Source organism: Pseudomonas sp. JL23 (genome assembly GCF_056933585.1).
Genome location: NZ_CM167795.1, coordinates 4,388,369 through 4,619,054, shown reverse-complemented (window position 1 = coordinate 4,619,054; position 230,686 = coordinate 4,388,369). Strand labels below are relative to the sequence as shown.

Here is a 230,686-nt window from a genome sequence, read left to right as displayed (position 1 = left end):
AGCCATCAATGGTGCAGGCCGTCTGGGCTGATTCGGCGATCTCTGACTCCATGGCCCATTCCAGGCGTATCGCCGAAGGATAGCCGGCGACACGCGCCAGGTTTTCCAGGCCTGCCTGCACCGCCGCCTGGGAATTGGCCTGTCGTTCAGCGCCGTACTTACGCACCTCCTTGTGCAGTTTCTTGAGGGTCAGATAGCGCTGGCGCACATCGTGCGAATCCGTGACCGGCAATACGCCGTAGGTGCGCATTGCCGCCTGTGCATGGCGGGTCAATTTCTTTTCCAGGGCGGCCCGGCCGATGCCCTGGTAGGCGTCGAGCAGCACGCGGGTGGCGGGAAACGCCCAGTGCGACGGTTCCAGTGCGGCGAGGTATTCACGCAGGTGTTGCGGGTCGGCTTCGGTCAGCGCCTTGTCCAGCAGGTAGCGGTCCACCACACCCACGGTTTCGTCGAGTGTGTTGGGCAGATCGCTGCCCCAGCCGGACCGGGGGGCGAGCGCAATGTTCAGGTACTCACGCTGGAAGGCCTGCAGATCACTCCAGCCGAGCGCGTCGAGGATCACTCGGCTGGCTTGTCCGGCATAGGGCAGGGCCGTCAGCAAGGTGTTTCTCGAAAAGCCGCTCAGCGCCGCCAGCAGCTCTGCCGACTGATCCTTGGGCAATGCCTGAAGCAGCAGGAAGCGCTCGAGCACAGTGGCCGTGTCGGCGAAATTGTCGAAAAAGGTATCAGGTGTCATGGCCAGTCGTTCGATGACCGCCAGGGCCTGCAGCAACCAGCGGGTCTGATACACCTCTACCGAACGGAAGGTGTCTGCCAGTTTTTCGGCGTTATCGGGCAGCCCGTCCAGGGCCTCCTCGACATAACGAAGGGTGAAGCTCGCCAGTTCGGGAGGCACCACCGCGGCGTCTTCCGTCACGAGGACCTCGCTGTCGGATAGCTCATCGTCAAGGTCGAGGTCCTCAGCCTCTGGATCCTCGTCGTTTGAATCGTCCTCGGTGAATTCTTCATTGGCGTAGCGCCTCAGGTCCACATCATCGCTGTCCAGTCCGGCGTCATCGGCATAAAACAGCATGGCGCGACCCCAGGTATTGGCTGCCCGGCTAAAACGAGGATAATCGAGCCGACCCGCTTCCAGCAGGCCCAGGGCGATGCGGCGGATTTCCATGTGCACATAGATATACGCATCAGCCACTTTCCTTTGCCCTTCATCAGGCGGGGAAGGCGGTTGCACACGGTTCCAGCTGCCGTCCAGCAACCATTCGGCGAAGGTCTGCCAGGCCGGGGTGGGCGGATAGTTGCTCAGGCGGTTGATGCACGCCTGAACATCGGGGAAGGCCCAGGCATGCTCCGGGCTTCTGCGGTAATAGCCAGGGTCGTCATCGTCAGTGGGCAGTGGGTAATCACTGTCCTCAAAAGCAAATAGCAGCATGTGTTGAAGCCTTGCGCAGATCTGCTCCAGTGCGTAGTCATCCGGGTGAGCGCTGATCCACGCATCGCAGAGGCGATACAGCAGGCCGTAGCGCTGCTGATCGCGAAGGTCCTCCAGGTCGTCCCAGACGATGGGGAATACCAGGCCGTCAGCCAGCGCCCTGGCGCCTTCTTGTGGATGCTGCCTGACCCAGTCACCGGCTATGCGCAGCAGGTCGATGCCGTCCCAGAAGTCGGGCGTGAACTGGTCATATCGGCTGAATTCGGGATAGGTATCCAGCACCTTGTCACAGAATGCCCGCAGGGCAGCGAGACGTGTGGCTTGTTCGGGCACAGGACGGCGTGATTGCATGATGGTTTCCAAAGGCGTGGACGATGAGGATTAACCGCCAATCAGTGGCATCAGGCGGATAAACGCGAGTTGAGAGGTGGCGCTCAGTTCGATGGATTCATCAAGGCTGTGCAGCATGACGCCGTTGTGCAGAACGCGAAACGCGCGGCTTTCAAAGCCGTGCAAGGCTCGCTCGACCTCAGCGCTGACATCCGGGGCTGCAGACGTGGTGGCCTGAGGCATGACTATCGCGCCTTCACTGGCCTGCTGGAGAATGTCCCGCTCGCTGAGGTATTGGCGGTCGAGCACTTCGCGTACAGACCGTTGTTCCAGCCAGTCACGGACTGACAGCGCGGCGATCTGTTCGGCAACGGTCAAGCGAATGAGTTCGGCGACCGTCAGGCTCGATGAAGTCGGTGTCACGCTGACAGGAGGCAGCAAAGGTTCCTGGCGTGCGCCCTTGAGGCAATAGCTGTGAACCACGATATCCATAACGCATTCCTTGCAATGCCAGACAGATGGGCGCACGGCACACTTGCACCCGCCTGCGAGTCTGCCTGATTGCACGTTATGTTTTTGCCACAGCGTGCGCATTATTCAGAAAATCAGCTGAAGAGCCTGCTGAAAATGGGCGGTTGATCTTCGCGCCCATGGATAAGCTGCAGGCTGCGTCGATCAGCCCTGTGGTGAGTCCGGTCGCACCGCAAGAATCTGTTCCACCATCCACGCCAGCGCCGGATCCCTCTGCCGTTGCGCCACGTACACCAGTTCCAGATGAAATGAGCCGACATTGAACGGCAGGTCGAACAATTGCAGCGGCAACAGCCGGGCAAATTGATTGGCCAGTTGGGTCGGCAGGACCACGCATAAATCCGAGCAGGCGGCCAGGTGGGCGGCTTGCAGGTAGTTGGGCGTGGTGTAGACGATCTGTCGGGTCAGCCCTTGCTTGCCCAGCCACTGGTCGACCATGCCTCGGGTCTGACCGCCGTGTACCCAGATATGCCGTAAACGCAGGAACGTGTTGAGGTCCAGGCCGGCTTCGGCCAGGGGATGGCCCGTGCGCAGGGCGATGCGCAGGGTTTCACTGTGCCAGGAGCGGCGAGTGAAACGCGCCGGCACGTCTTCGAAGCGGCCTAAAACCATGTCGAGTTCGCCACGGTCCAGGGCGTCGGCGGGCAGGGTCGGGGCCAGATGGGCGATATCAATGCGCAGGTTCGGTGCTCGTTCCTGCAGACGAACCAGTAACGGCGGCATGCACAACTGCTCGACGAAGTCGGTGACGGCGATGCGGATTTGTTGCTGGCTCAGGTGCGGATCGAAGGCTTCGCCTGCGCTGAGGGTTTGTTCGATCTGCTGCAGGGCTGCGCGGATTGGTCCTTCCAGCGCCAGGGCCCGGGGCGTGGGTTGCATATGTCGGCCTATTCGCACCAGTAATGGGTCGTCGAACAGCGAACGCAAGCGCGCCAGTGAATTGCTCACAGTGGGTTGGCTCAGTGCCAGGCGTTCGGCGGCCCGGGACACGTTTTGCTCGCGCAGCAGCATGTCCAGCACCCGCAGCAGGTTGAGGTCGAAGTTCTTTAAATTCAAATGGCAAATACCAGGCATATGAAAATGAAATTTCAAAAATAGTAGGCCTCTGCTTAGGGTGGCGGCAATTCTTTCTTCCCTGATGCAGGAGCCGGCGATGAGTGAGCAGTTCAATGTGCAGCAGGTTGCCGTGATTGGCGCCGGGACCATGGGCCGAGGCATCGTCATCAGCCTGGCGGGCAAAGGCATCCCGGTGCTGTGGCTGGACAACAATCCGCGCTCTGTAGAGGCGGGTCTGAAGATGGCCGAGGAAACCTGGGCGCAGCAGGTGTTCAAGGGGCGTATCAGTCAGGCCGAGGCAGAAAGTTTCCGGGCACAGATAACGGCGGTGGATGATTACCCGGCCCTGGCCGAGGTTGATCTGGTGATCGAGGCGGTGTACGAAAACCTTGAGCTCAAGCAGGACATCTTTCGCACCCTCGATAAAACCCTCAAGCCCCAGGCCATTCTGGCCAGCAACACCTCGGCCCTGGATATCGATGCCATCGCCGCCGTCACGCAACGGCCTGCGCAGGTGCTGGGCCTGCATTTTTTCAGCCCGGCGCACATCATGAAGTTGCTGGAAGTCGTGCGTGGTCGGCTGACCGCGGCGCCGGTTCTGGACACGGTACTGGCACTGGGTCGGCGCATCGGCAAGGTGACGGTGGTGGCTGGCAACTGTCAGGGCTTTATCGGTAACCGCATGCTGGCGACCTACGTGGCCGAGGCGCGCAAGATGCTGCTTGAGGGCGCTTTGCCCAAGCATGTGGATGACGCCTTGCAACATTTCGGTTTCGCCATGGGCCCGTTTCGCATGTACGACGTGGTGGGTATCGACCTCGAATGGCGGGCGCGGCATCTGGCCGGTGCAGGCATGGACGATCCCCTGGTTCAGGTCGACAACGCCCTGTGCGAGCTGGGGCGCTATGGTCAGAAGTCGCAAAAAGGTTACTACCGCTATGCTGAGGGCAGCCGTCAGGCCGAGCCCGATGCTGAAGTCGATGCGCTGGTGCTGGAAGTGTCACGGGGTCTGGGTTTGAGTCGCCGCGAGATTGGCAGCGAGGAAATCCTCGAGCGCTGCCTGCTGGCGTTGGTCAATGAGGGTGCGAAGATCCTCGAAGAACAGATTGCCGACAGCAGCCACGACATCGACCTGGTCTACCTCAACGGCTACGGTTTTCCCGAGGCGGTCGGTGGTCCCATGCAGTGGGCTGATAGCCAGGGTCTGGCGCAGATAGGCGAGCGTCTGGACAGCCTGCACAACCTGTTCGGCGAGCACTGGCGGCCTGCCGCGCTGATTCGCCGTCTGGCCAGGGATGGTCTTGGCTTTGCCGATTTCAAGGAGGCACGCAATTGAACTATCAGGCACCGCTGCGGGATATGCGTTTCGTGCTGCACGAACTGTTCGACATCGTTGGTCACTGCGAGCGTCTGGGTAATGGCCTGGATCGCGAAACCATCGACGGTGTGCTGGAAGAGGCCGCGCGCTTTACCGCTGAGGTCATTGCGCCGCTTAACCGCAACAGCGACGAGCAGGGTTGCAGGCTCAATGACGGGCAGGTCAGCACACCGGATGGCTTTCGTGAAGCCTATGGGCAGTTCGTCGCCAACGGCTGGGCGAGCATGACCGGCCCTGTGGAATACGGCGGCCAAGGCTTCCCGCAGCTGATGTCGGCGAGTTTTCACGAGATGCTGATGGCGGCATCGCTGTCCTTTCGCATCTACTCGGGCCTGACCGAAAGCGCAGTGCTGGCGGTACACCGGCATGGCAGCGAGTTTCTCAAACAGACCTATTTGCAGAAGATTGTCAGTGGCGAATGGACCGGCACCATGTGCCTGACAGAAGCCCAGGCGGGCACCGACCTGGCCCTGTTGCGCACCCGCGCCACACCTGAGGCCGACGGCAGCTACCGGATCAGCGGCAGCAAGATTTTCATCAGCGGCGGCGATCAGGACCTGACGCCCAATATCGTGCATCTGGTCCTGGCCCGTTTGCCTGATGCCCCGGCTGGCGTCAAAGGCATCAGCCTGTTTCTGGTGCCGAAATTCATCCCCACCGACGACGGGCAGCCGGGCACGCGCAACAGCCTGAGTTGCGGCGCGCTGGAACACAAAATGGGCATCAAGGGCGCTGCCACTTGCGTGATGAACTTCGACGATGCTCGAGGTTGGCTGATCGGCGAAGCCAATCAGGGCCTGGCGTGCATGTTTACCATGATGAACGACGCGCGTTTCCAGGTTGGCCTGCAGGGCCTGGGTATTGCCGAAGCCGCGTTTCAGGGCGGTCTGGCTTATGCCCGTGAACGCCTGCAGTCCCGTGCGCTCAGCGGGCCAGTGGCGCCAGACAAACCGGCTGACCCAATCATCGTTCATCCCGATGTGCGGCGCATGTTGCTGACGCAAAAGACCTTGAGCGAGGGCTGCCGTCTGCTTGCGGCGTACACCGCCCGGCAACTGGATCTGGAGCGTGCCGATAGTGATGAGCAGGTGCGGGAAAAGGCCGGCAAGCGCGCGGCGTTGCTGATTCCAATCGTCAAGGCGTTCTTCACCGACGCGGGTCAGGAGGCGGCCAGCCTGGGGGTGCAGATTTATGGCGGGCACGGTTATATCCGCGAGTGGGGTATGGAGCAGTTGATGCGCGACAGCCGCATCACCCAGCTGTACGAGGGCACCAATGGCATTCAGGCGCTGGATTTTATCCGGCGCAAGGTTTTGGCCGATAACGCGGCCGAGTTGCGCGCACTGATCGGCGAGTTGGCCGGTGAGGTTGAAACAGCCGCTGCCTATCCGGCCCTGGCGGGAATGCAGGCGGCGGCGCGGCAACGACTCGGGGAATGGCACGGGCTGGGCGTCAATGTAGTGGAAAGTTGCCAGCGCGATCCCCAGGAAATCGGCGCCGTCTCGGTGGATTTCCTCGCGTACTCCGCCTACGTCGTGCTCGGCTGCCTGTGGTTGCAGGCTGCCGTACGGGCCAGTGCAGCCCTGGCGGCGGGCAGCAATGAACCGGGGTTTTATCAGGCCAAGCTGCAGGCCGCCGACTTCTATTGGCGCCGGGTCCTGCCTCGGGCCAGCGGTCACCGCGAGGCGTTGCTGGGCGGCGCTCACTGCCTGATGGCAATGGACGAAGCCGATTTTGCTTTCTGACCCACTAAAACCAACAACATGGAATCGTCATGAGAGAAGCCGTCATCCTTTCCACCGCGCGCACGCCGATTGCCAAGGCCTTTCGCGGCGCGTTCAACCATCTGAAATCACCGAGCATGGCCAGCATCGCTGTCAACGCAGCGGTGGAGCGTGCCGGTGTCGAGCCTGGGCAAATCGAAGACCTGATCATGGGCACGGCCTTGCCCGGCGGCACGGCCGGCTGGAATCTGGGGCGCATGGCCGCATTGGCGGCGGGTTTGCCCCACAGCGTCAGTGGCCAGACCATCGATCGCCAATGCGCTTCGGGCCTGATGGCCATTGCCACGGCGGCTAAACAAATCATCTGCGATGGCATGGACGTGGTGATCGGCGCTGGGCAAGAACAGATCAGTCTGGTGCAGAACCGCAGCATGGAGTGGGCGTTCAGTGAGCGCGACCCTCAGGTCGAACGCCACGCGCAACACGCTTATATGCCGATGCTGCAGACGGCCGAAAATGTCGCCGCCCGCTACGGCATCAGTCGCGAAGCTCAGGACGCGTACTCCCTGCAATCGCAACTGCGCATCGCCGCTGCACAACAGGCCGGCCTGTTCGCCAATGAAATCGTCCCGGTGACCGCCGATAAGCAGGTGGTGGATAAAGCTACGGGCGCCGTCAGTTTTGAGCAGGTGACCCTGATTCAGGACGAAGGCAATCGCCCGCAAACCACCCTGGATGACTTGAGCAAACTCAAGCCCGTGGTTGAAGGCGGGGTGATCACTGCTGGCAACGCCAGCCAGTTGTCTGACGGTGCCAGTGCCTGCGTGCTGATGGACGCCCGTCTGGCCGAACAACGCAATCTTGTGCCATTGGGCCTGTATCGCGGCATCGCCGTTGCCGGGCTTGCGCCGGAAGAAATGGGTATCGGCCCGGTGCTGGCGATTCCCAAGCTATTGAAGCAGCACGGCCTGACCGTGAACGACATCGGCCTGTGGGAGCTTAACGAGGCCTTTGCCTGTCAGGTGCTGTATTGCCGCGACAAACTGGGCATCGACAACGAGCGTCTGAACGTTAACGGCGGCGCCATTGCCATTGGCCACCCCTACGGCATGAGCGGCGCGCGCATGGTGGGTCATGCCTTGCTGGAGGGCAAACGGCGTGGCGTCAAGTATGTGGTGGTGACCATGTGCGTGGGGGGCGGCATGGGGGCGGCGGGGTTATTTGAGGTGTTTTGATGAGTGTTGTGTACCGATGGGTGGGACCGGCTTTAGCCGGGAAGACAATGTGATCGACGATAGAAAATCATCGATCATCCCTGCGCCTTCCCGGCTAAAGCCAGTCCCACATTGATGGTTCGGTGTTTTTTCCTGAAACCGTTACTGCTGTTCGGGCAACGCATAAACCGCTTTGGCGGAATCAAAAGGCACATCGAACTCGTCGACCTTCTGCTCGCCATTGAGCTTGATCACATGCAGCGGGAACAGGTCCTTGGCGGTGTCGTCGGCCTTGACACTGATCCGGTAGCTCACGCCAGGGTTCTCTTCGCCCTGGGTCTGGGGGATGCGGCTCAGGTTCTTGAAATCGCTTTTGACCGGCATCAGGAGGCTGAAGCTGGCGTTGGTCACTCCTTGCCAAGTGCCGCCGGAGGTGAACAGCCATGCGTGCTCCCCAGCGTTGTTGAGCTGCACCAACTGAATATCGCTGCAACCGCACTGCCCGGCAAAACCCACGGTCATCTCACTGTCGAAGGCCTTGTAGGTCCAACCCTTGGTGCCACCTAGGCTGACCTTGAACACGCCCATCAAACCCGAGTCGGCCTGGCTGTAGCCGTAATCCGGGTTGTCGTTGATATCGCTGGCATTGACGGCGAGCACGTACAACGTGCCGACGCCTCTTTCTTCCACGACCTGGGACTTGAGTGGGCGCATGCAGTATTGCGTCAACTCTGCGTTCTCGTTCCGGTACGAGTGCGCCCAGCACTTGTGCGTGGCATCGTAGGCGCCGTGATACTGGTCGGCCATGATTTCCCGGACGACCGCGTCAATGTCCTCGGCTGCGGCGGGATTGCAGGCGAGGGCGATTGCGGCCGTCAGCGCGGCACCTGTCAATGAGGTGATTTTCACTACTTGTCTCCGGCCATTACAACGAATCATCCTTGATACGGTACAACATCCAGCAATCCTCATGACGGAAGAACAACGACAGCTGGTAATCAGTGTCGGCCTTGCTCAGCTTGATGCTGACCTGATCCGCGCCGCTTACAGTTTTGCTCACGCTCAGGCCCTGCTTGCGTTGCTGCTGTTCATTGGGCAGCAACGGGAATGCGATCTGCGCCTTGTCCAGTTGCCGTGATACCGGAGCCGGTTCCGGCTCGGCCTCGGGGTCGATGGAATCGCTCTGCAGCGGGACGCTGACAAAGGCCTTCTGCACCGCGACGTCATTGGCGAAGTGCTTGAAGAAACTGTCGAAGTCTTGGGCAGGGCAGGCCACCTGCGCGGCGCTTGCCGGCGTCAGGGGCAGGGCGATCAACGCGCTGAGGAGTATCTGGGCGAAGACTGTTCCGAGGGTCTTCATTGCAAGGCTTCTGCCCATTTTTTCTGGATCTGCGCGGTACGGGCCTTGTAGGCCTTGGACAGGCAGGCCGCGTCGCTGCACTTGCCTGCCAGGGCCGTCCGCCACTGGTACTGTTCCTTGCCCATGGGGTCGATGCGTTCACCGGTATCGCCATCGGTGCCGGTGGTTTCATCCCTGACCGACTGCACCAGGTCGAGCATGCTCTGTTCCTGGGTCTTGAGATCGTCGCTGGCACAGGCGATGGTTTCCAGTTTGCTCAGCTTGGCAGGCTGTTCATCGCAGCGTTGGGCAAAACCAAAGCCGGGCACGCCGCCTTCGGCGTGGGCCAGCGGTGTTATTGCCGTGACGGCAAGCAATAGGGCGCCTGAGGCTGCGCCGAGAAGCGTGCGGGAGAAGGATGAGGTATGGGCAGTCATTGAGAGTCCATTCGTGAGTCGGGTGGGCCTGCAAGTCAGTGGCGCGATAGCACGCAGTGGCATTGACCAAATTGCGCTGAGCGACCATCAGGGATGTCTGTTTTAGTTATGTTACAAATCCTCTATCTTTGTCGGCAACTGGCAAATCTGGCTAACGGCGAGAGTGTGAACAGCTTTGCGAATTTCCAACTAATAGATCCATTGCTTACTGGCTATTTGATATCTAAAGGACGTATTCGATGAGACATCAGGTTCTTGCATCGTTATTGGCGGGCATTGCCCTGTTGCCTGCTTTAGCCCAGGCCATGGATTGCAAAAAAGCCACGAGTAACATTGAACAGCTTATTTGCGCCGATCCACGTCTGGTGACCGCCGACGCGGCCATGGGCAAGGCTTACGCAACGCTGCTCAAGGCCACCAACGACACGGAAATCCGCGCCATGCTGGTCGCCAGTCAGCGCCGTTGGCTGGCGACACGGGACAGCAGTTTCGGTGATCTGGACAACAGTACCGATGGCCAGACCGGCGAAGGCTTCAGCAAGGAGGATCAGCGCAATATCGTGCTCAAGGCGATGCAAGGGCGCACCAGACAATTGGGCGAGCTGGCCAAGAGCGGGCAGCCCAGGCTGATCGAGACTGCACTGCAACAGCGTGCCTTTGCCGGTCGTTTCAGCGGTGGCTCGTTTGCCGGATTCTCGGCCTCCTGTGATTTCCTGCCGCACTCGGGCGAGTATGACTACGCCTGCTTCGGCACCCATTTCTATCAGCACCACAACCGTGTTTGCAGCATCACTCAGGACTGGGCCAGCGGCAGTGTCTATGAGACCCGCGCCGTGGCTGATGTCGTCGGCGGCAAGATGAAACCGGTCGCCACCTGCAAGCCCGGCGAAACCGAATGTGCGCCCCAGGACTGGAGCGTCGAGCCGGGCAGTCTGGATGCCGACACGCAACGCACTTACGCGCAGCAAGGCGCAATGACGCTCAGCAAGCTGGACGCCGAAGTGGTTGAGGACGATGACACCCAGTGGCTGCAAAGCTGCCTGACCGAGCCGAATTATCCGGCCAGGGCTACCGCGAAATAATCGCGGGTTTGAGGTTATTCCGGCATCGCCGGTTCGGCGCCGCCGGACGGCCTGCTGTGCAGAGTCGATTTGATGCAGCGCAAATCGCGAGTCTCGTAGGTGTAGTTGGCTTCCATGTGATCGCCGACTTTCATCCGTGTGCGCCAGCCTATGGTGGCCTGGTACTCGGCGCTGTCTTTGCCGGTGCGGCGCAGACCCGGGCCCTGCAGATTGGTTTCGACGATGGCGCCGCTATCCAGGCGTTGGGGGCTGCTGGCCAGGTTTTGTCGGTCATCGCGATCCTGTTGTTCCAGCACCGCCAGGCAGGCATTGAAACTGACGAATCTCTCTGGCGGCATATCCACGGGCCAGATATGCGCGCTGGCCTGGGCTTGGCCGAGGGACAGTGCCCCGACGAGCAGGCACAAGAGCTTGCAGCGTAAAGGCTTCAAGGGATTTTCACCGCTGTCATGGTGATCGAGAAGGTCTTGTCGGGCTCCTTGAATTGCTCGCGGTTGGCCTCGCCGGTAATCCCGGTCGGGGTAGGGAACGGCTTGAGGTAAAGCTGGTTGGCAAAATAGCTCACGTCGGAAAGCTTGCCTTCGATCATGTCCTTATGCCAAATCGCGCCGCTGAAGATATTGCCCTTGACCGTCGGGCCAAAACTCACCGCCACCATTGACCAGTTGCATACGCCCTCGTGGTAGTAGTCCTCATCCAGATACATGTCGGCGTAGAAGTCAGCTTTCCAGGTATTCGGCCCGACCTGGGTGAGTGTCAACGGCAAACGCTTGTAGGGCGCCAGCGCCGCGCCGCTGATGGGTGTCAGGGGCACGCAATGGCTATTGGTCACGGAGTAGTCGACTGTTGCGTCGAGACTGTCGTACGGGCCCGGCACATCCTGCAGGGACATGGTCAACTGGTAATGTTCGTGCCGCGCCGGGTTTTCCTTGATGTCCGGTGGCGGGATCTGCCGAAAGCACCCTGAGAGTGTCAGCAGGGCAACCGCAGTCGGCAGGGCCGACAGCCTCATCACGCACCTCCTTGCTGGGCACGGGCGGCGGCATCGCGCTCGTTGAGACGCTGGATGGTTTCGTCACGGACTTTCTGATAACGCGGGGCGAAGTGCGGCAGCAGCAGGCGCGACCATGAGGTGATGATCTTGCTGGCTTCCTGAGGGCAACGCGCGGCGCGATTCTTGGGCAGCAGGCCATTTTCGACGATGGACGAGTAATACTGCGGGTCACGGCCGTAGATCATGCACAGCAGGTTGTAGTAGCGCTGTTCGTTCAACGAATGTTCGTCCGAGAATGCGCTGTTATCCGGCGTGCCGTTTTCCAGTGAGGCGTTGGTCTTGAACCACAGGGCAGTCATCGATAGCACGCGGGTAAGTTGTTCGGCGGTTTCGCTGTCGCTGAAATGCAGCAGGATCATGCTCGCCGCCATCTGATCGACGGCGTCTTCCTCGCGTCCCGTTGCAGGCAGATCCAGCAGGTCGATAAAGGCATGCCCGGTTTCGTGCAGCAGGATAAAGCGCAGGTTGTACTTCACGTACTCGGCGAGAAACATCGGGTCATGGTTGGTGTTGAGCTTGTCGGCCTGATGCAGCAGGTAGTCGACCAGTTCGTAGCACAGGTAAATAGCCGAGTCCTTCGGGCTGTAGAACGCGTTCACTGCGCCGCACTCGGTGCCTACGTAATGCAGGGTGCGCGGCATCACGAACAGGCCGTCCATCGCATCGATTTCAAGGTTGCCGACCAGCAGATCGGCGTCGCGGGTAAAGCGATAGGCATCTTCCAGCTTGGCGCTGCGCGGGGCCTGATAGGTGTAGGAGAAGCGCGTACCCTTGCCTTCGGAAGGGTCGTTGGCATCCTGTGCGTCGCGCTGGGCCTGGCGGGTCGGCATCTGCGTCGGCTGCTGTGCGGTCTGTTGCGCGGGCGCAGGTCGTTGCCCGTTTTGTCCGCCGCCATTGCCTTGAGCTGCCGTGCCTTCGGATTGACGTTTGGCCGCCTGGGCCAGGGCCGACAGGGTGGAGTAGTTCGGTTCCAGATTGGGGCGCGGAATATCAAAAGGTTCGAAACTGTTGGAAATCAGCACTGCCATTGGCTGCATGTCCGAATCCAGGTCGTTGTTCCAGACCAGGTCAAACCCACGGATCTGATCGCCACGCTGTTCGTAGCGGCTGTAATACTTGTTGTTGCCACGGTCACCGGCAGTGATGAACAGATCGCCTTTGCGGAACTTGTACGTGACATGGGACTGACTGTCGTTGTTCAGGTCCTCGTAGAGGGTATCGATCCGCCGCGGTTCGGCACCCGGAACCACGACCAGTTCCAGAGAGATTCTTTTGTCCGCTGAATCGAGGTCCACCATATTGGTGTCCTTGGGGCTGGTGATGACGGTCAGCACCTTCGACGGATAACCCAGGGTAATGCCGGTCTTGGGGTCGCGAATGGTCTTCCAGCCGGCCTTTTCCCGGGTATTGAGCGCCGAGCCGCCCAGATGCACGGCCAGATCGGCATCCAGTTGGCCGGTGGCGGGTTGGTTGAACTTGCGCTGAATAACGGCAATCGCGTCACGGGTGCCTTTGCCGAAGCTGCCATCAATCCAGCCGTTATAGACGCCGAACCAGACCAGGCTCTCCTGGATCAGCTTGCGCTCATCGAGATTCAGCAGGTCTTCGATGCGGTCGCTGCCTTGATTGGCATAGGCACTGGCAGCGGCGGGGGCATACGGATTGACGGCGTAAGGATTGGCGGACGGTGTGGTGGCCGCTTGGGAGGGCAGGGATAGCCCGCAGAGTGTCGAAACCGAAGTGAACAACGCTGCGCGCAGCATGCGACTTTTCCAGCTACTTGCGCAGCCAGACACAACCGTCCATGTCGTCAATGGAATAGCCCCCAGGCATGTTTAATTATGTTACAAATCTTCTAATGCTTTGCCGGGGACTGTCAAACTAGCGAGACGCAGAAGTGTGGAGTTCAACACACTAATGCGCGCACGGTCAGGAGCGAACTTGTTCGCCAGACGGTATTTCAAATATCAACACAAGCATCTGAATGCCCCGCCTCCTCGCGAATAAGTTCGCTTCTGCCACCCTTGCAATGGTTATTGATGCAAGAGTATTGGCAACTTGCCATCACCGAGAAAAAACGATAAACGGTCGTGCAAGTCAGGGTGTTCTTAAATGTCAGAGCCCCTTCAATTTCTCTTTCTCAACGGCAAGATCCACTGCACTCAAAGGCACATATCCTTCAGCCGACGCCGTCTGCTGGCGGACCAGTGCCTGGCCCTCGTCGCTCAAGGCCAGGGCCAGGTATTGCTTGATGAAGGCTTCTACCGGCGTGCCGGGTTGAGCATTGACGTATAAATGCAGGTAGGAAGACAGCGGGTACTGGCCGCTGCCCACGTCTTTCAGGCCCGGACCGAAGGCGGGGGCGCCGGGTTTGTTGCTTAACGGCACTATCCGCAGTTTTGGCGCGATCTTGTCGGCGGCGGCCCAACCCGTCAGGGCGATGCCGTGGCTGTCACCGGCCAGAGCTGTCAGTACCGCATTGCGATTTTCCAGTGCTTCGTATTTCGGGCTGAAGGGGCGAGCACCGAAGCGATCCATACGCTGGTTAGTGGCGAAGCCGCCGTCATCGCGCAGGCCGTAGACGTGGATACGCCGATTGGCCCATTCGCCGGTCAGGCCCAGTTGGCCCCAGGTATTGATATCGCCGCCGGGCTGGCCCGAGGTCACGACCTTGGCCAGTTGCTCGATGCTCAGTTGCTTGAGCGGGTTGTCCGGATGGAGGTACACGGCGGGTGGTGTCTTGCCGTTGGGTCGAGGCCCGTAGCCGGAATAGCCGATGCGGATGTCCAGTGGCTGGCGCTCGAATACCTGCTCGAAACCGTGCATCTCCCCCAACCACGGCTCGCGGGACAGCGGGGCAATGGCCGTGGCGCCGGCAGTCAGGGCCGGCAGGCCGATGGATGAGCCTTTGGCGGTCACCGCGAAGCGAAAGCCCGGATGCTTGCGCACGAACAACGCGTTGAGCTGCTTGATCAGGTTTTCCATGCCGTCGTTGCCGATAATGGCAATCGCCCCGTCCTGGGTCAGGTAGCTGGCCTTGACCGGCATTTGCAGAGGTTCGGCCTGGGCCGGATTGAACAGCAGGCAGGAGGCGAGGAGGGCGCAGCCCATGAGGGATCTGATCATTGCGGCGCTACCTCATCGAGTTTTTTCAGTTCGGCCCGAGCCTGGGCGGCGCTGAGCGGAAAGTAGCCTTTGGGCTGGCTGGCGATGATTGCCTGGCCGTCGCGGGACAACACGAAGCGCAGATATTCGCGGATCACCGGATCCACGGCCTTGCCCGGTTCCCGGCGCAGATACAGGTAGAGATAGCGGCCGAAGGGATACTGATCGGCGACGATCTCGGCGGGAGTGCCGGTGGTGGTGTGTTGCCCGCTCGGGTCGCTGATCGGCAGCTGCTTGATCTGTTCATTGGCAAGACCGATGGCGGCCACGGCGATACCGGCAGGATCGGCCTTAAGCCGCTCGAGAATGTCTTCGGTCTTGCCGTAGGCCTCGTAACCGGGAGTCAATGCTCGACCGCCCAACTGGTTGGCCTGCATGTAGGTGCCGAAACCAGTGAACTCCGGGGTGCCGTAAGGATGCAGCTTGCGGTTTTTCCAGATGCCGCTCAGGCCGAACTGACCCCAGGTCGACAAGTCGCCTTGGGGATTGCCGATACTCATGGCCCTGGCCACTTGTTCGGCGCTGATGCTCGTCAGCGGGTTGTCTCGATGCACGTACACGGCCAGCGAGGTCGCCAGGTGCTGAGAAGTGTCATTGGCGGCGTGGGCGATACGGATTTCCAGGGGCGCGCTGCCATTGACCTTGGTGAAGGCACCGATTTCCAGCTCATTGATTTCTCGGCCCATGGCGCCGAACAGGGTGACGCCATGGGTGAGCAGGGGCACGGCGCTGGTCGTGCCTTTGGACTCGTCCTGAAAACGCCAGTCCGGGTGGCTTTTTTGCAGAGCCGCGTTAAACCGTTCGACGATATAGCGTACGTGTTCGGCGCCACCAATACGGATCGCGCCGGTTTCTGTCAGGTAGCTGGCCCGGGGATTGAGGGTTACGGACTGGGCGCTGAACGCGGCAAGTCCAGGGTCGATGGCGGGCTGTTCGTCAGCCGACGAATAGCCTGCCACCGCCGCAAGGCCGCACAGGGCCAGGCAGCGAAGCAATGTGGTCATGAGTGGGCCTTTATCAGAAAGACAGCGTCGCCTTGGCGAGCAATTGACGGGGTTCGCCGATGACCAGAGCTGGCGAGCCGAGGCCGCTGGCGGAGACGTAGTAGGTCTCGTCGAACATGTTCTTGAGGTTCAATTGCAGGGTCAGGTCTTTCTGCTCGACTTTGATTTTGTAGGCCACGAAAGCATCAGCGACTTTCGCCGAGGGCAGCCAGTACTCGGTGCCGGTGCCGTCGTTCACCCCCCAACTGCTCATGTAACGACCGCCTAGACCGGCGCGCAGGTCGCCGATGCCGACGTGGCCGAAGTCCTTGGTGAAGTACAGGGCGAAGGTGTTCTTCGACACGCCGTCCAGGGGCTGGCCCTGCAGGATCGGGTCCTTGGTCCATTCGGTATCGGTGTAGGCGTAGCTGGCGGTGGCGCTCCAATGGGCGCCCAGTTCGCCGGTCACGTCCATTTCCACGCCACGCGAGCGTGCTTCACCGCCCAGTCGCGTGCAGGTTTCGGTGCCGCAGGTGGCGCTGGTCTGCACGTTCTTCTTGGTGATGTCGAACACCGCCAGAGTCGCCGTCACAGAGTCGTTCTGGTACTTGGTGCCGATCTCATAAGCCTTGGCTTCTTCCGGCTCCAGATCACCAATGACCGTGGCGATAGAGGTGTTGGGACGGAACGATTCGGTGTAGCTACCGTACACCGACCAGTCCGGCTGGATCAGGTAAACCAGGCCCAGGCGCGGTACTACCTTGCTGCGATCGACGTCGGCACCGACGACGAAGGGGCGGCCCTTGCCGGTGTATTCAGTGAAGCTTTCGTAGCGCAAGCCGCCTTGCAGGATCCACTTGTCGGTCAGATGGATCGAGTCCTGGATGAAGGCTGCGCGCTCATGCAGCAGGTCGGTCTGGTCGCTGTTCGGCGCGCTGACCCGAGATGGCACAGGGACCTGGCCATAGATCGGGTTGTTGTAGTTGAACGCGGTGTCGTTGACGTTGCGGATCAGGTCGCCCAGGGTGCGTTCGTTTTCCATGTAGTCCACACCCACCAGCATCTCGTGCTGCATGCCCAGCAGGTTGAAATGACCCAGGGCGTTGACGGTGGCGGTATGGGCGAACTGCACGGCATCACGGGTGGCATCGCCGCGACGGGTTACCTTGCCGGTGGTGAAGTTGGCCGAGATGTAGCGCGACTGATGGTCGTTGTAATAGTTGCGGCTGTAACCGTAGGCAGCCTTGAGCGACCAGTCATCGTTCAGGCGGTGTTCACCGGTCAGGGTGAAGGCGTCGGAGCGGCCCGTGGTGATGTTGAAATGCTCGTCCAGGCGGCGGGAGCGAGGAATATCCAGAGGCTTGCCGGTGGTGGTGTTGATTTGCGTGCCACGGTCGAACGGCACCGAGTATTCCATGTGCTCGTAGGCGGTGGTGATGGTGGTGTCTTCACCGAACCAGGTCAGCGATGGTGCGATCACTTCCTGATCGTAGCTGCCGAAGTTGCGCCAGTAGTCGTACTGCTGCTTGTCGTAGATCAGCCGGTAGGCCAGGTTGCTGTCGCCGAGTTGCCCGGTGGTATCGAACTGACCGCCGCCGCCACCGAAACTGGTGCCCCAGCCGGAAATCGAGGTGGCCTGTTGCATCTGCGGCTTTTTCGTCACCACGTTGATCAGGCCACCCGGATCCTGCACGCCATAGAGCATGGACGCCGGGCCCTTGAGTACTTCCACACGCTCGGTAGTGGGGGTGAAGTTGCGTGCGTTCACCGACTGCATGCCGTCGCGCATGATGGAGTTGTCGCGGTTGGTGCCGAAGCCGCGCTTGACGATGGCGTCCTGGGTGCCACCCAAGGTGTTCCCCTGTTTCAGGCCGCTGACAGCATTGACCGCTTCATCCAGACTTTGCGGCGCACGATCCTCGATGACGCGATGGGTGACCACGTTGACCGAGGCGGGTGTCTCGACCAATGGTGCTTCGGTGCGCGTCCCGACGGTCGCGGCCCTGGCCTGATAGCTGGTCTGGCTCTTTTCGGTGGTGGTCTGGTCACTCTTGCCATCGATATTGACGGCATCGAGCTGCACGCTTTCGGCCGCCCAGAGCGGCTGAGCCAGGCTCAACATGAGGACGCCATGGGCGCAGGCGCTGCGGTATCTGCGGGCAGGGAGGAGCGCAAGTGTGTGCGGGCTGGGGATCATGGAAATGCTCGGCGTGTTGATAGCGAATGAGAAGAATTTTTATTACCTTTAAGAACTCTTCACGTCTGGCCGGGCAAACCCCTCACATTTATTTTCGATCGGGTGCTAAAAACGCAGAGTGGTGGACAGCATCAGTTGCCGGGGATCGCCAACGGAGACCATGTTGCTGTTCACGCTGGACGGGTAGTAGCGGGTGTCGAACAGGTTGTTGACGTTCAATTGCAGCTGCAGCGGATGGCTGGCTACACGCAGGTCATAACGGACAAAGGCATCCATTACCGTGTAGGCGGGCAGGTCGAACGTATTGGCCGGGTCGCCGGGGCGCTCACTGACATAGCGGGGGCCGCCGCCGACACGCAATCGGCCATCCCCCAGCCATTGCCCCAGATCGTGGCTCAGATAGAGCGAAGCGCTTTGTCGGGGTACGTTCTGCAGGCGCTTGCCCTTGAGATTGGGGTCCTTGGTAACCTGGGCATCGGTAAACGCGTAGGCGGCGATGATTTCCCAGGTATCGCTCAGGCGCCCGCCGAGTTCGAACTCGACGCCCCGGGAATGCGCTGCACCGGCATTACGGCTGACCGGCAGGTCGTTGACCGTCTCACTGACGAGAATGTTGCGCTTGCGGATGTCGTAGATCGCGATGCTTGCCGACAGGCCATTTTGCTCTTCGTACTTGATACCGCTTTCCCAGGCCCTGGCTCGCTCGGGTTCTATCGCTGAGTCGATGATCTGCACGGAAGAGGCATTGAGCGGTGCGATGCTCGAGTTGGGCTTGAGCGATTCGCTGTAGCTGACATAGGTCGACCACTGCGGCGCCCAATGGTAGACCAGCCCTGCGCTGGGTATGAACGCACTGCCGTTGATATCGGTATTGGCATGGAAGGGCCGACCCCGGCCGGCATATTGGTCGTAGGTCAGCAAGCGCCCGCCAACGATGGCGATCCATTGTTCGTTGAGGTGGATGGAGTCCCTGGCATAGAGCGCCTGCGTACGCAGGCGGTCGCTCTGGTCACTGTCGCTGGCTGAGACCCTGGTCGGCGCAGAATCCTGGCCGTACACCGGGTTCAGGTAGCTGAACGCAGTGGTACTGGGTTGGCGGATCAGGTCGCTGCGAAAGTACAGGCGATGCTCGTCGACGACGCCGAACAACACGTCATGTTTCATATCGAGAAAATCGTGTTCGCCGGATAACTCGGTATAGATCTGCCGATCATTGCTGTCGGAGTCCAGTGTGCCGTCGAGGCTGCGGGTAAGGGTGCCCGTGGCCGCATTCACGCCGGTAATACGCACCTGATAGGCGTCATAGCTTTCCTGGTTGTAGCTGGCGGACATGCGCAGTTGCCACGCATCATTGAGCCGATATTCATAGTCCAGTTTGGCGAGTTGCGAACGGCCGCGCATGTCGTTGAAGTGTTCGTCCAGACGTCGATCGTAAGGAATATCGAGTACATGGCCGGTGAGCGGATTGATCGCCGTGCCCCGGTCGAAGGGGGTCACGTACTCGCGGCTTTCGAGGGCGAGGCGAACCTCGCTCTGTTCGCCGTACCAGGCCAGGGACGGCGCGACCAGATCCTCGCGGTGCACACCGTAGTTGCGCCAATAGGTTTCGTCCTGATGGTCGAGAACCAATCGATAAGCGAAGCCTGACTGACCCAGGGGGCCGGTACTGTCCAGGGTCACGGTGGAACCGTCGCGACCCTGGGCGAACGCGGAAATTTTGCTCTGCAGCTCGTTCTGCGCCCGCAGCTCAGGGGTCTTGGACACCACATTGATCATTCCGCCGGGATCCTGAATCCCGTAGAGCAAGGCGCTCGGGCCTTTGAGCACCTCAATGTGATCGGTGGTGGCGTTGAAATTGCGGCCCTGGATACTGGTCATGCCATCGCGCAGGATCGATCCGTCGCGGTTATCACCGAAGCCGCGCTTCATCAGCGTGTCCTGGGTGCTGCCGAGGGTATTGCCTTGGGTCACGCCGCTGACATTGCGCAGGGCGTCGTCCAGATTGCGCGGTTTCTGGTCCTGCAATACGGCGTTGGGCACCCGGCTGATGGCCTGGGGCTGTTCGATCCACGGGGTAGCGGTGTGGCTGATCTGGACCGTCGGTTCGGGTTGATAGCCTTCCCGGCCCTGACTGCGGATGTCCAGATCCTGTAACTGGATCACTTGACCCTTTTCCGCCGTTGCGCGAATGGTAATCGTCTGAGCGTCGAGTCGCTGCCAGGCAAAGCCGGAGGTGGCGAGAAGCCGGGACAATGCTTGCAGCGGCGTCATGCGGCCTTTGAGGGCCGGGGCTTGCCAGGCTGCGATGCTGTCGTCGTTGTAGGCGATGTTCAGCCGGGTCAGCCGGTTTAACTGCGCCAGGCTGTCAGCGAGAGACTGGGGCGGCAGATCGAAGTCATACAGGCTGCCGGATTCAGGTGGCGGCGCCGTGACAGGCAGGGTGTCGCCCAGGCCCGTACAGCTCCAGCTGTTGAGAGTCGACGCCAGCAAGAATGTCAGTAACCGGCGTCGCATCAAGGCTAGCTCTTCTACAACACAAAGATGCGAATATATCTCATTAGCGTGCCGCCGTGAATGCCTGTTACCAGATCACTACGGTGCCGCCCGGCAAGCGCTTGAGCGAGAAGCCCAGCAGCGATTGCATCGCGGTTAGAATCGCCTGGGGATCCTGAGCGGAGAACTCACCGCTGACCGGGCGCCCGGCGATTGTCGGATTGAGCAGGACGATGCGCTGCGGGTAGTAACGCTGCAGCATTTCCAGAGCGTCCTTGAGCGGCTGCTGACGCAGGCTCACCCGGCCGTCGCGCCAGCCCAGGGCCTGCTGTGCATTGACAGTCTCCATGGCGCCGAGCCCTTGTGAACCGAAGCCTACGCGCTGTCCGGCGCTCAGTTGCTGTTGCGCATGGCCGACGGCATCGACGCCGACGCGGCCCTGTTCGACAGTGACCTGAGTGTTTTCCGCGCCCAGGCGTACTTCGAACTGAGTACCGAGGACCCGCACATCGCCGTCGCCGGTGCGGACAACGAACGGTTCGCCGTTGTGAAACACATGGAAATACGCCGCCCCGCGAGTGAGGCGAATATCCCGATAGCCCGCGCCCAGGGACACAGAAACGGCGCTGTCACCGTCCAGCGTCACTTCGCTGCCATCGGCCAGTACCAGCGATTGCACCTGGCCAGGAAGCGTGTGGTAGTCAGCCAGGGCGTTTTCCAGCCAGCGCTCGGGCCGGGTGTTGATGCTCAGGGTAATGGCGATGACGACGGTCGCGGCAATGGCGGCAGCCGCGGCCTTCAGGCGCCGCCGACGTTTGCCTCGGGCATGCTGTTGCAGATAGGTACTGAGAGCGCTGGCATCTTCTTTGGCGATACGGGTTGCCGGTGCAGCCATGAGTTGCCAGAATGCGCGGGCCTCATCGAAGGCCTGGGCGTTGGCCGGATCAGCGGCCAGCCATTGCTGAAGTTCCCGCTGCTCGGCTGCTGGCAGTGCGTGGATATCCAGCGCCTGATTTACCGGGCGCGAGGCCAGGCGCGAAAGCCACGACAGGGCGGTGTCCTCGCGCTGCTGGGCCGAGGTTGGGCTGACCAGTTTCATCGTTATGCCTGTGGCCCCTGTTGCCGGCGTTTGCACGCCTGGAGTGCGCGCATCATGTGCTTTTCGACAGCACTGACCGACAAGTCGAGGGTGCTGGCGATGTCCGTATAGCTCAGCCCATGAACTCTGTTGAGAAGAAAGATATGGCGCGTTCGCTCGGGCAGTTTACGCAAAATCTCTTCGATTTTGTCGAGTTCGCGGCTGGCGTCTTCGGCGTCCTCCAGCATCGACTGGCGTGTCTGGATGTCTTCGCTCACCAGAAAGGGCTCGGCCTTGAACTGGGTATTCTGAGTGCGCAGATGATCGATCGCCAGGTTGCGAGCGCTGCGCATCATGTATTGATCGAGGTTTTCAACCTGCACATCGCGGCGCCGCCAGAGTCGGATGAACAGCTCCTGGCAGAGATCGGCGGCAATCGAGCGGCATGACACCCAACGCTTGAGACGCTTTTCCAGCTGCGGTTTTTGCCGCAGGAAAGTGTCGAGCACGTCTTGCGAGCCCGCGCTGCCTTGGCGTGGCAGTTCAGTTCCGCTGTCGTCGGGTGGGGAGGGCGTGCGCATGGGGGCTCGGAGGCAGGACAAAGCCGTGCGCGAATGTTACAGGTTCTCGTTATCATTTGGAAATGTGGTGTTGCCGCAGGCACATGTGGGACCGACTTTAGCCGGGAAGGCGTCCTGGCTGCTTGAGAGACAGCGGTGAATATACCGGCCTCTTCCCGGCTAAAGCCGGTCCCACAGATATCATTGCGACTAGCTAGTTAATTGAGTGTGGCTTCTTCTTCCCGCCGGTCCGCCTCAAACAATTGCGCCAGCTCTGCACGGGCTTCAACCGCCGTCTGCATGACCTTGGCCTCATCGTCGTAGACCAGATGTTGGGCGTTGAGTACCTGTTCGTCGTGGCGCTTGAAGCGGTCGATACGGGCCTTGGCCTGTTCTTCGCTCAGGCCCAGGCCAACCAGGGTGCGGCGACTCATCTCAAGGCTTGAGTAGAAGGTCTCGCGAATCGCCTGGGCGTCCAGGTCCATCAGGCGGTGCACATGTTGCCGGTTACGGGCGCGGGCGATGATCTTCATGTGCGGGTAGAGCTTGCGCACCAGCTCTGCGGTCTTGATGTTGGTGTCCGGATCGTCCGTGGCGATGACGAAGTATTCAGCCTGATCGACCTTGGCCGCACGAAGGATTTCCGGGCGCAGCGGATCACCATAGAACACCGGGACATTGCCGAAGCTGCGGGTGAACTCAATGGTTTCCACCGAGGTGTCGAGGGCGATAAAGGGAACGTTCTGGGCGCGCAATATCCGCGAAACGATCTGGCCCATACGGCCCATTCCGGCAATCACCACGCGCGGGGTATCGCCGTCGATGGCGCGGTATTCGTCCGGCACTTCCCGGGCGGGCACCGGCTTGGGCTTGATCAGACGGGAGATGGCCAGCAACAGCAGCGGCGTCATGGCCATGGACAGGGTAATGGTCAGGACCAGGGTGTCATACAGACTGGCATCGAACAGGCCCTGATCGCGGCCGATCTGGAAGACCACGAAGGCGAATTCACCGCCCGCCGCCAGGACCAGGCCCAGACGCAGCGCGCTTTGTCGACCCAGTCCCCCGGCCAGACGACCGATAAAGAACAGCAGCGGCAACTTGATGGCGACCAGCAGCAAGGTCAGGCCGATCACAGTCACCGGCGTATTGATCAACAGGCTGAGATTGGCACCCATGCCGACGCTGATGAAGAACAGCCCCAGCAGCAGGCCCTTGAAGGGTTCGATCTGGGCTTCCAGTTCGTGGCGGTATTCCGAGTCGGCCAGCAAGAGGCCAGCGAGAAAGGCGCCCAGCGCCATGGACACGCCGACCAGATCCATCAGCCATGCCGTACCGATGACCACCAGCAGGGCCGTGGCGGTGGAGACTTCCTGCAACTTGGTCTTGGCCACGGCACGAAATACCGGGCGCAGCAGATAGCGTCCGCCGACCACGACAATGGCGATGCTGCCCAGGACCCGCAAGCCGTGAGTCAGGCTGTCGCTGGTACTGGGCTCGTGGGTGGCGCCGGCCAGCAACGGGACCATGGCAATCAAGGGGATGGCCGCGATGTCCTGGAACAACAGAATGGCAAAGGCCAGGCGGCCATGGGGCGCGTTCAGTTCCTTGCGCTCGGCCAGGCTTTGCAGACCGAATGCAGTGGAAGACAGCGCCAGGCCAAGGCCGAGGACCACGGCGCTGTTGAGTGGCTGGCCAAAGGCGAGCAGGGCGACGCTGCCGATGACCAGGCCGGTCAACAGCACCTGGGCCAGGCCGACACCGAACACAGCCTTGCGCATCACCCACAGGCGTTTGGGCGACAGTTCCAGGCCAATGATGAACAACAGCAGGACGACGCCCAGTTCGGAAATATGGCTGACGCTCTGTGGATTACCGATCAGGCCCAGTACCGATGGGCCGATGATGACACCGGCGAACAGATAGCCGAGTACGGCGCCCAGTTGCAGGCGTTTCGCCAGCGGGACGATCAGAACAGCGGCAAGCAAAAATACAACAGCGGCCCCCAGCAGGCTCTCTTCATGGGGCATTGTGAACTCCTTGGTCTAGCGGATAGCGGGCAAGCGATGGATCGAACAGGGTGCATTAAACCATGTGAACCTTGCAGATCTGCGTTCCAGAGGCTCTGCTGTCGGTCAATGGGTCGCGCTTTTTTGGGTTTTTTTGTCGGAATGTGCGCAAATCTGCGCAAGGGGGTGCTAACGCACAGGCGTGTGTCAGGTGCTGCTCATCGCGTAATATGGCGCATCGACGATTTCAGGAAATGTCCGTAATGACCAACAAGCAACGTTTGATGTACTCGATTCTGATCGCCCTTACCGTACTTGCGATCATGCTCGGTCTGTCCCATTTGCAGAACAGCGGTGTGATTACCGAAGAGACCTTCAAGTACATCGCCGTGTCCGTGGCGGTGCTGGTGGTGGTGATCAACGGCGTCATGCGCCGCAAGGTCAAGCCCTGAGCGCATCGGCAGAGCCTGCGGGTTCGGCGGTTATTGCGCCGTCGAACCCTGCAGTGATTGCCAGGCCAGGGGATGCAGGCTGTAGCTCTTGTCCGCGTTCATGTGAATCACGCCCTCGTCACACAGGCGCTTGAGCACCTCGCGTACGCTGAGAAACGACATGGGAATATCCAGCTTCAACAGCTGATTGTGCACGCCGCGCACGCCCAGTGGATGGCCTGCTTCGCTGGCATTGACCAGCGCATCCAACACCTTCAGGCGAACCAGGCTGGTACGCAGGCCGAAGCGTTTGAGCAATTGACGAATATGGTCGTTGCCCGGGCGATCCGTGCCCTGTGTTGGCGGCAGCGGCCGGGCCGCTGTGGTGGCTTTGCGATGCAGCAAGGTGCGATTCATTAACTGCCAACTCCTTATTCGACTCGATTCAAACGACCTGCTTTCAATGAACGAATGAGGGCTGCAGTCATTCAGTGTTTATTGAAAATAAAGGCTAATACGAGTCATATTTTTATGCGTCTCATTCTCATTAGATCCGGGTTAGGGTTTTTGTTCAAGACCGACATTAGGATGAGATTTGCCCGTGACGTTCCAACGAGTGGCTTTACGGCACATGCGGACCTCTCTAGGCTCTGGCTTTTGTGCAGGAGCGGCCGGGCGGACGCCCTCGCGGCTAAAGCTGCTCCTGTGAGAGGAAAGGGCCAAATCAGAAAGTCTTTTTAAAAGGAAGAGATCAATGAGTACGCGGATCGAGCTGACGAATCAGCCGACAGAAGACGATTATCTGGCCATCCTCACCCCCCTGCGTGCCTATAACGCATCCCAGGCGGGAGACGCGGGCGCGGAGAAATTCGCTCTGCTGGTGCGGGACGAACAGACCAATGAGGTGCTGGGCGGGATGTATGGCAAGTTGTTGTATCGCTGGATGTTCATCGAGCTGTTGGCGATACCTGAGCAGACCCGTGGCCAGGGCACCGGCTCACGCCTGATGGGTATGGCCGAGGATCTGGCGCGGGAGAAAAACTGCGTGGGTATCTGGCTCGACACCTTTGACTTTCAGGCGCCGGATTTTTACCGCAAGCACGGCTTCAGCGAATTCGGCCAGTTGCAGGACTATCCGCCGGGCCATCAGCGCCTGTTTTTCCACAAGCGCCTGGATCAGTAAGAGCCAGGTGGCAGTGAGGTTTATGTGGGACCGGCTTCAGCCGGGAAGGCGTCGGTGCTGATCACTTGGATGCGACGGACTTCACCGGCCTCTTCCCGGCTGAAGCCGGTCCCACAGACATCGTTTTTTATCCACGGCGAAACGTGCCCGGCCAACCGGTAATGGTTTTCGGTCGGGGCTTGGCGTAGGTGCGTACTTTCGAGGTGGACAGGCCCAGGCGTACCAGGGATTCGGCCAGCATTACGGCGGCGGTTACGCCATCTACCACCGGCACGCCGGTGCGCTGGCGGATCTGTTCGTCGAGACCGGCCATGCCGCCGCAGCCCAGGCAAATCACCTCGGCCTTGTCGTCTTTCACCGCCCGCTCAGCCTGAGTGACGATGGCTTCCACGGCGCGCTGTGGATCTTCCTCCAACTCCAGTACCGCCAGGCCGCTGGCCCGAACAGAAGCGCAACGCTCGAACAGCCCGGCCAGTTTGAGGCGATCTTCGATCAGCGGCACCGTGCGATCCAGGGTCGTCACCACGGAATAGGCGTGGCCCAGCAGCATGGCCATACTGGCACCGGCTTCGGTGATATCGATCACCGGCACGTCGAGCAACTCTTGCAGGCCCTCACGGCCATGCTCGCCGTAGCCAGCCTGGATCACCGCGTCATAGGGCTGGTCGTAGGACAGCACGCGGTCCATGACGGCCAGGGCCGCCAGGTAACTCTCGAAATTGCCTTCCACCGATTCGGCGCCGAAATGCGGGGTCAGACCGATGATCTCGGTGCCGGGCGCTGCCACCGAGCGCGCCTGGGCGGCAATGGCCTCGGTGATGGATTCTGTGGTGTTGACGTTGACGACGAGAATACGCATGCAGGGTCCTTGATGAGCGGCGGCAAAGCCTGGCAGTTTACCTGTTTGTCGGCGGGCAGTACTCTGCGTGCTGGCTTTTACCTGACTACTTCTTGCGCTGCGCCGCGCCGCCATTTCCCGATCATGACCCTGGAGCTTCAGATGTCTGCACCCCGCGACAATGCCGAGACCCACAGCCTGTCTTTCGATGAACTGGCAGAACTGTTACGCCAGGTTTTCCTGCGTCACGGCACCTCGCCGCAGGTTGCCCGCGTCTTGTCGCAGAACTGCGCCAGCGCCCAGCGTGACGGCTCCCACAGCCACGGCATTTTCCGTATTCCGGGCTACCTGTCGTCCCTGGCCAGCGGTTGGGTCAGCGGCACGGCAGAGCCGAAGGTCGAGGATGTAGGTGCCGGGTTCATCCGGGTCGATGCGGCCGGTGGTTTTGCCCAGCCTGCGCTGATGGCGGCCAAAGCGTTGTTGATCGACAAGGCCCGCAGTGCCGGTATCGCCATTCTGGCCATTCGCAATTCCCATCACTTTGCTGCGCTCTGGCCGGATGTCGAGCCCTTCGCCGAAGAAGGGCTGGTGGCTCTGAGTGTGGTTAACAGCATGACCTGCGTTGTGCCCCACGGTGCACAAAAGCCACTGTTCGGCACTAACCCGATTGCGTTCGCCGCGCCGCGGGCCGGTGGTGAACCCATTGTCTTTGACTTGGCTACCAGTGCCATTGCCAATGGCGACGTGCAGATTGCCGCGCGGGCAGGGCGCATGTTGCCAGCGGGCATGGGCGTGGATCGCGCCGGTCAACCGACCGAAGACCCCAAGGCCATTCTCGACGGCGGAGCGCTGCTGCCTTTTGGTGGCTACAAGGGCTCGGCGCTGTCGATGATGGTGGAACTGCTGGCTGCTGCACTCACGGGCGGAAATTTCTCCTTCGAGTTCGACTGGTTCAGGCACCCCGGCGCGCAAACGCCCTGGACCGGGCAGTTGCTCATCGTCATCGACCCGAACAAGGGCAGCGGCCAGAGTTTTGCCGAGCGCAGCGAAGAGCTGGTGCGGCAGATGCACGGGGTCGGTCAGGAACGCCTGCCGGGTGATCGTCGTTATGTGCAGCGCGCCCGGTCGCTGGTTGAGGGCATCGAGATCAGCAAGACCGAATGGCTGCAATTGCGTGAGCTTGCAGGCGCCTGATTGGCTTGCGACGACAGCGGCCAGCGAAGACTGACCGCTCGTCGTCTGAGCTCTTGCGCTGGCTTCCTCTTCAAAATACTGTATGCATACACAGTATATTGAAGAAGGAGTTTCCTATGTCCCCGAATCAGCTCCAGACCCCGCTGAATCGCGTTTCCCGCGCCCATGAAATGCAACGCGAGGACTTCCTTGCACTGGCCAGCGCGATTCAGCGCTTCCAGGCAGCCGAAGCCCAGGCGACCCTGGCTATTGTTGGTGCGCAATACGGTTATGAACGGCCCGCGAGCTCTTCGAGCAACCATTGCAGCGACTCCTGATCGCCGGTCCCGATATCGCAACGCGGGGTTCAAATGGAGCGTATCGTGGATGATGAACATTCCGCTTCAGGTACCCCAAAATGAAAAACCTCGGCGCGCGCTTGAAAGAGGAGCGCAAATCCATGGGGCTTTCACAGCAGCAATTTGCGCAGATGGGCGGGGTCGAGGCCAATGCCCAGGGTAAGTACGAAAGTGGCGCCCGGGCCCCTCGTTCGGACTACCTGGTAGCGTTGGGTTTCAAGGGCGTGGATGTTCTCTATCTGCTATCGGGTGCTCGTATGCCAGTGTCGCTGGATACGCTCGACGATGCCGAAAAAGCCATGCTGCTGAACTATCGGGTGCTGACCAAGCCCGATCAAAACGCAATCGGCCAATTGACGTGGTCATTGGCGTGCTGCCTGCCCCATTCCAGACTCGAAGGCTGATAGGCTTGCTCGGGAATATATGAAACGTATATGCTTCGTATATTCAACTCGAGGTGACCCATGGGCCTGGTAAAGATTTCCGAACAGATGCACGCCAATATCCGCGCCGCCAGTGCGGCGCTCAGTCGCTCCATCAACGCCCAGGCCGAACACTGGATGCGTGTCGGCATGCTTGCCGAGCTGCACCCATCCCTGGACTACAGCGAAATCTGCCAGATGCTGATCCGGGCCGAGGCGGCAGGCGGTACGTTGCTCAGTGCCCAGGCGGGCGATATCGCCTCGATCACCGCGACTGAGCGGGAGGCCTCCTGATGAGTGGGCCAATTACGTTCAAGACTGAAGAAGATCTGGTGCACCTGCGGGTAGCCGGGCGTCTGGCTGCCCAGGTGCTTGAAATGATCAAGCCCCACGTCAAGGCCGGGGTCAGTACCGAGGCGCTGGACGATATCTGCAATGATTTCATCGTCAAGGAACTCAAGGTCATCCCGGCCAATGTCGGCTACCACGGCTTTACCAAAACTACCTGCACATCACCCAATGCGGTGGTGTGTCACGGCATTCCGTCTGCCCAGGACATCCTCAAGGACGGCGACATCATCAATATCGATGTGGCGGTGATCAAGGATGGTTGGTACGGCGATACCAGTCGCATGTATCTGGTGGGTGAAGTCAGCCCCTTGGCGCGACGTCTGGTGCATACCACCTATGAAGCGACGCGGGCGGGGATCCATACGGTGCGTCCCGGCGCGACGCTGGGGGATATCGGTCATGCAATCCAGACCGTGGCACATCGTGAGGGATTCAGCGTAGTGCGCGAATATTGCGGTCATGGCATCGGCCGTAACTACCACGAAGAGCCCCAGGTGCTGCACTACGGCACGCCGGGCAAGGGCCTCAAGCTCAAAGCGGGGATGGTCTTCACCATTGAACCGATGATCAACGCCGGCAAGCCTGGGACCAAGACCCTCGCCGATGGCTGGACGGTCCTGACCCGGGATCTTTCCCTGTCCGCGCAGTGGGAGCATATGGTGGCGGTGACTGATAAGGGGTTTGAGCTGCTGACGCCATGGCCCGAGGGGACCGGCGAATATCCGGCGATCTGAAGCATCAGCCCCGGCCCTGCGGCCGGGGCTGATGTTTTCAGTTACCGATGCTGTTGTGGTTCTTTTTCCAGTGCACCTGGGTAATGCCAAACCCTTCGGCCTGAAGAATCGCCAGCATGACCGGCCCGGCGGCGACGTTGCCACTGACGGTCCCGACACCCGCGTGCAGTGTTGCGAAATGCAGGGCGTCGCTTTCACAGAGATGAGCTGCCTGATGGCGAAAATGCCGTTGTTCGCCACGAAACCTATAGTGAATCTCAAAATCCTTCTGATTATTCATTATTGCTCTCGCCTGTGAGACGTATCCAATACGTCGCTCTAAATGTGTACTTCCGGTGTACATAACCGCACCTGGAGGTGGGCTACTTCATTTTCGAGATCGAAACAGGCATGCAAAAACTTCAAGCGGCCATGAATCGGACTGCTTTCTCTAAGAGGATAAGGAGCTCTCCGGGAAATCCGGAAGCTCGAAATTTACATCTTTTTACATGATTTTGAACCGTCGCCGGATGAGTGGCGGCAACCACCCTCAATTCGAGGGGGCGTTAGCTCCGAGGCCCCCAAAAAACTGAGGTTGTTAGTGTTTTTGCAGGGCCTCGACGTGTCCTGACGCAAGCGTAAAAGTTGGCGTCAGCAAGCTGTCGTTCGGATCTAGCGACAGGCCTTCATATTGACCGGACCGACGAACTCATTGCCGTGGCCCATGACACAAGCGACCCGCTGATTGCGTTGCAGCTCCCAGCTTTCTACCGGGTAGGTCTTGTTCCAGGCTTGATAAAGCTGAGTGTCCTGGCGGGACAACGGCAAGTTGTATTGCTTGCTCATATAGAAATAAGTCCGGGCGATCATTCCGCGAATCGATGGCCGGGGCATGACTTTCTTTGCCTTGAAGTCGATCTGGGTCAGGCAGGCGCCGTATTGGCCTTTCTGCACCGGCAGCCAGCCGAAACTGAAGTTGTTACGGTCGCCATTAACCTCGCCGATACTGGGGACCAGGTTGTGCAGGTCGGCCTCGGCGCGCTGGTAAACCGCATCGCTTTTCGTGCAGTTCTTGCGTCCGCCACTCTGCCAGCATTGGCGCAGGTGGCCGATCTGCCAGGCCGGAACAATGTGCTCCCACTCGATGCGCTTGGCACGGTTGGCGTTCTTGCGCGGGACATAGCCGCAGGCGGCAAGGTCAACGCGGTTGCCCGTGTATTTGCAGCCGCAGTAGAACTCGGTGGACTGAGGCGCATAGAGGCCCCAGGCAAGTTTTTTGGCCTCACTGAATGTGCGCGGTGCTTCAGCGTGGGCGACGGCGGTAAAGGCGAGGGTGGTGCACAGCAAGGTAAAAAAACGAACCATCATGCCGTCAGTCTTCCTTGGGCACTGTCCAGAAAATCTGCACACCGCCATCATCGCGATAGGCGAGGGTGACGTTGTCGTTCTCGGCAATTTCTTCGAGCAACTGCGCCCAGTCATCTTCCAGTTCATCGGGTTGGCGGAAGATCAAGGCTGCCCTGGCCTTCTGCGCACTGGTGGAGTTGATGATCTTCTGTACCCGGGTACCGAGACGTTGGTAGGCGGTCAAGGAGGGCGCGGCGGCCGCTGATGTTGTCACGAGGTGATCCTTAAATTGGCTGTACGCATATACAGTATTTCAATGCCGAATGTTTCGCAACATCAGCGTGAAGCGACGGGTTGCAGAACCAATCTGCCGGGGATTGATCTCAACGCTATGCAGGCACTTTTCAGAACGGAGTCCTTATGAAACGCAGATACTGGCTTATGCCCGCAGCGGCAGGGATTTTTGCTGTATTGGCTGGCTGTTCCACCCCGACGGTCGTCACTTTGCAAAACGGCACTCAGTACATCACCCGTGACGCACCGAAGACCAAAACCACAGACGGTTTTTATGAGTTCGAGGACATTTCCGGCAAGACCGTGAAGGTGCGCGCTGACGAAGTGGCTACAGTCAAACCGCAGGATTGACCGCTTTTCGGCATCTTCGTTCAGTTTCTCGGCTATCCTCGTCGTCTTTCCTCCGTGGAATCTCGGTGCTTAATTGTTTCACCTGTGCGCTTTTGCAAACGCGCTCGTTCAACATGCCGATTCTGTCGTATTTTCGCGATTGACAAAGCCCTACGCGGTTGTTCATAGTTGATAGACGCAAACGTTTGCGCGAATAGTTATTCTCAACGCTGTTCGCGCAAAATCGCTGCAATCATCGAAGTCCTTAAAATAATCATAAGACTGGAGTGACCCCCCCCATGAAGCTGCCATTTGCTGGACGCCTTCTCGCTGTCGCCATGCTCACCGCCGCCGCTGCGGCCATGCCTCTCTCCGCTGCCTACGCAGACACCGCCAAGCCCAAAGTCGCCCTGGTCATGAAATCCCTGGCCAACGAATTTTTCCTGACCATGGAAGACGGCGCCAAGGCTTATCAGAAAGACCACCGCAGCGATTTCGATCTGCTCTCCAACGGTATCAAGAACGAATCCGACACTGCGGAGCAAATCAGGATCGTCGAGCAGATGATCGTGTCCAAGGTCGATGCCCTGGTCATTGCGCCGGCTGATTCCAAGGCTCTGGTGCCGGTTATCAAGAAAGCCATGGATGCCGGCATCAAGGTGGTCAATATCGACAACCAGCTCGATGGCGATGTGCTCAAGAGCAAAAGTATTGAAGTGCCCTTCGTAGGCCCGAATAACCGCAAGGGTTCGAAATTGGTGGGTGACTACCTCGCCAAGCAGCTCAAGGCCGGTGATCAGGTCGGCATCATTGAAGGCGTGCCAACCACCACCAACGCCCAGCAGCGCACCGCCGGCTTCAAGGATGCAATGGACGCCGCGCAGATCAAGGTTGTTTCGACGCAATCGGGTAACTGGGAAATCGACCAGGGCAATCATGTTGCCTCGGCCATGCTCACCCAATATCCGGACCTCAAGGCGCTGCTCGCGGGCAACGACAGCATGGCTCTGGGCGCAGTTGCTGCGGTACGTGCTGCAGGCAAGGCGGGCAAGGTTCAGGTCGTAGGCTATGACGACATCAAAGCCATCCAGCCGATGCTCAAAGACGGTCGTGTCCTGGCTACCGCCAACCAATTCGCCGCCAAACAAGCGGTTTTCGGTATCGAGACGGCGTTGAAAATGGTCAAGGGCGAGAAAGTCGATATCAAGGATGGCGTGATCGAAACGCCGGTTGAGCTCGTCACCAAATAATCGCGTCTGAACAACAGCGCCTGCCCGCCCTGCGGCAGGCGCGTGGAGAGCTTTATGTCAGCGTCTGCCCAGGCCGCTGTGCTGTCTGTCAGCGGTATCGGTAAAACCTACGCCCAACCTGTTCTCAGCGACATCGACCTGACCTTGATGCGCGGCGAAGTGCTGGCCTTAACCGGCGAAAACGGTGCGGGCAAGAGCACCCTGTCGAAGATCATCGGCGGTCTGGTCGTCCCCACTACAGGGAACATGCAGTTCCAGGGCAAGCCCTATGAACCGGCCAGTCGAACCCAGGCCGAACGCCTGGGCGTGCGCATGGTGATGCAGGAGCTGAACCTGCTGCCCACGCTGTCGGTGGCGGAAAATCTGTTTCTCGATAACCTGCCCAGTCGTGGCGGCTGGATCAATCGCAAGCGACTGCGCGCCGATGCGATCCAGGCCATGGCCCAGGTCGGTCTTGATGCGATTGACCCGGATACCCCGGTCGGTGAGCTGGGCATTGGCCATCAGCAGATGGTCGAGATTGCCCGTAACCTGATCGGCGATTGTCATGTGCTGATCCTCGACGAGCCGACGGCGATGCTGACCGCCCGGGAAGTCGAGATGCTGTTCGAGCAGATCACCCGCCTGCAGGCCCGGGGTGTGTCGATCATTTATATCTCCCATCGCCTTGAAGAACTGGCCAGGGTCGCCCAGCGCATCGCTGTATTGCGTGATGGCCGCCTGGTCTGCGTCGAGCCGATTGCCAACTACAACAGCGAGCAACTGGTGACCCTGATGGTCGGTCGCGAACTGGGTGAGCACATCGACCTTGGCCAGCGTTCCATTGGTGGCGTGGCCCTGTCAGTCAAAGGGCTTACGCGCGCGGGCAAGGTCAAGGATGTGTCCTTTGAGGTGCGCAGCGGCGAGATCTTTGGCATTTCCGGGCTGATTGGCGCCGGGCGTACCGAGTTATTGCGGCTTATCTACGGTGCGGACCCGGCCGATAGTGGTCATATAGAAGTTGGCAGCCCGCTGCGCGTCGCCAGCATTCGCTCGCCAGTGGATGCTGTGGCCCATGGTATCGCCCTGATTACCGAGGACCGCAAGGGTGAAGGCTTGTTGTTGAGCCAGTCCATCAGCGCCAATATTGCTTTGGGCAATATGGAAGCCATTTCCAGCAAAGGCATTGTCAATCACGGCGATGAAACACGTCTGGCGCAGCGTCAGGTCGAGGCCATGCGCATTCGCAGCTCAAGTCCAGGGCAACTGGTCTGCGAGCTGTCCGGCGGCAATCAGCAGAAAGTGGTGATCGGCCGCTGGCTGGAACGCGACTGCCCGGTGATGCTGTTTGACGAGCCCACCCGGGGTATCGATGTCGGTGCCAAATTCGATATTTACACGTTGCTTGGCGAATTGACTCGCCAGGGCAGGGCGCTGGTAGTGGTTTCCAGCGACCTGCGCGAGCTGATGCTGATCTGTGATCGCATCGGTGTCTTGTCGGATGGTCGGCTGATCGACACCTTCGAGCGCGACAACTGGACCCAGGATGAACTGTTGGCCGCTGCTTTTGCCGGCTATCAAAAACGCGATGCGCTGCTCAATGACGCAGCGCCCGGGAACGTCTCATGAAAACTTCCACTTCGACTCAAGCACTGCCGGTATCGACCAAGCGCAGCGGCACCTATTTCGGCCTTGGCACTTATCTGGGCCTGGCCGGTGCCTTGCTCGCGATGATCGTGCTGTTCTCGCTGCTCAGCGATCACTTCCTGTCCTACGAGACCTTCAGCACCCTGGCCAACCAGATCCCGGACCTGATGGTCCTCTCGGTGGGCATGACCTTTATCCTGATCATCGGCGGCATCGACCTGTCGGTGGGCTCGGTGCTGGCCCTGGCCGCTTCGGCGGTGAGCGTGGCCATGCTGGGCTGGGGCTGGAGCGTATTTCCGGCAGCGTTGCTCGGTATCGCGTGCGCGACGTTGGCAGGCACTATCACCGGCTCCATCACTGTGGCCTGGCGCATTCCATCCTTTATCGTCTCTCTGGGCGTATTGGAGATGGCTCGTGGCGTGGCCTATCAGATGACCAATTCGCGCACCGCCTATATCGGCGACTCCTTCGCCTGGCTCTCCGATCCGATTGCGTTCGGTATTTCGCCGTCTTTCATCATTGCCCTGCTGATCATCCTGCTGGCTCAGGCGGTACTGACCCGCACGGTGTTCGGTCGCTACCTGATCGGCATCGGTACCAATGAAGAAGCCGTGCGTCTGGCCGGTATCAATCCCAAGCCCTACAAGATCCTGGTGTTTTCCCTGATGGGCTTGTTGGCGGGTGTCGCGGCGCTGTTTCAGATTTCCCGTCTGGAAGCGGCCGATCCCAATGCCGGTTCCGGTCTGGAACTGCAGGTCATCGCCGCTGTGGTCATCGGTGGAACCAGTCTGATGGGCGGGCGAGGCTCGGTGATCAGTACCTTCTTCGGCGTACTGATCATTTCGGTGCTGGCTGCAGGACTGGCTCAGATCGGTGCAAGCGAGCCGACCAAACGCATTATCACCGGCGCGGTGATCGTCATCGCCGTGGTCCTGGACACTTACCGTAGCAATCGCGCACGGCGGCAAAGCTGACATGGCTACCATCAAAGATGTTGCGGCAATGGCAGGGATTTCCTACACGACGGTGTCCCATGTCCTCAATAAGACCCGGCCGGTCAGCGATGAGGTCAGGATCAAGGTCGAGGCGGCCATTGCCCAACTCGACTACGTCCCCAGTGCCGTAGCCCGTTCCCTCAAGGCCAAGGCCACCTCGACTATCGGGCTGTTGATCCCCAACGGCATCAACCCGTACTTCGCCGAGCTGGCCCGGGGCATCGAGGATTACTGTGAGCGCAACGGCTTTTGCGTGATCCTCTGCAACTCCGATGACAATCCCGACAAGCAGCGCAGCTACCTGCGGGTGTTGCTGGAGAAGCGCGTCGATGGCCTGATCGTCTCGTCCGTGGGCGGGGATACTGAGCTGGCGGCCGGAGGACTGGCTGCCGTACGCACGCCCATGGTCATCGTCGACCGTGAGCTGGACGGTATTGCTGCCGATCTGGTGCGTATTGATCACGAATTGGGTGCCTATCTGGCCACCCGGCATTTGCTGGAGCTGGGGCACCGCCATATCGCCTGTATCTGCGGCCCGGCCCAGACCAGCGTGGCCGTCTTGCGCCTGGCCGGTTACCAACGTGCCATGAGGGAGGCGGGCATCGAGGTGCCGCAGAGCTGGATCGCGCAAAGCGATTTCACCAGCCCCGGAGGTTATGCCGCTGCGGTCGGCTTGTTGGCGGCGGACCCGCCCACCGCGATTTTCGCCGGTAACGACATGATCGGCATCGGCGTGCTGCGGGCGGCTGCGGAACGCAATATCCGCGTGCCCGCCGACTTGTCGGTGATCGGCTTCGACGATATCGAAATGAGTCGATATGTCTATCCGGCGCTGACGACCGTAGGGCAATCGATCCTGCAACTGGGCGAGACCGCGGCTGAGGTGTTGCTGCGGCGCATCGCGACTCAGGGAGCTTTGCCCGCAGAGAAGCGTGTTGTTGCCCCGAGCATTGTCTTGCGCGAGTCGACGGCGCCGCCGGGCAACGCGTTCAGCGAATATCGTTGAGTTACTGTAATGACTGGATTGAAGAGTGTGGAAGTCATGCAAGCAAAAGTAGTGGTTGTGGGCAGCCTGAACATGGATCTGGTCATCCGCGCACCGCGCCTGCCGCGAGCCGGAGAGACCCTGGCAGGCGAGTCGTTCGCCACCGTGCCGGGTGGCAAAGGCGCCAACCAGGCCGTCGCCGCAGCGCGTTTGGGCGCCAGCGTGGCGATGATCGGCTGTGTAGGTAACGATGCCTATGGCGAGCAGTTGCGCGGGGCCTTGTTGGCGGAACAGATTGACTGCCAGGCCGTGACCGGTCTGGACAACGTATCGACCGGTATCGCCTCGATTGTCGTCGATGACAGCAGCCAGAACGCGATCATCATTGTCGCCGGGGGTAATGGCGAATTGACCCCGGAGCGGGTTTCAGGCTTTGACCACTTGCTGGCAGCGGCTGAAGTGGTCATTTGCCAGCTCGAGGTGCCGGTACCGACCGTGGCCCATACCCTCAAGCGCGCCCGCGAACTGGGCAAGACCGTTATTCTCAATCCCGCCCCGGCCGTGGCGCCATTGCCTGCGCAATGGTATGCGCTGATCGATTACCTGATTCCCAACGAAACCGAGGCGGCGATCCTTACCGGCCTGCCGGTGGACTCCCTGGCTTCTGCCAAAGCTGCGGCCGCAGCGCTGATCGTTGCCGGGGCCGGCAAGGTGCTGATTACCCTGGGTGAGCAGGGCGCAGTGTTCGCCAATGGCCAGGGTTTCGAGCATTTCCCTGCGCGCAAGGTACAGGCCGTCGATACCACGGCGGCGGGGGATACCTTTGTCGGTGGTTTCGCCGCAGCCTTGTCCCAGGGCTTGAGCGAGGCCGAGGCAATTCGCTTCGGTCAGGCTGCCGCAGCCCTGTCAGTCACCCGGGCCGGCGCCCAGCCCTCGATTCCGTCCTTCAATGAAGTCCAGGCGAGCCTTTGCGCATGAAAAAGACCCCTTTGCTCAACATTGCCTTGTCCCGGGTGATTGCTTCCCTGGGCCATGGCGATATCGTCATGATCGTCGACGCCGGTATGCCGGTACCGCCAGGCGTGGAGCTGATCGATCTGGCCCTGACCCATGGCGTCCCGGATTTCGTCAGTGTGCTGAATATCGTGTTGACCGAGATGCAGGTCGAAAGCCATGTACTGGCTGAAGAGATGCTGCTCAAGCAACCGCCTGCCCTGGCTGTGGTGCAGAACCTCGGCGAGGCGGGCGCATTGGGTGAGCAACGCTTGCTCAGCCACGAAGCACTGAAAGAACTGAGTCGGCGTGCCAAGGCGATCGTGCGTACCGGCGAATGTCAGCCCTACACCAATATTGCGTTGGTGGCGGGCGTGGTTTTTTAACAATATTTTTCAAACCAGGAACAGGGAGTTCCCATGTCATATCTGAAACGCTTGATCAGGAGCGCAATGCTTTTGTCCATTCTCGCTGCCACTACCGTGCACGGAGCGCAGACGCGCGATCTGATCATCGACACTGATCCCGGTGCCGACGATGTCGTGGCGCTGCTGCTGGCGCTGGCATCGCCCGAAGAGCTGAACGTACTGGCCATCACCACGGTGGCGGGCAATGTACGGCTGGACAAGACCTCGCGCAATGCTCGTCTGGCGCGGGAGTGGGCAGGGCGCGAAGACGTTCCGGTATACGCCGGGGCGCCAAAGCCACTGGTACGCACGCCGATCTATGCCGAAAACATTCACGGCCAGGAAGGCCTGCCGGGTGTCACGGTGCATGAGCCGGCCAAAGGCCTCGCCGAAGGCAACGCGGTCGATTATTTGATCAATACCCTGCGCAAGGCCAGCCCTCACAGCGTCACCATCGCCATGCTAGGGCCGCAGACCAATCTGGCACTGGCGCTGATCCAGGCCCCGGAGATCACCCAGGGCATCAAGGAAGTGGTAGTGATGGGTGGGGCGCATTTCAATGGCGGCAATATCACCCCGGCAGCGGAATTCAATCTGTTCGCCGATCCCCATGCTGCGCAGATAGTGCTGGCCAGTGGTGTCAAGCTGACCTATGTGCCGCTGGACGTCACCCACAAGATCCTCACCAGTGAGCAGCGCCTCAAGCAGATCGAGGCGTTGAACAACGGCGCAGGCAAGCTGGTCAAGGGCATTCTCGATGAGTACGTCAAGGCGGACATGGTGCACTACGGCTTGCCCGGCGGGCCTGTGCATGACGCCAGTGTGATCGCCTGGCTGCTCAAGCCCGAGCTGTTTTCGGGGCGCCAGGTCAATCTGGTGATCGACAGCCGTGATGGGCCGACATTCGGCCAGACCATCGCCGACTGGTACGGCACTCTGGACCACGATAAAAACGTGTTCTGGGTCGAAAACGGTGATGCCCAAGGCTTCTTCGATCTATTGAGTCAGCGCCTGGCGCGTCTCAAATAGGTGATGAGGCCAAGGTGGTGTCGGACTCTGCCGGATAGCGCGCAAGGATCTGGCCGATAAACGCCTGGGCGCCACCGGTGCCCAACTCCTTGACCAGCAGGTCGATGGCGATGATGGTGAGTTCTTCCGGGCTTGAAGGGCTGTGGGAGCATTGTCCTTGTGGCCATCTGGCCTTGATGTCCGCATCAATGGATACAACTGCCATTGTGTGTCTCGTCTCTGACTGGGTGAAAAAACGCCCTGGAGCGGGCGCCGGGTAGCGACAGTAAATCATTGTTGCCGCTGTTTTGGCACTGCGACTTAGGCATGATTGAGCGCGCTGGAAGCGTTTTGTGACGATTTCGCCGACCTTGTGGTGCCTCCAATCGTGCAGACTTGCGTTCCTTGATTTGCCCGACCCGTGCAACCATCGCGTTTATTCAGGGTCGCAAGGTTCTGAGTTTGTTTATCTATCAAGGAGGCTGTATGCCCTGGAAAGTCACATCGCTTGGTTTTATCGTCGCCACCTTGATTCTGGGCGGTTGCAGCACCTCTGAGTCCACGTCGAGTGCGGCCCCTGCGGCAACCGGCGCCGCCACCAATGAAAATACCCGTTGTGACGCCAGTACGGCCCAGTTTGCAGTCGGCAAGCCCGCTTCGGCAGCCCTGCTCGAGCAGGCGCGCAGCAAGTCCGGTGCCCGGACGGCCCGTGTCCTTGGCCCCAATGACATGATCACCCTGGAATATCGCTCTGATCGCCTGAACCTGAACACCGACAGCAGCGCCAATGTCGTTCGGGTCAACTGCGGCTGATAGCGGGCACCGATTGTCACCCATAAAAAAACCCCGTGATAACGGGGTTTTTTTCAAGCATCTGAATGATCAGACTACTTTTACTTCCTCAGCCTGCATGCCTTTCTGGCCTTTAGCAGCTACGAAAGAAACAGTCTGGCCTTCTTTCAGGCTTTTGAAACCGTCGCTCTGGATAGCCTTGAAGTGTACGAACAGGTCGTCACCGCCACCCTGTGGAGTGATAAAGCCGAAGCCTTTTTCATCGTTGAACCATTTTACGGTGCCGGTTTGGCGATTAGACATGGTGTATCTCCAAAAACATAATTTTTCAGTAGTGCGTGCTGCTCAGGCCGATAGGCACACCGGGCTATCATAGTCCAAATGTGTCGAAGTAGAGCCATTTCGCTGAGCAGTTTGCGCACTGGTAGATAATATTGCGAAATTATCGCTGTTTGTTTTCAGGTCGATACGCTATTCGCGCGAACCAGACCGCAGCTGCACCTCAAGCAATTCAAGGCCTGCAGCCACTTTCCAGTAAACAGGCATGCGCCCGACAAGTGCTGCCGGGCGTCGGAAAATATTTTGTTACTTTCCTTTGGCGCAGTCTTCAGTCACTGCCGCCCTCAAGCGGGTGGTCAATGCATCCGGAGGCGTGGCTGAGGCGCTGAGGGTCTTGATTTCGGCGTCCGAGAAATGCTTGTTCACCGAGTTGGCGCCGCAGGTGCAGTAGGCCTGAGCCGCTTTGGCATCAAGCTTCTGGCTGGCAGCGGCCATGCAGTTCTGGGTGAAGTTATCCCGGGTCGCCTTGTCCATGGCGGCGTTGGCGCTCAATGGCAGGACCAGTGCCACAGGGGCGAGCAGGGCGAGAAGACGGAATGTGTTCATGCGTTCTCCTTGTTCAAATGTGCCCCTTGCAGGGCAGGATTCTCACAAGGTCTGACGGTCAATAGCCCCGACGGTTCACTCTGCGTGCGAAATGCCTGTGTTTTGATTGATTTATGTATGCATGTGTAACGCCAGAGCTGTGATAGGATGCGCGTCCTTGATTTTACTCGTGGCGTATGGCTGAAGATTCGCCAGCCCCGCGTAGTGAAGTTTCGTTGAATTCCAGTCATCTGGTTCGGTTCAAGGTTGGCCGCAAGGCTCCTGCCACTGTGAGGCGGGTATACCACCGGATCAATACTGGCTCATCCCAACCCATGTGACCTTTGGTAGGGGTCACCACTAGGAGAGGAGGCGCCATGCCAACTATTACTCTTCCCGACGGCAGTCAGCGTTCGTTCGATCATTCTGTATCCGTAGCCGATGTCGCGCTTTCCATTGGTGCAGGCCTGGCCAAGGCGACCATTGCCGGCAAGGTCAACGGCCAACTGGTCGACGCCAGCGACATGATCGATGGCGACGCAACCCTGCAAATCATCACCTCCAAGGATCAGGAAGGACTGGAAATCATCCGTCACTCCTGCGCTCACCTGGTAGGTCACGCCGTCAAGCAGCTGTACCCGACTGCGAAAATGGTCATCGGTCCGGTGATCGACGAAGGTTTTTACTACGACATCGCCTATGAGCGTCCTTTTACTCCGGACGACCTGGCTGCGATCGAACAGCGCATGCAGCAGCTGATCGAGAAAGATTACGACGTGATCAAGAAAGTCACGCCGCGCGCCGAAGTGATCGAGGTGTTCACCGTCCGTCACGAGGACTACAAGCTGCGCCTCGTCGAAGACATGCCCGATCAGCAGACCATGGGCCTGTACTATCACGAAGAATACGTCGACATGTGCCGCGGTCCGCACGTGCCGAATACCCGTTTCCTTAAATCGTTCAAGCTGACCAAGCTTTCTGGTGCCTACTGGCGCGGTGATGCGAAGAACGAACAGCTGCAGCGTGTCTACGGCACTGCCTGGGCTGACAAGAAACAACTGGCTGCCTACATTCAGCGTATCGAAGAAGCTGAAAAGCGCGACCATCGCAAGATCGGCAAGCGCCTGGGCCTGTTCCATACCCAGGAAGAAGCGCCGGGCATGGTGTTCTGGCACCCACAGGGCTGGACCCTGTATCAGGTGCTCGAGCAGTACATGCGCAAGGTTCAGCGCGAAAACGGCTACCTGGAAATCAAGACGCCGCAAGTGGTTGACCGTTCGCTCTGGGAGAAATCCGGGCACTGGGCCAACTACGCCGAGAACATGTTCACCACGCAGTCCGAGAGCCGCGACTACGCCATCAAGCCGATGAACTGTCCTTGCCATGTGCAGGTGTTCAATCAGGGCCTGAAGAGCTACCGCGAACTGCCGTTGCGTCTGGCCGAGTTCGGTGCCTGCCACCGTAACGAGCCGTCGGGTGCGTTGCACGGCATCATGCGTGTGCGTGGCTTTACTCAGGACGACGCGCACATCTTCTGCACTGAAGAGCAGATGCAGAGCGAGTCGGCAGCTTTCATCAAGCTGACTCTGGATGTGTACGCAGATTTCGGCTTCAAGGATATCGAGCTCAAGCTGTCGACTCGTCCTGAGAAACGCGTGGGTTCCGACGAGCTGTGGGATCGCGCCGAGGCTGCTCTGGCATCTGCGCTGGATAGCGCCGGTCTGCCTTATCAGCTGCAACCGGGCGAGGGCGCTTTCTACGGTCCGAAAATCGAATTCTCGCTGAAAGATTGCCTGGGTCGTGTCTGGCAGTGCGGTACCCTGCAGCTCGATTTCAACCTGCCGATCCGTTTGAGCGCCGAGTATGTTTCGGAAGATAACGGTCGTAAGCATCCGGTCATGTTGCACCGTGCAATTCTCGGCTCCTTCGAGCGTTTCATCGGGATTCTGATCGAGCACTACGAAGGTGCGTTCCCGGCCTGGCTGGCGCCTACGCAGGCAGTGATCATGAATATCACTGATAAACAGGCAGATTTTGCCCTTGACGTAGAAAAAACTCTGTCGGAAAGCGGATTTCGTGCCAAGTCCGACTTGAGAAATGAAAAGATCGGCTTTAAAATCCGCGAGCATACTTTGCTCAAGGTTCCTTATCTCCTCGTTATCGGAGATCGGGAGGTTGAAACGCAAACTGTCGCTGTGCGTACTCGTGAAGGCGCTGACCTTGGCTCGATGCCGGTCGCCCAATTCGCCGAGTTCCTCGCTCAAGCGGTTTCCCGGCGTGGTCGCCAAGATTCGGAGTAATTATTATTAAGCGTGAAATGAGACAAGATAAACGAGCTGCACCGAAGGCCCCGATCAACGAGAATATCTCGGCACGCGAGGTTCGGTTAATTGGCGCTGACGGCGAGCAGATTGGCATCGTCTCGATTGATGAAGCGCTTCGTATTGCTGAAGAAGCCAAGCTCGACCTGGTAGAAATCTCTGCCGATGCAATCCCGCCAGTCTGTCGTGTGATGGACTACGGTAAATCGATCTTCGAGAAGAAGAAGCAGATTGCTGCGGCAAAGAAGAACCAGAAGCAGATTCAGGTAAAAGAAATCAAGTTTCGTCCAGGGACGGAGGAAGGGGATTACCAGGTAAAACTACGCAACCTGGTACGTTTCCTGAGTGACGGGGACAGGGCCAAGATCTCGTTGAGATTTCGCGGTCGTGAGATGGCCCACCAGGAGCTGGGTATGGAACTGTTGAAGCGGGTTGAAGGTGACCTGCTCGAATACGGGACCGTCGAACAGCATCCTAAGATGGAAGGACGCCAGCTGATTATGGTCATCGCCCCGAAAAAGAAGAAATAACCACCAGGGCACGGCAGGCCTTGCGGTTATGTTTATCAACTGAATGCGGAGTATCCGAACATGCCAAAGATGAAGACTAAAAGTGGTGCAGCTAAGCGGTTTCTGAAAACCGCCAACGGCATCAAGCACAAGCACGCTTTCAAGAGCCACATCCTGACCAAAATGTCGACCAAGCGTAAGCGTCAACTGCGCGGTAGCAGCTTGCTGCATCCGTCTGACGTGGCAAAAGTCGAGCGCATGCTGCGCCTTCGTTAATTTTGATCAAGAATAGAGGAAGTAACTCATGGCTCGTGTAAAGCGTGGCGTCATTGCCCGTAAGCGTCACAAAAAAATTCTGAAACTTGCTAAAGGCTACTACGGCGCGCGTTCACGCGTATTCCGTGTTGCCAAGCAAGCGGTAATCAAGGCAGGCCAATACGCCTACCGTGACCGTCGTCAGAAAAAACGTCAGTTCCGCGCTCTGTGGATCGCTCGTATCAACGCTGGTGCGCGTATCAACGGTCTGTCCTACAGCCGTTTCATCGCTGGCCTGAAAAAAGCGTCGATCGAAATCGACCGTAAGGTTCTGGCTGATCTGGCAGTGAACGAAAAAGCGGCGTTTGCTGCGATTGTCGAGAAAGCTAAAGCCACCTTGGCTTAAGTCCCCGACAATCATCGCTCCCCACGGGGAGCGGTGCTAAACGTCATAAATAGGGGAAGAGCCTTTTAAGCTCTTCCCCTATTTCGTATCTGGAGTCTGTACATGGAAAACCTGGACGCGCTGGTCTCTCAAGCACTTGAGGCTGTGCAAAGCGCCGAAGACATCAATGCCCTGGAGCAAATCCGGGTTCACTATCTCGGCAAGAAAGGCGAGTTGACTCAGGTGATGAAGACCCTGGGCAATCTGCCGGCTGAAGAGCGTCCGCAAGTCGGTGCGCTGATCAACGTAGCCAAGGAGCGTGTCACAGAGGTTCTCAATACGCGTAAAGCGGCTTTTGAAGAGGCAGAACTGACTGCAAAACTCTCGGCCGAGCGTATTGACGTGACCCTGCCGGGACGTGGCCAGGCATCTGGCGGTCTGCATCCGATTACCCGGACTCTGGAACGTATCGAACAATTCTTCACCCACATCGGCTACGGCATCGCCGAAGGCCCTGAGGTCGAAGACGATTACCATAACTTCGAGGCGCTCAACATCCCGGGCCACCACCCAGCCCGTTCGATGCATGACACCTTCTATTTCAACGCAAACATGCTGCTGCGCACCCATACCTCGCCGGTACAGGTCCGCACCATGGAAGCGAACAAGCCGCCGATCCGCATCGTCTGCCCAGGCCGTGTGTACCGTAGCGACTCGGATATCACACACTCGCCGATGTTCCACCAGATCGAAGGTCTGCTGGTCGATCGCGATATCAACTTCGCCGACCTCAAAGGCACCATCGAAGAGTTCCTGCGGGTGTTCTTCGAGAAAGAACTGGCCGTGCGTTTCCGTCCTTCGTACTTCCCGTTCACCGAGCCATCCGCTGAAGTCGACATGGAATGCGTGATGTGCAGCGGCCAGGGCTGCCGCGTCTGCAAGCAGACCGGCTGGCTGGAAGTCATGGGCTGCGGCATGGTGCACCCGAACGTACTGCGCATGTCCGGCATCGACCCTGAAGAGTTTCAGGGCTTTGCATTCGGCATGGGCGTGGAGCGTCTGGCCATGCTGCGTTACGGCGTCAATGACTTGCGCCTGTTCTTCGACAACGACTTGCGGTTCCTCGCGCAATTTCGCTAGGTCGCCCGTCGATAACGAAACTTTCAGGAGAGCAGGATGAAATTCAGTGAACAATGGCTGCGCGGCTGGGTAAGCCCGCAGGTTTCCCGAGACGAGCTGGTTGCTCGTCTGTCGATGGCCGGTCTTGAGGTTGACAGCGTGACGCTGGCCGCCGGCGTCTTCAGCGGTGTGGTTGTCGGCGAAGTGCTGAGCACCGAACAACACCCTGATGCTGACAAGCTGCGTGTTTGTCAGGTCAGCAATGGTAGCGAGACCTTCCAGGTTGTCTGTGGCGCGCCGAATGTGCGCCCAGGGCTGAAGATCCCGTTCGCCATGATCGGTGCTGAGCTGCCGGGCGACTTCAAGATCAAGAAAGCCAAGCTGCGCGGTGTCGAGTCCAACGGCATGCTGTGCTCCCAGTCCGAGCTGCAAGTGGGCGAGGGCAATGACGGCTTGATGGAGCTGCCGGCCGACGCGCCGGTCGGTCAGGACTTCCGGGTCTACATGGAGCTGGACGATGCCAGCATCGAAGTCGACCTGACACCGAACCGTGGCGACTGCCTGTCTGTGGCCGGCTTGGCCCGTGAAGTCGGCGCGCTGTACGACGCCAAGGTTACCCGTCCGCAGATCGCTGCTGTGCCCGTGACTCACGACGAAGTGCGTTCGGTTGAAATGCTGGCGCCCAAGGCTTGCCCGCGCTATCTGGGCCGGGTGATCCGCAACGTCGACCTGTCGCGGCCGACGCCGCTGTGGATGGTCGAGCGCCTGCGTCGTTCCGAAGTGCGCAGCATCGACGCTGCCGTCGACATCACCAATTACGTCATGCTCGAACTGGGTCAGCCGCTGCATGCGTTCGACCTGGCCGAGATCAATGGCGGCATTCGTGTGCGCATGGCCGAAGAAGGCGAGAAGCTGGTGCTGCTGGACGGCCAGGAAGTCAGCCTGCGCGCTGATACCCTGGTTATCGCCGACCACCAACGTGCCCTGGCCATCGCCGGTGTCATGGGTGGCGAGCACAGCGGTGTTTCCAGTACGACGCGTGACATTTTCCTGGAAAGCGCCTTCTTCGATCAGATCGCTGTTGCGGGCAAGGCCCGTTCCTACGGCCTGCACACCGATGCCTCGCACCGCTACGAGCGTGGCGTTGACTGGCAGCTGGCTCGCGAAGCCATGGAGCGCGCGACTGGCCTGCTGCTGGAGATCACTGGCGGTGAAGCCGGTCCGGTTATTGAAACCGTCAGCGAGCAGGATCTGCCCTCCATTGCGCCAGTGACCCTGCGCGCCGAGCGTATCGAGCAAATGCTCGGCATGCAGATGGATGCCGCCGAAATCGAGCGCCTGCTGTCCGCCCTTGGTCTGAGCATTTCCAGCGAAACCGCCGGACAATGGCGTGTCGAAGTGCCAAGCCATCGTTTCGATATCTCGCTTGAAGTCGACCTGATCGAAGAGCTGGCCCGTCTGTATGGCTACAACCGCCTGCCGGTTCGTTACCCGCAAGCGCGTCTGGCGCCACAGGCCAACGCCGAATCCAGGGCTGGTTTGCCTGCGCTGCGTCGCCTGCTGGTCGCTCGTGGCTATCAGGAAGCGATCACCTATAGCTTCATCGATCCGAAGTGGTTCGAGCTGTTCAACCCGGGCGTCGCGCCGCTGCTGTTGGCCAACCCGATCTCCAACGACATGGCCGCCATGCGTTCTTCGCTATGGCCGGGCCTGGTCAAGGCGCTGCAACACAACCTCAACCGTCAGCAGGATCGTATTCGCCTGTTCGAAAGCGGCCTGCGCTTCGTCGGCCAGTTGGACGGCTTGAAGCAGGAGCCGATGCTGGCGGGTGTCATCTGCGGCAGCCGTCTGCCGGAAGGCTGGGCGCAAGGTCGTGACGTTGTCGATTTCTTCGACATCAAGGCTGACGTCGAAGCGGTATTGGGCTTTTCCGGTGCGCTGGATGAATTCACCTTCACCCCAGGCCAGCACCCGGCCCTGCACCCGGGCCAAACGGCGCGCATCGAGCGTAATGGTCGCGAAGTCGGTTACCTCGGCGCCTTGCACCCTGAGCTGGTGAAGAGCCTCGGCCTTGATCGTGCGGTCTTCGTTTTCGAACTGATCCTGGACGAAGTTGTTACAGGACGTTTGCCGAAATTCCACGAGCTGTCGCGCTTCCCTGAAGTACGCCGCGACCTGGCATTGCTGGCTGATCTAGACGTTCCGGCAAGCTCGGTTCTTGACGTTATTCGCGAAAATGCCGGGGAGTGGCTCACGGACCTCAGGTTATTTGACGTTTATCAGGGTAAAGGTATTGATCCGCATAGAAAAAGCCTTGCAGTTGGCTTGACCTGGCAACATCCTTCGCGCACTCTTAATGACGATGAGGTCAATGCGACTACGCATGCGATCCTCACCTCACTCGAGGAAAGATTAAACGCCACGTTAAGGAAGTAGCGTATGGGGGCTCTGACGAAAGCTGAGATGGCCGAACGTCTGTACGAAGAGCTAGGCCTGAATAAACGAGAAGCCAAGGAATTGGTAGAGCTGTTCTTTGAAGAGATCAGGCATGCTCTGGAGGATAACGAGCAGGTCAAATTGTCCGGTTTCGGCAATTTCGACTTGCGCGATAAACGCCAGCGGCCTGGTCGCAATCCAAAGACGGGGGAAGAAATTCCCATCACCGCTCGCCGTGTGGTCACCTTTCGCCCAGGGCAGAAACTGAAAGCCCGAGTTGAGGCTTATGCTGGAACCAAGTCATAACGACGAGCTACCGCCCATTCCCGGTAAACGCTACTTCACCATTGGTGAAGTCAGTGAGTTGTGTGCTGTAAAGCCACACGTGCTGCGTTACTGGGAGCAGGAGTTCCCCCAGCTCAACCCGGTCAAGCGCCGCGGAAACCGCCGGTATTATCAGCGCCAGGATGTGCTGATGATCCGGCAGATCCGTACCTTGCTCTACGACCAAGGCTTCACCATCGGCGGTGCGCGTCTGCGCCTGTCCAGTGACGAGGTCAAGGACGATACCCTGCAATACAAGCAACTGATCCGGCAGATGATTGCCGAGCTGGAAGACGTACTGGTGCTGCTGCGTAAATAACGCAAACGAAATCAGATACTTCCAAAATTCAAAAGCTTAGGGTATATTCCTGATCGTTTTCGCAACAAGCGTCAACAGATTCACGCCTAGTCGGGGCGTAGCGCAGTCCGGTAGCGCACTAGCATGGGGTGCTAGGGGTCGAGTGTTCGAATCACTCCGTCCCGACCATATTTTTCAGTGACTTAGCCCAATCTTTTCAGGTTGGGCTTTTTCATGGGCGGGAGTTTTGCGGGACTTCATTCTGCCACCCAGTCTTCAACCCGCAGACCGGGTACCCGGTCAAGTTCACGACGATTATTGGTGACCAGAATCATTCCCTTTGAACGAGCATGCCCGGCAATCATATGCTCGTAGGGGCCAATGGGCGTTTCAGCCCTGGCCAGTTCAGCGCGCAGCTGACGAGTGTGTGCCGCCGCCTTCTGATCGTATTCCAGGACTTCCAGGCGAGCCGCAAAACCTTCGATGTCGGCAAGATTGTGTTCAGGACTTGCGGACTTTTCTGTTCCGTAGATCATTTCCATGAGGGTGACGGCGCTGATGCACATCTGCCCATGATGTCATTTGAAAACCTCACGCACCGACTGTGGTCGATTTTTGATGGTGAAGATGCAGAGATTGTTATCGAGCATGAACTTGAGCCTCAGAATGCTTCGCGCTCCTGATCGTCGGGTTGCTCGCGCTCGACCATGAAGTCAGCGGTAACGCCTTCGCCATCAAACCAGCTATCCCAGGATTCACAGGCAGGCGTGATGATTCTGGTGCGACCGACCACGACTATATCGACGCGCCTTACATCGTCGGGTAGGGCGACAGCTTTGGGCAGACGCACCGCTTGACTGCGATTGCTCTGAAATACGGAACCTTGTTCCATGATGAACCTCACGGGTGACTAAAACGTAGATTTTATCGCAGCGCGGGGTTGGGATATGCCAATGGGATATACAAAAAAGGTTTGATGGGTGTGTGAGTAATAGTCGCGGCGGTCCTGACCATGTTTTGTAAAGGGATCAGCAGTTGCGGCGTCTGTTTAGACGAAGCGCCAAGCGTCAACACTGTGATTCAAGCGGCTGTTATGCCATTAATCACCCAGGCTCAAAATACCGCCGGCAAATTTTTGCGGAGCCTCTTGGGGCAGGTTGTGGCCGACGCTTTCCAGAATCTCCCGACGATATGGCCCGGTAAAATGATGTGCGAACGGGTCGGCCTCGGCAGGTGGATCGACCGCATCGGCACCTCCTTCCAGTACCAATGAAGGCACAGTGATCTTTGGTTGTGCGGCAAGCCGGGACTCAATGTGCCGATAGGCTGGATCTCCTTCAACCAACCCGAAACGATGCCGGTACGAGTGGGTTACCACTTCAACAAAGTCGTCGTTATCAAATGCCACGGCGGTCGTCTCAAACTCCTGCGGGGTAATCTTCCAGGTTGGCGACCACATGCGCCATAGCAAGTGGCAGAACGCCTTTCGGTTCAAGGTCAATCCAGCGTGACCACGGCTACCGTGAAGATAGTACTGATACCAGAGAAGGTGCTCGGCCTCGGGTGAAACAGGTTCGTGCTCTTGAGCGATGTTCTGAATACTGTAGCCACCACAGCTAAGTAAGCCGCTTACCCGTTCCGGCCATAATGCGGCGACAATGCACGCTGCTCTTCCACCCCAGTCATAACCGGCAAGCACAGCTTTTTCGATCTTCAGGGCGTCGAGAAAAGCCAACAAGTCGGCTGCTAGTGCCGCCTGCTCCCCAGAGCGCATTGTCTGCTCATTTAGAAATCTGGTGAGGCCATAACCACGAAGGTAAGGCGTTAAACACCGCTTTCCAGCTGAGGCCAGAATCCTGGCGACTTCATCATAGGCATGCACGTCATAGGGGAAGCCGTGGAGCAACACTATGGGGGGGCCGTCTGCCGGCCCGACATCCAGGTAGGCGATTTCCAACACACCGGCTTTAACGGTTTTCATCATTCCCTCCTGCACAGCGCCTGCAATTCAAGAGTGGGACAATGAAAACAAGCCCACGCTCAATCAATATACGAATTGCAATGAGATCTTGTGAGAGCTGGCTTGCTGGCGATAGCGTCGGAAAAACGCCGCGCTGGGGTTATTTCGGCGAGATATCGAAGTCGAAGTACTTGCTGGCGATGCGCTCGTAGGTGCCATTACGGTGAATCCGTTCGAGCGCCTGATTGATTTCCTCGGTCAGGGCGGTATCGCTTTTACGCAATCCTATGCCGGTTCCCGGGCCGAAGATTTCCGGCGACTTGACCACTTCGCCGGCATAAGCGAAGCCCTTGCCAATGGGTTTTTTCAGCAGGCCTTCGGAGACGGCGATTGCGTCGTCGAACGCCGCATCCAGTCGACCGTTGATCAAGTCCGAATAGGTCAGGTCACTGCTTTGATAAGGCACCACTTCTACGCCTTTAAGGCCCCACATCCGCTTGGCATAGACTTCGAACACGCTGCCTTGCTGCACACCGATGCGCTTGCCGCGCAACGATTCGGCCGTTGGTTGCAGCGGGCTGCCTTGCAGGGCCACGAGGCGTGCCGGGGTGTCGTACAGGGTGTTGGAAAAAGCGATTTCGGTTTTACGGGCTTCGGTGATCGAGAGCGCAGAGAGTATCCCGTCGAATTTCCTGCCCTTGAGCGCCGAGACCATGCCATCGAAGGCGTTTTCGACCCAGACGCAATGGCGTTGCAACTCGCTGCACAGGCTTTCTCCCAACTCGATGTCGAAACCTGTCAGCGAGCCGTCCGGTCGCTTGGATTCAAAGGGCGGGTAGGTGGGATCGACCCCGAAACGCAGCTCTTCGTTGGCGCCCCAGGCAATCAGCGGGCTGGCCACGAGTATCAATCCGATCAGACATTTTTTCATCGACAGGGTATCCACGACAGGTTGGTAGAATCGTCCCGGAAAGGTGCCCGGGGCAGCACGCATCAGCCTTGAATGTTCAAGGCGCGTTTCAGTTGTTCGGTGCGTTGGTTGTCTACGGCTTGCCCATGGCCAAAGCCCCCGGCCCAGCCGCACACCTGGCCGGCATGATCGACGCCTCGTGCGAGGCTCTCGGCGAGGTTGCGTCCGGCTTGCCATGCCAGCAGGAACGCGGCGATAAACCCGTCGCCAGCGCCCATGCTGTCGACGAACGTGCAGGGCTGTGCGGCCTGTTCACTCATGCCCTGGGCGTCGACCGCAAGGGCCCCTTGGGCGCCTCGAGTGATGACCACCGTTGCCGGGCCCATCGCCCGCATCGAGTCCGCAAGTTCACGGGCTTCGCTTGACGACAGGTCGGCCGCCGAGAAAAAGGCAATGTCCACCTGCTGGATCAACGCCTGCCAATCGAACTCGACCCAGTTGTCCGAAAAGTCGAACGACAGGCAGCCACTGGCCTGGCGAACCTGTGGCAGTTGGCTCTCGAGGCCGCTATAGAGGCTGCTATGGGCCAGCGGAAATTTCGCGAGATAGGCCAGGTCCTCAGCATCGAGTCGCAGTTGACGGCACACGCCCGGATCGCTGCCGCGGAATACCCGTTCGCCATTGATACTGTCGACACACGCCCAGCCATTGGCCCCTGTCAGCGTGCGGCAACGGGAGACATCGACGGCTTCCTGTTGCAGGCAATCGAGCAGGTACTGGCCGTGCCGATCATCGCCTACGCAGCCCAGGTAGGCACTGCGAGCCCCAAGCCGGGCGGCAAATACCGACACATTGAGTGCGTTGCCGCCGGGGTATTCGATGTTCCGGTCCAGGTACACATCCAGAGTGTTGTCACCGACCGCGATCAGGCTGGCCATACTCAGTACTCCGTCTTCCACATATAGCGGCGCGTTGTCAGCGGCTGCTGATGCCAGACTGCGAGATGCGCGGCGATGCGTTCCACGGCTATGCCGACGATGTAGGGTGCGACAATGGCGCGGATCTCCGGGTCGATGCCCTCCATGGGGAAGTCCTTGGCGTCATAGACCATGACCCGTTCGGTGTAGCGTTGGCAGAAGCGCACGACGCGTTCCATCTGCGCCCGGCTCGGGTCTTCGCCCACCAGCAGGAGCAGGGGGGTGGTGGCGTCGATGGCTTCGAACGGACCATGGAAAAACTCGGCCGCCTCTACCGGCAGGCAATGCAGCCACTGGCTTTCCATCACCACACAGACGCCAAATACATAGGCGGTGGTAAACATCGGACCCGAGGCGAGGAAGTACATAACGCGATCATCTTTATACAGACGTGCCTCTTCGGTGGCGCGCCGGTCGTTATTGATCGCTGCATCGGCCAGGGCCTGCGGCAGAGCCTTGAGCGAGCGAGTGAGCTTGTCCAGCAGCGGCCAGCCTTCGCGCCTGGCCAGGATCCCGCCGACCAATGCCTGGAGGATCATGAAGCAACCGAAGTACGCCTCATCGGTACGTCCCAGCAGGAAGCAATGTTGAACAGCCTGAGCCAGCGGCAGCTCGGCGGTTTGTGTCACGCCTACGGTGAGGCAGGGCTTGTCTCGCAAATAATGTGCGGCGGCGATGGTCTCCTGGGTCGTCCCGGACTTGGAAGCGAGGACCACCAGGGTGCGTTCATCCAGGCGTGGCGGATCGATGTCCATGAAATCGGCGGGGAAGTAGCGGCGCACTTCCAGGGTCTGGCTGTAGCGTTCAAGCCAGTACTGCAAACCGAGCATGATACGGTTGGGTGCGCCGCAACTGACGAAGTAGATACGGTCGATCCGCGTGGCCAGCTCCTGACCGAACTGCTGGGCGTCGTCGACGATGTGCACGGATTGCTGCAAGGAAGCGGTGAATGCTTGCCGATTGAACTGGATCGCCATGTGAGCTCCTGGGACTTTGTTGCGGCGTTCATGTTGCGATTCATGATCACCATTTAGACCAAAAGCTATACCGTGAAAAATACCAATACAAGATTTTTTACCCATGGTCTAATGCGTTGCCAGCGTGGTTTTAAAGGTAGGCACTAGGCCTTTTTTTGTTCTCATTATGAAATTGGCGGGTTTGCACAGGTTTGCGCTGGGTATTGTGGCAATGCCATGGCAAATAAAATAAATCCGGGATGTAGACCATGAAAATGCTTCCTTCCAAGTCCTCCGACGTCGCGCTCCTGGCGCCTGAACGCAAGCAGGTGGCCTGGCAGGCCGTTCAGGCACTTCTGGAAATGCTGGAACGTCCAGAGTTCGGGCCAACTGAGCGGATTCCGGCGGAACGGGACCTGGCCGAGCATTTGGGCATCAGCCGGATGACGCTGCGAAAGGCCCTGCAAACGCTGATCGATCGTGGGGTCCTGGAGCGCCGGGGCAACCGCGGCACCTTTGTGACCGCTCCGGGCGTCGAGCGGCCGCTTAATACCGTGGCCCGCAAAGGCATTGCCGAAGTGGTCGAGCAAGCAGGGGCCAGGCCGGGCAGTAAATTGCTCTACTTCGAACAAACCCCGGCCAATGCCCGCGTGGCGAAACTGCTGAAGATCCAGGAAGGCGACACCCTGCTGACTATCAGGCGCCTGCGCACCGTGGATCAAAAGCCATTCTGCATCGAGACCAGCTATATCCCGGCTGCCCGCGCACCGGAACTGGTGGCGGGCGACCTGATCGAAGGCGCCTCGTTGTATGCGCTGTTGTTATCGCGCTACCAGATCGAAATCGAAAGCGACGAGGGCACGCTGAGCATCGCCGCGATGAACGACCAGGAGGCACGCTTGCTCGACGTCGAGCCTGGGACGGCCGCGCTGGTCTACCGTGGTGTGATCTTTGACCGACGAGGGGAGCCGGTGGAATACCTGGTCTCGATCAACCATCCCCAACGCGTGGTATTCAAACTGGCGGACAGTCGGGTCAATGGCCTTCATACCGACCTTTAGCTCAAGTCGAAAAAGCCTTATGTGGTTCAGTTACCGGGTATTCATCGACCTGATTTGAACCTCAAAGAGGGATGTGGGTTGTCGACAGGACCTGGCGCAACCCCATGAACGAGCGAATCTGGCGAACCCCGGGCAGGTACAGCAATTGTTCCGCATGCAGCCGGTTGAAACTGTTGCTGTCCTTGGTTCGTATCAACATGAAGTAGTCGAATTCCCCCGTCACCACATGGCATTCCATGCAGCCGGACACCTTTTGCGCCGCCGCTTCGAAGGCCGCGAAGGATTCCGGCGTCGAGCGGTCCAGCACTACGCCGATCAACACCACCATTCCGGCATCGAGCGCTTGATTGTCGAGCAACGCGACAATGCCCTTGATCAGGCCGGCCTGTTTGAGGCGTTCGACTCGTCTCAGGCAGGCCGGCGCGCTCAGTCTCACCTTCTCGGCGAGCGCCACATTGGAGATAGCGGCGTCTCGCTGCAGGGTCTTGAGAATCGCGCGGTCGGTCCGGTCCAGCGGGTGCGGCTCTGCGCCTGAGGTGTCGGGTTTCTTGTGGTTGTTTGTTGCTTTCATATTGATTTCTGCACAATAAAAATATGTTTTATGTTTTAACGGATTAATTATATTTCTTTAATAGGGCAAAACTTGCAACACATATTTTCGGCTTTTTTCTTAATATTGAACTCATCGAGGCCCCGCTGAAAAAACCTGGAACGCAGTCTTTTTGCCTTTCGGTCTGGCGCTTGGATATCAATAAACAAAGGAGCAAAGTCATGAACCTGAATCGTTTTAAACGTTATCCGCTGACCTTCGGTCCTTCTCCGATCACACCCTTGAAACGCCTCAGCGCACACCTGGGCGGCAAGGTCGAGTTGTATGCCAAACGTGAAGACTGCAACAGTGGCCTGGCGTTCGGCGGCAACAAGACGCGCAAGCTCGAATACCTTATTCCCGAGGCGCTTGAACAGGGCTGCGACACGCTGGTGTCCATTGGCGGGATCCAGTCGAACCAGACCCGGCAGGTTGCCGCCGTCGCGGCTCACCTGGGCATGAAGTGTGTGCTGGTCCAGGAAAACTGGGTGAACTACTCCGATGCGGTGTATGACCGCGTTGGCAATATCGAGATGTCTCGCATCATGGGCGCGGATGTACGACTGGACGCCGCCGGGTTCGACATCGGTATTCGGCCCAGCTGGGAGAAGGCCATGAACGACGTGGTGGAGGGGGGTGGCAAGCCGTTCCCGATACCGGCGGGTTGCTCCGAACATCCCTATGGCGGCCTCGGATTCGTCGGCTTTGCCGAGGAAGTGCGGGAGCAGGAAAAACAACTGGGGTTCAAGTTCGACTACATCGTGGTCTGCTCCGTCACCGGCAGTACCCAGGCCGGCATGGTCGTCGGTTTCGCCGCAGACGGCCGTTCGAAGAACGTTATCGGCATTGATGCCTCGGCCAAGCCAGAGAAAACCAAGGCACAGATCCTGCGTATCGCCCGGCATACCGCTGAGTTGGTGGACCTGGGTCGCGAGATCACTGAAGACGATGTGGTGCTCGATACACGCTTCGCTTACCCGGAATATGGCTTGCCCAACGAAGGTACGCTGGAAGCCATTCGTCTGTGTGGCAGCCTTGAAGGTGTGTTGACCGACCCGGTGTATGAAGGCAAATCCATGCACGGGATGATTGAAATGGTCCGCCGTGGCGAGTTCCCCGAAGGCTCGAAGGTGCTTTACGCACACCTGGGCGGGGCTCCTGCGCTGAACGCGTACAGTTTCCTGTTCCGCAACGGCTGATTAACGCCAATAACCTGTAGGAGCGAGCTTGCTCACGAAGCGATGGTTTAGTCGGCATCAATGTTCAACGTCACGACCTCATCGTCGTATCGCCGCCCGGACCAAGCTGCTCCTGCCCAACCGTCGGGAGTACCGCCATGCATGCGATATCGCAATCCGCAGTCTGGATCAAGGAACCTTTGGCGGATGCCGGAGTGGTCATCGTGACCAGTGCCGCGCTCCCTGAATACATGATCGACAAGCTGCACGTGGCGATAGATGACTGGGATCAGGTGGCTTATCTGGCGGTCAGGCAATCCGAAGAGTTGATGGCCGACTGGTTGCGGGTCGGGTCCAGCCCGGAGCAGTCTGCCGGGGGCGACGCGTGTTATGCCGGCCAACTGTTGCGCTCGGTCTCCCACGCAAGCTTTTTACTGGCTGTCGAAGTCGGCACGGTTCCCGGCCTCACCTGGTTGGGGTCCGTGCACGGGCACCCGTTGCGCGTCGTCGAACTGGGAACGGCTGCCTCATCCACCGCAGCGATGGATCAACAGATAGAGCAAGTGCTTTCGGCGACCCGCAGTCTGGCGAAAAGCGTGCTGCAGGCGCGCGGCGTCATTTAGCCAGTGTCCGCACCAATTCGCCTGTCGATTGCTTCAGACGGGGCGGCCGAACGTCCGGTCATTGCAGCGGTAGAACAGGTGAAAGATCTCGCCCGAGTGAAACGTTCGCACCACCTTGAAGGGTTACCCGACACCTGGAGGAGTTGCTCATGAGCCGGTCCGATATCCAGACCCAATTGCAGGGTCAGATAGATGAAGATGCATTGGAAATGGCCGAGTGGCAGGAGGCGTTGCTGTCCGTCATTGCCCACGGCGGCACTGTCCGGGCAAAACAGATCCTCGACATGCTGGCGGCCGTGGCCGGCACTTCCAGGATCGGTTGGCGGCCCAGTCACGGCACGCCCTATATCAATACGATCAGCGTCGAGCAGCAACCGGTGTTTCCGGGCGACTTGGCGCAGGAAGAGCGACTGGCATCGATCATGCGCTGGAACGCGCTGGTCATGGTCGCCAGGGCCAACCAGGCCTATGGGGAGCTGGGTGGCCACATCGCCAGTTATGCCAGCGCTGCGGATTTGTTCGAGGTGGGATTCAATCACTTCTTCAAGGCGCACACCGACACCCGCGGCGCAGATCTGGTGTTTTATCAGCCGCACTCGGCACCTGGCGTCTATGCACGAGCCTTTCTGGAAGGGCGTCTCGAAGAGCAGGATCTGCAACATTATCGGCAAGAGATCAGCGCACGTGCCAATGGCGCTCGGGGTTTGTCGAGTTACCCGCACCCGTGGTTGATGCCGGACTTCTGGCAGTTCCCGACCGGTTCGATGGGCATTGGTCCGATCAGCTCGATCTACCAGGCGCGTTTCATGCGTTACCTGCAACACCGTGGTTTGCAGGACACCACCGGGCGCACTGTGTGGGGGGTATTCGGCGACGGTGAAATGGATGAGCCGGAAAGCATGTCGGCCCTGACCCTGGCGGCGCGTGAAGGGCTGGATAATCTGGTGTGGGTGGTCAACTGCAACCTTCAGCGCCTGGACGGTCCTGTGCGTGGCAACGGTCGCATCATCGATGAGCTGGAGGCGCTGTTCGGCGGGGCTGGCTGGAACGTCATCAAACTGGTCTGGGGTTCCGACTGGGACGGATTGTTTGCCCGGGATAAAGACGGCGCTCTGGTCCGGGCATTGTCGGCTACGGTCGATGGCCAGTTCCAGACATTCGCGGCCAAGGATGGGCGCTTCAACCGCGAGCATTTCTTCGGCCAGGACGAGGCCCTGGCGCATTTGGCCCAAGGCCTGACCGACGAGCAGATCGACCGCCTCAAACGCGGTGGTCATGACCTGGTGAAAATCTTTGCCGCGTATCAAAGCGCAGTGCTCGAGGGCAAGAAGCCTACGGTCATCCTGGCCCAGACCAAGAAGGGTTTCGGCATGGGCGACGCCGGGCAGGGCAAGATGACCGTGCACCAGCAGAAGAAACTCGACAAGGACGCCTTGATCGCTTTTCGTAACCGCTTCAATTTGCCGTTGAGCGATGAACAAGCCACCTCGCTGAGCTTTTTCAAACCGGGCGACGACAGTGCTGAAATGCGCTACCTGCATGAGCGTCGCCGGGCGTTGGGCGGCTATCTGCCGTCGCGGCCCACCCCTTCGGCATCGTTGGCTGTGCCTGACGTCAGCAGCTATGCCGGGTTTGCCATCGCTGCCGACGGCAAGGATATGTCCACCACCATGGCCTTCGTGCGCATGCTCAGCGGTTTGCTGCGGGACAAGCAATTGGGGCCGCGAATCGTACCGATCGTGGCGGATGAAGCGCGTACCTTCGGCATGGCCAGCCTGTTCAAGCAGATCGGCATCTATTCCAGCATGGGGCAGCGTTATGAGCCGGAGGACATTGGTTCGATCCTGAGTTATCGAGAAGCCCTGGACGGGCAGATTCTCGAAGAGGGCATCAGCGAGGCCGGCGCCATCAGCTCCTGGGTGGCTGCCGCGACCAGCTACTCGGTGCATGGCCTGCCGATGTTGCCGTTCTACATCTACTACTCGATGTTCGGGTTCCAGCGCATCGGCGACCTGATCTGGGCGGCGGCGGACCAGCGCGCTCGCGGGTTCCTGCTCGGCGCGACTGCGGGGCGCACAACCCTGGGCGGCGAAGGTTTGCAGCACCAGGACGGTAACAGTCACGTGATGGCGTCGATGGTACCCAATTGCCGTGCCTACGATCCTGCGTTCGCCGGTGAGTTTGCGGTGATTCTGGACCACGGCATGCGCCAGATGCTGGAGCGTCAGGTCGACGAGTTTTACTACGTCACATTGATGAACGAGAACTACCCGCAGCCGAATCTTCCCGAAGGTGTCGAGCAGGCGATTATCAAAGGCATGTACCTGTTCGCCCGGCATGAAGTCAAAGACGCGCGCGGCAGCGTTCAGTTGTTGGGCTCCGGCGCCATCCTGCGCGAAGTAATTGCCGCCGCCGAGTTGCTGGCGAGCGATTGGGGCATCGATAGTCAGGTCTGGAGCGTTACCAGCTTCAGCGAGTTGGCACGTGATGCTCGTGAAGTGGAACGCTGGAATCGATTGCATCCTGGACAACCTTCGCGCTGCAGCCATGTCCAGGAGTCTCTCAACGACCCGGCGCCGATCATTGCATGTACCGATTACGTGCGCGCCTTGCCCCAGTTGATCGCCAGTTATCTCGATGCCCGTTACACCGTGCTTGGCACCGACGGGTTTGGCCGCAGCGATACTCGAAACCAGCTGCGCAGGTTCTTCGAAGTGGACCGCCACCAGATCGTCTTGAGTGCGCTGACCTCACTGAGGCATGAGGGGCGTCTGGACGCCAGTGTCTGTGCCGACGCCATTGAGCGTTATGCCATTGACGCTGACGAAGCAGTCCCTTGGGACGCTTGAAACCGGCTTCAGACAGAACCCGGTTTTTTAAAAAGCCTCAACTGTTCTCGCCGACAGCCAGAATGGTCGCCACCAGGGCCAGAGCGCGAGGTACCAGCGAGTCCAGTTCGAGATATTCACGATCAGTGTGGACCTTGCCGCCAACCGGCCCGAGGCCACACAGGGTTGGAATGCCCAGACTGGCGGTGAAGCCGGAGTCGGCGCAACCGCCTGTGAATTCGCCTTCGACGCTGAAACCCAGCGCCAGGGCTTTTTGTTGGTAGATGTGCAGCAGCCGTTCGCTGTGGTGGGCTTCCATCGGTAGAAAGGTCGTCGCTTCCTTGAGGACGGCGCGGGTGCCGATCACTTCTTCTTCTGCGACGATGGCCTGGATTGCGCTAAAGATCCGGTCCCAGTGCTTGAGTTCGATGAAGCGCACGTCCAGCCGGGCACAGGCGCCAGGCGCGACGGTGTTGCTGGACGTGCCACCGGATATCAGGCCAACGTTAGTGGTGATGCCGGCCGGGTAATCGGTCAAGGCATGGAGCTTGACGATTTTGCGTGCCAGGGCCTCGATGGCGCTGGCTCCGTCGGCATGGTTGACCCCGGCATGCGCCGCGCGACCGCTGACTTCGATAATCAACGTGGCACCGCCTTTGCGTGCGCTGACCACGTTGCCGCTGGCCCGGCCGGGTTCGGTATTGAGCACGGCACGTGCGCCCAGGGCGGCTTTTTCGATATGGGGCCTGGCGCTGGCGGAGCCGATTTCTTCGTCACCGGTGAACAGAACCTGCACCGGACAGGGTAACTGCCCCGCGCGTTTAAGTGCCTTGAGGGCGAAGCAATTGAGCACCAGCCCGCCTTTCATGTCGGCGACGCCTGGGCCATAGGCGAGGTTGGCGTCGCGGCTGTAGCCGCGAGTCGTGGTGGTGCCTTTTGGGAACACGGTATCGCGATGGCCCAGCAACAGCACCGGCTTTGCGGATTCGCCTGGCACTTCGGCGAGTATCACATCGCCAAAACCATCGATCGGCATGCGCTTGATCAGGATGCCGTCGGCTTCCAGTTCGGCCGCGAGCAGCGCGCCCACAGCATCGACGCCTGCCTTGTCATAGCTGTTGGAGTCGGTGTCGACGAGACGCTGCAGCAGCGATTCCATGGCTTGACGCTGGTCGGCAAGCCAGTCCAGCGCCTGTTGTGCAGGGGTGCTCATTGTGCCTGCTCCCGAAGGTGATGTTCTTGAGTCAGGCGCGCCGCGTCGTTGCCCAGGTCCCAGAATAGCCCGGCCATGATTTGCAGGCTTTCCTTGACCACCGATGCCAGCAAGTGTTCGTTCGGCGCATGTTGTGAGCAGGCCGGGTATGAGTGCGGCACCCACAATGTGGGCAGGCCGAGCACGTCGGCGAACACATCGTTGGGCAGCGAGCCACCGAGGTTTGGCAGCAGCGCAGGTTTTTTGCCGGTGGTCTGTGCCAGGGAGCTGAGCGCCCAATTGACCCATGGGCTTTGCGGGTCCAGCCGAGTGGCGTGCATCACATCGATGCGGCTTTGCCTGACCTCGACATTGCTGAAACCATGAGCATCCAGGTGGGCGCGCACAGCCGGGATAAAGGTTGTGTAGTCGCTGTTCACCACGAAGCGGATATGGCAGTGGGCGTTGGCTTTACCGGGGATCGCGTGCACGGGGGCGTCCGGGTTGCCGGTCTTGAAGGCGATGACGTCGAGGGTATTCCAGCCGAACACCTTTTCGCTCAGCGAGAGCTCGGGATTACCCCAGTTGGCGTCGATTTCCGGATCGCCCGGCCCGCCACCGACGTCAATATCGGCCAGTGCCTGCCGGACCGGCTCCGGCAGTTTATCGGGCATCAACCCTGCTACTTTCACCCGACCGTGTTCATCGACCATGCTGGCGATGGCATTGGCCAGAATGATGCCAGGGTTAGCCAGCAACCCGCCCCAGTTGCCAGAGTGATGAGCGCCTTCGCGCAAATTGACCACCAGCTCGAAGTTGAACACCCCACGTGAGCCAAGAAAAATCGTCGGTCGCGATGCCGCCAGGCGCGGGCCGTCCGAGGCGATGAAAATATCTGCCGCAAGCTCTTTAGTGTGTGCTGCACAGAATGCCTTCAAGCCCGGCGAGCCTTCCTCTTCGCCCATTTCCAGCAGCAGTTTGACGTTAAAGCCCAGTTTGCCGTCGCGAGCCTTGAGCGTTTGCTCCAGCGCGGTCAGGTTGATCAGGTGCTGGCCTTTGTTGTCCGCCGTGCCGCGGCCGTACCAGCGATCGCCCTCGACAGTGACTTGCCATGGCGACAGGCCTTCACGCCATTGCGCTTCATAGCCCCGCACCACATCACCGTGGCCGTAGCTGAGCACGGTCGGCAGTTCTGGATGTTCAATGCGTGTGGCGATCATGAAGGGGCCGCGCTCCGCCACTGGGTTGTCATAAATCTCGACGCTGAAACCCATCGCCTCGACGTGCGGGGTGATGAAGTCCTTGAGGTAGCGATGCAGCTCGGGCTGGCTGTCCGGTGCCTGGCTTTCGGTGTGCAAGGCGACGCTGCGTTCGAGCAGACTGTAGAACGCGCCGTTGTCAAACTGCTCTACGGTGTTGCTGATGGCCAATGAACGACTCATGAGTGGGCAAGCTCCAGTGTTTGGGCAGAATTGTCGTGAAGGTGGCAACGCACGTTGCCTCCGATAACGGGATCATTGGTCGGGTAAGCCGTTTTGCACGGTGCGAAGCAGCTCGGGCAGCGCGGGTGGAAAGCGCAACCGGACGGCGGCGACATTGGATTGGGGAAGGTGCCGTGCAGGCCGATTTCGGGAATACCCAGGCGCGGATCGGGTGTGAGCACCGAGTCCAGCAAGGCGCGGGTATAAGGGTGGCCGGGTTCGGCAAACAACGCTTCGCGCGTACGTTCTTCGACGATGCGCCCCAGATACATCACCGCGACCCGGTCGGCGAGGTGCTCGATCACCGCCAGGTTATGGCTGATCAGTAGATAGGTCAGGCCGAACTCGCGCTTGAGGTCTTGCAACAGGTTGAGAATCTGCGCCTGCACCGAAACGTCCAGCGCCGAGGTGGGTTCGTCGCAGATCAACACATCAGGGCGCATGATCAACGCCCGGGCAATGGCCACCCGTTGTCGCTGGCCGCCGGACAGTTGGCTCGGATAGCTGTCGATCACGCGCTTGGGCAGGCCAACCACCTCGAGCATTTCTTCGGTCTTCTTGCGCCGCTCGGCGGTGCTGCCGATGTCATGCACGATCAGCGGCAGGGTAACGATTTCGCGCAGCGTCTTGCGTGGGTTCAGCGATGAGTATGGGTCCTGGAATATCGGCTGAATGTGTCGGGACATTTCTTTGCGATCAGTCGCCGCCAGATGTTTGCCATTGACCAGCACATCGCCGCTGGTAGGCGGCAACAGACCGAGCAGCATCTTTGCCAGGGTACTTTTTCCGCAACCGGACTCACCGACCAGACCGAGCGTCTCGCCACGCATCAGGCGCAGGGAAACGCCATCAACGGCCTTCAGGGTGGCGGCGGGTTTGAAAAAGCCCTTGTTGATCCGGAACTCACGACGGATGTCACACAGCTCCAAAGCGATGTCTTTTTTCATGACCATGCACGCTCCTGAAGGGGGATGGGTGCTGGCGCCGGTGCGGCGAACAGGCAGCGCGCCATGTGTCCGTCCTGCTCTACTTCGGGGATGTTTTGCGCGCAGGCCGCTATCGCCTGAGCGCAACGATTACGGAACGCACACCCTTGCTGTTCGCCCACCAGACTCGGCACCAGGCCTGGAATCGAACCTAGCGCCTCACCCGGTTTGGTCCGGCCAGGGATAGGAATACTGGCCAGCAGACCACGGGTGTACGGATGCTGCGGGTTTTCGAACAGTTGCAGGGCAGGGGCGGTTTCGACGATTTCCCCGGCATACATCACGGCGACTCGATCGGCGATCCGTGCCACCAGTCCAAGGTCGTGGGTGATGAAGATCACCGCCAGGCCGAGTTCTTTCTGAATGTCGCGGATCAAGCGCAGGATTTGCGCCTGAATGGTCACGTCCAGTGCAGTGGTGGGTTCATCAGCGATGATCAGGTCCGGTTCGCACATCAACGCCATGGCGATGATCACCCGCTGGCGCAAACCGCCAGAAAGCTGATGCGGGTACTGACGCAAGCGCTCGGTGGCATTGCTGATGCCGACCTTCTCCAGCATCTGCGCCGCGCGAGCGAGGGCGTCCTTGCGTGACACCTTGCGATGCCGGGTCAGCACTTCGCTGAGCTGATCGCCAATGCTGTAGGCCGGATTCAGCGAGGTCATCGGTTCCTGGAAGATCATCGCCAGACGGTTGCCGCGCAGGTCGCACATGCGCCGTTCGCTCTGGCCCAGCATGTCGATACCGTCCAGCGTCAGCCGGGATGCGGTGCGCTTGGCCTTGCGTGGCAGCAGGTCCATCAGCGCCAGCGAGGTCAGAGATTTACCGCAGCCGGATTCGCCGACGATGCACAGCATTTCCCCGCGCTCGACTTCGAAATCCAGACCGCGCACGGCATGCAGCATGTCATCCGGCGTCGGGCTGTTGCCCATGGGGATGTCCACACGCAGGTTTTCTACATGGAGTAGTGCCATGTTCAGTACCTTCTATCAGTTACGGCCGTCGGGCAGGATCAGATCGCGCAGGCCATCGCCGACCAGGTTGATGCCCAGTACCAGAATCATCAGGGCGACGCCGGGAATGGCGATGACCCACGGGGAAAAGAACATGTAGGGTTTGCCTTCCGCGATCATCAAACCCCAGGACGGCGTCGGCGGCTGCACGCCGACCCCGAGGAATGACAGTGCCGACTCCAGCAGGATCGCGTGGGCCATTTCCAGCGTCGCGACGACGATCAACGCACCGACCAGATTGGGCAGAATTTCACTGACCAGAATGCGCAGGGTCGAGCAGCCAAGCGCCTGGGCCGACGCCACATATTCAGCATCGCGAATCTGCTGCACCGAAGCCCTGACCACCACCGCGAAGCGATCCCATAACAGGCAGCCGAGCAGCACGATGACCACTTTCAATGAGCCGCCCATCAGAGAGGCCGAGGCCAGTGCGACCATCACGACCGGCATTGCCAGCCGAGTGGTGATCAAGTAGCTGATAAACGCGTCGACCTTGCCGCCGTAGTAGCCAGCCAACAGCCCCATGAAGGTGCCGATAAAGCCGGAGATCAGCGCTGCGGCAATGCCGATAAACAGCGAAATACGGGCGCCGTAGAGCAGTCGCGACAGATAATCACGGCCAAGCTTGTCGGTGCCGAGCACGTATTCCCAGGTTCCGTGGGTCATCCATACCGGCGGTTTCATGCGCAGCATCACGTCTTGCGCATAAGGGTCGTAAGGTGCCAGCCACGGCGCGAACAGGGCCCCGGTGAAGATGATCAGCAACAACACCGTACCGATGGCGAAACCACGATGACGAAAGCTTTTACCGAGGACTCGGCTCAGGCTGCTGGGGGGTGGCAGGTAGTCATTGATTGCCAGGGTAGTGGGGGTGCTCATGTAGCCTCCTAGCGCACGCGAATGCGCGGGTCGAGCAGTGCGTTGAGCACATCGGCCAGCAAGGTGAGGATGATGTAGATCACTGCAATCAGCAGGACCACGGCCTGTACCACCGGGAAATCGTCACGGGCGATGGCGTCCCAGGCCAGCTGTCCGATGCCTTGCAGGGAGAACACGGTTTCGATCACCACCGAACCGCCGAGCATGAAGCCGAACTCCACTGCCGCCAGCGCGACCACTGGAATCAAGGCGTTGCGCAGCGCGTGCTTGAACAACACGCGGGCTGGGCGCAGGCCCTTGGCGCGGGCGGTGCGGATGTAGTCGGAACTGAGTACATCCAGCATGCCGGCGCGGGTCAGACGCATGATTGCCGGCGTCGCGTAGTAGCCCAGAGCAATGGCCGGCATGACGAAGTGCAGCAGGGTTGAATTGCCGGAAACCGGCAGCCACTTGAGCGTCACCGCGAACACCACAATCAGGATCAGCGCAAACCAGAAACTTGGCATTGCCTGACCCAGCACCGCGATACTCAAGGCCAGTCGGTCAACCCAGGTATCGTGTTTGACCGCTGCCAGCACGCCCAGTGGAATCGCCACCAGCAAGGCGATACCCAGCGCCATGGCACCTAACCCCAGGGTAATCGGCAAGCGGCTGGCGACGAGGTTGTAGACCGACTCCTGAAAGAAAAACGAGTTGCCCAGATCCAGCCGCAGCAAATCGCCCAGCCAATTGAAGTACTGGGTCGGTAACGGTTTATTCAAACCGTACTGCACGCGGATCTGGTCGATCTGTTCGCTGGTGGCCTCCGGTCCGCCAATGGCAGTGGCCAGGTCGCCGGACAGATGCAGAAGAGAAAAGCTGATCACCGACACGGTAATGGCAACGCAAATAGCGATGCCGAGACGGCGCAGAAGGAATCCAAGCATGGCAAGTTTCCTCATATCCAATGGATGACATAGGTGAGAGCGTGTCCGTGGCGCGGGTCAGTCCGCACGCCACGGCATCTCTCGATCAAAGCGCTCGGTTGCGGATTACTTCCAGCTGGACTGAACGAAGCGCGGCAGCTCATCCGGGTACGGCGTGAACACGAGTTCGGAGGTGTAGGCGTAGTTCATCGAGTAGTTGAACAGCGGCGCCCAATAGGCCTGTTCGCTGATGCGTTGCAACGCCTTGCGGTAGTTGTCCTTGCGCACTTGTGGGTCGAGGGCATTGTCGGCGGTCTGCAACCAGCCCTGTACTTGCGGGTCCTTGATGTTGTCGTCCGGGTTGCCCTTGAACCAGGTACCGGCCGATGCCGAGGTGTCGAGGATCGAGAACGAGCCCCAGGCCTGGAACGACATGGGCACCTTGCCGCCACGCTGTTGATCGCGCAGGGCGGCGTACTTCAGGTAGCGCAGCTTGGCGTTGATGCCCACAGCGCGCAGGTTGCCGATAATCGCTTCGACGTAATCACGATCGCGATAAGCGAAAATTTCTGTGTCGAAGCCATTGGGGTAACCGGCTTCGGCGAGCAGCGCCTTGGCCTTGGCCGGGTCGTAGTTGTAGACCGTGGCCGCAGTGATATCGCAGCCGAACTGGCCTGGATAACAGGCAACCTGCAAGGGTTTGGCTTTGCCACCCACCAATTGCGTGGCCAGCGCGTTGCGGTTGATCGCATGGTTGATGGCCTGACGCACCTTGAGATTCTTCATCGGTGAGTTTTCAGTGGAGGTGCCCCGGGCATCAAGAATCAGGAAGCCGATACGCATGGTTTCGCCGCTGGTCACGGTCAGGCTCGGCACCGCCTTGAGGTCGACTGCCTGATCTGCAGTCACACGCCAGGTCCAGTCGACACCATCGGTCATCAACTCGGCCAGGCGGGTTTCTGCATCCGGGATCACCCGGAACTTGAGGTGGCTGATATGTGGCTGGCCTTGCGGGCTGTCTGCAAAGTAGTCCTTATTGATCTCCATGGTCACGCCTTCGCCAGCCACCACTGACACGGCTTTATACGGCCCGGTACCAATGGGTTTGTGACTGAATTCGGCCAGGCCGACCTTTTCGAAGTACTGCTTGGGAAACATCGGAACGGCGTTGGACAGGTACTCCAATGCCGGAGGGAAAGGCTTCTTCAAATACAGACGAACGCTGTAGTCACCGGTTTTTTCTGCGCTTTTAATCCAGTCTACGTTTTGCACGGTAACGACTTTCGCTTCGGGCGACACCACGTAGTTGAGGGTGAACACCACGTCGTCGGCGGTGAAGGCGTCTCCGTTGTGAAATTTGACGCCCTTGCGCAGCTCAAAGTCGATGGTGGTGTCGTCGACCTGTTTCCAGCTGGTGGCCAACATGGGTTTGTATTCGCCGCTGTTGGGATCGCGGTAGATCAGGTTGTCCCAGATCAGCCGGCCGAGAATCACGCCTTCGCGTAAATCGTTGTGATAGGGGCTGATATTTTCAGGCTCGCTGTCGGAAGCGTAAACCAGGGTGTCGTTGGCTTTACCGGCATGAGCCGGAAAACTGCTGATGAGGCCCATCAGCGCAATACTGCAGGCGAAACCTTTGATGCCCATGCCGTCGTCTCCGTTGGCGAGAGTGGTTGAATCAAAGGGCAGCGAATCGCAAATGCGTAAAGGAGGATTAAAAGGTCAGGTGTTGTTTTTTTTGATGTGGACACGAATGTAGGGAAAGGCTATCAATGCCACAAGAATAATATTTAGATACTTCTGTTGCCGAAAAGGCAATCCTCGGAGGCGCCAATGCAGCTGTATGGTGTGCAGTCCACGGCTCTGCGCTACTTTCTTGAAGTGGCGCGATGCGGATCGATCAGTGAAGCGTCGGTGCGGCTGAATGTCGCGGCGTCAGCGGTGAGCCGACAAATTTCCAAGCTTGAGGTGGCACTGGATGCCAGCCTGTTTGAGCGTCGTGCCCGGGGCATGGTGCTCAGCGAGGCAGGGGGGCGGCTGGCGGCTTATGCGCGCAAGTCGCAGCTTGAGGCCGAGCAGGTGGTGCTGGAAATTACCGAGTTGCATGGTTTGCAACGGGGTCATGTGCATGTTGCCTGCTCGGAAGGATTTGCACTGGAATATATGCCCAGGAGCATAAGCGCGTTCAGGCGTGAGTATCAGGGCATTCATTTCACATTGGAGGTCTGTGCGCCGGCGCAAGCGACTGAGAAGGTTCGTTCCGGCGATGCCGATCTGGCGATGACCTTCAGCCTGATGCCGCAAAAGGAAATCAAGGTCGAACATGTCCTGAGCGGAGCGATCCTTGCCGTGGTGGCCAATGCTCATCCCTTGGCCGGGCGTGAAGCGGTGAGCCTCGCTGAGTTGCAACCCTGGCCCATTGCGTTACCCAAGGCCGATACCACGATACGGCAACTGTTCGACATCTGTTGCGGTGTACAGGGGTTGTTGTTCGACCCGGTATTGACCACCAATTACGTTGCCGCGCTCTACAGCTTCGTCCGCGAAGAGGGAGGCATCAGCCTGGCCAGCGAAATGACCTTGCACAAGCAGGTGGCAGACAAGCAGTTGCAGTGCTTGCCGATCCTCGATGAAGGCATGCAGGCACGGCGCATCGAACTGCAAAGTATGGCTGGACGCAATTTACCGGCGGCGGTTTCTGCATTCAGGGATTTTCTGATTGCTGATCTGACGAAAGCGAAGCGTCTTTAAAAATGAGGTAGCCAATGATCAAGAGCGACCACCGGTCGCCGAAGATCTCCATGCCGTCGTTCAGCGCGCAATAAATTCGATAAAAAAGCCCGATCATCCGGGCCGGACGGTCTGGCAGTAGTGGTACCTTCCACGCTGCGATCACAGGAGCCTGTCAGATGAATCGCCACAGCCCCTCTCACCTGGCAGCAACCCCTTTAGCCGCGCCAAACGTTGAAAACCCTGCCGTCCACCCACCTGTCTGGCACTACGGCCCGAGCATACCGATCATAGGCAGCAATGGCCTGGGCATTTTTGGTTTCTACCTTGCGCTGCTTATGCTGGTGCCGGGCTACGGGCTGGCGATGATGCTCCTCAACGGGCTTGAAGCGATACAAGGTGTGCCGGCCAGTCATGAGTCGGGCCTCACGGGCTCGTCGCTTCTCCTGTGCCTGCTTGGCATTGCAGTGCTCATTGCTGTGTTCTTCGCGTGGATGGCCTCTGAGCCTCAAGTGCAGGCCTTCACGTTCGACGAAAGCCAGCAACTGCTTACCCTGACGGTAACCCGTCGCGGCCGCAAACCCGTCGAAGTGCGCGTGCCCTTTAGCGACATCAGTTACATCCGTCCTGCGTTGTCGCCGCATTTGACCGCCATGGTCACTTCCGTGTCGTGTATCTGGGGCCCAAGGGCAAGGTGTTCGAATATCAATTGGGTGACGGCACCTCTCTGCAGGAAATGGAGTTTCATGCTGCGTGGTTGCGGGGAGTATTCGGGAAGCGGATGTACGAACTGTTAAATCTGGACAAATGAAGGAAGCACGTTCTGCCAGCTCATCTCCCAGGATATGGCGGGCACAAGCGAGTGTTGAACTGGTTGAACAGACTGCATACTCTGTTGCTGCGCCTGTCACAGACTGCTTGTATGCTTGCACCGCGAAAAACGTGGCCGCAGTGAGTGCCGACGTTCGAATGATGGCTGGAATGGAAACCGGACTTCCTTATGGTGCTGACTTGAAGCGTGATACCCGCCTTGTAATACTCTTGCTGTTTGTGATCGGCTGTTCCCTGACTTCACTGACGATCTGGAAAGTCCTCTCGTCCCGCGACCGAGCGCTGGCGGAGGTGAACGTTCATGGCCTGAACCTGACTCAGGCGCTTGGCACTTACACTGAAGGCATCGTCCGGCAAAGCTCGCTGCTGTTGCTCGGGCTTGTCGAGCGCCTGGAAAACGAAGGCAGTGGCCCCGTGCAAATCCAGCGAATCCGTGCGCTGATTGACAGGCAGCAGCCACTGATGCCGCAACTCAGTGGTATCACTGTCTATGACAATCAGGGTCATTGGCTGATGTCCTCCAACCGGCCGATCCCGGCGGGTGCCAACAGCCGCGATCGTGCCTATTTCACTCATCATCGTGACAATCCCGACCGTGAGCCGTTTATTGGCCCGCCGATCCAGAGCCGTTCGAATCGGCAGTGGGTGGTCACCATCAGCCGCCGTTTCAATGATGTCCGAGGCGAGTTCGCCGGGGTGGTGGCCGTGACGCTGGGCGTGGAAAACTTCCTGCGCGTGTTCGGTAAACTCGATGTAGGACAGGATGGCGCAATCGGCTTGTCCTTCACCGATGGCACGCTGCTGGTGCGCTATCCCTTTCGCGAACAGGACATGGCGCGCAACTTTTCCCAAACGCCAATTTACGCCAAGTATCTCGTCGATCAAACAGTCGGCACCGCCTCGTTCACCTCCAGTCTGGACGGCGTGGAGCGGCTTTATGCTTTCCGCAAAAGCGAAACCTTGCCACTGATAACTACCGTTGCGCTGGGCAAGGATGAAGCCCTCGCCGCATGGCGTATCGAGGCATTGCTGTCGGCGGTGGTGGTGACGGGGCTGCTGGGATTGACCGGGCTGATTGGCTGGTTCCTGCTCGTGGATATACGTCGGCGAACCCTGGCGGAAGAGGCATTGCATGTCACCCAGCAACAGTTGCTTGATTCCAACCGACAACTGGAGTTATTGGCGACGATGGACGCGCTGACCGGCCTGGCAAACCGGCGCTGTTTCGATGACACTCTGGCCGTGGAAGCGCGCCGGGCACAGCGCGACAGTTCAACTCTGGCCTTGCTGATGATCGATATCGACCATTTCAAACTGTTCAATGATGCCCTCGGCCACGTTGCCGGCGACGCCTGCTTGCAGGCGGTGAGCAAGCTATTGCGTACCTGCGTGCGACGCCCTTCGGATCTGCTGGCGCGTTATGGTGGTGAGGAAATGGCAATCATCATGCCTGCGACCGATAGCGAAGGTGCTGCGGCGGTAGCGCAAGTTATTATCGACCGCTTGCAGCAGGAAAACATTACACACCCGAACAGCCCCTTCGCGCGCGTGACAGTGAGTATCGGTATTGCCACGGCGGCAGGTCCGCAGTTAGAGCGGATACTTGCTTTTATCGAAGCCGCCGATCAGGCGCTATACAGGGCGAAAGCGGCGGGTCGCAATCGATACCGCCATTGATCAGGCGAAATGGGTACTTGCGGGTAAAGCGCTTGGCATAATCCCCGGAAGCAGGCCATCAGTCGTTGACTGACGCGGGGTTTGAATACTGCCGATTTTATCCCGTCTTGGGCAACTAGGATTGCCCGATTTTTTTACAATATAATCAAAGGTTTGTCCTACAGTCGGTATTTGCTCAACTTCTTCATCAGGTATATGAATATTGAATTCCTCCTCGATTGCCATCACGAGCTCAACTTGATCAAGCGAGTTGGCGCCCAGATCTGTGGAGAAACTCGCTTCCTTGGTGACTTTTGATTCATCGACATTCAGCTTATCGACAATAATTGATTTGAGTATGTCAAACACGCTTGCCATGGTGCACCTCGCCTTGCTTCGTCAATACACGCCTCGCAATGTTCCCCCTGATTACCCACCGCGACAACTGTCAGAAATGCTAGGTTTGACTCGTAAATCAGCCTGCGCGCCGCACTTTCTGCCATTTCCCTGATCTATCTCTGTCACAACCACACCGCCCCTGGCGTGGACGCAAGAGTCAGATTGCCTGCCGATGGATCGAAGATCACCTGTTCATATACCTCGGACGCTAACGCTGGCGGTACTCTTGGTGCTCAGTGCCACAGCCTGCACCCAACAAGACGGCCGTGACATTGCCCGGCAGTTCAGCAATGGCAAACCCGATGAGTTTTTCCAGACCACGGTGGATCGCGTGGCGACTTTGGGCATGCACGACAATCTGCAGAGCCTGTATCTGCTGATGAACAAGCTGTATCTGCGCAACCCGAATCAGTGGCGGTTGTCGGGGTATACCGATGCGGTGACGGCTGCCCGGGAGATTCGTCGGGCGATTGAGCAGCGTCAGGCGCTGCCTGCGCTGGGCGATCGGCGTGATCTGGCGGCCTTGAGTTATTCCTTGAGTCCGGAGTTTCGTGGTGATCGGGTTGGCGCTTTTATCTATGCGATTGGCAGCATGTTGGTGACGGCTCATGGCGGGCGCACACAGTTTTATATGACTGACTCGATCAATCCGCAGTTTGTCAGCAATGCCGCGCGCAATATAGAAAAAGCCACCTGGTTGCTCAGCCAGCGCCAGGATGCCAATGGTTCGTTGATGCTGTTTTCCAACGAAATATCGGAGCAGGGCAGCAATCTCAGTTTCGCCGTGGAGTTTGGCAAGATCGTCGCGCGCCTCGATCTGCTTGCGCAGATTCTCGATGAGCGTTACCGGCGCATTGGCCTTAATTACGCGCAAAGTTTGTTGCTGATGAACTTCCTGCCGGTGCAGTAGCATCGTGTAGTTGTGAATAGTACCGCTTATCCAGTATGCCTGGTCATATCCCGGTACTGTTCTAGCCTTGTTTCCCTTCAATAATCATCGAATAAAAAAGGGGGCAGTATGCCATCGCTCACCCAACGCACCGACTGGTACGGCACAACTAAAAGCGATGTCATCGACGGTGTCGAAGGCAATAATATTATTTACGCAAACGCCGGTAACGACGTGCTTACAGCAGGCGAGGGCGAGGGTGTCAGCCTGTTGATCGGCGGTGCCGGCAACGACCGACTGATTGCCGGCAGTCAGGACGATACCTTTCGCTTTACCAGTGAGAGCGACAGTTATTCCGACAGCACCGGCGGTCATAGCGATTTGATCGTGGGGTTCGATCCAGCCCATGACACGCTTGATCTGACAAGTATCGGCCTGGACGGAATGGGTCATGGTTATGGCGGGAAAGTTGATCTTGTGTACAACGAGGCGCTGGACCGTACCTACTTGCGCAGCTATGAGCATGACTATATTCCCGGCGAAGACCTCAAGTACTTCCAGGTCGCCCTGCAGGGTGATTACCGCACCACGCTTACCGATGCCAACTTCTGGAATCTCGAGGAGCGTGACCAATTCGACGACGTCCTGACCGGCACCGATAAGGGCCAGGAAACCCTGTCGGGGCAAATGGGTCGCGATGTGCTCAACGGCGCAGGCGCAGATGACCGTATCGTCGGCGGTCTGGATGGCGATACGCTCACAGGCGGCAGTGGCGCGGACACGTTCTTCTTCGCCACCGTAGCCGACAGTTTTCGGGTCGACGCCGATGTCACCCACCGCGACCTGATCACTGACTTCCATGCCGCCGAGGGCGATTTGATTGACCTGTCCATGCTGGGTTTCACCGGCCTGGGTGACGGTCACGATGGCACGCTGAAGCTCAGCGTCAATGCCGCTGGAACGCAGACTTCCCTCAAATCACTGGACCCGGATGCCGAAGGGCATAGCTTTGAAATTCTTTTCACCGGTGATGTGCGCAAAGCGCTCAGCGCAGGCAGCGTGATTTTTGACAGTAACCAGACCACTGCGGTCATCGAGAACGAGATCGAACTCATCGGGCTGGTCCCGGCCCCACCTGAAGCAGTCTGACCATTTGTTCTAAACGCGCTGCATAAATTTAAAATGCCGATACACGGTCAGGCTTCGGTCCGGGGGCTCTAGATAGGGCCTCCGGGGATTGGAGCGGGGTTAGGTTGTGAATAAGTTAAGAGATCATACCATCATCCCAGTATACAAATGAAAAAGCCCATGCTAGAACTTAACCAAGCTTAACGCCTGCCTAGTGACGCCAAGCCCAGGTCTGGATCGCTGCCTTTCAGTGGCCCCAATAAGAACATCATCTCATCACACCAGCTCTTGGAGCCTGTAGGTGAGTCGGAGAAACGCCATGCATGACAGCTCCGCTTCCCGGGTCGAGCAATCGGCCATTCGCAGCATTTCCCTACGCCTTGTGCCATTCGTGGCGCTCATGTTTTTCATCAATTTCCTCGACCGCACGGCGATCTCATTTGCCGGTCCCAATGGCATGACCCAGGACCTGGGCCTGACCATCGCTCAATTCGGCCTGGCCTCGGGGATCTTCTTCATCGGCTACATCCTGCTTGAGGTGCCAAGCAACCTGGCGTTGCACAAGTTCGGCGCCCGCAAGTGGCTGGCGCGGATCATGGTGTCCTGGGGCATCGTTTCGTTGCTGTTCACCTGGGTCAGCAGTGTCGAAGGCCTGTACACCCTGCGCCTGTTGCTCGGCATCGCCGAAGCCGGTTTCTTTCCGGGGGCGATCCTGTTTCTCAGCCTGTGGGTGCCGGCGCGTTATCGCAGCAAGATCCTCGCGCTGTTCTACCTCGCGCAACCGCTGACCATTGTCATCGGTGCACCACTGGCAGCCTGGCTGATTGGTCATGACGGTCTGTTCGGCCTGTCCGGCTGGCGTGTGATGTTTCTCGGCGTGTCATTGCCTGCCATCGCCGTCGGCCTGATCGCCTGGTTCTATCTGGTCGATCATCCTTCTCAGGCCAAGTGGTTGAGTGGCGAAGAAAAGGCCTGGTTGATCGGCGAACTGGATCGCGAGCACAGCGAGTCAGCCAACAGCAAGCACCATATCGGTGTCGGCGCGGCCATGCTCAACGGCCGGGTATGGATGCTTTGCCTGATCTACTTCGGCTTCATCTACGGGCTGTACGCGCTGTCGTTCTTCCTGCCCACCATCATCGGTGGCTTCCAGGCGCAGTTCGGCACCACGTTCAGCGTCTTCGAGAAGGGCCTGATTACCGCGATCCCGTATCTGCCGGCGGCTGTGGCGCTGTACCTGTGGTCCCGCGATGCGACCCGGCGTGGTTGCCGTACCTGGCACATTGCGCTGCCAGCCCTGACCGGCGCGGTGAGTATCCCCCTGGCGCTGTATATGGGTTCGCCGACCGCTACCGTCGCGGTGATCACCATCACCGCCTGTTCGATCTTCGCCGCGCTGCCCAATTTCTGGACGCTGCCTACCCAGTTCCTCACCGGCGCGTCTGCGGCGGCTGCCGTGGCGCTGATCAACACCGTCGGCAATGTCGCCGGTTTTTCTGCGGGCTTCGTGACCGGCGCACTCAAGGATTACACCGGCAGTTATTCGGTTCCGATGATGGTGGTCGGCGGCCTGATGCTGATGTCCGCCGTGTTGATGGTCGCCCTTGGCGCCCGTCGGCCTCAGGTCGAAGCCAAACCGATGGGCGTGCCGCCTCGGGCCTTCCAGGGAGAATAAGAAATGACCCGTTTGTTCAATCAACCTTCTGCCTTCGCCAGTGAGCTGCTTGAAGGATTCGTTGCCGCGCACCGCGACAAGGTGCGTCAAGTGCCCGGTGGCGTGATACGCAGCACCCAGTACAAACCCGGCGAAGTGGCGGTGGTGATAGGCGGCGGCTCGGGGCACTATCCCGCGTTCGCCGGTCTGGTGGGTCAGGGGCTGGCCCATGCGGCGGTCATGGGCAATCTGTTCGCTTCACCCTCCGCGCAGCAGATCTACGGCATCGCCCGTACCGCGCAAAAGGGCGGCGGCGTGTTGCTGGGGTACGGCAACTATGCCGGTGACGTGTTGCATTTTGGTCTGGCCAAGGACCGGCTCAATGCCGAAGGCATCCCTTGCGAAGTGATCGCGGTCACCGACGACATTTCCAGTGCCGCCATTGATGAACGCCACAAGCGGCGGGGCATTGCCGGTGACCTGGTGGTGTTCAAGGTCGCGGCGGCCTCCAGTGAAGCCGGATACGATTTTACCGAGGTGGTGCGGGTTGCTCGTCACGCCAATGCCCGGACCCGCTCCCTGGGCGTGGCGTTCTCCGGTTGCACGCTGCCGGGCGCCGAACATCCGTTGTTCGATGTGCCAAAGGGCCGCATGGCCCTGGGCATGGGCATCCATGGCGAGCCAGGCATCAGCGAGGGCGCGGTGCCAAGCGCCGATGAGCTGGCGCAGACCCTGGTTTCGTCCTTGCTCAGTGAGTTGCCGGATGGCATCACGCAAGCGGCAGGTCAGCGTGTCGCAGTCATCCTCAATGGCCTGGGCAGCATCAAGTACGAAGAGCTGTTCGTGCTCTATCGGCGAATCGCCCAACTGCTCGATGCCGCCGGGTTGACCGTGGTCGAGCCCGAGGTCGGCGAGCTGGTCACCAGTTTTGATATGGCCGGGCTGTCCCTGACTCTGTGCTGGCTGGACGCCGAACTGGAAGCATTCTGGTGTGCGCCCACTTTGACGCCCGCCTACCGCAAGGGCTCCCTGCAAATTGCCCAACCAGAGATCGAAGACGCTACCCGGTTCACCGAACAACAGGTGATACCGCCCGCCAGCGCCAAATCCCGGCGTTCTGCGCACTGTGTGATGCAGGCTCTGGAGGCGATGCAGCGCGTAGTGGTGGAGCAGGCCGATGAACTGGGCCGCATCGATGCGGTGGCCGGTGATGGCGACCATGGCATCGGCATGCAGCGCGGGATCATCGCCGCTGTCGGCAAGGCCCGTGAGGCACTGGCCTTGAATGCGGGTGTCGGCACCTTGCTGCGCTTTGCCGCTGACGCCTGGGCCGACGAGGCGGGCGGTACTTCCGGCGCCATCTGGGGGGTGTTGCTGACTGCTTTGGGGACCTCGCTGGGAGATCGTCTGGAGCCGGACGCGATCTCGGTGGCTGACGGCATTCGCCGGGCCAGCGACGGCATTCAGCATTTCGGCAAGGCGCAGGTCGGCGATAAAACCATGGTCGACGTACTGGTGCCGTTCAGCGCGGCACTGAGTGAAGCGGCCGGGCAGGGCCTTGAGTTGCATCAGGCCTGGCGCATCGCGGCACAGGTCGCCAGCGCTGCCGCCACTGCCACGGCCCAACTGCGCCCGCGCATCGGTCGCGCCCGGCCCCTGGCGGAAAAAAGCCTCGGTACCCCGGACGCAGGCGCGGTATCGCTTGCCCTGATCATCAATGCCATCGAGCCCGTCCTGTGGACCGGCACCCTGGCTCCCCGCCGCATTGAGGAGACTGTTCATGAGTGACATTTTGCGCATCGTCATCGGCTCGGATGACGCCGGTTATGAATACAAGGAAGCGCTCAAGCGCGATCTGCTGGGCTATGCGGACGTCGAGCTGATCGAAGACGTCGGCGTCGACAGCCAGAGCCATACGGCCTATCCGCTGGTGGCCATTGCCGCGGCGGAAAGGGTCGCCTCGGGGGCGGCGGACCGGGCGCTGCTGATCTGCGGCACGGGTCTTGGCATGGCGATTTCGGCCAACAAGGTCCCGGGCGTACGCGCGGTGACGGCCCATGACAGCTTTTCCGTAGAGCGTGCGGTGCTCAGCAATAACTCCCAGGTCCTGACGTTCGGCCAGCGGGTCATCGGCATCGAACTGGCTCGACGCCTGCTCAAGGAGTGGCTGACCTACCGTTTCGATGAGCACTCGGCGTCGGCGCAAAAGGTGCAGACCCTGACCGATTACGAGCGAGTCAGCGCGCGATGAACAGGGCCGTGCTGAGCAGACCGGTGGTGACGCTGGGCGTCAGCCTGAAGATGTACTTCGGCTACCGCCGCACCCTCGACTGGTGCCAGGCCATTGCCGCGCAGCTGGCGGCCAATGCCGATGTGCGTAGCGGCGCGATCGAGGTGTTCATCATTCCCAGCTATCCGACCCTGGCGCCGGTATTGGAGATATTCGACGGCCTAGCCCAGGTGGGTGCACAGAATCTGTTCTGGGAAGACGAGGGTGCTTATACCGGCGAAGTCAGCCCAAAAATGTTGCGGGAGATGGGCTGTGGCGTTGTCGAAATCGGCCATGCCGAGCGTCGTCGCCATTTTGCCGAGACCGACCGGCAGATCGCTGACAAGACCGCTGCCGCCTGGCGCAATGGCCTGACACCGGTGCTGTGCCTGGGTGAGGAGCGCCCAATGGGCGTGAGCGAGGCCGTGCAGGTCTGTCGCCAGCAACTGGATTCCTCTCTGGCAGCCGCGCGACGCAGCGGGCTTAGTGGTGAACTGATCCTGGCCTACGAACCGCAATGGGCCATCGGTGCGGCGCAACCGGCGTCTGCGCATTTTATCGGCGAGGTTTGCCAAGGCCTGCGCGACGCTCTGGATGACTCGAGTATCCGGGTGATCTACGGCGGCAGCGCCGGGCCCGGTCTGCTGAGCCAGCTCGATGGCCAGGTCGATGGGCTGTTCCTGGGACGTTTCGCCCATGATCCGCTGGCTTTTCAATCGATTCTCAAGGAGGCGGGCAGTCTGTGTGCCGCCGCGCCGGTCCGCAGCGAGGAGGGCGTCCAATGGCAATCGGCCTGAGTACCTATTCGTTCTTTTGGCGTGCCAGCGAGCGAGTGCCGCATCCGCTGGATCTGCCGCAGATGCTGCAACAGACCGCCGAACTGGGTGCCGGTGTTTTCCAGATCTGCGACTTCAAGGCCATCGAGGCATTCGGCGTCAGCGAACTGCTCGACCTCAAGCGTCAGGCCGATGACCTCGGGCTGGTGCTGGAGCTGGGCACGCGCGGCCTGGACACCGAACATCTGCGCAAATACCTCGGGTTCGCCGAGATTCTCGGGGTGCGCCTGATTCGCAGCATGTTCAACAGCAACAGCCTGAAACCAACGTCCGATCAGGCCCTGGCCCTGCTGCAAACGGTGATGCCGCAGTTTGTCGAACAGGACGTGAAGCTGGCCCTGGAAACCTACGAACAAGTGCCGACCCGCCGGGTTCTGGACGTGATCGAGCGCATCGACAGTCCCTGGCTGGGCATCTGCCTGGACCCCGGCAACTGCGTCGCCGCGCTGGAGAACCCCACGGACGTCATCGACATGACCGCTGAACGGGTGCTCAACCTGCACGTCAAGGACTTCGCCTTTTCACGGCGCGACGGCTGGGTCGGCTTCACCTTCGCTGGCTGCCCCTTGGGCGAAGGCCTGCTGGATTACGCCTACATGCGCGGCAAGGTGCGACCCGACACGCGGCATATCAATCAGATCATCGAACACTGGCTGCCCTGGCAGCTCGATGCGGCGAGCACCTGCGCGCTCGAAGACCAGTGGACTCGCCATAACCTGAATTACCTCACTACAAGACAAACCGAGGAGTGACCCCATGACATACGAACTCAAAAAAATTGCGATTGTGGGTGCCGGCGGCAAGATGGGCATGCGCATTTCCAACAACCTGCAGGGCAGCCACTACAGCGTGACCTACTGCGAAAACTCGCCCAAGGCCCAGGAGCAGATCCTCGCCACCGGCCGAACCCTATCGGCGACCAATGATGTAGTGCCCCAGGCTGATGTGGTGATCCTTGCGGTGCCGGATGTGGCGCTGGAAACGGTGTCCGCCCAGGTGGTGCCGCAAATGAAGAATGGCGCGATCCTGCTGACCCTCGACCCCGCCGCGTCCTATGCCGGGCTGCTGGCCCAGCGCGACGGCATTCATCAGGCGGTGGCCCACCCTTGCCATCCTTCGGTGTTCCTGGAGCGCTACACCAAGGAAGAGCATGCCGATGCCTTTGGCGGTAATGCTGCGGTGCAGGACGTCTGCGCGGCGTTCGAGAGCGGCAACGACAAGCAGCGTTCGGAACTGGCCAATATCATCGCCGTGATGTACGGCCCGGTCGGCGTGGTGCACTGGGTGACGGTCAAGCAATTGGCCTATCTCGAACCTACCCTGGTCGAGACCGTCGCCTGTATGGTCGGCAGCTTCATGAAGGAAGCGCTGGACGAGACCATCAACCGTATCGGCGTACCCGAGGCGGCGGCCAAGGCCATGCTCTACGGGCATATCCAGATTGCCCTGGCGGTGTCGTTCCGCAGCACCAACCCGTTCTCCGATGCCTGCATGATCGCCATGGAGTATGGTCGCGAGCAGATCATCAAGCCCGACTGGAAGAAGATCTTCGATGAGAAAGAACTCGACCTGATCATTGCCCGCATGCTGAAGATCGACGCGGTGCGCAAAGCCGACGCGGCTTGATCGGTACGCAAAATCGGCTACTTTTTGGCGTCCGGGGGTGGCAGCACCTGCGGGCGTCTTTTTATGTGTGCAGCCAGGGAGATTGATCATGGAGAGTAAACCGCTGCGGGGCGCGCTGATCGGTTGCGGTTTTTTCGCCCTCAACCAACTGCGTGCCTGGCAGGATCTGGACGGCGTAGACATCGTCGCCCTGTGCGATAGCGACCCTGAACGGCTCGCCGAATTTGCCAGGTACGCCCCCGAGGCAGGGACCTTCAGCGACGCGCAGATCATGCTGCGCGAGCTGGAACTGGATTTCATCGACATCGCCACGCCGACCTCGGCGCACAAACCGCTGGTGCTGCTGGGCGCGCGGGCAGGGGTCGATATCATTTGCCAGAAGCCATTCGCGGCGACCCTGGACGATGCCCGGCTGATGATCGACGCCTGTGCAGAACACAATGTCGGGCTCACCGTGCACGAAAACTTCCGTTGGCAGGCGCCGGTACGGGCCACCATCGAGCACCTGCGCAATGGGGTGATCGGCACGCCGTTTTTTGGCCGGGTGAGTTTTCGCAGCGGCTTCGATGTCTACCGTTTGCAGCCTTATCTGGCCAGGACGCCGCGCTTCATCATCGAAGACCTCGGCGTGCATGTGCTGGACATTGCCCGGGCGTTGTTTGGTGACGTCGCCCGCCTGACCTGCGAGACGCGGCGAATCAATCCGGCCATTGCCGGTGAGGACGTCGCCACGGTCATGCTCGCCCACGAACAGGGCGTCACCAGTGTGGTGGATTTCAGCTACGCCACGCGGCTGGCCAACGATCCCTTCCCGCAAAGCCTGATCGAGGTGGATGGTGATCGCGGTTCATTGCGTCTGCTGGCCGATTTTCGTTTGCAGATCCACGATGCCCACGGCCGTGTCGAAACCCTCGACGTTGCCCCGCTCGCTCCAGCCTGGAGCGATGCGCCGTGGTTTCCCATCCAGGAAAGCGTGCTGCGCCTGCAGCGCGAGTGGCTGAGCAACCGCCTGCGCGGGCAAGCATCGGAGACTTGCGGCGCGGACAACTTCAATACCCAGGCGTTGGTGGACGCAGCGTATGAGTCGGCGGCCAAGGGTATGACCGTGGTGCCTGTCAGGCGTTGACTGGCAGGCCAGCAATGATACTTAAGGTGGCTTGTTGTGGGACCGGCTTCAGCCGGGAAGAGGGCAGTGCAGGCGATAGACCTGAATCGATCCTGCCCAAGCCTTCCCGGCTAAAGCCGGTCCCACCTGGTGTATCTTCCATACATTATTTAAACCCTAGCGCATGCCAAAGCCGCCTTCGCGCACTTGCTTGCTGTTGTCCTTGGACACCATCACACAGTCCACTGACTGTTTCTCCGGCTTGTCGGACTTGCCGGTGCGCAGGAAGTGGTCGGCCTGTTCCATGGCCATGGCGGCCATCTGAGTCGCCTGCTGCAAGCCGGTCGCGATGATCGGGCCATCTGCGGCAATCTGCCGGACGACATCGGGGTTGCCGTCGATGCCGACCACTTTGACGTCGCTCTTGCCCGCATTCCTCAACGCCGCTGCGGCGCCGAGGGCCATGGTGTCGTTACCGGCCAGCACGCCGACGATATTCGGGTTGGCCTGGATGATCGATTGCATGACGTTGTAGCCCTGGGTCTGGTCCCAGTTGGCCGATTGCTGGGAAACCATTTTCAGGTCCGGGATCTGATCAAGCACCCGGTGAAAACCTTCCGAACGCACATGGGCGTTGACGTCCGAACTGCGTCCGATCAATTCCACATACTCGCCCTTGTAACCGACCTGATCAGCGAAGTATTCGGCCACCGAGGTCGCACATTGCGAGTTGTTGGAGACGATCTGCGCCGTGGCGATGCCGTTGGCGTTGACTTCGCGATCAATGAGAAACACCGGGATCTTGGCTTCCTGGGCTCGCTTGACCGCCGCGATGGAGGAGTCGGAGCCGGCGTTATCGAGAATGATCGCCGAGGCGTTGTCGCCGATGGCGGTTTGTACCAGACGCAACTGGATATCCGGATCGTCCTGATGGACCAGGGCGTTGGTCTTGTAGCCGAGCTTTTTCGCGGCGGCTTCGGCGGTGTCGGATTCGGCCTTGTAGAACGCGTTGCTATGGGACGGCGTGATGATCACGATCAGATGATCGGCCGGTTTGAAATCGGCTGCCGACGCGGCCAGGGGCAGGAGCGAGGCGGACAATACCGCCAGAGAAAGCAGCTTGCAGGAGAAGAGTCTTTTCATTGTTTTAGTCATCCCTCTATGGAGTAAAAATCACGCGGCAGTCGTCGGTGAGCCTCGGTCTTCCTGAGCCTTGGCCTGACGCTCCGCACTGGATTTTTCGACACGGCGTTGCAACTGATCGACCACCACCGCCAGCACGATCACCGCGCCGGTAATAACGGTCTGCCAGAAGTCTGAAATGCCCACCAGCACCATGCCGTTGCTCAATACCCCGAGCACAAAAGCACCGATCAGCGTGCCGCCGATGGTGCCGACGCCGCCGAACAGCGAGGCGCCACCAAGGACCACCACGGCGATGGCATTGAGTTCGTAGGAGGTGGCGATGGCCGGGTTGGCGGCGCCCAGGCGCGAGGCGATGATCAGCCCGGCCAGGGCGGCGCAGAATCCGGAAATGGCATAGGTGCCCATTTTCACCCGACTGACCCGTACTCCCGACAGTTCGGCCGCGCGCTCATTGCCGCCGATGGCGAACACCTGGCGGCCAAATACCGTCTTGCGGCTGATGTAAACGGCCACCAGGGTCAGGATCAGCATCAGCCAGATCGACACCGGCACCGACAGTACCCGTGCGGTGCCGAGCAGGAGGAAACCACCGTTGTGCAGCTCGGCCTGGCCGGTCAGGTCACCGTAGGTCGCGCCGCCGGAGACCAGTTGTGCGGCGCCGCGAGCCATGTACAGCATGCCCAGGGTCATGATGAACGGCGTGACCTTGAGCCGGGTGATGAACCAGCCATTGATCGCGCCGACCAGGGTGCCCAGAGCCAGGCTGAGGATGCACACCATGGGAATGCTGAAGAAGGCCGACACCCCCAGCCACGGCAGGCGCAGTCCTTCGCTGATCAGATAACCGGCGACCATCGCCGCCAGTCCGGCCACGGCGCCGACCGACAGATCAATCCCGGCCGCGAGAATCACGAAGGTCATGCCGATGCCGAGGATGGCGAACACCGCCACTTGCTCGGCGACGATGACCAGATTGCGGGCCGACAGGAACGAAGGGGCTATAGACGAGAACAGGATGATCAACAGGACCAGGGCCAGGTAGGCGCGCAGACGCAGTAGCAGCAGCGGTAATGAACGCATGCTCAGGGACGGGGATTTGCGGGCAGGCAGGGACAGTGATTCGGCCATCATGCGATTTCCTTCTGAAGGGGTGCCTGGGTTGTCGGCTCCTTGCGCGAGACTTGCGACCAGCCCACCAGTGTCGGTTCATCCAGTTGCTGGCGGCTGACGCTGGCGGTGATACGGCCCTGGCACATCACCAGTGCGCGGTCGGCGCCACCGATGATTTCGCCCAGGTCGCTGGAGGCGTAGAGAATGGTCAGACCGCTCTTGGCCAGGCGGTCCAGCACTTCGAACAGCTCGCGACGAGCCTTGATATCGATACCCCGGGTCGGCTCATCGAGCAGCAGGACATGGGGTTCGGTGAGCAGGTTCTTGCCCACCACGACCTTCTGCTGGTTGCCGCCGGACAACGACGAAATGGCGATGCCTGAATGCTCGGTCTTGATGTGCAGTTCCCGGATCATCCGCGCCACGTCAGCGTCCATGGGCTGGCGGGCCAGGCCATCGGCACGCCGATAGCGCAGCAGGTTGGCCAGCAGCAGGTTGTCGCGCACGCTCGCGCTGGTGACCAGGCCGAGTTTTTGCCGGTCCTCCGGTACCAGCGCGATACCGGCGCGGATGCGTCCGGCGATGTCCTGGCGCAGCGGCAGCACCTGGCCGTTGAGTTCGATACGGCCGCCGATGGCCTGACGCAGTCCGATCAGGGTTTCGAACAACTCGGTGCGGCCGGCGCCCATCAGCCCGTAGAAGGCGACAATCTCGCCGCGACGCACGCTGAACGAGACCTTGTTCAACAGCAGCGAACCGCGCTCGCTGGCGACTTCCAGATCGGTCACCCGCAGTACCTCCCGGGCTTCCTCCTGCTCGCCTGGATCCCTTGCGGCCCGCAGTTCAGTGCTCATCTGGCTGCCGATCATGCGCTCCACCAACCAGTCGATGGTCACGCTGCCGCGCATGCCGGTGCCCACCAGATTGCCGTCGCGCAACACGGTGAAGTGGTCACCGATCTCGATCAGTTCTTCCAGGCGGTGGGAGATGTAGATGATCGAAACGCCCTGGCGCTTGAGGTCGGCAATCAGGGAGAAAAGGATGCCGACCTCCGCCTCGCTGAGCGAAGAAGTCGGCTCGTCGAGGATCAGCACCTGTACATCGCTGACCAGCACCTTGGCAATCTCGATAATCTGCCGCTTGCCGATGCTCAGGTCCTGTACCAGGGCATCGACGTCGATATCCTGGCCCATGCGCTGCAGGGTAGCGTGGGCCAGCTTGCGTTGTTCGCCCAATAGCAGCCTGCCGAAACGGCTGCGCCGTTCCTTGCCAATGAACATGTTCTCGGCAACGCTGAGGTTGGGGCACAGGTTGAGTTCCTGATGGACGATGCCGATTCCCAACGCCATGGCCTGGCGGGGATTGTCCAGGGTCAGGCTCTCGTCACCGGCAAACAGCTGCCCGGAGGTCGGCTGCTCGATGCCGGCGAGGATTTTCATCAATGTTGACTTGCCGGCACCGTTCTCGCCGATCAACACATTGACCTTGCCGTGTACCACGTCGAAATCCACGCCCTTGAGCGCGGTAGTGCCCTGATACACCTTGCGGATCTGCCGGGCACGCATGGCCAGGGGCGCACCGGAGGAAAAAGCATTCATCCGGTTACTCCTTCACCGTCAGGCTGACGGGCATGACGCGAATCGATGTGGGGGATTGCAGGTTGAACACGCCGACGAAACTGATGGTCTTGCCCAGCAGGCTGGCGGCGGTGGCCTTGCCATAGGTGCGCGCCAGGGCCTGCTTGTTCAGGGCGGCGGCAACGTCGGCGTATTGGGTCTGATTGGTAAAGGCGTTCAGCGACATATTGCTGGCCACGTCGCGCAGCACCGTGCTGATCACCAGCGGCCCGGTCAGCAGTTGAATCTTCTGCTGAGCCAGCTCGGGATGATCGGGAAACTCCAGGGTCAACAGACCCATGGGCGACTTGAGATTGGCCTCGGCGACCCGTGCGTTGCCACTGACCACGAAGTTTTTGCTGCTGCCGTCATGGTTGACGGCGTAACGGCTGGCCGCGTCGGCCGGGTTTGCGGCGATGGCGGCCAGTACCGGTGTCAGGTCGACCATATGCTTGTCCAACATCGGTTGCACGTCGCTGGCCCATTGCTGTTCGACGTACTGTTCGGCGTTGAAGCTGTTGATGGCGAACTTTTGGTTCTGCCCTTGGGCGTTGGCGCTTTGCGCAGTATTGAAGACAACCCGGCCGGTAGCCGGATCCAACGGGCGCAAGGTGATGAGCGGGGCACCGATCAGAGTCGTTGCTGCCCATACCGCAACGACGACGCCGACGATGGCGATTGCGGGCAGGCCGCGGAAAAAAACCGACGGTTTGCCGGATACAGTCAAGCTCATGCAGATTCTCCTCGCCTTATGGCGTTTTTTTGTACTTGTCAGGAGGTTCAGTCATCACTATATATCATCATCATACCAGTTCAAGATAGCGTCTTTTTTCGACGCTGAAGGCTAGTCCGGTCTAATTTGCTGTCATCCATAACAACAACAGGAGTGTCCTTGATGACCCCGTCCCAAGCCCTGGATTACCGCCTCTATGGCACGTTGCAGCCACGTCCCGAGGAGCTGTTCACCCAGGTGGGCAGGCTGGATTTTCTTGCCCAGGGCGCTCAGTTGCGCCGCCTGCGTGCCGACGGACGGGAGATCCTGCGTAGCGTCGGATTGGTCATTCGTGACGGATTCTGGGGTACGCACAGGCTATTGGAGCACCATTGCCAGACCGGGCTTGAAGCCGGTCACTGGTGGCAAAAGGTGCAGGGCAGCGTGGCGACGAACGGTGAAGAGTCGGCGCTGGAATGGCAGTTGGAGATGGCGGTTTGTGACGAAGGACTGTCCATCAGGACTGAGCTGCGTGCCCATCGCGATTTCCCGACCTGCCGTGCCGGGTTGACGCTCTTGCACCCTCTGCATGGGGTAGTGGGCGCGCCGGTCACGGTGATTCACAGTGATGGGCGATCCCAGGACGGCGCCTTTGCGGACCTGATCAGCCCGAGCCAGCCGTTTTTCGATATCCAGGGTCTGGTGCACTCACCGATGCCAGGGTTGACCCTGGAGTGGCGCCTGAGCGGTGATGTGTTTGAGATGGAGGATCAGCGCAATTGGTCCGATGCCTCGTTCAAGACTTATAACCGGCCGCTGGCGTGGCCATGCCCTTATGTCATCGAGGCGGGCCAGTGCGTCGAGCAGGGCATCGAGCTGCACGTGCGGCGTCAGCAGGGGAGTCAGCCATGAATCCGACACGCATCGTTATCGGTGAACCCTGTAGCCACCCGCCGCCAGCCCTGGGGCACGGACTATGGGTCGACCACCTCGAAGACAGCGCCGCCACCGAGACTCTGATCCGCCAACTGGGCGGCGCGCACCTTGATCTGTTGGTGGATTTGCGGCGCGACGATGCTCTGGAGCGATTGCAGGATGCCTTGCTGCTGTGCCAGCGCACCCGCACCGATGCCTGGCTGTTGGTGATAGTCAGCGACGCTGCAGTACAGGCTCAACTGCAGGAACTGGCCAGCGTTCTCGACAATGCTGCCTGGCAACCCAAAGGCATCCTGACGACCCCTGCGGCCTACCTCGCCAGCTACCAACCCGACGGCCAATGGCCGAGCGGGCCGACGCCCCAGGACGTGGCTGCGGTGGCGCGCGCATGCCTGCCGCATTATCAGATCGGTGGCGGCGTGCCGACCTACTTCACTGAGCTCAATCGTTGTCGGCCCGCCGCCGGCAGCTTCGATTACCTGACCCACGCCACGTCGCCCATCGTCCATGCCGCCGACGATCGTTCGGTCATGGAATCCTTGGAATCGCTGGGCGATATCGTCCGCTCGGCGCGTTATCTGGCGCACGGCAGGCCCTACCGCATCACGACTTCGGCGATTGGTGCATGGTGCAACCCTTATGGCGGCCAGCTCACTGCCAATGCCGAGGGTGAACGCCTGACCCTCAGCAACAGCGATCCGCGCCAGCGCAGTCAGTTCGCCGCCGCCTGGACTCTGGGGCACTATGCCGCCTTGCAGCACGCGGGTGCGGACGCCGTGGCGCTTTGGGCGGTAAATGAGCCATTTGCCGTCGCTGCCGCGAACGAGTACTGGCCGACGTTTCATCTATTGTGTGGTCTGAATCAGGGGCGCGGTAAAACTGCACTCAATGTCAGTGCTTCCAGCGCAGATATCGCCGTACTGGCTTGGGGCGAGGAGCTCGGGGTAGAGGTCTGGCTGGCTAATCTGAGCGACAGTGAGCAGGCATTCGAACTGAGCGGGGCGAGTATCGTTGGCGTCACCCACCTGGACGCCGACCACTACGACCAGGCACTGCATGACCCCGGCTTCATTCACCGGCCTACTTGCGCAGCGCTGGACAAGCCGGTCCTCGGGCCCTACGCCGTACTGAAGCTGGACTGCCGACGCGACGTTGAGTGTGGCTTATAATCGCGCTACCGTTGCCGCCATTTACGCTTTCACGAAAGAGATGTCGATTAATGTCAGAGATCAAGAAACGCACCATTCAACGCAAAAAGCTTTCTGACGTCGTCTTCGAGCAATTGATCGGCCTGATTGAAGAGGAGAACCTGCAACCGGGCGATCAGATGCCTGCCGAGCGCGAGTTGATGGAGAGCTTCGGTGTCGGTCGTCCTGTGGTGCGCGAAGCCATGCAGCGCCTGGCGGGCATGGGCATGATCACCATTCAGCATGGCGAGCGGGCCAAGGTCGGCCGCGTCGATATGCATTCCATGATCGGTCAGATCGATTTGGCGGCGCGGCATCTGCTTTCCAGTTCGGCCAAGAATGTCGACCATCTGCGCCAGGCGCGCGAGTTCTTCGAAACGGGCCTGGTGAAAATCGCTGCGCAGAACGCCACACCAGCGGATGTGGTGCGGCTGGAAACTGCCCTGGCCAAGATGCACAAATACCGTGAAACCGATGAGTTCATCCCGGCGGACATGGAGTTCCATGCCGAGATTGCCCGTATATCCGGCAACCCCATCTATGTCGCAATCTCCCACGCGATACTGGAATGGATGGCTGATTATCGCGAAGACATGCTGCGGTTCAAGGGGCGTGAGCTGACGCTCAAAGAGCACGAAATCATCCTGGGCTTTATCAAGGCCAATGACCCGGCGGGTGCGGAAAAAGCGATGCACCATCACCTGGTCGAACGCGGCGAAGAGTAGTTCGCCGGGACGCCTGCCCGCGGGTTTGCACGGGCAGGACCACTCCTGAGACCAATCAAAATCTTCGCGGTGGCCCCTTGCAGGCCCACGCGAACCACCAAGGCTTACTTAGTACTTCCAGCTCACCGTCGCCGTCAGATTGCGCGGCGCGCCGTAGCTGGTGGTGGTGGCACTGTTGTATAGCGACAGCAGGTATTTGCGGTCGGTGACGTTGTTCAGATTGAGCGACGTGCTCCAGTGACTGTCGATGTCATAGCTGGCCATCAGGTCAACCAGTGCATAGGCATTCTGCTTGATCGCACTGTTGTTATCGTTCTCCACCGCACTCTGCCAGCTGACGCGTGCGCCGACTTTGGCCTGGGGCAGGCCTGGCAGGCGATAGGTCGCCATGCCTCGGAAGCTGTGGGTCGGCACATACTTGCGGGCTTTCTCGCCGTCATCGTTGTCGATGCGCACGTAGGTGTAGCCGCCGAGCAGATCCAGGCCGGGCAGGGCTTCGCCGGATGCCTGCAACTCGACGCCATGGCTCTTGTATTCCAGGGCATCGTAGACGTTATGGCCATTTTCAAAGCCGACGTACTCCGCGACGTTTTGCTGTTCGGTCTTGAATACGGCGCCGGTGAGATTCAAACCGCTGTCGAGGCTGCCTTTCACGCCCGCTTCCAGGCTCTTGCCTTCGAGGGGGGCGATCAGCCCGCCGTTAGCGCCGATGTTGTATTGCGGGCTGTAGATCTTGGTCCAGCTGCTGTAGACGCTCCATTGCTTGTTGAAGTCGTAGACCAGACCGGTGTAAGGCGTGACTTTGCCATGGGCGCGGGTGTCGTGGGCCGCGCCGTAGCTCTCGCCCGAGCCGTCGGCGCTGAGCATGCGGGCGCCGACTATCCAGTGCAGGTCGTCGGTCAGGCTGAAGCGCGAGCCCGCATAGAGGCTCTTCTGCGTGTCGTTGTAGTTCTCGATGTTGGTGTCGCTGGTGTAGGTGAACGACGGATGGGTCACGCGGCCAGCCAGTACATCGGCGAACGAAACGTCGTAGTAACCATCGGCTGCGGCATCGTATTCCCGGGCCTTTTGATGGGTACGACCATAGGCGGCGCCGAGCGTCAGTTCATGTTCGCGGCCGAACAGGCTGAAAGGCCCGGCTACCTTGGCCTCGCCCAGCAACTGATGGGCTTCGCTGGTGGTGTGGGCGGCAAAGGCTGACGCGTCGTCGCCGGTGACACCGGCGATGTAGAGCATGTTGGTGTCTTGTTTCTCGGTGACTCCGGTCGCGGTGATCGTGGATGCCCAACCGTTGCCGAAGTCATGCTTGAGCTCGACGAAAGCGCGCTGGGTGTGCTGGTTCCAGTAGGTCCACGGCTGGCCAATGGCGGAGCTGCGGCTGCCGTAGTGCAGGGCGTTGCCTTCGCTGTCCACCAAGGGCAGGTTGCCCCACGAGCTGCCATTGGCGTCACTGTTGTGCTGGGAAAAACCTACGGTCAGGGTGTCGCTATCAGTGACGTCGAACGCCAGCAGGCCGGCTGCGATGTTGCGCTCATGGCTGTAGCGGTCCATCCATGAATTGCCCTTGTCGTGGGCATAGATGAAACGGCCGCGTACGTTGCCGGTCTCGGTCAGCGGGCCGGAAACGTCCACGTTGATTCGACGGCTATCCCAGGAGCCGACACTGGTGTCGATCTGCGCCTGGAAGGTTTGCGTAGGGCGTTTGCGCACGAAATTGACCGTGGCCGATGGATTGCCCGCACCGCTCATCAAGCCGTTGGCGCCATGCAGCACGTCGATTTGCTCGTACTCGGCCAGATCCTGTTCGCCCACCAGGGTGGTGCCGACGAAGGGCATGCCCATGCCGTCGTATTCGAAGCTGTTGATATCAAAACCGCGGGAGGTGAACTCGGTGCGGTCGGTTTCGGTCTGTTCAACCGTTACCGATGGCGCGGTGCGCAGTGCGTCGCGGATGCCCGTCATGCGGAAGTCGTCGAGGGCCTGGCGGTTGATGGTGGTGACCGCCTGTGGCGTCTCCTTGTCGGTCAGCCCCAGCTTGGTGGTGCTGGATGAAGGCTTGACCTGATAGCCCACGCTTTGGTCGTCAGTGCTTGTGCTGGTGCTTTCGATCTGCGTGGCTGGCAGGGTCAGATCACCGGCAGCATGGGCAAGGGACATGGCGCTGCAGGCGCCAGCCAGCAACAGGCTGGCGGGGAGACGAGGTTTCAAGATGGCATTCCTTGGTGCAATTGGCAGTAACAACTTAATTTGCAATAATACGAATGAGAATTTATACCAATTGATAAGGTTTGTTGACAAACTTTTCACATTTGCCGGATAGGTGGTTGAGGAACCGGGCGACGGGACTGAGGTGCTGCATCTTGGCTGGGGGGAGTGTGGTGATGCGAGGTGGACGTGTATAATTTGGCAAACTTTGCCAAAGTGGACCACGCCATGAGCACAATGAATATCTCATTGCCGGACGCCCTCAAGACCTTTGTCGACGATCAGGTCAGTCTGCGCGGCTTCAGCACCAGCAGCGAATACGTACGCGAGCTGATACGCAAGGATCAGGATCGCCAACAATTGCGTGGCCTGTTGCTGGCTGGCGCTGAGTCGCCCCCCACAGTACCTGTGGACAGCGACTATTTCGAATCCCTGCGCGCCAGGGTTCGCAAGGCAGGAAAATGAAGGTCAAGCCTGTCATTCCGCGAACCGTTGCCCGCCAGGATGTAGAAGCTGCTGTCAGCTATTACCTTGATGAGCAGGCTGAGCAGGCGGCCATCGGTTTTATCGATGCTCTCGAAAAGCTCTACATCCACATAGGTCGTCATCCTGCTTCGGGCATGCCCCGTTATGCCCATGCGTTGGACCTGCCAGGCCTGCTCTATTGGCCAATGAAGCGTTACCCCTACCTGGTGTTCTACGTTGAGCGTGATGATCACATCGATGTCTGGCGCGTTTTACAAGGCATGCGGGACGTTCCTGCCGGGTTACTTGAAGGCAGTCTCAATTAGCCGCAGAGATCGATCCGGGCGACCCTGCAATCGCTATACTCGCGCTCCGCAAAGACACCAAGGACCCGGAATGTCGCTCCCTCCCCACACCCTTCGCCGCACGTTGATCCTCTGGCTATATGCCGTGGCAGCAGCGCATCTGCTGTTTGGCCTGTTGCTCTCATGGGCCGGTTCGTCGGGGGTGTTCGAGGGCTATCTGACGTCCCTGGAGCAGGCCTTCTGGACTGGCGCGGTGCCGCCTGCCGCCCGTGCGCAGCAGGTCTGGTGGATGGCGCTGTTTGGCGCGACGTTGCAGAGCTATGCGCTGTACATGCTGGCGCTGCTGCATATCGGTAACCGCCTGAGGGCGCCCATGGCCTGGGGCTGGTTGATTGTCGGCCTGGTGCTGTGGGCGCCGCAGGACATGTGGATTTCCGCACAGGTCGGCATGTGGTCGCATCTGTGGATCGATACGGTGGCGCTGCTGATGTTGTTGCCGCCATTGTTCTGGCTGTATCGCCATGACCGACGTGAGCAGCGCAAATGAGTAAGCCTCTGCTGTATTTGCTGGCGGGTAATGGCAGCAGCGCCGAGTGGTGGGACGATGCCGTGCCGCATTTCACCCGCTATCAGGTGTTGCCACTGGAATTGCCCGGTTTCGGCAGCAATTCCCAGCCGCCCTGTGCCGACCTTGCCGCCTATGCCGAGGCGTTGCTGGCAGCCACTGTGCGGGGCAGTGCCATAGTGGCGGTGGGGGTCAATGCCTTGCTGGTCCTGCATGCGCTGCAACGCGCACCGGGGCATTTCTGTCGCAGCGTGCTATTGGCGCCGGTCGGGGCGTTTCTCTGGCAGCGACGCTTGCCGGCGCTGATGTCGCCGATGCCCATTCGCAAGACCATCCACTGGTTGCTGGCCAATAAGCCTGCGCTGTTCGCCCACAAGTTTTCCCGGCAAGCCTGGCCGGCTGCGCACTATGCGCGCATGGGCGCCGGTTACGCCCGCTGCCGCGCTTTCGTGCCGTACTGGGATCTGCTGCGCGCCGATACTGCGTTGCCGTTACTGGAGTGGGTCGAGGACCCGGTCGAGCTGGTCTGGGGCGATCAGGACAAGGTGCTGGGTATCGAGCAAGCGGCGGCCTGGTCGGCGATACTGGCCCGGGCTGACCTTGGCATCAGCCTTAAACCGGGCTGGGGCCATTACCCCTGGATCGACGCCCCGGCCGAGTTCGTACAATGGCTTGAGTCGGGCGAGCGTGGGTTTGTCGCCCATACCAAAGGCGGTCGTTTGCGTTTGGCGGCCTGTGCCGGGCAGCCGGTGCCTGCGGCGCTGTCCCTGATGCAGGGCGATGACGCCGGGCTGAATGGGTTTCTCGCCAATGCCCCAGACGCGACCTGGGCGGTGCGCTCGTCCAGCTTTGGCGAGGATCAAGCCGACGCCGCCAATGCAGGGCTTAGCACCACCTATCTGCGTGAACCCGCGCACAACGTGCCTGCGCGCATTGCCGAGCTGCATGCCACAGGTGTTGAAGAAGTCGTGGTGCAGCGCTTCATCACGCCTGTGCTCTCCGGGATTGCCTTTGTCCGTCACTTGGCCGTGGAGCTGGAGTGGGTCGAAGGCCATCTGGAGTCCCTGGCTGACGGCCAGGCCAGCCCGGAGCGGGCGGTGATTTCCCGCCTCGGTGCCTCCTGGAGCAGCGGCGAGTTCAGGGCCGCCCATGGCTTGACTCAGCAAACACTATGGAGCTTCCTGCAAGGCGTGCTGCGGGTCTTTCACTATGTGCCCGGAGATGTCGAATGGGCCTGGGATGGCAGCCAGTTATGGCTGTTGCAGTACCGTCCCATCAGTGACTACGGCTGGCGTCGGCACCTGACTGCTGCCAATATCGCCGAAATCCTGCCCCCTCAGCCGAGCCGCCTGGTGGAGTACGCACAGCGACGCGCGGCAGCGAGTATTCCGGCGATCATGGCCCGTTGGGACGCGCGCATCCTGCAGGACAACGAGCCTTTTACGGCATTGTTTGGCGACGCTTCCTATATCAACAACGATCTGTTTCTCGCACGTCTGGCGGATTGGGGGATAGCTTCCAGCAATTACGCCGGTGAAGTCGGTGGTGCGACCCCGGAGCTGCCATGGCGGCCCCTGCGCCTGTTGCGCTCGCTGCCATTGTTCATCCGTATGCAGCGCATCGCCCGAGGCCATCTTCTGACCCTTGACGCGCAATTGCAGCGCTTCGACCGCGAGCTTGCGGCGCTGAAAGAGCAGGGCGCTGATGGCAGGCAACTCGCCGACTGGTTTAGCCGTTTCTATGTCTTCGTCGTGCAGGGCAACCTGTGTATCGCCACGGCCTTGGCCAGCAGTGGCGGCGACCTGTTGGGACGGCCGCCGACCGCCTACGAGAACGTCGAACACTGCCCCCATCGACTGCCCTGGGAAACCGATCCGGCCACCCCGCGCCCGGCACTGTCCGACCTGCCATTGCAAGCCTTTGCGACCTGGCCCACGGCGATTCGGCTTGCAAGCCGCGTCGGTTTACCGGGCCTGCGTGGCTATTTCCTGCAAGTACGTGAGTGGTATCGGGACAACCTGATGCGCATATTCTTTCGCTTGCATCACGCCATGCCGACAGCCGATCGCGAACACTGGTTTGCGCCGCACCCGCATATTCGCAGCCGGGATGGCAGTTTCTGGCAGGACGGCCGTGAAGGCAGCGAAAAAGCCAGTGGCTTCATGATTTATCCGGGGCAGGTCAGGGGTGTTCTGGGTGAAGACATTCTGCTGGAAGACACTCTGGACCCCGGGCGCCACGCTGTTTATCAAAGTGCCCGTGCCGTGATTGCACGCATGGGCGGGCGCCTGTCCCACGGCTCTACCCTGCTGCGTGAGCTGCGCAAGCCTTCGGCGGTCATGCCCGATGTCGACCTGGCCTGGCTGGGGCGGGAAGTGCTGTATGCCGATGGCGAGTTGAAGCTGATTGAGTGAGTGCCGGGGCCTCAGGCCCTCGGTTCAATGCCTCTGAGTATCAGCGTCTGCAGGTTGGCCAGGACTTCCTCGAAGAACTCGGGATCTGCCAGGGTTTTGCCGCTGACTGCCCGGACCTGGGTGCTGAAGTCGGCGTAGTGCTGGGTGGTGCTCCACAGCGAAAAGATCAGATGCAAAGGGTCTATTCGTGCAAGCTTGCCCGCGTCGATCCAGCCCTGAATGACCTGCACCTTATTGGCGACCAGATCCCGCAGCGGGCCTTCCAGCTGGTTCATGATCAGCGGCGCGCCCTGCATCACTTCCATGCAGAACAGCCTGGATTCCGCAGGATGATCCCGTGACAGCTCGAGCTTGACCCGGATATAGCTGCCGATGGCTTGCAGAGGGTCCTGCTGCGGATTGAATCCCCGCAAGGGCGAAAGCCAGATATCCAGCAGGTGCTGCATGACGTTGGCGTACAGGTCTTCCTTGCCGGCGAAATAGTAGAGCAGGTTGGTCTTGGAGACGTTTGCCGAACTGGCGACCTGGTCCAGGCTGGTGCCGTGCAGGCCGAACTGGGAAAACAGCTGTAACGCCGCTTGAATGATCGCATTGCGCTTGCCCTCGACCAGCAGCAGACGGCGGCTTTCAGCCTTGGGGCTCAGGGTTCGGGGGGCCTTGGGCTTGGCATTCGAGGCAGGCTTTGCGGCTTTTTTATTGGCCTTGGCCGAGGCCTTGTCGGCAGGGTGGGATTCACTGTTCACAGTTGGGACCGTATGTCGAATCGTTGGGGCAGTGTATCAGGCACCTTCTGCCGATGGGCACCATCACCTTTCACCGCCCACCCGTAGGACCGGCTTTAGCCGGGAGGCCTTCTCGCGGCTAAAGCCGCTCCTACGAGGGCTCTCTCCATTGACCCGGATCAATAAAAACGCCCTCAAATGTCACTTTCCACGCTCCACCTGCATCAGTCTCGTGCATAGAAAGCTAACCAAATGGTCTTTATCGGACCATTTGGTCTGATCGAAAATCACATATTTATTTAACCCACTGATTAAAAACAATAAAAACTACTTGGCACGGCGCCTGCAGTCATCTTGAACGAGAGCGCAGCCTTAGTGGCTGCCGACGCAAATCGGTGACGATTATGAAAGTCGGTGTCTTTATCCCAATTGGCAACAACGGTTGGTTGATTTCGGAAAATGCCCCTCAGTACCAACCTACCTTTGAATTGAATAAACAGATCGCGCAGTCGGCAGAGCACTACGGGCTGGATTTTGTGCTGTCCATGATCAAACTGCGTGGTTTCGGCGGCAAAACCGAATTCTGGGACCATAACCTGGAGTCCTTCACGCTCATGGCCGGTCTTGCCGCTGTGACCAGTCGAATCAAACTGTTTGCTACTGCTGCATCCCTGGTCATGCCGCCCGCCATCGTGGCGCGGATGGCGTCGACCATCGACTCGATCTCCAATGGCCGTTTTGGCGTCAACCTGGTGACCGGTTGGCAGCGCCCGGAGTATTCGCAGATGGGCATGTGGCCTGGCGATGAGTTCTTCAGCAATCGCTACGAATACCTGTCCGAATATATTCAGGTGCTGCGCGATCTCTGGGGCAAGGGTCAGTCCGATTTCAAGGGCGCGCATTTCCAGATGGATGACTGCCGTCTGAGCCCGCGGCCCCAGGCCGATATGAAGGTTATCTGTGCCGGGCAGAGCGATGCGGGCATGGAGTTTTCCGCGAAATATGCCGATTACAACTTCTGCTTCGGCAAAGGCGTCAACACACCCAAGGCCTTCGCCCCGGCGGCCGACAAATTGATCGAAGCCACTCGGGTGACCGGCCGCGAGGTCAGTACCTACGTGCTGATGATGGTCATTGCCGATGAGACTGATGAAGCCGCGCGAGCCAAATGGGATCACTACAAGGCGGGGGTCGATGAAGAAGCTGTTGCCTGGCTCGGCGTGCAGGGTGCCGTAGACAAGAAGTCCGGCGCCGATACCAATGTGCGGCAGATGGCGGACCCCACCTCGGCGGTAAATATCAATATGGGCACCCTGGTGGGTTCCTATGCCAGCGTCGCCCGGATGCTCGATGAGGTGGCGCAGGTCGAGGGCACTGAAGGGGTGCTGTTGACCTTCGATAACTTCGTCGAGGGCGTGGAGAACTTCGGTACACGCATCCAGCCGCTGATGAACAGCCGTATCGACGCCATGAGCCCTGTGCAGACCCAGGTGCGCAGCGCCCCAGTCAGCGCGGAGGCGGTGTGATGATTGGCGTGAAGAGCGGCGTGAAGAACCAGACCCTTTCCTCGGCGGTCCCGGTCGGCATCAGCACGGTTGTCGGTGCTGCGGCGCCACTGGTGTTGCCCGCGCGCCCCGAACCGCTTTACCTGCATCCATCCAATACCGCGTTGATCGTGGTGGATATGCAGAACGCCTATGCCTCGGTCGGCGGTTATGTCGATTGCGCCGGGTTCGATATCTCCGGTGCCCAGGGTGTGATTGCCAAGGTCGGCCAGGCGATAGCGGCTGCACGTTCGGCGGGCGTTCTGGTGGTCTATCTGCAAAACGGCTGGGATGACCAGTACGTAGAGGCCGGGGGGCCTGCTTCGCCGAACTACTACAAATCCAACGCTCTGAAGACCATGCGCAAATGCCCGGAGCTGCAAGGCAAGTTCCTCGCCAAAGGCGGTTGGGACTACGAGATTGTTCCCGAATTGAAACCGCAGCCCGGCGATATCCTGGTGCCCAAGACCCGCTACAGCGGCTTCTTCAACAGTTCGCTGGACAGCACATTGCGGGCGCGAGGCATACGCAATCTGGTCTTCACCGGGATTGCTACCAACGTCTGCGTCGAGTCGACCCTGCGCGATGCGTTTCACCTCGAATATTTCGGCGTGATGCTTGAGGACGCGACCCATGAACTGGGTGGCGGCGCCATTCAGGCGGGGGCGGTGTACAACATCGAGACGTTTTTTGGCTGGGTTTCCAGTGTGGGTGATTTTGTCCGGATGCTGGAACCGGGCAGGTACAACACAACCATCTGAATTGAATCAATTCTGTGGGACCGGCTTTAGCCGGGAAGGCAATGTAATGCCCGAAAGAAATTTATCGATCATTCCGAGGCATTCCCGGCTAAAGCCGGTCCCACAGAGTTCTATGTTTGCTGTGAGGTATCACAGCGTAATCGAGGGACTGTCCATGCCTAAAAAAATCATTATTCCTGCCGGTACCGGCACGCCAATCGGTCCATTTGTTCCGGGCACCACCGCCGATGGCATCGTCTATGTCTCCGGTACCTTGCCCTTCGACAGTGACAATAACGTCGTCCATGTCGGCGATGCTGCGGCCCAGACACGTCATGTGCTGAACATCATAAAAGGCGTCATCGAGAGCGCGGGCGGGACCATGGCCGATGTCACGTTCAATCATGTCTTCCTCAAGAACTGGGAAGACTACGCCGCCATCAACGCGGTCTATGCCGAGTATTTCCCCGGTGAAAAACCGGCGCGTTACTGCATTCAGTGCGGCTTGGTAAAACCCGATGCGCTGATTGAAATCGCCAGTGTTGCGCATATCGGCAAAGGTCTCTGACGGTGGATCTGTATACCGAGGGTCATGGGCCGGCTGATGGTGAAGTGGTGCTGCTGTCGTCCGGTCTTGGCGGCTCCGCAAACTATTGGACGTTGCAGATCCCCATGCTGGTCGAGGCCGGTTACCGGGTTATCGCCTACGACCAGCGCGGCACGGGACGCAGCCGCGGCGCTTTGCCTGGGGACTACAGCATTGAGCATATGGCCCAGGACGTCAGCCGCATTCTTGATGCCACGCAATCGGCACGTTGCCATTTTGTCGGGCATGCCCTGGGTGGTCTAGTCGGCTTGCAACTGGCTCTGGACTTCCCCGAGCGTGTGCGCAGCCTGACCCTGATCAATGCCTGGTCAGAGCCCAACCCGCATTCCGCGCGCTGCTTCGACGCCCGCCTGACCCTGCTGGCCGACTCCGGCCCCCGTGCCTATGTCGAGGCCCAGCCTATTTTTCTGTACCCGGCCAGTTGGTGCGTGGCCAATGCCGAGCGGGTCCAGGCGGAAGTGGATCATGCCTTTGAGCATTTCCCCGGTGCCGATACCATGCGCGCGCGTATCGGTGCATTGCGCCGCTTCGACGTCACCGCGCGGCTCGTCGAGATCGGCGTGCCGGTGCTGATTTCAGTGGCCCGGAACGATGTACTGGTGCCCTGGACCTGTTCCGAACAACTGGCCCGTCATTTGCCCGATGCGCACTGGCATTGCGTCGAGCATGGCGCCCATGCCCACAACATTACGGCGGCCGACGAATTCAACGATTCGTTGCTGTCCTTCGTCAAAAACTCCTGAATCCGGTCATTCATCATGCAGAGATTCCCGGTAGCTATTACGGTCGACCCCAGCGCTGGCAGTCAGGGCGTTCCTGGCAAGATCGAGTTCCGCAACGCCATGGCGCGGCTGGGGGCTGCGGTGAATATCATCACCACCAATGGGCCTGGCGGTCGCGCCGGCTTTACCGCCTCCGCCGTGTGCAGCGTGAGCGATGAACCGCCCAGCCTGCTGGTGTGCCTGAACCGCAGTGCGTCGGTCTACGAGACCTTCAAGCGTAATGGGGTGTTGTGTGTGAATGTGCTGGGCGCCGGGCATCAGGACATCTCCAGCCTGTTCGGCGGCAAGACCGCCATGGACGAGCGCTTTGCCTCGGCTTCATGGTCCCGCGGGCCGTCTGGTTCGCCGATTCTGCAGGACGCGAGCGTGTCTTTTGATTGCCGATTGAGTCAGATCACTGAAGTTGGGACTCACGATGTATTGATTTGTGAAGTAATCTCCCTCTCCACCGGTGAGCAGGCGCAAAGCCTTATCTATTTCAACCGCCAGTATCACGCGTTGTAAGTGCCGGGTAGGCCAGTTGTTTTTTTGAGATCCTCCAAGTTGATCGGGTGAGCGCATTATGAAGAATCTATTTTCCTGGCGGGTAAAGGCCGATGAGGGCGGTGTAGTTGCCCCCGACGAGCGATTGCCCTGGCCGCAGACCATTGCCATGGGGATCCAGCACGTTTTTGCCATGTTTGGCGCGACACTGCTTGCTCCATTACTGATGGGCATGGACTCCAATGTTGCGGTACTGATGAGTGGTATCGGTACTTTGATCTTCTTTTTGATCACCAAAGGCAAAGTACCGAGTTACCTGGGTTCCAGTTTTGCCTTTATTGGCGTGGTCATTGCGGCCACCGCTTATACCGGCAGTGGCGCCAACCCGAATGTCGCAGTGGCCCTGGGCGGGATCATTCTTTGTGGCCTGGTCTACGTGGTGGTGGGTGTGGTCGTGCAAATGGCCGGGACCGCCTGGATCGAAACCGTCATGCCGCCGGTGGTGACCGGTACGGTGGTGGCGGTGATCGGCCTGAACCTGGCCAGTGTGCCGGTCAAGTCCATGGCTTCATCGAACTTCGAATCCTGGGTGCAGTTGCTGACCTTCGTCTGCGTGGCCCTGATCGCCGTGTACTCCAAGGGCATGATGCAACGCATGCTGTTGTTGGCAGGCTTGATCATCTCCACCTTGATTTATCTGGTCCTGACCAACGTGCTGGGTTTCGGCAAACCGGTGGATTTCAGCGCCATCGCCAATGCCGACTGGTTCGGCATGCCGGGCTTTCAGTCGCCTGTATTCACCTTGAATGCGGCGATGTTGATTATTCCGGTGGTGGTGATTCTGATCGCGGAAAACCTTGGACATATCAAGGCGATTTCGGCGATTACCAAACAGAACCTGGATGACTCCATCGGCCGTGCCTTTATCGGCGACGGTATCGCCACTGCCGTCAGTGGTAGCGTCGGTGGTCCGGGTGTCACGACTTACGCGGAAAACATTGGTGTCATGGCCGCCACCAAGGTCTATTCGACCGCGATGTTTGTCGTGGCCGCCCTGGTCTCGATCGTCCTGGGCTTTTCTCCGAAATTCGGCGCGATCATCCATGCCATCCCGGTCCCGGTGATGGGCGGTGTGTCCATTGTGGTGTTCGGTTTGATCACGGTGTCGGGTGCCAAGATCTGGGTCGATAACAAGGTCGATTTTTCCGACAATCGCAATCTGATGGTGGCCGCGATTCCTCTGGTTCTGGGGACGGGTGACTTCACTCTGCATTTCGGTAGCTTCGCCCTTAACGGCCTTGGCACCGCGACCTTTGGCGCGATTCTGTTGAATCAACTGTTGAAGGGAAGAGGGCAGGCTGCTCGTTCTGCTTCGGCCGAGAAGGTTTAACTGCGGGGCCTGTTCAAAATCTGAAATGCGATTCTGTAGGGGCCTGCCGAAGGCTGCGAAAGCGCTACATCAAGCAGGCTCCATTCGCAGCCTTCGGCAGCTCCTACAGGTCGGCGTTGCTGTAACACAGCGCCGTGTCAGGGCAATCGGATCTCATTGTTGTCCGCTACTGCCAAAACGTTCCCGGTAGGCTGTCGGCGGCAGGCCGGCAGCCTTACGGAACGCCACGCGAAAACTCTCGGATGAGGTAAAGCCGCATCGCGCGGAGATCTCTTCGCTATTGAGTTGCGTGCTTTCCAAAAGATCCCGGGCCAGGGACATGCGCGCCTGCAGCAGCCAGGCTTTGGGCGTCATGCCCGTCGCCTCGACAAAGCGCCGAAGGAAGGTCCGCTCGCTCATCAGCGCTTTTGCCGCCAGCTGTTTTACCGTCAAGGCGACCCCGGCGTTCTGCCAGGCCCATTCCAGTACTTGAGCCAGCCCGTCACGCGGCGTCCTCGCCACCGGAGCCGGGATGAATTGCGCCTGACCTCCCGAACGTTGCGGTGCCATGACCAGGCGCCGGGCCACGGTATTGGCCACATGGGTGCCGTAGTCCCGGGAGACCAGGTGCAGGCAGGCGTCAATGCCAGCGGCACTGCCTGCCGAGGTAATTACCTGGCCGTTATCGACATAGAGCACATCGGCATCCACATCGATGGCCGGGAAGCGGGCCTGTAGCTCTTCGGCGTAGCGCCAATGAGTGGTGGCTCTTTTGCCGTCCAGCAGCCCGGCAGCGGCCAGCACGAACACGCCGGAGCATATGGAGACAATCCGCGCGCCGCGCTCATGGGCTGATCGAAGCGCAGTCAGCAGCGCTGCCGGTGGGGGCTCAAGGCGGTTGCGCCATCCGGGTACGACGATGGTCCGGGCGTTTTCCAGTTCGGCCAGCCCGGCATCAGCTGATATCGCCATGCCCCCTGATGCGCGCATCGGGCCCTCATCCACGGCGACGATACTGTGGGAATACCAGGGGAAATCGAATTCCGGACGCGGCAGCCCGAAGATCTCGACGGCAATGCCGAACTCGAAGGTGCAGAGCCCGTCATAGGCCAGAACGGCCACTAATCCTGGATTGTCATGCATTGGCGTAAAACTACCGGTGACTGTCTTGTGCGCCACTGTAGCGCCCGCGACTCGATTCCTACAATGGGCCTCCCTCTTCATTATCGAGAAAGCGCCATGCCCAGTTTGATCAGTGAAATCAGCGCTGCATCCCCGTCAGAAGCCCTGGCGCATTTCAGCCGCAGGCTGGCATTCGAGACCGACTGCTCGGATGTCCACTATAGCCAGCAACGGGGTGAGATTGACTATGTGCTGGTGGACGTCAGAAGTCAGTCAGCCTTTGAGAGCGGACATGTTCCCGGCGCGATCAATATTCCTTCCCGGGAGATGACGGCTGAGCGAATGGCGCAGTTTCCCCTCGATACGTTGTTCGTCGTTTACTGCGCGGGGCCGCACTGCAACGGTGTGCATCGCGCCGCAATACGCCTGGCGGGTCTTGGCTATGGGGTAAAGGAGATGATTGGCGGCGTCACCGGCTGGCTTGATGAAGGCCTGGCGCTGGAAGGGAAGGGGGATGCGCTGGCTGGCAGTGGCCATCAGGTGTCATGTGCCTGCTGAGTCTGTGCTCCTCGAATCCTGGGGATTCATGGCTGCACAGACTTAATCGATGTTAGTGAACCGTCCTGCCATGGACTAAGTGATGATTCCGGGGGCGTTGGAAGAGCCGTGGTTGAGGACCTTTACCGCTCATTCCTGCGCCGCAACGCCTCCATCGCCAGCAACAACAGCAACGCCCCGAGCACCATCATGGTCGCGGCGGCGGCGATGGTCGGGTTGAGGTTTTCCTTGATGCCGGCAAACATCTGCATCGGCAGGGTGCGTTGTGACGGGCTGGCGAGGAACAGGGTGACCACCACTTCATCGAATGAGGTGGCGAAGGCGAACAGCGCGCCGCTCAGTACCCCCGGTGCAATCAGCGGCAGGGTCACCCGGCGAAAACCGTACCAGGGCGTGGCGCCCAGGCTCGCGGCGGCGCGGCTGAAGTTGCGATCGTAGCCCTGCAGCGTCGCATTGACGGTAATCACCACGAAGGGCACGCCGAGCACGGCATGGGCGATGACCAAGCCCAGGTAGCTGTTGAGCAGCCCCCAGCTGGCGAAGAAGAAATACAGGCCCACCGCGACGATCACCACCGGCGCGACCATGGGCGAAATCAGGATCGCCATGATCAGTGCCTTGCCACGGAATTCCCCACGGGACAGGCCGACCGACGCCAGGGTGCCCAATACCGTGGCCAGTACCGTCGCGGCCGGGGCGATCTTCAGGCTGTTGCCCAACGCCTGCATCCAGTCGCCGGAACTGAAGAACTCGCGATACCAGCGCAGTGACAGGCCGCTCAAGGGATAGCTGAGAAACGAGCCTTCGTTGAACGACAGCGGCACGATGATCAGGATCGGGATGATCAGGAACATCAGCAGCCCCAGGCTGTAAAAGCTCAACAGCGGGCGCAGCAGGCGGATTTCCAGGGGTTCGACATGCTTCATGGCGGCTCCTCAGGCAGTCTGGTTGGCAGGGCGCGAAACCTTCGCGTAGACCCAGTAGAGCAACAGCACGATGATCAACAGCTGGCTGCCCAGGGCGGTGGCCATGCCCCAGTTGATGGTGGTGTTGGTGTAGTAGGCGACGAAGTAACTGATCATCTGGTCCCCCGGCCCGCCCAGCAGTGCCGGGGTGATGTAGTACCCGATGGCCATGATGAATACCAATAGCGCGCCCGCAGTGACCCCGGCGTAGGTCTGCGGCAAGTACACCCGGCGAAACGCATACAGCGGATGGGCACCGAGGGAAATGGCCGCCCGTTCATAGCGGCTGTCGATGCCCTTCATCACCGCATACAGCGGCAGGATCAGGAACGGCAAAAGAATATGGGTCATGGAAATCAGTACGCCGGTGCGGTTGAACACCAGTTGCAGGGGCTTTTCCAGAATGCCCAGGTCGATCAGGCTGTTATTGATCAGCCCGCCCGATTGCAGCAGCACGATCCAGCTGGCGGTGCGCACGATCAGCGAGGTCCAGAACGGCAGCAGTACGAAGATCAACAGCATGTTGGCCCGCCGTGGCGGCTGTCGGGACAGCCAGTAGGCCAAGGGGTAGCCGAGCACCACGCAGAGCAGGGTGACCAGCCCGGCAATCAGCAGCGAGCGCTTGAGTACATCGATATACAAGGCTTTATCCGGCTCGACGGCGCTGACCTGGCCGTTGTCCAGCTTGAGGTCGAAGGCCGCCAGCCAATAGAAACTGGTGTAGGGCTGGCCCAATTGCTTGAGGGTGGCCCAGGTCTTGATATCGGCCAGGGCCGGGACGCCTTTGCTCAGGCGTTCACGTACCGGTTCGCCGCTGGCAGGTAACCGGCTCAGCACCGCCGTGGACAGGCTGCGCAGGCTGGCGGTTTCATAACCCAGGCGCCGGTTGAGGGCGAACAACTGGCCATTGCCACGGGCGCTGCGCAAGTCCTCACCCAGGGCACTGAACACCGACTCACCCGGCAGCGCCTGGCCATCCCACTGTTCCAGCAGTGCCAGGGTCTTGGGCAAGGCGTTGGCGACTTCCGGGTTTTCCACGCTCTTGGTCAGCAGCGAGCCGATGGGCGTGAGAAAACCAAACAGCAGCAGCGCCAGCAGCGGCAGGATCAACAACAGCGAGCGGCGCTTGTAGCTGCGCTGGGTCAGCTGCAATTGCCGGCGCAGGCGCTGGCTCTGGCTGGCCGGCGTCTGCGCTTGCAGGGTCAGGGCTTCGGACATGGGATTCTCCTTATGACAACCGGCCCGCACGCTATGCGCCCGGGCCGTGGATGCAGGCGTCGATGGATCAGCGCGCTGCCCAGGCGTTGAAACGCTGTTCGAGCTCTTCGCCGTGGTCGATCCAGAAGTCGGTGTTCACCTGCAATGCGTGCTCAAGGTTGGCGGGCGCGGTGGGCAGTTGTTCACGGGTCTTGGCGTCGATCAGAGGCAGGGTGTCCTTGTTGGTCGGGCCGTACGGGATATTTTCCGCGAAGACCTTCTGGTGCTGCGCCTCGTTGGCAAAGGCAATGAACTGCTCGCCCAGGGCCTTGTTCGGCGAACCCTTGACGATGGCCCAGCTGTCGATGTCATACATGCTCTCGTTCCACACCATCTTGAACGGATGGCCTTCAGCCTGGGCGGCGGATACCCGGCCGTTATAGGCCGAGGTCATCACCACATCGCCTGCCACCAGCCATTGCAGGGGTTGCGCACCGGCTTCCCACCACTGAATGTCGCCCTTGATCTTGTCGAGTTTCTTGAAGGCCCGATCAACGCCTTCGGGGGTGCCCAGTACCTGGTACAGCTCAGCCGGTTTTACGCCGTCGGCCAGCAGGGCGATTTCCAGGGTGAACTTGGCGCTCTTGCGCAGGCCGCGTTTGCCGGGGTAGGTCTTGGTGTCCCAGAACGATTCCCAGCCTTTGGGGGCGGTCTTGAGCTTGTCGCTGTTGTAGGTCAGATTGGTCGACCAGAGAAAGATCCCCGCGCCGCACTCGTTGACCGCGCCTTTGACGAACTTGTTGGCGTCGCCCAGCTTGCTCCAGTCCAGGGGTTCGAACAGGCCTTCGGCGCAGCCGCGCACGAGGTCCGGGCTTTCTACTTCCACCACATCCCAGCCCACTTGTCTGGTCTCGACCATGGCGCGGATCTTGGCCATCTCGCCGTTGTATTCCCCGGCCTGCACCGTGCCTTTACCGGTGGCGGCGAAAGGTTGGTAGAAGGCTTTGTCCTGGGCCTCTTTGTTCAGGCCGCCGAACGACACGACGGTCAGTGATTGCGCGTTCACCTGGCCAGCAACGGCAGCCAGAACGGTCAGTGCAGCAAAACGCTTGAGCATGGCAAGTATCCTGAAGTCATTAACGTTGGGGTGGGAAGTCGGTTCAAGCAGGCAGGGCGTCCAGCGCCGAAGCGTCAGCGCTGTGCCAACAGACGCGCAGGCTGTGACCCTCGCGCCAGTCCGGTTGCATCTGCGCGATGGGCACCTTGACGTTGAAATCGCGGTTGCCGGCAACGTCGAGGCGGATGCGTACGTGGTCGCCCAGATAAATGCATTCTTCGATGCGCCCGGCCAGGCGACTGTCATAGCGGCCATCACCGTCGAGGATCACCCGCTCGGAGCGGATCGACAGAGTGGTGCGGCTGCCACAGACCAGACCGGGAGTGCTGCGGGCGAAGAGCTCCTCGCCCTGGTCGAGGCGCACCTGGCAGCGGTCGGCAGTGAATCTGCCCAGGACTCCCGGCAGTACGTTGGTATCGCCCATGAAGGTGGCGACGAAGCTATTGGCCGGGCGTTCGTACAGGGCTTGCGGGGTGTCGACTTGCTGGATGACGCCGTCGTTGAAGATCGCTACGCGGTCGGACAGGGTCAGGGCTTCCGCCTGATCGTGGGTGACGAACACCACAGTCAGGCCGAGTTCGCGATGCAGGCGGCGGATTTCCAGTTGCATCTGCTCGCGCAACTGCTTGTCCAGGGCGCCGAGGGGTTCGTCCATCAGCACCAGCTTGGGCTCGAATACCAGGGCACGGGCGAGGGCGATGCGTTGTTGCTGGCCGCCGGATAACTGACTCGGATAGCGATTGGCCAAGTCACTCAGGCGCACCATATCAAGGGCCTTGAGCACCTTGTGTTCGATGTCATGGCGCTTCAAGCCGCGCACCTGCAGGGGGAAGGCCATGTTCTCGGCCACGGTCATGTGCGGGAACAGCGCGTAGTTCTGAAACACCATGCCGATCCCGCGCTTGTGCGCCGGAACACTTTCGATGGCCTTGCCTTCGAGAAAAATTTGCCCCTCGGTCGGGGTCTCGAAGCCTGCCAGCATCATCAGGCTGGTGGTCTTGCCCGAGCCGGACGGGCCGAGAAGGGTCAGAAATTCGCCCCGGGCCACGTCCAGGTCGAGGCGTTTGACCACTGTTTTCAGGCCGTCGTAACTTTTTTCCACGCCTTTGAAACGGACGAAGGTGTCGGCATCGTTACTGGTCATCTCAAACCTTCCACTTGTGCAGGCTTTATAAAAATATGATGCATCATGTTTTTAATGAAAGCAGATTTTGTGCCAGACACCCCAGGCCGCCGGGTTACGGCGGCTCCAGGGGCAGGCAATGGCCCTGGCGCACCAGGGCTGTGCCGTAGTCTTTGAAACCAGGATGCAATGCCCCAGAGCGGGGAGTTGAGGACGCCGGGAGACTCAGCGCAGCGCGTGCAGGGTGGCGTCCAGGCGTTCGAGCAGCAGGTCGGCGTGTTCCCGGGCAAACACCAGGGGCGGGCGGATCTTGAGGATATTGGCCTTGGGGCCGGTGGCGCTGATCAGTACATGGCGTTGGCGCATGCCGTTGACTACGGCGGCTGCGGCCTGGGTCGCCGGTGCCTGGCTGTGGCGATCGGTAACCAGCTCGACGCCAATGAACAGTCCTTCGCCGCGAACGTCGCCAATCAGCTCATGACGCTCGGACAGTTCCAGCAGGCCTTGGCGCAGATAAGCGCCGACGTCCCGGGCATTGCCTTGCAGGTCCTGCTCGCGCAATACGTTGAGTACTGCCTGCGCGGCCTGGCACGACACCGGGTTGCCGCCGTAGGTATTGAAGTAGCGTTGTTGGCGGCCGAACTGATCGAACAATGCTGAACGGCCGACCACACCCGCCACGGGATGACCGTTGCCCATGGGTTTGCCCAGGGTGACCAGGTCCGGTATCACCACGTCGCGCTGAAAGCCCCAGCGCTGCCCGCCGGTGCGGCCGAAGCCCGGTTGTACTTCGTCGGCGATATACAGGCCACCGGCCTCGCGCACGCATTGCGCAGCGGCGGCCAGTTCGCCATTGGCCGGGCTGAACACGCCGTCGCTGGAGAAAATACTGTCCACCAGCAGCGCCGCAGGCTTGATGCCCTGGGCCTGCATGTCGGCCAAAGCAGCTTTTACGCTGCCGACGAAGTCGTTTTCCTTGCGATAGAAATCCGGTGCGTCCACCAATCGCACATGGGCCGCAGTCGGCAGGCCGGTGGCCAGGGACGGCGAGACCTCGGCCAGGGCGCTGGTCACGCCGTGATAGGCCCAGCGGGTCACCAGAATGCCGGTGCCACCGCTATGGCAGCGGGCGATGCGCAGGGCCAGGTCATTGGCCTCGCTGCCGGTGCAGGTCATGGTCAGGTTGTTCAATTGCCCGGGGAATTCGCTGAGCAAATCTTCGGCGTAGTCGACGATGGATGGATGCAGGTAGCGGGTGTGGGTATTGAGCTGGGCGCTCTGTTCGGCGATGGCGCGCACCACAGCCGGGTGGCAATGACCGATGGAGGCGACATTGTTATAGGCATCGAGGTACGGCGTGTTGTCCTTGTCGTAGAGCCAGACACCCTCGCCACGCACCGGCGCGAAGGGTTCTTCATAGAACAGGCGATAGCTGGCGCCCAGGGCCTGTTGGCGGCGGGCGAGCAACTGTGCGGCAGTGGGCGAACTCATAAGGCCTCCGGCGTGCAGGCGTTGATCAGGCTGTCGGTGAGCATGCCGGCGGGCATGGCGGTCAGGCATTGCAGGTTGCGCCAGGTGGTACTCAGGTTGCGCAACACATAGTCGCGGTTTTCCGGGTACAGGCTGGCACGCCACTGGGCGATGGTAATGGCCATGGCCATACGCAGGGTGATCAGGTCGCCGAGCACCGCCAGTTCCTCGGTTCGCAGCGGGATGCGGGCGTTATAGGCGGCAACGAAGGCCTTGATCAGCCACAGCGGATCACTGGCATCAGCGTCGACTTGATAGGACAGCGCCGTGCCCAGCTCGTTGATCAGCGGCGCATGCAGGGCATCGCCAAAGTCGATGATCGCCGCGACCCGGCTGCCGGTGGCGCAATCGAGCATGACGTTATGGGGATTGAGGTCATTATGGATCACCTGGGCGCGCAATCTGGCCAGTTGCGGTTTCACCTGCTGTTCGTGATGATCCAGCAGGGCCGATACAAGGGGTAATTGCTCGGCATCCAGACAATGCAGATAGGGCCTGACACGCTCGGCATGGCCCACATCCCACAACAGGTCGCGCTGGGCGGCGGGGTGATGGAAGTCCTTCAGCGCCACGTTCACTTGCGCAAGGGTGCTGCCCAGTTCGTGCATCAGGGCCACGCTCGGTGTACCGAGATTTTGCGAAATACCGTCGAGATAAGTGACGGTGCGCAGGGTCAGGTTCTGGCCCTGCACCACGACCCTGGGTTCGAATTCGCCGCTGCGCGCCGCCAGCATCCGCGGTACCGGCAAGTGCGCGCCGTGACGCTCGATATGCAACAGTGCCTGGGTCTGGAAGCTGATGACGCTGGGGTCTTCAGCGGGGTTTATGAATTTCAGCACGAAGGCTTCACTGGCTGTACGCACCAGGAAATTCGCGTCGCGCTCGCCATTGAGCAGCTTCAGCGTGCCTTCCAGGCCATAGGTCTGCCGGGCAATGTCCAGGGCCTTGAGGTGATCGATAGTCGGTGCCTGCGTGGTCATCAGCTCGGCGCAACTGACAGCGGCCAATGCAGTCTCAGACATGCTGCCCACCGTTGACATGGATCTCCGCGCCGTTCACATACGAGGCGCCGCTGGTGCACAGGAAGTAGACCAGCGACGCCACTTCCTCGGGTTTGCCGAGACGATGCATGGGCACCGAGCGCTCGACGATGTCGGCGGTGCCGGGGGACAGGATCGAGGTGTCGATCTCGCCCGGGGCAATGGCATTGACCCGCACGCCATGGGGGCCGAAGTCGTAGGCCATTTCCCGGGTCAGGGCTGAGAGGGCGGCCTTGGAGGTGGAGTAGGCGACCCCGGCGAAGGGATGCACCTTGGAACCGGCAATGGAGGTGACATTGATGATGCTGCCCTTGGCGGCTTTTAGCTCGTCGAACAGGCCTCGGGCCAACAACGCGGTGGAGAACAGATTGACGTTGAACACCTTGATCCAGGTGGAGTAGTCGCTTTCCAGCACGCCCATGCGGCTGCCATCTGCGCCCTTGGGGGAAATACCGGCGTTATTCACCAGGGCATCGAGACGGCCGCCCAGCTTGTCCTTGATCGCCGCCATGCTGTCGCTGACGCTGTCGATATCTTCCAGATCCAGATGGATATGGTTGAGCAAACCCTCGGCCCACGGGCATTCGGCGACCCAGTTCTGCCGCGAGGCGGTAAAGACTTCCCAGCCCGCCGCGTTGAAATGCTTGACGGTGGCATGACCGATGCCCCGGCTGGCGCCGGTCAGTAACAGCTTTTTCTTGTCGCCCATGATCGATCTCCATTGTTTTGAAGTTTGATGCATCATGTTTTTTAGCGGCGAACCTGTCAATAGGCCAACCGCCAATCGGTTACTCGGTAAGGGTTTCCTGGCTCACGGCAATAAACTCCAGCATTTTCTGGTTCCCGTCGAGGATATCGGTCTGAATGGCATGTTTGGCCGCTGGCGCATCCTTCTGCCGCAGGGCATCGAGGATTTCCTGATGGTGCTCGATGGCCATGGTTAGCGAGAAATGCGCATAGGCCTGGGCGATCAATGGCCCGGCGCGCATCCACAGGCTGTCCAGATAGCCACGCAACAACGGCATGCGCGCGGCTTCGGCGATCAAGAAGTGGAACTCACTGTTCAGGCGCAGGGCCAGGGGCAAGTCCTGCTGATCGATGGCTTGCAGGTTGAGCTGGATATTGGTCTCGATGCGCTTGAGATCGGCAGAGGTGGCGACCCGCGCGGCTGTTTCCGCGCCCAGGCCTTCCAGATTCAGGCGCAGGGTGCGGATTTCCAGGTAGGCGGCGCTGTCCAGCACGGGCACCCGGATGTCCTTGGGCGTCTTCAGCACCAGGGCCTTTTCCTTGGCCAGTTGCAGGATGGCATCCCGTACCGGGGTGACACTGGTGCCCAGTTGCGCGGCCAGTTCCCGGATGCGCAGGCGGTCATCAGGCTTGAGCCCGCCGGTGATCAGTGCATTGCGCAATTGCGCATAGACATTGCTGCCCAGGTAGGTGTGGGTAATGGCATCGAGGGGGTAAGACATGGATCACCGAGTGCATGGAGCCGTTTTGCCGGTGACTATACAACATGATGCATTGAGTTCTTCGCGGTAATCATGCTGTGGGCGGCTTTATCAAACACAATGCCAATATCTGGGCAGTGAGGGCAATTGCAGACGTCAACCCGACACAAACGGCAGTCGCCCCGAGAACCAGGCAAGGGCCTGGCGCTTGAACGCTTCGGCGGGCGGCGTCAGCGGATAGCGTCGATCGTAGGCCAGGACGATGCGTTGAGCAGGAAGGTCCTGTTGTATGGGGCGACAGACCAGAGGCTGGCCGTCGTAACTGTAGTCTCCGAACGGCCGGGTGTAGGTCAGCGCGACGCCGAAACCGTTGGCGACCAGACTGCGTTGGAACTCGAAGCTGTGTACGCGCTGCACCTGTTCGGGTGACAGTCCGTAAACATTGAACAAGTCCAGTACGTGCTGCCAGCTATGGATCTGGTCTGTCACTACCAGATTGCTGCCGCTCAGTGCCTCCAGACTGACCTGGCTTTCACTGGCCAGGGGATGATCGGCGGGCAGCAGCGCCTGTGCCTTCAACTGGCACAGTTCTACGCGTTCCATATTGGCCGGCAGCCCTAGATCGTAGGTCAGCGCCAGCTCCAGAGTGCCCTCGCCAAGCCGTTTGCCCAGGTAGTCAAAGTCGCCCTCGCGCATATCCACCGTAACCCGTGGCGCCTCCAGTTGCAGACGCCGCAGGATCTGTGGCAGGCAGTACGGCGCCAGATCCTCGTAGCAGCCCAGCACCAGATCCCCCGCAAAATCACTGCTGCTGCCGATGTCGGCAAAGGTCCGCGCCTCGGCCAGAACTCGCTTGGCCTGGATCATCACCGTACGCCCGAACGGTGTCAGAGACACACCCAGCCCGCGTTGGCGAACGAACAGTGGCTGACCGAACAGCATCTCCAGTTCAGTGATAGCGGTGGACACCGAGGGCTGGGACACATGCAGCTCCTCGGCCGCCACGGTGAGATTGCCATGCTTGGCTGCCGCCAGAGCGTATTTGAGTTGGCGCAGACTGAACTTCATAGGATTTTCTTGGGTGATAAATCAATACATATTATTTTATCATTGTTGAGTGTCGTGAAATATTTGTCCTGCCCCCACTTTTAACGGGTTCAAGGGAGTTTCAGTTCATGACACACAGCTCATACACCGTTGCAGAAAAAGATATCGAGGCGTTCCAGCGCGATGGCGCGGTCTGCCTGAGAGGTATTTTCAGCGGTTGGGTGGAGCGCATCGCCGAGGGGATTGAGCGCAACCTCGCCGAGCCTGGCGTCTATGCCAGCCGCTATATCGAAAAGGGTGATCAATCCGGCGGCTTTTTCGACGATTACTGCAATTGGCAACGTATTCCCGAGTTTCGCGCCATGGTAGAGCAATCGCCCGCCGCCAGCGCCGCTGCCGCAGTCATGGGGTCGCGCCAGGCGCAGTTCTTCCATGACCATGTGTTAGTCAAGGAGCCTGGCGCTCAGAAGGCCACCCCTTGGCATCAAGACATTCCCTATTACTTCGTCGACGGCCAGCAGTCCGTCAGCTTCTGGATACCTGTCGACCCGGTCCGTGAGTCGACGCTTCGCCTGCTTGCCGGCTCACACCGCTGGGACAAGGGCATCAAACCGGTGCATTGGGCGGATCAGAGCGATTTCTACCAGGGCGCCGACGAGTACCGCGACGCGCCCGATCCAGACCGTGAAACAGGCATGCAGGTACTGGAGTGGGAAATGCAGCCTGGCGACGCGGTGCTGTTCGATTTCCGCACGGTCCATGGTGCCAGGGGTAACGCATCAGCTTCACGGCGTCGGGTGTTATCGCTGCGCTGGCTGGGCGAGGACATGCGTTACCTCGAACGTCCAGGGCGTACTTCGCCACCTTATCCAGGGCATGGCATGCAGACCGGCCAGCGGCTGCGTGAAGACTGGTTTCCGACGATATTTCAGCAAGCCTGAATCCTGGGTTGAAAGCGGTTGTCGGCCAATCGTTGGCTGAGCAATTGCACAACCATAGCCTGTCCACTGTGTAGGAGCGTCAATGATGAAAGCTAAAGACAGCATGATGACCTGGCTATTTTCCTTCGGCCTGTTGGCTGCCAGCGCTACCAGCCAGGCAGCCGGTTGGTGTGAATCGGGCAAACCGGTGAAATTTGCCGGACTTAACTGGGAAAGCGGGATGTTGCTCACCGATGTATTGCAGACCATTTTGAAGGACGGCTACGGCTGCGCCATCGATACTGTGCCAGGAAACTCCATCACTATGGAAAGCGCCCTGAGCAGTAACGATATCCAGGTGTTGGCTGAAGAGTGGGTCGGCCGCAGCGAGGTCTGGAACAAAGCTGCGGCCAGCGGCAAGGTGGTTGGTGTGGGCGCGCCGATCATTGGCGCGACGGAGGGCTGGTATGTGCCGCGTTATGTGATCGAAGGCGATGCCAAGCGCAATCTAAAACCCAAGGCGCCCAACCTGAAAAAGATTGCTGACCTGGCGCAATACACTCAACTCTTCAAGGATCAGGAAGAGCCAGGCAAGGGTCGTTTCTATAACTGCCCGGCCGGATGGACCTGTGAATTGGAAAACAGCGAAATGCTCAAGAGTTATGGCCTGGAAGCCAGCTACACCAATTTCCGCCCAGGCACCGGCCCGGCTCTTGATGCAGCGGTACTGTCGAGCTACAAACGTGGTGAACCGATCCTGTTCTACTATTGGACGCCGACGCCGTTAATGGGTCAGGTCGATCTGGTCAAACTGGAAGAGAAGCCCGGGGTGGATAAAAAGATCAGCATTCAGGTAGGGCTGTCCAGTGCCTTCCATGATCAGGCGCCGGAACTGGCAGCGGTGCTGGGCAAGGTCAATCTGCCCATCGACCTGCTTAACCAGAACCTGGCCAGGATGACCAAGGACCATATCGATTCCGACAAGCTGGCGAAAATCTTCTTCAAGGAACACCCGGAAATCTGGCACACCTGGGTCAGTGACTCGGCGGCGAAAAAAATCGAAGCCAGTCTCTGACGAAATATGGCGGCAGGGATGCCCGCCATCAGACCCGGCGCAACTTACTCGGACTCACGCCCAACCGCTGCTTGAACACGGTCGCCATATGCGCCTGATTGGCAAAACCACAGGCCAAGGCGATATCGCTCAGGCTGCGAGCCGACTCGCGCAGCAGATCGCGGGCGCGGCCCAGGCGGCGGTCGATCAGGTAGCTGTGGGGGCTTTTACCCAGGGTCTGTTTGCAGGCCCGGGTGAAGAAGCCTTCGGACAGGTCCAGTAACTGCGCCATGTCTTGCACGCTCAACGGCTCGCCCAACCCGGCATCGATAAACTCGTCGAGCAGGCGCAGGCGTTTGCCGGTCAAGGTGCCAAGGAGGGACGCGGCGGATAGCCGATCTGCGTTTGCCCGAGCGGCCAGTGCCTGGGCCCAATCCTGCCAGTCATCCGTTGCCGAAGGACGTAACAGGGCTGCACGCATGCGTTGCGCCAGAAGCATGGCCTGGGGGTCGACGCGGTTATTGAACGGCTGATCGCCAATCAGGGCCGCGCCGTCGCTGCGTATCAGCCGCAGGTATTCGCCGCCCTGGCTCGATGCGGAAAATACATCGCAGCCCATGGGCACGAAGGCCAGGCCATTGGGCGTGGCATAGAAAGGACGAATCCGGTCGCTGCCAATGGCATGTACGCCGCGCTGGCTGTCGAAGGCAAAGCCAATGGCGGCCTGGCTGGCGATATAGCGAGCCTCGTAGGCGTTACCGGGCAATAACTCGATCACCCACGGCCCTGCCTCGGCGCGGCGCACCGGTTCGCTGGGGGGCTTTGGAGGCAGTCGGGTTTGGCGAGTCATAGGGGTCATCTTACTCAACAGAATTCGTTGGAGCGAGGCTTGCCCGCGAATAGGTCGGTACATCCGCCGTATTTTTCAACCCGGGAAATCCTGTTCGCGGGCAAGCCTCGCTCCCACAAACGCATTTGGAGATCAGGTCAGTTTTCTGAAAGCCAGCATCCCCACCCCCTGCATAGACTGGGCAAAACCCCGGAGAACACTGCCATGCACGGATTGACCCGCGACGATATCGAAGACGCAGCCCGCCAGGTTTACCAGGTGATGCCCGCCACTGCCCAATATGCCTGGCCGTTGCTGGCCCGGCGCCTGGGTTGCACGGTGTGGGTCAAGCATGAAAACCACACACCGACCGGCGCTTTCAAGGTTCGCGGCGGCATTACCTTTCTGCATTGGCTCAAACGCACCCAGCCGCAGATCAGCGGTATTGTCAGCGCCACTCGGGGCAATCACGGCCAGAGCCTGGCGCTGGCGTCCAGTGCATTGGGCCTGCGGGCAATGATCGTGGTGCCGCAGAACAATTCCGTGGAAAAGAACAACGCCATGCGCGCTTTTGGCGCCGAGGTCATCGAGTTTGGCCGTGATTTCGACGAAGCCCGGGAAGAAGCCGCGCGCCTGGCCGAGACGCACTCGCTGTATCTGGTGCCGCCGTATCACCGTGAACTGGTCAAGGGCGTGGCCACTTATGCCCTGGAACTGTTTAGCGCTGTGTCGGATCTGGACACCGTCTACGTGCCCATCGGCTGCGGTTCGGGCATCTGCGCCGTGATCGCCGCCCGGGATGCGTTGGGGCTTTCTACCAAAGTGGTCGGCGTGGTCTCCACCGAAGCTGATGCCGCCAAGCGTTCGTTCGAAAGCGGCACCCTGCAGCAAACCCCATCGGCCAATACCTTTGCCGACGGCATGGCGGTACGCAAACCTGTTCCCGAAGCCCTGGCGGTGTACACGGCAGGGGCGCAGCGGATAGTGGCGGTCAGTGACGAACAGGTCGCCGAAGCCATGCGCGTGTACTACACCGACACCCATAACCTGGCTGAAGGTGCAGGCGCGGCGGCACTGGCAGCGTTGATGCAGGAACGTGAGGCGATGGCCGGGAAGAAGGTCGGGGTGATTCTGTCGGGGGGCAATATCGATATGCCGGTGTATGCGCGGGTGGTGAGCCAGAATTGATGTGCCATTGAATATGCATGAGCATCCTGTGGGACCGGCTTCAGCCGGGAAGGCCTATTTCCCGGCTAAAGCCGGTCCCACAAGTAGCCCCTAAATCCCCGAAGCTTTTCGCCCGCTACGCCCGGTCAATTCCCGAGACAATCCAATGAAGTTCTGCAACGGCGGCAGCGGATTGAAGCTGCGGCAGACCAGGGTAATCGGGGCATGCAGGCGCGGGCGAGCTTCGCGGATCGGGCAGTAGACCACGCTTTGCCGATGCACATCGCGCATCGAGGCCGGAACGATGGAGATACCCACGCCTGCGGCTATCAGGCTGATATTGGTCAGCATGCGCTCGACCTCGAAGGCAATCTTCGGGTTGAACCCGGCGTTCTGGCAGGCCTTGATCAGGTTGGCGTACATGCCCGGCGCGCCGGGGCGACGGACCAGGATAAAGGGCTCGTCGGCCAGTTCGCCGAGGGCAATGGCCGGTGGTTCGGCTTGCGGATCATGACCGGCCAGCACCCGATGCCCGGTGGGCAGGGTCAGCAGCATTTCCTCATTTAACAGGCGATGAAATTGCAGGCTTTGGTGGTCACCCACCGGCGCCCTAAGAATGCCGACGTCTACGCGGCCCTCAATGGCGTCACGGGTCAGTTGTTCGGCGCTGCCTTCCTTGAGTGAAACTGCAACGGCGGGGTAGCGCTCGCGATAGGCGCGGATGATTTGCGGAATCAGCGGATGGGTCGAGGCCGAGCTGGTAAAGCCGATGCTCAACTGGCCTTCGATGCCATGGGCGGCGCGGGACGCCTTGAGCGCGCCTTCGCTGACCCTGCCGAGGATGTCCCGGGCTTCCTCAAGGAACACCAGGCCACCGGCGGTGAGGTCCACCCCCTTTGGATGACGCTTGAACAGATCGAACCCCAGCTCCTGCTCCAACATGCGAATCTGCTGGCTCAGGGGTGGCTGCTGGATATTCAGGCGCGCGGCGGCGCGGGTGAAATGTCGTTCTTCGGCCACCATGACGAAATAGCGCAAATGACGAAGTTCCATGGTGGTCTGTCCCGCTGTGAAGTTTTATTATTGGCGCCCGCTCACGCCAGGCATTGACCGGCCAGCGTGCCCAATCAGGTAGTCCCTGACAAGGCATGCCCATAACAATAAGTAGTTGGATTCGGAGCGTCGATGCCTCTCAGGCTTCTCAATAGCCCCACGTTGCAAATTATTCTGGCCATCGTCTGCGGTGTGCTGCTGGGCCTGCTCGACCCCCATCTGGCCATCGATATGAAGCCCCTGAGCGATGGTTTTATCCGCGTGATCGGTTGGTTCATGCCGTGGATGATGTTCCTGCTGGTGTCCTCCGGGGTGGCGGGGCTGCAAACCCGGCGGCGGGGGCTGGTGGGCAAGGCCTTTATGTATTTCCAGATCATGGGTCTGCTCTCTTTGTGCCTGGGCTGTGTGGTGACGCTGGCCTTCAATCCCGGGACCCATACGACTCTGCAGCATGACGCCACGGTCGTTCATTCCGAGCTGCTCAATGCTGGCTTTTCCTGGGCATCCGTCGGTGCTGTGGTGACTCACGCCTTCACTCAAAGCCTGGTCATGCAGGTGATGCTTGCCGGGCTGCTGTTCGGCATTATCGTTGGCCGCATGGGCGGCACCGAGCGGGGTGATGCGCTGCGGGCCTTTCTGGAAAAAGCTGTCGCGCTGCTGTTCCGGGTTCTGCGGGTGATTCTGCGCTTCGCACCGCTGGCAGCCTTTGGCGCCATGGCGTTCAGTATTGGCAGGTTCGGTCCGGCGGCGGCGCTGCCGCTGTTCAAGTTTGTCGCGGTGATGTACCTGGCCTGCGGGCTGTTCATGCTATTGGTACTGGCGACCGTCGCCAGGCTGGCCGGGGCGCGGCTGTGGCGGTTAGTGGTTTATGTCAAGGACGAGCTGCTGCTGGTTGTTTTTACCGGCTCCTCGGTAGCGGCATTACCGGGGTTGATCGACAAGATGCAAAAGCTGGGTTGCGATCAGCAATTGGTCCGTCTGATCCTGACCACGGGCTACACCTTCAATCTCAGCGGCTCGAACATTTACCTGACCACCGCCGTGCTGTTTCTGGCGCAGATGGCGGGTATCGACCTGAGCGCTGCCGAGTTGTTGACCCTGCTGCTGATTTCCCTGCTGACCTCCCTGGGCTCCACCAGCATGGCGGGCTCGGCGTTCCTGACCCTGATTGCCACGCTGAATTTGCTGCATCTGGTGCCACTGGAGAGTGTTGGCCTGCTGCTGGGGGTCGAGCGCTTGATGAAGTGCCGGTCGCTGACCAATGTGCTGGGCAATTGTGTGGCCTGCCTGGCCATTGCCCGTTGGCAGAATGCGCTGGACAGGCCGGTGATGTGTAAGGAATTGGCTGCGGGCGCAACCTTGTAGGGGCTGCTTGCTGAATGTGTGAGCCGCTTTGGTGGCGATCGAGTGCGAAGCGCTCGCAGTAGCATCATTGGCTGATCCACCGCCATCGCCAGCAAGCCGGCTCCCACAATTCAATCCAATTTAAATCCAGGCGTCAGCCCTTGGTGGGTGCCAGTTTGTCAAAGGCACGATTGAGGTTGCCTTCCGCCTGATTCAGCTTGTCACGACGCTCGCGCAGCCAGGTCTGGTCGGCATCCAGGGTCTTGTGCGCTTCGCTGAGCATGCGCTGCACTTCCTGAGGCTGCGGGCCACCGGTGCCTTTGCGGGTCTTGACCATGTTTTCCGGCGACAGCGCCGCGCGGAAGGTGGCTTCGTCCAGCGGCAGGGTATTGGGCTTCCATTCGTATTTGTCGGCGGCCTTGGTATAGAGCTTCTGCGCATCGGCATAAGGGAAGGTTTTGGGCGTCATGCCTTCGCTGCGCGCCTCGGTGACGATCAGCGAAGCGAAGCTGTGGCCGATGCGGAACGGCACTTTCTGCGTGCGTTCCAGGGTGTCGGCCAGCTCCATGGAAGTGGTCCATTCGTTTTCCAGTTCTTCGCGGGCGCGCTGCGGGTTGACCTGCAGGGCATCGAGCACCGCGTTCATGGCGCTGAACATTTCTTTGGTCGCGTCGAAGACGCCCAGGGAATCGAAAGCAAACTTGTAATCGGTCATGCCGGTGGTCACGTTATGGGCGCGCAGGGTCACGGTCTGAGCCAGACCGACCACATCAGACGCGGTCTCGCGGGCACGCATCAGCAGTCCGGGGTTGCGCTTCTGCGGCATGGCGCTGCTGGTGTAGGTGGACTCTTCATCGAGGAGCAACCATGGGCGGATCTGATGATATTGCGTATGAATATCGCCGATCAGCGCGCCGATGCGGATGGCCGACGAGGCCGCCGCGTTCGCCGCCTCGATAGGGATGTCATAGGTCGACACCTGGCTCGAATCCAGCGAGTTCTCCCGTACCGAGTCGAAGCCCAGCAGTTCAGCCATGCGCTCGCGGTTCAGCGGGTAGGCCGAGTTGGCCAGTACGGCGGTGCCCATGGGGCTCTGGTTCAGGCGCTGGTACAGCTCGCGGATACGCTGGCCGTCACGGTCGAAAGCGGCTTCGTACGCCAGCAGATAGTGGGCGTAGGTGATCGGCATGGCCTGCACGCCATTGGTGTACGCCGGAATCAGGGTGTCGACGTTCTTGTCGGCCAGGTCCAGCAGACGCTTGCGCGTGGCGTTCAGCGCTTCGCTGTAGGCCAGTACATCCGAGCGCAGTTTGGCCAGACGGTAAGTGGCGAGCATGTCCTGGCGGCTGCGCCCGGAGTGAATCAGCGAAGCTTCCGGGCCAATCTTGTCGGTCATGATCTGTTCGAGTTGCAGCACATCGCTGGGGTGCTTGCCGTCGGGCTTGTCGCCCTGTTCGATGGCGTAGCGCACGCCCCCGGCGATCTTCTGGCCCATCTCCGGCTTGACGATGCCTTCCTCGGTGAGCATGACGATGGACGCCTTGTTGATGCGGTTGAGCCAGGCGAACTGGCTCTCGGCCTTGTCATCCTTGCCCTTGGCTTTGACCACCGAGGCGCCGATCTTCGCCGCCTGGGCCGCGCACTGTTCGGTGGTGGCGCAGGGCAGGTCGGCGGTGTTGGCCGCGTAGGCGCCGTAACTGGTCGTCAGGGCGATGGCGACGGCCAGGTGAATCAGGGTCTTTCTTGTTGTGGGCATTTCAGGACTCCGGCATTGGGCAAAGGTTTACAGCAGGGGCAAGGTGTAGCTGACGATGACGCGGTTCTGGTCGATATTGTTGCCGCCGTTGCTGCGGTAACTGCCGTTGCGCCACTTCAGCTCAAGGTTCTTCAACGGGCCGCTCTGGAAGGCGTAGCCGATATCAGTGTTGCGTTCCCACTCGGTGCCTTCCTTGTTGCCCCGGGCAAAGTTGTCGCCTTTGAGGTAGCGGGTCATGAAGGTCAGGCCGGGCAGGCCGAGGGTGGCGAAGTCATAGTCGTAGCGGGCTTGCCAGGAACGCTCTTGCGGGTTGGCGAAGTCCGGGGAAATCATCACGTAGTTGACCAGGTACGAGTCGGTACCGGCCAGATGAGGAAAGCCGGTGGTGCCATCCATGCGCTGGTAGGCCAGGCCAAAGGCGTGACCGCTGATGCCATAGGTGAAGCGTGCGCCGAGGGCGGTGTTGTCGACGTTGCTGGCGCCGTCGGCCAGGGAGCGGGCGTAGCGCAGGTCACTCTTGAACGACTGCGACGTGCCGAACGGGAAGGTGTGGGTCAGGGTGGCGATGTGTTGCTTGTAATTGTCCTCCAGACCGCCGTAGTTGTAGGAGGTGGTCAGGGTCTTGGTCCAGGCGTAGCTGGCGCTGGCGAAGTCGAACTTGTCAGTGGGCTTGCCGCCCATGATGCCCTTGGCTTCGGCGCTGATGTCTTCGTGGCCGCTGTCGTTGCGCTCGGTATTGCTGGTCAGGCGGCCGAGGTTGACGGTGAGGTTGTCGATGTCTTTTGAGGTCAGCTGGCCGCCACGAAAGGTCTGGGGCAGCAGGCGACCGTCGTTGGGCAGCACGGTAGGCAGCTTGGGCATCAGGGTGCCGATGCGCAGCACGCTCTTGGCGATGCGCGCCTTGGCGGTAACGCCTGCGCGACTGTAGTCATCGGGGGCTTTATCGCTGCCGACCGGAAGCAGGCCGGTATTGCGTCGGTCGGGGCCGGAGTCCAGTTTCAGGCCGAGCAGGCCGATGGCATCGACACCGAAGCCGACGGTGCCCTCGGTAAAACCGGATTCGTAGTTGAGCAGCAGGCCCTGGGCCCATTCATCGCGCTTGGACTGGGCAGCGCCGTCCTGGCGGTAGTCGCTGTTGAAGTAGAAGTTGCGAAATTCCAGATCCGCCTTGCTGTCTTCGAAGAAGTCAGCCTCCGCGAAGCCGGGCATGGCGAGGCTCAGGCCGAGAGCGGCCGAAGTGAGGCCGAGAGAGACAGGGCTCTTTTGCATTTTTATTCCCTTATGGCACAGCTGGTTTTTATTGGTTTTGTTTTGCCGTGAAGCGGAAAACCCTGGGGCTCCGTTCACGGCGAAAATCCTAGCGCCATAAATTGCGGATTAAAAATATATAGTTAGTGTTGATTCGATATTTTTGATGTATGGAGATTTTGCGCGGGTCGTTCTGTGTTCCCACCACCTCCCGCTAATTTTTCCCCCTCGCCACCCGTCTTCGTTCCTATGAAAAAGCGGTTGCCTCCCCTCTGGAGGCCCGTCTCCCCAGCATGGAATGAGGACAGATACAGCGATGGCCAATTTCTTCGAACGCCCGGTTTCTCTGGCTCACGCACTGATGCGGCATGCCGATTTGCGGGCGGATGAGCCGGCCCTGCGATTTCTTGACGGACACAGCGCAGACGGCGTCGTCTTGACCTACGGGCAACTGGATGCCCGGGCTCGGGCCATCGCTGCCGCCCTGACGGAGCGGGCCGAGGCCGGTGATCGAGCGCTGCTGTTGCTGCCCAGTGGCCCTGATTACGTGGCGGCGTTCTTTGCCTGCCTGTATGCCGGGGTCATCGCGGTGCCGGCCTATCCACCGGAGTCCATGCGCCCGCAGCATCTGGAACGGTTGCTGTCGATCATCGAGAACGCCGAACCGTTGCTGATCCTCACCAGCGCGCAGTTGTTGCCGAGCCTGAGCGCCACCGCTCTTGAGCGTGACGTGTCGATGCCCGGCCTGCTGGCAGTGGACGAGCTGATCGAAGAACCAAGGCAAGCCTTGCGGGCGCAAGGGCCGCACGCCGCAGACATCGCCTTTGTGCAATACACCTCCGGCTCGACTTCGGCGCCCAAGGGCGTGCAGGTCAGTCACGGCAATCTGGAAGCCAACGAGTGGCTGATTCGCCAGGGCTATGGCATCGGCCCTGACGACGTCATCGTCAGCTGGCTGCCGCTCTATCACGATATGGGCCTGATCGGCGGCCTGCTGCAAGGGATCTACAGCGGCGTCATGGTGGTGTTGATGTCGCCGCAGTACTTTCTTGAACGTCCGCTGCGCTGGTTAGAGGCGATCAGTCGTTTTGGCGGCAGCATCAGCGGCGGCCCGGATTTCGCCTATCGCCTGTGCCATGAGCGGATTGCCGAAAGCAAGCTGGCCGGGCTTGATCTCAGTCGCTGGCGCGTGGCGTTTTCTGGCTCCGAGTTGATTCGCCAGGACAGCCTCGACGACTTTTCCCGACGTTTCGCCGCCTGTGGCTTCAAGGCCGAGGCCTGCCTGGCCAGTTATGGCCTGGCCGAGGCGACGCTGTTCGTCACCGGCAGCCGGCCGGGGCAGGGTATCGATGCTTTGGCGCTGGATGCCGATGCACTGGCTACGCACCGTGTATTACCCGGTCAGGGCGTGAAACTGATGAGCTGTGGCTGGCCGCAGCCCGACCATCCGCTGATGATCATCGACACCGGCAGCGGCGAGGCGCTGGGTGATGACCGTGTAGGCGAGATCTGCAGCAGCGGACCGAGCATCGCCCAAGGCTACTGGCGCAACCCCGAGGCCAGTACCCGGGCCTTTATCCAGCGTGACGGACGCACCTGGCTGCGCACCGGCGACCTGGGCTTCATGCATGAGGGCCAGCTCTATGTCAGTGGTCGGCTCAAAGACATGCTGATCATTCGCGGGCAGAACCTCTACCCGCAGGATATCGAGCGCACCGTCGAGACTCATGTGCCTGTGGTGCGCAAGGGTCGTGTCACGGTATTTGCCCTGCAACACGAGGGTGTCGAGGCCTTTGCGGTGGCGGCCGAAGTGGGCCGGCGCACGCAGAAACAGCAGCCTCTGGAACACTTGATCGAACAGATTCGCGCCGCCATCGCCGAGGTGCATCGCGAATCGCCGGTGGCTGTGGCGCTGATCGAGCCGGGCAGCCTGCCCAAGACCTCCAGCGGCAAGTTGCAGCGTTCGGCCTGTGCCGCGCAGTGGCGCGACGGCAGCCTGCCGTGTGTGGCGCAGTGGCGGCTGGGTGATAAGCCGGGCGATACACACGCGAAACCCGGCGAAACCCTGTCGGCACACATTGCCCGGCTCTGGTGTGAATGCCTCAAGCTCGACATCGTGCAGCCCCAGGCCAGTTTCTTCAGCCAGGGCGGTAACTCGATCCAGGCGATCCACATGATTGCCGAACTGCGCGATGAACTGGGCATTGTCCTGGAGCTGCGCACCCTCTACGAGGCCCCGGATCTGCTCGGCTTCACGGCGGCGGTTGAGGCGCTGCAAAACGGTGAGGCAGCAGTAGTGGCCAGAGCTGTTGCGCAACCGGGGGAGGCCCTGGCCCAAAGCCCCGCGCAAAGCCGGCTGTGGTTCCTCTGGCAGCTCAGTCCCGAGAGCGCCGCCTACAACGTGCCCGGTGGTCTGCGCCTGCGCGGCGAGTTGGATCAGGCTGCGCTGAGCGCTGCCTTTGATGCCTTGATCGAACGTCATGAAACTCTGCGCACGCGTTTCTATCAGGAGGATGGCGTCGGCTTCCAGCGTATTGGCGAGCGTGCCGACTGGCGCCTGCAGTTCGATGATCTGTCCGGCGATGCCTTGGCTGAGGAGCATGCCCGGGTGATTCAGGAGCGCGAGGCCTCGGCGCCGTTTGATCTCGAGCAGGGCCCGTTGCTGCGGGTACGCCTGCTGCGCCTGGGTGAACAGGATCACCTGCTGCTGGTGACGGTACATCACATCGTTGCCGATGGCTGGTCGTTCGGTATTCTGCTCGATGAGTTTGCCCGGTTGTACGCCGGCAGTGCTTTGTCGCCATTACCCATGAGCCTGGCCGATTACCTGGCCTGGCAACGTCAGGCGCTGCTCGGCAGCGATCAAGGCCCGGCGCTCGACTATTGGCGGTGCGCCCTGGAGGGCGAACGCGAACCCCTGGCGCTGCCCCTGGATCATCCACGCGGTTTGTTGCCGTCTGCCGCCCGGCGCCTGAGCCTGAACCTTGATGCCGGGCTGTGCGTTCGTTTGCAGGAACTGGGCAAAGCCCAGGGCGCCAGCACTTTCATGCTGTTGTTGGCGGCGTTTCAGGTCCTGCTGCACCGCTATACCGGGCAGGGCGATATCCGTGTTGGCGTGCCCAGTGCCAACCGTCAGCATCTGGAAAGCCAGGGCCTGCTCGGGTTCTTCATCAATACCCAAGTGCTGCGCAGCCGGATCGATGGCCGCCAGGGTTTCGACAGCTTGCTTGAACAGGTGCGCAGCACTGTGTTGCAGGCCCTGGCCCATCAGGGCATCGACTACGAACAGGTCAGTGCTGCACTGGGTGATGCCGCTGGCTTTGAAGTGATGTTCAACCATCTGCAACGTGACACCAGTGCTCTGCGTCGGCTGCCGGGGTTGTTTGCCGAAGAGTTGCCGTGGCACAGCCGCGAGGCCAAGTGCGACCTGCAGTTGCACAGTGAACAGGATCAGCAGGGGCGCATCCGCCTGTCATTCGACTACGCCGTGGCGCTGTTTGATGCCGTGACTATCGAGCGTCTGGCCGGGCATTTCGTCAGCCTGCTGACCCAGCTGTGCCTGCAACCGCAGCAGGCAGTGGGTGAAGTGGAATTGCTCGCCGATGCCCAGACCCGCCAGTTGCAGGCCTGGGGTGAGAACCCGCAGCAGCGGCCGGGCTGGCTGTTGCCCGAACGCCTGAGCGCCCAGGTCCTGAGCGTTGCCGCCCGGACCGCCTTGGTGTGTGGCGAGCAGCGCATGAGCCATGGCGAACTGCAGCGTCTTTCCAATAAGCTGGCTCAGCGCCTGCGCGCCCTGGGCATTGGCCCGGAAGTGCGGGTGGGAGTGCTGGCCGAGCGTTCGGCGCAGATGATGGTGGCCTTGCTGGCGATCATCAAGGCCGGTGGCGTTTACGTGCCCCTGGACCCTGACTATCCCCGGGAGCGCCTTGGCTACATGATCAAGGACAGCGGCATTGCCTTGCTGATCGGTCAGCAGCAGGTGCTGGATGCGTTTGGCGCGCCTGACGGCCTGGCGATCCTGGCCCTGGACGATGTCGCAGAGGCGCAGGGCAGTGATGCGCCGCCCGCGCTGGTTCTGCACCCGGACAATCTGGCCTATGTGATCTACACCTCCGGCTCCAGCGGCCAGCCCAAGGGTGTCGGTATCAGCCACGGCGCCCTGGCCGAGCGCCTGCAGTGGATGCTCAATGAATACGCCATCAGCGAAGATGACGTACTGCTGCAAAAGGCCTCCCTGAGTTTTGACGTGTCGGTGTGGGAGTGCCTGCTGCCGTTGATGGTCGGCAGTTGCCTGGTCCTGGCCGGGCCCGGTGAGCACCGTGATCCGCAGCGCCTCCTGCAATTGGTGCAGGAGCACCGCGTCAGCGTGCTGCATTTCGTGCCGCCGTTGCTGCAACTCTTTGTCGAAGAGGTTGGCATCGAGCAATGCAGCAGCCTGCGCCTGCTGTTCTGCGGCGGTGAGGCCTTGCCTGCCGACCTTTGCCGCCGGGTACATGAGCGGCTACCGGCGGTTGCGCTGCATAACCGTTACGGCCCGACCGAAAGCGCCATCAACGTGACCCATTGGCCATGTACGGGTGAGCAGGGCGCACGCGTTCCCATCGGCCGTCCGTTGAGCAATGTGGTGACGCAGATCCGCGAAGGTGACTGGCAACTGGCACCGCTCGGGGCCAGGGGTGAATTGTTGCTGGGCGGCTCGGGCCTGGCCCGCTGCTATCTGGGCCAGCCGGGTCTGACCGCCAGCCGCTTCCTGCCCGCCGAAGGGGGTGGCCGCCTGTATCGCAGCGGCGATGTCGCGCGCTGGCGCAACGACGGTGCCCTGGAATACCTGGGGCGCCTGGACGAGCAGGTCAAGCTGCGCGGTGTGCGCATCGAACTGGAAGAGATTCGCCACAGCCTGTTGCAACAACCCGGCGTGCATCAGGCGGCGGTGATCCTCGGCGAGGGCGCAGGCGGCGGGCAACTGCTGGCTTATCTCGTGGTGGACGGAGAAGAAACCCCGGCAGCCCTGAGCGCGCGCATTCGTGGTGCCTTGCAGGACGCCTTGCCCGAGCCCATGGTGCCGAGTCATGTCCTGCGCTTGCCAGCCTTGCCCCTTGGCCCGACCGGCAAGCTGGACCGCCGTGCGCTGGCGCAGCCGGATATCGCCGAGCGGGCCTGGCGTGGGCCTCGTGATGAAGTCGAGACCCGCCTGGCGGACATCTGGGCCGAGGTGCTGGAACTGCCGCGTATCGGTCTGGACGATGATTTCTTCGAATTGGGCGGCCACTCGTTGCTCGCCACCCGTATCGTTTCCCGGGCCCGTCAGGCCTTTGCTGTCGAGCTGCCGTTGCGCAGCCTGTTCGAGTCCCGACGCCTGGTGGATTTCGCCGCCTGGGTGGCCAGGGCCAAGGCCGAGGGGCAGGTTGACAGTCAGGGCGCCATTGCTCTGGTCGACCGCAACCAGCGAGTGGCGCTGTCCTGGTCCCAGCAGCGTATGTGGTTCCTCTGGCAGCTTGATCCGCAGAGCCCGGCGTATAACGTCGGCGGCATGGCGTGGTTGCGCGGGGTGCTGGATGTGGAGTGTTTCGAACGCGCCCTGCAGGCGCTGATCCATCGCCACGAAAGCCTGCGCACCACCTTCCCGTCCGAAGACGGCAAGCCCTGGCAGCAGGTGTCGGGACAGTCTGATGTGGTCATGCAGTGCCTTGATCTGTCTGCCCAGGCCGAGTCGCTGCGCCAGGGCAGTATCGAACGCCTGGCCGAGGAGCAGGCCCACGCACCGTTCGATTTGGAGCACGGCCCGTTGCTGCGGGTGTGCCTGGTCAAGAGTGGCATGCGCGAGCATCACCTGCTGATCACCCTGCACCATATCGTCACTGAAGGCTGGGCCATGGACATCTTCGCCCGAGAGTTGGGCGCGCTGTACGAAGCCTTTGTCGGTGAGCGTGAGTCGCCGCTGCCGCCGTTGCCGGTGCAGTACCTGGACTACAGCGCCTGGCATCGCCAATGGCTGGAAAATGGCGAGATGCAGCGCCAACTGGACTATTGGCGTGGCCAACTGGGCGGTGAGCAACCGTTGCTGGCCTTGCCCGCCGACCGTCCGCGACCTGCCGTGCAGAGCCATAACGGTGAGCTGCACCGCTTCGAACTGGACGCCGCTTTGGCCGCTCGGGTCAATCGCTTCAACGGAGAGCGCGGCCTGACCCTGTTCATGACCATGACTGCCGCATTGGCAGTGCTGTTGTATCGCTACAGCGGCCAGGACGATCTGCGCATCGGTGTGCCCCTGGCCAACCGTATCCGTCCGGAAAGCGAAGGGCTGATCGGTGCGTTCCTCAATACCCAGGTGCTGCGCATCCGGCCCACCGGGCAGATGCGCGTCAGCGAGCTACTGGAGCAGGTACGCCAGGTGGCGATCGATGGCCAGTCCCATCAGGATGTGCCGTTCGACCAGTTGGTGGAGGCCTTGCAGCCGCAACGCAGTGCTGGCTGGAATCCGCTGTTCCAGGTGATGTGCAACGTGCAGCGCTGGGAGTTCCAGCAGCAGCGCGAGCTGGCCGGTGGCGTGCAGGTCGATTATCTGGTCAACGATGCCAGGGCGACCAAGTTCGACCTCAATCTGGAAGTCACCGACTTCGACGCCAAGTTGCGTTGCTGCCTGACCTACAGCACCGATCTGTTCGACGCCGAACGCATCGCCCTGATGGCCGAGCACTGGCAGCGCCTGCTGCGGGGCATGCTCGCTGCACCGGATTGCTGCCTCAGTGAGTTGCCCTTGCTCAGCGAGGGCGAGCAGTTGGCGTTGGTTGAGGCCGGTCGCGGTGCCGCTCTGGTCGAACCGGCAGGCAGCGTGCAGGGGCTGTTCCAGCAGCAGGTCCTGCGCACGCCGCACAAGCGTGCAGTGACCTGCGCCGGGCAGTCCCTGAGCTACGCCGGACTCAACGCCCGGGCCAACCAGTTGGCCCATCGCCTGATTGAACTGGGCGTCGGCCCGGAGATTCGTGTCGGCCTGGCTTTGCGCCGTTCCCTGGACATGGTGGTGGGCCTGCTGGCGATCCTCAAGGCTGGCGGTGCTTATGTACCGCTGGACCCGGAATACCCTCACGAACGTCTGCGCTACATGATCGAAGACAGCGGCATTGCCGTGTTGCTCGGTCACGACGAACTGTTCGCCCAGGGTCCGCTGCCGGCAACGGTGCGCTCGTGGAGCCTGGAGCAGGACGGCGCGGCGCTGGCAGGCTATGCCGATACCGACCCGGCCGAACGCAGCCAGGCGCAGCATCTGGCTTATATGATCTACACCTCAGGCTCCACCGGCCTGCCCAAGGGCGTGACCGTGGAGCAGGGGCCTCTGGCCATGCATTGCCTGGCGGTGGGCAAGCTGTTCGCGACCACACCACAGGATTGCGAGCTGCATTTCTATTCGATCAACTTCGATGCCGCCAGTGAGCGTCTGCTGGTGCCGTTATTATTCGGCGCCGAGGTGGTACTGCGCGAGCAAGGGCAGTGGGATGCCGAGGCGATCTGCGGGCTGATCCGCCAGCACCGTATCAATGTGCTTGGCTTCACGCCGAGCTACGGCGGCCAGTTGGCCCAGTGGTTGCGCAGCCATGATCAACAACTGCCGGTACGCCTGTGCATTACCGGTGGCGAAGCGCTGACCCCGGAGCACCTGCACGCCTTGCATGCAGCCTTCACCCCGCAGACGGTATTCAATGCCTATGGCCCGACGGAAACCGTGGTCATGCCTCTGGCCTGTGCGGTGCCCGAGACGCTGCCCCGTGAGGCGCTTAATGTGCCGATCGGCTCGGTAGTCGGCAGCCGCCAGTTGTATGTACTGGATGCTGACCTGGCCCAGGTGCCCGCCGGTGCCGTGGGTGAGTTGTTTATCGGCGGCTACGGTCTGGCCCGGGGCTATCACGGTCGCGCCGGGTTGAGTGCCGAGCGCTTCATCGCCGACCCGTTCGCTACTGCCAGTGGCGCACGGCTGTACCGCAGCGGCGACCTGGTGCGACAGAACGCCGACGGCCAATTCGAATACCTGGGGCGCATCGACCGTCAGGTGAAGATCCGTGGTTTCCGTATTGAACTGGGCGAAATCGAAGCACGCCTGCTGGCCCATGAGCAGGTGCGTGAAGCCGTGGTGCTGGCTGTGGACGGGCCGAGCGGCAAGCAGCTGGTGGGTTATCTGCTGGCTTCATCGAACCTGGCACAGGAGGGCTTGATCGAACAACTCAAGACCCATCTGCACGGCGGATTGCCGGAGCACATGGTGCCTGGGCACCTGATCATTCTCGACGCCTTCCCGCTGACCGCCAACGGCAAACTCGACCGCCGCGCGTTGCCCATGCCGGACCTGAGCAGCCGGCAAGAGGCCTATCAGGCACCGGGCAGCGCCATCGAGCGCGGGCTGGCCGAGGTCTGGCAGGGCGTGCTGGGCGTGGCACGGGTGGGTATCGACGATAACTTCTTTGCTCTGGGCGGCGACTCGATCCTGTCGATCCAGGTGGTCAGCCGTGCCCGTCAGGCCGGTATTCACTTCAGCGCCAAGGACCTGTTCCAGCATCAGACCGTGCGGACCCTGGCCCTGGCGGCGCAATTGAGCGAACGCCACATCATTGATCAGGGCCCGGTGACCGGAGCCAGCGCCCTGACGCCGATTCAGCACTGGTTCTTCGAACAGCAACTGGCAGTACCGCAGCACTGGAACCAGTCGGTCTTGCTGGGTGCCAGCCACAGCCTGCAACCGGCGCTGCTGGAGCAGGCTCTGCAAGCGTTGGTCGCCTATCACGATGCCTTGCGCCTGAGTTTCGTCGAGGACCTGCACGGCCAGTGGCAGGCCGAGTACCGTGAACCGGATACCCGTCAGATGCTTCTACGCGTGTGTGGGGCGGACAGTGCGGAGCAGCGTCTTGAGCTGTTCGAGCAGGCGCAGCAAAGCCTGAGCCTGCAGCATGGCCCTTTGGTGCGAGCGCTGCTGGTGCCCGGTACCCCGGACCGGCTGTTGCTGGTGGTTCATCACCTGGCCGTGGACGGCGTGTCCTGGCGCGTGTTGCTGGAAGATTTGCATAACCTGTACCGGCAACTGGAGCAGGGCCAGGCACTGCAGTTGCCCGCCAAGACCAGCGCCGTGGGCGACTGGGCGCAACGCCTGCAGGCCTATGCCGGCAGCGAGTCTCTGCGCGAAGAACTGGGTTGGTGGCAAAGCCAGTTGCACGGCGCCAACGGCGATTTGCCCTGTGACTTCGTTGCAGGCAGCAATCTGCAACGGGATGCCCGCAGTGTCAGCCTGAGTCTCGATGCCGAGGCGACCCGACAGCTGCTGCAACAGGCGCCCCAGGCTTATCGTGCACGGGTCGGGGACCTGCTGCTCACCGCTCTGGCGCAGACCCTCTGTGCCTGGACTGGCCAGGCGTCGGCATTGGTGCAGCTGGAAGGCCATGGCCGCGAGGAACTGTTCGACGATCTGGACCTGAGCCGCAGCATCGGCTGGTTTACCAGCGCCTATCCACTGCACTTGACCCCGGCGACCGATAGCGCCGACAGCCTCAAGGCGATCAAGGAGCAACTGCGCCGCGTGCCGCACAAGGGCCTTGGGCATGGCGTTCTGCGCTATCTGGCGGATGACGCATGCCGCGCGGCCATGGCCGTCTTGCCCGAAGCGCGGATTACCTTCAATTACCTGGGGCAGTTCGACCAGGGCTTTACCGACGATGCACTGCTGCGCCCGCTGGCGGAGGCCGGCGGCGCCCAGCACGATAGCGATGCTGCGCTGCCCAATTGGCTGAGTGTCGACGGCCAGGTCTACGGTGGTGAGCTGACGCTGCGCTGGACCTTCAGCGCGAACCTGTTCAAGCCCGAGACCATCGAGCAACTGGCCCAGGCCTACCAACGCAACCTGCGAGCACTGATCGAACACTGCCTGCAACCGCAGAACGGTGGTATCACGCCGTCGGACTTCCCTCTGGCGCGACTGTCCCAGGACCAACTGGATGCACTGCCACTGCCGTTCCATGCCATCGACGACGTTTACCCTCTGACGCCGATGCAGGAGGGGCTGCTGCTGCACACCGTGCTGGAGCCGGGCACCGGCATCTACTTCATGCAGGACCGCTATAGCATCGACAGCGAGCTGGATGTGCCGCGCTTCGAGGCGGCCTGGCGCGCCGTGGTGGCACGGCATGAAGCCCTGCGCGCCTCATTCTGCTGGAACGCCGGTGAGCAGATGCTGCAAATCATCCATCGCGGTGATGGCGATGGCGTGGAGTTCCTCGACTGGAGTCAACTGCCTGCCGATCAGCACGAATCACGCCTGCAAGTGCTGCTGGAGCGCGAGCGCCTGGCCGGGTTCGCCCTGCTGAAGCGGCCACCGCTGCACCTGCGCCTGATCCGCCTGGCGCCGGATCGCCACTGGTTCATCATGAGCAACCACCACATTCTCATCGATGCCTGGTGCCGCTCGATCATGATGGGTGACTTCATGGCCATCTATAAGGCCCTGGGTGAGGGGTGCCAGGCGCCGCTGGCCACGCCGCCGCGCTACCGTGAGTTCATCGCCTGGCTGCACCATCAGGGCCTGGAAAACTCCCGGCAGTACTGGCGCCAGAGCCTGGCCGGGTTTGCCCGTCCGACCTTCATACCGAGCGATCGGGCGATTCTCCACGACAACGGCGGCATGCAGGTCGGCGATCGGCACAGCCGCCTGTTGCCCGAGCAGGGCGCGCGCCTGCGCGAACTGGCCCAGGCCCATCAACTGACCGTCAACACCTTCGCTCAGGCCGCCTGGGCCCTGGTCTTACGACGCTATAGCGGCGAGCGCGACATACTGTTCGGCGTCACCGTGGCCGGGCGTCCGGCCAGCCTGCCGCAGATGCAGCACTGCGTAGGATTGTTCATCAACAGCATCCCCCTACGGGTTTCCCTGCCCGACGCAGGTCAGCGTCTGAGTGTGCGGCAGTGGTTGCAGCAGCTGTTCGAACGCAATCTGGAGTTGCGCGAGCATGAGCATCTGCCCCTGGTCAGCATCCAGGAGTGCAGCGAGCTGCCCAAGGGCCAACCGCTGTTCGACAGCCTGTTCGTGTTCGAAAACGCGCCGGTGGACGCCACGGTGCTGGAGGGTGCCGAAGGCCTCAAGGCCCGCTCCGGTTCCGGTCGCACCCACACCAACTACCCGCTGACCGTGGTCTGCTACCCCGGCGATGATCTGGGTCTGCACCTGTCCTATGACCGGCGCTTCTTCGACGAGGCAACCATCGAGCGCCTGCTCGGTGACTTCCAGCGCCTGCTCCTGGCCCTGGTCGATGGCTTCGAGCAGGACGTCAGCGCCTTGCCGTTGCTGGCCGTTGAAGAGCAGCGATTCCTTCTTGACGAGTGCAACCGCAGCGCCCGGGACTACCCGTTGCAGCAGGGCTATGTACCCTTGTTCGAAGCTCGTGTGGCGATTCATCCCGAGCGTATCGCCGCGACTTGCGAGGGTGAACAGTGGCGCTATGGCGAGCTGGACAACCGCGCCAACCGCCTGGCCAATGCCTTGTTGGCTGCAGGTGTGCAGGCGGACCAGCCAGTGGCGCTGCTGGCTGAGCGCGGTCTGCCGCTGCTGGGCATGATCATCGCCAGCCTCAAGGCCGGTGGCGGTTATGTACCGCTGGATCCGGTGCATCCTCGGCAGCGTCTGGCCGGGATCATCCAGACCAGCGGCACCCAGGTAGTGGTGTGCAGCGCCGCTTGCCGAGAGCAGGCCGAGCAATTGCTGGAAGAATTCAGTTGCTCAGGTGGCCGACCACAACTGCTGGTCTGGGAAGACGTGCAGCAAGGTACGGGCGATGACAGCGCGCCGGGCATTGCCGTTACCGGCCAGCACCTGGCCTATGTGATCTATACCTCTGGCTCCACCGGTGTGCCCAAGGGCGTGGCGGTGCAGCAGGCGGGCATGCTCAATAACCAGTTGAGCAAGGTGCCGTATCTGCGCCTTAGCGAAGCGGATGTGATCGCCCAGACCGCCTCCCAGAGTTTCGATATTTCGGTCTGGCAGTTCCTCGCCGCCGCGTTGTGTGGGGCGCGGGTGGACATCGTCCCGGATCGCATTGCCCACAACCCGGCGGCACTCTTGCAGCATGTGCGTGACACCGGCATCAGTGTGCTGGAAAGTGTGCCCTCACTGATCCAGGGCCTGCTGGCCGAAGCCACTGGCGAACTGGACAGCCTGCGCTGGCTGCTGCCCACCGGCGAAGCCATGCCGCCCGCCCTGGCCAGGCAATGGTTGCAGCGCTATCCCGGCGTCACCCTGGTCAACGCTTACGGCCCGGCGGAATGCTCCGATGACGTGGCGCTGTTCCAGGTCGACGAAGCGGCCAGCAACGGCAGCTACCTGCCCATCGGCACGCCGACGGACAACAACCGGCTGTACCTGCTCGACGATGAACTGCACGCCGTGCCGCTGCTGGCCGACGCCGAACTGTTCATTGCCGGGACCGGGGTAGGGCGCGGTTATCTCGGCGATCCTTCTCGAACGGCGGCCAGTTTCCTGCCCAACCCCTTCGGCGCGGACGGCGAGCGCCTGTACCGCAGCGGCGATCTGGCGCGGCGACGCGGTGACGGCGTGCTGGAATATGTCGGCCGCGTCGATCATCAGGTGAAGATCCGCGGCTACCGCATCGAGCTGGGTGAGATCGAAGCGCGGCTGCGCGAATGGCCCCAGGTTCGCGACGCCGCAGTCGCCGCCCAGAGTGCGGCGGCCGGGCAGTATCTGGTGGGCTACGTGGTCAGTGATGCGCCGGCCGACTTCGAGGCTATCAAGCGCCATCTGGCCCAGACCCTGCCCGAATACATGGTGCCGCGCCACTGGCAGGCCCTGGAGCAGTTGCCCCTCAATGCCAACGGCAAACTGGACCGCAAGGCCCTGCCAGCTCTGGCGTTCAATAGCGCCCGACAGTACCAGGCGCCGACCAGTGAACTGGAAGTCACCCTGGCCGGTATCTGGGGCGAGGTGCTGGATGTGGAGCGGGTCGGCGTCACCGACAACTTCTTCGATCTCGGCGGCCATTCCCTGCTGGCGACCCAGATCGCCTCACGGGTGCAGCAGGCCTTGCAGCGCAGTGTGCCGCTGCGGGCAATGTTCGAGTGCAGCACCGTGCAGGAACTGGCGCGGCATATCGAGCAATTGGGCGGCAGTGCGTTGACGGAGCAAAAGGTCAGTCGCATCGATGACCTGATGGCGCGATTGGAGGCGTTGTGATGAGCGTCTTTTACTTCAAATTTTCACTTAGGGAAGCGCAAGCATGAGCACAGTACTGGCCGAAATCCCCCGCATGATTGAGGACGAGGAAAAGAACTACCAGTTTGAGGACAACCCGATCCTGGCCCGGCAAAAACAGCAGGAATCCAATGCGCGCAGCTATCCACGGCGCATTCCCCTGGCACTCAAGCGCGGCCGTGGTATCCATGTCGAAGATGTCGAAGGGCGTACCTTTATCGATTGCCTGGCCGGTGCCGGCACCCTCGCGTTGGGGCATAACCATCCGGTTGTGATTGATGCCATTCGCCAGGTTCTCGACGACGAATTGCCGCTGCATACCCTGGACCTCAGCACCCCGGTCAAGGACCGCTTCGTGCAGGATCTGTTCGCCGCGCTGCCACCGGCGTTTGCCCGCCAGGCGAAGATCCAGTTCACGGGCCCCACCGGTACCGACGCAGTCGAGGCAGCGCTGAAGCTGGTGCGCATTGCCACTGGGCGCAGCACAGTACTGGCTTTCCATGGCGGCTATCACGGCATGAGTCAGGGCGCTCTGAGCCTGATGGGCAACCTCAAAGCCAAGACGCCATTGGGGGCGTTGCTCAGCCAGGGCGTGCAGTTCATGCCATTCCCCTACGACTACCGCTGCCCGTTCGGTCTGGGTGGCGAGCAGGGCGTGGAAGTCAATCTGCGCTATCTCAATAACTTGCTCAACGACCCCGAAAGCGGCGTGCAACCACCGGCGGCGGTGATTCTGGAAGTGGTGCAAGGCGAGGGTGGCGTGATCCCGGCTGCTGATACCTGGTTGCGCGGCGTGCGGGAAATCACCGCGCGCGCCGGGGTGGCGCTGATCATCGATGAGATCCAGACCGGTTTTGGTCGCACCGGCAAGTTGTTTGCCTTTGAACACGCCAGCATCGTGCCGGATGTGGTGGTGCTGTCCAAGGCCATTGGTGGCAGTTTGCCGTTATCGGTGATGGTCTATCGCGACTGGCTCGATACCTGGCAGCCGGGTGCCCATGCAGGGACCTTCCGCGGTAATCAGATGGCCATGGCGGCGGGCTCGGCGGTCATTCGCTACATCGAATCGCAAAACCTGGTGGGACATGCCGCACAGATGGGTCAGCGCTTGCGCGAACATCTGCTCGAACTGCAACAACGGGTGCCGCAATTGGGTGACGTGCGTGGCCGTGGCCTGATGCTGGGAGTGGAGCTGGTGGACCCCAGCGGGCAGCCGGACACCCTGGGTCATCCTCCGGCCGACGCTTGGCTGGGTGCGCGCATTCAGCGTGAATGTCTGCAGCGCGGCCTGATCATCGAATTGGGTGGGCGCCATGGCAGTGTCGTGCGTTTCCTGCCGCCGTTGATCATTACCGCCGAGCAGGTGGACGAGCTGGCGCGGATCTTTGCCAGGGCAGTGCAGGCGGCTCTTGGCTAAGACCGCGGTTTAATTTTTCCATGGGCCATTCGTATTGATAATACGCGGCGCAGGCCGCCTCAATAGCCAACTTTCAGTTACGGAGAAACACTATGACCTCGGTATTCGATCGCGAAGACATTCTGTTCCAGGTAGTGGTCAACCATGAAGAGCAGTACTCCATCTGGCCAGACTACAAAGCCGTGCCCAATGGCTGGCGCACGGTCGGCAAGAGCGGCTTGAAGAAGGAATGCCTGGCCTACATTGAAGAAGTGTGGACCGACATGCGTCCCCTGAGCCTGCGCAAGCACATGGAAGAGCAAGCGCGTAAAAATCAGGCCCAAGCGGTCAACTGAGGCCATGCACATGGCAACCCTGCAACTGTTTTGCCTGCCTTATTCCGGCGCCAGTGCCATGGTCTACAGTCGCTGGCGCCGTGCGCTGCCGGACTGGATAACGGTGGTGCCGGTGGAACTGCCCGGACGAGGCGCGCGCCTGGGCGAGCCGCTGCACACCGATATGCAAGCCCTGGCCCGTCAGTTGGCAAGGGAGGTGCTGCCGCGGATCAACGGTGCCTATGCCTTGTTCGGGCACAGCCTGGGGGCATTGCTGGCCTTTGAACTGGCCCATGAGTTGCGCCAGGCCGGTGCCGTCGAGCCGGTCACCCTGATTGCATCGGGCACAGCCGCGCCCACGCGCCGCGAGGGCTATGACGACGATTTCAGCCAGCCAAAAACCGATGAGCAGCTCAAGGCGGATCTGCGTGACCTGCAAGGCACGCCGCCTGAAGTTCTGGACAATCAGGAGCTCATGGAACTGACACTGCCGATCTTGCGCGCCGACTTCCTGCTTTGTGGCCGTTATAGCTATCGCTCTCGGGCGCGGCTCGGTTGTCCGGTGCGGGTGCTCGGCGGCGTCGATGATAAGGCCAGCCAGGCGCAGTTGATCGACTGGCAACTGGAAGGTGACAGCGGCTTCTCCCTGGATATGTTGCCGGGCGGTCATTTCTTCATTCATGAGCATCAGGCGAAGGTGATGCGTATCCTCAAAACGCATCTCGAGGCGGATGTACGGCGTGAGCCGCGCGGCGAGATGAAGTGGTGCATGGGGGCTTGAGGCCCATTGTGGCAAGCCCGGGATCATTCGGTCCCGGGCTTTGTCCTCAGATCAATGCCCGCTCCAATCGCCAATACCCCTGAAACTCATCGTCCTGCGATCAGGGCCGACTTCGCCGATCAAGCGCCACCTGATGAATGCCTGTGGCGGTTGCCATTCATGGCCGCCCGGACCGTCGAGACTGGGGCGCAGCCGCTTGATGCGTTGATCGGGTGCCACAGTGCGCAGCTGGTCCCGATTTTGGCTAAATCAGTCTGTCGCTGCTTCGTTCTTGTGGGATGACTGGACCTTGTGGTCCCGCTTCCTATCCCTAAGGACGCAATGCATGAACGCCGAAGACTCAATGAAATTCGCCCGCCGCTTCATCGAACTGCCGCCGCAAAAGCGCCGCCTTTTTCTCGACGGTCTGCAGCAGGAAGGCGTCGATTTTTCCTTGTTTCCCATACCTGCCAATGTTGCCGGCAGTGACCGTGACGGGTTGTCCTACGCGCAGCGGCGCATGGCCTTTCTCTGGCAATTGGACCCTCAGGGCGCGGCCTATCATCTGCCCATGGCGGTGCGCCTCAAAGGCCCGCTGGATATCGATGCACTGCAGGACGCCTTTGATCGCCTGGTTGCACGCCATGAAAGCCTGCGCACACGGCTGCGCCAGCACGATGAACAGATGGTGCAAGAGGTATTGGCGCCGTCGACGGTGACCATTGTCCGGCATGACCTGAGTCGCTTGCCCGCAGGCGAGCGCGATGCGCAGGTCAAAAGCCTGGCTGAAGCCGAAGCCGGGGCGCCCTTTGATCTGCTGCGCGGGCCGCTGTTGCGTGTGCAACTGCTGCAAATGGCGGATCAGGAGCATGTGTTGCTGCTGACCTTGCACCACATCGTCGCTGACGGTTGGTCGCTGAATGTATTGATCAACGAATTCGTCATGCTCTACGACGCGGCCGCCAACGCGATGGAGGCCGTGCTGCCTCCATTGCCGGTGCAGTATCGCGACTACGGGTTGTGGCAGCGCAGTTGGCTGGAAGCCGGCGAACAGGATCGGCAGCTGGCTTACTGGTGCGAAAAACTGGGCGATGATCACGCGCCCCTTGAATTGCCCCTCGACCACCTGCGTCCCGCTGCGCCGAGCCATCGTGGGGCGCGGCTTGAGTGTCAGGTCGATGTCGCCCTGGCCGAGCGTCTGGGCGCACTGGCCAAGGCTCAGGGCGTGACCTTGTTCATGGTCTTGCTGGCCTCATTAAAGTTGCTGTTGCAGCGTTACAGTGGTCAGCAGGCGATCCGCGTCGGGGTGCCGGTCGCCAACCGCCATCGAGCTGAAGTTGAGGGCCTGATCGGTTGTTTTATCAATACTCAGGTGTTGCACACCGAGATCGATCCGCTCATGGATGTGACTGAGCTGCTGCGGCGGGTCAAGGACACAGCCCTCGGGGCTCAGGCCCATCAGGACCTGCCGTTCGAGCGCCTGGTCGAAGCGCTGAACCTGCAACAGCAGCGGCACAATCCGTTGTTCCAAGTGTTGTTCAATCACCAGACGGGGATCGCCGACGCGGGGCAGATCCGCCTTCAAGGCGGTCTGATCCTGGAAAAGCTCGCCCTGGACAGGCACAGCGCCCGCTTTGACCTGTCCCTGGATACCTACGAGAGTGCCGGGCGACTGCATGCGGTTTTTACCTACGCGCTGGATGTGTTCGACAGCACCACCATTGCCGCGCTCGGCCAGCATTGGTTGCAACTGCTACAGGGTCTGGTGTCGGCGCCTGATGCGAGGGTCGGCGAGCTGGGGCTGGCGTTGCCACCGCTCGAGGTTGCGCAGTTGCCTGGGGTGGTGCCGGGGGCAACCTTGTGCATTCACCATCTGATCGAAGACGCTGCGGCTGCCAGTCCCCTGAAGGTGGCTGCTGTCAGTGGTGCCGATGCAATCACTTACGGGGCATTGCAGGCGCGCTCCGACGCACTTGCCCAGGTGTTGCTGGATGTCGGCGTGCAGCTCGACGAACGGGTCGGGGTCGTGGCCGACCGCTCCATCGCAATGCTGGTGGGCATGCTGGCGGTGCTCAAGGCTGGCGCGGCTTATTTGCCGCTGGAGCCCGATCAGCCCCAGGCACGGTTGGACTTCATGCTGGCCGACAGCGCGGTCAAGCGGGTGCTGGGGGCTGTCGGGCAGGCCGGACGTTTGCCCGATCATGTCGAGCTGATCAGTCTTGAAGGCGACCTGCGGGCCTTGCCGCTGCGGCGTATCGATGTTCGTCCGGATAACCTGGCCTATGTGATTTACACCTCTGGTACCACGGGAACGCCCAAGGGCGTGGCGGTCAGTCATGGTGCATTGGTCAACTATGTGAGCGGCGTTTCCCGGCGCCTGCCGCTGGGCGCCATTGAGCGACTGGCCATGGTGACTACGCCCGCAGCGGACCTGGGACATACCATATTGTTCGGCGCTCTGTGCAACGGCAAGACTCTGCATCTACTGGCCAAAGACACCGTACTCGACGCCGATGCCTTCGCCGCCTATATGGGTAGTCAACGCATCGACGCCCTGAAAATCGTCCCCTCGCACTTGCAGGCCATGCTCGTAGCCGGTGCTGGCGCGTTGCCCAGGCACTGCCTGATAGTGGGTGGCGAGGCCTGTACGGCAGCGTTGCTGGCGCGTGTTGCGGCGCTGGCCCCGGCGCTTGAGGTCATCAACCACTACGGCCCGACCGAGACCACGGTCGGGGTACTGACTCACACATTGACCCGGCAACCCGTACTCGGCCGCCCGTTGGATAACAGCCAGGCCTACGTGCTTGACGCCTGCCTGCAAGCTGTACCGGGTGCGGCCAGGGGCGAGCTGTACATTGCCGGCGCGGGCCTTGCGCGGGGCTATCTGGGGCGTGCGGCACTGACCGCCGAACGCTTTGTACCTGATCCCAACGGTGCCGGGGGTGCTCGCATGTACCGCAGCGGCGACTGGGTCCGCCAGAACCGCCAGGGCGAGCTGCTGTTTGCCGGGCGTATCGACGGGCAGGTGAAGATCCGCGGCTACCGGATAGAACTGGCGGAAGTCGATAGCTGTCTGCGGCAACTGCCCGGTATCAACAACGTTGTAGTGCGCGTGGTGGGCGAGGACAGCAACCGGCAACTGGCGGCCTGGCTGGTGCACCAGGACTGGACTGCGGACGAGGCTCGCCAGCGCGCCTTGACCGACAGTGTTCGCGCAGCTTTGAAGCAGACGCTACCGGAACACCTTGTGCCGCACTACCTGCTGCTGTTGCAGCAGTTGCCGGTAACCGTTAACGGCAAGGTCGATGTCAAGGCGCTACCCGAACCTCTGGCCACCGTGGCGCCATACCGCCCTGCGCTGACCCCGTTGCAAATAGAGGTCGCGACGATCTGGGGCGAAGTTCTGCAAGTCGGGCAGGTGGGGCTGGGCGATAACTTCTTCGCCCTGGGCGGCCATTCGCTGCTGGCGACACAAGTGGTGTCGCGTATCCGCCAGCAGTTGCAGCTGGAAGTGGCCCTGCGGGTGCTGTTCGATACCGCTGACCTTGAGTCTTTCACCCAGGCCTTGCAGGAGCTCGAGCGGACGCTGGAGGTTGATATCCAGATTCAGGATCGCCGCCAGGCTTTACCGGTTTCCCATGCCCAGTATCGGCAGTGGATGTTCTGGAAGCTCAATCCTGCCAGCACCGCCTATAACACGCCGTTGGCGGTCCGCTTGCAGGGCTCGCTGGATCGGGCGGCACTACAGGCCGCGTTCGATGCCTTGGTGGCGCGTCATGAAACACTGCGCACGGTGTTCGAGGAACAGGACGGTCAGCCCTGGCAGCGAGTGCTGCCCCCAGCGCCCGTGACCATCGATTATCAAGACCTGACTGCAATCGCCACCGAGCAAGTGCAGGTGCGACTGGGCAAATTGTTTGCCAGTTCCATGGACCTCGCGCGCGGTCCGCTGATCCGGGTCAGTCTGTTCAAGACCGGGGCTGATGAGCACCTGGTCGCGGTACTTTTGCACCACATCGTCTCCGATGGCTGGTCCATGAGCATCATGGTGCGTGAACTGGCTGGCAGCTATAACGCCCGCGCCATTGCACAGGAGCATGTGACGCCGGCGTTGGCGGTGCAGTACGCCGACTACGCCGCCTGGCAGCGTGAACGTCTTGCCAGCGGCCAGTTACAGGCTCAACTGGCATTCTGGAAAACCACCCTGCAAGACGATTTCGCGGTACTCGAGTTGCCCGCCGATCACCTGCGACCACAGGTACAAAGCTATCGCGGAGACCGGGTAGACGTGCGCCTGCCAGCCGAGCTGACGGCCAATCTGCGACGCCTTGCCGTAACGGCAAATGCGACGCTGTTCCATGTGTTCCTGGCCTCGTTTGCCCTGCTGTTGTCACGCTTGAGTGGCCGCGACACCCTCAATATCGGTGTGCCGGTGACCAACCGCAACCGCCTGGAGCTGGAAGGGTTGATCGGTTTTTTCGTCAATACCCTTATTGCCCGTATCACCGTCAACCCGGTGCAGCCGTTCAGCCAGTTGCTCACCCTGGTCAAGGAAACTACCTTGCAGGCCCAGGCCAACAAGGACATTCCCTTCGATGCGCTGGTGGAGGCGCTCAGGCCCGAGCGCGGGCTGGGGCACAACCCGTTGTTTCAGGTGATGTATAACCACCTGCTGGATATCGGTGAGAAGGTGTCCAGCGATAGCGTGCACGGCTTGCGCGTCGAAGAAGTGGAGTGGGTCGAGCAGACCACGCAGTTCGACCTTTCCCTCGATACTCTGGAGCGCTCCGATGGCGTCGTGGCGTCGTTCAGCTATGCCTCGGATCTCTTCGAGCGCGAACGCATCGAGCGGCTGGCCGGACACTGGCTGACGCTGCTGGGCAGTCTGGGTCAGGCTGGACTCGCCGTCGCAGAGCTGCCCTTGCTGGACGCCGCGCAGTATCGGCGGATTGCCCATGAATGGAACCCTGTTCAGGAGCGCGTCGACAGTCTGCCGTGCGCCCATCAGTTGATCGAGCAGCAGGCCGCGCGCCAGCCCGATGCCACGGCCGTGGTGCTGGATGCGCAGACCTTGAGTTACGGGGCATTGAACCGCCGGGCCAACCGCCTGGCGCACAAGCTGCGTGAAGTCGGCGTGGGCCCGGATGTGCGCGTGGGGATTGCCGTCGAGCGCAGCCTGGAGATGGTGGTAGGGCTGCTGGGCATCCTCAAGGCGGGCGGTGCCTATGTGCCGCTCGACCCTGCTTATCCCCAGGACCGCTTGAACTGGATGCTCGAAGACAGCGATATCCGTTTGTTGCTGACCCAGCCCGCCCTCGTGCAGCCATTGGCGTGCCTGCAGAGCGTCGACAGGCTGGAACTGGAGCCGGGCAACGACTGGCTGGGCGACTACAGCGAAGTCGATCCCGTCAACACGGCGACGCCGACCAGCCTGGCCTATGTGATCTACACCTCGGGCTCTACGGGCAAGCCCAAAGGCGTGGCCGTCGCCCATGGCGAGCTGGCGATGTTCTGCCAGGTGGCCGCGCAGTACTCGCAGCTGTCCTCCAGTGACCGGGTGTTGCAGTTTGCCACTGTGAGTTTCGATGGTTTTGTCGAGCAGCTGTATCCGACGCTCTGCAGCGGTGCCCGGGTGGTGATGCGCGGCCAGCAACTGTGGGATATCGAGACCCTGACCCAGAACATCATCGAGCACGGCGTGACGGTGGCGGATCTGCCCACCACCTACTGGCGACTGTTTGCCGCCCATATGCTGCGGGTGCCGTCCACTGGCGCCTTGCGCCAGGTGCATGTCGGTGGTGAGGCCATGCCGCCGGAAGGCTTGAAGGACTGGTTCGCCTCCAGTCTCAAGCATGTCCGCCTGCTCAATACCTATGGCCCGACCGAGGCCACGGTGGTCTCTACGGTGTTTGATTGCTCGACGACTGCGCTTGGCACATTGCCCAAGGCCAGCGTGCCCATCGGCAAGGCCATTGGCGGGCGCACCACGTATGTGTGTGACAGCGGCCTTGCCCTCGCACCAGAAGGAGTAGTCGGCGAGTTGCTGATCGGGGGGCGTGATTGTCTGGCCCGAGGCTATTTCAATCGTCCGGCCCTGACCGCCGAGCGATTTGTACCGGACCCCTTCGATACGTGTGCAGAGGGCGGCACGCGCCTTTACCGCAGTGGCGACCTGGCGCGTTATCGCCATGACGGCGTGCTCGAATACAGCGGCCGTATCGACCACCAGGTCAAGGTTCGTGGTTTCCGCGTCGAGCTTGGCGAAATCGAGGCGCGCCTGCTGGACCACGAGGCCGTGGCCGAAGCCGTGGTGCTGGCTCAGCAGGAGCCCACCGGCATACAACTGGTGGGTTACGTGGTACCCGCCGATATCAGCATCCTGCGCAGCCCTGAGGCACAGGCATCACTGCGCGACACGCTGCGCACCGCGCTCAAGCAAAGCCTGCCGGAGCATATGGTTCCGGCCTGGTTGCTGGTACTGGAGAGGCTGGCACTCAACCCTAGCGGCAAGCTGGACCGCAAGGCGCTGCCCCAGGTCGACGCGAGCCTGTTGCAGCAGGCCCATGTCGCGCCGCGTACTGCGCTGCAACAGCAGATCGCCGACATCTGGGCCCAGGTATTGAAGCTGGATCGTGTGGGGCTGGCTGATCACTTTTTCGAACTGGGCGGGCATTCCTTGTTGGCCACTCAGATGGTCTCCCGCGTGCGCCAGGTCCTGGGTATTGAGCTGGCGCTGCGCAGTGTGTTCGAGGCGCCGTTGCTGGCGGATTTTGTCGAACTGGTCGCACAGGGTTCAGGCAACGACCTGTATCCGCTTAAAGCGGTATCCCGGGAACAGCCACTGGCGCTGTCTTATGGTCAGCAGCGTCACTGGTTCCTCTGGCAACTGGACCCGACCAGTGCGGCCTATCACATCCCGGCCGTGCTGCGCTTGCAAGGCACACTCGATATCGACGCCCTGCAACGCAGTTTCAGGGCCTTGATCGCCCGACATGAACCGCTGCGTACCACGTTCGTCGCAGAGGGCGAGCAGGTCACCCAGCAGATTCATGCACAGCTGCCGTTCGACCTGGTGGTGCAAACCCTGGACAGGCAGGCTGCGGCGGCCTGTGTGGAAGAGGAGATCCAGCGCCCGTTCGATCTGCTGCAGGGGCCTCTGTTGCGCGCCAGGCTGTTGCGCCTCAATGCTGACGAGGCGCTGTTGGTGCTCACCCAGCACCATATCGTCAGCGATGGCTGGTCGATACCGATCATGGTGGACGAGCTGGTACAGCTTTACCAGGGATTCAGCCAGGGCCGGGATATCTCCCTGCCGACGCTGCCCATTCAGTATGCCGACTACGCCCACTGGCAGCGCAACTGGCTGGACGCTGGCGAGGGCGTACGACAACTGGCTTACTGGCGGGAGCAGTTGGGCGGTGAACAGCCAGTGTTGCAACTGCCGACTGATCATCCGCGCCCAAAGGTGCAAAGTCATGTCGGGGCACGCCAGGTCCTGACGCTGGACGAGGGCTTGAGTGCCGATCTCAAGGCCCTGGCCCAGCGTCACAACGTCACGCTGTTCATGCTGTTGCTGTCCAGCTTTCAGGCGCTGCTGCAACGTTACTCGGGGCAATCGGACATTCGCGTGGGCGTGCCCATTGCCAACCGCACTCGCCTTGAAACCGAAGGGCTGATCGGCTTCTTCGTCAACACCCAGGTGTTGAAGGCCGAATTCGACATCCACACCACGTTCACCGCGCTGTTGCAGCAGGTCAAGCAGCGGGCATTGGGCGCGCAGATGCACCAGGACTTGCCTTTTGAGCAACTGGTGCAAGCCTTGCAACCCGAGCGCAGCCTGAGCCACAGCCCGTTGTTCCAGGTCATGTATAACCACCAGTCTCAGGTCGACAGCCCCGCGCGCAGTGTGCCGGGGCTCAAGTTTGAAAACTGGCCGCGAGCCCAGCGTACCTCGCAGTTCGACCTGACCCTGGACACCGCTGAAGGCGAGGGCGGACTCAGTGCTGCCTTCACTTATGCCACGGACCTGTTCGACGCGCCGACCATCGAGCGCCTGGGCCGACACTGGCTCAACCTGCTGCGTAGCGTCGTTCTTGATTCAGAGCAGGCCATCTCCCGGATTGGCTTGATGGCGGCGTACGAACAGCGGCAGATTATCCAGGACTGCAATGGCCGGCCGACTCATTACCCTGAAAACCTGTGTCTGCATCAACTGATCGAGCGACAGGTGCGCAAAAACCCTGGGGCCACGGCACTCGTGTGCAACGGCCAGCAATTGAGTTATCAGGCTCTCAATGTCAGGGCTAACCGTCTGGCGCACACGCTGCTTGAGCGCGGCGTCGGCCCGGATGTGTTGGTCGGGGTCGCGTTGCAGCGCAGCCTGGACATGGTGGTGGCTGTGCTGGCGGTCCTCAAGGCCGGTGGTGCCTATGTGCCGCTGGACCCGGATTACCCGCGGGACCGGCTGGCCTACATGCTTGCGGACAGTGGCGTGAAACTGCTGCTGACCCAGGCCCCTATCAGGGCGCAGTTGCCGGATGTTCCAGGTGTTGAATGCCTTGAAGTGGGTGAGGGCGTTGAACATGGCACAACCTTCAGCGACGACGACCCGTGCAGTGGCGCGGTGGCGCAGAACCTGGCCTATGTGATTTATACCTCGGGTTCGACCGGCAAGCCCAAGGGCACCCTGCTGGCGCACTACAACGTTGTGCGTCTGTTCGAGGCCACGCAGGACTGGTTCCGTTTCAATGCCGACGACGTCTGGACGGTGTTCCACTCCTATGCCTTCGATTTCTCTGTCTGGGAGTTGTTTGGCGCGCTGGTGCATGGCGCCACGGCGGTGATCGTGCCCAGGGAGGTTTCACGTTCGCCTGAGGACTTCCATGAGTTGCTGATTCGCGAAAAGGTCACGGTACTCAATCAGACCCCCTCGGCGTTCAAGCAACTGATCCCCGTCGCCACGGCGGGCGCGCGGGCTGGCAGGCCGCTGTCGTTGCGTTACGTGGTATTCGGTGGCGAGGCGCTGGATGTCGGCAGTCTGGCGCCGTGGCTCGATTGCTTTGGCGATAGACAGCCGCAGTTGATCAATATGTACGGCATCACCGAGACGACAGTCCACGTGAGTTACCGTCCGATCAGCATCGAGGACCTGCAAGGCGCGGTCGTCAGCCCGCTTGGTGTGGCGATTGCGGATTTGTCCTGGTATCTGCTCGATGCTGACTTCAATCTGACCCTGCCGGGTTGCCACGGTGAGTTGTACGTGGGCCAGGCCGGCCTTGCCCGTGGCTATTTCAATCGTCCGGGCCTGACTGCCGAGCGCTTTATCCCCGATCCGTTCGATACCAGCGAACAAGGCGGAGGCCGGCTGTACCGCAGCGGCGACCTGGCGCGTTACCGCAGCGATGGCGTGATCGAATACAGCGGGCGCATTGACCATCAGGTGAAGATCCGCGGTTTTCGCATCGAGCTGGGTGAAATCGAAGCGCGTCTGCAAGATCAGACGTCGGTACGCGAAGCTGTGGTGCTGGCGTGCGACGGCCCGAGCGGGATGCAGTTGGTGGGTTACGTAGTGCCTGCCGACGCGGTCATGCTGCACAGCCCAGAGGCGCAACAGACCTTGCGCGACAGTCTGCGGGCCGCGCTCAAGGTGACTCTGGCCGACTACATGCTGCCCGCACACCTGCTGTTCGTGGAACAGCTGACACTGACCGCCAACGGCAAGCTCGACCGCAAGGCGCTGCCCCAGCCTGAGACCGGTCTGCTCCAGCAACATTGGGTCGCGCCCCTTCCCGGGCTTGAGCTTCAGGTCGCGACCATCTGGGCCGAAGTGCTCAAGCTTGAGCGCGTTGGCCGTACTGATCACTTCTTCGAGCTTGGCGGGCATTCGTTGCTCGCCACTCAGGTCATCGCGCGATTGCGTCAGGACGTAGCGCCGCAGGTCAGCTTGCGGCAGTTGTTCGACTATCCGTGTCTGAGTGATTTTTCGGCTGCATTGGCAGTCACTCAGCCTCGGGTTCAGGCACCGCAGACGGCCATCCTCAAGGCTTGGCCGGGCAAAAACAGCGCGCCCCTGGCCTTGGCGCAACGCAGACTATGGATGGTCGAGCAACTGGCGCCGGGCGCTGCCGCCTATGGCATGCCAATGGCCATGCGTTTGCGGGGTGAGGTGTCGATAGACCTGTTGCATGCGGCCTTGCAGGCTGTGGTTCGTCGCCACGAAGTACTGCGTACCGTTTACGCAGAGGACGAGGAGGGCGAGCCTCTGGCGATTATCCGGGCCGAGCTCGAGGTGGCCCTGCCGTTCCATGATCTGTCCGGCCTTGGCCGGGCAGAGCAGGACGCACAGGTCGACGCCCTGACCCTGGCCAATGAAGCAGAGCCGTTCGTGCTGGCGCAGGCGCCGTTGCTGCGCATGCGGGTGGTGCGTCTGGGGCCGCTGGAGCATGTGCTGTTGTACTCCATGCATCACATTATCTCTGATGGTTGGTCCATGGCGGTGTTGGCCAATGAGCTGGTGCAGGTTTACCAGCGCTTGCGCGCGGGCGATGAAACGCCGTTGCCGGCGTTGCCTCTGCAATATTCCGACTTTGCGATCTGGCAGCAGGAACTCGAACGCACAGGCGTGCTGCAGCAACAAGGGCACTACTGGAAGAACCTGTTGCAGGGCTATTCAGGATGCGTGTCGCTGCCGGTTCGGCAGCCACGCCCGGCGCAGCAATCCCATGCCGGTGGCTGTGTGTCATTTGCGCTGAGCGCGGAGCTGACCCAGGGCCTGATAGCGTTGGCGGCGAAGGCCCAGGTGACGCTCTACACCCTGATGCTGGCTGCGTTCCAGGCGTTTGTGCATCGGCTTGCAGAGAGCGATGACGTGGTGGTGGGCGTCGACTACGCCGGTCGCCAGCAGGCCGAGCTGGAAGGGCTGATCGGCTTCTTCGTCAATGTGCTGCCGGTACGTTCACGGCAGACGCCTGATATCACCTTCAGTGCATTTCTGGCGCAGGTCCGCGACAACCTGCTCAACGCTTTCGAACACCAGGACCTGCCCTTCGACATGATTGTGGAAGCGGCACAGACGCCACGCCACAAGGGCATAAGCCCGCTTGTGCAGGTGTTGTTCGTGATGAACAACGTGCCGCTGACCAGCCAGGGCATCGATGGCTTGAGGGTCGAGCCGCTGCCGAGCCGCTCGGAACACTCGAAATTCGATATGGCGCTGTTCATCGAGCAGAGCCCCGACGCCGTGCTCCACGGCCAGTGGAGATTCGCCTCGGCGTTATTCGAACAACCCGTCATCCAGGGGTTTGTGCAGGGCTGGGTGGCAATCCTCGAACAGATTCTATGTGAGCAGAACTTGAGGTTGGACGACATGAACATGCCTATGGAAAACACCCGGGCCATGACACCGCCTGTTGCGGCGGGCCCCAAGGCCAACAAGCTGGACCGCTTTCTAAAAAAATCCCAGACGCGACCGGTTGCACAGACGCAACGCCCGATCCGTGAGTCGTTGCTGGTGCCGACACAGGACTTCCCCCTGTTGGTTGAACCCAATGATCCTGCCCTGGACATCGTGCGCTGGGTTGCAGATAACCGCCCCTACATCGAAGAAAAACTGGCCCGTCATGGCGGCCTGCTGTTCCGTGGTTTTGCAGTACCCGACAGTCAAGCGTTCGAGGCTTTTGCCGAGGCCGTACAACCTGGGCTTTACGGCAACTACGGCGATCTGCCGAAGAAGGAGGGCGGGCAGAACACTTACCGGTCGACTCCGTACCCGGAAAAGAAAATGATCCTCTTCCACAACGAGAGTTCGCACCAGGACAGCTGGCCGAGAAAGCAGTTGTTCTTCTGCGAGCAGCCTTCGCCGGTGGGCGGAGCCACGCCGGTGGTCGATTGCCGCCAGCTCTACCAGCAGTTGCCGCCAGGGTTGCGCGAGAAGTTCGAAAGCAAGGGCCTGCTCTATGTGCGCACCTTTACCGGCAAGCTCGATGTGTCGTGGCAACACTTCTTCAAGACCGAGCAACGTCATGAAGTGGAGGCGCGCTGCCAGGCCTCCGGTATCCAGTGGCGCTGGCTGGCCGACGACGAGTTGCAGATACGCACGCCATGCCCGGCCATCATCACCCACCCGCTGACTGGCGCGAAATCCTTCTTCAATCAAGTGCAGCTGCATCACATCCACTGCCTGGACGCTCACGTGCGCGAAGACCTGCTGGAGATGTTCGGCATCGAGCGCATGCCACGCAATGTCTATTACGGTGACGGTACGCCGATAGAAAACGAGGTCATGGAGTTGGTCGGTGAGTTGTACGAGCAATGCGCGGTGCGTTTCGATTGGCGCAAGGGCGATGTGATCGTGCTGGACAACATGCTCGTGGCCCATGCCCGGGACCCTTATGAAGGGCCGCGCAAAATAGTGGTGGCCATGGGCGACATGATTGAGCGTGCCAGTCTTGGGGAAGCGGTAATTGAAAGGGAGGTCCAGGCATGAGTGACGCAATGGCGATGAGCACGGGCGAGAGTTTTGCCCTATGCCCCGAACAGCAAATGTTGCTGGAAATGATGGCGACCGCTGGCTCTTGGGGTCAAGCATCCCGAGAAATGCTGTTTGATATCCGCGGCGAACTGGATATGCCGCGTCTGCAATCGGCGTTGCAGGCCGTGTCCCGGCTGCACCCGGTTCTGGCCGCGCGCTTTCGCCAGATACCGGGCTTTCATGGGCTGCGTCTGTGCGAGGGGGCAGAGGCGGTCGGGTTCAATCTGTCTCCGGAAACCGGGGTGCTGTCCGGCCAGGCCGTTGAGCAGCGGCTTGAGGCCTGGCGTCGGCAGCCGTTCGCCACGGCCAGCGGGCCATGGGCGCAGGCCATCCTGCTGCGCCTTGGCGAACAGCACTGGCGTCTGGTGGTGGCAGTGGCCGGCTGCCTGGTGGACAACGCCAGCCTGAGGCTGTTGGCCGAAAGTCTGGGGCAAGCGTATCAGACGCCGGATGCCTGCCAGGCGCCGCAAGAGGGTCGCTACGAGCAATATCTGGAATGGCGCGCCGAAACGGCCATCGACGAGGATGCCCAGGAGGGTGAACGTTATTGGCGCCAGCATCTGCTTGCGGTGGATGCTGCACCTGTGCTGACCCGCTTGCCCTATCGCCTGGGAGACAATCGCGGGCAGGCGGCGCAGCGGATCCCGGCGGTGCTGGAGCAGGACCTGTTGAATGATTTGCAGCGTCAGGCCGTGGCGCTGGCGATCCCTCTGCCGACGCTATTGCAGGCTGCCTGGTGGGCACTGTTGAGTCGGGTGACGGGGCAGTCGGCTTTTCTGGCGAGCTGGCGCCACGACAGCCGTGAGGATTACGAGTACTTCGCCGACTGCGCCGGGGTTCTGGAAAAGACCCTGCCGGTAAGCGTACAGATTGCGCTGGACCAGCCTTTCAGTGTCTGGGCCACGGGGCTGGGCGCGGTGCTGGAGCAGCACGTGGCCTGGCAGGAGTACTGGTCGGCCAACATTGCCACTTTGCCTGCGGCCTATGGGTTTGCTCTGGTCCGGGATATCACCGACCTCAAGCTTGCGGCGACGCAGTGGAGTGTCAGCCGTGCGCCGTTTGCGAGTACCCCGAGCGAGTTGCTGTTGCAACTTCACGCACCGGCTCAAGGCCTCGACTGGACGCTGCAACTGGATTACCTGCCTGACTGTTATAGCGTCGATTGCGCACGCCGCCTCCTTGAGCAGTACGTCGTCCTGCTGCGTGACATCGCCAGGGATTCCAGTACGCCGATCAATCAATTGAGCTTGACCGGCGAGGCTGAAAGACATCTGCTGCTGGCCCTCAACCCGCCCGGGGACGACGCCTCTGCGCAACTGCTGCCGCAACGCATTCACACCTGGGTCGCGCTCAAGCCTGGGCATGATGCCGTGCGCAGCGCAGCGCAACACCTGACCTATGAGCAGTTGGAGCAGCAGGTCCGTAGCCTGGCTGCGCGCCTCGCGACCCAAGGGGTCAAACCGGGTGATGTGGTGGCACTCAGCTTGCCGCGTTCCAGTGAATTGCTGGTTTCTCTGTTGGCGATCTGGTGGCTGGGGGCGGCCTATGCTCCTCTGGACCCGCAGTGGCCGCAGGCGCGGCAGATCGAGGTCGCCGGGTTGGCCGGGGCATCACTGATTTTGGCTAAAGACCCCCAGTCGATTGAATGGACCGGGCGGGGCCTGACCCTGTTTGATCCGGCATCGACGGACCAGGCTGCTGACGTTCACTTGGAACCCTATGCACTGCAAGGCCATGAAACCGCCTATGTGCTCTTCACCTCAGGCTCAACCGGGGTGCCCAAGGGCGTGGTGATCGAACATCGCCAGTTGGCCAATTATGTCGCGGGCGCCAGCCAGGTCCTGGGGCTGGCTGAATGTAGCCATTTTGCATTTACCTCGAGCGTGGCCGCCGATCTCGGCAATACCACCCTGTTCGGTGCGCTCTACAACGGCTCTTGCCTGCAGGTGGCCGATGAACACACCTTGCGCAATCCCGAAGCGTTCGCCCGCTATCTGCGAGCCGCCGCCATCGATTGCCTCAAGATCGTACCGTCGCACCTGGCGGCGCTGCTGGAAACGCCGCAGCCGCAGATCCCTGCCACCGTCGTGCTGGGCGGTGAAGCGCCGGCGCCGGGCTTGATAGCGCAAATTTTGCAGATTCGCCCGGATTGTCGCCTGTTCAATCACTACGGCCCGACCGAGGCTACGGTCGGGGTCATGGTGCAGGCCCTGACGCTTGCAGCAGCGCAACAGGCGGTGATCCCCTTGGGTCGAGTACTGCCCGGTAATCAGGTTTATGTGCTGGATGCGCATCTGCGACTGCTGCCTCTTGGCGTGCAGGGTGAACTTTATATTGGTGGTCGTCAGCTGTGTCGCGGCTATGTGCAAGAGCCGCAGGCCCAGGTATTCGTCGATAATCCCTTCGAGCCTGGAGCGCGGTTGTACCGCACGGGAGATATTGCACGTCATCGCCCGGATGGCAGCCTGGAATTGCTCGGACGCAAGGATCAACAGATCAACCTCAACGGTTTTCGTATCGAGCTGGGGGAGATCGAGGCCCAGTTGTTGCGTCTGGCCGCGGTGCGAGAGGCGGCGGTGGTCTCTGTCGTCAGCGCCGGCAGCGCACAGCCGGTGGCCTTCGTCGCTGTACGCGGTGCATTGACCGACGCCTCGAGGCTGATCCGCAACGACCTGGCCCTGCATTTGCCCGCAGCCTTCCTGCCTCGGCATATCCGCGTGCTGGATCAGTTGCCGCGCCTGGCCAACGGCAAGATCGACCGTCATGCCCTGGCCCACCTCACGGTGCAGACTGAGGATGAGCCAGGCGACGTCGCCAGCAATGCTTTCCAAGGCCTGTTGGCGCAACGCATGGCCAGCTTGTTGGGGCGTGAAGCGCTAGGTATCCATCAGGACTTTTTCAGCGCAGGCGGACATTCATTGCTGGTCATTCGCCTGGTCGCCGGGCTGCGCAAATTGCTGCGTTGCGAGATCAGCCCCGCGATTGTCTTCGACAATCCGACGGTCGCCTCGTTGGCCCAGGCTCTGGGGCAATTGCCTGGCGTCGAGGCAGACAAGCTGGAAGCCATCGCCCAGGCGATGCTGCGTCTGGATGCGATGTCCGACGCCGAACGCGCTTTGCTGGAGGCGCAGGCACAGCGGTTGCGGGCAGATAACCAGAAAAAGCATCTTCTTGAATAAGATTTATTCCGGTTTGCACATGCGTGTGCGTCTCAGTAGTGACTTTCCAGCAAGACGCACCGGTTCCGGGGTTTAACGCAGAAGGGGAAGCCTGTGCGCAGGCCATCCCTCATCCGGTGACGTCATCCACCTTTTTAACCATTTACAACGGGGCAACATCATGAGAGCTGAGGGTCGACAAGGGCAGGGCAAGAGCGTCTTACTGCAAAAAGGGGCGCGCATCATCCGTCTATCGGTGTCTGCTGCGGTGCTGTCGTTGGGGAACACGGCATTCGCCGATCCGGTCAGGATTAATATCCCGAAGCAGCCACTGGACAGCGCTCTGCAAGCGTTCGGGCAACAGACAGGTCTGCAGGTCATCTATTCTGCTGATCTTATCCGTGGCTCAGAGTCCGCAAAGGTTTCCGGCAGCCTGGAGTCTGAAACCGCACTGAAGATGATGCTAGAAGGCACCGGCTACAACTTCCGTATTGAGAACGGCACTGTGATCCTCGAAGCGGCCCCTTCCAGCTCCGGCGCGCTCACCTTGCAACCCACGGCCATCATCAGCCAGGGCATGGGCGAGATGACTGAAAACAGTGGCTCCTATACCACGGGGGCCGTAAGTGTCGGTTCCAAGACGCCGACCAGCCTGCGTGATACGCCGCAGTCGGTGTCGGTGCTGACCCGGCAACTGCTTGATGATCGCAGCGTCACCAACCTGCAGGATGCGCTGAAATTCGCCCCGGGCGTGACGGTGCAGAAAACCACGAGTGACACCTACGAGTTCTATTCTCGCGGGTTCAATATCGACAGCATCCAGATCGATGGTGCGGCGCCCATGGCACTGTCATCGGTGGCGACAAGTTTCTATTCGCGACGGCTGTACAACCTCGATGAGTTCGACCACGTCGAAGTCCTGCGCGGAGCAGGGGCATTGTTCGGCGGCGTCGGCGATCCCGGCGGCGTGATCAACCTGGTGCGCAAGCGTGCCTTGCCTGACTTTCAGTTGAAGTTCGAGGCTGCCGCCGGTTCGTGGGACAACTATCGCACGCAGATGGACGTCACCGGGCCGTTGAATGACAGCAAGACCGTTCGCGGCCGTCTTGTCACCTCGTACACCGATCGCCAGTATTTCACTGACAAGCTGGCCACTGAGAAACCAACCGTCTATGGCGTCATGGAAGTCGACCTCGCACCCTCGACCACACTGACGCTGGGTGGCATGTATGAGAGCGCGCACTCCAACTCATCCCTGGGTCTGCCGCGCTACACCACCGGTGCCGACATCGGGCTGTCGCGCAGTACCAGCCTGGGCCAGAACTGGTCCTACATGGACAATATCTCCCAGGAGATATTCACCAAGCTCGATCACTACTTCGATAACGACTGGAAACTCAACGTCTCCTATACCAACACCCGTGATGCAGGCAAGGCACTGGCGGCGGTGACCGGCAACGCGGTGAACCCGGTGACCCTGGCAGGTCCGGTCTGGCGTGCCAGCTATAACGTTTACTCGACCAGCCAGGATCTGGTGGACAGTAACCTGTCCGGCAAATTCGACGCATTCGGTCGCGAGCATGAATTCGTTCTCGGTGGCGACTATCAGCGTGTCACCAGCCGCTGGCAGGGCTCGGGCGTGTTTACCGGCACTGGCGTGCCATTGAATGTCTTCGATCCGGGTTACTGGCACCCGACCACGATTTCCCTGGCCACCCCGCGCGATTACAGTCCTAACACTCAAGAGCAGTATGGCCTGTATAGCCGCGTGACCCTGCAACTGGCCGACCCTTTGAAACTGGTAGTGGGCGGGCGTTTGGCGCGTTATCACTTCGAGCAGGTCTATACCAATGCCGGCGCGGTGCAGAGCGATATCGACATGCGTGAGCCGAGCCGCCTCGTGCCTTTCGGCGGTCTGATCTATGCCCTCGACGATCAATGGTCGTTGTATGGCAGTTACTCGAAGATCTTCAAGCCCCAGCAAAGCTCCCTGAAGGGGCCGGTGGGCAGCGGCGAGGTACTCGAGCCGCTGGTGGGCAATAGCCGCGAGATCGGTATCAAGGGCGAGCTGTTTGACGGCCGCTTGAACACCAGTGCTGCGGTGTTCTACACCAACCGTAAAAATGGCGCGGTACAAGACACCAATTACCCGAACGCCACGGTGCTGTATGGCGGCAGTTGCTGCTATGTGAATCAGGGCGAAGTGATCAGCAAAGGCATCGAACTGGAGGCTTCGGGCGAAATCATGCCGGACTGGATGCTCATGTCCAGCTACGTCTTCAACGAAACCCGCAACAAGACTGACAGCGCGGCCTTCAGCACCATCACGCCAAAGCATCAGTTCAAGATCTGGACCAGCTACAAGCTTCCAGGCGTATGGTCGGACTGGACCGTCGGCGGCGGGGTGGACCTGCAGAGTGCGACCTATGTCAGCGGCACCACCGCTCGGGTGGGTGGCAACGGCGCCGTGGTGCAGTCCAATATCCCGTTCGATTACAAGCAGACCGGTTATGCGGTCTGGGATGCCTTGCTTAAGTACCGTGTCGATGACCACTGGACCGTGTCACTCAATGGCAACAACCTGTTCGATAAAAAGTACTATCAGACCGTTTCCAGCGCCGCCAATGGTAACTTCTATGGCGACCCCAGAAACTACATGCTGACCTTGCGCGGCGAGTTCTGATCCCGCACACGGACCTGTGCAGACAGGTCACGGTCACTCCTTCAAAGCGGCCCTTGCAATAAGGGCCGCTGCTATCTCGCGGCGCAGATTGCAAGGCGCCGCCTGCCTTGCGCGGCTACCCCTTGCAGTGTGTTCGACCTGCCGGCCGCTGCTGAAAAGTCTGGGTCAGCGGGACGCTAAATTTATCGATTGGCCTTTCGTTACTTGGTGAAGATCCCCTTTCTTCGCCACTGACGACGAGGCTGATATACATGTCTTCCCCCACCCTGAATGATCACGATTTATTGGCGCTGTTACTGGCCGACGAACAGGATGACCCGACGATCATTCGCAGCATGGGGCGACCTTCCGAGTGCCTGGCCTCGTTCGCCCAACAACGCCTGTGGGTCATACAGCAAGTCAGCCCGGACAGTTCAGCCTATAACCTTGCCCGCGCCCTGCGCCTCAAAGGTCGATTGCACGTAGAGGCGCTGGAAACTGCCTTGGGCAAAGTGGTGGAAAAGCATGACATTCTGCGCACCTCTTTCCATGAGGTGGACGGTGAGCCCATGCAGCGCGTCAGTGCCCGGGCCCGGCCGGTGCTGCATTGCGAAGACCTTACGGCCATTGCAGAGCCACTGCGCCAGCAAGTGTTGACCGAGCGTTTGCAGGCGCACACCCGGCACGCCTTTGATCTCGCTCAGGCGCCGCTGATCCGCTGCGCCCTGTTGCGCACCGGCCCTGACGAGCATGTGCTGTTCCTCAACATGCATCATATCGTGTCCGACGCCTGGTCCAACCCGATCCTGCTCAGGGACATGACGCTTGCCTACGCCCAGGCCCTACGGGGTAACGAGGCGCCGCTGACGCCGCTGCCGGTGCAATATGCCGACTACGCGCACTGGCAGCGCAGCGTCTATCCACAAACGCCTGAGTACGCGAGCGCGGCTGCCTACTGGCAGACGTACCTCAAGGGTGAGAGCGCGCCGCTGGTCTTGCCTGCGGACCATGCAGCAGCGCCGCAAGCGGATGCCACTGCCGCTTTTCATCGAGCTACCGTGCCGACGCCACTAGTCGCGCGGCTGCATGAACAATGTGCAAAACAGGGCCTGACCCCCTTCGTGTTCATTCTGGGTGCCTGGCAGCTGTTGTTGGCACGTTACAGCGGCCAGACGGACTTTTGCCTAGGGGTGCCCAACGCAGCGCGTAATCGGGCAGAAATCCAGGAACTGGTCGGCTACTTTGTCAACACGCAGCTTTATCGGGTGCAAGTTGATGGCGCGCGTTCCGGTCTGGAGTTCCTGCGAGGCCTGCGGCGACATTCGCTGAGTCTGCTGGAGCACGCTGACTGGCCCATCGAATGGCTGGACGAGGGCAAGGGTGCCGGCGCGGCCAACGCGCGCTTTCAAACGGTGTTCAACTGGCGGGTCGCAGGCGATGAACCACAGGGCCTGTGTCTGGGTGATCTTGATGTGGAGTTCCTGCCCTGTGGCGGGCAGCAGGCCAAGTTCGATCTGTCCCTTGACGTTGAATACTCGCCCCAGGAGATTGGCGCGGTACTTGAGTACCGTGCGGCGTTGTTCAAGCCGCAGACGATTGCGCGCCTGACGCGGCACTGGCTCAATCTGCTGGAAGCTCTGGTAGACGCGCCGCAGCAGCCTGTTGCGCAGCTCGCCATGTTGCGCGGCGATGAACAGCAACTGATCCTGGCCGCCTGGAATCCTGGCACTGTTGACTGTCCTCGTGATCAGTGCCTGCATCAACTGATCGAGGCGCAGGCGGCCAGGGCACCGCAGGCCATTGCCCTGAGCGTGGGCGGACAGCACCTGACCTACACGCAACTCAATCAGCAGGCCAACCAGTTGGCTCGAAAACTGGGCCATCTCGGCGTCGGTCCTGAAGTCCTGGTGGGTGTCGCCCTCGACCGCAGTGTCGACATGGTGGTCAGCCTGCTGGCAATCCTCAAGGCGGGCGGTGCTTATGTGCCGCTGGACCCGGACTATCCCCAGGCCCGTTTGGCCTACATGCTGCAAGACAGTGGCATTGGCTTGCTATTGACCAGGGCCGGGCTGCAACAACAGTTGCCGCAATGCGAAGGCGTCGAGTATCTGGATCTCGACGCCATCGCCGCAGAGCTGCAAGGCTATAGCACCGCTGACCTTGACACTGTCACCGCGCCCGACAACCTCGCCTACGTCATCTATACCTCCGGCTCCACCGGTACGCCCAAGGGCACCCTGTTACCCCACCACAATGTCATCCGGTTATTCCAGGCGACGCGGGACAGCTTCCAGTTTGATGCCAGTGATGTGTGGAGCGTTTTTCATTCCTATGCCTTCGACTTCTCCGTATGGGAGCTTTTCGGTGCGCTGTTGCACGGCGCCAGAGCAGTCATAGTGCCCAGGGACGTGGCGCGCTCCCCGGAGGATTTCCATGCCTTGCTGGTGCGCGAGCAGGTCACGGTGTTGAACCAGACACCTTCGGCGTTCGAGCAGTTGATCCGCGTTGCCTGCGCCAAGGCATTGCCCGATAACCTGGCGTTGCGCTACGTCATATTCGGCGGCGAAGCCCTGGATGTCGGCAGCCTTGCCCCCTGGTTTCAGCGCTTTGGTGATCGGCAACCGCAGCTGGTCAATATGTACGGCATCACCGAAACCACCGTGCATGTCACCTGGCGGCCCTTGAGCATCGATGATTTGCAGCGCTCGGTCAGCCCGCTCGGCGAGGTGATCGCCGACCTGTCCTGGTACCTGCTGGACAGCGACTTCAAGCCGATTGCTCCCGGTTGCCAGGGCGAATTGCATGTGGGGCGCGCCGGCCTGGCGCGGGGGTATCACCAGCGTCCGGCCCTCACGGCCGAGCGTTTTGTACCCGATCCGTTCGACACCAGCAGCCAGGGCGGCGGGCGGCTTTACCGTACCGGCGACCTGGCGCGTTATCGCACCGACGGCGTGATCGATTATCTGGGGCGCATCGACCATCAGGTCAAGATCCGCGGTTTTCGCATCGAGCCTGGGGAGATCGAAGCCCGGCTGCAGGCCCACGGTGCAATCGCCAAGGCGGTGGTATTGGCTGTGGACAGTAACCAATTGGTTGCCTGGCTGGTGCTCCGGGCGGGCCTGATGGCCGATCAGACGCAACAGAATGCCCTGCGCAGTGAGGTGCGCGAATACCTCAAGGCATCGCTGCCCGCCTACATGATCCCGGCGCATCTGCTGTTTGTCGATCACTTGCCCCTGACTGCCAACGGCAAGCTTGATCGCAAGGCTTTGCCGACGCCCGAAAGCGCCCAGGCCGGGGCCGATCATGTGGCGCCTGAAGGTGAGGTGGAGCTGCAGATCGCCGCAATCTGGGCGCAAGTGCTGAAGATCGAACGGGTCGGTCGCAATGACCACTTCTTTGAACTCGGCGGGCATTCGCTGCTGGCCACCCAGGTGGTTTCCAGGGTGCGTCAGGCGCTGGGCATCGAGCTGCCGCTGCGCACGTTATTTGAAGTCCCGGAGTTTGCCGACTTCACTGCAGCCGCCTTGAGAGAGCAGGGCAACGACAGTCGGGCGCCTGCCATGCTGCCCGTGGACCGTGGGCAACCGCTGGCGCTTTCCTATGGCCAGCAACGCCAATGGTTCCTCTGGCAGTTGGAGCCTGACAGCGCAGCCTACAACATCCCGGCGGCGCTGCGTCTGTGTGGGCGCCTGGATATCCCTGCACTGAACGCCAGCTTCAGTGCGCTGATCAGCCGTCATGAGACCTTGCGCACCACCTTCCGCCAGGAGGGTGCCCAGGCGGTCCAGGTGATTCATGGGGCGCTGCCGTTTGCACTGCAGGTGGCAGATGTCGAGCCGCCTCAGGATGAAGATCCCGAGCAATATCTGCAGGGCCTGATCGAGCAGGAAACCCGTCGGCCGTTCGATCTTGAGCAAGGCCCTTTGCTGCGGGGCAGATTGCTGCGCCTGGCAGGGGAGGAGCATGTGCTGGTCCTGACCCTGCACCACATCGTTGCCGATGGCTGGTCCATGCCCATCATGGTGGATGAACTGGTCGACTTTTATGAGGGCTGCCTTGCGGGGGAAATACCCGCGTTGCCGGATCCGGCTGTGCAATACGCCGACTATGCCCACTGGCAGCGACAGTGGATGGCCGCCGGTGAGCAACAACGCCAGCTGGCCTACTGGAGCGCGCAACTGGGTGATCAACAGCCGGTGCTGGAGCTGCCTGCTGACCGGCCGCGCCCTGCTGTCCAGAGTTACGCAGGTGCAAGCCTGGACATTGAACTGGATAGCGCACTGGCGCGCTCGCTCAAAACCCTGGCGCGGCAACAGAACAGCACCTTGTTCATGGTCTTGTTGGCCAGCTTCCAGGCCTTGTTGCAGCGCTACAGTGGCCAGAACGATATCCGTGTCGGTGTTCCCGTCGCCAACCGTCACCGTGGCGAAACCGAGCACCTGATCGGGTTTTTCGTCAACACCCAGGTGCTGAAGGCCGAGTTCACCCCGGCAACCACCTTCATTGAGTTGCTGCAGCAGGTCCGGCAGACGGCCCTGGCCGCCCAGGCCCATCAGGACCTGCCGTTCGAGCAGCTGGTCGAAGCCTTGCAGCCAGAGCGCAGCCTGAGCCATAGCCCGTTGTTCCAGGTGCTGTTCAATCATCAGACGGATATACGTGGCGAGCGCCGCAGCCTGTCGCAGCTGACCATGGAAAGTCTGGCCTGGGATCGCCGTAACGCGCAGTTCGACCTGACCCTTAATACGTTCGAGCATGAGCAGGGCATTGGCGCCTCGTTGAGTTACGCCACGGCGCTGTTCGATGCCCGGACTATCGTCGGCCTGGCCGGCCATTGGCGCGCGCTGCTGGAAGATATTGTCCGTCAGCCGCAGCAACGAATCGCCGAGCTGGCGTTACTGGGACGTGCGCAGCAGCAGGCGCTGATCCGGGAACTCAATCCCGCGCCGGTCAACTATCCATCCAGACAGAGCCTGCACGGGGTGATCGAGACCCATGCAGCTGCCAGGCCCGAGGCGGTCGCGCTGGTCTGCAACGATCAGCAGCTGACCTACGTTCAGCTCAATCAGCGAGCCAACCAGTTGGCCCGCAGGCTGCGAGAGCTGGGCGTGGGCCCGGATGTGCTGGTCGGTATCGCCGTGGAGCGCAACCTGGATATGGTGGTGGGCCTGCTGGCAATCCTCAAGGCCGGTGGCGCCTACGTACCCCTGGACCCGGACTATCCCGAGGACCGTCTGGCCTACATGATGCGTGACAGTGCTATCGAACTGCTGTTGACCCAGGCGGACTTGCTCAAGCAACTGCCGATACCTTCCACGGTTCGTAGTTTGCTGCTGGATGACTTGCGCAATGGACTCAGTGGCTACAGCAGCGACAACCTGGTCGACCTCTGCAGCCCAGCCAACCTTGCGTATGTGATTTACACCTCGGGATCGACCGGCAGACCCAAGGGCACCTTGCTGGCGCACCACAATGTCCTGCGCCTGTTTGAGGCGACGGCGCCCTGGTTGCGTTTCAACAGCGATGACGTCTGGAGTGTGTTCCACTCCTACGCCTTCGATTTCTCGGTCTGGGAGCTTTTTGGTGCGCTGTTGCATGGCGCCAGGGCGGTGATCGTGCCGCGGGATGTTGCCCGCTCACCCGAGGATTTCTACGCGCTGTTGGTTCGCCAGAAGATCACGGTGCTGAACCAGACGCCCTCAGCGTTCAAACAGCTGATGGCGCTGGCCTGCGCGGATGCGGCAGGGCAGGGCGCGTTGGCGCTGCGCTATATCGTGTTCGGTGGCGAGGCGCTGGACGTCGGCAGTCTGAAGCCCTGGCTTGATCGTTTTGGCGATAGCCAGCCGCAGTTGATCAACATGTATGGCATTACCGAAACCACGGTGCATGTCACTTACCGACCGGTGTGCGTCGACGACTTGCAGCGTGAAGGCGTCAGCCCTATCGGCGCGGTGATCCCTGATCTGTCCTGGTACCTGCTGGATGCCGACCTGAACCCGGCCATTCCTGGTAGCCATGCCGAGCTGCATATCGGCCAGGCCGGGCTCGCCAGGGGCTATCACCTGCGTCCGGGGTTGACCGCAGAGCGTTTTATCCCGGACCCGTTCGACACCAGCGAACAGGGCGGCGGACGGCTGTACCGCACGGGTGACCTGGCCCGCTATCGTGCCCAGGGGGCGGTAGAGTACGTTGGGCGGATCGATCAACAGATCAAGATTCGCGGCTTCCGCATCGAATTGGGCGAGATCGAGGCCAGACTGCATGAACATCCTCAGGTCAGCGGAGCGGCGGTGCTGGATATCCAAGGGCCCGGTGGTAAACAGCTGGTCGCCTACCTGCTCGTCGAAGGACGGCAACTGGCCGATCTTGAGCAGCTGGCAACCTTGCGCAGCAGTGTGCGCGAGCATTTGAATGCGACTTTGCCCGACTATATGGTCCCGGGCCATGTGTTGTTCCTTGAAGCCTGGCCATTGACCGCCAATGGCAAACTGGATCGCAAGGCGCTGCCGCAGCCCGGCCAAAGCCAGGAACAGCCCACCTATGTGGCGCCTGGCACGGCGCTGGAACAACAGATCGCGGCCATCTGGGCGGATGTATTGAAGCTTGCCCGGGTCGGCCTGACCGATAATTTCTTCGAGCTGGGCGGCGACTCCATCATCTCGATCCAGGTCGTCAGCCGTGCCCGTCAGGCAGGTATTCGTTTCACCCCCAAGGAGCTGTTCCAGCACCAGACGGTGCAAGGCCTGGCGTCGGTGGCCAGGTACGGTGAGAGCGGCGGCCTGTTGATCGATCAGGGCGCGGTCACCGGGCAGGCCCTGCTGCTGCCGATTCATCAGTATTTCTTCGATGAACAGATCCCCCGGCGCCACCACTGGAATCAGGCATTACTGCTTAAACCGGGCAATGTCTTGCAGGAACAGCTCCTGGTGCAGGCCTTGCAAGGCCTGATTGCCCACCATGATGCATTGCGCCTGAGTTTTACCCGGCAGGCTGACGGCAGCTGGGCAGCGCGTTATCGCTCCCTGGCCGAGCAACAACAGGCCTGGCACGAGCAACCGTGGCTCTGGTCCCGGGCCGTGGCCGACACCCAGGCGTTGGAAGCCTTGTGCGAAGAGGCCCAACGCAGTCTGAACCTGGAGCACGGCCCGCTGCTGCGGGCGGTGCTGGCGACACTGCCTGATGGCAGCCAGCGCTTGTTACTCGCCATTCATCACCTGGTGGTGGACGGTGTGTCGTGGCGAATCCTGCTGGAAGACCTGCAAACGACCTGCGAGCAATTGCAGGCCGGACGCCCCGTCAGCCTGCCCGCGAAGACCAGTTCGACCCAGGCCTGGGCCGAACAGCTACAGGCCTGGGCGAGCGGCGACGCAGTGCAAAAACAACTGCCCTACTGGCAGGCCCTGCTGACGGGGGCGGTGGCCGATCTGCCATGCGCCAACCCTGAGGGGGCGCGACAAGGTCTGCATGTGTCGAGTCTCCCTACGCGGCTCGACCGGGACTACACCCGCAAGTTGTTGCAACAGGCTCCGGCGGCTTATCGCACCCAGGTCAACGACTTGCTGCTGACAGCGCTGGCCCGGGTCATCGCCCGCTGGACCGGACAGGCCGAGGTGCTGGTGCAGCTCGAAGGCCATGGCCGTGAAGAGCTGTTCGACAGCATTGATCTGACCCGCACGGTGGGCTGGTTCACCAGCGTGTTTCCGGTCCGGCTCAGCCCGGTATCTGACCTTGAGGGGTCGATCAAGCAGATCAAGGAGCAGCTGCGGGCCGTTCCGGACAAGGGCGTCGGCTTCGGCGCGCTGCGCTACCTGGGTGAGCCGGCGGCGCGACAGGCCCTGGCCGGGCTTGCGGTGCCGCGTATCACCTTCAACTACCTGGGGCAGTTCGATGGCAGCTTTGCCGGGCAATCAGAGCAAGGTGCGCAGGTCCCCGGCTTCTTCAGTCCGGCCGTTGAGAGCTCCGGGGCCAGCCAGGATGCACAGGCGCCTTTGGCCAACTGGTTGACCATCAACGGTCGCGTTTACGCCGGCGAACTGAGCCTTGTCTGGAGTTTCAGCCGCGAGATGTTCAGCGCACAGACTGTGCAGCATCTGGCAGATGACTATGCGGCCGAGTTGAAAGCCTTGACCGAGCATTGCCTGGCCGAGACCACTGCCGGCATCACCCCGACGGATGTGCCGCTGGCAGGTCTCAGCCAGGCCCAGCTCGACAGCCTGCCGGTGGCGCCTGCGCAGATCGAGGATGTCTACCCGCTGTCACCGATGCAGCAGGGCATCCTGTTCCACGCCGTCGAAGACGATCAGGCGGACTTGTATATCAACCAGACCAGCGTGCCGGTCACCGGCCTGGATGCGCAACGTTTTATCAACGCCTGGCAGCAGGCCGTGCGGTGTCACCCGATCCTGCGTACCAGTTTCCATACCGGCTCTGCCTTGGGCGAGCCGGTGCAGGTGGTACACCGCCATGCCACGATGGACATCTGCCTGCTCGACTGGTCGGCAGGCAGTGCGACAGATCAAGACCTGGCGCAGCGGGTGCTGGAGGACCGCCAACGCGGCTTCGACCTGGCCCAGGCGCCGCTGATGCGCGTGACGCTGGTGCAGATGGCTGACCGGCAGCATTTGATCTGGACCAGCCACCATTTGTTGATGGACGGCTGGAGCGCCTCCCGCCTGATCGGTGACGTATTGGCCGACTACGCCGGCGCCACCCTTGAGCCTCAGGCTTACCGCTACCGCGACTATATCGCCTGGCTGCAACGCCAGGACACTGCTGCCAGTGAAGCCTTCTGGCGAGTCAAACTGAACAGCATTAGTGCAGCCACGCTGCTGGCCGACGTCTTGCCCAAGCCTGAAGCGGGCGGAACCGGGCATGCGGCGCTGTACCTGAAGTGGAACGCAGCGCAGACCCAGGTCTTGCAGGAGGTGGCCCAGCGCCTTCGGGTGACCGCCAACACGGTGATCCAGGCGGTCTGGCTGCTGTTGCTGCAACGTTACACCGGGCAGGACAGCGTCTGTTTCGGCGCTACTGTGGCCGGGCGTCCGGCCGATGTGACCGGCGCCGATAAAATGCTCGGTCTGTTCATCAATACCATGCCGGTGATTCAGAGCCCGCCTGCGGCCCTTGCCGTGGGTGAGTGGTTGCAGACGCTGCAAACCTACAACCTGGAAGCCCGCGATTTCGAACATACCTCCCTGGCCGATATTCAGCGCTGGAGCGGGCGCAGCGGCCAGCCGCTGTTTGACAGCATCATTGTCTTCGAGAACTACCCCATCGATGATCGCCTGCAGCAGGGCATGAATGATGACCTGAGCTTTGGTACCGCGCAGACCCGCGACGTCACCAACTACGCCATGGACCTGGCGGTCAACCTGGGCACAACCTTGAGCGTGGAGTTTCTCTACTTGCGCGAGCGTTTCAGCCAGGCGGCGGTTGCCGGGATCATCGAGTCATTCGAGTCTCTGCTCAATGCCTTGCTCGAAAATCCCCAGGCCTGTGTAGGCAACCTGGCCATGGTCGGCAACGTTGCAGAGCCGGTCAGCACAGGCATGGCGGACAGAACGTCGCTACCGCAACTGATCGCTGTGCACGCCCGGCAAACACCCCAGGCCATCGCCGTGATCTGTGCCGGTGAGAGCCTGACCTACGAGGCGCTTGAGCAGCGCGCCAATCGCCTGGCCCATGAGCTGCGCGCGCGCGGGATCGGTCCGGAGCACCGGGTCGGTGTGGCGCTGGAGCGTTCGGTGCAAACCATCGTGGCGTTTTATGCCGTACTCAAGGCGGGAGCGGCCTACATACCGCTGGACATCGACTATCCGCGCGAACGCCTGGAATGGATTATCCGCGACTCGGGCATGAGCCTGTTGCTGACTCATTCGACAGTGCTGGCACGGTTGCCTGACGTCGCCTCGATACAGCGTCTGGAGCTGGACGGGCTCGATCCGTGCGCTCATCCGGCAAGCAGCGTGCAGGTGCCGGTACTCAGTGAACATTTGGCGTACATGATCTACACCTCGGGTTCCACCGGCCAGCCCAAGGGGGTGGCGGTGAGTCACGGGCCGTTGAGTATGCATTGCCAGGCCATTGTCGAGCGCTATGAAATGGGCGCCGACAGTCGCGAACTGCTGTTCATGTCGTTTGCCTTTGATGGCGCTCAGGAACGCTGGCTGTCGACGTTGCTGGCCGGGGGGCGACTGGTGATGCGCGACGGCCAATTGTGGACCGCCGAGCAAACCCTGCAGGCGCTCCACGAGCATGCCATCAGTATTGCCTGTTTCCCGCCCGCGTACCTGCAGCAGTTGGCCGAGCACGTGGCGGCGACTCAGGCGGTGCCGCCGCCGGTGCAGATCTACTGCTTTGGTGGCGACGCCGTTGCGCAGGCGACTTTCGAACTGGTCAAGGCCAATTTGCAGCCTCGCTATCTGACCAATGGCTACGGCCCGACAGAGACCGTGGTGACGCCTTTGTTGTGGAAGGTCAGCGCGGGCGCATTGTGTGACGGCCCCATCGCGCCGATTGGCGACGCCGTTGGCGCACGACAGCTGTATGTCCTGGACGCCCAACTCAACCGGCTTCCTGATGGCGTGGCCGGTGAACTGTATATCGGTGGCGAAGGCCTGGCGCGGGGTTACCATGAGCGCCCGGCGCTCACGGCTGAACGCTTTATCGCCGATCCATTCAGCGTCGGCGGCAGGTTGTACCGCAGCGGAGATCTGGTGCGTCGGCGAGCGGATGGCTGCTATGACTATCTGGGGCGCCTCGATCAACAGGTGAAGATTCGCGGTTTCCGTATCGAACTCGGCGAAATCGAGGCGCGCTTGCGCGAGCAGGAGGGCGTGCGTGATGCCGTGGTGGTGGTCCTGGGCAGTGACGAGGACAAGCAACTGATCGGCTACGTGACCCGCCACGCAACGGTTGCGGGTCTTGCCGATACCTTGCAAGCGGTCTTGCGCGCCGGTCTGCCGGACTACATGGTGCCCAAGCGAATCATGGTGCTCGACACGTTCCCCCTCAGCCCCAATGGCAAGCTGGACCGCCGCGCACTACCGGCCCCGGATTTCAGCGAACCGGTCGAGCGCTATGTTGCCCCGCGCAACTTGTTCGAAGAGCAGCTGGCGCAGATTTGGGCCGATGTGCTGGGTGTGGAGCGGGTTGGTGTGACGGATAACTTCTTCGAGCGCGGCGGGGATTCCCTGCGCAGCCTCAAAGTGATCTCCAAAGTGCGCAGCCTCCAGCGCGAGGGCTTCGAGTTGAAGTTGCGCGACTTGATCAGCCGCCCGACCATCGCTGAACTCTGTGGCTATAGCGACGCGCAGCCAGGCACCCTTGACCCGCTGTTGCTGCTCAATCGCAAAGTCTTGGGCGTCGCCCCGTTGTTCTGCCTGCACGCCGGTTTCGGCACGGTATTCGATTACGAGCCACTGGCCCGTCTGCTCGATGGCGAGCTGAGCGTTTACGGTGTGCAGTGCCGCATGTTGCTCGACCATGGCTGGCAGGACGAATCACTGCCAGCGATGGCCATCGATTACGCGCAGTACATCCGCCAGAAGCAGCCCGAAGGCCCGTACCGCCTGATGGGCTGGTCCCTGGGTGGCGTATTGGCGGCGTTGGTGGCCAGGGAGCTGGAGCAGCAAGGGCAGCAAGTGGCGTTCCTGTCTCTGGTCGACAGCTTCGTTCCTCCGGCAGACGGCCATGGGCAAGAACTGAACCCGCACCGAGCCGAGGACGACGGCGACTGGCAGGGTGAGCTGCGTGCATTCGTCGACATGATGTACGCCAGCCCGCAGGCGGTTCTGCCGGTGGCGTTGACGACTTCTTCGGCGCTGCCGTCGCTGGACCGTCTGACGGCGTACTTTGCCACCCTGAGACCTTTATCCCGGGCAATCCCGAACGAGACGGCGCCAGGCTTCGACGCTGAGGACCTGGCCCAGGCATTCATTGTCGGCATGAAATTGCGCGCTGTTTCCCGTCAGCCCTTTGTCCTGTCGCAGGTCAAGGCGGCGGTGCAGTTCTGGTGGGCACGGGATAAAACCAATCCGCAGCTGGAGCGCTTCGAGCAGCAGTTGACCGGGCGCGGGTCAAGCAACTGCGTGCACACCGATCACTACGGCATCCTCAACCATGCCGGGTTTCTGCAGGCCATGGGCAGTGCTCTGATGGGCAGCCTTTTCATTCAATAACCCTTTGGGTCAACAAGAAAGCCGGTAGTTGCCTGACCGGCTTTTTTCATGAGGACGATCTGATATGTCGCTGCACCCCGATATGGCTGCATTTCTGGAGTTGGTAGAGTTTGGCAGGGCGACGGGCAAGATTTTGCCCATGCATGAGCTGAGCGTCGAGCAGGCCCGCAAGGAGTTTGAGCTGAGTGCTCAGGTGCTGGACCCCGATCCGCCGGCGGGTGTTACGGTCACGTCACTGCAGATTCCTGCACGCGATGGCGCAATACTCGCAGCCCGCCTGTATCGCGCCGCGCAGTGCCCGTCGATCAATTGCCCGGTGATCCTGTATTTTCATGGCGGCGGTTATGTGGTCGGCAGCCTGGACTCGCACGACGCGGTGTGCCGGCGCTTATCCCTCGCCACCGGCCATGCTGTCCTGGCGCCAGCCTATCGCCTGGCCCCCGAACATGTATTTCCCACGGCCTTGCACGATGCGCAGGACACGGCTGACTGGCTCGCCGCACAGGTGGTGGCCCTGGGCCTGGATGGCGCCAGGGTGGTTGTCGCCGGGGACAGTGCCGGCGCCACTCTGGCCACTCTGTTGACGATTGATGTGACGACGCGAACGCGACCAGCCCCATGCGCCCAGCTGCTGTTCTACCCCGTGGCCGACGCCTCTGTGCGCTACGGCTCGTACGCGGCGTTTGCCGAAGGTTATCTGCTGGAAAGCGCGACGATGGACTGGTTTTATCAGCATTACCTGAGCGCGCAGGCTCAGAAAAGCGATTGGCGGGTTTCGCCGCTATTGGCGGTGCCGTCCACATCCCTGCCTGCGGCCTATATCAGCGTGGCCGAGTACGACCCCTTGCATGACGAGGGCATGGCCTACGCCGCTTTTCTGCAGCGCCATGCCGTTTCGCTGGAGTTGCGGGTGGAGAAGGGCCTGACCCATGACTTCCTGCGTATGGCAGGGGTGCTCGACAGTGTCGATGGCATTTATCAACGGGTTGCCCAGTGGTTGAACCGACTCGATTGAGCCAGGCTTCGGTTCGCCGGGGCAGGACCCGGCTGGTTTTGTGGGACCAGCTTTAGCCGGGAAGACGGTATGGCAGGGGAAAAAGTGTATCAATCCCGCCCAGGCTTTCCCGGCTGAAGCCGCTCACACGCTGCACTACTGATCTCTTTAACTGACTGGCATCAGGCGAGGCAGGGCTCTACCAGCACTCGCCCGGCTTCCATGCGCACCAGTTGATCGGCCGCATCAAAGTAGCGATCGTCATGGCTGATGACGATGATGGTTTTACCCAGTTTCTTCAGCTCCGGCAGCAGCTCGGTGTAGAAGATACGGCGGAAGGTCGGGTCCTGGTCTGCGGCCCATTCGTCGAACACCAGCACCGGGCGCTCCTCCAGCCAGGCATTGATCAATGCCAGACGCTTGCGTTGACCGGTGGAGAGATCGGTGGTGGTGAAGACGCCATCGCGAATGCTGACCTTATGGGCTATCTCCAGGCGTTTGAGGTAGATCTCGGCGCTTGCGGGGACGGACTGTGAGCCCAGCAACGGGTCGTCAAACAGGTAGTAGTCGGAAAAGATCGTCGTGAACAACTGGCGATAATCGTCACGGTTTTGCGCGGTAATCACTTGGTCGTCGATGCGAATTTCCCCCTCTTGCGGCGGATACAGGCCCAATAACAGCTTGATCAGGGTGGTTTTGCCGCAACCGTTTTCACCAACGATAAATACAATGTCGCCCTGATTTATCCGCAGGTTAACCGGCCCCAGCGTGAACGGCGCAGCTCCGTCAATGGGAGGGAATGCATACTTCACGTCCTCCAGCTGCAATGTATCCAGGTTGGTCAGCCGGCTTTTGCGGTTATCCAGCAGCAGGTGCGGTTCGGGGGAGGAAAACTGCTCCGACAGCTCGGCGATCCGGCGAAAGGCAATCTGCGCACGGCTGACCACGGGCAGCATGCTTACCAGGTTCTCCAGAGGACCTTTCATGTACAGCAGCACCAGAACAAAGCCGCTCATCACGCTTTGGTTGGCCGCAGGCCAGAGCGACTGCAACACCAGGGCCAGGCCGATGACCACGAAAAACAGCATCGAACCGAATGCCTTGGCAATGACGAAGGTGTTGATCGAGCGGATCTGGGTGTCGCGTATCCGGTCGGCAGTGCCCTGGATATGCCGATTGAACATGCGTTGGCGGCGCGGCCGATGGATGCGCAGCTCCTTCGCTCCACCGGCGATGGCGTTGTAGTGCTTCTGCAATTCATCTTCAGCGTCCCGGGCGGCGAGGAAGCCTTTCATACCTTTGCCCCGGGCGACGTACTGGGCGGTGATACCCAGAGCCATTGCCACCAGCATCAGCAGGAACATGGGCCACGACAGCATCGCCAGGTAGCCCAGGCAGCCCAGGGTCACGGTCATGGAAATGGCCAGCGGCGCGAAGGCGAAGGCGAAGTCACTGATGGTGTCCACGTCGTGGGTCAATACCGGGATCAGCCGGTGGCTGCGATAGCGCTCGATCTGTTCAATGGGCGCGGACAGCACCTTCTCGCCAAGGTCTTTGCGCAAGGCGGCGATGATGTGCTGGCCGACCCGGTTGGTGCCGATATCAGACAGGATAGAGCCCGACAGCGCCAGTACACACAGCCCGGCGAAGAGCCAGGCGACCTGCTGGCTGAGGCCGTTCTCGCTGTGCAGCGCGCCATTGATGGTGGCCAGCAGAATGGTGATGCTCAGGCCGCCGACAATTCCCAGCACAATGGACGACAGCACGGTGTATTTGAACGGGCGAAGCAGGACGAAAAGCTCCTGCAAGGCGCTTTTGGGCAGCATGGACATGGCGGGTTCCTTGGGCTCGGTGTCAGGCACTGGCGAGTTCGCAGATCTTGGATTCCCGCTGGTTCTCAGACAGGTTCAAGGCCTGGTAAAGCGTGCGAGCGATCTCCTCGCTACGCATTGGCAGCACCGAGAGCAGGGTGTCGCTCAGCCCGTGGGTCGCTTCACAGAAGCCTTGCAGGAACACCGGTGCCTTCAGGTCGGAGGAGGCCAGGGCCCGGTAATTACGGTCGACCTTGAGCCCTTGAAGGTGCTGCTCCAGCGGGGCCAGCAGCTGCTGATGGCTGCGGCGTTCATAGCCTGTGGCGAGAATCACCGCATCGTAGTGATGGCTGCTGTGCTGCTGGGTCGCCAAGTCGCGCAGCGTCAGTTCGATACCTTGCTCCGTGGCTAGCGCCGCTTCGATGTGCTGACGGCACAGGACGGCATGGCGCGGCTGGCCGGTGATCTTCTGGCGGTAGAGCATGCCGTAGATGCGCTCGATGAGGTTGGGGTCTACTACGGAGTAGTTGGTGTTGTGGTATTCACTGATCAGTTTCTCCCGGTCTTCGGGAGCCTGCTGGAAAACCAGGTCGGTGTAGTCGGGGGCGAAGATCTCGTTGACGAAAGGGCTGTCGTCGGCCGGCTTGAGGGCTGAACTGCGCAGGATCATCTCGACGTTCACCGATGGGTAGCTGTCATTGAGGTCGATGAACGCTTCGGCAGCACTTTGTCCTGAACCGACGATCGCAATGCGCATCGGTTTGCCCTGGTTGCAGGGCAGGGTCTGCATGGCGCTCAGGTAGCGTGAGTGATGGAACACATGGGGGTGGTTCTTGAGCGGGACAAACATCTCCGGGATGCGAGCGGTGCCGCCGGTGCTGATGACGACCGAGCGGGTCCGGCGCACATGTTCCTCGCCCTCGATCCCCCGGGAAACCAGTTTCAGATGATGGATGGTACCGTTGCTCAGTTCAGGTTCGATACGCACAACCTCTTCGCCGTAGCTCGCCTGCGCCGAGAACTGGCTGGCGACCCAGCCCAGGTAATCATTGAACTCCAGTCGAGACGGATAGAAGGTGCCCAGGTTGATGAAATCGACCAGTCGGCCGTGTTCTTTCAAGTAATTGACGAAGCTGTACGGGCTGGTTGGATTGCGCAGGGAAACCAGGTCTTTGAGAAAGGAAATCTGCAATTCGCTTTGCGAGGACAGGGTATCGCCATGCCAGCGATAGTTTTGCTGCTTGTCGAGGAACAGCGTTTTCAAGGCCTTGCCACTGCTTTGGGCAAGCTCCTGCAGGGCGATGGCCAAAGCCAGGTTAGAGGGGCCGAAGCCCACACCGATGACGTCATGCAAATGGGTGTTCATGGCATTACTCCTGGATAGACGGGTTGCCCAGAGGCTGATAAAGACGGTCGGAAAAGAAACGCTCCCGCGACAGCATCACCAGCAGGGCGCGCTTGTGCACAAAGTCGAAATGCTTGAGCTTGGCAAAGCCATTGCGATCGAAGTTGGCGATCTGTTGCAGGTTGTCGTGACGGGGTTCGCAGACGATGCGTTGGGTGCGTGGGTCGTCGAGGAACAGGTAATGGCACATCGAAGAAAACCAGGCGGTATAGAACGCCTTGCCACGGAACGCATCTTCGCCCACCAGTAAGTGCAGGCCGCGGTCATAGTCCTGGGCGTCATAGAAGGGGGCGATGCGATCTTCCTTGGTCCAGTAGACTTCGAAGTACCCGAAGGGCTGACCATCAAAGCGTCCGATCAGCGGCAATGTATGAGGATCGGCCAGTTGCTTTTGCAAGTAGGCGTGGTGTTGCGCAAGGCTGCCTTCTTCTTCCCAGAACCGGGCCACGCGCGGGTTATTCATCCAGCGATTGAATGCAGACAGGTCGCGGTCGGCATCGGCCAGTTCGAAGGTGAGGGTCTGCCCGACCCACGGAATGTGGCGTCGATACAGCACCTTCGACTGCGCCTCTGGTCGCAACGGATGGCGCTTGCCGTCGGTGACCTGATATTGCTGCGGCGTCGGGCTGAACGAAGCCTTCGGCAGCCAGGGTTCAGGGGCTTGCCAGAGCGCTTGGGCGGTGCAGGTGTATATCCCTTCGGCATCCTGACGCAGCAATCCGGCCGCCAGCAGTGCGACGAGGGCATTGGAGTCCGCGCACTTGAAGGTCAGTGTCTGTAACACAGGGTGTTGGCTGAACGCAGCCTCGCAGGCGGCGAGCAGGCTGTGCCGATCAATGTCCTGTTGCTCGATGCTGCCGTGGAGCGTGTCAGGCAGGCCCCCGGGCTGGAGGGCCATGCTTAGTCGGGTCCTGCCGTCTTCGCTCACCGTCAGGGCGTGCCCGGTCAGCAGGACCTGCAGTTGCCGTTGTGGGTAAAGACTGGCAAACGCAGGTGTCAGGCGGTTGCGATCATTCATCTCTGCCTTTCCGTGGTGCGGGGAATGTAGAGTTGAAACGAAGCCCGGGCATGGGGATTTAGCCGCGCATGACTGCAGTGAAAGCATTCAGAAATGCCTGCATCTGCTCGGCAGTACCGACGGTGACACGCATCCACTCAGGCCATGCGCCGAAGACCCGGCCGACCTGGACCTTGCGTTGCTCGAGGGCGTCGATCACCGGTTGTGCCGGACGGCCCAGGGCGATCATGAAACAGTTGGCCTGGGCGTCGGTGCAGCGGTAGCCCGCAGCCTGCAGGCGTTGCACGGTGTCTTGCAGGATATGGCGATTGGTGCGCTTGCGCAGAGCCACCAGGTCAGGGTCTTCCAGGCTGGCAATGCCGCCCATAGAGGCGCTGACGGAAATGAAATTGCGACCATTGAAGCGTTGCAGGTCCTTGAGCAATTCGGGCCTGGCGATGACCAGTCCCAGACGGGCTCCGGCCATGCCGTAGAGCTTGGAGAAGGTGCGCAGGACCATCACATCGTCGTTTTCTACCGCCAGGTTCAGGCAGGGTGGGGCGTCGGAAAAGTGCAGATAGGCTTCGTCGATAATGGCCAGGCAGCCCTTGGGCTTGTGGCTGACCAGATACTCGATATCGGCATGGGGTGTCAGGGTGCCGGTGGGGTTGTTCGGGTTGCACAGATAGATAACCCCCGCTTGGGCATCAGCGGCAAGCATGCCGCGGACGTCATGGGCATGCCGGGCATCCAGGGCAACTTCATGAACCGCCGCGCCGATATAGCGGGCGCCGCTGGCTACCGAGTCATAGGTCGGCGCGGCGGTGACCACGCTGCGGGCGCCCGCCGAGCGGGCCAGTCCGTACTGCAGCGGCGAGCGCGAGCCGCAGAACACCGCGACATGGTCGCTTGGCACCTTGTTCTGGCGGGCGAACAATTCAATCAGGCGCACTTGTTGTTCGTAGTAGTAGCGGCCGCTCTGGCGGGCACCCAGCTCCATGGCCTTGACCGTCGCAGGGCTGGGGCCGTAGGGGCTTTCGTTGTAATCCAGGCGGACGATGTCATCGCCGAAGATCGGGTCGATCGCAGGCTTGGCGGGTTTTTTTGCCGCCCAGGCGGGCAGGGCCGGGGCGAGGCTGGCCAGGGTGGCAGCGGTGACAAAACGGCGTCGACTCAATGAGGTCATGTTTATTCTCCGTGGGCGGACGTCAGTCCTTGTCATTACCGTTGAGATTGCGGGCGACGCGGAAACTCAACCAGTCGCCGCGTACTTCGGGTTCGCGCTCGTTACGGTTGCCGGAGCGCGAGAAAATGGGCGGTTCGAGGTAGTCGTTACCGCGAATCTGCCGATGGCTGCAGGTGCCGCCGGTGGTCCAGGCGCTGCCATCGGTGGGGGCACCGACATAGTCGGTATGCCAGCAGTCTTCGACCCATTCATAAACGTTGCCGTGGGCATCGAAGACGCCGAAGGCATTGGCCGGGAAGCTGCCCACCGGGGCGGTGTAGGTGAAGCCATCCTTGGGGCCGTAGCCGTTGGCGTGTTTGGTGATCTGGTATTCCCCTTCGTTGTCGAAGGGGAACGGAAAGGGCCCGGTGGAACCGCCGCGGCCGGCATATTCACGCTCTGACTCACTGAGCATGCGATAGGGCTTGCCGGTCTTCTTCGCCAGCCAGCGGATGTAACCATGGGCTTCTTCCCAGTTCATGCACACGGCAGGCTGGCGCGGACCCTGGGGATAGCTGGGCTTGCCGTTTTTGCACAGGCGGCCTGGGCGCAAATCGCCGTCGGGCAGCACGGCGCCGGTGGCCTTGGCATAGTCCTGCCATTGTTCGGCAGTGACATGGAAGCGGCTGACAGCAAAGGGCTGGGCGAAGGTCACCTGATGCAGAGGGCCTTCGTCATCCTGTTTGCCCATTTCGTCATCCGGTGTGCCCATGACATAACTGCCGGCAGGCAACACCACCATTTCCGGGCAGTCCTTGCAGTCCTTGAATACCTTGCCGGCCTCAACCGGATCAGCCGCCAGGGCTTCGCAAGAGAGGGACAGGCAGCCCAGGGCAAGCAGTGCGGTCAGACGTTTCATGGTTTTCCTTGGGAGTATTGGGCGGTGGCAGCAGCGGCCGGTGCGGCGGCTTTCTGGGCCGCCTCCCAGACACGCAGGAAGTTGCCGCCCCAGAGCTTGGCGATGTCTTCGTCGGAGTAGCCACGCTGCATCAACTCGGCGGTGACGTTGCGGATCTGGCTGACGTTCTCCCAGCCGTCCACGCCGCCACCGTCGTTGAAGTCCGAGCTGATGCCGACATGATCGATACCGATCTTCTTCACGGCGTAGTCGATGGAGTCGACGTAGTCGGCCAAAGTTGCTTCGGGCTCCTCGCCGAGGATGTCGTAGAAGGGCGTGAGGTATTCGCCGAATTTCTTTTCCGACCAGATCGAGAACACCGGGTCAGTCGTGGTGCCCATCTGGGTCTGGTTCTGCACGTCGGGCAGGTTGTAGCGGGCGCGCAGCTCGTTCATCTTTTCGATGGTCTTGCGCGAAAACGGCTTGAGGTACTTGGAGTAGGCAACGATGTTGACCAGGCCGTCGGTGGCCTTGATGCTGGCCAGGTCGGCGTCGCTCAGGTTGCGGCGGATGTCCATCATGCCCTGTACGCCGGTGTGGGAGGCGATCACCGGGGCGCGGCTCAGCCGGGTGATCTGGCTCAGGGCCTGGCTGGACATCTGCGATACATCAATGACCACGCCCAGGTTATTGAGCCTGGCCACGGCACGACGGCCTATATCCGACAGGCCGCCCAGCGGGTCTACCGAGTCACCGAGGAAGGGCAGGGGGCGGGCCGAATCGACCCAGCTGTTATTGCCCACATAGCCAGGGCCGAACACACGCATGCCCCGTGCCGCCCACAGGTTCAGCTTGTCGATATCGTCGCCCAGAGGCGCGGCGTTGAGCATGCTGATGATGATGGCGAACTTGCCTTCACTGGCCAGGCGGCGGAAGTCGGCGGGGGAGTAGGCGATGCCGGCCTGCTCGGGAAAGTCCCTGGCGATGCTGGTGATGATGCGATAACGCACTTCCAGTTCGTTGGCCATGGCCGCCTGAAAGCCGGCGGTGGGGCGATGGGGCCAGTTGGGCCCGCTCCAGAACTCCGGCCACGACCAGATGGCAATGGAGGCGCCACGCAGACGGCCTTTGGCGGCCTTGACCAGATCGAACCGGGTCGGGCCGTCACGGTTGGCTTCCCGACCGTCGCTGCCGTAGTTAAGCGGCACGTCAAGGTGGGCATCCAGGCTGAGGATGCGCTCTTGCAAGGCGTTGGCACGCTGCTCGATGTCGCGACTGAAGGGATGCGCATGGCGATATACCCAGTACCACCAGGCGCCTGCGGCGGCGATCAGGACCAGAGCCGACAGGGCGACTGCCCACGGCCATTTGCGCGACTGTTGAGGGTGCTTCGTCATTGCCTATCCGACCCGCCTGTACGACGGCCCCATGCCGTTCGAACCTGTTGGGTGAAACGAGTCGGGTTGGGGAGAATTTAGCGACGGGCCCGGTATGGGCATTTCCTGCCCGCTACTGTGAAGCTCTGATCAGTCCGCTTCGCTATCACCCTGGAATCCGCTGACTGTGATTCTCGTCCCAGCTAAGGCGCTTTTCATCAGGCTGAAGGATCACCGTCAGTTGGTTGAACAGATGAATGTCGGCATACAGGGCAAAGAAGCGGTTGAGCATTTCGCCAAACAGGCAGATATCGCCGTCGCCGGCAAAGCCGTTGCGATCCAGGGTGACCTGGATATCCACCCCGCGCAGTAGAAAGCCTTTCTCGAAGCGTTCCAGCAGGTAGTGATTGACGTCGACGATGGCGTCCAGGCGGCGGCGATTGGCCTCGCTGTCTGTCCAGTCGTACAGGGCGAGCGTGGCGCGCAGCACCTCGGGGTTATCCATCATGGGCAGGAAGTTTGAACCCAGGTGGCTGAGGATACGCCAGTGAAAACGGTCGCGATTGGGTGGGTAGCACGGCATGGTCGGTGCACACAGATTGCGCACCCGCAGGTCCGTCCGGGCGGTTTTCCCGCAGCTGTCGAGCAGTGTCTCTTGCAGCCCGTGACGCGGCAGCATGCCGTTGGTACCGGTCAGGCTCAGTATCAGGCTGGTGTGTTTATTTTGCTGGTCCTCGCTCAGGCCTTCGCCCCCCAGGATCAGCCAGGTCTCGTGTCGACCATCGACGCCGGGCTTGAGGCGGGTATGGAAATAGCGCTCAGGCTGCTGGTGTCGCAACATGCCGCCTTTGTGCTGAAAACTGGTAAATGGCACGTAATCCTGCTGCTCGGCGGCTTTGGTCGTCATGACCTGATCCACCGAGTACACCTCGGTATGGCCATCCTGCTGGCGCAGCAGGTAATCGGACTGCGCCGGGTTCAGGATCAGCGGGTCGCACTCCAGGGCAAACAGATTGATCACCGGTACCGCATGCAGGCGCATGTGCTCGGCGCTCGGCTTGAAATCACGGGGCCAGGGCTTGCTCAGTACGGCTTCTACCTCGAACCACGGCGTGCCGGGGGCGATACTGATCTGCTCCAGGCCACGGAGCGTCACGAACATGAATTTCTCGCGGAAAGTGAAATATTCCAGCATCAACTGATAGTCACTGAAGACACTATCGCCCTTGGCCCACAACCGATCCTCATCCGCAAAACCCTTGACGCTGAAGCGGCCTTGCAACGGTTGGCGTTCGGCCCCCGGTAAACGCACGTAAAGCCCTTTGAGATGCAGGGTCAGGGCCAGATGCAGGGCATTGGCCAACGGCGCATCGGCATTCAGGTACAGCGTGATGGCACTCAGGTCGATCTGGCTCAGGTCAGCCATGGCCCCAAAGGCAAAGCGCAGACGCAGCAGCGAGCGGCCATCGGGCTCAAAGGTCTGTTGCAGGGACTCCAGGGTCAGCGGGCGCAGCAGCACATCCTGGGTGGTGCTGTAGCGGCAGCGCGTCTGTTGTGAACCGATCGGCTGGGACAGCACTTCAAAGCCCTTGCCAATGACTTCGCTGGCCTTCATCTGCGGCACATCAGGCATCAGCTCGACAATCGACAGCGACGGGATCGAGCGCAGGTACTGCGGCCAGAGCATGTCGACCAGGCCCTCGGTCAGCTCCGGCAGGTCGTCGTCGAGCTTCTCGCGCATGCGCCCCATGAGAAAGGCAAAGCCCTGGAACAGTTGCTCGACAGCGGCATCGTTCGGCCCCGGTTTATTCAGATTCAGCTGCGCCGCCTCCTGCGGAAAAAACTCCGCGAACTCCTTGGCCGCTTCGCGCAGGTAGCGCATTTCGCCGTCGAAGTACTCTCGCGTCTTATTGTCCTTGCTCATGAAAACTCCTTATTACGATGACGTTCAGCGCTCGGGCGCGGTGTTTATAGAAAGACCTGCCGGGGCAACTTGAACCCGCGCAGCTTGAGCAACGCCAACGGCCCCGCACCCAGCTCAGTGCGCAAATGCCAAGTCAGGTTGAGGCCGTCGGGGGCGGTGATTTCCACGCGGTAGCGGCTGTCGCCGTCATCCAACGATGTGACCTGAGCTTTTTCCAGCAGACGGATCAGGCCCCAGGTGCCGGCGAAGTCGCCGTACAGGCGTTCGCTGGCCTTGACGCTGGTCCAGGTCAGCATCGCCCCTGGGTGATCGCCGCGCCCCGGCCAGTTGAAGCGCTGCCAGAATTCGCGCTGATTGAAGTAATGGTGTTTTTCGCCATTGAGCACGAAGGTGGTGTTGACGATGTCCCGCACCGGCTTGCCCTGCAGCTCGAAGCTCAGGCCCATGCCGCCATCGGTGTAGAGCACGTCGGCCAGTTCGCCGAGCTGGTTGATCGCCTTGAGAAACTGCGGATTCAGGCGCAGGCCCTGACTGTGGCGCGGATCGGCGACCCAGCGATTGCCTTCCTTGCGCACCACGCCGCTTAACTGCTGTTGCAGAAACTGCTCGATACGCCCGGAGTCGGCGCGGATCAGTTGCCCGAGCATCGGCAGCGAGGCATCACTATTGGTCGCGGCGAAGGGATAACGACTGGCGAAAGCGTTGTTCCAGTGGTCGACGATTGCCCGCTGCCATTGCTGATTCAGCGCCCGGGCAGAAGGTTGCAGCACGTGCTGCCAGGCCTGATCCAGGGGCTGCACGAACAGAGTCTGGCCGATGCTGCCCCACTCGGCGCCGAGGCTGGCGGCGATCAGGTTGGCATACGCCTGGGTATCGGTCAGCTCGACGCTATTGCCCTGAAACACGTTCTGCGCCAGGGCCTGGCTGACGGCCTGGGGATCGGTTGCCTGGCTGATCTGTTGCAGCTTCAGGCGGACCCGTGTCACTTGGGTGAGGAAGGCTTGCAGGCTCAGGCTGTCGTTGCCTTTGCTGTCCGGATCGGTGCCCAGCAGGGCCAGCAAGGGGCCGAAGGTGGCGTCCAGCGGGCCGCTCGGGCTCTGGGCCAGTTGATCGATGGCCGGAAGCTTGTTCTTGGCGATGAGTTGTTGCGCCGACTGCATCAGGGAGTCGGTCAAGGCCTGGCTGCGAGCCCCGGCGCGGCCCTGATACGCCAGGGCATTGACCAAGGCAATCAACGGCGACTGACGCACATCGCTCATCATCGTCAGTTGGTCGATGACTTCACCGAGGCTATCGGTCCGGTGCCAACGCAGGCTATTGAGAAAATCCAGCCAGACGCCGCTGTAGTCCTGAAAATAGCGCTCAGTCAGGCGCTGCTTGAGCATCGCCGGGGTCAACTCCACCGCCAGTTCGCCGGGCGCCTCGCTGAGCACCCAGTCAATTTCCTCACGCCGCGCCTCGGCAATCTCATCGATGGATCGACGTACCTGACCTTCCCAGGCCTGACGGGTAAACACGCCGGGCACACTGGCCGTGGTGGAAAACAGCGTCCAGGCCTCGGTGTCGCCTACCATCTGCCGCAGATTCAAGTCGGGAAACTGATTGGCGCTGCGGTCGAGCACCTGCTGATACAGGGCCGCCTCGGCATTGCGCTGACCCAACTGGCCGAGAAGGATTTGCCGGACCTTGGCGATCAGCACGGGATCGGCATCGATGCGCCAGTCCGGGTGAGCGGGCAATTGCTCGGCGTAGAACTGCCAGAGGTTGGGTTTTAGTCCATCGCGTACGGGGGCACTGTTGCTCATGGCTTTTACCAGAAAGGCAGTATCGGCCTTCTGCGGCTGCGCCAACATCAGATAGACCTTGAGCGGCTCATAGGCATGCCGCGCCGCCTCGGCCCGCTCCGGGCTGCCGGGTTTAAGCGCGACCAACTCACGCAGCTGGCCTTGCAGATGGGCGACCATCGGGTCGCGAATCAGCCGGGAATTAGCCTCGACATAACGCGGCCACAGGGCGTCGAGGAGGATGTCGTTTTTATTCAGACCGAAGCGCAGGTGCCAGGGCACGCCGTTTTGCGCGCGGTAGTCCAGGCGGGCGACTTCGTGGGCCAGGTTATGGAGGGCCAGGATTTGCTCGTGTGGGGTTTGCGCCTGTTGCAGGGCGGTCAGGGTGTTTTGCTCTTGCAGGATAAGCGCACGGTTGCCGTTGAAGGACAGAAGCAGGCCGATGGACGAGACCAGAGCCAGGCTCAGGAACAGAAGGTGAGCGATGCGTAGCGGATGCGCGCCTATACGTCGCCCTTGAGTCTGGCTGTCAGCCAGAACACCGTCCCAGAACTCGTCCACTCGCAGGATATGAGGCGCAGCTTTCTTGGTGCCCGGGGGCTGGGGCTGAGCGAACCATAACCCTCGCAGTGTGACGCCACGGGAGAACTTCCCCAGTAAAGGCTCCAGCGCCTGACGCCAGCGGTTGATACCGTCCACTTGCAGGTCGCGGGACAGGCGTAGCAGGAAATCATGGCTATTGGTTTGCAGGACATGGGCCATGCCTTTCTCGCGTAAAGGCTTGAGCAGCGGTTGCAAGTGGGCCTCAATATCGGCCGCGAGCATCTTCGGTGGTAACAGACAGCCCACAGGCTCGATGGGGCGGTTAGTTTGCTGCCAATCGCTGGCACAGACCTGCCACAGGTGCAGCGGTGCTTGCCAGTGCAGGGCGCGAGCCAGTTGCTGCAGGTAGCTGGCACCTGCGTGCATGGCCTGCATGTCGCGGCTCTGTTCGGCGGTCAATGCCCAGACGATGCCGTCCAGGGGGCGCCAACGGCGCAATCGTTGCAAAGACGTTAGGTCGTCCTTTGCTAGCCCACGGTGCACACTGCCGCCCCAGAGCAGCAGCGTACCTCGCCACTCCAACCATCGTTGTTCCTCCAGGCCGGGCGCCACTGCCGCAACCTGCTCGGCTTCGCCAATGACCCACATCACGCGCATCCTTCGCTGCCAACGCCAGCCGTAATATTCGCGCAGGTGTTTTTTGATTACCCCGACATGGAAAGTGATCTTTGCTTGGTGCGAAGGAAGGGGGCCAACTTGAGCAGGCCGATTCACATCGTCCACACCCGGTTGATCATAAAACGCCAAACGCCCCGTCAACCCCCATAGCCACCAGTGCACCAAGAGCAGCAGCACAAGGGTTAGTGTCACCGCGACGGTCGCCCACAGCCAGCTGGCCTGCTGCGCGCTATCGCGTCCAACACCCAGCCATTCAGGGTTTTGCCAGAGCACTGCGCATAGCGTTGCGCCGGTCAGCACCATCACCATGACAAGGGCCAGCAACCCTACAGATCGTTGAAACTGCATCTCGTATCCCTACGTCGAAGGCGCTGGCACCGGCATCAATACCGTGCTCCAAAGCCCTGTCTCGACAGGGCCATCGCCACTGAAAATGAATTGCGCTCCGGCGCCGCGCTCAACCGTGCGGGTCGCGGCAGCAATTGCCAGCCACGGCGCCGCCTTGCCCGGTTGCCCCAACAAGGCATCCAGATCGCATAGCCCCTGGGTGTGTTTCGCGGGCATGGCGACCTCGCTCAACACCGTGGCAATATCCGCGTCACGTTGCGTATCAATACCCGCCCGCCAGACCCGCTCAATGGCCTGCGCCGTCAACGGCACCCAATCCAGGGCCTGGCGCACGGCATAGCGCAATGCTTCGGTGGTCGGCACCTGCTCCTGTTCAGGGCGGTGCAGATACGCCATGGGTGACAAGGTGGTTTGTGTCAGCCGATTGCCCAGCAGCGCCCCCACCGCAGCCTCCGCCGTACCCTGTGGCTGTGATGGAGCGATCTGCAACGCCACCACCAGCAGCAGCGCCGGATCAGTGATGTGATGGTCGAGCCATTTATCCAGCACCGTCAGCCCGCTGCCCTCCACGGGGATCAGCGACTGGCGAATACCCGATGCCTCCCATGCTTGTTGCCAGACCTGTTGCATGGCGTCCGCAGACAGACTGCTGTCGATCTCGCGCAGTAAAGCCAGCGGTGTTTTTTCAGACACCCGCAGCAAGGTCGGCGCCAGATCAGCGAACACCTTCGTCAATGCCTGCAACATCAGTTCTTCGGGCTGCTCGCCTTCAACCTGCAGACGGCTATGGCGAATACCGGGAACTTCCTCACGCGATGGCTGGGCCTTGAAGACCGAAACATCACCGAGCAAGGCGTCCAGTTGTCCCGCTCCGGTGCGGTCCTCTGGCGCACGCAAGGTGGTATACAGGCTCACCGCCAACACCTGTTGCGAGCGGCGGCCCCGGCGAACACGGCCCATCCACTCCAGCTCTCGCGCCTCATCCCAGCCATCGGCATTGCGATGTTCGATGAGGAATATCAAGGCCCGAACGAAACCGAGGGCACTCCAGGCCGCGAGCGGTATCCCCAGAGTGGTCAGCCAGTCGTTGGTCCCCTGTTGCAGAGCCAAATCATCCAACGACAGCGTCAGCCCCATGCTTGTCAGCAAAAACAGCACAAGCAAAGCCAGCCACAACCGCAAACGTGGCGGTTGCGGGCGCATTGCCAGAGGCGGGATTTGATCCAGTCGCACCGGCATGATCAGCTTGCGCCTGCATCGGGTAACGATGTGATCAGCGCACAACCGCAGGCGCAGCGATGCCCGTCGAAGGCCACCGGTATGCCGTCGTCGGTAAAGGCCGGGTTGCCTTCGGCGATCACCGTTCGGCCATGACCGGGCAGCGGACACATCACCGGATCGCCCTTGCGGGCAACACCGATATCGTCGAATTTCATCGACTGGGAACCGGACAGTACATGGCCGCCGCTAGTAGTTTTGTCGTGGATGCGAATGATGCCGCGCATATAAATCCTTCTTTAATGTCAATATAATTAAGGTGTGTCGCGCCTTAGTATTTAGAACTCATTCTTATTGTCGTCGTAATTCTTGCTCCAGCTTAAGCAGCTGCAGAATTTCTGAGTCGCTTGGCTTGAAATGTTTCTCAGCAGGCAAGCTCCTCTTGAACTCAGAAAGCGCCGTCTGCTCATAAAAAATATTTCGAAAAGGAAAACCATAAAATTCTTTTATGGCCTCAAGGTCGGGTGATGGCTGCCCATCTTCGCTGCGGATCGCAGCGATACGATCCACATGCTTCATACACCTTTCACAACCTTCATTAACGCCCTTTTCCCATAACCGGTAAGCATCCAGCTCTCTGCCCTCCATACTCGCTAATTTACCAAGCCACTCATATGATTTTTCATTTCCAAGGTTCAGAGCGCATTCAAGTAAATCCTTGGCAAGAGGACGCAACTCTTTTGATCGGAGAAGGAGTTCTGCACCTACGGCACCCATCGCATGTGGATTGCCGCGATCAATGGCCAAGTCGTAAAAGTAATACTTGTCAGCGTTATTAATGGGGGGCAGACGATCCGCATATTTGTACACGGCGATAGGCACGCCTTTTTCGACAAGCACGCGTAATCTGGTAAACGCCTGATTTGCCGCCTCCCTGCTTTTCGGCCCCCGTGCCTCCCATAAAGCCCACATGGTATCGAAATACTCGGCCTTCCAGCTCCCGGTCTCCAGCGCAACATTCAATAACTCTTTACGCTTTTGTTTGTGGGTATCGTCGTACCAAAATTTATCGACTTCGTTGCCTTTGATGATGTACTCCACAAACTGGTTAAACGCACTGACTGCAGAATCGCTTTCTGTTGGAGAGCGATCTATAACGCTTTGGCAAGAAAATTTCTTCGATTTGAATTTCTCTACAAGTTCAGGGTCGTCACCATATGCCATAAAAGCTCCTTCCCTGGCTGGCAGATGATTAAAGTCTTCCAGCGCATTAAATGATGTGGCTGAAGTCATGCTAGAAAATGCCGTTAATGCTATAGCTAATAATTTACGCATAAAACCTCCATTTATAAAAAATCAAATTTTTGCTCTAGTACCTGGGCAAAGCTATTTAACCAAGATGATTTTTCTCGTCGCCATCTTAAGATGCCTTGAGGATCCAGGCAGCCCACTCCAGGTCGCTCTGTTGCATATCGAGCGAGTTCAGCACTTCCAGAGCTGTTTCCAGAAATACCCCTCGATGTTCACCACCACTGGCAACGAATGCGGCCGCATCTTCGCGGGCTTGGTAAAGTATTTTACGGTCTGCGCTCCCTATGAGTTCAGAAGTGGTCTCCGCCATATGTACAGTTGCCAATGTTGGTGAAACCAGAATCGTGGAAGTCAGGCCAGTGAACATTGTCTTGTCATCGAAGTTCGGCGAAGGGCTTGCAAGCACCCCTAATGGCAGCGATCCACTTAAAACTACTGAGGCGAAAACAATTAAGCCGCGACCGATCAGCGCTTTGCCTGTCATGAAAATTAACGTCGACATTTTTTCAAAATTCCAGCACTTCATCCGAGCAGCCCCCACTCAACCATTTCCTCTCGAAAGGTCGTCTTGTCCGGGAATGGCCACATGCGCATATGGAAACGCTCGACCACCTGCCTGGGAAGAATGTCGCCCTGCTCGAAATGACGGATCACTTCCGGGCTTCTTACGGTGTGCTCTACCGACCAGATGACTTTCCAGTAGCCCGTCTGCTTACAGGCTTCGCCGCTCAAGCAGATCCATAGCGGGAACCCGGCCTGGCTGAACCCCGGAGAGCCGGGCATGGGTTTGCCGGTGGCCGGATCTAGGACCATGGCTTTGGCGAGTTGATGGATCAGGGCTTCGCTGGGTTTTTCCGGCGGGATATTGGCCAGGCGCTCTTCCAGCCATTGCAGCTTGCCGTCCCAGGCGGGCAGCGGGGCGGGCGGCAATGGCACGATGTCGTTGATTTCGGGGACGGTGGGGTTGGCGTAGGAATAGTTGGCCAGTATTCGCCAGATTTCTTCGTAGCGTGTGGCGCGTTCTAGGTCTTCTTGTTGGCCTAGGTAATGCAGCGTATTGGACGGCGGAGGGTTACGGAAGCCCTTGCTCAAAAGGGAGGCTGAGGTGCTGTTTCCGCCAGCTATCCCAAGTTGGTATGCCTCGAGCGCTTCTTGATGCTGCTCATCCTTGAGATAAACTCCCAGCGTAAGACCTGCCTCGCCGTGTCCCTGCTCGGTTGCACAGCGATACATTTGGAGGGCAATCTCCGGCGCAATATTGCTTGGTTCAAGCTTTTCCCCCACATAGTACTGCGCCTCAGCACTTCCTTTGTCGGCGGCCTTGCGCAAATAGCGCAGGGACATGTCTTTATCCTGCCTCAGCCCCGCCGAACCGTTCTTGAGAAAAATACTGATGAAGTAGTAACCGGTGGCGACACCTGCATCGATCAGGTTCTGGCTCAGGCGCAAGTGTTCGTCAGTCCGCAGCTTAAAATGGCCACGCATGGTGCCGTTCTGCAGATTGATATTGGCTTTGTAATGACCATTTTCGGTGGCGATGCGATATAGCCGTTCGATCTCGATATTGACGGTCGCGTCTTCCTTGAGTTGGTTGTTCTTTTGCAGCCAGCGGGCATATTGGAAAAGTACGTCGGCCTCGGCGGACGGCTCGGGGATGGTTTCGTGGGCGCAGGTAAATACCAGCTTGGCCTTGGCCTCTGTAAGGGGGTTCATGGGCATATCCTTGGGCGTGAGTTTAAATGCGCCGCCAGTACCACAGGCGGCCAGTAGCAAGCTTGAGAGCAGCAAGAGTCGGCGCATCAGTCGCGGTCCCTTAGCGAGCGTTCTGCGAAATAAAACTCGACGAGAGGGGCATAGGGCTCCCATCGTCTTTTTTTGTCGTTCTGGCGTTTTTTGTTTTCCTTGATGATCTCCTGCCAGGCATCGAACGCCACCGCCGCATCATCCTGCGCCCCCATCCCCCCCGTATGCATATCCCACAACCGCCGCCTTAACGCCTCGGTCACGCTCGCCCACTCATGGGCAATATTCAGTTCGCTATCGACCATCATGCTGCGGGTGTTGATATTGGCCGAGCCGTGGGTGGTGAAGACGTCGTCGACGATCATCAGCTTGGAGTGGATATACACCGGCATCCAGTCCTCGCCCGCCGGGGTGTCGGGGGCGACGAGGGAGCAGACATGGACTTTCAGGCCCGGGCGTTTTTCCGGGAACAGGGTGCTGTTCTCGATGTCGCGGATCTTGCGGTCCATCTCGGCCTGCCAGCGTTGCCGTTCCTTTTCGCCGAGGGCGTCGAAGCGCTGGGGATCGGGCTCCGGTCTGGCGGCGGCGGCTTTTGCCTGTTGGACGCGGTCCAGTTTGGTGGCATTGGGAATGGTGTCGGCGCGGCCGAGGCTTTCGAGCATGCGCTGGGTATTGCGGGCGCCATCGCCCATGCCTTTGGGCGTGTCGTTGGTGATCACGAACAGGTGCAGGTTGCCATGCAGGCCGGGGTCGCGGCCGGCCTTGGTCTGGGCCGCGGCCGCCGACTTGATCAGTTCGGCCAGGGGCGGCCAGCGAAAGTACTGGTTTTCGATGTAGATGAACTGGGTCGCGTTGTTGGCGGCCTTGAGGTAGACCTTCTCGATATCGCGCTGGCCATCCTTGCCTTCCTGAGGCTGGGTGCGCAGCAGCTGGATCATCTGCGCCGGGCCATGCAGACGATGTTCTTGCCCATCCTGCAAAGGGTCTTGCCCGGCGAGCAGATCTTCGCCGGTTTCCTTGCGCCAGGCCTTGGCAAAGTTGTCGTGCAGATCCCTGAGCACCGGCCCGCTGACCTGGCAGGAGATGTCCTGGCGCGGCGTCTGACCGCGCGGCCCGCAGTTGGGTTTGGGTCGGTTGTATTGGCCGCGGATCAGCGCCGAGTGCTTGTTGGTGTCCCAGTACTCGTCGAGCATGTTGTGGCCCATGACGAAGCCGACGGCGCGCTCCGGCACCTCGAAGTCGACCAGTACGCTTTTCTGGTGATGGCTGGGGGTCAACCACTGCGCGTAGCGGGTGGTGCGGCTGATTTCCGAGTCGACGGCGTGGTGTTTCACCCGCTCGGCAATGGCATCCCTTTCAGCCTTGCTGAAGCCGCGAGTGACGAACAGCGGCACCCGATTGGCTGCGCGCTGGCTGGCCTTGCCACCGTCAACGGCATGGTCGGCGAACCACTTTTTGTCCTCGGTATGTTGCTCGTCTGTGGCGCTTTGCAGTTCGCGGTCCTTGAGCCCGCCATAACCGGGCAGGTTGGCCTCGCCCGAAAAGCCGGTGAGATTGCCCGGAAACTTCCAGCTCAACACCCGCACGCGCACGCATTCTCGGGCCTTGAGCTTGAGCAGTTCGCCGATAGTGGGCGCCTTGCCGTTGCGCAGGAAATACATCGACGGCTGAAAGCCCCAGCAAATGATGTTGATGCTGTGGGTGGCATTAGCGATGGCCTGATGCAGGGCAGTGAAGGTTTCTTCGCCATTGACCAAGGGGTGGTAAGCCGCCTTGTTGGGCGGGTATTCGGTTTTCCAGACGTACCAGGGCGCCGTGCAGAAGGCCTGGTCGGTGTATTTGAAGGCGACGGGTACGACGATGGAATCCTCGTTCATTGTGATGGCTCCTTTGACTGGTCAGGGTCTTCCATGACACGGGCATACAGGGCGCGGTGATCGCTTTGGGATGGGCTGGCATCGGCCTGCGAAGGGTTTTTATGCAAACCGAGATTGGCCAGTTGACCCTGTTCGGGATTGCGGTAATCGGCGGGAATCGGCAGCTGAAAGTTCAGGCCGTTGGCCAGCTTCAACTGGTATTGCCGCGTCACAACCTGATGGTCGACAGGCAGGTGCCCGCTGTCGTCGAGCACGCCCTGCTTGAGCTGTACACCGTCGGCATAAAGTGTGTAAGGCATGCCTGCCCAGCCTTTGCTGCGGGCATTGGGGGCTTGCGGAACCTTGAGTTGCAGCCGTTGTTTGGACAGGCTCTGCGGATAGTCCGGATGAGTCGCCGTCATGGCGGCCGCGCCGGGTTTGTACTCGAAGTACGCGGACTTGATCAGGTAATCGCCCAGCGTGCCCGACTCAATCGTGTTCGGATCAATGCTGATGTAGCTGCCACCGCCGTTAAGGACGATTTTCTTCTTGGCGGTGATATGGATCTCGTCTTCGGTGCTGATGATCTGTAAACCGTGCCGCGCCAGCAGTTCCAGGCTGTCGTTCTGCGCCTGCACTTTCACCGGCCCTTGATTGGCAATCAGCTTGATACCCAGCTTGCGCACGAACAGGCTCAGGCCTTCGCCGACGCCGATAAACAGGCGCTTGACCACGCTGATATCGGCCTGGTGACCGGCGTTGAGCATCAGGTTTTTCCGCGCCGCCAGTTGCAGGTGCTGGCCGCTGGTCAGGGCGATGCCCTTAGGAGCGCTGAGCAGCAGGACGGCGGATTTGAGTTGCTCCAGGTCCTGTTTGAGCAGGTTGAGTTGCGCCTGTACATCAGCGGGATCGGCTTGGCTGGCTTGTGCGTCGGTGGACAGGTCTTGCAGTTGTTCGCCTGCGTCTTGCAAGCGTGCGAGGGTGTCGGCCATATCGAGCACCTGGCCCTGGGCCTTGGCCTGCTCATCAGCACTGATAAACACACCCTTGCCACCGCGTATCGCGCCCCAGCCATCGCTGCGCAGTTCAAAGCCTTCGCCGCGTTTTTTCTTCTCGGCATTGACCAGATGCCCGAGGTTGAGCTGGCTCTTGCCGCTGTATTCGGTGCTGAGCTTGACGTGCTCTTCACCGCGTTTGTCTTCCATGCGCAGTTTGTTATTGGCCGGGGTACGCAGCACATTGCGGCTGTCGTCGCGCCGGGCCAGGGTGACGGGGTCGGGGTGATCGCTGTCGTGCAGGGCGTGGGCGATGTAGGGGCGGTCGGGGTCGCCATTTTCGAAGGCCACGGCCACTTCGGTGCCGCAGATCAGCGGCAGGTGCAGGCCGTAGGTGTCACCGGCGTAAGGTCGCGCCAGGCGTAGCCACATGCTGCTGCGGCCTTTTTCCCACTGGTCGCGGTCGAACAGGAAGTTGACCCGGTAGCGGCCTTCCTTATCGATATCGGCGTAGGTGGTGTTGGCGTCGCCACTGGTGACTCGTGCGGGAATGGTCCCGGCCATGTGCGGTTTGGCCAGGCGCGGCGGTCGGAAGCAGATGTTTTCCGCGTAGGGAATGCCTTCGAAGCGAACTTCCAGGCTGCGATCGCGGGCCGCGCTGAGGCGTACTTTGGTCACCAGCGCGCCGGGCTCGAAGGCCTGCAAGGCGGCCTCGGTGATCTCCAGTACCTGGCCCGGCATCAGGCTGGCCAGGGTGCTGATGCCGCTGAGGCGGGTCTGGTTGTTGAGGTAGCGCTCGTGGTTCAGGCGCGCGTGAAAAATGCCGCTTTCACAGAGCAGCTCGCGGTCCTGGTGATAACGACTGCCCAGCTCGGTGTAGGCCTCACCGTAGTGGTAAGCCTCACCATAGGTGGTCTTGGCGCCGCGGGTCAGGTCGATGTCTTCCTCGAGCCAGGCCTTGGCATCGCGCGGGTTATAGGCGCGCACATTGATGTTTTTTTCCACCACCTGGTGGCGGGTCTGCAACTGCCAGACGCTGTGCTCGCCATTATCGTGCAGGCCGGACGGCGGGCGGTTTGGCAGCTCGATCCAGGGCTTGACGTATTGGGTCTGGTCGTCATGCAGAACCAGGATGTCGTAGCACGCGGTTTCGTGGCGCTTGATGCGGTACCAGATGCCGACTTCGGCCAGCAGGCGCGAGATGAACGCCAGGTCGCTCTCGTTGTACTGCATGACCTGTTCGCGTCGCGGATACTCGCGCAGCAGGTCGAAGCGGCACTCCCAGGGATCGAAGGGGTGGCGGTTGCACAGCACGCTCTTGACGATCTCCGGCACGGACTGCTGCTGGTAGATGCGGTATTGCTTGCCCTTGCCGAGCAGGGCCAGTTGATGTTGCAGGATGACTTCGTAGCGGGCTTCGTCCCTTGAGCTGGACAGGCGTTTGAAGTCGGTAATGATCCCGCGCACGGTGCGCAACGGCAGCTCGGGTTCGGGCGTGCCCAGGCCGGTTTGACAGGCGGGTTATGCAGGGTGAAATCGGTGAATTTGCCGAGGACCTGGGCGGCGGCTATGTCCTGCTCGGTGCAGGTGAACTCGATGATGTATTTGAACGGCTGGCTCAGTTGCTCTTCGCCCTCGAAGGCGAGGACGTCGAGGTGGGCGTCGAGGTCGTGGATATCGAGTTTATGGCGGGTGTGGTCGTAGAAGACCCGGGCTGGGGTGGACATGCTCAGGCCTCCCAGCGTCGCAACGGGTTGGGCAGGTGGCCGGTAGCACTTTTAACGTGGCTGTTTAATTGCGTTGAATTATTAGCCTGGAAATAATCAATCAATGGTTGATGGCAATAAACACTGTTGTTTTTCACGGTCGCGACCTCCCGCCACCCTGAATATCCATGGCAGCCCGGCTTTAGAAAATCAGATTCTCAAGGTGACAAGGACAGGCTCTGGCGAGGGTTTGTCTTGTCTCAGGCGCGAAACAGTGGGGGATCGGACAGCTCTAATCCAGACCTCGGGATGAGTTTCGGAAAAGTCCTGCGTAGTTAGGGAAGAGTCCTACAAATGACCCACGGATAGCTGCGACGCAGACGTTGGCATCGCACTGCTGAAATGCAGATGTGCCAGATACGCATGTGAACATGTGCTCTCCCTGACTGGTATTCCGACGTGCCCTAAATCGAAGGGTCGGCTATTCGTTTTCGCAGCAGTAGTCACGTCATGAGTACAGTGGATGAAGGTGTCACGTCGAGGGATGCTGGCCGGCCTGGTGGCCGCCGGTGTAGTGCTGCCTGCCGGCTGGTACGGGCGGCAGAAGTGGAACCAGGTGCAGGAAGCGGAGCTGAGCAGCGACGAGCCTGCGGTGCCGGTCGATGACTTGCCCAATGCTTTTTTGGCCGAGCGTCTGGTGGGTATCTGGGACTGGCAACTGGTGGACGCTCACCCGGCGCTGGCCGCTCTGGCCGGCCCGCTGGAGCTGTTGCTCGATGTCGGTCAGGGCGCCCGTGCCGTGCGTGGCTATCTGGGGCGTGCGCCTTACGCGGATGATGGCTTGCAGGTGTATGGACCGCTGGCGGCCGAGCACTTGCCGACGCTGCGCTGGAAGTTGGTCGCCCCGTCAGGCACGGCCTATGACTGCGACGCGGTGCTGGATGAAATCTGGGGTGACTGGAGTGAAGGGGGTGGCGGCGCGACGATCAGCGGGCAGGTTCGCGTGGCCGGGACCCAGCCGGGCTACTCAGGCCCTCAGGCGCGTTTTGTCGCCAGTCGCCGACCCTTTGTCGAAGCCCGTGAGCGCCTGCCCTTCGTTGCCGCCTTGCATGAAGACCTGATCTCGCCGCAACGGCGCTACTACCACCAGTTATGGCACGCCAGTCGTGATCGCTGGCACCGTATCGATGAATCGCGCCGTCAGATGATCCGCGCTCTGGGCTGGCAGGTCGGCCCACTGGGTAAGGAGCGCAACGCCCGCGGCCATGATCGCCATCGCAATGGCTCTGGCGAGGACTTTCTGTTCATGCACCGGCATATGCTCCATGGCGTGCGCAAGGTTCAGGACCTGCGTTCCTGGCCTTGCATGCCGGCGCCGCGGCCTTATCTGGGCGACGGCACTCAGGCCTTCGTCGATTACCTCAGCAACCGCACGGGCTACAGTGTTCCGCCCACTTGGTACGCCAGCGGCGACGACGCCTTCAGCCAGTGGTTGTATTACCTCAAGAGCAATCAGGGGCTATACGCCAATTTCCAGCTTTGGGAGGCCCAGTTACACGACCCGCAGTGCCTCAGCACGCTGTGCCTGGGCGAGCTGGGGTCGCGCATCGAACTGGGTATTCATGACTGGTTGCATATGCGCTGGGCCGCCCTGGGGCGTGACCCTGACTCGGGTTTGCCCATGGCCTATGCGCGGCGCAACTATGACTTTGCCGACCGTTGGTTTGGTGCGGGCAATGATTTTCTCGGCGATCCGTTTTCCTCCCATGTAAACCCGGTGTTCTGGGCCTTCCATGGCTGGATTGATGACCGCCTCAATGACTGGTTCCTCGCCCATCAGCAGGCCCATCCCGGTGAGGTACTGCCGCTGACGGTCAACGGTATCCCCTGGTTCGCGCCGGGGCGCTGGGTGCGCGTGGCCGAGCCCTGGCTCGGCCCTTCCCGGGAAGGCTGCGGGGCCTGGGGCCTGGGTAACGGCGGCGGCAGTGACAAACTGGATATCGAGACCATGAAGCTGGCCTTGCAGGTGATTTTCAGCCCCGAGGAAGAAGCCGACCGCCTGGCGGGCCGAGTGCCACAGCGACCCTGGTATGGCCGCCATCTGGCGGCGGGGCCGAGCAAGGGTGGGTTGTAGGCGCTGCGGCAGGTTGCGACAGCGTTGGGTCAGATAGATCCATTCGCAGCCTTCGGCAGCGCCTACGGAATACGCATACTGCGAGGTCAGCGCTTGTCCGCCATCGACGACAGACTCCAGCCACCTCCCAGGGCCTTGTACAGCGCCACACTGGCTTGCAACCGGTCCTGCCGTAGTTGCACCCGATCGGCCTGGGCGCTGAACAGGCTGCGTTGGGCCTCGAGCACGCTGAGCAGGTCTTCGGCCCCCGCGCGGTAGCGACTTTCGGCCAGGTCGAACGCGCGTTGTGCCTGGGTCAGTTCTTCGTTCTGCCAGCGCGCTTGGCGATCCAAGCCATCGACCCTGTTCAGGGCCTTTTCCACCTCACCGAAGCTGGTGATCAGCACGCCACGGTACGTATCGAGCAGCTCGTCCTGGCGGGCGATGGCCTTGTCGCGCCCGGCACGTAGCTGGCCGTTATTGAAGATCGGCGCGGTAATGGCTGCGCCCAGGTTGAATACCGGGTTGCGGGTGAGATCGACCAGTTGCCCATCACCGGTGGCCAGGCCAGCGGTCAGGTTCAGTGTCGGGTATAACGCCGCCCTGGCCACGCTGACATCGGCCTGGGCGGCGGCCAGCCGCGCTTCGGCACTGGCGATGTCGGGGCGGCGAGTCAGCAACTGGCTGGGTATGCCGCTGTCGATGGCGGGGCCGGTGATCTGTTCGAAGGGTTGCTCATCCAGACTGAGATTCTGCACCGGCTCGCCGAGCAACGTGGCAAGGGTTATCAGTGCTTCACGCGCCAGTTGTCGATAGAGCGGCAACTGGCGTTGTTGGTTGGCGACCAGGCTTTGCTGCTGGGCCAGTTCCAGGGCTGTGGCGGAACCGGCCTGATAACGGTTGCGTACCAGCGCGAGGATTTTCTCGGCGTTGTTCAGGTTGAGTTCGGCAATCCGCGCCTGCTCACGGGCGGCGAGGGTGGTCAGGTAACTGTCGGCGACGCTGCCCAGCAGGCTCAGCTCAAGGGTGTCGCGATCAAAGGCAGAGGCTTGCAGGTTGTACTCGGCACTGTCCCGGGCCGCCGCATTGCCGCCCCAGAAGTCCACCTCATAACTGGCGGTCAGGCCCAGGTTGAAGTAGTGGTAGGTGCGTTCGCTGCTGGAAGTGTCGAGTTCGTTGTAGCCCTGGCCTTTGAGCAGGCGTTGGCGATAACCATTGGCGCTGGCATCGAGCTTGGGCAGCAACGTGCCGCCAGCGATGCGTACATCGGCGCGGGCCTGACGGACCCGGGCCATGGCGGCCTTGAGGTCGTGGCTGCCCTGACGCGCCTGCTCGATCAGGCGCGTCAATTGCGGACTGTTGAAACTGTTCCACCATTGCGGGTACTGCGCGGCTGCCGCAGCGGGTGTTTGCCAGCGCGTGGGTGGTGTGATGCCGCTGTCCAGAGGCACGGGCGCCTGACTGCAGGCGCCAAGCAGGATCAGCAGAGGGAGCAGGGCGAAAGGGGCTTTATGCATGATTATTCACTGGTCAGGGCGGCAACCGGATCGAGCCCGGCGGCTTTGCGCGCCGGCATGAAGCCGAAGATCACGCCGGTGGCGACCGAGCAGGCAAAGGCGCCGAGCATGGCCAGGGAGGAAAACGCCACGGCCACATCGGCCAGGGTCAAGGCGCTGCCGATCAGCAGGGCCAGAGCGATACCGATCAGGCCACCGACCAGCGACAGCACCACGGCCTCGGTCAGGAACTGGCGCAGAATGTCGCGCTGGCGGGCGCCGGTGGCGATGCGAATACCGATCTCGCGGGTGCGCTCACGAACCGTCATCAGCATCACGTTCATCACGCCGATGCCCCCGACCAGCAGGGATATGGCGGCAATGGCCCCGAGCATCAACGACAGGCCGTTGCGGGTATGGGCTTCGGCCTGGATCAGGGCGGCGCTGTTGTCGATTTCGAAGTCGGCCACACCGTTGTGCAGGCGCAGCATCAGGCTGCGGATGGCCTGTTCGGTCTCGTGGACCAGGGTGCTGTCGGCCGCGCCGATGACCACATACTCCGGGTATTCGGTGCCGGACAGGCGAATGCGTGCCGCCGTATAGGGGATGGCAATACGCAGGTCATTGCGCTGGTTGGCGCCGCTGGAGCCTTTGCTCGCCAGTACGCCGATGACCTGGAAGGGTACATTTTCGATCAGGATGTACTGGCCGACCGGGTCGCGCCCATCGACGAAGAGTTTTTTCTTCACTTGCGAGCCGATCACCGCCACCGCTGCGGCGCTGGTCATGTCGGCGTCGGTGAAAAAGCTGCCGGCGGTCAGCGGCCAACTGAATATCTTCGGGAACACCGGGCTGTAGCCACCGATGGTCGAGGTCATGTCGCGGTTGCCGTAGCGCACCTGAGCCTTGAGGGTCGTGGCCGCCATGATGGTCCTGACCTGGGGCAGGTCAGCCAGGGCCCGGACATCGCTGAGACGGATATGGCCGCTGGGCGCTCGGGGAGCCGGTGGCGCGCCGTTCATGAACAGAATATTGGAGCCGAAGGCACCCATTTGGGCCATGACCTGGCGCTTGCTGCCTTCACCCACCGCGAGCATCACCACCACCGAGGCGACACCAATGATGATGCCCAGCAGGGTCAGGGCGGTGCGCATGCGGTTGGTCCACATCACCCGCCAGGCCGCTTGCAGGGCATCGCGGGTTTCCCCGAGCCACGGGCTGCGCTCGGTGTTGGCCAGGCTCAGGCGCCGACGCAGGTCATCGGCGTGCAGGGCGCCTGCACCCGGCTCGGGCCTGTTCTGACCGGTGCCACTGTCGCTGATCACCTCACCATCGCGCACTTCGATAATGCGCTGGGCCCGGGCGGCGACGTCACGGTCGTGGGTAATCAGGATGACCACATGGCCCTGGGCGGCGAGTTCGTCGAGCAGGTTCATGACTTCGACGCCGCTATGGCTGTCCAGCGCCCCGGTGGGTTCGTCGGCGAGAATGATGTGGCCGCCGTTCATCAGGGCGCGGGCAATCGAGACCCGTTGCTGCTGACCGCCTGACAGCTGGCGTGGGCGATTGCCGGTGCGCTCGCCCAGGCCAAGGCGTTGCAGCAGGGCCTGGGCACGTTCGGCGCGCTGCAGTGCCGAGGTACCGGCATAGATGGCCGGCATTTCCACGTTTTCCTGGGCCGAGGAGGAGGGGATCAGGTGATAGCCCTGGAATACGAAGCCGAACGCCTCCCGGCGCAACCACGCCAACTCGTCGATGTTGAGCAGCGCGACGTCTTCTCCGGCGAAGCGGTACTGCCCCGACGTCGGCCGGTCCAGGCAGCCGAGGATATTCATCAAGGTCGATTTGCCCGAGCCCGAGGCACCGACAATGGCGATGAATTCACCGGCGTGAATGGCCAGATCGATACCGCGTAATACATCGACCTGGGGGCTATCGCCGCCGCCGTAGGATTTGCGGATGTCGATCAGTTCAATCAGTGGCGTGCTCATTCAACCCCCGCTGCCGGTGGGGCTGATCAGCAACTTGTCGCCTTCCTTCAAGCCGTCGAGAATCTGCACGCGCAGACGATCACTCAGGCCGGTACGCACCTGGCGCTCTTCGATCTCGCCGTTGGTGGCCAGTACCTGGGCGGTTTGTCGGTCGTTGCCCTGGCTATGGAAGGCCGATATAGGCGCGGTCAATACGTTCTGCGCGCTGCCTGAGACGAAGAACACCTGGGCGGTCATATCCGCCATCAGCGCGTTATCGGCGTTGTCCACGTCAAGCAGCACGGTGTAAAGCACCACTCGGCCACCGCTGCTGCCTGAGCTGCTGCTGGAACTGCCTGCGGCGGAGGCCGGGCTGCCACCGCCCTGGTTGAGTTGGTCCAGGGGTTTGGGGGGGATCGGCAGGATCTGTCGAACCGTACTGGACCAGCGGCGCCCGCCGCCGCTCAAGGTCGTGAAGTAAGCCTGCATGCCAGCCTTGACCTGGCCGATATCGGCTTCCGAGACTTCGGCCCAGACCGTCATGGGCGACAGCTTGGCGATGCGCAGGATCAGCGGGGTACGCTGCTGGGCATTGAGGGTCTGGCCGACCCGGGCATCTACCGCGACCACGGTGCCGCTGATGGGCGCGTAGATTTGCGTGTAGCCCAGTTGCGCCTCGGCGCTGCGCAGGGTGGCCTGGGCCTGGAGAATCTGTGCCTGGTACATGTCGATGCGCGCCTGGGTGGTCAAGACCTTGGCCTGGGCGGTCTGGACATCTTCCTCTCGCGTGGCGCCATCGACGGCCATGCGTTGCTGGCGACGCAATTGCTGTTGGGCCAGCAGATGCTCGGCGCGTTGTTCCTTGACCTGTGCCTTGAGGGTTTCGATGGCGAAGCGCTCGGCATCCAGTTGGGCCTTCTGGGTCGAGGGATCGATTTCCACCAACAACTGGCCTTGCTTGACGGTGTCGCCAACTTCGACATGCAGTGTACGAATCTGCCCCGACGCCTGTGCGCCAACATCGACGTATTGCCGTGGTTGCAGAGTGCCCAAAGAGGTGACGGCAGATTCGATATTGCCCCGGGAAACACTGACGAAAGGTCGTTGATCCGGCGACTCGGGCAATAGCCTCCAGGCAGCGAACGCAGCGGCGGGGATCAGGCAAAGCACAACGGCGACAGCGCGGCGGGTAAGGCGGGGAGGAGTCATGCAGGGTTCCGGCCAGTAGGTGGTCCGCTGTCACGAAGGAGCAGCGTCGGTAACTGCCGGTTAGACGAAAGAAAGGGAGGGGAATTTAGGTGCTTTAGAGCGATGTGGAGGCAGTTGCTGACGGTCTTTTTGAAAGTTTATGAGAATTATTATAATTTAGGGGGGCGATGCCATTAAATGGCCTGCATTGCATTCCCTTCTTCATCGAACACTCAAGGAACGCACCTTCGATGCCAGTCCTGCTTGACCACTACTACCGGGAGCTCGTGGGCTATCTGAGCGCGCGACTTGGCAGTCGACATAACGCCGAGGACATTGCCCATGACGCCTATGTGCGCATGCTCGAACGTCGCGGCGAGGTCCAGGTCAGCCATCCACGGGCGTTTTTGTACCGCACCGCGCAGAACCTGATGGTCGATGCCCACCGACGTAATGTGGTGCGTCGGGTTGAGCCCATCGAGGTGCTGGAAACCGACGAGCGTTTCTTCGTCGCGCCTGCCCATGTCGGCTCGGTAGATGAAGAGCGCCTGGCCTTGATGCGCAGAGCGCTGGCTGAACTCAGTGAGCCGTGTCGACAATGTTTCCTGCTGCGCAAGCTCGAAGGCCTGTCGCACCCGGAAATTGCCGAGCGGCTGAATGTGTCCAGGGCCATGGTCGAAAAGCACATCGTCAATGCCATGAAGCATTGCCGCGTGCGCATGCAGCAGTGGGCTTAAGGGGCGGCGCGCTTGCTGCGGACCACCGTCTCGCCTTTCTCGTTACTGCTCAGGTACACCGGCAACACTTTGGGCAGCGTCTGTACGAGTGCGGCAACTTCCTGGGTGTTGTAGATACCGCCAACCCGCAGTTGACCGGTGGCCCGGTCACCAAGGTGGATCGGAACAGCGAGATAGCGATTGATCTGCGGCAGGGCATCGCTCAGGGACAGATCGCGCAGGATGAGTTTGCCGCTGCGCCAGGCCATGGCCTCTTCGGGCAGAGCGGCGCTGACTTGCGGGCTGATCATCTGCGCGGTGTAGCGGGCCTGCATGCCCGGTGACAGATAGGCCAGCTGATCGGTCCTGTTGCGGTCAGCCATCACCTGCACCGACCCCTGTATCAGGGTGACGACGACCTCGTCCTGATAGGTCCATACATTGAATTTGGTACCTGTTACCCGAATCTGCCCGCGTCCGGCATTGACCAGGAACGGGTGGCTTCCATCGTGACGCACGTCGAAATAGGCTTCACCCTTGTTCAGCGTGACGCTGCGGCGATCCTTGAAATTGGCGAATGTCAGCTGGCTGCCCAGGTTCATCTGCACTCGCGAGCCGTCGGCCAGCACGATGTCGCGCAGTTGCGAGCCGCTTTCGAAACTCTGGTAACTGTCAGGAATGACATTCAGATGCCAGCCGATCAGCCCGGCAATGGGCAGGGCAAGCAGCAAGGCAGCAGCCATTAACGGGCGCTTGAATGTGCGTCGTGGCAGCGGTTGTGGCTGGGCGGGTATGGGGGGGGCAGTGGGCGAATCAGTCGGCAGGAATTCGCTGATGGTCCAGATTTCCATCATGGCGTCGAATTCACGCTTGTGCGCCGGATCACGGTCGAGCCACTGATTGAGTTGCTCGCGTTCCTGTTCGCTGAAGTCGTCTTCATTGACGCGCATGCACCAATGCGCCGCTTCATCGCTTAGCGCGTCTTGGGAAGAGTCTGAAGCGGAAGGAGTGGGCATGAAAAATTACCGACTGACTGATCTGGTCGTACAGCGCCATTCTTTTAATGTGTATGTAGATAATTATACAGTTAAATATTATTCAGGGTGACGGCATATAGCCATGATTGCACAGGATGTCGATGAGCGACCAGCCCGGCTGTCGTACCAGGAAGATACAGGTTAGCCGGGCAATGGGGCGTCAGGGCGTGGAGGTGAGAGGCGGGAGCGGCTTAGGGCTTAATGAGTGTGGGCGGACTCGACGAAGTTCTTGCAGTGGACCAGCGCGTCGCGAATCATGAAGTTCACCAGGGTCGGCGAGACGCCCAGTTCGACGGCTATATCTTTCTGCGGCTTGCCGTGCACCCGATACATGACAAATGCATAACGCGTGCGCTCGGGCAGTTGTGCCAGTGCGCGATCCACTTTGCCCAATGTCTGACGGTCCACATTGATCGACTCCGGATTAGACACCTGCGGCGCCGCATTCAGATTCTGCTCGTCGTTGACGAAGTACCGTTGCTCCATCGACTGCTTGCGATAGTGGTCGATGGCCAGGTTGCGCACGATGCGGAAGATGTAATTGAGCCGGGCATTGAAAGGCAGCGTATCGGAGGTCATGGATGACACCCGGATATAGGCATCCTGAACAACATCCTCGGCGCGGCTATGGCAGCCGGTGATCCTGGCAGCGGTCTTGATCAGGCTTGCGCGGTTGGAAATCAATGTCTGAAGCAGGGATGGGAATCCGTTTAGCCGAAGGTCTGTGATGCCTGAGTCCTGCATGATGTTACCTGCGCGGTCGAGGTTGACAGAAAATGTATCCGTACGTTTCGGCGGCAAAAGTAAGTCTGTTGCTTATCATTGTCAAATGGGAATTAATCCTATTAATAGATTATTTTCGCTTTCCCATAGTGCCAATTTCGTCGCAGACCACGGCTTCATGGGCTAAAACAGGGCGTTTTTCCAGGAGTGGGTCGCTTTTAAAAAGATCTGAAGAATGTGACTAAATTCCGTAAAAGCCTGCTCGTTCCCTGAACAGAGATTTCCCCCGCCAACGCGGCATGCGTTCAAGGAGCCATCGTGCATCCGCTATCCCTGCAAACCCTGGCCCTGGCTTCCTGCTGTTGTCTGGCTCTCAGTGCCGTGAATGCTGCCGAGCCGCCGGGCAAAGCCGTTATCAGCTGGTCGTCCCTGGGCGTACCGCACATTCAGGCCGCCGATGATCAAGGGCTTGGCTACGGCATCGGCTACGCCTATGCGCGGGACAACCTGTGCCTGCTCGCCGATGAAGTCGTCACTGTCAGTGGTCAGCGCAGCCGGGTACTTGGCCGCACCGGCCGCTCGTCCGTGGGTCAGGACAACCTGACCTCCGATATCTTTTTCCAGTGGCTAAACAGCGCGGAACAGGTACAGGCGTTCTGGCAGGCGCAGCCAGTGGCCATGCAACAGCGCATCGCCGGTTATGTCGCCGGATTCAACACGTATCTGTCACAGACCCCGGCCAGCCAGCTACCCGAAGCCTGTCGTAACGCCGGTTGGCTGCGTCCCCTGGTGAAGGAAGACGCTGTGCGCCTGGTGCGGCGTCTGCTGGTGGAAGGTGGCGTCGGCCGTTTTGCCAAGGCGCTGGTCAGTGCGGCGCCACCGACGTCGGCTCAGCCAGCAGTGGCTTCCGGTTCAATCGTCGCCGAGTCCCTGGTCCGGTTGCAGGACTTCGCCCAGACCCGTGGCAGCAACGCCATCGCCGTGGGGGGCGCGCGCAGCGAGAACGGCCGAGGCTTGTTGCTGGCCAACCCACACTTCCCCTGGAGCGGTGGCCTGCGGTTTTACCAGATGCACCTGACCATCCCTGGCCAACTGGATGTCATGGGCGCCGCGCTACCGGGCCTGCCTCTGGTCAATATTGGCTTCAACCGGCACATGGCCTGGACCCATACGGTCGATCAGTCCAGCCATTTCACCCTGCATCGTCTGCAACTCGACCCGCAGAATTCGCAACGCTATATCGTCGACGGCCACAGCGAAGCCATGGGCAAGCGGCCTGTTCAGGTGCAGGTTCGCGAGGATGACGGCAAGGTGATCAGTGTCAGTCACGATGTCTATGAGTCGCGCTTCGGCCCTGTGGTGAGTCTGCCGGGCTTGATGCCCTGGGACGCCCATCAGGCCTATGCCCTGCAGGATGCCAACCTGGGCAATGACCGCATCCTGGCGCAATGGGATGCGATGAACCGCGCCCACAGCGTCGTCGAGTTGCAACAGGCCATCACCGACTTGCAGGGGATTCCCTGGGTCAACACTCTGGCAGTGGATGACCGCGGCGGGGCGCTGTACATGAATGCCGGGGTCATTCCCAATATGCCCCTCGCCAGCCTGGCACAGTGTGCTGATCCGGCGCTGGTCAAGGCCGGTTTGCCTGGCCTGGATGGCAGCCGTTCGGCCTGTAACTGGCAGAATGATCCGGGGGCGCGGCAGGCGGGTATTGTCGCGGCCAGCCATCTGCCGCAATTACTGGGCAATGATGTGCTGCAGAACTCCAACGACAGCGCCTGGATGACCCGGCCCGCTGCACCGCTCACAGGGTTTTCGCCGTTGATCAGTCGCAGCGACCGGCCGCTGGGTCTGCGTGCACGGTTTGCCCTGAGCCGCTTGCAGCCGTTGGGCGAGCGACCGGTCTCGGCGGACTTTCTCGCAGAGCTGGTCACCGGTAACCGCGTGTATCTGGCTGACCTGGTACTGGACGACATCCTGGCGTTCTGTCGTCGCCAGACTGATGCGGCTGTCCGGCCAGCCTGTACGGCATTGCAGGGCTGGGATCGTCAGGCGCAGACCACCAGTGGCCTGGGGCCGTTGTATTTCCAGTGGGTCATGGCCGGCCTGCAGGCCGGGGGCGACAGCTGGCGCCAGGCGTTTGCGGCCGGTGATCCGGTGCGTACCCCCAGTGGCCTTGCCTGGGAACGCCCCGAGGTTGCCGCACGTCTGCACAAGAGTCTGGTCGATGCCAGTACCCGTATGGCGGGCCTGAACCTGGCAGCCGACACCCGCTGGGGCCAGTTGCAGACCGTGGTCCGTGACAGGCAGCGCATCGCCATCCCGGGAGGTGACGGCAAGCTGGGTATCTATAACGCGATTACCGTTGAGCGCAACGGCGCCGGTTTTGCTGTCGACGGTGGCAGCAGCTACATCCAATTGGTCAGTTTCGACGACAACGGACCGGTCGCCCGGGGCCTGTTGGCGATGTCCCAGTCCAGCGACCCGGCGTCCGCGCATTTCAAGGACCAGACGCTACTGTTCTCGATGCAGCGATGGCGGCCGCTACCCTTCACCCCTGAGCAGATCAAGGCCGATGGTGTGCAGCAGACAATGGAGTTGAAATAAGCCCGGTTGCCGGTGAGCAGATAGCCTTGCTCACCGGCATAGCGGTCAGCCGCCGAAGGTCAGCGTGCCCTTCATCATGGTCGAATGGAACGGGTACGAGCAGAAGAAAACGTAGTTCTCGCCGGACTTCAGGGTGGCGGTGTCGAAGGTTGCCGAAGCCTGTTCGCCACCCCCGATCAACCGGGTATGGGCCAGCACGCGCAGATCTCCCGGTTGTAGATAGTCGTCGGCTTCTCCCGCCTTGGAGCCGTCTGCGGTAATGGCGGGCATGTCCTCCTTCTTCGCCAGCACCCAGTTATGGCCCATCACATTCTTCGGCAGCGTACCGGGGTGCAGCAGGTTGACCGTGAATTTCTTGCAGCTGGCGGGTACGGCGATGGTCTTGAGGTCGTACGTCATCTGGTCGGTGCCATGAATATCCACTGCACAGGGTTCGGCCGACCAGGCGAGGCTGGACAGGCTCAGGGCGGCGAGGGCCAGGGTAGGGCGCAGCATAGAGTTCTCCGTGAGTAGTCGAGGGGTATGCCCTTAGCAAGACGAAGCTCGTTCGCTGCGCTTTAACCTGTATATAAAGAAGCGAGCTGATGAACGCGGTGTGCCAGGTCAGGCATACCGGCCCCCTCGCGAACACGTTCGCTTCTATCGACCGCGCACCGACCTGAGTCAGTGACTGCCTTTGCAGCACCCTCCTGAAGCAAATTCACTCCCATGAAACTAATTCAAGTACCTTGAATTGGCATTGCTACCGATTGGCACACTTCATGCTCTTGTATCTGTATTCAAGTAACTTGAATATAAATCCTGTCGATTCAAGGGGAGCCAACACCGATGAAACGCCACGCACTCAAAGCACTGTCCCTGTCACTGATTACTCTGTTCGCCGTGTCCATGGCTCAGGCCGATGACTTGTTGCAGCGGATCAAGGACAAAAAGGAAATCGTCGTCGCCACCGAAGCGCGCTTCGCGCCTTTCGAGTCGGTGGAGAACGGCAAGATCGTTGGCTACGGCGCCGACCTCATGCACTACGTGCTAGATGCCGACCTGCCGGGGGTCAAGGTGCGTCAGCTGGATCTGCCATTCCAGGGCATCCTGCCGGGCCTGGACAGCGCCAAGTTCGATTTCGTGGTGACGTCGGTCACGGTGAACAAGGCGCGCTTCGAGCAATTCGCCTTTACCGTGCCGATTGCCGAATCCACTGTGGCCCTGCTCAAGCGCGGCGATGACAACAGCCTCAAATCGGTGGGCGACCTTAACGGCAAGATCATCGGCTCCCAGGCCGGCTCCGGTCAGTTGGCGGTGTTGCAGGCCTTCAATGCCAAGCTCAAGGCCGAAGGCCAACCGGGTCTGGCGCGGATCAAGGAATACGTAAGCTTCGATGAAGCCTATGCCGACCTGGCCAATGGCCGTCTCGATGGCGTGGCGCAGTCGTTGTCCAACCTCGGCCCGCTGATGAAAGCCCGCCCCGGCGTATTCAGCACCTTGCCGGAAATGGTCGGCCCGACCACGTATTTTGGCTGGGTAGGGCGCAAGGGCGCCGACAGCGCCACCCTGGTCAAGCTGTTCAGTGACGGCATCGCGCGCGCCAGTGCCGACGGCACCTTGAAGAAGCTCCAGGACAAGTGGTTCGGTTTCGGCATGACCCTGCCGACCGATGCCATGCCGGTTCCGAGCATCTGAGTGGCCTGGCTATGAACGATTTCACCACACGGCTGGCGTTGTACTGGCCCGCCTTGCTCGATGGCGCCCTGACCACCTTGTGGCTGTGCGCCGCAAGCATGGCCCTGGGGTTTGTCGTTGGCGTGCTGATCCATCTGATCGGTACCGGCAGCAGCCGCAGCGGGGTGGTCTTCGCCAGGGTGTACGTGAGCTTCTTTCGCGGCACGCCGATGCTGGCGCAGCTGTTGTTGCTGTTCTACCTGCCGTCGGCACTGAATATCGATGTGCCGCCGCTGGTGGCTGCCGGTCTGGCCCTGGCGCTGAACACTGCGGCCTACCAGTCGCAGATCCTGCGCAGCGGTTTTGCCGCGATCCCCAAAGGGCAACTTGAAGCGGCGAGGGTGTTCTCCATCGGCAAATGGCAGACCCTGACCCGCATCCAGCTGCCGCAGGTGCTGCGGTTGACGTCACCTGCGTTGATCAGTGAGCTGATCGACGTGATCAAGGTCTCGGCGGTGGTCTCGGTGATTTCCATTACCGACTTGATGCGGGTTAGCCAGCAACTGGTGTCGCAGACCTATCGCCCGCTGGAGGTTTATCTGGTGGCGGCGGTGTTTTACCTGGCCCTGACCAGCCTGCTGAGCGTGCTTGGCCGGTTGCTCGAACGCCGTTGGCAGGAGCGCGCCTGATGCACGAATTATTGAGTTATCTGCCCGACTTCGGCGAGGCCCTGCTGGTGACCCTGGGCATCAGCCTGGCCGCCGCAGCAGTGGGGCTGCTGTTGGGTTTTGGTCTGAATGCCCTGCGCCTGGCGGTGCCGATGCTGGCCGGTGTGTATGGACTCTACGTGTGGTTGATCCGTGGTACGCCGTTTCTGGCGCAACTGGCGGTGATCTATTTTGGTCTGCCGGTGCTGGGCCTGCGCCTGGAAGCGGTCGAGGCCAGTATCCTCGCCCTGGCGCTGTACAGCGCTGCTTATTTTGCCGAGCTGTTTCGTTCGGCCTGGGCCAGCGTGCCGGGTGGTCAGGTCGAAGCGGCGCGGGTCCACGGTCTGTCCCGGCGCCAGGCGTTCTGGCATATCCAGGCGCCCCAGGCCTTGGGTTTTGCCCTGCCGTTGCTGGGCAATCAGGTGATCCTGATCATCAAGGAAAGCGCGGTGACGTCGATCATCACCGTGCCCGAACTGACCCTGACCGCCGGGCGCATCGTTTCCACCACTTTTTCCTACGTCGTGCCTTACGCCTTGCTGGTGCTGAGCTACTGGCTGCTGACCACTTCGGTCGCAGCCGTGGCCGAGTACCTGGGGCGACGGGCGACGCGCCATCTGCGAGGTTGATGCGATGAGCCATTTACCCCTCCTGCAACTGCTCGGTGTCGGCAAGTCCTACGGGACCAACCGGGTACTCCAGGGCTTCGAGCTGTCGGTCCAGGCCGGTGAGATCGTCTCGCTGATCGGCCCGTCCGGCTCGGGCAAGACCACCGCCTTGCGCTGCATGAACTTCCTTGAAACCTATGACGAGGGCGAAATCTGGATCGACGGCCAGTTGCTCGGCTACAGCGGCCCCGGCCGCACCGTCAGGGACCGCGACAGCGACAGTCAGATAGATGAAGTGCGCAAACCACTGTCCATGGTCTTTCAGCAGTTCAACCTGTGGCCGCACATGAGCGTGCGGGAAAACGTCATGGCGCCGCTGGTACTGGGCAAGCACATGAGCAAGGCCGAGGCCCGCACCCTGGCCGATGCCGCCCTGCAGCGGGTAGGGCTGGCGGCCAAGGCTGATGCCTACCCGGCGCGATTGTCCGGTGGTCAGCAACAGAGGGTCGGCATTGCCCGGGCATTGGCGGTCAAGCCACGGCTGATGCTGCTCGACGAGCCGACTTCGGCTCTTGATCCGGAACTGGTCGAGGAGGTCCTGCAGGTGATCCGCAGCCTGGCCGACGACGGCATGACCATGGTCATGGTCACCCATGAGATGAGCTTCGCCGCGCAGATTTCCAGTCAGGTGGTGTTCATGGAAGCCGGGCAGATCGTCGAGACCGGCGAGCCGGGAGCGATGTTCCAGGCGCCCAAGACCGAGCGCCTGCAACGCTTTCTCAAACCCTGGTTCAACCGCAGCCTGTCGCCGCGCGTGGAGGCTTTGTCATGAGTGCTCAACAGGCAATGGACGCTGTTTCGGGACGGCGCCTGCAAGCTCTGCTCGATACCCTGGCCACCTTTGGACCGGGCGAGCAGGGCGGCATGAATCGCCAGGCCTTGTCTGAAGAAGACTTGCAGGCCCGGGCCTGGCTGATCGCCCAAGCGCACCAGTTGGGTTGCCAGGTCTGGACTGACGGCTGCGCCAATCTGTTTATCCGCCGCCAGGGCAGGGAAGATCTGCCACCGGTGATGACCGGCAGTCATATCGACACACAGCCCACTGGCGGCACCCTCGACGGTTGCTACGGTGTGATGGCCGGCCTGGAATGCCTGCATGCTCTGGAGGCGGCCGGGATACGTACGCGCCGGCCAATCGAAGTGGTGGTCTGGACCAACGAAGAAGGCAGCCGCTTCAGCCCCGGAGCCATGGGTTCCAGTGCCTATGTCGAACCTGAGCGCCTGGCGGTCTACCGCAATAACCTCGATGCCACGGGCGTTTCGGTGGGTGAGGCGCTGGACGCTCACACCGTGCGTTTTCCTGATCTACCGCTGCGGGGAAAAATCCCTGCCCATGCATTTGTCGAGTTGCATATCGAGCAGGGCCCGGTGCTGGAGCAGGCCGCCGTTCCCTTGGGCGTGGTGACCGGTATTCAAGGCGTGCGCTGGTATCAGGTGCGCTGCAAGGGCGCTTCGGCCCATGCCGGCACCACGCCCATGCACATGCGCCGCGACGCCATGCTGCTGGCCATGGATGCCGCACGGCGCATTGATGCCCTGGCCGATCAATTGGCCACCGAGGACAAGCGCCTGACCTTCGGCCGCTGGAATGTCCTGCCCAATGCGATCAACACCATCGCCAATGAAGTCACGTTCAGCATCGATTTTCGTCATGCCGACCCTGCGGTATTGGCGGCCTTCGATGCGCAACTGCCGGGCTGCCTGCCCGGTGATACCGAACTGAGCAGCCTGTTCAGCCATGCGCCCACGGCTTTCGACCCGACTGTGGTCGGGGTGCTGGAGCAGGCCTGCACGGCCACCGGCCTAGCCCATCAGGCCATCCGTTCCGGTGCTTTTCATGACGGCATGTACCTGGCCGGGCACTGTCCGACCGGCATGCTGTTTGTCCCCAGCCGCGCGGGCATCAGCCACAACCCGCTGGAATTCACTGAACCCGCGCAATTGCTTGCCGGCACCCAGGCACTCGCCTGGAGCCTGGCGGCACTTGCCGAACAACCGTAAAACCAAGGAGTCCTCCATGACCAGCATCACTCACGCTCATGACTACCCGGCCTGCTGCCACACCGACAACGGCAATTCCCTGGGCATCAACGCCACCCTCGGCGAGCCGATTTCCGTCGACGGCACGCCGGTGCTCGGCGAGCTTTATACCGTCCCGGCCCGCTGTGGCCGTGCCGTGCTGCTCAAGGCCGGTCAGGTCATCAAGATCATTAACACCCACGGCACCCAGGTGTGTGACACCTGGCTGTTCAATCTCGAAGACATGAGCGAATTCCTCTCCTTGGAACACGCCCGTGCCCACTGCAACAGCATCATCCCCAAGCCCGGCGATGCCCTGTTCAGCAATCGTCGCCGCGCTATCGGCACTTTGCTCAACGACACGTCGCCGGGCATCCACGACACCCTGATGGCCGCCTGCGACTTGCATCGCTACACCAACCTGGGCGTGGTCGGCTATCACGACAGCTGCGCCGACAATATGCGCCTGGCTCTGCAAGCCATCGGCCTGCGCTCCCGTGAAGTGCCGCAGCCGTTCAACCTGTGGATGAACATTCCGGTCAAGCCGGACCACAGCGTCGAGTGGCTGCCACCGGTGTCCAAGGCAGGCGACTCGGTCGAGATCCGTGCCGAAATGGACGTAGTGGTGGTAATGTCCGCTTGCCCGCAGGACATCGTACCGATCAATGACCTGAATCCGGTGGAAGTGCACTTCTCGGTGCAGGCTTGATTTGCAAGTTGGATAATGCATAAACACTCGAATGGCGCGGTTTTGTTGGAGCCAGGCTTGCACGCGAAATGTTCGGAACATCCGATGCATTTTCTGCATTGGAAATACCGCCTTCGCGGGCAAGCCACGCTCCAACAGTTCTCGCCCTGCCGCGCGATAGCGCCGAGTCAGAAATACCGTGATCAGCAAGAGGAATGCATGACCAAACCCAGCAAGACACCCGCCAAGGCCCTGCACACTGATGGCCTGCCCAGCCTGGGCGTGCGCCTGCGTCATGCCCGCAAGGTGGCGGGCCTGACGCTGAAGCAGGTGGCTGAAGTCGCCAGTTGCTCGGAAAGCCTGATCTCCAAACTGGAAAACGACGCTGCCTCGCCCTCCCTGGCCATGTTGCACCGCCTGGCCCAGGCCCTGGGCAGCAACGTGTCCGAGCTGACGTCCGAAGACTGGGTATCGGACGAACCGGTGCTGCGTGCCGGGGCGCGTCAGGTCAGTCGTTTCGCCAAGGGCGGCAAGGCCGGCTATATCGACCTGGAGCGGGTGACTCATCCGCAGAAAGGCGGCCTGTTGCAGGGCGACATTCATATCATCGCCCCGGGCATGGTCAGCGAGATGATCGAGCATGCCGGTGAAGAAATGGGCTACGTCATCGAAGGCAGCCTTGAACTGACGTTGGGTGAAACCACTTACACCCTCAACCCGGGTGATTCGTTTCACTTCCCCAGCAACGTCGCCCACGGCTACCGCAATGTGAGCCGCGAGATTGTGCGGATTCTCTGGGTGAATACGCCGGCTACTTTTTGATCGTATGTTTAAGCATGATCTGCACGCGTCCTTGAAACTGTGTGCAGAGTACCTGTAATTTGGCTGCTTGAATTATAGGAGAAGATCATGTCTGGCATGACCATCGAACAGCTGCGCACAGCCAATAGTACAGGGGGCGTGTCGAGCGTAACGCTAAAGGGGCAGGGCAATACGTTCCTGATCCAGATCGATACCCTCAGCGGCGGTGCGGCCCTGCTGTCCAAGGCTCGTAGCACTGAGCCTCGTCGTTTCGGCACCCCGCAGGCGGCCTTGAATGTATTGCGTGAGGTCGGCATTACTGTCGGGCATTTCGATGCCAGTGAGTACGACCCTACAGACAAGACGCCGTCTGCGGGTAATCGAGGAAGGGCCGAAGCCATGCGCAGTGCTCACGAAGCGGCTGCGTATAACAAGTGGCTGGCTGCCGAGATACAGGCTTCGGTGGATGATCCCCGGGAAGATAGTGCCCATGCCGATGTGATGGCTGAAATGGATGCGCAAATCGCTGAATTGTTGGCCGCCGACAAGAGAAATGACGTTTGAGTGAATCGCTTTACAGGTTGCACTGGAGGCCCAGTGCACGCGAGGACCTGCGCAAAATCATTGCGCATATCGGTAAGGACAACCCTGACAGGGCCGCCAGCTTCGGGCGGGAGTTACACAGCAAAAGCCTGACATTGATCGAGTTTCCCGAGATGGGGCGTCAAGGCAGAAGCGGTATATCTGCTTACAGGGAGCTAGTCCTGCATCCGAACTACATTCTTTTTTATCGGATACTGGCTGATTTGAAGGTCGTACAGATCGTACGGATCAAACACGTGGCGCGGCAAACATAGAGGCATCTCTGGCCTATTCATAATGGTTGAATACGACAAGGTTAAAGCTGCTTGCGACTCAGTGGCGGCATCTCTTTGCGGCTCAATCGCACAAGCATTCAACCCTCAGGCATCATGCCCCCACGGGGCGCAACCCTGACCATTTGAATAAGGAAAACCAGCCATGACCTCGATCTGGCGCACCAGCGGTTGGGTGCTTGTCGGCAGCGCATTGATTCTTGCGCTGTCATTGGGGATACGCCACGGCTTCGGCCTGTTCCTGTCACCCATGAGTGCCCAGTTTGGCTGGGGCCGAGAGGTGTTTGCCTTCGCCATCGCCTTCCAGAACCTGCTGTGGGGCCTGGCCCAGCCGTTTGCCGGCGGCCTGGCCGATCGCTACGGCGCGGGCAAGGTGGTGCTGATCGGCGGCGTGCTGTATGCGGCCGGGCTGATCTGCATGAGCATGGCCGATTCGCCCTCGACCCTGCTCATGAGCGCGGGCGTGCTGATTGGTATCGGACTGTCCGGGACCACCTTCTCCATCATCCTCGGCGTAGTCGGCCGGGCCCTGCCTGCGCAGAAACGCAGCATGGGCATGGGCCTGGCCAGTGCCGCCGGGTCTTTCGGCCAGTTCATCATGCTGCCCGGCTCGCTGGGGCTGATCGATGGCCTGGGCTGGTCCAAGGCGTTATTTGTGCTGGGCATCCTGGTGGCGCTGATCCTGCCCCTGGTGCCGATGCTCAAGGACAAACCCATGGTCAGCAGCGGCCCGCAACAGACTCTGGGCGAGGCCCTGCACGAAGCCTGCACCCACTCCGGCTTCTGGCTGCTGGCCTTCGGTTTCTTTGTCTGTGGTTTTCAGGTGGTGTTTATCGGCGTGCACCTGCCAGCCTATCTGCTCGACCAGCATCTGGCGGCGACCACCGGCACCACGGTGCTGGCGCTGATCGGCCTGTTCAATATTGTCGGCACCTACACCGCCGGCTGGCTGGGCGGGCGCATGTCCAAACCGCGTCTGCTCACGGCGCTGTATCTGTTGCGGGCCGTGGTGATCGCGCTGTTCCTGTGGTGGCCGGTGAGTACCACCAGTGCCTACCTGTTCGGCATCGCCATGGGCCTGCTCTGGCTGTCCACCGTGCCCTTGACCAACGGCACCGTCGCCACGCTGTTCGGCGTGCGCAACTTGTCGATGCTCGGCGGTATCGTCTTCCTGTTCCATCAACTGGGGGCGTTTCTCGGCGGCTGGTTGGGCGGGGTGGTGTATGACCGCATGGGCAGCTACGAGCTGATCTGGCAGGTCTCCATCGGCCTCAGCCTGCTGGCCGCCGCCCTGAACTGGCCGGTACGCGAACGGCCGGTGGCAAGGCTGCAGGCCCAGGGTGTCGCCCTGTGAACCGGCTGCTGCCGCGAATCCTGCTGCTGGCATTGTTGCTGGCGGTGATGCTGCTGGGCTGGTGGGGCTGGCAGCATGTCGGGTTGCGGGCTTTGCAGTTGGGCTCGAGTGTGTGTTGAGCGCTTTGATGCTTGACGGGGCGGGGTCGATTGCCAAGGCTCAGCTTTTACGCTGCAGTGTGTGATACCCCAATTCCGCCCGCGCCTCGCGCAGGGATTTGCCCTCAGCCAACAGCCCGCGAATCCACGCCTCGACCGCTTCGATGCCACGGGCGCATTCGGCGACTTCCCGGGCGTGCTCGCGCGGCACTATGACCACGCCGTTGGCATCGGCGACCACAATATCCCTGGCACAGACCCGCGCCTGGCCGATCGAAACCGGTTGGTTCACCGCTTCGACCTCGACCCGGTCCTTGCCGGTGCGCATGAAGCGACCCTTGCTGAACAGCGGGTAGTCGTCGCCCAGGGCCTTGTTCACGTCCCGGCAAACGCCATCGATCACGGTGGCGGCGATGCCTCGGCTGCCGGCGTACTGGGTCATGATGTCGCCCCACACGGTGCAGTCGGTACGGCCGTTGTTGTCGATCACGACCACATCACCGGGGGCCACGTCATCGACGAAATCGCCCACGGTGCCCGGCGGGGTGCTGGCGCTGACATAGCGCACGGTGAAGGCCGGGCCGACGATGACCTGGCGATAATCGGCCAGGGGCATGACGCCCAGGCATTGGCCGGGCAGGCCGAGCTTGTCCAGGGCGTCGGACACGCCGGGGGTGTCCAGGCCGTCGAACAACGCCACCAGTTGCTGATCTTGAGGGGACATGCATGCGCTCCTTTTCTGAGAGGTAAGAATTATTTCTTGGGCTGGGGTTCGGCGATGGTCAGCAGTACCACGAAACTGATGAACGAACCGATCGCCAGCCAGGCGAACACGTAGTTCCAGCCGTAGTGGTCCAGCAGCAGGCCGGTGATGAAGGGCGTTGCGGCGGCGCCGAACTGGCCGATCATGTTGACGATGGCGTTGGCCACCGGAAACGTCTTTTTCGTGGCCAGACCCATGGGATACGCCATGTAGGATGAGAACCCCAGGCTCAGCACCGCACCGGTCAACAACAGCAGCAGGCCGTAGGGCAGCGGGTCGGCAGGGGAGTGGATAAGCAGGTACATCATCAGCGCGGTGCCCAGGGCCGAGAGCAGCATGCCGGGCTTGCGACGTCCGCCCATCAACCGGTCGGAGCAGTAGCCGCCCAACAGGTTGCCGAGGACCGCACCGACCCAGGGCGCCGCCGAAGCCAGGCCCATATTGACGATGGAAAACTGTTTGACGTTCATCAGGTAGGTAGGAATCCAGGCCAGCAACACGCTGGAGACGCCGAGCTGGAAGCAATACGCGACGGCGCAGCCCCAGATATTCCATGACTTGAAGACCTCTCGGTTGCTGGTCAGGGGCGCTTCTTCACGCGTGCGGATCAGCACATCGAGCCGGCTCAGCCAGGCAGGCGGGGCCTTCTCTGTGACGGTTGTGGTTGCCGAGATGTTGTTCGGCGCAGGCGTTTCCAGGGTGATGTAGTCGAGTTCTGCCTTGTTGACGAAGCGGCTTTTACCGGGGTTGTCACAGACCAGGAGGTACCAGACGAACGACAAGACAATGCCGGGCAGGGCGAAGAAATAAAAGATCTCCCGCCAGCCCCAGACTGAAACGATCACCGCGCAGATCGGCGGTACGATCACCGGGCCGAACTTCACCGCTGACAGAAATATCCCCGACGCCGTGCCCTTTTCCCGGGCCGGAAACCAGTTATTGATGGTGGTGGTCATGCTGATCGGCAGTGGACCTTCCGCCAGGCCAAGGCCCAGGCGGTAGATCTTCAGGGCGAGCAGGGAACCGGCGGTACCGACCAGGCCGGTCAGCACCGAGGTCAGGATCATGGCACCGGGCAGGATCTTGCTCACGCCGAAGCGGCCGAAGGCGAAGCCCGCCGGCATCTGCGCCAGGGCATAGGCGAGCAGGAACATGCTGACCAGGCCGCCGGCTTCGGCGTTGCTCATGTCGAATTCCTTGCGGATAAACGGCAGGGCGAAGCCCAGGTTGGCCCGGTCGGCGGCGGCGATGGTGTAGATCAGGAAAATCAGCGCCGCGACGACCCAGCGGTAATGGCTGCGCACGGCGGGCTTGATGGCGTTTGGTAAGGACATGAGTCGGACCTTGTTCTTATAATGTTGTCGGGCCAAGTTAATGCTCGCCAATCCACAAAAAAAGCGACAAATAATCACCTCAATAGCCCACTTTTAGTGATCAGAAACGCCGTGGCAAAACCGCTGGATTGCCGTGCAGGCGGCGATCAGCGCCGTATCGTCCAGCGCGTAGGCAATGCGTATATGCGGCCCCAGGCCAAAGGCGCTGCCGTGGACCACGGCAACACTGGCTTCCTCGATCAATGCATGGGCGATGTCTTCATCGCTGTGCAACGGGCGCCCGCCAGGCGATGTCCGGCCAATTTGCCCGGCACTCACTCCAGACCGTTTTCAGTGCGGGACTTGGCGGCGACGGCCTTGCGCGGGGCCCGGCTGCCCACCACCGGGGTATAGCGGGTGTGGCCTTGCTCGATGGTGGCGATTGCGGCACGGCGCACATACGCTGGCGTATAGAAGTCCGGCTCGCCTGCGCACTGGGAAATGACCGTCGCCCGGCGGCCCGGCGTTCGCTGACCCGGTCCAATCCACGGGTGGACGGGCTGATCGCCCGGCTTCGGGGTAGGGGCTATTGAGCCGTCGTTCGTTGCCGCGTCGCCATCCAGCAGATCAACGACCCCGCCGTGACCATCAATGCGCCTTGCCAGAATTGCACGGTCAGCGCTGCACCGAGCCATAGCGCGGCGAAGGCCGAAGACAACACGGGCGCAAAGTAGGACACCGTGGCCAACAAGGTCATATTGCCGCGCAGGATGCCCAGGTTCCACAAGGCATAGCCCACGGCCATGGCGGCGCTGGCGCCCAACAATTCCAGGCTGCCATGCCAGGTGAAGTCGGGGATGACTTCACTGCTGATTGCGTATTTGCACCAGAGCACTGCGGCGGTGAGGAAGAACGACAGCACCAGGCCATTCTGGCTGCCGCCATAGCGCCGGGTGATATTGCAGTAGAGCGCCCAGATCACCGCGCCGCTGGCGGTAAGGCTGTAGCTCAGGGGATTGGACTGCATGCTGGCAACAATTGCGTGTAGCGACAAACCGTCGCCACTGACCACCCAGAGAATGCCGAACAACGCCAGAGCCGTGCCCGGAATGATGCTCCAGCGGGCTTTCTGACCGTTCATCACTATTGCCAGCAGCACGGTCAGGCAGGGCCACAGGTAGTTGACCACGCCCAGTTCGATGGCCTGGGTGTTGCTGTTGGCAAAGCCCAGCGACAACGACAGGCAGACCTCATAGGCCACGAACAGCACGCTGCCCAATAGAAAGTGAAAGCGGGAAAACGCATGCAGGCGCGGGCGTCCCAGCAGTACCAGCAGCAGGGCGGCGCCCAGGGAGTAGATCATCGCCGCCCCGGCCAGCGGCCCGAACAGTTGGGTGACGCTGCGGATCAGGCCAGTGGCCGTGCTCCACAACAGGATCGCGCCGATGCCGCAGGCGGTTGCCCGGCCTTCACTGATATTCGGCACCTCACAGCTCCATGAGCATTTCGTGCCAGGCCATGCCGCCGTGGTCCGACGCTGAAGGCTTGATATAGCGATAGCCCATGCGCCGGTACAGCTCGACGTGTCGGTCCTTGCACATCAGGTGAATGGTCTGCTTATGCATCTGCCGTTGTTGCGCGACGAAAGCCTGCATCAGTTGCGTCGCATAGCCCTTGCCCTGTTCGGCCGGATCGATCACCACCGACATGATCACCACGTTGGGCGCGGCCGGGTCATGGCCGATCAGTTCCTTGAACGGCTCGTCCGACATCTCCACGACATGGGCGCAGCCACTGTTGATGAAACCGATGATCCGGCCTTCCTGTTCCATGATCAGGAAACCTTCAGGGTACTGGGCAATACGCGTGGCGATTTTCGCTTCAGTGGCGGCTTCATCGCCTTCGTAGGCGGTTATTTCGATCTGATAGCAACGGGCAACGTCCGCCGGGGCGGCGTTGCGCAAGGTGAGGGTGGTCATGGCAGTGGCTTCTGTTCCTGACGTCGACGGGGGTCGATAAATGTCGGGGCAGGATACTGGCTCATCTGGCCAAAGCAAGGCCGAGATGTTGCGTTCTACCGCGAACTTGTGGGAGCCAGCAAGGCGGCTCCCACTCCCTGCACGAAGTCGCTCAGGCGTTAAGCGTCTGGTAATCGATATAGCCCTTGCGATCCCCGCCAAAGAACGTCGCAGGGTCCGCCGGGCTCATCGGCGCGCCGCTCTTCAAGCGTTCAACGAAGTCCGGGTTGGCCAGCACCATCTGGCCATAGGCTTCCAGGTCGGCAAGCCCCGCGGCCAGGTCGGCGCCGATCTGCTCACGGGCGCGGCCCGGCCGGTTGAGGATCAGCGTGCTGTTCCACAGCGTGCGGATCTCGTCCAGCAAAGACTCGTCGCCCTGATGCATGACGTGCAGGTAGGCCAGGCCCAGTTTGTCCAGTTCCGCCACCAGATGGCGATACAGCGCCGGACCTTGCTCGCCCTCATTAATGCCCCACAACGTGATGCCGGGCGACAGGCGGATGGCGGTGCGCTCGGCGCCGATTTCGTCGGCGATGGCCGTGGCGACTTCGATGGCAAAGCGCGCGCGGTTTTCGATGGAGCCGCCGTACTCGTCCGTGCGGACGTTGGCGCTGGGGGCAAAGAACTGTTGCACCAGATAGGCGTTGGCGCCGTGAATTTCCACACCGTCGGCACCGGCTTCAATGGCCCGGCGCGCGGCACGACGGAAGTCGGCCACGGTCTGACGGATTTCGGCCGTGCTCAGGGCGCGGGGTACGGGAATGTCCTGCATGCCGGTGGGGGTGAACATCGGTGTGTTCGGTGCAATGGCCGAGGGTGCGACGCCCTGACGGTGGTGAGGGGTGTTATCGGGATGGGACATGCGCCCGGCATGCATCAACTGGATGAACAAACGGCCGCCTTTGGCATGCACGGCATCGGTAATGGTTTTCCAGCCGGCCACATGGGCGTCGTTGTAGATACCCGGCGTGGTGAGATAGCCCTGACCATCGTCGGATGGCTGCGTGCCTTCGGACACGATCAGGCCGATGCTGGCGCGCTGGGCATAGTATTCGGCGGCCAGCTCGCCCGGTGTGCCGTCGAACTGCGCGCGGCTGCGGGTCATGGGCGCCATGACCAGGCGATTGGACAGCTCGATGTTGCCAACGATGGCAGGGGTGAAAGTCTGATTCATGATGATTTCCCAAAGTAAGTAGCGAGGGGCTCATCATCGCGCCTATTGTTTTTGGGATAAATATGGCCTTATGGATATGACTGATCCATTTTTGGAGCAATAAGGTGGAACTGCTGAACGATATGGCACTGTTCGTCGAAGTCGCCAAGGCCAAGGGCTTTCGCGGAGCGGCCGAGGTTTTGGGCATGCCCAATTCAACCTTGTCCCGGCGCATCAGCGCGCTGGAAAAGGCCATCGGCCTGCGCCTGTTGCACCGCACCACGCGCAAGGTCGAGCTGACGGAAGCCGGGCAGATCTACTTCGAGCGCTGCAAACGAATTGTTGATGAGGCGCGACTGGCCCATGAGCAACTGGGTGAGATGCTGGCGCAACCCAGTGGTGTGCTGCGGGTTTCGCTGCCCGTGGATTTCGCCATTACTTACCTGGCGCCATTAATAGCCGAGTTCGCCGACCTGTATCCGGGCATTACTTTCGATCTGGACCTGACTTCCCGGCGCGTCGATCTGGTCAGCGAACCCTTCGATGTGGCCATTCGCATGGGCGAGTCCGAAGACTCACAACTGATTGCCCGGCCATTGGCTGCGCTTACCTCGCACTTATATGCCTCACCGCGTTATCTGCAGACATCAGGAATGCCGCACGCTCCCGACGATCTGGAGCGACATCAATGCCTTGGCATCCTCAAGCCCGGAGCCTGGACGCTTAATGACGGTGCGCAAACGGTGTCGGTCAGGGTGGGTGGGCGCTTTATTGCCAACAACGTCGGCCTGCTCCGGCGCCTGGCTGCCTGTGATCAGGGCATCGTGCTGATGCCCGAGGAAATCGTCGCCGATGAGGTGGCGACGGGTCAGCTCTGCCGGATTCTGCCGCAGTGGAGCGGCACGCCGATGACCATCTATGCCATTACCGAAACCCGCCTGCTGCCGGCCAAAACGCAGCGGTTTATCGAGTTTTTGCGCAAGCGGTTGGCGTGAGGCGAGGGCATACACCGGTCCTGTGGGAGCGAGGCTTGCCCGCGAAAGCTTTCTGCCAGCCGCCGAAAAAATCTGCAGGTTCACTGGCCCCTTCGCGGGCAAGCCACGCTCCCACGAAAAAGAACTTGGTTTCCGCGCACAACACTAATTAGAATCAGTCTCATTTGCGACAGCCTTCGCTCCAGAGACTCTAGACATGACTGAAGCCGTAATGCCGACGGAGGCGACCCTGCATACCCTGTATCGCGACCATCACGGCTGGCTGGAAAGCTGGTTGCGGCGGCGCATGGGCAATGCCTGGGATGCGGCGGACCTGAGTCATGACACTTTCCTGCGGGTGCTGTCCAGCTCTCAGCAAATCGCCGATATGCGCGAACCCCGGGCCTATCTATTGACCGTGGGCAAGCGCCTGCTGAGCAACTTCTACAGCCGTCGCAGTCTGGAAGCCGCCTATCTCGAAGCCCTGGCCCAGATGCCGGAAGAGAGTGCGCCGTCCCCCGAGCAGCGCTGGTTGCTGCTGGAAACCCTGCAAGCCCTGGACGAACTGCTCGACGGTCTGCCGCCGCTGGTGCGCCGGGCGTTTCTGTTGAGTCAGCTCGAAGGCCTGGGCTATCGCGAAATCGCCGAGCGCATGGACCTGTCCGAGCGCACCATCAAGCGCTATATGGCCCAGGCCTATGAACATTGCCTGTTGGTGGACTGGTGATTCGCCAGGTCTCCAGTGCCGATCGCGAAGTCGCGCGGCGGGCGGCGCAATGGCTGGCGCTGTTGGAATCCGGTGACGCCAGCGCTGACGATCAGCGCGAGTTGCAGCACTGGCGCGACAGCAGCAGTACTCATGAGTGCGCCTGGCAGAAGGTCCAGCAACTGCGCCAGCGCTTCAGCGGCCTGCCGACCCACCTGGCCCTGGCCACCCTGGATCGACCGGATCAAGACCGCCGCGCCATGCTCAAGCGGGCTCTGGGCCTGGCCGCATTGGTCCCGACCGCCTGGCTGATCAGCCGGCAGCTGCCGGTGGATGTCTGGCGCGCCGACCTGCATACCGCTACCGGCGAACAGCAGCGCCTGACCCTGGCCGACGGCAGCACCTTGCAACTCGACACCGACAGCGCCGTCAATGTCGACCTGGGCAAGCGCCGCGTGACCCTGCTGCGCGGCGAGATTTCCCTCAAGGTGCCGGGCAGCGCCGCCTTGACCATCGATGGGCCATACGGGCGCATCGTGGTGAGTCAGAGCGAAGTCTGTGTGCGTCTGAATGCCGATGATTGCCGGGTCTCGGTGATCAGCGGCACGGTGCAGTTGCAGCCGCTGCAGGGGCCGAGCCTTGATGTGCGCGCCGGGCAACAGGTCAGCCTGCTGCGCAGCGGGGCCGGCCCGGTCAGCAGCTTCGATGCGCTGTTGCCCGGTTGGCGCGACGGTGTGCTGATGGCGCAGAACCAGGCCCTGGGCGACTTCCTGCGCGAGCTTGGCCGTTACCGCACCGGCCTGCTGCGCTGGGAGCCGGAGCTGGAAACACTGCGGGTCACCGGCAGTTTCCGCCTTGACAATACCGACCGGGTGCTCTCGTTGCTCGCGGCCAGTCTGCCGTTGGAGGTGCAGATGCGTACCCGCTATTGGGTCACCCTGGTGCCGAAAAAAACCACCACGCAAAAAAATATTTCATGAAGCCTGTCCCTTTTTTTCGCCTCACCGGTCATTCCAGGTAAGTGAACAAAATACGAGAGCTTCCCTCCATGTCCGCAGTATCGTCCTACCGCTTGCGTCCGCTGTTGCATTTCAGTCTGTTGCTGACCCTCAGTTCCAGTCCGCTGTTCGTCCCGCTCAGTTGGGCCGAGACGGCGGGGCGGCGCACTTACGAGGTGCCAGCCGGTAGCCTCGGTGCCGCACTGACCCGCTTTGCCGGGCTGGCCGGGGTCAATCTGTCGGTGGACCCAGCCCTGGTCAGCGGGCGCAACAGTGCCGGGCTGTCCGGCAACTACGGCGTGGAAGAGGGCTTTGCCCGGCTGCTGCAAGGCTCCGGCCTGCAATTGCTGCCGGTGGGCGATCAGGCCTACACCCTGACCCCGGCGCCGGAAGGCAGCGGCCTGCAATTGGCGCCGACGTCGATCATCGGTGCCAATGACAGCACCGACGGCCAGGCTTATGCCGGTGGCCAGGTGGCGCGCAAGGGCTCCCAGGGCCTGCTCGGTGGCAAAGACTTCATGGAAACCCCGTTCAGTCAGACCACCTACACCAGTGAGGCGGTGAAAAACCTGCAGGCGCGGACCCTGGGCGACCTGATCAACAGCGACCCCTCGGTGCGTGCGACCAACCCGGCGGGCGGGCGCTACGAGCAGTTCACCATTCGCGGCTTCAGCCTGTTCAACAGTGATGTGGCCTACAACGGCCTGTACGGCGTGTTGCCGACCTACACCATCGATATGGAAATGGCCGAGCGGGTGGATATCCTCAAGGGCCCGAGCCAGTTGATCAACGGCATCTCGCCACGGGGCAGCGTCGGCGGCGGCATCAACGTGGTGCCCAAGCGCGCCACCGACAAGCCCATCACCGAATTCACCGGCAGCTACGCCTCGAACAATCAGGTCGGTGGGGCAGTGGACGTGGGGCGGCGCTTTGGTGACGAAAACCAGTTCGGCCTGCGCTTCAACGGTGTCAAACAGTCGGGTGACACCGAGTGGGACCACCAGAGCGTCGACCGTGAAATGGCTGTGCTGGGCCTGGATTTCCGTGGTGATCGCCTGCGCCTGTCCACCGATATCGGCCATACCGAGCGCGATACCGATGCGCCCCAGGAACGCGTGCAGATCGGTGCCAATGCCAAGGTGCCCAACCCCAATGATGTGCGGGACAACTATGCCGAGGGCTGGAGCAAGGCGCGCACCAAGGACACCTTCGGCACGGTCAATGCCGAGTACGACGTCAGCGATTCGGTGATGGTCTATGGCGGTGTCGGTGCGCGTAAAAGCAACCATGACTTCCTTCGTCATGCCGTGGCGATCACCAATACGGCAGGGGACTTCAGCGTGCAGCCACGGGATTTCACCCGTGACGAGAACGTGCGCACAGGCACGGCGGGCGTGCGCAACTGGTTCCACACTGGCCCGGTCAGTCATGAGGTCAACCTGGCGGCCAGCTACTTCTATATGGACTTCGAAAACGGTGGCGCGCGTTATGCGGCGGCGCCCAGCAACCTGTTCAACCCGGTGCAGACGCCGACGCCGAGCAGGCCTGTGCGCTATGACCCGAAGGTCTACACCGAGAACCGCTTCAGCGGCGTGGCGCTGTCCGACACCCTGGGCTTCTTCGATGACCGCCTGTTGCTGACCCTCGGTGGGCGCTGGCAGCGGGTCAAGGTCGATGACTGGAGTGATGGCGTCAAAGGCGACACTGCCTATGACGAAGAAAAGGTTTCGCCTTCCGGTGGCGTGCTGTTCAAGGCCACCGAAAGCCTGTCGCTGTATGCCAACTACATGGAAGGCCTGAGCCAGGGCAAGATTGCGCCGTCGACCTCGATCAACGAAGACGAGATTTTCCCGCCATTTATCAGCCGTCAGGTCGAAGTGGGCGCCAAGTATGACTTCGGTCCTGTGGCCGTCACCGCAGCAGTATTCCGCATCAAACAACCGGCCTACGAGACCAACACTGCCACGCGCACCTTCGGCCCCAACGGCAAGCGCGAGAACAGCGGCGCGGAGCTGAGCGTGTTCGGCGAGCCGCTCAAGGGTTTCCGTGTGCTGGGCGGCGTCATGTACATCGACAGCAAGCTCAAGGGCACCGCCAACGGCACCTTCGACGGCAACCGTGCGCCTGCCACGCCTGAGTACAACGTCAACCTCGGTGCCGAATGGGATGTGCCGGGCCTGCAGGGCGTAACCCTGACCGGGCGCGGTATCTACTCCAGCTCACAGTATCTGGACCAGGCCAACAGTAAGGAAATCGATTCCTGGGAGCGCTTCGACGTGGGTATGCGCTACGCCTTCAAAGTCGACGACAAGGCCGTCACCCTGCGCGCCAATATCGAAAATGTGGCGGACAAACGCTACTGGAGCTCGGCCGGCGCCTCGGATGACAGCGAACCGGGCCTGACCCTGGCCACGCCACGGACTTATCTGTTCTCGGCGACGGTCGGGTTTTGATGGGAGTGTGTGCCGCCGGGACCGTAGAAGCGGCTTCAGCCGCGAGAGCGCACTCCCGGCTGAAGCCGCTTCTACGGGTAATAGGTCGGGTTCTACTGCCGAAACGTGCGCCCCAATGCATCCAGGCGCACGGCAATCGGTGGCAGGCGCTGACTGCTCAGGGCCAGGGTCTCGACATCGTCGGCGGTGCTGCGGGCAATGGACTGCACCGACGCCAGGCGTCCGACGATTTCATCGCTGGCACTGGACTGCTCGCGGGTGGTGTTGACGATATGGCCATTGAGCTCATCGATATGGGAAATATCACTGCCCACCGCCCGTAGCATCGCCGCCGCCTGTTGACTGTCCTCGACGCACCGCTCGACACCTTTGTGGCTGTCCTGCATGGCCGCAACAGCCTTGCTGCTGCCCTGTTGCAGGGCATCAATGATGGCTTTGATCTCTTGGGTGGACACGGCGGTGCGTTGCGCCAGGTTGCGCACTTCATCGGCCACTACGGCAAAACCGCGGCCCTGTTCGCCGGCGCGGGCGGCTTCGATGGCGGCGTTGAGGGCCAGCAGGTTGGTCTGGTCGGCAATACTGCTGATCACTTCCAGTACGGTGCCGATCTGGTCGGCATGCCCGGCGAGCAGCTGAACGGTTTCATTGGTGCCCTTGATGCTTGAGGCCAGTTGCGCGATTTCATTCTGTGCGCGGTTGACGCTTTCCTGGCCCTTGGTGATCTGCATGCTGGCCTGACCGGCGTGCTCGGCGGCGCGCTCGACGTTGACGGTGATATTTTGCATGGCGTCGCCCATGCGCTGCATTGATCCGGTCACCTGGGCGATTTCCGTCAGTTGATTGCGCGCTCCGACTTCCAGGGTCGTGCTGGCCCTGGCCAGTTCCTGGCCCAGTTGGCCGAGGCCATGGGAGTCTTGGGTGACGCCGTCGATCAGGCTGGTGATCTGCGACAGGAACTGATCGAAACGCTGCGCAAGTGAGACATGGGCGCCGCCGGTGCTGCCTGGCCCGGCATCCAGAGTGAACTGCGAAGTGGCGGTGAGCATTTTGTCCAGCATGTCCTGGCTCTCCACCGCATCGGCCTGACTCTGCGTGGCCAGGTAGAGGAGGGCGATGGACTCCATGACCACATAGAGCGCGTGCACGAAAACCATGCCCCAGCCGGCATGATGCTCCATCACGAACACCGGCCAGCCCTGCATCTGCAAGGCATGAAACAGGAGGTGGTGCACCGCGATGGTGGCCGCCGCGACCAGGATCGGCAGCCAGTCGCGATAGAACGTCAGCACCGCGAGCAGGGCGAAAATGCCAAAGTGCGATTCGATCACGCCCTGGGCCTGATTGATATGCAACGCGGCCATGACCATAAGGCCCATGCCCAGCGCGCAACGCATCAGGCGCGTACCGCCGATCAGGCGATAGGCCAGGGTCAGTAACAGACTGGTACCGCCGCCAATGACAAACGCCTGAATAAAGGTGTCATGCCAGAAAGCCAGACCCAACGAGAAGAAGAACATCAGCCAGACCACGCCAAGCATGGTGCGGTCGGCCTTGCGGTAGTGCTCAAGAAAACGGGCGGGTAACGGCATGCACGCGGACTCCATGTTATGGCGCAGAAGACATCACGAGGACTGGGGTGTATCTGATAAAGAGCACGGACCTTAACTTCCGGTCAATGTAGCAATGAAAGTGCGATCATTCAGCCAGTTCTTTGCACATATACACCCGTTTCAGTCCGTTTTCTTCCCCTCGATGGGTTTCCACATAGCCCAGACGCTGATAAATCGCCAGGTTCTCGACCATGGCTTCATTGGTATAGAGCCTGATGGCGCTGTAGCCCAAGTCCAGTGCCGTCTGTTCAGCAATCGCCATTAATGTGCGACCCAACCCCAAACCCTGGGCATGCGGTGACACCGCGACGTTATCCAGCAGCAGGGACTCGGCTTCGGGGATCAATACCAGCAAGCCATCAATCGCGCCGTCGCGCTCGAGTACCTGGACGCGTTGCGCCTCAATCAAGGCCGCGTAATCACCGCTCATCGGCCCGGGTTCGCGACCGATACGTGCAATGTAGGGCGAGTAGGCATCCCGGACGATGCGCTGGATGGCGGGAATGTCGAGGGGAGTGGCCAAGCGCAGTCTGGGTGAGGTCATGGGCTGTCTCATCGGTCTTCGCGGGTATGCCAGAGGCGCAGGACATACAGCGTCGGCCCCTGGATTTCGTAACGCAATTCGTAGCCGCCGATCAACAGGCGCCTGACGTCGCGAGGCTCGAACTCGTCAAGGCGTTCACCGAGCCTCGGATTGTTCAGCAGCACAGCAGGAGATGAGGTCAGTTGTTGAACAGTGCGGGCAGCGGTCTGGCGGTTGACCAGGGCAAGAAACTCATAGAGGCGGGATAAATCAGACAGCGCTTTACCGGTCCACTTCAACTCCATTATTCGGGTACCGGCAGGGGATTGTCGCTATCCAGGCTGTCGGCCCAAGCCTGTACAGACTGATGGTCTATCACACGACCGGCGTCCACGTCGGCCATGGCTTCCAGCGTCAGCCGGCTGCGTTCTTCTTCCTGGTCAACCCAGGCCATGAGCGCTTGCTTGATAATCCAGCCTTTGGAGCGCTCGAGGCGTAGGGCCAGTTGATCGACTTTTTCCGCAAGAAGCAAAGGCACATGGGCGGTAACGACCCGCGTTTCTGCGCTGTGAGCCATGGTGTTCACCAATATGATTAAAATTGATTGAAAGCGATTAAATTTAAATCATAGAGGTCCACGAGTAAATTTCAAGCAGGTAACGCGTTTGGCTCGCTATCAACACTTTGAAGTGCCAAGGTTTGAATCTGCCATCCTTGAAAAGTATTTGTAATACAATATGATTTTGCCCGGTCGGTCCATGTCATCGGCTAAGGTGTGTTCCAGGCGCTGCTGTCGATGGGCGCAGTAATGAATGACAGGGTCTCAGGGATTACCACATGAAAGTACAGCGTCAGGCCTCGTCCTTGCGGCATCAGGTGCAGGATGCACTGCGCAATGAAATCATCTCCGGGCGTTTCAAGCCCGGTGATCGACTGGTCGAGCAGCAGCTCTATACGGCGATGGACGTCAGTCGCACGTCATTGCGCGAAGCGCTGCGGCAACTGGAGGCCGAAGGCCTGGTAGAGCAGGTGCCCCATCGCGGTGCCTATGTCGCTTCGGTGGACGCCAAGGATGCCATTCAGATCTACGACGTGCGCGGCGCCCTGGAAGTGCTCGCGGTGCGTAACTTCGTGCGCTACGCCAGTGACGAGGATGTCACCGAGCTGGCCGAGGTGTTCGACGAATTCGTCGCCCAGTCCCATACCGCTTCCCTGGACGGTGCTGCGCTGTTGGATATCAAGCGGCGTTTCTATCATGTGCTGCTGGATATCGAGCAGAGCAACGTGGTTGGCGGCATGCTCGAACAGCTGAATAACCGCGTCAGCCTGTTGCGCGCGCTGTCCCTCGGCCGTGAGGGGCGGATGGTGCATACCCTGGCCGAGCTCAAGGAAATCGTGCGCATGATCCAGCTGCGCGATGAGGCCGGCGCCTGTGCCGCGGCGTTGCTGCATGTGGAGAATGCGTCGAAGAATGTGCTGCAATTGCTAGCGCAGAATGACGTTCACGCGGTTCAGTAACGTGGGACCGGCTTTAGCCGGGAAAGCGATATGACCGGTGATAGAGAAATGTCGATCATACCTGAGCCTTCCCGGCTGAAGCCGGTCCCACAAGTGTTATCTGTTGCCGCACGACCGCGCGATCAGGGCCAATCAGCGCAACGCTGAATAAGCCGCCGGCGTCAGAAACTGGTTCTCGATCCGTTGCACGATAATCGCCTGCGCCTCGGTCTCGGCGCGCTTGGCCTGCCATTCTGGGTCGGCCTGGAAGGCGTTCCACTTGGTTTCGCGGTCGGCCAGGCTGTCCCATTTCAGCAGATAGGTCAGGGTCTGGTTGCTGTCGCCGGTCAGGGCCGTCCAGAAACCGATCTGCTCGATTCCGTACTTTTCAAAAAAACCCAGGGTGATCTTGCTGAAGCGCTCGTGCAGGGCCGGCAGGCGGCCGGGTGCGCAGTGGTAGATGCGTAGTTCGACAATCATTTGCAGCTCCTCAAGTAAGTACCGGTCAAGAAATAGGCAAAGTAGCCTATTGACCGATTGTATGACAGTCATATAGCTTTGTCGCAACTGCTGACGTGCAGCGGGCAAAAAATAGCCTGCTGCCGCCGCGAATCCCTCTACAAAAACAATAGGGCGCAAGCAATGACTCAACCGCAACGGATTGGCTTCATCGGCCTTGGCATGATGGGCCTGCCGATGACTTCCTGCCTCAGCAAAGCCGGCTTCCAGCTGTTTCTCGCCGATGCCGATGCCGGGCGTCTGCAAGAAGTGCAGAGCGCCCTCGGCGCCAGCGCGCTGACGGCTGACAACGCCGGTTCCCTCGATGCCCTCATCACTATGCTGCCCAACTCGAACATTGTCGAAAGCGTGCTGCTGGGCGCGGATGGCAAGTCGGGCTGGGCCGCGTCCATGACTGCGGGCACGGTGGTGATCGACATGAGCTCTTCTGAGCCTGCGCGCTCCCGTGAACTGGGGCAGAAACTCGCAGCGCTCGGTCTGCATTATCTGGATGCGCCCGTCTCAGGTGGCGTCAAGCGCGCAGTGGACGGCAGCCTGGCAATCCTTGTCGGTGGTGATGTGCAAGTGATGCAGCGCTGCCAGTCGCTGCTCGACGCCATGGGCAAGAACATCCTGCATATCGGCGAAGCGGGCGCGGGTCACGCGGCCAAGGCGTTGAACAACTTCGTCTCGGCCTCCGGCCTGCTGGCGACGGTCGAGGCTCTGCATGTGGCCAAGCGTTTCGGCATCGACCCGGCGGTGATGGTCGATGTGCTCAACGCTTCCAGCGGCGGCAGCAATACCTCCCTGAACAAAGCCAAGCAGTTCATGCTCAGCGGCAGCTTCGGTTCCGGCTTCTCGATGCAGTTGATGAACAAGGACCTGAAGATCGCCAAGGGCCTGTCCGATGCCCTGGATTACCCGCTGACATTCGGCCAGCGCACCATCAAGGTCTGGGACGAGGTGGCGCAGGATTCAACGCCTGCCACCGATCACACCGAGATGTACCGGATGCTGGCCAAAGAAGGCCAGTAACCGCCTGCACCTGTGCAGGCTCAGCAACGGAGCACACCGCATGTCGCGTGCCGCCAGTTTTTACATCGATGGACAGTGGGTCGAGCCCGCTGCGCCGACCTGGTTCGACGTTATCGACCCTGCTACTGAACAAGTCATCGAACGCCTGGCCCTGGGTAACTCCACGGATGTCGAGCGTGCCGTCGCCGCTGCGCGCAAGGCTTTGCCGGGGTACTCGCAGACCAGCGTCAGTGAGCGCATCGAACTGCTCAAGCGCATCGTGGCGATCTACGAACGCCGCCAGGAAGAGTTCGCCCAGGCCATGCGCGCGGAAATGGGCTCGCCCATTACCGCCTCACGCAATGCCCAAGTGCCCCGTGGCTGGCTGCATCTGAAGCAGCTGATCGAAGTGCTGAAGACCTTCGAGTTCGAGCAGCGTCAGGGCAACACAGTATTGCGCTATGAGCCGGTGGGCGTCTGCGGGCTGATCACGCCGTGGAACTGGCCGATCAACCAGATCGTGGTGAAAGTCGGCCCGGCCCTGGCCGCTGGTTGCACCATGGTGCTCAAGCCCAGCGAGTACTCGCCCTTGAGCAGCCTGTTGTTTGCTGAAGTGCTGGATGAAGCGGGTGTACCGGCCGGGGTATTCAATCTGGTCAATGGTGACGGTCCCGGTGTCGGCGCGGCGCTGTCGGCTCACCCGGATATCGACATGCTGTCGTTCACCGGTTCGACCCGGGCCGGGGTGCAGGTGGCCAAATCCGCCGCCGAGACAGTCAAGCGCGTGGCCCAGGAATTGGGCGGCAAGTCGGCCAATATTCTTCTCGACGACGTCGACCTGCACAACGCTGTAACCCGTGGCGTCGCCGCCTGCTTTACCAATAGCGGCCAGTCCTGCTCGATTCCGACGCGGATGCTGATCCCCCGGGCGCTGATGGATGACGCCATACAGATTGCCCGGCAGGCCGCCGAAGCCTTCAAGGTTGGTGCCACCAGCGATGAGACGACCCAGCTCGGGCCCTTGGTTAACCGTGCGCAGTGGCAACGGGTGCAGACGCTGCTCCAGGCCGGTATCGACGAAGGTGCGCAACTGGTAACCGGTGGCGTGGGCAAGCCTGAAGGGCTGGACATCGGCTATTACGTCAAGCCGACGGTATTCGCCAACGTTACTGCACAGATGAGCATCGCCCAGGAAGAAATCTTCGGCCCGGTGTTGTCGATGATCGCCTACGACAGCGAAGCCGAAGCCATCCAGATTGCCAACGGCACGCCTTATGGCCTGGCGGCTTATGTGCAATCCGCCGACCAGCAGCGCGCTCGCAATGTCGCCCGCGCCTTGCAGGCTGGCAGCGTTCATCTGAACTATCCGCCCGCCGATTTCGCCGCGCCTTTCGGTGGCTATAAGCGTTCGGGCAATGGCCGCGAGTGGGGCGAGTTCGGCTTGCGTGAGTATCTGGAAGTCAAAGCCATGGTGGGCTACGGCGACTGAGTCGCCGGGCGGTGCACAAAAAAATTTGCCTTTTATGACTGTATGACAATCGGTCGATAGTACGGAAAACGGAGAGCAGCATGAGTGATAACGAACGCTTCAATCAGGGTTTCAACAACCGCAAGGAAGTGCTGGGCGATCAGCATGTAGAGAAGTCATGGGCGGCAGCGGATGACTTCAATCGGCCGATGCAGAAGTTGGTCACCGAAGTCTGCTGGGGGGAAGTCTGGGGTGATGAAACCTTGCCCTTCAAGACCCGCAGCATCGTCAACCTGGCCATGCTCACCGCCATGAGCCAGCACCACGAGCTGGGCGTGCATGTACGCGGCGCCCTGCGCAACGGCGTGACCAAGGATGAAATCCGCGCCGTGCTGATGCAGGCGGCCATCTATTGCGGCGTGCCGTTGGGTCTGGCGGCGTTCCGCGTCGCTTCTGAAGCGATCAAGGCCTACGAGGCGGAAACCCAGGGCGCTTGACCCGCTGCAGCACACACGCTTGCCGTTCAACAATAATTATAAGGAAACGTCATGAGTATCTCCGCCCCGGTCCCAGCCCCGGCCAAAGCGCTGGCCGAAACCGATCAATCGATCGAGAAGAAAAGAAGGAACGCGATCAAAGGCGCGTTCTTCTCCGAATACATCGACATGTTCGACATCTACCTGCCGGTGGTCGTGCTGTCCCCAGTGTTGTTCTTCTTCCAGCCCGCCCAGTTGTCGCCGGGCATGGCGGCGATTCTCGCTTCCCTGGTATTCATCACCACGCTGCTGGGGCGGCCCATCGGCGCGCTGCTGTTCGGCATGATTGCCGACAAGACCGGGCGACGCATGGCCTCGATCTATTCGGTATCCGGTTTTGGTGTGGTGACGCTGTTGATCGCCTTGCTGCCGGGCTACGAGACCATCGGCATCGCCTCCTACTGGGCGTTGGTGCTGCTGCGTTTCGTTGACGGCATCTTCCTCGGCGGCGGCTACACCGGGGCCATGCCATTGGCCATCGAGTATTCGAAAAAGCATCAGCGCGGCTTTGTCGGCGGGCTGATCATCGCCGGCTTCCCGCTTGCCTACGTCAGCATCAATCTGGTGGCGATGCTGATGTTCATGCTGTTCCCCCTGGCAGGCCCTGATTCGCCTTATGTGCAATGGGGCTGGCGCATTCCGTTCGTGATTGGTGCGGTCCTGGCCGGGGTGCTGGCGCTGTACTACATCTACGCGGTGTCGGAATCGGAAATCTGGGAAGAAGATGCTGGGAAGAAACCCCGGGAAAAACTGCCCCTCACCGACCTGCTCAAAGGCAAGAGCGGCCGCAACCTGCTGCAAGTGCTGCTGATGATGACTGGCTTCTGGCTGACCCAGAACATCATCACCATCTTCCTGCCGACCGGGCTGCTGGTGAACACCCTGCACTTGTCCGGCATGCAGGTCACCGGCACTTTGTTGATCGCCTATTCGGTGCTGTTCTTCAGCTATATCGCCTCGGGCATGATCGGCCAGAAGATCGGCCGTCGGCGTTTTTTCCTCATTCTCGGCCCGATCATCGCCACCTTGGGTGCCGGGATCATGTACGTGCTGGCCAATGTGCCGGGGCTGTCTCTGCCGGTGATCATGACCCTGGTCTGCCTGCTGTCGGTACTGGTAACCGCGCCCTGGGGCGTGATCGTGACCTACATCAACGAACGCTTTGTCACCGATGTGCGCGCCACCGGCTTCGGCGTCGGCTTCAGCCTGTCGGTGATCATCCCGTCGTTCTACGCCTTCTACATGGCCTGGCTGGGCCAGATCATGCCTTTCACCATGACGCCGTCAGTGCTGCTGTGCGTGGGCGGCGTGATCGCCACCATCGGCGCATACATGGGCCCGGAAACCAAGGACGTCGATTTCTGACGCCCGGCAGAACAGGAGAGTACTTGTGAACAACACAACCATTGGCTTTATCGGCCTGGGCAATATGGGCGGGCGCATGACTCGCTGCCTGGTCGACGCGGGCCTCAACGTAGTGGGCTATGACACCGACACCCAACGGGTAACAGCCGCTGGCGCCCAGGTGGCGGACTCCATTGCCAGCGTCGTGGCAGAGGCGGGAGTGGTGCTGTTGTCGCTGCCCGACAGCAAGGTGGTCGAGGCCGTTGTCGAAGGCCCGGACGGCCTGTTGCGCCATTGTCGCGAAGGGCAGATCGTCGTTGACCTGAGCACCGCTGCCGCCAGTTCTACCGTGCGCTTGCACGGGCTGTTTGCCGCCCGTGGCGTGCAGTACATCGACGCCGGGATCTCTGGCGGCGCAGCGGCGGCAGAGAAGGGCGCGTTGACCCTGATGGTCGGTGGCGATACCGCCAGTGTCGCGGCACTGGAGTGGGTCTTCGCGCCCATCGCCAGCAAGGTCTTTCACATGGGCGAGAGCGGGGCGGGGCATACCACCAAAACCCTGAATAACTTTCTCAATGCCGTGAGCCTGTCCGCCACCGCCGAGGTAATGGTGGCGGGCAAGAAGGCTGGCCTGGACCTGCACCAGTTGCTCGATGTGCTCAACAGCAGCAGCGGGGTCAATTTCGCCACGCAGAAGCGCTTCCCCTACATCGTCGACGGCAACTACCTGGAAGGTGGCCTGACTGGCAAGTTGATGAACAAGGACGTGGTGCTCTACATCGATCGCGTGCGGGAACTGGGCGTGGCTTCGCTCAATGCCTCCGGCCCCCTGGCCAGTTTTGGCCTGCAGGTGGCCCTAGGCTACGGCGATCAGATCAGTAACAAGGTTGTCGACGCCATCGGCGATATGTCCGGTGGCGTGCGGCTTCATCAAACCTGGAAAGAGGACAAGGCATGAAGGTTATTCACGGCAGCGTCGAAGGCGCCATTTCCGAACAGCGCGGCGCAACCTTTACCGGCGTGGTCTGGGCCGACCCGGTGATGCCGACGACGGACGGCGTGACCATCAACAACGTGTCGTTCAACCCCGGCGCCCGGACGTTCTGGCACTTCCATGAATTCGGCCAAGTGCTCTACGTCACTGCGGGCAGTGGCTGGATCTGCCTGGAAGGCGAGGATCCGCAGGTGATTCGTCAGGGCGACACCGTATGGATC

The 230,686-nt window shown here is 60.8% G+C and carries 184 protein-coding genes, 1 tRNA gene and 4 pseudogenes (2 of these 189 cut by a window edge); 97 read left to right on the top strand and 92 right to left on the bottom strand.

What is annotated here, in order from left to right; translation table 11 throughout:
- From AC1Z24_RS21320 to AC1Z24_RS21310, 3 genes are all read right to left on the bottom strand, one after another.
- Positions 1-1,780, bottom strand: partial view of a DUF4132 domain-containing protein gene (locus tag AC1Z24_RS21320; RefSeq protein WP_483742586.1) — the 5' portion only. Its footprint begins 1,157 nt before the window's first position; 1,780 of the gene's 2,937 nt are visible here — the first part of the coding sequence; the start codon lies at positions 1,778-1,780; its stop codon lies off the left edge, out of view.
- A 30-nt stretch (positions 1,781-1,810) separates the two neighbouring features.
- Positions 1,811-2,251 carry a hypothetical protein gene (locus tag AC1Z24_RS21315; RefSeq protein ID WP_483742585.1) on the bottom strand — a complete coding sequence of 147 codons (441 nt, stop codon included), beginning with the start codon at positions 2,249-2,251 and terminating at the stop codon, positions 1,811-1,813.
- Between the two features lie 183 nt (positions 2,252-2,434).
- A complete protein-coding gene (locus tag AC1Z24_RS21310) occupies positions 2,435-3,364 on the bottom strand; it encodes a LysR family transcriptional regulator (RefSeq protein ID WP_483746682.1) in 930 nt (309 codons plus the stop codon).
- A 79-nt stretch (positions 3,365-3,443) separates the two neighbouring features.
- On the opposite strand from AC1Z24_RS21310, the gene AC1Z24_RS21305 reads away from it, so the two are divergent.
- The 3 genes from AC1Z24_RS21305 to AC1Z24_RS21295 are packed head-to-tail and all read left to right on the top strand — an operon-like array spanning position 3,444 to position 7,683.
- Positions 3,444-4,682, top strand: a complete 1,239-nt coding sequence (locus AC1Z24_RS21305) for a 3-hydroxyacyl-CoA dehydrogenase (RefSeq protein ID WP_483742584.1) — start codon at positions 3,444-3,446, stop codon at positions 4,680-4,682.
- Complete coding sequence (locus AC1Z24_RS21300) at positions 4,679-6,469, top strand: acyl-CoA dehydrogenase C-terminal domain-containing protein (protein ID WP_483742583.1); 1,791 nt, start codon at positions 4,679-4,681, stop codon at positions 6,467-6,469. Before AC1Z24_RS21305 ends, AC1Z24_RS21300 begins: the two co-directional genes overlap by 4 nt.
- A gap of 29 nt (positions 6,470-6,498) precedes the next feature.
- The gene (locus AC1Z24_RS21295; protein ID WP_483742582.1) at positions 6,499-7,683 is read left to right on the top strand and encodes an acetyl-CoA C-acyltransferase; all 1,185 of its coding nucleotides are present in this window, start codon (positions 6,499-6,501) and stop codon (positions 7,681-7,683) included.
- 141 nt (positions 7,684-7,824) lie between these two features.
- On the opposite strand, the gene AC1Z24_RS21290 is transcribed toward AC1Z24_RS21295, so the two are convergent.
- Genes AC1Z24_RS21290 through AC1Z24_RS21280 form a run of 3 tightly spaced genes read right to left on the bottom strand, consistent with a single transcriptional unit; the run spans position 7,825 to position 9,438 of the window.
- On the bottom strand, positions 7,825-8,571 hold the full coding sequence (locus AC1Z24_RS21290) for a hypothetical protein (RefSeq protein ID WP_483742581.1): 747 nt from the start codon (positions 8,569-8,571) through the stop codon (positions 7,825-7,827).
- Positions 8,572-8,587: 16 nt separating this feature from the next.
- Positions 8,588-9,022, bottom strand: coding sequence for a hypothetical protein (locus AC1Z24_RS21285; protein ID WP_483742580.1), 435 nt, complete (start codon positions 9,020-9,022; stop codon positions 8,588-8,590).
- Positions 9,019-9,438 (bottom strand): lysozyme inhibitor LprI family protein, encoded by a 420-nt coding sequence (locus AC1Z24_RS21280; RefSeq protein WP_483742579.1) that lies wholly within the window; start codon positions 9,436-9,438, stop codon positions 9,019-9,021. Before AC1Z24_RS21280 ends, AC1Z24_RS21285 begins: the two co-directional genes overlap by 4 nt.
- A gap of 239 nt (positions 9,439-9,677) precedes the next feature.
- On the opposite strand from AC1Z24_RS21280, the gene AC1Z24_RS21275 reads away from it, so the two are divergent.
- The gene (locus tag AC1Z24_RS21275) at positions 9,678-10,520 is read left to right on the top strand and encodes a lysozyme inhibitor LprI family protein (RefSeq protein ID WP_483742578.1); all 843 of its coding nucleotides are present in this window, start codon (positions 9,678-9,680) and stop codon (positions 10,518-10,520) included.
- 14 nt (positions 10,521-10,534) lie between these two features.
- Here the strand turns inward: AC1Z24_RS21275 and AC1Z24_RS21270 are convergent, their stop codons facing one another.
- The 10 genes from AC1Z24_RS21270 to AC1Z24_RS21225 form a co-directional block, all read right to left on the bottom strand.
- Positions 10,535-10,951, bottom strand: coding sequence for a hypothetical protein (locus tag AC1Z24_RS21270; protein ID WP_483742577.1), 417 nt, complete (start codon positions 10,949-10,951; stop codon positions 10,535-10,537).
- Entirely contained in the window at positions 10,948-11,532 is a 585-nt protein-coding gene (locus AC1Z24_RS21265) for a hypothetical protein (RefSeq protein ID WP_483742576.1), read from the bottom strand. The genes AC1Z24_RS21270 and AC1Z24_RS21265 overlap by 4 nt, the downstream gene beginning before the upstream one ends.
- The gene (locus tag AC1Z24_RS21260) at positions 11,532-13,337 is read right to left on the bottom strand and encodes a DUF4344 domain-containing metallopeptidase (protein ID WP_483742575.1); all 1,806 of its coding nucleotides are present in this window, start codon (positions 13,335-13,337) and stop codon (positions 11,532-11,534) included. The genes AC1Z24_RS21265 and AC1Z24_RS21260 overlap by 1 nt, the downstream gene beginning before the upstream one ends.
- Before the next feature lie 352 nt (positions 13,338-13,689).
- On the bottom strand, positions 13,690-14,700 hold the full coding sequence (locus AC1Z24_RS21255) for a PstS family phosphate ABC transporter substrate-binding protein (RefSeq protein ID WP_483742574.1): 1,011 nt from the start codon (positions 14,698-14,700) through the stop codon (positions 13,690-13,692).
- Positions 14,697-15,743 carry a PstS family phosphate ABC transporter substrate-binding protein gene (locus AC1Z24_RS21250; RefSeq protein ID WP_483742573.1) on the bottom strand — a complete coding sequence of 349 codons (1,047 nt, stop codon included), beginning with the start codon at positions 15,741-15,743 and terminating at the stop codon, positions 14,697-14,699. The genes AC1Z24_RS21255 and AC1Z24_RS21250 overlap by 4 nt, the downstream gene beginning before the upstream one ends.
- A 13-nt stretch (positions 15,744-15,756) precedes the next feature.
- Positions 15,757-17,844: a TonB-dependent siderophore receptor gene (locus AC1Z24_RS21245; protein ID WP_483742572.1), complete on the bottom strand. Its 2,088-nt coding sequence runs from the start codon at positions 17,842-17,844 to the stop codon at positions 15,757-15,759.
- Positions 17,845-18,024: 180 nt separating this feature from the next.
- Positions 18,025-20,433, bottom strand: a complete 2,409-nt coding sequence (locus AC1Z24_RS21240; protein WP_483742571.1) for a TonB-dependent siderophore receptor — start codon at positions 20,431-20,433, stop codon at positions 18,025-18,027.
- Positions 20,434-20,500: 67 nt separating this feature from the next.
- Positions 20,501-21,511, bottom strand: coding sequence for a FecR family protein (locus tag AC1Z24_RS21235; RefSeq protein WP_483742570.1), 1,011 nt, complete (start codon positions 21,509-21,511; stop codon positions 20,501-20,503).
- Positions 21,512-21,513: 2 nt separating this feature from the next.
- A complete protein-coding gene (locus AC1Z24_RS21230; RefSeq protein ID WP_483742569.1) occupies positions 21,514-22,071 on the bottom strand; it encodes an RNA polymerase sigma factor in 558 nt (185 codons plus the stop codon).
- 197 nt (positions 22,072-22,268) lie between these two features.
- The gene (locus tag AC1Z24_RS21225; RefSeq protein ID WP_483742568.1) at positions 22,269-24,080 is read right to left on the bottom strand and encodes a monovalent cation:proton antiporter-2 (CPA2) family protein; all 1,812 of its coding nucleotides are present in this window, start codon (positions 24,078-24,080) and stop codon (positions 22,269-22,271) included.
- 242 nt (positions 24,081-24,322) lie between these two features.
- On the opposite strand from AC1Z24_RS21225, the gene AC1Z24_RS21220 reads away from it, so the two are divergent.
- On the top strand, positions 24,323-24,511 hold the full coding sequence (locus tag AC1Z24_RS21220; RefSeq protein ID WP_483742567.1) for a hypothetical protein: 189 nt from the start codon (positions 24,323-24,325) through the stop codon (positions 24,509-24,511).
- Positions 24,512-24,541: 30 nt separating this feature from the next.
- Here the strand turns inward: AC1Z24_RS21220 and AC1Z24_RS21215 are convergent, their stop codons facing one another.
- On the bottom strand, positions 24,542-24,907 hold the full coding sequence (locus AC1Z24_RS21215) for a Fe2+/Zn2+ uptake regulation protein (protein ID WP_483742566.1): 366 nt from the start codon (positions 24,905-24,907) through the stop codon (positions 24,542-24,544).
- A 337-nt stretch (positions 24,908-25,244) separates the two neighbouring features.
- On the opposite strand from AC1Z24_RS21215, the gene AC1Z24_RS21210 reads away from it, so the two are divergent.
- Positions 25,245-25,673, top strand: a complete 429-nt coding sequence (locus tag AC1Z24_RS21210) for a GNAT family N-acetyltransferase (RefSeq protein ID WP_483742565.1) — start codon at positions 25,245-25,247, stop codon at positions 25,671-25,673.
- A gap of 127 nt (positions 25,674-25,800) precedes the next feature.
- Here AC1Z24_RS21210 and AC1Z24_RS21205 read toward each other — a convergent pair whose 3' ends face one another.
- Complete coding sequence (locus AC1Z24_RS21205; RefSeq protein ID WP_483742564.1) at positions 25,801-26,532, bottom strand: aspartate/glutamate racemase family protein; 732 nt, start codon at positions 26,530-26,532, stop codon at positions 25,801-25,803.
- 141 nt (positions 26,533-26,673) lie between these two features.
- Between AC1Z24_RS21205 and AC1Z24_RS21200 the strand changes: the two genes are divergently transcribed.
- The 5 genes from AC1Z24_RS21200 to map all read left to right on the top strand — a co-directional run bounded on the left by AC1Z24_RS21200 (position 26,674) and on the right by map (position 29,550).
- Positions 26,674-27,705, top strand: a complete 1,032-nt coding sequence (locus tag AC1Z24_RS21200; RefSeq protein ID WP_483742563.1) for an Ldh family oxidoreductase — start codon at positions 26,674-26,676, stop codon at positions 27,703-27,705.
- 116 nt (positions 27,706-27,821) lie between these two features.
- Positions 27,822-28,022 (top strand): hypothetical protein, encoded by a 201-nt coding sequence (locus AC1Z24_RS21195; protein WP_483742562.1) that lies wholly within the window; start codon positions 27,822-27,824, stop codon positions 28,020-28,022.
- Positions 28,023-28,102: 80 nt separating this feature from the next.
- A complete protein-coding gene (locus AC1Z24_RS21190) occupies positions 28,103-28,447 on the top strand; it encodes a helix-turn-helix domain-containing protein (RefSeq protein ID WP_483742561.1) in 345 nt (114 codons plus the stop codon).
- Between the two features lie 60 nt (positions 28,448-28,507).
- Positions 28,508-28,759, top strand: coding sequence for a ParD-like family protein (locus AC1Z24_RS21185; protein WP_483742560.1), 252 nt, complete (start codon positions 28,508-28,510; stop codon positions 28,757-28,759).
- Entirely contained in the window at positions 28,759-29,550 is a 792-nt protein-coding gene (gene map, locus AC1Z24_RS21180; RefSeq protein WP_483742559.1) for a type I methionyl aminopeptidase, read from the top strand. Before AC1Z24_RS21185 ends, map begins: the two co-directional genes overlap by 1 nt.
- Positions 29,551-29,587: 37 nt before the next feature.
- Here map and AC1Z24_RS21175 read toward each other — a convergent pair whose 3' ends face one another.
- The 3 genes from AC1Z24_RS21175 to AC1Z24_RS21165 all read right to left on the bottom strand — a co-directional run bounded on the left by AC1Z24_RS21175 (position 29,588) and on the right by AC1Z24_RS21165 (position 31,150).
- Entirely contained in the window at positions 29,588-29,830 is a 243-nt protein-coding gene (locus tag AC1Z24_RS21175; RefSeq protein WP_483742558.1) for a DUF6555 family protein, read from the bottom strand.
- Between the two features lie 371 nt (positions 29,831-30,201).
- On the bottom strand, positions 30,202-30,897 hold the full coding sequence (locus AC1Z24_RS21170; protein ID WP_483742557.1) for an endonuclease: 696 nt from the start codon (positions 30,895-30,897) through the stop codon (positions 30,202-30,204).
- A 4-nt stretch (positions 30,898-30,901) separates the two neighbouring features.
- Positions 30,902-31,150 carry a DUF1654 domain-containing protein gene (locus AC1Z24_RS21165; RefSeq protein ID WP_259106097.1) on the bottom strand — a complete coding sequence of 83 codons (249 nt, stop codon included), beginning with the start codon at positions 31,148-31,150 and terminating at the stop codon, positions 30,902-30,904.
- 146 nt (positions 31,151-31,296) lie between these two features.
- Here AC1Z24_RS21165 and AC1Z24_RS21160 point away from each other — a divergent pair, with 146 nt between their 5' ends.
- The 8 genes from AC1Z24_RS21160 (at position 31,297) to AC1Z24_RS21125 (ending at position 38,785) form a co-directional block, all read left to right on the top strand.
- The gene (locus tag AC1Z24_RS21160; RefSeq protein ID WP_483742556.1) at positions 31,297-31,521 is read left to right on the top strand and encodes a YgdI/YgdR family lipoprotein; all 225 of its coding nucleotides are present in this window, start codon (positions 31,297-31,299) and stop codon (positions 31,519-31,521) included.
- A 278-nt stretch (positions 31,522-31,799) separates the two neighbouring features.
- Entirely contained in the window at positions 31,800-32,750 is a 951-nt protein-coding gene (locus AC1Z24_RS21155; RefSeq protein ID WP_483742555.1) for a substrate-binding domain-containing protein, read from the top strand.
- A 54-nt stretch (positions 32,751-32,804) separates the two neighbouring features.
- The gene (locus AC1Z24_RS21150; RefSeq protein ID WP_483742554.1) at positions 32,805-34,358 is read left to right on the top strand and encodes a sugar ABC transporter ATP-binding protein; all 1,554 of its coding nucleotides are present in this window, start codon (positions 32,805-32,807) and stop codon (positions 34,356-34,358) included.
- On the top strand, positions 34,355-35,350 hold the full coding sequence (locus tag AC1Z24_RS21145; RefSeq protein ID WP_259106101.1) for an ABC transporter permease: 996 nt from the start codon (positions 34,355-34,357) through the stop codon (positions 35,348-35,350). The genes AC1Z24_RS21150 and AC1Z24_RS21145 overlap by 4 nt, the downstream gene beginning before the upstream one ends.
- 1 nt (position 35,351) lies before the next feature.
- The gene (locus tag AC1Z24_RS21140) at positions 35,352-36,377 is read left to right on the top strand and encodes a LacI family DNA-binding transcriptional regulator (RefSeq protein ID WP_483742553.1); all 1,026 of its coding nucleotides are present in this window, start codon (positions 35,352-35,354) and stop codon (positions 36,375-36,377) included.
- Positions 36,378-36,413: 36 nt separating this feature from the next.
- Entirely contained in the window at positions 36,414-37,334 is a 921-nt protein-coding gene (gene rbsK, locus AC1Z24_RS21135; protein WP_483742552.1) for a ribokinase, read from the top strand.
- Positions 37,331-37,735: a D-ribose pyranase gene (gene rbsD, locus AC1Z24_RS21130; protein WP_483742551.1), complete on the top strand. Its 405-nt coding sequence runs from the start codon at positions 37,331-37,333 to the stop codon at positions 37,733-37,735. Before rbsK ends, rbsD begins: the two co-directional genes overlap by 4 nt.
- 33 nt (positions 37,736-37,768) lie before the next feature.
- Entirely contained in the window at positions 37,769-38,785 is a 1,017-nt protein-coding gene (locus tag AC1Z24_RS21125; protein WP_483742550.1) for a nucleoside hydrolase, read from the top strand.
- Here the strand turns inward: AC1Z24_RS21125 and AC1Z24_RS21120 are convergent.
- A complete protein-coding gene (locus AC1Z24_RS21120) occupies positions 38,778-38,990 on the bottom strand; it encodes a hypothetical protein (protein ID WP_259106106.1) in 213 nt (70 codons plus the stop codon). The genes AC1Z24_RS21125 and AC1Z24_RS21120 overlap by 8 nt on opposite strands.
- 260 nt (positions 38,991-39,250) lie before the next feature.
- On the opposite strand from AC1Z24_RS21120, the gene AC1Z24_RS21115 reads away from it, so the two are divergent.
- Positions 39,251-39,577: an I78 family peptidase inhibitor gene (locus tag AC1Z24_RS21115; RefSeq protein ID WP_483742549.1), complete on the top strand. Its 327-nt coding sequence runs from the start codon at positions 39,251-39,253 to the stop codon at positions 39,575-39,577.
- 69 nt (positions 39,578-39,646) lie between these two features.
- Here the strand turns inward: AC1Z24_RS21115 and AC1Z24_RS21110 are convergent, their stop codons facing one another.
- The gene (locus AC1Z24_RS21110; protein ID WP_259106108.1) at positions 39,647-39,859 is read right to left on the bottom strand and encodes a cold-shock protein; all 213 of its coding nucleotides are present in this window, start codon (positions 39,857-39,859) and stop codon (positions 39,647-39,649) included.
- A 282-nt stretch (positions 39,860-40,141) separates the two neighbouring features.
- On the bottom strand, positions 40,142-40,441 hold the full coding sequence (locus tag AC1Z24_RS21105; RefSeq protein ID WP_483742548.1) for a hypothetical protein: 300 nt from the start codon (positions 40,439-40,441) through the stop codon (positions 40,142-40,144).
- Between the two features lie 356 nt (positions 40,442-40,797).
- Here AC1Z24_RS21105 and thrS point away from each other — a divergent pair, with 356 nt between their 5' ends.
- From thrS to AC1Z24_RS21060, 9 genes are all read left to right on the top strand, one after another.
- Positions 40,798-42,720 carry a threonine--tRNA ligase gene (gene thrS / locus AC1Z24_RS21100; RefSeq protein ID WP_483742547.1) on the top strand — a complete coding sequence of 641 codons (1,923 nt, stop codon included), beginning with the start codon at positions 40,798-40,800 and terminating at the stop codon, positions 42,718-42,720.
- A complete protein-coding gene (infC, locus tag AC1Z24_RS21095) occupies positions 42,720-43,271 on the top strand; it encodes a translation initiation factor IF-3 (protein ID WP_259106282.1) in 552 nt (183 codons plus the stop codon). Before thrS ends, infC begins: the two co-directional genes overlap by 1 nt.
- A gap of 60 nt (positions 43,272-43,331) precedes the next feature.
- On the top strand, positions 43,332-43,526 hold the full coding sequence (gene rpmI, locus AC1Z24_RS21090; protein ID WP_002553160.1) for a 50S ribosomal protein L35: 195 nt from the start codon (positions 43,332-43,334) through the stop codon (positions 43,524-43,526).
- Between the two features lie 28 nt (positions 43,527-43,554).
- Positions 43,555-43,911, top strand: a complete 357-nt coding sequence (gene rplT / locus AC1Z24_RS21085; RefSeq protein WP_007905879.1) for a 50S ribosomal protein L20 — start codon at positions 43,555-43,557, stop codon at positions 43,909-43,911.
- A 102-nt stretch (positions 43,912-44,013) separates the two neighbouring features.
- The gene (gene pheS / locus AC1Z24_RS21080) at positions 44,014-45,030 is read left to right on the top strand and encodes a phenylalanine--tRNA ligase subunit alpha (protein WP_483742546.1); all 1,017 of its coding nucleotides are present in this window, start codon (positions 44,014-44,016) and stop codon (positions 45,028-45,030) included.
- 36 nt (positions 45,031-45,066) lie between these two features.
- Positions 45,067-47,445 (top strand): phenylalanine--tRNA ligase subunit beta, encoded by a 2,379-nt coding sequence (gene pheT / locus AC1Z24_RS21075; RefSeq protein WP_483742545.1) that lies wholly within the window; start codon positions 45,067-45,069, stop codon positions 47,443-47,445.
- A gap of 3 nt (positions 47,446-47,448) precedes the next feature.
- Positions 47,449-47,751 carry an integration host factor subunit alpha gene (ihfA, locus tag AC1Z24_RS21070; RefSeq protein ID WP_002553164.1) on the top strand — a complete coding sequence of 101 codons (303 nt, stop codon included), beginning with the start codon at positions 47,449-47,451 and terminating at the stop codon, positions 47,749-47,751.
- Positions 47,732-48,088 (top strand): MerR family transcriptional regulator, encoded by a 357-nt coding sequence (locus AC1Z24_RS21065; RefSeq protein WP_413298693.1) that lies wholly within the window; start codon positions 47,732-47,734, stop codon positions 48,086-48,088. Before ihfA ends, AC1Z24_RS21065 begins: the two co-directional genes overlap by 20 nt.
- Before the next feature lie 91 nt (positions 48,089-48,179).
- A tRNA-Pro gene (locus tag AC1Z24_RS21060) sits at positions 48,180-48,256 on the top strand.
- A 68-nt stretch (positions 48,257-48,324) separates the two neighbouring features.
- Here the strand turns inward: AC1Z24_RS21060 and vapC are convergent.
- The 6 genes and pseudogenes from vapC to AC1Z24_RS21030 form a co-directional block, all read right to left on the bottom strand.
- Positions 48,325-48,717, bottom strand: a pseudogene (vapC, locus tag AC1Z24_RS21055) (type II toxin-antitoxin system tRNA(fMet)-specific endonuclease VapC).
- 11 nt (positions 48,718-48,728) lie between these two features.
- Positions 48,729-48,959, bottom strand: coding sequence for a type II toxin-antitoxin system VapB family antitoxin (gene vapB, locus AC1Z24_RS21050; protein WP_483742544.1), 231 nt, complete (start codon positions 48,957-48,959; stop codon positions 48,729-48,731).
- 207 nt (positions 48,960-49,166) lie between these two features.
- A complete protein-coding gene (locus AC1Z24_RS21045) occupies positions 49,167-50,051 on the bottom strand; it encodes an alpha/beta fold hydrolase (protein WP_483742543.1) in 885 nt (294 codons plus the stop codon).
- Between the two features lie 136 nt (positions 50,052-50,187).
- Positions 50,188-50,958 carry an ABC transporter substrate-binding protein gene (locus tag AC1Z24_RS21040; RefSeq protein ID WP_483742542.1) on the bottom strand — a complete coding sequence of 257 codons (771 nt, stop codon included), beginning with the start codon at positions 50,956-50,958 and terminating at the stop codon, positions 50,188-50,190.
- Between the two features lie 62 nt (positions 50,959-51,020).
- Complete coding sequence (locus AC1Z24_RS21035) at positions 51,021-51,875, bottom strand: PfkB family carbohydrate kinase (RefSeq protein ID WP_483742541.1); 855 nt, start codon at positions 51,873-51,875, stop codon at positions 51,021-51,023.
- Between the two features lie 2 nt (positions 51,876-51,877).
- On the bottom strand, positions 51,878-52,891 hold the full coding sequence (locus AC1Z24_RS21030) for an SIS domain-containing protein (RefSeq protein WP_483742540.1): 1,014 nt from the start codon (positions 52,889-52,891) through the stop codon (positions 51,878-51,880).
- A 248-nt stretch (positions 52,892-53,139) separates the two neighbouring features.
- On the opposite strand from AC1Z24_RS21030, the gene AC1Z24_RS21025 reads away from it, so the two are divergent.
- The gene (locus tag AC1Z24_RS21025) at positions 53,140-53,931 is read left to right on the top strand and encodes a GntR family transcriptional regulator (protein WP_483742539.1); all 792 of its coding nucleotides are present in this window, start codon (positions 53,140-53,142) and stop codon (positions 53,929-53,931) included.
- Between the two features lie 61 nt (positions 53,932-53,992).
- Here AC1Z24_RS21025 and AC1Z24_RS21020 read toward each other — a convergent pair whose 3' ends face one another.
- Positions 53,993-54,502 (bottom strand): Lrp/AsnC family transcriptional regulator, encoded by a 510-nt coding sequence (locus AC1Z24_RS21020; protein ID WP_483742538.1) that lies wholly within the window; start codon positions 54,500-54,502, stop codon positions 53,993-53,995.
- A 200-nt stretch (positions 54,503-54,702) separates the two neighbouring features.
- On the opposite strand from AC1Z24_RS21020, the gene AC1Z24_RS21015 reads away from it, so the two are divergent.
- The 3 genes from AC1Z24_RS21015 (at position 54,703) to mdeB (ending at position 59,170) form a co-directional block, all read left to right on the top strand.
- A complete protein-coding gene (locus AC1Z24_RS21015) occupies positions 54,703-55,719 on the top strand; it encodes a 1-aminocyclopropane-1-carboxylate deaminase (protein ID WP_483742537.1) in 1,017 nt (338 codons plus the stop codon).
- A gap of 137 nt (positions 55,720-55,856) precedes the next feature.
- Positions 55,857-56,321, top strand: a complete 465-nt coding sequence (locus tag AC1Z24_RS21010; RefSeq protein ID WP_483742536.1) for a transketolase — start codon at positions 55,857-55,859, stop codon at positions 56,319-56,321.
- A gap of 149 nt (positions 56,322-56,470) precedes the next feature.
- Positions 56,471-59,170: an alpha-ketoglutarate dehydrogenase gene (gene mdeB / locus AC1Z24_RS21005; RefSeq protein ID WP_483742535.1), complete on the top strand. Its 2,700-nt coding sequence runs from the start codon at positions 56,471-56,473 to the stop codon at positions 59,168-59,170.
- A 37-nt stretch (positions 59,171-59,207) separates the two neighbouring features.
- On the opposite strand, the gene AC1Z24_RS21000 is transcribed toward mdeB, so the two are convergent.
- The 7 genes from AC1Z24_RS21000 to AC1Z24_RS20970 all read right to left on the bottom strand — a co-directional run bounded on the left by AC1Z24_RS21000 (position 59,208) and on the right by AC1Z24_RS20970 (position 67,252).
- Positions 59,208-60,362, bottom strand: a complete 1,155-nt coding sequence (locus AC1Z24_RS21000) for a M20 family metallopeptidase (RefSeq protein ID WP_483742534.1) — start codon at positions 60,360-60,362, stop codon at positions 59,208-59,210.
- Complete coding sequence (locus AC1Z24_RS20995; protein WP_483742533.1) at positions 60,359-61,783, bottom strand: M20 family metallopeptidase; 1,425 nt, start codon at positions 61,781-61,783, stop codon at positions 60,359-60,361. Before AC1Z24_RS20995 ends, AC1Z24_RS21000 begins: the two co-directional genes overlap by 4 nt.
- The gene (locus AC1Z24_RS20990; protein WP_483742532.1) at positions 61,780-62,769 is read right to left on the bottom strand and encodes an ABC transporter ATP-binding protein; all 990 of its coding nucleotides are present in this window, start codon (positions 62,767-62,769) and stop codon (positions 61,780-61,782) included. Before AC1Z24_RS20990 ends, AC1Z24_RS20995 begins: the two co-directional genes overlap by 4 nt.
- Positions 62,766-63,782, bottom strand: coding sequence for an ABC transporter ATP-binding protein (locus AC1Z24_RS20985; RefSeq protein WP_483742531.1), 1,017 nt, complete (start codon positions 63,780-63,782; stop codon positions 62,766-62,768). The genes AC1Z24_RS20990 and AC1Z24_RS20985 overlap by 4 nt, the downstream gene beginning before the upstream one ends.
- A 15-nt stretch (positions 63,783-63,797) precedes the next feature.
- Positions 63,798-64,700 carry an ABC transporter permease gene (locus AC1Z24_RS20980; RefSeq protein ID WP_483742530.1) on the bottom strand — a complete coding sequence of 301 codons (903 nt, stop codon included), beginning with the start codon at positions 64,698-64,700 and terminating at the stop codon, positions 63,798-63,800.
- Positions 64,701-64,708: 8 nt separating this feature from the next.
- Entirely contained in the window at positions 64,709-65,626 is a 918-nt protein-coding gene (locus AC1Z24_RS20975) for an ABC transporter permease (RefSeq protein ID WP_483742529.1), read from the bottom strand.
- A 105-nt stretch (positions 65,627-65,731) separates the two neighbouring features.
- On the bottom strand, positions 65,732-67,252 hold the full coding sequence (locus AC1Z24_RS20970) for an ABC transporter substrate-binding protein (RefSeq protein ID WP_483742528.1): 1,521 nt from the start codon (positions 67,250-67,252) through the stop codon (positions 65,732-65,734).
- Between the two features lie 186 nt (positions 67,253-67,438).
- On the opposite strand from AC1Z24_RS20970, the gene AC1Z24_RS20965 reads away from it, so the two are divergent.
- The 3 genes from AC1Z24_RS20965 to AC1Z24_RS20955 all read left to right on the top strand — a co-directional run bounded on the left by AC1Z24_RS20965 (position 67,439) and on the right by AC1Z24_RS20955 (position 70,843).
- On the top strand, positions 67,439-68,356 hold the full coding sequence (locus AC1Z24_RS20965) for a LysR substrate-binding domain-containing protein (RefSeq protein ID WP_483742527.1): 918 nt from the start codon (positions 67,439-67,441) through the stop codon (positions 68,354-68,356).
- Between the two features lie 158 nt (positions 68,357-68,514).
- Positions 68,515-69,132: a hypothetical protein gene (locus AC1Z24_RS20960; protein WP_483742526.1), complete on the top strand. Its 618-nt coding sequence runs from the start codon at positions 68,515-68,517 to the stop codon at positions 69,130-69,132.
- A gap of 214 nt (positions 69,133-69,346) precedes the next feature.
- A complete protein-coding gene (locus tag AC1Z24_RS20955) occupies positions 69,347-70,843 on the top strand; it encodes a GGDEF domain-containing protein (protein ID WP_483746681.1) in 1,497 nt (498 codons plus the stop codon).
- A gap of 123 nt (positions 70,844-70,966) precedes the next feature.
- On the opposite strand, the pseudogene AC1Z24_RS20950 reads toward AC1Z24_RS20955, so the two are convergent.
- Positions 70,967-71,200, bottom strand: a pseudogene (locus tag AC1Z24_RS20950) (acyl carrier protein); the annotation flags it as partial.
- Between the two features lie 193 nt (positions 71,201-71,393).
- On the opposite strand from AC1Z24_RS20950, the gene AC1Z24_RS20945 reads away from it, so the two are divergent.
- From AC1Z24_RS20945 to AC1Z24_RS20905, 9 genes are all read left to right on the top strand, one after another.
- A complete protein-coding gene (locus AC1Z24_RS20945; protein ID WP_483742525.1) occupies positions 71,394-72,131 on the top strand; it encodes a hypothetical protein in 738 nt (245 codons plus the stop codon).
- A 108-nt stretch (positions 72,132-72,239) separates the two neighbouring features.
- Positions 72,240-73,259, top strand: a complete 1,020-nt coding sequence (locus tag AC1Z24_RS20940; protein ID WP_483742524.1) for a M10 family metallopeptidase C-terminal domain-containing protein — start codon at positions 72,240-72,242, stop codon at positions 73,257-73,259.
- A 298-nt stretch (positions 73,260-73,557) separates the two neighbouring features.
- Positions 73,558-74,913, top strand: a complete 1,356-nt coding sequence (locus AC1Z24_RS20935) for an MFS transporter (protein ID WP_483742523.1) — start codon at positions 73,558-73,560, stop codon at positions 74,911-74,913.
- Positions 74,914-74,916: 3 nt separating this feature from the next.
- On the top strand, positions 74,917-76,680 hold the full coding sequence (locus tag AC1Z24_RS20930) for a dihydroxyacetone kinase family protein (RefSeq protein ID WP_483742522.1): 1,764 nt from the start codon (positions 74,917-74,919) through the stop codon (positions 76,678-76,680).
- Positions 76,673-77,143 (top strand): ribose-5-phosphate isomerase, encoded by a 471-nt coding sequence (locus AC1Z24_RS20925; RefSeq protein WP_483742521.1) that lies wholly within the window; start codon positions 76,673-76,675, stop codon positions 77,141-77,143. The genes AC1Z24_RS20930 and AC1Z24_RS20925 overlap by 8 nt, the downstream gene beginning before the upstream one ends.
- 8 nt (positions 77,144-77,151) lie before the next feature.
- The gene (locus AC1Z24_RS20920) at positions 77,152-77,958 is read left to right on the top strand and encodes a triose-phosphate isomerase family protein (RefSeq protein ID WP_483742520.1); all 807 of its coding nucleotides are present in this window, start codon (positions 77,152-77,154) and stop codon (positions 77,956-77,958) included.
- Positions 77,943-78,749 (top strand): sugar phosphate isomerase/epimerase family protein, encoded by an 807-nt coding sequence (locus tag AC1Z24_RS20915; RefSeq protein WP_483742519.1) that lies wholly within the window; start codon positions 77,943-77,945, stop codon positions 78,747-78,749. The genes AC1Z24_RS20920 and AC1Z24_RS20915 overlap by 16 nt, the downstream gene beginning before the upstream one ends.
- Before the next feature lie 4 nt (positions 78,750-78,753).
- On the top strand, positions 78,754-79,623 hold the full coding sequence (locus AC1Z24_RS20910; protein WP_483742518.1) for a phosphogluconate dehydrogenase C-terminal domain-containing protein: 870 nt from the start codon (positions 78,754-78,756) through the stop codon (positions 79,621-79,623).
- Positions 79,624-79,711: 88 nt separating this feature from the next.
- The gene (locus tag AC1Z24_RS20905) at positions 79,712-80,749 is read left to right on the top strand and encodes a Gfo/Idh/MocA family protein (RefSeq protein WP_483742517.1); all 1,038 of its coding nucleotides are present in this window, start codon (positions 79,712-79,714) and stop codon (positions 80,747-80,749) included.
- A 156-nt stretch (positions 80,750-80,905) separates the two neighbouring features.
- Here AC1Z24_RS20905 and AC1Z24_RS20900 read toward each other — a convergent pair whose 3' ends face one another.
- From AC1Z24_RS20900 to AC1Z24_RS20885, 4 genes are read right to left on the bottom strand one after another with little or no spacing between them, the layout of a single operon-like run.
- Positions 80,906-81,871, bottom strand: a complete 966-nt coding sequence (locus AC1Z24_RS20900) for a substrate-binding domain-containing protein (RefSeq protein WP_483742516.1) — start codon at positions 81,869-81,871, stop codon at positions 80,906-80,908.
- Positions 81,872-81,901: 30 nt separating this feature from the next.
- Entirely contained in the window at positions 81,902-83,005 is a 1,104-nt protein-coding gene (locus tag AC1Z24_RS20895) for an ABC transporter permease (RefSeq protein ID WP_483742515.1), read from the bottom strand.
- Positions 83,002-84,582, bottom strand: coding sequence for a sugar ABC transporter ATP-binding protein (locus AC1Z24_RS20890; RefSeq protein ID WP_483742514.1), 1,581 nt, complete (start codon positions 84,580-84,582; stop codon positions 83,002-83,004). Before AC1Z24_RS20890 ends, AC1Z24_RS20895 begins: the two co-directional genes overlap by 4 nt.
- A 4-nt stretch (positions 84,583-84,586) precedes the next feature.
- Entirely contained in the window at positions 84,587-85,333 is a 747-nt protein-coding gene (locus AC1Z24_RS20885; protein WP_483742513.1) for a DUF2291 family protein, read from the bottom strand.
- A 162-nt stretch (positions 85,334-85,495) separates the two neighbouring features.
- Here AC1Z24_RS20885 and AC1Z24_RS20880 point away from each other — a divergent pair, with 162 nt between their 5' ends.
- The 3 genes from AC1Z24_RS20880 to nanR are packed head-to-tail and all read left to right on the top strand — an operon-like array spanning position 85,496 to position 88,160.
- The gene (locus tag AC1Z24_RS20880) at positions 85,496-86,224 is read left to right on the top strand and encodes a D-apionate lactonase family protein (RefSeq protein WP_483742512.1); all 729 of its coding nucleotides are present in this window, start codon (positions 85,496-85,498) and stop codon (positions 86,222-86,224) included.
- Positions 86,221-87,417: a D-apionate lactonase family protein gene (locus AC1Z24_RS20875; RefSeq protein WP_483742511.1), complete on the top strand. Its 1,197-nt coding sequence runs from the start codon at positions 86,221-86,223 to the stop codon at positions 87,415-87,417. Before AC1Z24_RS20880 ends, AC1Z24_RS20875 begins: the two co-directional genes overlap by 4 nt.
- A 50-nt stretch (positions 87,418-87,467) precedes the next feature.
- The gene (gene nanR / locus AC1Z24_RS20870) at positions 87,468-88,160 is read left to right on the top strand and encodes a transcriptional regulator NanR (RefSeq protein WP_259106210.1); all 693 of its coding nucleotides are present in this window, start codon (positions 87,468-87,470) and stop codon (positions 88,158-88,160) included.
- 108 nt (positions 88,161-88,268) lie between these two features.
- Here the strand turns inward: nanR and AC1Z24_RS20865 are convergent, their stop codons facing one another.
- Positions 88,269-90,317: a TonB-dependent siderophore receptor gene (locus tag AC1Z24_RS20865; RefSeq protein ID WP_483746680.1), complete on the bottom strand. Its 2,049-nt coding sequence runs from the start codon at positions 90,315-90,317 to the stop codon at positions 88,269-88,271.
- 276 nt (positions 90,318-90,593) lie between these two features.
- On the opposite strand from AC1Z24_RS20865, the gene AC1Z24_RS20860 reads away from it, so the two are divergent.
- The 4 genes from AC1Z24_RS20860 to AC1Z24_RS20845 all read left to right on the top strand — a co-directional run bounded on the left by AC1Z24_RS20860 (position 90,594) and on the right by AC1Z24_RS20845 (position 94,114).
- Positions 90,594-90,830 (top strand): ribbon-helix-helix domain-containing protein, encoded by a 237-nt coding sequence (locus AC1Z24_RS20860; protein ID WP_483742510.1) that lies wholly within the window; start codon positions 90,594-90,596, stop codon positions 90,828-90,830.
- Entirely contained in the window at positions 90,827-91,156 is a 330-nt protein-coding gene (locus tag AC1Z24_RS20855; RefSeq protein ID WP_483742509.1) for a type II toxin-antitoxin system RelE/ParE family toxin, read from the top strand. Before AC1Z24_RS20860 ends, AC1Z24_RS20855 begins: the two co-directional genes overlap by 4 nt.
- A gap of 70 nt (positions 91,157-91,226) precedes the next feature.
- The gene (locus tag AC1Z24_RS20850) at positions 91,227-91,682 is read left to right on the top strand and encodes a cell division protein (RefSeq protein WP_483742508.1); all 456 of its coding nucleotides are present in this window, start codon (positions 91,227-91,229) and stop codon (positions 91,680-91,682) included.
- Positions 91,679-94,114, top strand: coding sequence for an alpha/beta hydrolase (locus AC1Z24_RS20845; protein WP_483742507.1), 2,436 nt, complete (start codon positions 91,679-91,681; stop codon positions 94,112-94,114). The genes AC1Z24_RS20850 and AC1Z24_RS20845 overlap by 4 nt, the downstream gene beginning before the upstream one ends.
- Before the next feature lie 11 nt (positions 94,115-94,125).
- Here the strand turns inward: AC1Z24_RS20845 and rutR are convergent, their stop codons facing one another.
- Positions 94,126-94,758 (bottom strand): HTH-type transcriptional regulator RutR, encoded by a 633-nt coding sequence (rutR, locus tag AC1Z24_RS20840; RefSeq protein ID WP_259106298.1) that lies wholly within the window; start codon positions 94,756-94,758, stop codon positions 94,126-94,128.
- A 482-nt stretch (positions 94,759-95,240) separates the two neighbouring features.
- Between rutR and rutA the strand changes: the two genes are divergently transcribed.
- The 6 genes from rutA to AC1Z24_RS20810 all read left to right on the top strand — a co-directional run bounded on the left by rutA (position 95,241) and on the right by AC1Z24_RS20810 (position 100,382).
- Positions 95,241-96,362 carry a pyrimidine utilization protein A gene (gene rutA, locus AC1Z24_RS20835; protein WP_483742506.1) on the top strand — a complete coding sequence of 374 codons (1,122 nt, stop codon included), beginning with the start codon at positions 95,241-95,243 and terminating at the stop codon, positions 96,360-96,362.
- Positions 96,362-97,141, top strand: a complete 780-nt coding sequence (gene rutB / locus AC1Z24_RS20830; protein ID WP_483742505.1) for a pyrimidine utilization protein B — start codon at positions 96,362-96,364, stop codon at positions 97,139-97,141. The genes rutA and rutB overlap by 1 nt, the downstream gene beginning before the upstream one ends.
- A gap of 154 nt (positions 97,142-97,295) precedes the next feature.
- Entirely contained in the window at positions 97,296-97,688 is a 393-nt protein-coding gene (gene rutC, locus AC1Z24_RS20825) for a pyrimidine utilization protein C (RefSeq protein WP_483742504.1), read from the top strand.
- Between the two features lie 8 nt (positions 97,689-97,696).
- Entirely contained in the window at positions 97,697-98,470 is a 774-nt protein-coding gene (gene rutD, locus AC1Z24_RS20820) for a pyrimidine utilization protein D (RefSeq protein WP_483746679.1), read from the top strand.
- Positions 98,471-98,485: 15 nt separating this feature from the next.
- Positions 98,486-99,013: a flavin reductase gene (locus tag AC1Z24_RS20815; RefSeq protein WP_483742503.1), complete on the top strand. Its 528-nt coding sequence runs from the start codon at positions 98,486-98,488 to the stop codon at positions 99,011-99,013.
- 58 nt (positions 99,014-99,071) lie between these two features.
- Positions 99,072-100,382: a solute carrier family 23 protein gene (locus tag AC1Z24_RS20810; RefSeq protein WP_483742502.1), complete on the top strand. Its 1,311-nt coding sequence runs from the start codon at positions 99,072-99,074 to the stop codon at positions 100,380-100,382.
- A gap of 153 nt (positions 100,383-100,535) precedes the next feature.
- Here AC1Z24_RS20810 and ftrA read toward each other — a convergent pair whose 3' ends face one another.
- A complete protein-coding gene (gene ftrA / locus AC1Z24_RS20805) occupies positions 100,536-101,504 on the bottom strand; it encodes a transcriptional regulator FtrA (RefSeq protein ID WP_483742501.1) in 969 nt (322 codons plus the stop codon).
- Between the two features lie 96 nt (positions 101,505-101,600).
- On the opposite strand from ftrA, the gene AC1Z24_RS20800 reads away from it, so the two are divergent.
- Positions 101,601-102,041, top strand: a complete 441-nt coding sequence (locus tag AC1Z24_RS20800; protein WP_483742500.1) for a rhodanese-like domain-containing protein — start codon at positions 101,601-101,603, stop codon at positions 102,039-102,041.
- A gap of 122 nt (positions 102,042-102,163) precedes the next feature.
- On the opposite strand, the gene AC1Z24_RS20795 is transcribed toward AC1Z24_RS20800, so the two are convergent.
- The 9 genes from AC1Z24_RS20795 to AC1Z24_RS20755 all read right to left on the bottom strand — a co-directional run bounded on the left by AC1Z24_RS20795 (position 102,164) and on the right by AC1Z24_RS20755 (position 111,529).
- A complete protein-coding gene (locus tag AC1Z24_RS20795) occupies positions 102,164-102,937 on the bottom strand; it encodes an ABC transporter permease (protein WP_483746678.1) in 774 nt (257 codons plus the stop codon).
- 39 nt (positions 102,938-102,976) lie between these two features.
- Complete coding sequence (locus tag AC1Z24_RS20790; protein WP_483746677.1) at positions 102,977-104,206, bottom strand: ABC transporter permease; 1,230 nt, start codon at positions 104,204-104,206, stop codon at positions 102,977-102,979.
- An 85-nt stretch (positions 104,207-104,291) separates the two neighbouring features.
- Entirely contained in the window at positions 104,292-105,320 is a 1,029-nt protein-coding gene (locus AC1Z24_RS20785; RefSeq protein WP_483742499.1) for an ABC transporter substrate-binding protein, read from the bottom strand.
- 43 nt (positions 105,321-105,363) lie between these two features.
- Complete coding sequence (locus AC1Z24_RS20780) at positions 105,364-106,464, bottom strand: ABC transporter ATP-binding protein (protein WP_483742498.1); 1,101 nt, start codon at positions 106,462-106,464, stop codon at positions 105,364-105,366.
- 204 nt (positions 106,465-106,668) lie between these two features.
- A complete protein-coding gene (locus AC1Z24_RS20775; protein ID WP_483742497.1) occupies positions 106,669-107,934 on the bottom strand; it encodes an aspartate aminotransferase family protein in 1,266 nt (421 codons plus the stop codon).
- Positions 107,931-108,995, bottom strand: coding sequence for a phosphotransferase (locus tag AC1Z24_RS20770; protein ID WP_483742496.1), 1,065 nt, complete (start codon positions 108,993-108,995; stop codon positions 107,931-107,933). The genes AC1Z24_RS20775 and AC1Z24_RS20770 overlap by 4 nt, the downstream gene beginning before the upstream one ends.
- Positions 108,988-109,722: an SDR family NAD(P)-dependent oxidoreductase gene (locus tag AC1Z24_RS20765; RefSeq protein WP_483742495.1), complete on the bottom strand. Its 735-nt coding sequence runs from the start codon at positions 109,720-109,722 to the stop codon at positions 108,988-108,990. Before AC1Z24_RS20765 ends, AC1Z24_RS20770 begins: the two co-directional genes overlap by 8 nt.
- Positions 109,723-109,801: 79 nt before the next feature.
- The gene (locus AC1Z24_RS20760) at positions 109,802-110,482 is read right to left on the bottom strand and encodes a GntR family transcriptional regulator (RefSeq protein ID WP_483742494.1); all 681 of its coding nucleotides are present in this window, start codon (positions 110,480-110,482) and stop codon (positions 109,802-109,804) included.
- 135 nt (positions 110,483-110,617) lie between these two features.
- Complete coding sequence (locus AC1Z24_RS20755; protein WP_483742493.1) at positions 110,618-111,529, bottom strand: LysR family transcriptional regulator; 912 nt, start codon at positions 111,527-111,529, stop codon at positions 110,618-110,620.
- Positions 111,530-111,636: 107 nt separating this feature from the next.
- Between AC1Z24_RS20755 and AC1Z24_RS20750 the strand changes: the two genes are divergently transcribed.
- Positions 111,637-112,449: a phytanoyl-CoA dioxygenase family protein gene (locus AC1Z24_RS20750; RefSeq protein ID WP_483742492.1), complete on the top strand. Its 813-nt coding sequence runs from the start codon at positions 111,637-111,639 to the stop codon at positions 112,447-112,449.
- A gap of 85 nt (positions 112,450-112,534) precedes the next feature.
- Positions 112,535-113,503 carry an ABC transporter substrate-binding protein gene (locus AC1Z24_RS20745; protein WP_483746676.1) on the top strand — a complete coding sequence of 323 codons (969 nt, stop codon included), beginning with the start codon at positions 112,535-112,537 and terminating at the stop codon, positions 113,501-113,503.
- Between the two features lie 28 nt (positions 113,504-113,531).
- Here AC1Z24_RS20745 and AC1Z24_RS20740 read toward each other — a convergent pair whose 3' ends face one another.
- Positions 113,532-114,332, bottom strand: coding sequence for a helix-turn-helix transcriptional regulator (locus tag AC1Z24_RS20740; RefSeq protein ID WP_483742491.1), 801 nt, complete (start codon positions 114,330-114,332; stop codon positions 113,532-113,534).
- 204 nt (positions 114,333-114,536) lie between these two features.
- Between AC1Z24_RS20740 and AC1Z24_RS20735 the strand changes: the two genes are divergently transcribed.
- Positions 114,537-115,499 (top strand): threonine dehydratase, encoded by a 963-nt coding sequence (locus AC1Z24_RS20735; RefSeq protein WP_483742490.1) that lies wholly within the window; start codon positions 114,537-114,539, stop codon positions 115,497-115,499.
- Between the two features lie 90 nt (positions 115,500-115,589).
- Here AC1Z24_RS20735 and AC1Z24_RS20730 read toward each other — a convergent pair whose 3' ends face one another.
- Positions 115,590-116,531: a LysR family transcriptional regulator gene (locus tag AC1Z24_RS20730; protein ID WP_483742489.1), complete on the bottom strand. Its 942-nt coding sequence runs from the start codon at positions 116,529-116,531 to the stop codon at positions 115,590-115,592.
- A 132-nt stretch (positions 116,532-116,663) separates the two neighbouring features.
- Between AC1Z24_RS20730 and AC1Z24_RS20725 the strand changes: the two genes are divergently transcribed.
- On the top strand, positions 116,664-117,896 hold the full coding sequence (locus AC1Z24_RS20725) for a cation:dicarboxylate symporter family transporter (protein ID WP_483742488.1): 1,233 nt from the start codon (positions 116,664-116,666) through the stop codon (positions 117,894-117,896).
- 133 nt (positions 117,897-118,029) lie between these two features.
- On the opposite strand, the gene AC1Z24_RS20720 is transcribed toward AC1Z24_RS20725, so the two are convergent.
- A complete protein-coding gene (locus tag AC1Z24_RS20720; protein ID WP_483742487.1) occupies positions 118,030-119,631 on the bottom strand; it encodes an argininosuccinate lyase in 1,602 nt (533 codons plus the stop codon).
- A 27-nt stretch (positions 119,632-119,658) separates the two neighbouring features.
- Entirely contained in the window at positions 119,659-120,900 is a 1,242-nt protein-coding gene (locus AC1Z24_RS20715) for an OprD family porin (protein WP_483742486.1), read from the bottom strand.
- 295 nt (positions 120,901-121,195) lie between these two features.
- Between AC1Z24_RS20715 and AC1Z24_RS20710 the strand changes: the two genes are divergently transcribed.
- From AC1Z24_RS20710 to AC1Z24_RS20670, 9 genes are all read left to right on the top strand, one after another.
- Positions 121,196-134,095 carry a non-ribosomal peptide synthase/polyketide synthase gene (locus tag AC1Z24_RS20710; protein WP_483742485.1) on the top strand — a complete coding sequence of 4,300 codons (12,900 nt, stop codon included), beginning with the start codon at positions 121,196-121,198 and terminating at the stop codon, positions 134,093-134,095.
- Between the two features lie 73 nt (positions 134,096-134,168).
- A complete protein-coding gene (locus AC1Z24_RS20705; protein ID WP_483746675.1) occupies positions 134,169-135,530 on the top strand; it encodes a diaminobutyrate--2-oxoglutarate transaminase in 1,362 nt (453 codons plus the stop codon).
- 92 nt (positions 135,531-135,622) lie between these two features.
- Positions 135,623-135,865 (top strand): MbtH family protein, encoded by a 243-nt coding sequence (locus AC1Z24_RS20700; RefSeq protein ID WP_483742484.1) that lies wholly within the window; start codon positions 135,623-135,625, stop codon positions 135,863-135,865.
- Positions 135,866-135,875: 10 nt separating this feature from the next.
- A complete protein-coding gene (locus AC1Z24_RS20695) occupies positions 135,876-136,625 on the top strand; it encodes a thioesterase II family protein (RefSeq protein ID WP_483742483.1) in 750 nt (249 codons plus the stop codon).
- Between the two features lie 325 nt (positions 136,626-136,950).
- Positions 136,951-149,088: an amino acid adenylation domain-containing protein gene (locus AC1Z24_RS20690; RefSeq protein ID WP_483742482.1), complete on the top strand. Its 12,138-nt coding sequence runs from the start codon at positions 136,951-136,953 to the stop codon at positions 149,086-149,088.
- Positions 149,085-152,312, top strand: coding sequence for a non-ribosomal peptide synthetase (locus AC1Z24_RS20685; protein WP_483742481.1), 3,228 nt, complete (start codon positions 149,085-149,087; stop codon positions 152,310-152,312). The genes AC1Z24_RS20690 and AC1Z24_RS20685 overlap by 4 nt, the downstream gene beginning before the upstream one ends.
- A gap of 160 nt (positions 152,313-152,472) precedes the next feature.
- A complete protein-coding gene (locus AC1Z24_RS20680) occupies positions 152,473-154,974 on the top strand; it encodes a TonB-dependent siderophore receptor (RefSeq protein WP_483742480.1) in 2,502 nt (833 codons plus the stop codon).
- A gap of 251 nt (positions 154,975-155,225) precedes the next feature.
- The gene (locus tag AC1Z24_RS20675) at positions 155,226-167,132 is read left to right on the top strand and encodes an amino acid adenylation domain-containing protein (RefSeq protein WP_483742479.1); all 11,907 of its coding nucleotides are present in this window, start codon (positions 155,226-155,228) and stop codon (positions 167,130-167,132) included.
- A 64-nt stretch (positions 167,133-167,196) separates the two neighbouring features.
- Positions 167,197-168,147, top strand: a complete 951-nt coding sequence (locus AC1Z24_RS20670; protein ID WP_483742478.1) for an alpha/beta hydrolase — start codon at positions 167,197-167,199, stop codon at positions 168,145-168,147.
- Between the two features lie 161 nt (positions 168,148-168,308).
- On the opposite strand, the gene AC1Z24_RS20665 is transcribed toward AC1Z24_RS20670, so the two are convergent.
- From AC1Z24_RS20665 to AC1Z24_RS20595, 15 genes and pseudogenes are all read right to left on the bottom strand, one after another.
- Positions 168,309-169,958, bottom strand: coding sequence for a cyclic peptide export ABC transporter (locus AC1Z24_RS20665; RefSeq protein WP_483742477.1), 1,650 nt, complete (start codon positions 169,956-169,958; stop codon positions 168,309-168,311).
- 22 nt (positions 169,959-169,980) lie between these two features.
- Complete coding sequence (locus tag AC1Z24_RS20660; RefSeq protein WP_483742476.1) at positions 169,981-171,303, bottom strand: lysine N(6)-hydroxylase/L-ornithine N(5)-oxygenase family protein; 1,323 nt, start codon at positions 171,301-171,303, stop codon at positions 169,981-169,983.
- A gap of 4 nt (positions 171,304-171,307) precedes the next feature.
- Positions 171,308-172,360 carry a GNAT family N-acetyltransferase gene (locus tag AC1Z24_RS20655; RefSeq protein ID WP_483742475.1) on the bottom strand — a complete coding sequence of 351 codons (1,053 nt, stop codon included), beginning with the start codon at positions 172,358-172,360 and terminating at the stop codon, positions 171,308-171,310.
- A gap of 58 nt (positions 172,361-172,418) precedes the next feature.
- Complete coding sequence (gene ptaA / locus AC1Z24_RS20650; RefSeq protein WP_483742474.1) at positions 172,419-173,525, bottom strand: pyoverdine biosynthesis transaminase PtaA; 1,107 nt, start codon at positions 173,523-173,525, stop codon at positions 172,419-172,421.
- Between the two features lie 22 nt (positions 173,526-173,547).
- A complete protein-coding gene (gene pvdO, locus AC1Z24_RS20645; RefSeq protein WP_483742473.1) occupies positions 173,548-174,423 on the bottom strand; it encodes a dihydropyoverdine dehydrogenase in 876 nt (291 codons plus the stop codon).
- Positions 174,420-175,799, bottom strand: a complete 1,380-nt coding sequence (locus AC1Z24_RS20640; protein WP_483742472.1) for a dipeptidase — start codon at positions 175,797-175,799, stop codon at positions 174,420-174,422. The genes pvdO and AC1Z24_RS20640 overlap by 4 nt, the downstream gene beginning before the upstream one ends.
- Before the next feature lie 145 nt (positions 175,800-175,944).
- Positions 175,945-177,702 carry a type VI secretion system baseplate subunit TssF gene (gene tssF, locus AC1Z24_RS20635; protein WP_483742471.1) on the bottom strand — a complete coding sequence of 586 codons (1,758 nt, stop codon included), beginning with the start codon at positions 177,700-177,702 and terminating at the stop codon, positions 175,945-175,947.
- 44 nt (positions 177,703-177,746) lie between these two features.
- Positions 177,747-181,055, bottom strand: a complete 3,309-nt coding sequence (locus AC1Z24_RS20630) for an ImcF-related family protein (RefSeq protein ID WP_483742470.1) — start codon at positions 181,053-181,055, stop codon at positions 177,747-177,749.
- 9 nt (positions 181,056-181,064) lie between these two features.
- Entirely contained in the window at positions 181,065-182,294 is a 1,230-nt protein-coding gene (locus AC1Z24_RS20625; protein WP_483742469.1) for a hypothetical protein, read from the bottom strand.
- Positions 182,295-182,296: 2 nt separating this feature from the next.
- Positions 182,297-182,560, bottom strand: a complete 264-nt coding sequence (locus tag AC1Z24_RS20620) for a PAAR domain-containing protein (protein ID WP_483742468.1) — start codon at positions 182,558-182,560, stop codon at positions 182,297-182,299.
- A 64-nt stretch (positions 182,561-182,624) separates the two neighbouring features.
- A complete protein-coding gene (locus tag AC1Z24_RS20615; protein WP_483742467.1) occupies positions 182,625-183,608 on the bottom strand; it encodes a hypothetical protein in 984 nt (327 codons plus the stop codon).
- Between the two features lie 85 nt (positions 183,609-183,693).
- Positions 183,694-184,110, bottom strand: coding sequence for a DUF2388 domain-containing protein (locus AC1Z24_RS20610; protein WP_483742466.1), 417 nt, complete (start codon positions 184,108-184,110; stop codon positions 183,694-183,696).
- A complete protein-coding gene (locus tag AC1Z24_RS20605) occupies positions 184,107-185,384 on the bottom strand; it encodes an SEL1-like repeat protein (RefSeq protein ID WP_483742465.1) in 1,278 nt (425 codons plus the stop codon). The genes AC1Z24_RS20610 and AC1Z24_RS20605 overlap by 4 nt, the downstream gene beginning before the upstream one ends.
- The gene (locus tag AC1Z24_RS20600; RefSeq protein ID WP_483742464.1) at positions 185,384-187,204 is read right to left on the bottom strand and encodes a phospholipase; all 1,821 of its coding nucleotides are present in this window, start codon (positions 187,202-187,204) and stop codon (positions 185,384-185,386) included. The genes AC1Z24_RS20605 and AC1Z24_RS20600 overlap by 1 nt, the downstream gene beginning before the upstream one ends.
- Positions 187,201-189,905: pseudogene (locus AC1Z24_RS20595) on the bottom strand (type VI secretion system Vgr family protein). The gene AC1Z24_RS20600 and the pseudogene AC1Z24_RS20595 overlap by 4 nt, the downstream one beginning before the upstream one ends.
- 502 nt (positions 189,906-190,407) lie before the next feature.
- Between AC1Z24_RS20595 and pvdP the strand changes: the two are divergent.
- A complete protein-coding gene (gene pvdP / locus AC1Z24_RS20590; RefSeq protein WP_483742463.1) occupies positions 190,408-192,018 on the top strand; it encodes a pyoverdine maturation tyrosinase PvdP in 1,611 nt (536 codons plus the stop codon).
- A gap of 86 nt (positions 192,019-192,104) precedes the next feature.
- On the opposite strand, the gene AC1Z24_RS20585 is transcribed toward pvdP, so the two are convergent.
- The 3 genes from AC1Z24_RS20585 to AC1Z24_RS20575 are packed head-to-tail and all read right to left on the bottom strand — an operon-like array spanning position 192,105 to position 196,672.
- Entirely contained in the window at positions 192,105-193,514 is a 1,410-nt protein-coding gene (locus AC1Z24_RS20585) for an efflux transporter outer membrane subunit (protein ID WP_483742462.1), read from the bottom strand.
- Between the two features lie 2 nt (positions 193,515-193,516).
- Positions 193,517-195,484 (bottom strand): MacB family efflux pump subunit, encoded by a 1,968-nt coding sequence (locus AC1Z24_RS20580; RefSeq protein ID WP_483742461.1) that lies wholly within the window; start codon positions 195,482-195,484, stop codon positions 193,517-193,519.
- Complete coding sequence (locus AC1Z24_RS20575) at positions 195,485-196,672, bottom strand: efflux RND transporter periplasmic adaptor subunit (protein WP_483742460.1); 1,188 nt, start codon at positions 196,670-196,672, stop codon at positions 195,485-195,487.
- Between the two features lie 230 nt (positions 196,673-196,902).
- On the opposite strand from AC1Z24_RS20575, the gene AC1Z24_RS20570 reads away from it, so the two are divergent.
- Positions 196,903-197,388 (top strand): sigma-70 family RNA polymerase sigma factor, encoded by a 486-nt coding sequence (locus AC1Z24_RS20570; protein WP_483742459.1) that lies wholly within the window; start codon positions 196,903-196,905, stop codon positions 197,386-197,388.
- On the opposite strand, the gene AC1Z24_RS20565 is transcribed toward AC1Z24_RS20570, so the two are convergent.
- A complete protein-coding gene (locus AC1Z24_RS20565; RefSeq protein WP_483742458.1) occupies positions 197,385-198,317 on the bottom strand; it encodes a FecR family protein in 933 nt (310 codons plus the stop codon). The genes AC1Z24_RS20570 and AC1Z24_RS20565 overlap by 4 nt on opposite strands.
- Positions 198,318-198,602: 285 nt before the next feature.
- Positions 198,603-199,148 (bottom strand): RNA polymerase factor sigma-70, encoded by a 546-nt coding sequence (locus AC1Z24_RS20560; RefSeq protein WP_259109598.1) that lies wholly within the window; start codon positions 199,146-199,148, stop codon positions 198,603-198,605.
- Positions 199,149-199,445: 297 nt separating this feature from the next.
- Here AC1Z24_RS20560 and pvdQ point away from each other — a divergent pair, with 297 nt between their 5' ends.
- On the top strand, positions 199,446-201,737 hold the full coding sequence (gene pvdQ, locus AC1Z24_RS20555) for a bifunctional acylase PvdQ (RefSeq protein WP_483742457.1): 2,292 nt from the start codon (positions 199,446-199,448) through the stop codon (positions 201,735-201,737).
- A 45-nt stretch (positions 201,738-201,782) separates the two neighbouring features.
- Here pvdQ and azu read toward each other — a convergent pair whose 3' ends face one another.
- Positions 201,783-202,232 carry an azurin gene (gene azu, locus AC1Z24_RS20550; protein WP_483742456.1) on the bottom strand — a complete coding sequence of 150 codons (450 nt, stop codon included), beginning with the start codon at positions 202,230-202,232 and terminating at the stop codon, positions 201,783-201,785.
- Between the two features lie 333 nt (positions 202,233-202,565).
- Between azu and AC1Z24_RS20545 the strand changes: the two genes are divergently transcribed.
- From AC1Z24_RS20545 to AC1Z24_RS20495, 11 genes are all read left to right on the top strand, one after another.
- Positions 202,566-203,414: a transporter substrate-binding domain-containing protein gene (locus tag AC1Z24_RS20545; protein ID WP_259109590.1), complete on the top strand. Its 849-nt coding sequence runs from the start codon at positions 202,566-202,568 to the stop codon at positions 203,412-203,414.
- A gap of 11 nt (positions 203,415-203,425) precedes the next feature.
- Positions 203,426-204,082, top strand: a complete 657-nt coding sequence (locus AC1Z24_RS20540; RefSeq protein ID WP_483742455.1) for an amino acid ABC transporter permease — start codon at positions 203,426-203,428, stop codon at positions 204,080-204,082.
- Positions 204,082-204,729: an amino acid ABC transporter permease gene (locus tag AC1Z24_RS20535; protein ID WP_483742454.1), complete on the top strand. Its 648-nt coding sequence runs from the start codon at positions 204,082-204,084 to the stop codon at positions 204,727-204,729. Before AC1Z24_RS20540 ends, AC1Z24_RS20535 begins: the two co-directional genes overlap by 1 nt.
- Positions 204,730-204,733: 4 nt before the next feature.
- The gene (locus AC1Z24_RS20530; protein ID WP_483742453.1) at positions 204,734-205,540 is read left to right on the top strand and encodes an amino acid ABC transporter ATP-binding protein; all 807 of its coding nucleotides are present in this window, start codon (positions 204,734-204,736) and stop codon (positions 205,538-205,540) included.
- Positions 205,537-206,769, top strand: a complete 1,233-nt coding sequence (locus tag AC1Z24_RS20525; RefSeq protein WP_483742452.1) for a M20 family metallo-hydrolase — start codon at positions 205,537-205,539, stop codon at positions 206,767-206,769. The genes AC1Z24_RS20530 and AC1Z24_RS20525 overlap by 4 nt, the downstream gene beginning before the upstream one ends.
- Positions 206,770-206,785: 16 nt before the next feature.
- Positions 206,786-207,496 (top strand): DUF1989 domain-containing protein, encoded by a 711-nt coding sequence (locus tag AC1Z24_RS20520; RefSeq protein ID WP_483742451.1) that lies wholly within the window; start codon positions 206,786-206,788, stop codon positions 207,494-207,496.
- Positions 207,497-207,694: 198 nt separating this feature from the next.
- The gene (locus AC1Z24_RS20515) at positions 207,695-208,297 is read left to right on the top strand and encodes a cupin domain-containing protein (protein ID WP_483742450.1); all 603 of its coding nucleotides are present in this window, start codon (positions 207,695-207,697) and stop codon (positions 208,295-208,297) included.
- An 87-nt stretch (positions 208,298-208,384) separates the two neighbouring features.
- Positions 208,385-208,840, top strand: coding sequence for an antitoxin PaaA2 family protein (locus AC1Z24_RS20510; RefSeq protein WP_483742449.1), 456 nt, complete (start codon positions 208,385-208,387; stop codon positions 208,838-208,840).
- Positions 208,837-209,133, top strand: a complete 297-nt coding sequence (locus AC1Z24_RS20505) for a type II toxin-antitoxin system RelE/ParE family toxin (RefSeq protein ID WP_483742448.1) — start codon at positions 208,837-208,839, stop codon at positions 209,131-209,133. The genes AC1Z24_RS20510 and AC1Z24_RS20505 overlap by 4 nt, the downstream gene beginning before the upstream one ends.
- A 163-nt stretch (positions 209,134-209,296) precedes the next feature.
- Positions 209,297-210,505, top strand: a complete 1,209-nt coding sequence (locus AC1Z24_RS20500) for an MFS transporter (protein WP_483742447.1) — start codon at positions 209,297-209,299, stop codon at positions 210,503-210,505.
- Positions 210,502-210,624: a hypothetical protein gene (locus AC1Z24_RS20495; RefSeq protein ID WP_483742446.1), complete on the top strand. Its 123-nt coding sequence runs from the start codon at positions 210,502-210,504 to the stop codon at positions 210,622-210,624. The genes AC1Z24_RS20500 and AC1Z24_RS20495 overlap by 4 nt, the downstream gene beginning before the upstream one ends.
- Positions 210,625-210,664: 40 nt before the next feature.
- Here the strand turns inward: AC1Z24_RS20495 and AC1Z24_RS20490 are convergent, their stop codons facing one another.
- From AC1Z24_RS20490 to AC1Z24_RS20460, 7 genes and pseudogenes are all read right to left on the bottom strand, one after another.
- The gene (locus AC1Z24_RS20490; RefSeq protein WP_483742445.1) at positions 210,665-211,327 is read right to left on the bottom strand and encodes an RraA family protein; all 663 of its coding nucleotides are present in this window, start codon (positions 211,325-211,327) and stop codon (positions 210,665-210,667) included.
- A 29-nt stretch (positions 211,328-211,356) separates the two neighbouring features.
- Positions 211,357-212,700: an MFS transporter gene (locus AC1Z24_RS20485; protein WP_483742444.1), complete on the bottom strand. Its 1,344-nt coding sequence runs from the start codon at positions 212,698-212,700 to the stop codon at positions 211,357-211,359.
- Between the two features lie 93 nt (positions 212,701-212,793).
- Positions 212,794-213,012: pseudogene (locus AC1Z24_RS20480) on the bottom strand (aminotransferase class I/II-fold pyridoxal phosphate-dependent enzyme); the annotation flags it as partial.
- Positions 213,013-213,014: 2 nt separating this feature from the next.
- On the bottom strand, positions 213,015-213,137 hold the full coding sequence (locus AC1Z24_RS20475) for a hypothetical protein (protein ID WP_483742443.1): 123 nt from the start codon (positions 213,135-213,137) through the stop codon (positions 213,015-213,017).
- A gap of 128 nt (positions 213,138-213,265) precedes the next feature.
- Positions 213,266-214,165 (bottom strand): aromatic amino acid DMT transporter YddG, encoded by a 900-nt coding sequence (gene yddG / locus AC1Z24_RS20470; protein WP_483742442.1) that lies wholly within the window; start codon positions 214,163-214,165, stop codon positions 213,266-213,268.
- Position 214,166: 1 nt separating this feature from the next.
- Positions 214,167-214,658, bottom strand: a complete 492-nt coding sequence (locus AC1Z24_RS20465; RefSeq protein ID WP_259109546.1) for a GNAT family N-acetyltransferase — start codon at positions 214,656-214,658, stop codon at positions 214,167-214,169.
- Between the two features lie 151 nt (positions 214,659-214,809).
- A complete protein-coding gene (locus AC1Z24_RS20460; RefSeq protein ID WP_483742441.1) occupies positions 214,810-215,871 on the bottom strand; it encodes an alkene reductase in 1,062 nt (353 codons plus the stop codon).
- Positions 215,872-215,975: 104 nt separating this feature from the next.
- On the opposite strand from AC1Z24_RS20460, the gene AC1Z24_RS20455 reads away from it, so the two are divergent.
- From AC1Z24_RS20455 to AC1Z24_RS20440, 4 genes are all read left to right on the top strand, one after another.
- The gene (locus AC1Z24_RS20455) at positions 215,976-216,845 is read left to right on the top strand and encodes a LysR family transcriptional regulator (protein WP_483742440.1); all 870 of its coding nucleotides are present in this window, start codon (positions 215,976-215,978) and stop codon (positions 216,843-216,845) included.
- A 196-nt stretch (positions 216,846-217,041) separates the two neighbouring features.
- Positions 217,042-217,551 carry a sigma-70 family RNA polymerase sigma factor gene (locus AC1Z24_RS20450; RefSeq protein WP_483742439.1) on the top strand — a complete coding sequence of 170 codons (510 nt, stop codon included), beginning with the start codon at positions 217,042-217,044 and terminating at the stop codon, positions 217,549-217,551.
- Positions 217,548-218,510, top strand: a complete 963-nt coding sequence (locus AC1Z24_RS20445; protein ID WP_483746674.1) for a FecR domain-containing protein — start codon at positions 217,548-217,550, stop codon at positions 218,508-218,510. The genes AC1Z24_RS20450 and AC1Z24_RS20445 overlap by 4 nt, the downstream gene beginning before the upstream one ends.
- A gap of 68 nt (positions 218,511-218,578) precedes the next feature.
- On the top strand, positions 218,579-220,981 hold the full coding sequence (locus AC1Z24_RS20440; protein ID WP_483742438.1) for a TonB-dependent siderophore receptor: 2,403 nt from the start codon (positions 218,579-218,581) through the stop codon (positions 220,979-220,981).
- A gap of 92 nt (positions 220,982-221,073) precedes the next feature.
- Here AC1Z24_RS20440 and AC1Z24_RS20435 read toward each other — a convergent pair whose 3' ends face one another.
- The 4 genes from AC1Z24_RS20435 to AC1Z24_RS20420 all read right to left on the bottom strand — a co-directional run bounded on the left by AC1Z24_RS20435 (position 221,074) and on the right by AC1Z24_RS20420 (position 223,691).
- Positions 221,074-222,570: a methyl-accepting chemotaxis protein gene (locus tag AC1Z24_RS20435; RefSeq protein WP_483742437.1), complete on the bottom strand. Its 1,497-nt coding sequence runs from the start codon at positions 222,568-222,570 to the stop codon at positions 221,074-221,076.
- Positions 222,571-222,676: 106 nt separating this feature from the next.
- Entirely contained in the window at positions 222,677-223,135 is a 459-nt protein-coding gene (locus AC1Z24_RS20430) for a GNAT family N-acetyltransferase (RefSeq protein ID WP_483742436.1), read from the bottom strand.
- 8 nt (positions 223,136-223,143) lie between these two features.
- Positions 223,144-223,419: a type II toxin-antitoxin system RelE/ParE family toxin gene (locus AC1Z24_RS20425; RefSeq protein WP_483742435.1), complete on the bottom strand. Its 276-nt coding sequence runs from the start codon at positions 223,417-223,419 to the stop codon at positions 223,144-223,146.
- On the bottom strand, positions 223,419-223,691 hold the full coding sequence (locus tag AC1Z24_RS20420; RefSeq protein WP_259109538.1) for a CopG family ribbon-helix-helix protein: 273 nt from the start codon (positions 223,689-223,691) through the stop codon (positions 223,419-223,421). The genes AC1Z24_RS20425 and AC1Z24_RS20420 overlap by 1 nt, the downstream gene beginning before the upstream one ends.
- Positions 223,692-223,951: 260 nt before the next feature.
- Between AC1Z24_RS20420 and AC1Z24_RS20415 the strand changes: the two genes are divergently transcribed.
- Complete coding sequence (locus tag AC1Z24_RS20415) at positions 223,952-224,632, top strand: GntR family transcriptional regulator (RefSeq protein ID WP_483742434.1); 681 nt, start codon at positions 223,952-223,954, stop codon at positions 224,630-224,632.
- Positions 224,633-224,764: 132 nt separating this feature from the next.
- Here AC1Z24_RS20415 and AC1Z24_RS20410 read toward each other — a convergent pair whose 3' ends face one another.
- Complete coding sequence (locus AC1Z24_RS20410) at positions 224,765-225,091, bottom strand: NIPSNAP family protein (protein ID WP_259109536.1); 327 nt, start codon at positions 225,089-225,091, stop codon at positions 224,765-224,767.
- 162 nt (positions 225,092-225,253) lie between these two features.
- Between AC1Z24_RS20410 and AC1Z24_RS20405 the strand changes: the two genes are divergently transcribed.
- From AC1Z24_RS20405 to AC1Z24_RS20380, 6 genes are all read left to right on the top strand, one after another.
- Entirely contained in the window at positions 225,254-226,144 is an 891-nt protein-coding gene (locus tag AC1Z24_RS20405; protein ID WP_483742433.1) for an NAD(P)-dependent oxidoreductase, read from the top strand.
- A gap of 40 nt (positions 226,145-226,184) precedes the next feature.
- The gene (locus tag AC1Z24_RS20400; protein ID WP_483742432.1) at positions 226,185-227,612 is read left to right on the top strand and encodes an aldehyde dehydrogenase family protein; all 1,428 of its coding nucleotides are present in this window, start codon (positions 226,185-226,187) and stop codon (positions 227,610-227,612) included.
- An 80-nt stretch (positions 227,613-227,692) separates the two neighbouring features.
- Entirely contained in the window at positions 227,693-228,088 is a 396-nt protein-coding gene (locus AC1Z24_RS20395; protein WP_483742431.1) for a carboxymuconolactone decarboxylase family protein, read from the top strand.
- A gap of 51 nt (positions 228,089-228,139) precedes the next feature.
- Entirely contained in the window at positions 228,140-229,492 is a 1,353-nt protein-coding gene (locus AC1Z24_RS20390) for an MFS transporter (RefSeq protein WP_483742430.1), read from the top strand.
- Positions 229,493-229,517: 25 nt separating this feature from the next.
- A complete protein-coding gene (locus tag AC1Z24_RS20385; RefSeq protein WP_483742429.1) occupies positions 229,518-230,429 on the top strand; it encodes an NAD(P)-dependent oxidoreductase in 912 nt (303 codons plus the stop codon).
- A protein-coding gene (locus AC1Z24_RS20380) for a cupin domain-containing protein (protein WP_483742428.1) crosses the window boundary here: on the top strand, positions 230,426-230,686 show its 5' portion. Its footprint extends 129 nt past the window's final position; only the first 261 of its 390 coding nucleotides appear in the window; it begins with the start codon at positions 230,426-230,428; its stop codon lies off the right edge, out of view. The genes AC1Z24_RS20385 and AC1Z24_RS20380 overlap by 4 nt, the downstream gene beginning before the upstream one ends.

What these genes read in the sequence shown, in the direction of transcription:
- AC1Z24_RS21315 (WP_483742585.1), bottom strand. Translation starts at nt 2,251, where the DNA reads ATGGATATCGTGGTTCACAGCTATTGCCTCAAGGGCGCACGCCAGGAA.
- AC1Z24_RS21310 (WP_483746682.1), bottom strand. Translation starts at nt 3,364, where the DNA reads ATGCCTGGTATTTGCCATTTGAATTTAAAGAACTTCGACCTCAACCTG.
- AC1Z24_RS21305 (WP_483742584.1), top strand. Translation starts at nt 3,444, where the DNA reads ATGAGTGAGCAGTTCAATGTGCAGCAGGTTGCCGTGATTGGCGCCGGG.
- AC1Z24_RS21295 (WP_483742582.1), top strand. Translation starts at nt 6,499, where the DNA reads ATGAGAGAAGCCGTCATCCTTTCCACCGCGCGCACGCCGATTGCCAAG.
- AC1Z24_RS21285 (WP_483742580.1), bottom strand. Translation starts at nt 9,022, where the DNA reads ATGAAGACCCTCGGAACAGTCTTCGCCCAGATACTCCTCAGCGCGTTG.
- AC1Z24_RS21280 (WP_483742579.1), bottom strand. Translation starts at nt 9,438, where the DNA reads ATGACTGCCCATACCTCATCCTTCTCCCGCACGCTTCTCGGCGCAGCC.
- AC1Z24_RS21275 (WP_483742578.1), top strand. Translation starts at nt 9,678, where the DNA reads ATGAGACATCAGGTTCTTGCATCGTTATTGGCGGGCATTGCCCTGTTG.
- AC1Z24_RS21265 (WP_483742576.1), bottom strand. Translation starts at nt 11,532, where the DNA reads ATGAGGCTGTCGGCCCTGCCGACTGCGGTTGCCCTGCTGACACTCTCA.
- AC1Z24_RS21260 (WP_483742575.1), bottom strand. Translation starts at nt 13,337, where the DNA reads ATGCTGCGCGCAGCGTTGTTCACTTCGGTTTCGACACTCTGCGGGCTA.
- AC1Z24_RS21255 (WP_483742574.1), bottom strand. Translation starts at nt 14,700, where the DNA reads ATGATCAGATCCCTCATGGGCTGCGCCCTCCTCGCCTCCTGCCTGCTG.
- AC1Z24_RS21250 (WP_483742573.1), bottom strand. Translation starts at nt 15,743, where the DNA reads ATGACCACATTGCTTCGCTGCCTGGCCCTGTGCGGCCTTGCGGCGGTG.
- AC1Z24_RS21245 (WP_483742572.1), bottom strand. Translation starts at nt 17,844, where the DNA reads ATGTTGAGCCTGGCTCAGCCGCTCTGGGCGGCCGAAAGCGTGCAGCTC.
- AC1Z24_RS21240 (WP_483742571.1), bottom strand. Translation starts at nt 20,433, where the DNA reads ATGCGACGCCGGTTACTGACATTCTTGCTGGCGTCGACTCTCAACAGC.
- AC1Z24_RS21235 (WP_483742570.1), bottom strand. Translation starts at nt 21,511, where the DNA reads ATGAAACTGGTCAGCCCAACCTCGGCCCAGCAGCGCGAGGACACCGCC.
- AC1Z24_RS21230 (WP_483742569.1), bottom strand. Translation starts at nt 22,071, where the DNA reads ATGCGCACGCCCTCCCCACCCGACGACAGCGGAACTGAACTGCCACGC.
- AC1Z24_RS21225 (WP_483742568.1), bottom strand. Translation starts at nt 24,080, where the DNA reads ATGCCCCATGAAGAGAGCCTGCTGGGGGCCGCTGTTGTATTTTTGCTT.
- AC1Z24_RS21220 (WP_483742567.1), top strand. Translation starts at nt 24,323, where the DNA reads ATGACCAACAAGCAACGTTTGATGTACTCGATTCTGATCGCCCTTACC.
- AC1Z24_RS21215 (WP_483742566.1), bottom strand. Translation starts at nt 24,907, where the DNA reads ATGAATCGCACCTTGCTGCATCGCAAAGCCACCACAGCGGCCCGGCCG.
- AC1Z24_RS21210 (WP_483742565.1), top strand. Translation starts at nt 25,245, where the DNA reads ATGAGTACGCGGATCGAGCTGACGAATCAGCCGACAGAAGACGATTAT.
- AC1Z24_RS21205 (WP_483742564.1), bottom strand. Translation starts at nt 26,532, where the DNA reads ATGCGTATTCTCGTCGTCAACGTCAACACCACAGAATCCATCACCGAG.
- AC1Z24_RS21200 (WP_483742563.1), top strand. Translation starts at nt 26,674, where the DNA reads ATGTCTGCACCCCGCGACAATGCCGAGACCCACAGCCTGTCTTTCGAT.
- AC1Z24_RS21195 (WP_483742562.1), top strand. Translation starts at nt 27,822, where the DNA reads ATGTCCCCGAATCAGCTCCAGACCCCGCTGAATCGCGTTTCCCGCGCC.
- AC1Z24_RS21190 (WP_483742561.1), top strand. Translation starts at nt 28,103, where the DNA reads ATGAAAAACCTCGGCGCGCGCTTGAAAGAGGAGCGCAAATCCATGGGG.
- AC1Z24_RS21185 (WP_483742560.1), top strand. Translation starts at nt 28,508, where the DNA reads ATGGGCCTGGTAAAGATTTCCGAACAGATGCACGCCAATATCCGCGCC.
- map (WP_483742559.1), top strand. Translation starts at nt 28,759, where the DNA reads ATGAGTGGGCCAATTACGTTCAAGACTGAAGAAGATCTGGTGCACCTG.
- AC1Z24_RS21175 (WP_483742558.1), bottom strand. Translation starts at nt 29,830, where the DNA reads ATGAATAATCAGAAGGATTTTGAGATTCACTATAGGTTTCGTGGCGAA.
- AC1Z24_RS21170 (WP_483742557.1), bottom strand. Translation starts at nt 30,897, where the DNA reads ATGATGGTTCGTTTTTTTACCTTGCTGTGCACCACCCTCGCCTTTACC.
- AC1Z24_RS21160 (WP_483742556.1), top strand. Translation starts at nt 31,297, where the DNA reads ATGAAACGCAGATACTGGCTTATGCCCGCAGCGGCAGGGATTTTTGCT.
- AC1Z24_RS21155 (WP_483742555.1), top strand. Translation starts at nt 31,800, where the DNA reads ATGAAGCTGCCATTTGCTGGACGCCTTCTCGCTGTCGCCATGCTCACC.
- AC1Z24_RS21150 (WP_483742554.1), top strand. Translation starts at nt 32,805, where the DNA reads ATGTCAGCGTCTGCCCAGGCCGCTGTGCTGTCTGTCAGCGGTATCGGT.
- AC1Z24_RS21145 (WP_259106101.1), top strand. Translation starts at nt 34,355, where the DNA reads ATGAAAACTTCCACTTCGACTCAAGCACTGCCGGTATCGACCAAGCGC.
- AC1Z24_RS21140 (WP_483742553.1), top strand. Translation starts at nt 35,352, where the DNA reads ATGGCTACCATCAAAGATGTTGCGGCAATGGCAGGGATTTCCTACACG.
- rbsK (WP_483742552.1), top strand. Translation starts at nt 36,414, where the DNA reads ATGCAAGCAAAAGTAGTGGTTGTGGGCAGCCTGAACATGGATCTGGTC.
- rbsD (WP_483742551.1), top strand. Translation starts at nt 37,331, where the DNA reads ATGAAAAAGACCCCTTTGCTCAACATTGCCTTGTCCCGGGTGATTGCT.
- AC1Z24_RS21125 (WP_483742550.1), top strand. Translation starts at nt 37,769, where the DNA reads ATGTCATATCTGAAACGCTTGATCAGGAGCGCAATGCTTTTGTCCATT.
- AC1Z24_RS21120 (WP_259106106.1), bottom strand. Translation starts at nt 38,990, where the DNA reads ATGGCAGTTGTATCCATTGATGCGGACATCAAGGCCAGATGGCCACAA.
- AC1Z24_RS21115 (WP_483742549.1), top strand. Translation starts at nt 39,251, where the DNA reads ATGCCCTGGAAAGTCACATCGCTTGGTTTTATCGTCGCCACCTTGATT.
- AC1Z24_RS21110 (WP_259106108.1), bottom strand. Translation starts at nt 39,859, where the DNA reads ATGTCTAATCGCCAAACCGGCACCGTAAAATGGTTCAACGATGAAAAA.
- AC1Z24_RS21105 (WP_483742548.1), bottom strand. Translation starts at nt 40,441, where the DNA reads ATGAACACATTCCGTCTTCTCGCCCTGCTCGCCCCTGTGGCACTGGTC.
- thrS (WP_483742547.1), top strand. Translation starts at nt 40,798, where the DNA reads ATGCCAACTATTACTCTTCCCGACGGCAGTCAGCGTTCGTTCGATCAT.
- rpmI (WP_002553160.1), top strand. Translation starts at nt 43,332, where the DNA reads ATGCCAAAGATGAAGACTAAAAGTGGTGCAGCTAAGCGGTTTCTGAAA.
- rplT (WP_007905879.1), top strand. Translation starts at nt 43,555, where the DNA reads ATGGCTCGTGTAAAGCGTGGCGTCATTGCCCGTAAGCGTCACAAAAAA.
- pheS (WP_483742546.1), top strand. Translation starts at nt 44,014, where the DNA reads ATGGAAAACCTGGACGCGCTGGTCTCTCAAGCACTTGAGGCTGTGCAA.
- pheT (WP_483742545.1), top strand. Translation starts at nt 45,067, where the DNA reads ATGAAATTCAGTGAACAATGGCTGCGCGGCTGGGTAAGCCCGCAGGTT.
- ihfA (WP_002553164.1), top strand. Translation starts at nt 47,449, where the DNA reads ATGGGGGCTCTGACGAAAGCTGAGATGGCCGAACGTCTGTACGAAGAG.
- AC1Z24_RS21065 (WP_413298693.1), top strand. Translation starts at nt 47,732, where the DNA reads ATGCTGGAACCAAGTCATAACGACGAGCTACCGCCCATTCCCGGTAAA.
- vapB (WP_483742544.1), bottom strand. Translation starts at nt 48,959, where the DNA reads ATGGAACAAGGTTCCGTATTTCAGAGCAATCGCAGTCAAGCGGTGCGT.
- AC1Z24_RS21045 (WP_483742543.1), bottom strand. Translation starts at nt 50,051, where the DNA reads ATGATGAAAACCGTTAAAGCCGGTGTGTTGGAAATCGCCTACCTGGAT.
- AC1Z24_RS21040 (WP_483742542.1), bottom strand. Translation starts at nt 50,958, where the DNA reads ATGAAAAAATGTCTGATCGGATTGATACTCGTGGCCAGCCCGCTGATT.
- AC1Z24_RS21035 (WP_483742541.1), bottom strand. Translation starts at nt 51,875, where the DNA reads ATGGCCAGCCTGATCGCGGTCGGTGACAACACTCTGGATGTGTACCTG.
- AC1Z24_RS21030 (WP_483742540.1), bottom strand. Translation starts at nt 52,891, where the DNA reads ATGGCGATCCAGTTCAATCGGCAAGCATTCACCGCTTCCTTGCAGCAA.
- AC1Z24_RS21025 (WP_483742539.1), top strand. Translation starts at nt 53,140, where the DNA reads ATGAAAATGCTTCCTTCCAAGTCCTCCGACGTCGCGCTCCTGGCGCCT.
- AC1Z24_RS21020 (WP_483742538.1), bottom strand. Translation starts at nt 54,502, where the DNA reads ATGAAAGCAACAAACAACCACAAGAAACCCGACACCTCAGGCGCAGAG.
- AC1Z24_RS21015 (WP_483742537.1), top strand. Translation starts at nt 54,703, where the DNA reads ATGAACCTGAATCGTTTTAAACGTTATCCGCTGACCTTCGGTCCTTCT.
- AC1Z24_RS21010 (WP_483742536.1), top strand. Translation starts at nt 55,857, where the DNA reads ATGCATGCGATATCGCAATCCGCAGTCTGGATCAAGGAACCTTTGGCG.
- mdeB (WP_483742535.1), top strand. Translation starts at nt 56,471, where the DNA reads ATGAGCCGGTCCGATATCCAGACCCAATTGCAGGGTCAGATAGATGAA.
- AC1Z24_RS21000 (WP_483742534.1), bottom strand. Translation starts at nt 60,362, where the DNA reads ATGAGCACCCCTGCACAACAGGCGCTGGACTGGCTTGCCGACCAGCGT.
- AC1Z24_RS20995 (WP_483742533.1), bottom strand. Translation starts at nt 61,783, where the DNA reads ATGAGTCGTTCATTGGCCATCAGCAACACCGTAGAGCAGTTTGACAAC.
- AC1Z24_RS20990 (WP_483742532.1), bottom strand. Translation starts at nt 62,769, where the DNA reads ATGAAAAAAGACATCGCTTTGGAGCTGTGTGACATCCGTCGTGAGTTC.
- AC1Z24_RS20985 (WP_483742531.1), bottom strand. Translation starts at nt 63,782, where the DNA reads ATGGCACTACTCCATGTAGAAAACCTGCGTGTGGACATCCCCATGGGC.
- AC1Z24_RS20980 (WP_483742530.1), bottom strand. Translation starts at nt 64,700, where the DNA reads ATGAGCACCCCCACTACCCTGGCAATCAATGACTACCTGCCACCCCCC.
- AC1Z24_RS20975 (WP_483742529.1), bottom strand. Translation starts at nt 65,626, where the DNA reads ATGCTTGGATTCCTTCTGCGCCGTCTCGGCATCGCTATTTGCGTTGCC.
- AC1Z24_RS20970 (WP_483742528.1), bottom strand. Translation starts at nt 67,252, where the DNA reads ATGGGCATCAAAGGTTTCGCCTGCAGTATTGCGCTGATGGGCCTCATC.
- AC1Z24_RS20965 (WP_483742527.1), top strand. Translation starts at nt 67,439, where the DNA reads ATGCAGCTGTATGGTGTGCAGTCCACGGCTCTGCGCTACTTTCTTGAA.
- AC1Z24_RS20960 (WP_483742526.1), top strand. Translation starts at nt 68,515, where the DNA reads ATGAATCGCCACAGCCCCTCTCACCTGGCAGCAACCCCTTTAGCCGCG.
- AC1Z24_RS20945 (WP_483742525.1), top strand. Translation starts at nt 71,394, where the DNA reads ATGGATCGAAGATCACCTGTTCATATACCTCGGACGCTAACGCTGGCG.
- AC1Z24_RS20940 (WP_483742524.1), top strand. Translation starts at nt 72,240, where the DNA reads ATGCCATCGCTCACCCAACGCACCGACTGGTACGGCACAACTAAAAGC.
- AC1Z24_RS20935 (WP_483742523.1), top strand. Translation starts at nt 73,558, where the DNA reads ATGCATGACAGCTCCGCTTCCCGGGTCGAGCAATCGGCCATTCGCAGC.
- AC1Z24_RS20930 (WP_483742522.1), top strand. Translation starts at nt 74,917, where the DNA reads ATGACCCGTTTGTTCAATCAACCTTCTGCCTTCGCCAGTGAGCTGCTT.
- AC1Z24_RS20925 (WP_483742521.1), top strand. Translation starts at nt 76,673, where the DNA reads ATGAGTGACATTTTGCGCATCGTCATCGGCTCGGATGACGCCGGTTAT.
- AC1Z24_RS20915 (WP_483742519.1), top strand. Translation starts at nt 77,943, where the DNA reads ATGGCAATCGGCCTGAGTACCTATTCGTTCTTTTGGCGTGCCAGCGAG.
- AC1Z24_RS20910 (WP_483742518.1), top strand. Translation starts at nt 78,754, where the DNA reads ATGACATACGAACTCAAAAAAATTGCGATTGTGGGTGCCGGCGGCAAG.
- AC1Z24_RS20905 (WP_483742517.1), top strand. Translation starts at nt 79,712, where the DNA reads ATGGAGAGTAAACCGCTGCGGGGCGCGCTGATCGGTTGCGGTTTTTTC.
- AC1Z24_RS20900 (WP_483742516.1), bottom strand. Translation starts at nt 81,871, where the DNA reads ATGAAAAGACTCTTCTCCTGCAAGCTGCTTTCTCTGGCGGTATTGTCC.
- AC1Z24_RS20895 (WP_483742515.1), bottom strand. Translation starts at nt 83,005, where the DNA reads ATGATGGCCGAATCACTGTCCCTGCCTGCCCGCAAATCCCCGTCCCTG.
- AC1Z24_RS20890 (WP_483742514.1), bottom strand. Translation starts at nt 84,582, where the DNA reads ATGAATGCTTTTTCCTCCGGTGCGCCCCTGGCCATGCGTGCCCGGCAG.
- AC1Z24_RS20885 (WP_483742513.1), bottom strand. Translation starts at nt 85,333, where the DNA reads ATGAGCTTGACTGTATCCGGCAAACCGTCGGTTTTTTTCCGCGGCCTG.
- AC1Z24_RS20880 (WP_483742512.1), top strand. Translation starts at nt 85,496, where the DNA reads ATGACCCCGTCCCAAGCCCTGGATTACCGCCTCTATGGCACGTTGCAG.
- AC1Z24_RS20875 (WP_483742511.1), top strand. Translation starts at nt 86,221, where the DNA reads ATGAATCCGACACGCATCGTTATCGGTGAACCCTGTAGCCACCCGCCG.
- nanR (WP_259106210.1), top strand. Translation starts at nt 87,468, where the DNA reads ATGTCAGAGATCAAGAAACGCACCATTCAACGCAAAAAGCTTTCTGAC.
- AC1Z24_RS20865 (WP_483746680.1), bottom strand. Translation starts at nt 90,317, where the DNA reads ATGTCCCTTGCCCATGCTGCCGGTGATCTGACCCTGCCAGCCACGCAG.
- AC1Z24_RS20860 (WP_483742510.1), top strand. Translation starts at nt 90,594, where the DNA reads ATGAGCACAATGAATATCTCATTGCCGGACGCCCTCAAGACCTTTGTC.
- AC1Z24_RS20855 (WP_483742509.1), top strand. Translation starts at nt 90,827, where the DNA reads ATGAAGGTCAAGCCTGTCATTCCGCGAACCGTTGCCCGCCAGGATGTA.
- AC1Z24_RS20850 (WP_483742508.1), top strand. Translation starts at nt 91,227, where the DNA reads ATGTCGCTCCCTCCCCACACCCTTCGCCGCACGTTGATCCTCTGGCTA.
- AC1Z24_RS20845 (WP_483742507.1), top strand. Translation starts at nt 91,679, where the DNA reads ATGAGTAAGCCTCTGCTGTATTTGCTGGCGGGTAATGGCAGCAGCGCC.
- rutA (WP_483742506.1), top strand. Translation starts at nt 95,241, where the DNA reads ATGAAAGTCGGTGTCTTTATCCCAATTGGCAACAACGGTTGGTTGATT.
- rutB (WP_483742505.1), top strand. Translation starts at nt 96,362, where the DNA reads ATGATTGGCGTGAAGAGCGGCGTGAAGAACCAGACCCTTTCCTCGGCG.
- rutC (WP_483742504.1), top strand. Translation starts at nt 97,296, where the DNA reads ATGCCTAAAAAAATCATTATTCCTGCCGGTACCGGCACGCCAATCGGT.
- AC1Z24_RS20815 (WP_483742503.1), top strand. Translation starts at nt 98,486, where the DNA reads ATGCAGAGATTCCCGGTAGCTATTACGGTCGACCCCAGCGCTGGCAGT.
- AC1Z24_RS20810 (WP_483742502.1), top strand. Translation starts at nt 99,072, where the DNA reads ATGAAGAATCTATTTTCCTGGCGGGTAAAGGCCGATGAGGGCGGTGTA.
- ftrA (WP_483742501.1), bottom strand. Translation starts at nt 101,504, where the DNA reads ATGCATGACAATCCAGGATTAGTGGCCGTTCTGGCCTATGACGGGCTC.
- AC1Z24_RS20800 (WP_483742500.1), top strand. Translation starts at nt 101,601, where the DNA reads ATGCCCAGTTTGATCAGTGAAATCAGCGCTGCATCCCCGTCAGAAGCC.
- AC1Z24_RS20785 (WP_483742499.1), bottom strand. Translation starts at nt 105,320, where the DNA reads ATGCTCAAGCGTTTTGCTGCACTGACCGTTCTGGCTGCCGTTGCTGGC.
- AC1Z24_RS20780 (WP_483742498.1), bottom strand. Translation starts at nt 106,464, where the DNA reads ATGACCAGTAACGATGCCGACACCTTCGTCCGTTTCAAAGGCGTGGAA.
- AC1Z24_RS20775 (WP_483742497.1), bottom strand. Translation starts at nt 107,934, where the DNA reads ATGAGTTCGCCCACTGCCGCACAGTTGCTCGCCCGCCGCCAACAGGCC.
- AC1Z24_RS20770 (WP_483742496.1), bottom strand. Translation starts at nt 108,995, where the DNA reads ATGTCTGAGACTGCATTGGCCGCTGTCAGTTGCGCCGAGCTGATGACC.
- AC1Z24_RS20765 (WP_483742495.1), bottom strand. Translation starts at nt 109,722, where the DNA reads ATGGGCGACAAGAAAAAGCTGTTACTGACCGGCGCCAGCCGGGGCATC.
- AC1Z24_RS20760 (WP_483742494.1), bottom strand. Translation starts at nt 110,482, where the DNA reads ATGTCTTACCCCCTCGATGCCATTACCCACACCTACCTGGGCAGCAAT.
- AC1Z24_RS20755 (WP_483742493.1), bottom strand. Translation starts at nt 111,529, where the DNA reads ATGAAGTTCAGTCTGCGCCAACTCAAATACGCTCTGGCGGCAGCCAAG.
- AC1Z24_RS20750 (WP_483742492.1), top strand. Translation starts at nt 111,637, where the DNA reads ATGACACACAGCTCATACACCGTTGCAGAAAAAGATATCGAGGCGTTC.
- AC1Z24_RS20745 (WP_483746676.1), top strand. Translation starts at nt 112,535, where the DNA reads ATGAAAGCTAAAGACAGCATGATGACCTGGCTATTTTCCTTCGGCCTG.
- AC1Z24_RS20740 (WP_483742491.1), bottom strand. Translation starts at nt 114,332, where the DNA reads ATGACTCGCCAAACCCGACTGCCTCCAAAGCCCCCCAGCGAACCGGTG.
- AC1Z24_RS20735 (WP_483742490.1), top strand. Translation starts at nt 114,537, where the DNA reads ATGCACGGATTGACCCGCGACGATATCGAAGACGCAGCCCGCCAGGTT.
- AC1Z24_RS20730 (WP_483742489.1), bottom strand. Translation starts at nt 116,531, where the DNA reads ATGGAACTTCGTCATTTGCGCTATTTCGTCATGGTGGCCGAAGAACGA.
- AC1Z24_RS20725 (WP_483742488.1), top strand. Translation starts at nt 116,664, where the DNA reads ATGCCTCTCAGGCTTCTCAATAGCCCCACGTTGCAAATTATTCTGGCC.
- AC1Z24_RS20720 (WP_483742487.1), bottom strand. Translation starts at nt 119,631, where the DNA reads ATGCCCACAACAAGAAAGACCCTGATTCACCTGGCCGTCGCCATCGCC.
- AC1Z24_RS20715 (WP_483742486.1), bottom strand. Translation starts at nt 120,900, where the DNA reads ATGCAAAAGAGCCCTGTCTCTCTCGGCCTCACTTCGGCCGCTCTCGGC.
- AC1Z24_RS20710 (WP_483742485.1), top strand. Translation starts at nt 121,196, where the DNA reads ATGGCCAATTTCTTCGAACGCCCGGTTTCTCTGGCTCACGCACTGATG.
- AC1Z24_RS20705 (WP_483746675.1), top strand. Translation starts at nt 134,169, where the DNA reads ATGATTGAGGACGAGGAAAAGAACTACCAGTTTGAGGACAACCCGATC.
- AC1Z24_RS20700 (WP_483742484.1), top strand. Translation starts at nt 135,623, where the DNA reads ATGACCTCGGTATTCGATCGCGAAGACATTCTGTTCCAGGTAGTGGTC.
- AC1Z24_RS20695 (WP_483742483.1), top strand. Translation starts at nt 135,876, where the DNA reads ATGGCAACCCTGCAACTGTTTTGCCTGCCTTATTCCGGCGCCAGTGCC.
- AC1Z24_RS20690 (WP_483742482.1), top strand. Translation starts at nt 136,951, where the DNA reads ATGAACGCCGAAGACTCAATGAAATTCGCCCGCCGCTTCATCGAACTG.
- AC1Z24_RS20685 (WP_483742481.1), top strand. Translation starts at nt 149,085, where the DNA reads ATGAGTGACGCAATGGCGATGAGCACGGGCGAGAGTTTTGCCCTATGC.
- AC1Z24_RS20680 (WP_483742480.1), top strand. Translation starts at nt 152,473, where the DNA reads ATGAGAGCTGAGGGTCGACAAGGGCAGGGCAAGAGCGTCTTACTGCAA.
- AC1Z24_RS20675 (WP_483742479.1), top strand. Translation starts at nt 155,226, where the DNA reads ATGTCTTCCCCCACCCTGAATGATCACGATTTATTGGCGCTGTTACTG.
- AC1Z24_RS20670 (WP_483742478.1), top strand. Translation starts at nt 167,197, where the DNA reads ATGTCGCTGCACCCCGATATGGCTGCATTTCTGGAGTTGGTAGAGTTT.
- AC1Z24_RS20665 (WP_483742477.1), bottom strand. Translation starts at nt 169,958, where the DNA reads ATGTCCATGCTGCCCAAAAGCGCCTTGCAGGAGCTTTTCGTCCTGCTT.
- AC1Z24_RS20660 (WP_483742476.1), bottom strand. Translation starts at nt 171,303, where the DNA reads ATGAACACCCATTTGCATGACGTCATCGGTGTGGGCTTCGGCCCCTCT.
- AC1Z24_RS20655 (WP_483742475.1), bottom strand. Translation starts at nt 172,360, where the DNA reads ATGAATGATCGCAACCGCCTGACACCTGCGTTTGCCAGTCTTTACCCA.
- ptaA (WP_483742474.1), bottom strand. Translation starts at nt 173,525, where the DNA reads ATGACCTCATTGAGTCGACGCCGTTTTGTCACCGCTGCCACCCTGGCC.
- pvdO (WP_483742473.1), bottom strand. Translation starts at nt 174,423, where the DNA reads ATGAAACGTCTGACCGCACTGCTTGCCCTGGGCTGCCTGTCCCTCTCT.
- AC1Z24_RS20640 (WP_483742472.1), bottom strand. Translation starts at nt 175,799, where the DNA reads ATGACGAAGCACCCTCAACAGTCGCGCAAATGGCCGTGGGCAGTCGCC.
- tssF (WP_483742471.1), bottom strand. Translation starts at nt 177,702, where the DNA reads ATGAGCAAGGACAATAAGACGCGAGAGTACTTCGACGGCGAAATGCGC.
- AC1Z24_RS20630 (WP_483742470.1), bottom strand. Translation starts at nt 181,055, where the DNA reads ATGCAGTTTCAACGATCTGTAGGGTTGCTGGCCCTTGTCATGGTGATG.
- AC1Z24_RS20625 (WP_483742469.1), bottom strand. Translation starts at nt 182,294, where the DNA reads ATGCCGGTGCGACTGGATCAAATCCCGCCTCTGGCAATGCGCCCGCAA.
- AC1Z24_RS20620 (WP_483742468.1), bottom strand. Translation starts at nt 182,560, where the DNA reads ATGCGCGGCATCATTCGCATCCACGACAAAACTACTAGCGGCGGCCAT.
- AC1Z24_RS20615 (WP_483742467.1), bottom strand. Translation starts at nt 183,608, where the DNA reads ATGCGTAAATTATTAGCTATAGCATTAACGGCATTTTCTAGCATGACT.
- AC1Z24_RS20610 (WP_483742466.1), bottom strand. Translation starts at nt 184,110, where the DNA reads ATGAAGTGCTGGAATTTTGAAAAAATGTCGACGTTAATTTTCATGACA.
- AC1Z24_RS20605 (WP_483742465.1), bottom strand. Translation starts at nt 185,384, where the DNA reads ATGCGCCGACTCTTGCTGCTCTCAAGCTTGCTACTGGCCGCCTGTGGT.
- AC1Z24_RS20600 (WP_483742464.1), bottom strand. Translation starts at nt 187,204, where the DNA reads ATGAACGAGGATTCCATCGTCGTACCCGTCGCCTTCAAATACACCGAC.
- pvdP (WP_483742463.1), top strand. Translation starts at nt 190,408, where the DNA reads ATGAAGGTGTCACGTCGAGGGATGCTGGCCGGCCTGGTGGCCGCCGGT.
- AC1Z24_RS20585 (WP_483742462.1), bottom strand. Translation starts at nt 193,514, where the DNA reads ATGCATAAAGCCCCTTTCGCCCTGCTCCCTCTGCTGATCCTGCTTGGC.
- AC1Z24_RS20580 (WP_483742461.1), bottom strand. Translation starts at nt 195,484, where the DNA reads ATGAGCACGCCACTGATTGAACTGATCGACATCCGCAAATCCTACGGC.
- AC1Z24_RS20575 (WP_483742460.1), bottom strand. Translation starts at nt 196,672, where the DNA reads ATGACTCCTCCCCGCCTTACCCGCCGCGCTGTCGCCGTTGTGCTTTGC.
- AC1Z24_RS20570 (WP_483742459.1), top strand. Translation starts at nt 196,903, where the DNA reads ATGCCAGTCCTGCTTGACCACTACTACCGGGAGCTCGTGGGCTATCTG.
- AC1Z24_RS20565 (WP_483742458.1), bottom strand. Translation starts at nt 198,317, where the DNA reads ATGCGCGTCAATGAAGACGACTTCAGCGAACAGGAACGCGAGCAACTC.
- AC1Z24_RS20560 (WP_259109598.1), bottom strand. Translation starts at nt 199,148, where the DNA reads ATGCAGGACTCAGGCATCACAGACCTTCGGCTAAACGGATTCCCATCC.
- azu (WP_483742456.1), bottom strand. Translation starts at nt 202,232, where the DNA reads ATGCTGCGCCCTACCCTGGCCCTCGCCGCCCTGAGCCTGTCCAGCCTC.
- AC1Z24_RS20545 (WP_259109590.1), top strand. Translation starts at nt 202,566, where the DNA reads ATGAAACGCCACGCACTCAAAGCACTGTCCCTGTCACTGATTACTCTG.
- AC1Z24_RS20540 (WP_483742455.1), top strand. Translation starts at nt 203,426, where the DNA reads ATGAACGATTTCACCACACGGCTGGCGTTGTACTGGCCCGCCTTGCTC.
- AC1Z24_RS20535 (WP_483742454.1), top strand. Translation starts at nt 204,082, where the DNA reads ATGCACGAATTATTGAGTTATCTGCCCGACTTCGGCGAGGCCCTGCTG.
- AC1Z24_RS20530 (WP_483742453.1), top strand. Translation starts at nt 204,734, where the DNA reads ATGAGCCATTTACCCCTCCTGCAACTGCTCGGTGTCGGCAAGTCCTAC.
- AC1Z24_RS20525 (WP_483742452.1), top strand. Translation starts at nt 205,537, where the DNA reads ATGAGTGCTCAACAGGCAATGGACGCTGTTTCGGGACGGCGCCTGCAA.
- AC1Z24_RS20520 (WP_483742451.1), top strand. Translation starts at nt 206,786, where the DNA reads ATGACCAGCATCACTCACGCTCATGACTACCCGGCCTGCTGCCACACC.
- AC1Z24_RS20515 (WP_483742450.1), top strand. Translation starts at nt 207,695, where the DNA reads ATGACCAAACCCAGCAAGACACCCGCCAAGGCCCTGCACACTGATGGC.
- AC1Z24_RS20510 (WP_483742449.1), top strand. Translation starts at nt 208,385, where the DNA reads ATGTCTGGCATGACCATCGAACAGCTGCGCACAGCCAATAGTACAGGG.
- AC1Z24_RS20500 (WP_483742447.1), top strand. Translation starts at nt 209,297, where the DNA reads ATGACCTCGATCTGGCGCACCAGCGGTTGGGTGCTTGTCGGCAGCGCA.
- AC1Z24_RS20490 (WP_483742445.1), bottom strand. Translation starts at nt 211,327, where the DNA reads ATGTCCCCTCAAGATCAGCAACTGGTGGCGTTGTTCGACGGCCTGGAC.
- AC1Z24_RS20485 (WP_483742444.1), bottom strand. Translation starts at nt 212,700, where the DNA reads ATGTCCTTACCAAACGCCATCAAGCCCGCCGTGCGCAGCCATTACCGC.
- AC1Z24_RS20465 (WP_259109546.1), bottom strand. Translation starts at nt 214,658, where the DNA reads ATGACCACCCTCACCTTGCGCAACGCCGCCCCGGCGGACGTTGCCCGT.
- AC1Z24_RS20460 (WP_483742441.1), bottom strand. Translation starts at nt 215,871, where the DNA reads ATGAATCAGACTTTCACCCCTGCCATCGTTGGCAACATCGAGCTGTCC.
- AC1Z24_RS20450 (WP_483742439.1), top strand. Translation starts at nt 217,042, where the DNA reads ATGACTGAAGCCGTAATGCCGACGGAGGCGACCCTGCATACCCTGTAT.
- AC1Z24_RS20440 (WP_483742438.1), top strand. Translation starts at nt 218,579, where the DNA reads ATGTCCGCAGTATCGTCCTACCGCTTGCGTCCGCTGTTGCATTTCAGT.
- AC1Z24_RS20435 (WP_483742437.1), bottom strand. Translation starts at nt 222,570, where the DNA reads ATGCCGTTACCCGCCCGTTTTCTTGAGCACTACCGCAAGGCCGACCGC.
- AC1Z24_RS20430 (WP_483742436.1), bottom strand. Translation starts at nt 223,135, where the DNA reads ATGACCTCACCCAGACTGCGCTTGGCCACTCCCCTCGACATTCCCGCC.
- AC1Z24_RS20425 (WP_483742435.1), bottom strand. Translation starts at nt 223,419, where the DNA reads ATGGAGTTGAAGTGGACCGGTAAAGCGCTGTCTGATTTATCCCGCCTC.
- AC1Z24_RS20420 (WP_259109538.1), bottom strand. Translation starts at nt 223,691, where the DNA reads ATGGCTCACAGCGCAGAAACGCGGGTCGTTACCGCCCATGTGCCTTTG.
- AC1Z24_RS20415 (WP_483742434.1), top strand. Translation starts at nt 223,952, where the DNA reads ATGAAAGTACAGCGTCAGGCCTCGTCCTTGCGGCATCAGGTGCAGGAT.
- AC1Z24_RS20410 (WP_259109536.1), bottom strand. Translation starts at nt 225,091, where the DNA reads ATGATTGTCGAACTACGCATCTACCACTGCGCACCCGGCCGCCTGCCG.
- AC1Z24_RS20405 (WP_483742433.1), top strand. Translation starts at nt 225,254, where the DNA reads ATGACTCAACCGCAACGGATTGGCTTCATCGGCCTTGGCATGATGGGC.
- AC1Z24_RS20400 (WP_483742432.1), top strand. Translation starts at nt 226,185, where the DNA reads ATGTCGCGTGCCGCCAGTTTTTACATCGATGGACAGTGGGTCGAGCCC.
- AC1Z24_RS20395 (WP_483742431.1), top strand. Translation starts at nt 227,693, where the DNA reads ATGAGTGATAACGAACGCTTCAATCAGGGTTTCAACAACCGCAAGGAA.
- AC1Z24_RS20390 (WP_483742430.1), top strand. Translation starts at nt 228,140, where the DNA reads ATGAGTATCTCCGCCCCGGTCCCAGCCCCGGCCAAAGCGCTGGCCGAA.